Origin of the sequence: Streptosporangium amethystogenes, from assembly GCF_000721075.1 — a bacterium.
In the GTDB taxonomy this organism is placed as follows: Bacteria; Actinomycetota; Actinomycetes; order Streptosporangiales; family Streptosporangiaceae; genus Streptosporangium; species Streptosporangium amethystogenes.
In genome coordinates this window covers 225646-456331 of record NZ_JOEQ01000004.1, presented here as the reverse complement: position 1 = coordinate 456331, position 230686 = coordinate 225646, and the positions used below count along the sequence as shown (strand labels likewise).

The 230686-nt window shown below is 70.3% G+C and carries 195 protein-coding genes, 2 tRNA genes and 1 pseudogene (2 of these 198 running past the window's edge); 106 read left to right on the top strand and 92 right to left on the bottom strand.

Annotated features, from left to right (window positions below):
* Positions 1–1882, top strand: partial view of a hypothetical protein gene (locus IG98_RS0106835; protein WP_051751698.1) — the 3' portion only. The gene continues 2 nt to the left of window position 1, outside the view; the window shows 1882 of its 1884 coding nt (coding positions 3–1884); the start codon is cut by the window's left edge — 1 of its three bases falls inside, at position 1; its stop codon occupies positions 1880–1882.
* On the opposite strand, the gene IG98_RS0106830 is transcribed toward IG98_RS0106835, so the two are convergent.
* Entirely contained in the window at positions 1879–3054 is a 1176-nt protein-coding gene (locus IG98_RS0106830) for an acyltransferase family protein (protein WP_051751697.1), read from the bottom strand. The genes IG98_RS0106835 and IG98_RS0106830 overlap by 4 nt on opposite strands.
* Before the next feature lie 202 nt (positions 3055–3256).
* Here IG98_RS0106830 and pgfA point away from each other — a divergent pair, with 202 nt between their 5' ends.
* From pgfA to IG98_RS0106805, 5 genes are all read left to right on the top strand, one after another.
* A complete protein-coding gene (pgfA, locus tag IG98_RS0106825) occupies positions 3257–4174 on the top strand; it encodes a cell envelope lipid trafficking protein PgfA (protein ID WP_030907123.1) in 918 nt (305 codons plus the stop codon).
* Between the two features lie 52 nt (positions 4175–4226).
* Positions 4227–5201: a decaprenyl-phosphate phosphoribosyltransferase gene (locus tag IG98_RS0106820; protein ID WP_245651418.1), complete on the top strand. Its 975-nt coding sequence runs from the start codon at positions 4227–4229 to the stop codon at positions 5199–5201.
* Between the two features lie 49 nt (positions 5202–5250).
* Positions 5251–6576, top strand: coding sequence for a decaprenylphosphoryl-beta-D-ribose oxidase (gene dprE1 / locus IG98_RS0106815; protein WP_030907117.1), 1326 nt, complete (start codon positions 5251–5253; stop codon positions 6574–6576).
* A 61-nt stretch (positions 6577–6637) separates the two neighbouring features.
* Entirely contained in the window at positions 6638–7384 is a 747-nt protein-coding gene (dprE2, locus tag IG98_RS0106810; protein ID WP_030907115.1) for a decaprenylphospho-beta-D-erythro-pentofuranosid-2-ulose 2-reductase, read from the top strand.
* 114 nt (positions 7385–7498) lie between these two features.
* Positions 7499–8611, top strand: coding sequence for an NAD(P)H-dependent flavin oxidoreductase (locus IG98_RS0106805; protein WP_030907113.1), 1113 nt, complete (start codon positions 7499–7501; stop codon positions 8609–8611).
* A gap of 96 nt (positions 8612–8707) precedes the next feature.
* Here IG98_RS0106805 and IG98_RS0106800 read toward each other — a convergent pair whose 3' ends face one another.
* Positions 8708–9880, bottom strand: coding sequence for a sensor histidine kinase (locus tag IG98_RS0106800; protein ID WP_245651417.1), 1173 nt, complete (start codon positions 9878–9880; stop codon positions 8708–8710).
* Positions 9877–10521 (bottom strand): response regulator transcription factor, encoded by a 645-nt coding sequence (locus IG98_RS0106795; protein WP_030907106.1) that lies wholly within the window; start codon positions 10519–10521, stop codon positions 9877–9879. Before IG98_RS0106795 ends, IG98_RS0106800 begins: the two co-directional genes overlap by 4 nt.
* Before the next feature lie 104 nt (positions 10522–10625).
* Between IG98_RS0106795 and IG98_RS0106790 the strand changes: the two genes are divergently transcribed.
* The 4 genes from IG98_RS0106790 to IG98_RS0106775 are packed head-to-tail and all read left to right on the top strand — an operon-like array spanning position 10626 to position 14074.
* Positions 10626–11135: a hypothetical protein gene (locus IG98_RS0106790; RefSeq protein WP_157594182.1), complete on the top strand. Its 510-nt coding sequence runs from the start codon at positions 10626–10628 to the stop codon at positions 11133–11135.
* Positions 11132–12178: a peptidoglycan-binding protein gene (locus IG98_RS0106785; protein WP_030907100.1), complete on the top strand. Its 1047-nt coding sequence runs from the start codon at positions 11132–11134 to the stop codon at positions 12176–12178. Before IG98_RS0106790 ends, IG98_RS0106785 begins: the two co-directional genes overlap by 4 nt.
* On the top strand, positions 12175–12834 hold the full coding sequence (locus tag IG98_RS0106780; RefSeq protein WP_030907097.1) for an ABC transporter ATP-binding protein: 660 nt from the start codon (positions 12175–12177) through the stop codon (positions 12832–12834). The genes IG98_RS0106785 and IG98_RS0106780 overlap by 4 nt, the downstream gene beginning before the upstream one ends.
* Positions 12835–12892: 58 nt before the next feature.
* Positions 12893–14074, top strand: a complete 1182-nt coding sequence (locus IG98_RS0106775; protein WP_030907094.1) for an ABC transporter permease — start codon at positions 12893–12895, stop codon at positions 14072–14074.
* Positions 14075–14080: 6 nt separating this feature from the next.
* Here the strand turns inward: IG98_RS0106775 and IG98_RS0106770 are convergent, their stop codons facing one another.
* The 4 genes from IG98_RS0106770 to IG98_RS0106755 form a co-directional block, all read right to left on the bottom strand.
* Positions 14081–15208 carry a PP2C family protein-serine/threonine phosphatase gene (locus tag IG98_RS0106770; protein ID WP_030907091.1) on the bottom strand — a complete coding sequence of 376 codons (1128 nt, stop codon included), beginning with the start codon at positions 15206–15208 and terminating at the stop codon, positions 14081–14083.
* A gap of 647 nt (positions 15209–15855) precedes the next feature.
* Entirely contained in the window at positions 15856–16242 is a 387-nt protein-coding gene (locus IG98_RS0106765) for a VOC family protein (protein WP_030907088.1), read from the bottom strand.
* Between the two features lie 107 nt (positions 16243–16349).
* Complete coding sequence (locus tag IG98_RS0106760) at positions 16350–17552, bottom strand: cysteine desulfurase-like protein (protein ID WP_030907085.1); 1203 nt, start codon at positions 17550–17552, stop codon at positions 16350–16352.
* Between the two features lie 221 nt (positions 17553–17773).
* Positions 17774–18742: an ornithine cyclodeaminase family protein gene (locus IG98_RS0106755; protein WP_245651416.1), complete on the bottom strand. Its 969-nt coding sequence runs from the start codon at positions 18740–18742 to the stop codon at positions 17774–17776.
* A 387-nt stretch (positions 18743–19129) separates the two neighbouring features.
* Between IG98_RS0106755 and IG98_RS0106750 the strand changes: the two genes are divergently transcribed.
* From IG98_RS0106750 to IG98_RS0106735, 4 genes are all read left to right on the top strand, one after another.
* Entirely contained in the window at positions 19130–19864 is a 735-nt protein-coding gene (locus IG98_RS0106750) for a dienelactone hydrolase family protein (protein WP_030907079.1), read from the top strand.
* Between the two features lie 281 nt (positions 19865–20145).
* A complete protein-coding gene (locus IG98_RS0106745; protein ID WP_030907076.1) occupies positions 20146–20787 on the top strand; it encodes an MFS transporter in 642 nt (213 codons plus the stop codon).
* Entirely contained in the window at positions 20784–21572 is a 789-nt protein-coding gene (locus IG98_RS0106740) for a thioesterase family protein (RefSeq protein ID WP_211263888.1), read from the top strand. Before IG98_RS0106745 ends, IG98_RS0106740 begins: the two co-directional genes overlap by 4 nt.
* Before the next feature lie 48 nt (positions 21573–21620).
* Positions 21621–22094, top strand: coding sequence for a winged helix-turn-helix transcriptional regulator (locus tag IG98_RS0106735; RefSeq protein ID WP_030907070.1), 474 nt, complete (start codon positions 21621–21623; stop codon positions 22092–22094).
* Positions 22095–22197: 103 nt separating this feature from the next.
* Here IG98_RS0106735 and IG98_RS0106730 read toward each other — a convergent pair whose 3' ends face one another.
* Positions 22198–23013: a crotonase/enoyl-CoA hydratase family protein gene (locus IG98_RS0106730; RefSeq protein ID WP_030907067.1), complete on the bottom strand. Its 816-nt coding sequence runs from the start codon at positions 23011–23013 to the stop codon at positions 22198–22200.
* A gap of 318 nt (positions 23014–23331) precedes the next feature.
* Here IG98_RS0106730 and IG98_RS0106725 point away from each other — a divergent pair, with 318 nt between their 5' ends.
* From IG98_RS0106725 to IG98_RS0106700, 6 genes are read left to right on the top strand one after another with little or no spacing between them, the layout of a single operon-like run.
* Entirely contained in the window at positions 23332–24882 is a 1551-nt protein-coding gene (locus IG98_RS0106725) for an acyl-CoA synthetase (protein WP_030907064.1), read from the top strand.
* Complete coding sequence (locus IG98_RS0106720) at positions 24872–25777, top strand: Zn-ribbon domain-containing OB-fold protein (protein ID WP_051751696.1); 906 nt, start codon at positions 24872–24874, stop codon at positions 25775–25777. Before IG98_RS0106725 ends, IG98_RS0106720 begins: the two co-directional genes overlap by 11 nt.
* Positions 25778–26797 (top strand): thiolase domain-containing protein, encoded by a 1020-nt coding sequence (locus IG98_RS0106715; protein WP_030907057.1) that lies wholly within the window; start codon positions 25778–25780, stop codon positions 26795–26797.
* 2 nt (positions 26798–26799) lie between these two features.
* Positions 26800–27951: a thiolase domain-containing protein gene (locus IG98_RS0106710; protein WP_030907054.1), complete on the top strand. Its 1152-nt coding sequence runs from the start codon at positions 26800–26802 to the stop codon at positions 27949–27951.
* A gap of 19 nt (positions 27952–27970) precedes the next feature.
* Entirely contained in the window at positions 27971–29557 is a 1587-nt protein-coding gene (locus IG98_RS0106705) for an acyl-CoA synthetase (RefSeq protein ID WP_030907051.1), read from the top strand.
* A gap of 60 nt (positions 29558–29617) precedes the next feature.
* Complete coding sequence (locus tag IG98_RS0106700) at positions 29618–30352, top strand: hypothetical protein (RefSeq protein ID WP_030907048.1); 735 nt, start codon at positions 29618–29620, stop codon at positions 30350–30352.
* A gap of 132 nt (positions 30353–30484) precedes the next feature.
* Here the strand turns inward: IG98_RS0106700 and IG98_RS0106695 are convergent, their stop codons facing one another.
* Positions 30485–31003, bottom strand: a complete 519-nt coding sequence (locus IG98_RS0106695) for an SDR family NAD(P)-dependent oxidoreductase (RefSeq protein ID WP_030907045.1) — start codon at positions 31001–31003, stop codon at positions 30485–30487.
* Positions 31004–31271: 268 nt separating this feature from the next.
* Between IG98_RS0106695 and IG98_RS0106690 the strand changes: the two genes are divergently transcribed.
* Positions 31272–32738, top strand: a complete 1467-nt coding sequence (locus tag IG98_RS0106690) for an aldehyde dehydrogenase (NADP(+)) (RefSeq protein ID WP_030907042.1) — start codon at positions 31272–31274, stop codon at positions 32736–32738.
* Between the two features lie 75 nt (positions 32739–32813).
* On the opposite strand, the gene IG98_RS0106685 is transcribed toward IG98_RS0106690, so the two are convergent.
* The 3 genes from IG98_RS0106685 to IG98_RS54580 all read right to left on the bottom strand — a co-directional run bounded on the left by IG98_RS0106685 (position 32814) and on the right by IG98_RS54580 (position 37628).
* Positions 32814–34103 carry a pectate lyase family protein gene (locus IG98_RS0106685; RefSeq protein WP_030907039.1) on the bottom strand — a complete coding sequence of 430 codons (1290 nt, stop codon included), beginning with the start codon at positions 34101–34103 and terminating at the stop codon, positions 32814–32816.
* A 122-nt stretch (positions 34104–34225) separates the two neighbouring features.
* Complete coding sequence (locus IG98_RS0106680) at positions 34226–35542, bottom strand: ABC transporter substrate-binding protein (RefSeq protein ID WP_030907036.1); 1317 nt, start codon at positions 35540–35542, stop codon at positions 34226–34228.
* Between the two features lie 127 nt (positions 35543–35669).
* Positions 35670–37628: a DUF6807 family protein gene (locus tag IG98_RS54580; RefSeq protein WP_051751775.1), complete on the bottom strand. Its 1959-nt coding sequence runs from the start codon at positions 37626–37628 to the stop codon at positions 35670–35672.
* 119 nt (positions 37629–37747) lie between these two features.
* On the opposite strand from IG98_RS54580, the gene IG98_RS0106670 reads away from it, so the two are divergent.
* Positions 37748–38962, top strand: a complete 1215-nt coding sequence (locus IG98_RS0106670) for an RNA-guided endonuclease InsQ/TnpB family protein (protein ID WP_030907031.1) — start codon at positions 37748–37750, stop codon at positions 38960–38962.
* Here the strand turns inward: IG98_RS0106670 and IG98_RS0106665 are convergent.
* The 5 genes from IG98_RS0106665 to IG98_RS0106645 are packed head-to-tail and all read right to left on the bottom strand — an operon-like array spanning position 38954 to position 43671.
* Positions 38954–40066, bottom strand: coding sequence for a mandelate racemase/muconate lactonizing enzyme family protein (locus IG98_RS0106665; RefSeq protein WP_030907028.1), 1113 nt, complete (start codon positions 40064–40066; stop codon positions 38954–38956). The two genes, IG98_RS0106670 and IG98_RS0106665, sit on opposite strands and share 9 nt — an antisense overlap.
* A gap of 7 nt (positions 40067–40073) precedes the next feature.
* Positions 40074–40946, bottom strand: a complete 873-nt coding sequence (locus tag IG98_RS0106660) for a 5-dehydro-4-deoxyglucarate dehydratase (protein ID WP_030907025.1) — start codon at positions 40944–40946, stop codon at positions 40074–40076.
* Positions 40946–41830, bottom strand: coding sequence for an NAD-dependent epimerase/dehydratase family protein (locus IG98_RS0106655; protein WP_030907022.1), 885 nt, complete (start codon positions 41828–41830; stop codon positions 40946–40948). The genes IG98_RS0106660 and IG98_RS0106655 overlap by 1 nt, the downstream gene beginning before the upstream one ends.
* A 48-nt stretch (positions 41831–41878) precedes the next feature.
* Complete coding sequence (locus tag IG98_RS0106650; RefSeq protein ID WP_030907019.1) at positions 41879–42760, bottom strand: carbohydrate ABC transporter permease; 882 nt, start codon at positions 42758–42760, stop codon at positions 41879–41881.
* A complete protein-coding gene (locus tag IG98_RS0106645; protein ID WP_030907017.1) occupies positions 42757–43671 on the bottom strand; it encodes a carbohydrate ABC transporter permease in 915 nt (304 codons plus the stop codon). Before IG98_RS0106645 ends, IG98_RS0106650 begins: the two co-directional genes overlap by 4 nt.
* Positions 43672–43928: 257 nt before the next feature.
* Between IG98_RS0106645 and IG98_RS0106640 the strand changes: the two genes are divergently transcribed.
* Together IG98_RS0106640 and IG98_RS0106635 are read left to right on the top strand one after the other, a co-directional pair.
* Entirely contained in the window at positions 43929–44912 is a 984-nt protein-coding gene (locus tag IG98_RS0106640; protein ID WP_037969467.1) for a LacI family DNA-binding transcriptional regulator, read from the top strand.
* Between the two features lie 30 nt (positions 44913–44942).
* Positions 44943–45896 (top strand): aldose epimerase family protein, encoded by a 954-nt coding sequence (locus IG98_RS0106635; RefSeq protein ID WP_030907013.1) that lies wholly within the window; start codon positions 44943–44945, stop codon positions 45894–45896.
* A 32-nt stretch (positions 45897–45928) separates the two neighbouring features.
* Here the strand turns inward: IG98_RS0106635 and IG98_RS0106630 are convergent, their stop codons facing one another.
* Entirely contained in the window at positions 45929–46573 is a 645-nt protein-coding gene (locus tag IG98_RS0106630; RefSeq protein WP_030907011.1) for a LysE family translocator, read from the bottom strand.
* Positions 46574–46665: 92 nt separating this feature from the next.
* Complete coding sequence (locus IG98_RS0106625) at positions 46666–47541, bottom strand: LysR family transcriptional regulator (protein ID WP_030907009.1); 876 nt, start codon at positions 47539–47541, stop codon at positions 46666–46668.
* Positions 47542–47616: 75 nt separating this feature from the next.
* Here IG98_RS0106625 and IG98_RS0106620 point away from each other — a divergent pair, with 75 nt between their 5' ends.
* Positions 47617–48141 carry a cysteine dioxygenase family protein gene (locus IG98_RS0106620; protein ID WP_030907007.1) on the top strand — a complete coding sequence of 175 codons (525 nt, stop codon included), beginning with the start codon at positions 47617–47619 and terminating at the stop codon, positions 48139–48141.
* 158 nt (positions 48142–48299) lie between these two features.
* Here the strand turns inward: IG98_RS0106620 and IG98_RS0106615 are convergent, their stop codons facing one another.
* From IG98_RS0106615 to IG98_RS0106580, 8 genes are all read right to left on the bottom strand, one after another.
* The gene (locus tag IG98_RS0106615; protein ID WP_030907005.1) at positions 48300–49046 is read right to left on the bottom strand and encodes a PspA/IM30 family protein; all 747 of its coding nucleotides are present in this window, start codon (positions 49044–49046) and stop codon (positions 48300–48302) included.
* A 10-nt stretch (positions 49047–49056) separates the two neighbouring features.
* Entirely contained in the window at positions 49057–49788 is a 732-nt protein-coding gene (locus IG98_RS0106610; RefSeq protein ID WP_030907002.1) for a hypothetical protein, read from the bottom strand.
* A complete protein-coding gene (locus IG98_RS0106605; protein WP_030906999.1) occupies positions 49788–51599 on the bottom strand; it encodes a substrate-binding and VWA domain-containing protein in 1812 nt (603 codons plus the stop codon). The genes IG98_RS0106610 and IG98_RS0106605 overlap by 1 nt, the downstream gene beginning before the upstream one ends.
* 119 nt (positions 51600–51718) lie before the next feature.
* On the bottom strand, positions 51719–53512 hold the full coding sequence (locus IG98_RS0106600; protein WP_030906996.1) for a substrate-binding and VWA domain-containing protein: 1794 nt from the start codon (positions 53510–53512) through the stop codon (positions 51719–51721).
* Between the two features lie 64 nt (positions 53513–53576).
* Complete coding sequence (locus IG98_RS0106595; RefSeq protein ID WP_030906994.1) at positions 53577–54206, bottom strand: TetR/AcrR family transcriptional regulator; 630 nt, start codon at positions 54204–54206, stop codon at positions 53577–53579.
* A 13-nt stretch (positions 54207–54219) separates the two neighbouring features.
* Positions 54220–56496 carry a YhgE/Pip domain-containing protein gene (locus IG98_RS0106590; protein WP_030906991.1) on the bottom strand — a complete coding sequence of 759 codons (2277 nt, stop codon included), beginning with the start codon at positions 56494–56496 and terminating at the stop codon, positions 54220–54222.
* Positions 56493–57242: an ATP-binding cassette domain-containing protein gene (locus tag IG98_RS0106585; RefSeq protein ID WP_051751694.1), complete on the bottom strand. Its 750-nt coding sequence runs from the start codon at positions 57240–57242 to the stop codon at positions 56493–56495. The genes IG98_RS0106590 and IG98_RS0106585 overlap by 4 nt, the downstream gene beginning before the upstream one ends.
* Positions 57243–57365: 123 nt before the next feature.
* Complete coding sequence (locus IG98_RS0106580) at positions 57366–58712, bottom strand: M20/M25/M40 family metallo-hydrolase (protein ID WP_030906985.1); 1347 nt, start codon at positions 58710–58712, stop codon at positions 57366–57368.
* Between the two features lie 293 nt (positions 58713–59005).
* Between IG98_RS0106580 and IG98_RS0106575 the strand changes: the two genes are divergently transcribed.
* Positions 59006–60400, top strand: coding sequence for an aspartate aminotransferase family protein (locus IG98_RS0106575; protein WP_030906982.1), 1395 nt, complete (start codon positions 59006–59008; stop codon positions 60398–60400).
* A gap of 60 nt (positions 60401–60460) precedes the next feature.
* Positions 60461–61576: an alanine dehydrogenase gene (gene ald, locus IG98_RS0106570; RefSeq protein WP_030906979.1), complete on the top strand. Its 1116-nt coding sequence runs from the start codon at positions 60461–60463 to the stop codon at positions 61574–61576.
* Positions 61577–61645: 69 nt separating this feature from the next.
* Here the strand turns inward: ald and IG98_RS0106565 are convergent, their stop codons facing one another.
* From IG98_RS0106565 to IG98_RS0106545, 5 genes are all read right to left on the bottom strand, one after another.
* Complete coding sequence (locus IG98_RS0106565; protein WP_030906976.1) at positions 61646–63058, bottom strand: tetratricopeptide repeat protein; 1413 nt, start codon at positions 63056–63058, stop codon at positions 61646–61648.
* A gap of 99 nt (positions 63059–63157) precedes the next feature.
* Entirely contained in the window at positions 63158–64297 is a 1140-nt protein-coding gene (locus IG98_RS52355; RefSeq protein ID WP_281178447.1) for a sulfite exporter TauE/SafE family protein, read from the bottom strand.
* Between the two features lie 210 nt (positions 64298–64507).
* The gene (locus IG98_RS46620; RefSeq protein WP_084195195.1) at positions 64508–65137 is read right to left on the bottom strand and encodes a Uma2 family endonuclease; all 630 of its coding nucleotides are present in this window, start codon (positions 65135–65137) and stop codon (positions 64508–64510) included.
* Between the two features lie 91 nt (positions 65138–65228).
* A complete protein-coding gene (locus IG98_RS0106550) occupies positions 65229–65876 on the bottom strand; it encodes a response regulator transcription factor (protein WP_030906968.1) in 648 nt (215 codons plus the stop codon).
* On the bottom strand, positions 65873–67000 hold the full coding sequence (locus IG98_RS0106545) for a sensor histidine kinase (RefSeq protein WP_030906965.1): 1128 nt from the start codon (positions 66998–67000) through the stop codon (positions 65873–65875). Before IG98_RS0106545 ends, IG98_RS0106550 begins: the two co-directional genes overlap by 4 nt.
* Positions 67001–67131: 131 nt before the next feature.
* Between IG98_RS0106545 and IG98_RS0106540 the strand changes: the two genes are divergently transcribed.
* Positions 67132–68958 carry a gamma-glutamyltransferase family protein gene (locus IG98_RS0106540; protein WP_030906963.1) on the top strand — a complete coding sequence of 609 codons (1827 nt, stop codon included), beginning with the start codon at positions 67132–67134 and terminating at the stop codon, positions 68956–68958.
* A gap of 157 nt (positions 68959–69115) precedes the next feature.
* Here IG98_RS0106540 and IG98_RS53150 read toward each other — a convergent pair whose 3' ends face one another.
* From IG98_RS53150 to IG98_RS51815, 4 genes and pseudogenes are all read right to left on the bottom strand, one after another.
* Positions 69116–69607 (bottom strand): NAD(P)/FAD-dependent oxidoreductase, encoded by a 492-nt coding sequence (locus tag IG98_RS53150; RefSeq protein WP_245651439.1) that lies wholly within the window; start codon positions 69605–69607, stop codon positions 69116–69118.
* 94 nt (positions 69608–69701) lie between these two features.
* Positions 69702–70088: pseudogene (locus IG98_RS53145) on the bottom strand (flavin-containing monooxygenase); the annotation flags it as partial.
* Between the two features lie 424 nt (positions 70089–70512).
* On the bottom strand, positions 70513–71565 hold the full coding sequence (locus IG98_RS0106530) for a flavin-containing monooxygenase (RefSeq protein ID WP_030906961.1): 1053 nt from the start codon (positions 71563–71565) through the stop codon (positions 70513–70515).
* A gap of 256 nt (positions 71566–71821) precedes the next feature.
* A complete protein-coding gene (locus IG98_RS51815) occupies positions 71822–71998 on the bottom strand; it encodes a hypothetical protein (protein WP_169750083.1) in 177 nt (58 codons plus the stop codon).
* A 132-nt stretch (positions 71999–72130) separates the two neighbouring features.
* Here IG98_RS51815 and IG98_RS0106520 point away from each other — a divergent pair, with 132 nt between their 5' ends.
* On the top strand, positions 72131–72925 hold the full coding sequence (locus IG98_RS0106520; RefSeq protein ID WP_030906959.1) for an SURF1 family protein: 795 nt from the start codon (positions 72131–72133) through the stop codon (positions 72923–72925).
* Positions 72926–72954: 29 nt separating this feature from the next.
* A complete protein-coding gene (locus IG98_RS0106515) occupies positions 72955–73266 on the top strand; it encodes a DUF3817 domain-containing protein (protein ID WP_030906957.1) in 312 nt (103 codons plus the stop codon).
* A gap of 89 nt (positions 73267–73355) precedes the next feature.
* On the opposite strand, the gene IG98_RS0106510 is transcribed toward IG98_RS0106515, so the two are convergent.
* The gene (locus tag IG98_RS0106510; RefSeq protein ID WP_030906954.1) at positions 73356–73547 is read right to left on the bottom strand and encodes a hypothetical protein; all 192 of its coding nucleotides are present in this window, start codon (positions 73545–73547) and stop codon (positions 73356–73358) included.
* Between the two features lie 279 nt (positions 73548–73826).
* On the opposite strand from IG98_RS0106510, the gene IG98_RS0106505 reads away from it, so the two are divergent.
* A complete protein-coding gene (locus tag IG98_RS0106505) occupies positions 73827–74747 on the top strand; it encodes a winged helix-turn-helix transcriptional regulator (protein WP_051751688.1) in 921 nt (306 codons plus the stop codon).
* 15 nt (positions 74748–74762) lie between these two features.
* Here the strand turns inward: IG98_RS0106505 and IG98_RS46615 are convergent, their stop codons facing one another.
* The 5 genes from IG98_RS46615 to IG98_RS0106480 form a co-directional block, all read right to left on the bottom strand.
* Positions 74763–76130, bottom strand: coding sequence for a protein kinase family protein (locus tag IG98_RS46615; protein ID WP_051751687.1), 1368 nt, complete (start codon positions 76128–76130; stop codon positions 74763–74765).
* 27 nt (positions 76131–76157) lie between these two features.
* Complete coding sequence (locus tag IG98_RS0106495; protein ID WP_051751685.1) at positions 76158–77711, bottom strand: serine/threonine-protein kinase; 1554 nt, start codon at positions 77709–77711, stop codon at positions 76158–76160.
* Positions 77704–79386 (bottom strand): serine/threonine-protein kinase, encoded by a 1683-nt coding sequence (locus IG98_RS50155; protein WP_030906944.1) that lies wholly within the window; start codon positions 79384–79386, stop codon positions 77704–77706. Before IG98_RS50155 ends, IG98_RS0106495 begins: the two co-directional genes overlap by 8 nt.
* A 95-nt stretch (positions 79387–79481) precedes the next feature.
* Positions 79482–81155 carry a serine/threonine-protein kinase gene (locus IG98_RS0106485; RefSeq protein ID WP_169750082.1) on the bottom strand — a complete coding sequence of 558 codons (1674 nt, stop codon included), beginning with the start codon at positions 81153–81155 and terminating at the stop codon, positions 79482–79484.
* Positions 81156–81366: 211 nt separating this feature from the next.
* The gene (locus IG98_RS0106480) at positions 81367–82215 is read right to left on the bottom strand and encodes an arylamine N-acetyltransferase family protein (protein ID WP_030906935.1); all 849 of its coding nucleotides are present in this window, start codon (positions 82213–82215) and stop codon (positions 81367–81369) included.
* Positions 82216–82515: 300 nt separating this feature from the next.
* On the opposite strand from IG98_RS0106480, the gene IG98_RS0106475 reads away from it, so the two are divergent.
* From IG98_RS0106475 to IG98_RS0106465, 3 genes are all read left to right on the top strand, one after another.
* A complete protein-coding gene (locus tag IG98_RS0106475; RefSeq protein ID WP_030906930.1) occupies positions 82516–83457 on the top strand; it encodes a GNAT family N-acetyltransferase in 942 nt (313 codons plus the stop codon).
* Between the two features lie 254 nt (positions 83458–83711).
* On the top strand, positions 83712–84401 hold the full coding sequence (locus tag IG98_RS0106470) for a response regulator transcription factor (RefSeq protein ID WP_030906926.1): 690 nt from the start codon (positions 83712–83714) through the stop codon (positions 84399–84401).
* 284 nt (positions 84402–84685) lie between these two features.
* Positions 84686–88138 carry a DUF4153 domain-containing protein gene (locus IG98_RS0106465; RefSeq protein ID WP_245651415.1) on the top strand — a complete coding sequence of 1151 codons (3453 nt, stop codon included), beginning with the start codon at positions 84686–84688 and terminating at the stop codon, positions 88136–88138.
* A gap of 187 nt (positions 88139–88325) precedes the next feature.
* On the opposite strand, the gene IG98_RS0106460 is transcribed toward IG98_RS0106465, so the two are convergent.
* Together IG98_RS0106460 and IG98_RS0106455 are read right to left on the bottom strand one after the other, a co-directional pair.
* The gene (locus tag IG98_RS0106460; protein WP_030906920.1) at positions 88326–89489 is read right to left on the bottom strand and encodes an epoxide hydrolase family protein; all 1164 of its coding nucleotides are present in this window, start codon (positions 89487–89489) and stop codon (positions 88326–88328) included.
* A complete protein-coding gene (locus IG98_RS0106455) occupies positions 89486–89917 on the bottom strand; it encodes a hypothetical protein (RefSeq protein WP_030906917.1) in 432 nt (143 codons plus the stop codon). Before IG98_RS0106455 ends, IG98_RS0106460 begins: the two co-directional genes overlap by 4 nt.
* A 383-nt stretch (positions 89918–90300) precedes the next feature.
* On the opposite strand from IG98_RS0106455, the gene IG98_RS0106450 reads away from it, so the two are divergent.
* From IG98_RS0106450 to IG98_RS44560, 3 genes are all read left to right on the top strand, one after another.
* The gene (locus tag IG98_RS0106450; RefSeq protein ID WP_211263887.1) at positions 90301–91527 is read left to right on the top strand and encodes an MFS transporter; all 1227 of its coding nucleotides are present in this window, start codon (positions 90301–90303) and stop codon (positions 91525–91527) included.
* Positions 91517–91630: a MerR family DNA-binding transcriptional regulator gene (locus IG98_RS48390; RefSeq protein ID WP_084195160.1), complete on the top strand. Its 114-nt coding sequence runs from the start codon at positions 91517–91519 to the stop codon at positions 91628–91630. Before IG98_RS0106450 ends, IG98_RS48390 begins: the two co-directional genes overlap by 11 nt.
* Positions 91631–91702: 72 nt before the next feature.
* Positions 91703–92269, top strand: coding sequence for a hypothetical protein (locus IG98_RS44560; RefSeq protein ID WP_051751680.1), 567 nt, complete (start codon positions 91703–91705; stop codon positions 92267–92269).
* Between the two features lie 462 nt (positions 92270–92731).
* Here the strand turns inward: IG98_RS44560 and IG98_RS0106435 are convergent, their stop codons facing one another.
* The 5 genes from IG98_RS0106435 to IG98_RS0106415 form a co-directional block, all read right to left on the bottom strand.
* Positions 92732–92938 carry a hypothetical protein gene (locus tag IG98_RS0106435; RefSeq protein WP_030906909.1) on the bottom strand — a complete coding sequence of 69 codons (207 nt, stop codon included), beginning with the start codon at positions 92936–92938 and terminating at the stop codon, positions 92732–92734.
* A 307-nt stretch (positions 92939–93245) separates the two neighbouring features.
* Positions 93246–93566 carry a hypothetical protein gene (locus IG98_RS0106430; protein WP_030906906.1) on the bottom strand — a complete coding sequence of 107 codons (321 nt, stop codon included), beginning with the start codon at positions 93564–93566 and terminating at the stop codon, positions 93246–93248.
* The gene (locus tag IG98_RS0106425; RefSeq protein WP_030906903.1) at positions 93563–93787 is read right to left on the bottom strand and encodes a hypothetical protein; all 225 of its coding nucleotides are present in this window, start codon (positions 93785–93787) and stop codon (positions 93563–93565) included. Before IG98_RS0106425 ends, IG98_RS0106430 begins: the two co-directional genes overlap by 4 nt.
* A gap of 289 nt (positions 93788–94076) precedes the next feature.
* A complete protein-coding gene (locus IG98_RS0106420) occupies positions 94077–95297 on the bottom strand; it encodes a helix-turn-helix domain-containing protein (protein WP_030906901.1) in 1221 nt (406 codons plus the stop codon).
* Positions 95298–95496: 199 nt separating this feature from the next.
* On the bottom strand, positions 95497–96378 hold the full coding sequence (locus IG98_RS0106415; RefSeq protein ID WP_084195158.1) for an ArsR/SmtB family transcription factor: 882 nt from the start codon (positions 96376–96378) through the stop codon (positions 95497–95499).
* Positions 96379–96526: 148 nt separating this feature from the next.
* Here IG98_RS0106415 and IG98_RS0106410 point away from each other — a divergent pair, with 148 nt between their 5' ends.
* The 6 genes from IG98_RS0106410 to IG98_RS0106380 all read left to right on the top strand — a co-directional run bounded on the left by IG98_RS0106410 (position 96527) and on the right by IG98_RS0106380 (position 101738).
* On the top strand, positions 96527–97750 hold the full coding sequence (locus IG98_RS0106410; RefSeq protein ID WP_030906895.1) for an MFS transporter: 1224 nt from the start codon (positions 96527–96529) through the stop codon (positions 97748–97750).
* Between the two features lie 472 nt (positions 97751–98222).
* Positions 98223–98642 (top strand): alpha/beta hydrolase family protein, encoded by a 420-nt coding sequence (locus tag IG98_RS53140; protein WP_245651414.1) that lies wholly within the window; start codon positions 98223–98225, stop codon positions 98640–98642.
* A gap of 109 nt (positions 98643–98751) precedes the next feature.
* Positions 98752–99339, top strand: a complete 588-nt coding sequence (locus IG98_RS0106400; protein ID WP_157594181.1) for a hypothetical protein — start codon at positions 98752–98754, stop codon at positions 99337–99339.
* Between the two features lie 400 nt (positions 99340–99739).
* Positions 99740–100264 (top strand): hypothetical protein, encoded by a 525-nt coding sequence (locus tag IG98_RS0106390; RefSeq protein WP_030906888.1) that lies wholly within the window; start codon positions 99740–99742, stop codon positions 100262–100264.
* Positions 100265–100417: 153 nt separating this feature from the next.
* Entirely contained in the window at positions 100418–101164 is a 747-nt protein-coding gene (locus IG98_RS0106385; RefSeq protein WP_157594180.1) for a hypothetical protein, read from the top strand.
* Positions 101165–101405: 241 nt separating this feature from the next.
* Complete coding sequence (locus IG98_RS0106380; protein WP_030906882.1) at positions 101406–101738, top strand: helix-turn-helix domain-containing protein; 333 nt, start codon at positions 101406–101408, stop codon at positions 101736–101738.
* Between the two features lie 66 nt (positions 101739–101804).
* On the opposite strand, the gene IG98_RS0106375 is transcribed toward IG98_RS0106380, so the two are convergent.
* Positions 101805–103499 carry a glycosyl hydrolase family 8 gene (locus IG98_RS0106375; protein WP_030906879.1) on the bottom strand — a complete coding sequence of 565 codons (1695 nt, stop codon included), beginning with the start codon at positions 103497–103499 and terminating at the stop codon, positions 101805–101807.
* Positions 103500–103693: 194 nt separating this feature from the next.
* Between IG98_RS0106375 and IG98_RS0106370 the strand changes: the two genes are divergently transcribed.
* From IG98_RS0106370 to IG98_RS0106355, 4 genes are all read left to right on the top strand, one after another.
* Positions 103694–105217 carry an N-acyl-D-amino-acid deacylase family protein gene (locus IG98_RS0106370; RefSeq protein WP_030906876.1) on the top strand — a complete coding sequence of 508 codons (1524 nt, stop codon included), beginning with the start codon at positions 103694–103696 and terminating at the stop codon, positions 105215–105217.
* Positions 105218–105428: 211 nt separating this feature from the next.
* Entirely contained in the window at positions 105429–106538 is a 1110-nt protein-coding gene (locus IG98_RS0106365) for an alanine racemase (protein WP_030906873.1), read from the top strand.
* A 31-nt stretch (positions 106539–106569) separates the two neighbouring features.
* Positions 106570–106956 carry a Rid family detoxifying hydrolase gene (locus IG98_RS0106360; RefSeq protein ID WP_030906870.1) on the top strand — a complete coding sequence of 129 codons (387 nt, stop codon included), beginning with the start codon at positions 106570–106572 and terminating at the stop codon, positions 106954–106956.
* A 31-nt stretch (positions 106957–106987) separates the two neighbouring features.
* Positions 106988–108199: a hypothetical protein gene (locus IG98_RS0106355; protein WP_030906867.1), complete on the top strand. Its 1212-nt coding sequence runs from the start codon at positions 106988–106990 to the stop codon at positions 108197–108199.
* A 136-nt stretch (positions 108200–108335) separates the two neighbouring features.
* Here the strand turns inward: IG98_RS0106355 and IG98_RS0106350 are convergent, their stop codons facing one another.
* Positions 108336–108956 (bottom strand): LysE family translocator, encoded by a 621-nt coding sequence (locus tag IG98_RS0106350; RefSeq protein ID WP_030906864.1) that lies wholly within the window; start codon positions 108954–108956, stop codon positions 108336–108338.
* Between the two features lie 280 nt (positions 108957–109236).
* On the opposite strand from IG98_RS0106350, the gene IG98_RS54205 reads away from it, so the two are divergent.
* Positions 109237–111996, top strand: coding sequence for a helix-turn-helix transcriptional regulator (locus IG98_RS54205; protein WP_030906861.1), 2760 nt, complete (start codon positions 109237–109239; stop codon positions 111994–111996).
* A 275-nt stretch (positions 111997–112271) separates the two neighbouring features.
* Here IG98_RS54205 and IG98_RS0106340 read toward each other — a convergent pair whose 3' ends face one another.
* On the bottom strand, positions 112272–112661 hold the full coding sequence (locus tag IG98_RS0106340) for a response regulator transcription factor (protein WP_245651413.1): 390 nt from the start codon (positions 112659–112661) through the stop codon (positions 112272–112274).
* A 171-nt stretch (positions 112662–112832) separates the two neighbouring features.
* Between IG98_RS0106340 and IG98_RS46610 the strand changes: the two genes are divergently transcribed.
* A complete protein-coding gene (locus IG98_RS46610) occupies positions 112833–113993 on the top strand; it encodes a C40 family peptidase (protein ID WP_051751676.1) in 1161 nt (386 codons plus the stop codon).
* Positions 113994–114084: 91 nt separating this feature from the next.
* Positions 114085–114156, top strand: a tRNA-Arg gene (locus IG98_RS0106330).
* A gap of 314 nt (positions 114157–114470) precedes the next feature.
* Here the strand turns inward: IG98_RS0106330 and selD are convergent.
* On the bottom strand, positions 114471–115460 hold the full coding sequence (selD, locus tag IG98_RS0106325) for a selenide, water dikinase SelD (RefSeq protein ID WP_030906851.1): 990 nt from the start codon (positions 115458–115460) through the stop codon (positions 114471–114473).
* A 20-nt stretch (positions 115461–115480) separates the two neighbouring features.
* Here selD and selA point away from each other — a divergent pair, with 20 nt between their 5' ends.
* The 8 genes from selA to IG98_RS0106280 all read left to right on the top strand — a co-directional run bounded on the left by selA (position 115481) and on the right by IG98_RS0106280 (position 121356).
* On the top strand, positions 115481–116782 hold the full coding sequence (selA, locus tag IG98_RS0106320; protein ID WP_030906848.1) for an L-seryl-tRNA(Sec) selenium transferase: 1302 nt from the start codon (positions 115481–115483) through the stop codon (positions 116780–116782).
* 10 nt (positions 116783–116792) lie between these two features.
* Positions 116793–116888 (top strand) — tRNA-Sec (locus IG98_RS0106315).
* A gap of 18 nt (positions 116889–116906) precedes the next feature.
* Positions 116907–117320 (top strand): rhodanese-like domain-containing protein, encoded by a 414-nt coding sequence (locus IG98_RS0106310; protein WP_051751674.1) that lies wholly within the window; start codon positions 116907–116909, stop codon positions 117318–117320.
* The gene (locus IG98_RS0106305) at positions 117311–119044 is read left to right on the top strand and encodes a selenocysteine-specific translation elongation factor (protein WP_030906842.1); all 1734 of its coding nucleotides are present in this window, start codon (positions 117311–117313) and stop codon (positions 119042–119044) included. The genes IG98_RS0106310 and IG98_RS0106305 overlap by 10 nt, the downstream gene beginning before the upstream one ends.
* Positions 119045–119145: 101 nt before the next feature.
* Positions 119146–119706 (top strand): MauE/DoxX family redox-associated membrane protein, encoded by a 561-nt coding sequence (locus IG98_RS46605; protein ID WP_030906839.1) that lies wholly within the window; start codon positions 119146–119148, stop codon positions 119704–119706.
* Complete coding sequence (locus tag IG98_RS0106295) at positions 119703–120257, top strand: hypothetical protein (protein WP_051751672.1); 555 nt, start codon at positions 119703–119705, stop codon at positions 120255–120257. The genes IG98_RS46605 and IG98_RS0106295 overlap by 4 nt, the downstream gene beginning before the upstream one ends.
* Before the next feature lie 49 nt (positions 120258–120306).
* Complete coding sequence (locus IG98_RS0106290) at positions 120307–120645, top strand: hypothetical protein (protein ID WP_157594178.1); 339 nt, start codon at positions 120307–120309, stop codon at positions 120643–120645.
* 162 nt (positions 120646–120807) lie between these two features.
* Complete coding sequence (locus IG98_RS0106280) at positions 120808–121356, top strand: hypothetical protein (protein WP_030906830.1); 549 nt, start codon at positions 120808–120810, stop codon at positions 121354–121356.
* 36 nt (positions 121357–121392) lie between these two features.
* On the opposite strand, the gene IG98_RS0106275 is transcribed toward IG98_RS0106280, so the two are convergent.
* Positions 121393–121974 carry a hypothetical protein gene (locus IG98_RS0106275; protein ID WP_030906828.1) on the bottom strand — a complete coding sequence of 194 codons (582 nt, stop codon included), beginning with the start codon at positions 121972–121974 and terminating at the stop codon, positions 121393–121395.
* A gap of 122 nt (positions 121975–122096) precedes the next feature.
* On the opposite strand from IG98_RS0106275, the gene IG98_RS54200 reads away from it, so the two are divergent.
* Entirely contained in the window at positions 122097–122231 is a 135-nt protein-coding gene (locus IG98_RS54200; RefSeq protein WP_281178440.1) for a hypothetical protein, read from the top strand.
* A 6-nt stretch (positions 122232–122237) separates the two neighbouring features.
* A complete protein-coding gene (locus IG98_RS0106265) occupies positions 122238–122456 on the top strand; it encodes a hypothetical protein (protein WP_030906825.1) in 219 nt (72 codons plus the stop codon).
* 39 nt (positions 122457–122495) lie between these two features.
* Here the strand turns inward: IG98_RS0106265 and IG98_RS0106260 are convergent, their stop codons facing one another.
* Positions 122496–124262, bottom strand: a complete 1767-nt coding sequence (locus IG98_RS0106260; RefSeq protein WP_030906822.1) for a PD-(D/E)XK nuclease family protein — start codon at positions 124260–124262, stop codon at positions 122496–122498.
* A 462-nt stretch (positions 124263–124724) separates the two neighbouring features.
* On the opposite strand from IG98_RS0106260, the gene IG98_RS0106255 reads away from it, so the two are divergent.
* From IG98_RS0106255 to IG98_RS0106245, 3 genes are read left to right on the top strand one after another with little or no spacing between them, the layout of a single operon-like run.
* Entirely contained in the window at positions 124725–125597 is an 873-nt protein-coding gene (locus tag IG98_RS0106255) for a polyphosphate polymerase domain-containing protein (RefSeq protein WP_037969460.1), read from the top strand.
* Positions 125598–125613: 16 nt separating this feature from the next.
* A complete protein-coding gene (locus tag IG98_RS0106250) occupies positions 125614–126291 on the top strand; it encodes a DUF4956 domain-containing protein (protein WP_030906817.1) in 678 nt (225 codons plus the stop codon).
* 6 nt (positions 126292–126297) lie between these two features.
* Positions 126298–128097 carry a CotH kinase family protein gene (locus tag IG98_RS0106245; RefSeq protein ID WP_030906815.1) on the top strand — a complete coding sequence of 600 codons (1800 nt, stop codon included), beginning with the start codon at positions 126298–126300 and terminating at the stop codon, positions 128095–128097.
* 47 nt (positions 128098–128144) lie between these two features.
* On the opposite strand, the gene IG98_RS0106240 is transcribed toward IG98_RS0106245, so the two are convergent.
* The 3 genes from IG98_RS0106240 to IG98_RS0106230 all read right to left on the bottom strand — a co-directional run bounded on the left by IG98_RS0106240 (position 128145) and on the right by IG98_RS0106230 (position 131847).
* A complete protein-coding gene (locus tag IG98_RS0106240; protein WP_037969458.1) occupies positions 128145–129293 on the bottom strand; it encodes an NAD(P)/FAD-dependent oxidoreductase in 1149 nt (382 codons plus the stop codon).
* A 173-nt stretch (positions 129294–129466) separates the two neighbouring features.
* Complete coding sequence (locus IG98_RS0106235) at positions 129467–130432, bottom strand: TIGR03557 family F420-dependent LLM class oxidoreductase (RefSeq protein ID WP_030906809.1); 966 nt, start codon at positions 130430–130432, stop codon at positions 129467–129469.
* 77 nt (positions 130433–130509) lie between these two features.
* Positions 130510–131847, bottom strand: a complete 1338-nt coding sequence (locus IG98_RS0106230; RefSeq protein WP_030906806.1) for an NAD(P)/FAD-dependent oxidoreductase — start codon at positions 131845–131847, stop codon at positions 130510–130512.
* Positions 131848–132122: 275 nt separating this feature from the next.
* Between IG98_RS0106230 and ctaD the strand changes: the two genes are divergently transcribed.
* Positions 132123–133823, top strand: coding sequence for an aa3-type cytochrome oxidase subunit I (ctaD, locus tag IG98_RS0106220; RefSeq protein WP_157594177.1), 1701 nt, complete (start codon positions 132123–132125; stop codon positions 133821–133823).
* Between the two features lie 7 nt (positions 133824–133830).
* On the opposite strand, the gene IG98_RS0106215 is transcribed toward ctaD, so the two are convergent.
* Complete coding sequence (locus tag IG98_RS0106215) at positions 133831–134646, bottom strand: MBL fold metallo-hydrolase (RefSeq protein WP_037969456.1); 816 nt, start codon at positions 134644–134646, stop codon at positions 133831–133833.
* Positions 134647–134693: 47 nt separating this feature from the next.
* Positions 134694–136010, bottom strand: a complete 1317-nt coding sequence (locus tag IG98_RS0106210) for a carotenoid oxygenase family protein (protein ID WP_030906796.1) — start codon at positions 136008–136010, stop codon at positions 134694–134696.
* A gap of 86 nt (positions 136011–136096) precedes the next feature.
* Between IG98_RS0106210 and IG98_RS0106205 the strand changes: the two genes are divergently transcribed.
* A complete protein-coding gene (locus IG98_RS0106205) occupies positions 136097–136690 on the top strand; it encodes a PadR family transcriptional regulator (protein WP_030906793.1) in 594 nt (197 codons plus the stop codon).
* A gap of 49 nt (positions 136691–136739) precedes the next feature.
* Here IG98_RS0106205 and IG98_RS0106200 read toward each other — a convergent pair whose 3' ends face one another.
* Both IG98_RS0106200 and IG98_RS0106195 read right to left on the bottom strand, forming a co-directional pair.
* Positions 136740–137633 carry a serine/threonine-protein kinase gene (locus IG98_RS0106200; protein ID WP_030906791.1) on the bottom strand — a complete coding sequence of 298 codons (894 nt, stop codon included), beginning with the start codon at positions 137631–137633 and terminating at the stop codon, positions 136740–136742.
* Positions 137634–137658: 25 nt separating this feature from the next.
* Positions 137659–139602 carry an N-6 DNA methylase gene (locus tag IG98_RS0106195; RefSeq protein ID WP_030906787.1) on the bottom strand — a complete coding sequence of 648 codons (1944 nt, stop codon included), beginning with the start codon at positions 139600–139602 and terminating at the stop codon, positions 137659–137661.
* 84 nt (positions 139603–139686) lie between these two features.
* On the opposite strand from IG98_RS0106195, the gene IG98_RS0106190 reads away from it, so the two are divergent.
* Positions 139687–140490, top strand: a complete 804-nt coding sequence (locus IG98_RS0106190; protein WP_030906785.1) for a PP2C family protein-serine/threonine phosphatase — start codon at positions 139687–139689, stop codon at positions 140488–140490.
* Between the two features lie 73 nt (positions 140491–140563).
* On the opposite strand, the gene IG98_RS0106185 is transcribed toward IG98_RS0106190, so the two are convergent.
* Positions 140564–141394, bottom strand: coding sequence for a phosphoribosylaminoimidazolesuccinocarboxamide synthase (locus tag IG98_RS0106185; RefSeq protein ID WP_030906782.1), 831 nt, complete (start codon positions 141392–141394; stop codon positions 140564–140566).
* A 205-nt stretch (positions 141395–141599) separates the two neighbouring features.
* On the opposite strand from IG98_RS0106185, the gene IG98_RS0106180 reads away from it, so the two are divergent.
* A complete protein-coding gene (locus IG98_RS0106180) occupies positions 141600–142115 on the top strand; it encodes an ArsR/SmtB family transcription factor (protein WP_030906779.1) in 516 nt (171 codons plus the stop codon).
* A gap of 195 nt (positions 142116–142310) precedes the next feature.
* On the opposite strand, the gene IG98_RS0106175 is transcribed toward IG98_RS0106180, so the two are convergent.
* Together IG98_RS0106175 and IG98_RS54575 are read right to left on the bottom strand one after the other, a co-directional pair.
* Positions 142311–142676, bottom strand: coding sequence for a YybH family protein (locus IG98_RS0106175; RefSeq protein ID WP_030906775.1), 366 nt, complete (start codon positions 142674–142676; stop codon positions 142311–142313).
* A 126-nt stretch (positions 142677–142802) separates the two neighbouring features.
* A complete protein-coding gene (locus IG98_RS54575; RefSeq protein WP_030906772.1) occupies positions 142803–144497 on the bottom strand; it encodes a methyltransferase domain-containing protein in 1695 nt (564 codons plus the stop codon).
* A 128-nt stretch (positions 144498–144625) separates the two neighbouring features.
* On the opposite strand from IG98_RS54575, the gene IG98_RS0106165 reads away from it, so the two are divergent.
* Positions 144626–145240, top strand: a complete 615-nt coding sequence (locus IG98_RS0106165) for a helix-turn-helix domain-containing protein (protein ID WP_030906769.1) — start codon at positions 144626–144628, stop codon at positions 145238–145240.
* 36 nt (positions 145241–145276) lie between these two features.
* Here the strand turns inward: IG98_RS0106165 and IG98_RS0106160 are convergent, their stop codons facing one another.
* The 6 genes from IG98_RS0106160 to IG98_RS0106130 form a co-directional block, all read right to left on the bottom strand.
* Positions 145277–145657, bottom strand: a complete 381-nt coding sequence (locus IG98_RS0106160) for a DUF488 domain-containing protein (protein ID WP_030906766.1) — start codon at positions 145655–145657, stop codon at positions 145277–145279.
* 54 nt (positions 145658–145711) lie between these two features.
* Positions 145712–145846 (bottom strand): hypothetical protein, encoded by a 135-nt coding sequence (locus IG98_RS54195; RefSeq protein ID WP_281178439.1) that lies wholly within the window; start codon positions 145844–145846, stop codon positions 145712–145714.
* Positions 145847–145893: 47 nt separating this feature from the next.
* A complete protein-coding gene (locus tag IG98_RS0106150; RefSeq protein WP_030906764.1) occupies positions 145894–150966 on the bottom strand; it encodes a DNA repair ATPase in 5073 nt (1690 codons plus the stop codon).
* Positions 150963–153071: a flotillin family protein gene (locus IG98_RS0106145; protein ID WP_030906761.1), complete on the bottom strand. Its 2109-nt coding sequence runs from the start codon at positions 153069–153071 to the stop codon at positions 150963–150965. Before IG98_RS0106145 ends, IG98_RS0106150 begins: the two co-directional genes overlap by 4 nt.
* Before the next feature lie 13 nt (positions 153072–153084).
* A complete protein-coding gene (locus IG98_RS0106140; protein WP_030906759.1) occupies positions 153085–153687 on the bottom strand; it encodes an OB-fold-containig protein in 603 nt (200 codons plus the stop codon).
* Positions 153688–154248: 561 nt separating this feature from the next.
* Complete coding sequence (locus tag IG98_RS0106130; RefSeq protein WP_030906757.1) at positions 154249–155010, bottom strand: PP2C family protein-serine/threonine phosphatase; 762 nt, start codon at positions 155008–155010, stop codon at positions 154249–154251.
* A 251-nt stretch (positions 155011–155261) separates the two neighbouring features.
* Here IG98_RS0106130 and IG98_RS0106125 point away from each other — a divergent pair, with 251 nt between their 5' ends.
* The 3 genes from IG98_RS0106125 to IG98_RS0106115 all read left to right on the top strand — a co-directional run bounded on the left by IG98_RS0106125 (position 155262) and on the right by IG98_RS0106115 (position 158863).
* A complete protein-coding gene (locus IG98_RS0106125; RefSeq protein WP_030906754.1) occupies positions 155262–156845 on the top strand; it encodes a peptide chain release factor 3 in 1584 nt (527 codons plus the stop codon).
* Positions 156846–156919: 74 nt separating this feature from the next.
* Positions 156920–157900: a Gfo/Idh/MocA family protein gene (locus IG98_RS0106120; RefSeq protein WP_245651412.1), complete on the top strand. Its 981-nt coding sequence runs from the start codon at positions 156920–156922 to the stop codon at positions 157898–157900.
* A 234-nt stretch (positions 157901–158134) separates the two neighbouring features.
* Complete coding sequence (locus IG98_RS0106115) at positions 158135–158863, top strand: sulfite exporter TauE/SafE family protein (RefSeq protein WP_030906748.1); 729 nt, start codon at positions 158135–158137, stop codon at positions 158861–158863.
* A 115-nt stretch (positions 158864–158978) separates the two neighbouring features.
* Here the strand turns inward: IG98_RS0106115 and IG98_RS0106110 are convergent, their stop codons facing one another.
* A complete protein-coding gene (locus tag IG98_RS0106110; protein ID WP_037969454.1) occupies positions 158979–159782 on the bottom strand; it encodes an SDR family NAD(P)-dependent oxidoreductase in 804 nt (267 codons plus the stop codon).
* Between the two features lie 55 nt (positions 159783–159837).
* On the opposite strand from IG98_RS0106110, the gene IG98_RS0106105 reads away from it, so the two are divergent.
* Positions 159838–160437 carry a TetR/AcrR family transcriptional regulator gene (locus tag IG98_RS0106105; protein WP_030906741.1) on the top strand — a complete coding sequence of 200 codons (600 nt, stop codon included), beginning with the start codon at positions 159838–159840 and terminating at the stop codon, positions 160435–160437.
* Between the two features lie 613 nt (positions 160438–161050).
* Here IG98_RS0106105 and IG98_RS0106100 read toward each other — a convergent pair.
* Entirely contained in the window at positions 161051–161710 is a 660-nt protein-coding gene (locus IG98_RS0106100) for a hypothetical protein (RefSeq protein WP_030906738.1), read from the bottom strand.
* A gap of 69 nt (positions 161711–161779) precedes the next feature.
* Positions 161780–162208, bottom strand: a complete 429-nt coding sequence (gene mscL, locus IG98_RS0106095; RefSeq protein WP_030906736.1) for a large conductance mechanosensitive channel protein MscL — start codon at positions 162206–162208, stop codon at positions 161780–161782.
* A gap of 228 nt (positions 162209–162436) precedes the next feature.
* Between mscL and IG98_RS0106090 the strand changes: the two genes are divergently transcribed.
* The 4 genes from IG98_RS0106090 to treZ all read left to right on the top strand — a co-directional run bounded on the left by IG98_RS0106090 (position 162437) and on the right by treZ (position 172203).
* A complete protein-coding gene (locus IG98_RS0106090) occupies positions 162437–165760 on the top strand; it encodes an ATP-binding protein (protein WP_084195155.1) in 3324 nt (1107 codons plus the stop codon).
* Between the two features lie 140 nt (positions 165761–165900).
* Positions 165901–168006: a glycogen debranching protein GlgX gene (gene glgX, locus IG98_RS0106085; RefSeq protein ID WP_030906732.1), complete on the top strand. Its 2106-nt coding sequence runs from the start codon at positions 165901–165903 to the stop codon at positions 168004–168006.
* Positions 167999–170473 carry a malto-oligosyltrehalose synthase gene (treY, locus tag IG98_RS0106080; RefSeq protein WP_245651411.1) on the top strand — a complete coding sequence of 825 codons (2475 nt, stop codon included), beginning with the start codon at positions 167999–168001 and terminating at the stop codon, positions 170471–170473. Before glgX ends, treY begins: the two co-directional genes overlap by 8 nt.
* A gap of 2 nt (positions 170474–170475) precedes the next feature.
* Complete coding sequence (treZ, locus tag IG98_RS0106075) at positions 170476–172203, top strand: malto-oligosyltrehalose trehalohydrolase (protein ID WP_157594176.1); 1728 nt, start codon at positions 170476–170478, stop codon at positions 172201–172203.
* A gap of 20 nt (positions 172204–172223) precedes the next feature.
* On the opposite strand, the gene IG98_RS0106070 is transcribed toward treZ, so the two are convergent.
* The 3 genes from IG98_RS0106070 to IG98_RS0106060 form a co-directional block, all read right to left on the bottom strand.
* On the bottom strand, positions 172224–172724 hold the full coding sequence (locus IG98_RS0106070) for a YbgA family protein (RefSeq protein ID WP_051751667.1): 501 nt from the start codon (positions 172722–172724) through the stop codon (positions 172224–172226).
* Positions 172721–173245 carry an RNA polymerase sigma factor gene (locus IG98_RS0106065; protein ID WP_030906724.1) on the bottom strand — a complete coding sequence of 175 codons (525 nt, stop codon included), beginning with the start codon at positions 173243–173245 and terminating at the stop codon, positions 172721–172723. Before IG98_RS0106065 ends, IG98_RS0106070 begins: the two co-directional genes overlap by 4 nt.
* 112 nt (positions 173246–173357) lie before the next feature.
* A complete protein-coding gene (locus IG98_RS0106060; protein WP_245651410.1) occupies positions 173358–174269 on the bottom strand; it encodes a MerR family transcriptional regulator in 912 nt (303 codons plus the stop codon).
* A gap of 152 nt (positions 174270–174421) precedes the next feature.
* Between IG98_RS0106060 and IG98_RS0106055 the strand changes: the two genes are divergently transcribed.
* Complete coding sequence (locus IG98_RS0106055) at positions 174422–175711, top strand: cryptochrome/photolyase family protein (RefSeq protein WP_030906720.1); 1290 nt, start codon at positions 174422–174424, stop codon at positions 175709–175711.
* Here the strand turns inward: IG98_RS0106055 and IG98_RS0106050 are convergent.
* The 6 genes from IG98_RS0106050 to IG98_RS0106025 form a co-directional block, all read right to left on the bottom strand.
* Entirely contained in the window at positions 175681–176103 is a 423-nt protein-coding gene (locus tag IG98_RS0106050; RefSeq protein WP_245651409.1) for a hypothetical protein, read from the bottom strand. The two genes, IG98_RS0106055 and IG98_RS0106050, sit on opposite strands and share 31 nt — an antisense overlap.
* A 91-nt stretch (positions 176104–176194) precedes the next feature.
* Positions 176195–176872 carry a uracil-DNA glycosylase gene (locus tag IG98_RS0106045; RefSeq protein ID WP_030906716.1) on the bottom strand — a complete coding sequence of 226 codons (678 nt, stop codon included), beginning with the start codon at positions 176870–176872 and terminating at the stop codon, positions 176195–176197.
* 82 nt (positions 176873–176954) lie between these two features.
* Positions 176955–177833: a carbohydrate ABC transporter permease gene (locus IG98_RS0106040; protein ID WP_030906714.1), complete on the bottom strand. Its 879-nt coding sequence runs from the start codon at positions 177831–177833 to the stop codon at positions 176955–176957.
* Positions 177830–179305 carry an ABC transporter permease gene (locus IG98_RS0106035; protein ID WP_030906711.1) on the bottom strand — a complete coding sequence of 492 codons (1476 nt, stop codon included), beginning with the start codon at positions 179303–179305 and terminating at the stop codon, positions 177830–177832. The genes IG98_RS0106040 and IG98_RS0106035 overlap by 4 nt, the downstream gene beginning before the upstream one ends.
* Positions 179306–179317: 12 nt before the next feature.
* On the bottom strand, positions 179318–180631 hold the full coding sequence (locus IG98_RS0106030) for an ABC transporter substrate-binding protein (RefSeq protein WP_030906709.1): 1314 nt from the start codon (positions 180629–180631) through the stop codon (positions 179318–179320).
* A 106-nt stretch (positions 180632–180737) separates the two neighbouring features.
* Positions 180738–181994 carry an ABC transporter substrate-binding protein gene (locus IG98_RS0106025; RefSeq protein ID WP_030906707.1) on the bottom strand — a complete coding sequence of 419 codons (1257 nt, stop codon included), beginning with the start codon at positions 181992–181994 and terminating at the stop codon, positions 180738–180740.
* 140 nt (positions 181995–182134) lie between these two features.
* Here IG98_RS0106025 and IG98_RS0106020 point away from each other — a divergent pair, with 140 nt between their 5' ends.
* From IG98_RS0106020 to IG98_RS0106010, 3 genes are all read left to right on the top strand, one after another.
* The gene (locus IG98_RS0106020) at positions 182135–182632 is read left to right on the top strand and encodes a PadR family transcriptional regulator (RefSeq protein ID WP_245651433.1); all 498 of its coding nucleotides are present in this window, start codon (positions 182135–182137) and stop codon (positions 182630–182632) included.
* Complete coding sequence (locus IG98_RS0106015) at positions 182629–183372, top strand: ABC transporter ATP-binding protein (protein ID WP_051751665.1); 744 nt, start codon at positions 182629–182631, stop codon at positions 183370–183372. Before IG98_RS0106020 ends, IG98_RS0106015 begins: the two co-directional genes overlap by 4 nt.
* A 95-nt stretch (positions 183373–183467) precedes the next feature.
* Positions 183468–185747 (top strand): ABC transporter permease, encoded by a 2280-nt coding sequence (locus tag IG98_RS0106010; RefSeq protein WP_030906701.1) that lies wholly within the window; start codon positions 183468–183470, stop codon positions 185745–185747.
* A 44-nt stretch (positions 185748–185791) separates the two neighbouring features.
* On the opposite strand, the gene treS is transcribed toward IG98_RS0106010, so the two are convergent.
* Both treS and IG98_RS0106000 read right to left on the bottom strand, forming a co-directional pair.
* Positions 185792–187489, bottom strand: coding sequence for a maltose alpha-D-glucosyltransferase (gene treS, locus IG98_RS0106005; RefSeq protein WP_030906699.1), 1698 nt, complete (start codon positions 187487–187489; stop codon positions 185792–185794).
* A gap of 476 nt (positions 187490–187965) precedes the next feature.
* Positions 187966–189636 (bottom strand): asparagine synthetase B family protein, encoded by a 1671-nt coding sequence (locus IG98_RS0106000; protein ID WP_030906697.1) that lies wholly within the window; start codon positions 189634–189636, stop codon positions 187966–187968.
* A gap of 71 nt (positions 189637–189707) precedes the next feature.
* On the opposite strand from IG98_RS0106000, the gene IG98_RS0105995 reads away from it, so the two are divergent.
* From IG98_RS0105995 to IG98_RS0105955, 8 genes are all read left to right on the top strand, one after another.
* Positions 189708–191615, top strand: coding sequence for a glycosyltransferase (locus tag IG98_RS0105995; RefSeq protein WP_030906693.1), 1908 nt, complete (start codon positions 189708–189710; stop codon positions 191613–191615).
* A 30-nt stretch (positions 191616–191645) separates the two neighbouring features.
* Complete coding sequence (locus IG98_RS0105990; RefSeq protein ID WP_030906688.1) at positions 191646–192302, top strand: DALR anticodon-binding domain-containing protein; 657 nt, start codon at positions 191646–191648, stop codon at positions 192300–192302.
* 43 nt (positions 192303–192345) lie between these two features.
* On the top strand, positions 192346–193158 hold the full coding sequence (locus tag IG98_RS0105985) for a neutral zinc metallopeptidase (protein ID WP_030906686.1): 813 nt from the start codon (positions 192346–192348) through the stop codon (positions 193156–193158).
* Positions 193159–193298: 140 nt separating this feature from the next.
* Entirely contained in the window at positions 193299–194681 is a 1383-nt protein-coding gene (gene lysA, locus IG98_RS0105980) for a diaminopimelate decarboxylase (RefSeq protein WP_030906684.1), read from the top strand.
* 61 nt (positions 194682–194742) lie between these two features.
* Positions 194743–196035, top strand: a complete 1293-nt coding sequence (locus tag IG98_RS0105975) for a homoserine dehydrogenase (protein WP_030906682.1) — start codon at positions 194743–194745, stop codon at positions 196033–196035.
* Positions 196036–196092: 57 nt separating this feature from the next.
* Positions 196093–196242, top strand: a complete 150-nt coding sequence (locus tag IG98_RS51810; protein WP_169750079.1) for a hypothetical protein — start codon at positions 196093–196095, stop codon at positions 196240–196242.
* Positions 196243–196864: 622 nt separating this feature from the next.
* On the top strand, positions 196865–198313 hold the full coding sequence (locus IG98_RS46600; protein WP_051751663.1) for a class I SAM-dependent methyltransferase: 1449 nt from the start codon (positions 196865–196867) through the stop codon (positions 198311–198313).
* A 279-nt stretch (positions 198314–198592) separates the two neighbouring features.
* A complete protein-coding gene (locus tag IG98_RS0105955; protein WP_051751660.1) occupies positions 198593–199399 on the top strand; it encodes a polysaccharide deacetylase family protein in 807 nt (268 codons plus the stop codon).
* A gap of 60 nt (positions 199400–199459) precedes the next feature.
* On the opposite strand, the gene IG98_RS44540 is transcribed toward IG98_RS0105955, so the two are convergent.
* Genes IG98_RS44540 through IG98_RS0105935 form a run of 4 tightly spaced genes read right to left on the bottom strand, consistent with a single transcriptional unit; the run spans position 199460 to position 205312 of the window.
* Positions 199460–201250: a glycosyltransferase family 2 protein gene (locus IG98_RS44540; RefSeq protein WP_051751657.1), complete on the bottom strand. Its 1791-nt coding sequence runs from the start codon at positions 201248–201250 to the stop codon at positions 199460–199462.
* Entirely contained in the window at positions 201247–203169 is a 1923-nt protein-coding gene (locus IG98_RS0105945; RefSeq protein WP_051751655.1) for a glycosyltransferase, read from the bottom strand. The genes IG98_RS44540 and IG98_RS0105945 overlap by 4 nt, the downstream gene beginning before the upstream one ends.
* Positions 203169–204842 (bottom strand): glycosyltransferase, encoded by a 1674-nt coding sequence (locus IG98_RS0105940; RefSeq protein WP_051751653.1) that lies wholly within the window; start codon positions 204840–204842, stop codon positions 203169–203171. The genes IG98_RS0105945 and IG98_RS0105940 overlap by 1 nt, the downstream gene beginning before the upstream one ends.
* A complete protein-coding gene (locus tag IG98_RS0105935; RefSeq protein ID WP_030906667.1) occupies positions 204839–205312 on the bottom strand; it encodes a hypothetical protein in 474 nt (157 codons plus the stop codon). Before IG98_RS0105935 ends, IG98_RS0105940 begins: the two co-directional genes overlap by 4 nt.
* Positions 205313–205525: 213 nt before the next feature.
* Between IG98_RS0105935 and IG98_RS0105930 the strand changes: the two genes are divergently transcribed.
* Both IG98_RS0105930 and IG98_RS0105925 read left to right on the top strand, forming a co-directional pair.
* Positions 205526–206662, top strand: a complete 1137-nt coding sequence (locus IG98_RS0105930; protein WP_030906664.1) for a glycosyltransferase family 2 protein — start codon at positions 205526–205528, stop codon at positions 206660–206662.
* Positions 206659–208326, top strand: a complete 1668-nt coding sequence (locus tag IG98_RS0105925) for a glycosyltransferase family 2 protein (protein WP_030906660.1) — start codon at positions 206659–206661, stop codon at positions 208324–208326. Before IG98_RS0105930 ends, IG98_RS0105925 begins: the two co-directional genes overlap by 4 nt.
* Positions 208327–208376: 50 nt before the next feature.
* Here the strand turns inward: IG98_RS0105925 and IG98_RS0105920 are convergent, their stop codons facing one another.
* Positions 208377–209174, bottom strand: a complete 798-nt coding sequence (locus IG98_RS0105920) for an SAM-dependent methyltransferase (protein WP_030906656.1) — start codon at positions 209172–209174, stop codon at positions 208377–208379.
* Positions 209175–209268: 94 nt separating this feature from the next.
* On the opposite strand from IG98_RS0105920, the gene IG98_RS0105915 reads away from it, so the two are divergent.
* Positions 209269–210594 (top strand): MFS transporter, encoded by a 1326-nt coding sequence (locus IG98_RS0105915; RefSeq protein ID WP_051751650.1) that lies wholly within the window; start codon positions 209269–209271, stop codon positions 210592–210594.
* Positions 210595–210656: 62 nt separating this feature from the next.
* Here the strand turns inward: IG98_RS0105915 and IG98_RS0105910 are convergent, their stop codons facing one another.
* Positions 210657–212213 (bottom strand): glycosyltransferase family 2 protein, encoded by a 1557-nt coding sequence (locus IG98_RS0105910; protein ID WP_030906650.1) that lies wholly within the window; start codon positions 212211–212213, stop codon positions 210657–210659.
* 236 nt (positions 212214–212449) lie between these two features.
* On the opposite strand from IG98_RS0105910, the gene thrC reads away from it, so the two are divergent.
* From thrC to IG98_RS0105845, 12 genes are all read left to right on the top strand, one after another.
* Entirely contained in the window at positions 212450–213508 is a 1059-nt protein-coding gene (gene thrC / locus IG98_RS0105905; protein ID WP_030906646.1) for a threonine synthase, read from the top strand.
* Between the two features lie 280 nt (positions 213509–213788).
* The gene (gene thrB, locus IG98_RS0105900) at positions 213789–214766 is read left to right on the top strand and encodes a homoserine kinase (protein ID WP_030906643.1); all 978 of its coding nucleotides are present in this window, start codon (positions 213789–213791) and stop codon (positions 214764–214766) included.
* Between the two features lie 466 nt (positions 214767–215232).
* A complete protein-coding gene (gene rho / locus IG98_RS0105895; RefSeq protein WP_030906641.1) occupies positions 215233–217341 on the top strand; it encodes a transcription termination factor Rho in 2109 nt (702 codons plus the stop codon).
* 130 nt (positions 217342–217471) lie between these two features.
* Positions 217472–218791, top strand: a complete 1320-nt coding sequence (locus IG98_RS0105890) for a sensor histidine kinase (protein WP_030906638.1) — start codon at positions 217472–217474, stop codon at positions 218789–218791.
* 11 nt (positions 218792–218802) lie between these two features.
* Positions 218803–219447, top strand: coding sequence for a response regulator transcription factor (locus IG98_RS0105885; RefSeq protein WP_030906635.1), 645 nt, complete (start codon positions 218803–218805; stop codon positions 219445–219447).
* Positions 219448–219642: 195 nt separating this feature from the next.
* A complete protein-coding gene (gene rpmE, locus IG98_RS0105880; protein ID WP_030906633.1) occupies positions 219643–219861 on the top strand; it encodes a 50S ribosomal protein L31 in 219 nt (72 codons plus the stop codon).
* A gap of 110 nt (positions 219862–219971) precedes the next feature.
* The gene (prfA, locus tag IG98_RS0105875; protein ID WP_030906630.1) at positions 219972–221024 is read left to right on the top strand and encodes a peptide chain release factor 1; all 1053 of its coding nucleotides are present in this window, start codon (positions 219972–219974) and stop codon (positions 221022–221024) included.
* 9 nt (positions 221025–221033) lie between these two features.
* Positions 221034–221888: a peptide chain release factor N(5)-glutamine methyltransferase gene (prmC, locus tag IG98_RS0105870; RefSeq protein WP_030906627.1), complete on the top strand. Its 855-nt coding sequence runs from the start codon at positions 221034–221036 to the stop codon at positions 221886–221888.
* A gap of 98 nt (positions 221889–221986) precedes the next feature.
* Positions 221987–222670 (top strand): L-threonylcarbamoyladenylate synthase, encoded by a 684-nt coding sequence (locus IG98_RS0105860; RefSeq protein ID WP_030906624.1) that lies wholly within the window; start codon positions 221987–221989, stop codon positions 222668–222670.
* Positions 222667–223887: a carboxylate--amine ligase gene (locus IG98_RS0105855; RefSeq protein ID WP_030906621.1), complete on the top strand. Its 1221-nt coding sequence runs from the start codon at positions 222667–222669 to the stop codon at positions 223885–223887. Before IG98_RS0105860 ends, IG98_RS0105855 begins: the two co-directional genes overlap by 4 nt.
* Positions 223888–223996: 109 nt before the next feature.
* The gene (locus IG98_RS0105850; protein WP_051751648.1) at positions 223997–225415 is read left to right on the top strand and encodes a hypothetical protein; all 1419 of its coding nucleotides are present in this window, start codon (positions 223997–223999) and stop codon (positions 225413–225415) included.
* A 112-nt stretch (positions 225416–225527) separates the two neighbouring features.
* Entirely contained in the window at positions 225528–226973 is a 1446-nt protein-coding gene (locus tag IG98_RS0105845; RefSeq protein WP_084195153.1) for a sugar transferase, read from the top strand.
* 13 nt (positions 226974–226986) lie between these two features.
* Here IG98_RS0105845 and IG98_RS0105840 read toward each other — a convergent pair whose 3' ends face one another.
* Positions 226987–227997, bottom strand: a complete 1011-nt coding sequence (locus IG98_RS0105840) for an LCP family protein (protein WP_051751644.1) — start codon at positions 227995–227997, stop codon at positions 226987–226989.
* 72 nt (positions 227998–228069) lie between these two features.
* On the opposite strand from IG98_RS0105840, the gene IG98_RS44535 reads away from it, so the two are divergent.
* The 3 genes in view from IG98_RS44535 to IG98_RS0105825 are tightly spaced (at most 8 nt apart) and all read left to right on the top strand, a layout consistent with a single transcriptional unit that may run on beyond the window.
* A complete protein-coding gene (locus tag IG98_RS44535; protein ID WP_169750078.1) occupies positions 228070–229215 on the top strand; it encodes a glycosyltransferase family 4 protein in 1146 nt (381 codons plus the stop codon).
* A gap of 8 nt (positions 229216–229223) precedes the next feature.
* Positions 229224–230273: a glycosyltransferase family 4 protein gene (locus tag IG98_RS44530; RefSeq protein WP_051751640.1), complete on the top strand. Its 1050-nt coding sequence runs from the start codon at positions 229224–229226 to the stop codon at positions 230271–230273.
* Positions 230270–230686, top strand: the start of a protein-coding gene (locus IG98_RS0105825; protein WP_030906602.1) for an O-antigen polymerase. 870 nt of this gene lie beyond the right edge of the window; only the first 417 of its 1287 coding nucleotides appear in the window; the start codon lies at positions 230270–230272; the stop codon falls past the right edge of the window. The genes IG98_RS44530 and IG98_RS0105825 overlap by 4 nt, the downstream gene beginning before the upstream one ends.

The following is a 230686-nucleotide window of genomic DNA, read 5'->3' as shown; positions in this document are numbered from 1 at the left end:
GGAGGCCACGGAGACAGAACGGCAGGAGCGGCCGGAGCCACCGGCGCTGCGGATCGTGCTGCCCGGCTGGCTGGCGGACCTCCGCAGTCCGGTGCTGCTCGGCGCCGCCCTGCTCATCGTGGTGTCGCTGGTGCTGCGGCTGCTGATCCTGCGCGACTCCTACTTCGTCGAGGACGACCTGCTCTTCGTCGGCGACGCCTATCGGAGCGACCTCACCCTCGACTTCGTGACCCGGGTGCACAAGGGCCACTTCATGCCCGGCGCCCTCGCGCTGACCTGGGTGCTCTCGCGCGTCGCGCCCTACGACTGGCTGCTGGTGGCCGGTGTCACGTTCGTCGCGCAGGCGCTGCTCAGCGTGCTGGCGCTCCGGCTGCTGCGGATGCTGTTCGGCACCCGGCCGGCGATCCTGCCGCTGCTGGCCCTGTTCCTGTTCTCCCCGCTGACGATTCCGGCGTTCGGCTGGTGGGCGGCCGCCATCAACGCGGTGCCGCTCCAGCTCGCCCTGGTACTCGCGCTGACCGCCCAGGTCCGCTTCGCCCGCGGCGAGGGCGGCCGGTACGGCCGGCACGCGCTGGCGTGGTGCGTGGTCGGCATGGCCTTCAGCACCAAGGGGGTCTTCGTCACCTTCCTGCTCTTCGCCCTGACCACCGCCTTCCTGGGGGAGCGGGAGAAGGGCTGGATCACCTCGGCACTCGGCGAGGTACGGCGGCACTGGCGGCTCTGGTCGGCGCACCTGATGGCGCTCGCCGCCTATACGATCCTCTACCTGGCCAGGAGGGGCACCGCGCCAGGAGAGGGCGCGGCGATGCCCGATCCCGACGTGACCACCGAGCTGCTCTCGCTCCTGCTGGGCCGGACGTTTCCCAGCGGGGCGATCGGTGGCCCGATCGACTGGTCGCCGACCGCGGTCGGCGGTCTGGCCGAGCCCTCCGACGCCCTCGTCCTCGGCTCCTGGGTGATCCTGGCGGTCCTGCTGGTGGTCACCCTCCTTTACCGGCGCCGCGCACTGCGGGCCTGGATCATCCTGGCCGGCTACCTGCTGCTCGCCGACGCCGTCCCCACGGTGATCGCCCGGGGCAGCTACACGTCACTGGTGGGCCTGGAGACCCGTTACGTCGCTGACGCCACCGTGATCCTCGCGATCTGTCTGGGGCTCGCCCTGCTGCCGGTCGAGGGGGAGAGCGGTGCCTACCGGCGCGCGCTGCCCGCACCGTCCTCACTCTCCCTGGTCGCGGGACTGACCTCGGGCGCCTACCTCATTCTGTCGATGATCTCGATCGGGGCCTACCGGGACACCCTCACCGGTGACCGGGTCCGGGCCTACCTGGAAACGGCCAGGGAACAGCTCGCCGCGGCGCCGGAGAACGTGGTGATCTATCCGACCCCGCTCCCCGACGACATCGTGCTGCCGGTGAACGGTGAACGGCGGCTCAGCAGCCACCTGCTCGCTCCGCTGGCCCGCCCGGCCATACGGGTCCGGATGACGCATCCGGAACCGTCCGAGGACGCACGGGTCTTCAACAAGGACGGCAAGCTGGTGCCGATGAGCGTCTTCGGCTTCTTCGCCGCCCGGGGCGAGGGCGAGCGGTGCATACCGACCCTGGACGGCACCGCGTTCTTCCCCGACGCGATCTCCTTCGGGGGAAAGGCCACCGCGGGCGCACTGGCCTACATCTCCGACCGGCCGGTCTCGGTGACCGTGGAGGTCGGTGAGGAACGGATCGTGCTCAGCCTGAAGGAGACCTCGGGTGGGCTCGTCCACTTCCCGGTGACCGGGGTGAGCAAGGGCATGAACATCGTGATGAACGACCCGACGGCCCCACTCTGCATGACCGGCGTCGCCCTCGGTGCCCCGGTTCCCCAGGGCGAGCAGCCCTCCTAGCCTTGGGGTGATCCCTCGGCCGGTCCGGGGCGGAGGGGCGGGCGCACGAGGCGGTTGAGGCGCTGGGCGGGCTGTTCCACGAACCGGTGGGTCAGGGTGGCCATCGCGAGCGTCATGACGGTGACGGCCACCAGGTTGCCCAGGAAGTTGCCGGAGAACTGCTGCTGCTCGGTGAAGCCGTACCAGAGGTAGATGGCCACGAACTGCCAGAGGAAGACGCCGTAGGAGATGCGGCCGAGGAAGCCCATCAACGGGTTGGCGAGCAGCACCTTCACCGGTGAGTCGCCCGGCGGTGGCAGCGTGGCCGGGACGAGCAGGCACAGGGCCACGATCGCGTAGAGGGTCAGCTCGAACAGGCCCGACCAGACGCCGTCGATGCCGAGGAAGCGGGTTCCGGTCACGGGGGAGGCGGCGACGGCGTACGCCAGGGCGGCGACCAGCCACCACGAGCCGGGGGAGGCCCACACCGCCCGTTCGAAACGCCGGGCGGGGGAGTCGGCGTCCGGGGTGGCGCGTATCCAGGCCAGCACCACGGCCAGCGCCATTCCCACGGCGAAGAAGATCATCGACCGGGGTGGCCAGCTGTTCAGGAAGGGGCGGTACTCCGGGTAGTAGGTCAGCAGCGTCCAGGCGAAGGAGAGCGCGATCAGCGCGCCCAGGCCCACCAGCAGCCGCTGGGCCCGCCGGTGTACGTCCGCCCCGCCGCGCCGGGCGAAGGCGGCCAGGCCCATGGCGAGCAGGGGGAGCAGGACGTAGAAGGCCACCTCGACCGAGAGACTCCACATCTGGGCCAGGCCCTTGGGCCCCAGGCCGAACCACCAGGTCTCGGTGACGTAGTTCTGGCCGAGGGTCAGCAGCGTCAGCCAGCTCCAGGCGTCGGAGGTGTGGTCGCGTGACCAGAGGAACATGGCCACCATGACCACCAGCCAGTAGGCGGGCAGGATGCGCACCGCCCGCTTCCACAGGTAGGTACGGGTGTGGACGGCGGGGGCCCGGCACAGCAGCGCGGCCGCGTAGGGGCGGTAGAGCAGCAGCCCGGAGAGGGCGAAGAAGATCGGCACCGCCACGTCGCCGCGGGAGAGCAGCGCGCCGGTGAAGCCTTCGCGGAGCGCGACGCCGGACTCGCTCGCGACGTGGAAGACGAGCACCGCGAGCGAGGCGACGGCACGCACGCCGTCCAGAGTGTCCAGATGACCGACTATTTTGGATGGAGCCTGCGGAGAGAGCCGTTCCGATCTAGAACTTGTTTCGGTCACTTTTCCGCATCCCCCGGTGACGTCGATCACTCCCTGCACCTAACATACTGGTCAGTAGCCTTGTCAATCCACATATTTCCCCCCAAACCCCCCATGCTGTAATCCCCCAGGAGGGTAGATGCGTCGGGTCGTCGGAGTAATCCTGTTAGCCGTCGGGGCGTTCCTCATTGTGCTCGCGCCGCTGGTGCGTTTCCAGATCGGCGGCAGCCTGATCGCGGCCCCGGCCGCCCAATACGGGATCAGTAAGCTGGAGGCCACCGGGGCGCAGTACTTCAGCGCCAAGGACCTCAAGGTGATGACCGGTGACCTCGCCATCACCGTCACCACCCGTGGGGATGTGTCCCAGTCCCAGGGCGACCGGGTCGTCTGGGACGAGTTCACCGCGGTCAACGACGCGACGAACGGTAACCCGGGTATCTCGCTCGGCGAGCGGCGCAGTGCTTTCAACAAGTACACCGGCGAGGGCATCAACTGCTGCGCGGTGAACATCGACAAGAAGCCCAGCAAGCTTGAAGGCCAGATCTACAAGTTCCCCTTCGACGTCGAGAAGAAGACCTACAAGGTCTTCAACTCCACCGCGGGCATGGCCTTCGACGCCACGTTCGTCGGCGAGGAGGACGTCAACGGCCTGCCGGCGTACAAGTTCGAGCAGGTGGCCCCGGAGACGAAGACCGAGACCCGCACCGTCCCCGCCTCGATCATGGGCGTGACGGACGTGACCGGCGACGTCCAGGTGGACCGGTTCTACGAGGGCAAGAACACCTACTGGATCGAGCCGGTGACCGGCTCACCGGTCAAGCAGGAGCAGCAGCGCAACGACGTGCTGAGGACCCAGGACGGCGCCCACAGCATCATCGCGTTCGCGGCGACGGCCAAGATGACCCCGCAGACCGTCGACGAGCTGGTGCGCAACGCCACCGAGGGCAAGAGCCAGATCACCCTGCTCAAGGTGACGATCCCGGTGATCCTGCTGCTGCTGGGCCTCGCCCTGCTGGTCACCGGATTCCTCCTGGTCCGCAGGACCGGCCGGGGCTGACGATCGGAATGCGGTGAGCTCCGGCGACCGGATCCTGGCGAGCCAGGATCCGGTGAACGAGAAAGCGATGGCCGCGTGGCCGTCGGCGAATCCGCCGGCGGCCACTTTGGCCGCGCCGGAGTCCACCTCCCCCGGCGCGCCGGAGCACGCCCTCCCGGGCAACCGGCGCCTCTCGCCCGTCGCCCTCATCCGGGCCTGCCGCCCGCGCCAGTGGCTGAAGAACGCCCTGGTGTTCGCGGCCCCGGCGGCGGCCGGCGTACTGGGGACCTTCCAGGGCCTGCTCGGCGCGCTGATCGCCTTCGTGGCGTTCTGCCTGGCCGCCGGCGGCACCTACCTGCTCAACGACGCCGCCGACGTCGAGGCCGACCGCCGCCACCCGCGCAAGCGCCACCGCCCCATCGCGGCGGGTCTGGTCTCGGTACGGCTCGCCTGGATCGCCGGAGCCCTGCTCGTCCTGCTCGCCCCGGTGTTCGCCGCGCTGTCGGGTGACTGGCGGCTGCCGGCCGTGGTCGTCGGATACCTGGCGCTGACCTTCGCCTACACCTACTGGCTCAAGCACGAGGTGGTGGTGGACCTGGTCGCGGTCGCGGGCTGCCACGTGATCCGCGCCTTCGCCGGGGCGGTCGCCGTGGACGTGCCGGTGACGAGCTGGTTCCTTGTGGTGATCTCGCTCGGCTCGCTCCAGCTCGTGGCGGGCAAGCGGGAGGCCGAGCTGCGTGCCGCCGGCGGCGGCAACTCAACCCGCGCCATTCTGGCCGCCTACACTCCCGGCTACCTGTCCGGCGTCCGGATGATGTCGTCAGGTGCCATGATCGTCACCTACTGCCTGTGGGCGCTCAACGACCATCCCGGCCCGTTCTACGGGATCAGCATCGTGCCCTTCCTGCTCATCGTGCTGCGGCACAATCTGCTGGTGGACCGGGGTGTGGGGGAGGAGCCCGAGGAACTCGCCCTGCGCGACCGGCCCACCCAGGTGTTCGTCGCGCTCCTGCTCGTCTCGCTCGCCTTCGGGATCTACCTGCCTTGACCTCCTCCCCGGGGCCGAAGCCCGAGTTCTCCACGCTCAAGGAGGTTCGATGACCTTCCTGACCGGCTGGGGTCGTACCGCGCCGACCCCCGCGCGTCTGGCCAGGCCCCGCTCCGCCGAGGAGGTCGCCGAGCTGGTACGGCGGGCACCGGGCCGGGGCGTCGCGGTCCGGGGACTCGGCCGTTCCTACGGCGACGCCGCGCAGAACTCCGGCGGCCTGGTCCTCGACTGCACCGCGCTGACCTCGTGGTCCCTGGACGAGACGACCGGCCTGGTCACCGCCGCCGGCGGGCTGAGCCTGCACGATCTGATGGGTGCCCTGGTGCCCCTGGGCTGGTTCGTCCCGGTCACCCCGGGCACCAGGTACGTGACGGTCGGCGGGGCCGTGGCGGCCGACGTGCACGGCAAGAACCACCACGCCGACTCCTCCTTCGGCGCCCACCTGCGCTCCCTCACCCTCGTCACGGCCGACGGCGTCGGCCGTACGCTGACCCCGGGCGACGAGTTGTTCTGGGCCACGGTCGGTGGGATGGGGCTCACCGGTGTGATCACCGAGGCGGTGTTCCAGTGCCTGCCGATCGAGACCTCCCGGGTACGGGTGGACGTGACGCGCACCCGGGACCTGGACCACACGCTGGAGACGATGGAGGCCACCGATCACCGTTACCGCTACACGGTCGCCTGGATCGACCTGCTCGCCACGGGCGCCCGGATGGGTCGCAGCGTGCTCACCAGGGGAGAGCACGCGACCCGCGACGAGCTGCCACGCGGCGCCGACCCACTGGCGTTCGCTCCCGGTTCCCTGCTGAAGGCCCCCGCCTGGGCGCCGAACGGGCTGCTCAACCAGGTGACCGTGCGGGCCTTCAACGAGGCCTGGTACCGGAGGTCGCGCCCCGGCACCGGTCTCATCCAGAAACTCGCGCCGTTCTTCCACCCGCTGGACTCGGTGGACGGCTGGAACCGGGTCTACGGCTCGCACGGCTTCGTCCAGTACCAGTTCCTGGTGCCGTTCGGCGAGGAGGCGACGCTGCGGCGGATCGTCTCCCGTCTCTCGGCTCTCGGGGTGGTCTCCTTTCTCACGGTGCTCAAGCGGTTCGGTCCCGGCACGCCGGGGATGCTGTCGTTCCCGGCCCCCGGCTGGACGCTCGCCCTGGACATCCCCGCCGGCCGGCGAGGGCTGGCCGGGCTGCTGCGCGAGTTCGACGGCTGGGTGGCCGGCGCGGGCGGGCGGATCTACCTGGCCAAGGACTCGCGGATGTCGGCCGAGACGATGGCCGCGATGTATCCCCGGCTGGCGGAGTGGCGTAAGGTCCGCGACGAGGTGGATCCGGCCGGGGTGTTCCGCTCGGACCTGGCCAGGAGACTCTCCCTTTGAGCCGGTTTCGCGTCTGGGCGGGCACGTTCCGGTTCCGGGACGCCGATGAGGAGGACTGCCGATGAAGAACGCTCTGGGCGCGGTGGACACCGTGCTGCTGCTGGGCGGGCGCAGCGAGATCGGGCTGGCGATCGTCGAGCGGCTGGTCCGCGACGGTGCCCGCCGGGTCGTGCTCGCCGCCCGTGACGCCACAGCCGGGCCGCCCCCGGTGATCGGGGCCGCCGAGGTGCACCTGCTGGACTTCGACGCCTCCCGGCCCGAGACGCACGGCGAGGTGATCGAGGCCGCCGCGAAGCTGGTCGGTGACCTGGACGTGGTCATCCCCGCCTTCGGTGTGCTGGGCAGCCAGCGGACCTACGACGCCGATCCGGTGGCCGCCGCCGAGGCGGTCGCGGTCAACTACGGCGGGCACGTCTCCGCCGGGCTCTTCGCCGCGCGGCGGCTGCGCGAGCAGGGCCACGGCACGCTGGTGGTGCTCTCCTCGGTGGCCGGGGTGCGGGTGCGCCGGGCCAACTTCGTGTACGGCTCGGCCAAGGCGGGCCTGGACGGGTTCGCGCAGGGGCTGGGTGACGCCCTGCACGGGTCGGGTGCCCGGGTGATGGTGGTCCGGCCTGGTTTCGTGATCGGCAGGATGACCGAGGGGATGTCTCCCGCGCCGATGTCGTCCACTCCGGGCCAGGTCGCCGACGCGGTGATCGTCGGATTGCGCGTCGACGCCGAGGTCGTCTGGGTTCCCGGCAGGCTGCGGGTGTTCTTCGCGGTGATGCGCATGCTGCCGCGCGCGGTCTGGCGCCGAATGCCTCGGTGAAACAGGTTCTTGTTGTAGTTTTCCAACAATGTTTTAGTTTCCCGATAATACCGACGAAATATTCTAGACTAGAACACGTTGCAGTTTGCTGGGGGCGAGTCGTACCGTGGGCGCATGCGGACACGTGTCACAGACATGCTCGGGATCGAACTTCCGATATTCGCTTTCAGCCACTGCCGGGACGTCGTCGTCGAGGTCAGTCGCGCCGGCGGGATGGGCGTGCTCGGCGCGCTCTACTTCACCCCGGAAGAGCTCGAAATGGAGCTCAAGTGGATCGACGACCACGTCGACGGCAAGCCGTACGGCGTCGACGTGGTCATGCCCGCCTCCTACGCGGGAGCCGACCTGGGCGTCGACTCGCCCGAGGATCTGCTGGGACGGCTCCAGGGGATGATCCCCGAGGGGCACCGCGCGTTCGTCGACAACCTGCTGACCTCGCACGGCGTCGGCCCGCTGTCCGGAGAGGAGGCCGGCCGGGCCCTGCTCGGCTGGACCGACGCCACCGCCAGGCCGCAGGTCGAGGTGGCGCTGCGGCACCCGATCGCGCTGCTGGCCAACGCCCTCGGCCCGCCGCCCGCCGACGTGGTCGAGCTGGCGCACGCCAAGGGCGTGAAGGTGGCGGCGCTGGCGTCCACCCCCAGGCACGCGGTCAAGCAGGTCGAGGTCGGCGTGGACATCGTCGTCGCGCAGGGCACCGAGGCGGGCGGGCACACCGGGGAGATCTCCACGATGGTGCTCATCCCGCAGGTGGTGGACGCGGTGGACGTGCCGGTACTGGCCGCGGGAGGCATCGGCAACGGCCGCCAGATGGCGGCGGGCATGGCGCTCGGAGCCGAGGGGGTGTGGACTGGTTCCATCTGGCTCGCCGTCGAGGAGGCCGACACCCCCGCGATGGCCAAGCAGCGCATCCTGGAGGCCACCTCACGCGACACCGTGCGCTCCCGCTCGTGGACGGGCAAGCCCGCCCGGCTGCTCAGGAACGAGTGGACCGACGCCTGGGAGGCGCCCGACTCGCCCGGTACCCTGCCGATGCCGCTGCAGTTCATGCTGATCTCCGACGCGCTCCGCCGCATCGCCCGATCCGACGCCGCCGAGCTGGCCACCTTCCCGGCGGGTCAGATCATCGGGACCATGAACCAGGTACGGTCGACCAAGGACGTGGTGTTCGGGCTGGTGGAGGAGTACATCGAGGCCACCGAACGGCTGGGTCGGCTGACCGGGGAGTAGTCCTCGGGATGGAGCCGGTCGGGGGTGCGCTGCCCCTGCGAAAGGAACGCGGGGGCACCCCCGCCGCGGAGGCCGGGGCTTTTGCGGCATTCGCTGTCAGCCGGCTCGGGCGGGGATCCGGGTGCCGCCGGAATCGGTTACCGGGCTCGCGGGAGCGGGCAGCGCGACCGCGACGCGCAGGCCGCCCTCGGGGCGTGAGGTGGCGGTGACCGTGCCGCCGTGCGCGTCCACGATGGCGCGGACTATCGACAGCCCGAGCCCCGCGCCGCGCGCCGAGCGGACGCGGTCGCCCTGCAGTCGCCTGAAGGGCTCGAAGAGATCCTCCACCTCGTACGGCGGGACCGGCTGCCCGGTGTTCTCCACCACCAGGCCGCCCCGGTCGCAGGAGATCCAGACCTGCCCGTCCCGCACGTTGTACTTGATCGCGTTCTCCACCAGATTGCAGACGGCGCGCTCAAGGAGGAGCGGATCGCCGTCGACGGTCACCGGGCTCAGGTCCCGGTGGATGGTGACGGGCCGGTTGCGGGGCACCGGGTCGAGCTGGTCGAGGGCGGCGCGTACCACCTGGTCGAGTTCGAGGGGCCTGCGCGAGGTGAGTTCCTGCTCGGACTGGGCCAGCAGGAGCAGTCCTTCGATCAGCCGCTCGTGGCGGGCATTGGTACCGAGCAGCGCGCGGGCCAGCGCCTTGAGGTCCGGCGACGCCTCGGGCTCCTCCAGCGAGACCTCCAGGACCGTGCGGTTGATCGCCAGCGGGGTGCGCAGCTCGTGCGAGGCGTTGGCGATGAACCGGCGCTGGGCCTCGAACACCCGGTGCAGCCGGTCGAGCATCGCGTCGAAGGTGTCGGCCAGCCGTTTGATCTCGTCCCGGGGCCGTCCGCGCAGCGCGATCCGCTCGTGCAGGTTGCCCTCGGAGAGCCGCTGCGCGGTCTCGGTGACCCGGTCGAGAGGACGGAGCGCGCGGTCGGCGATCAGGTAGCCGACCACTGTCGCGGCGACCCCGACGAGGACCATGATCAGGAGCGAGGAGCGCAGCATCTCGTCGAGGACGCTGGTCGCCCGCTGCCCCACGTCCCGTATCAGCACCCCCCCGATGGGCTTCTCGGAGGGCAGATCTGCTCCCGCCTCACTTATCTTCGAGTAGGCCACGGTGAACTGCTGGTCCAGCGCCTTGGCGGTCAGCAGGTAGGTGAACCAGACCAGGGTCGACCCGGCCACGAAGAACAGCACGCCGTACAGCAGGGTGAGCCGCATGCGCAGGCCGAGTCTCACAGCCGGTACCCCTTCCCCGGCACGTTGTGCAGCACCGGGGGAGCGCCGAGCTTCTTGCGCAACGAGGTGATCGCGACGCGCAACACGCCGGTGCCGCCCTCGGCGTACTCGTCCCAGACCCTTCTGCGGAGCTCGGTGGAGGTGACCAGGTCACCGTCGGCGGCCAGCAGCTCCCGCAGCAGGTCGAACTCCTTGCGGTTCAGTCCGATCGGCCGTCCGTCCCTGGTGACCGCACGGCGGGCGGGGTCGAGCCTGATCCCGGCCCGCTCCAGGACCGGCGGGGCGACACGGAGGGAGCGGCGGGCCAGCGTCCTGATCCTGGCGACCAACTCGGTGAACGCGAACGGCTTGACCAGGTAGTCGTCCGCGCCCAGGGTCAGCCCGTCGACCCTGTCGTGGACCTGTCCCGCCGCGGTCAGCATGATGACGCGGCTCCGGTGCCTGAGCTCGTCGCACACGTCGTCGCCGTGCACCTCGGGCAGGTCACGGTCCAGGACGACGACGTCGTAGTCGACGTACCCGGCCCGCTCCAGCGCCTCCCGGCCGTCGTAGACCACGTCCACGGCCATCGCGTGCAGCCGCAGGCCCCGCGCGACGGCGTCGGCCAGCTGCTCTTCGTCCTCCACGATCAGCACTCGCATGATGACGAGAGTGACGCACCGGGTGTTAGACCCGGGTAAGCGCTTATCCGGGTCTAACACCGTCTCCGTTGAAGTTGGCCCTCAACCGACCAAGGGAGATCGCAGTGAAAGCTCGACTGGTGCTGCTCGCCGTACCGCTGCTGCTGGCGGGGTGCGGTGCGGTTCCGACCACTTCGGGTGTCGCCGGTGGGGGAGACGGCGCCGCTTCCGCTTCCGCTTCCGCTTCGGCCCCGGCGGATCAGGGGCAGGCGCAGCTGAGGTTCGCCCAGTGCATGCGCGAGAACGGCGTCGAGATGGCCGACCCCGACGGCAGCGGGAAGATCCGCATCCAGGCCCAGAAGGGGGAGGAGGCCAAGATGGAGAAGGCGATGAAGGAGTGCCAGCACTTCATGGAGGACGTGGTCGGTGGCAAGGACGCGGCAGCCGACCCGAAGCGGCGCGACGAGATGGTCAGGTACGTGCAGTGCATGCGCGAGCAGGGCATCGAGATGGAGGATCCGGACCCCAACGGCAAGCTCAGGCTCAAGCTGCCCGACGGCGGCGAGCAGAAGTTGAAGGCGGCCGAGGCGGCCTGCAAGGAGTTCCAGCCCGCCATGCAGGGGGACGGGCAGTGAGAAAGGGAGCCCTCCTGTCAGGAGCAGCTCTGCTGGCCGTCGTGACCGCGGGGGCGGCGATGGCCGTACTGGCCGACGGCGGCACCGAAGCGGCCGCGCCCGCCACGGAGCGGGTCGCCGCCACAGCGGTGATCACCAGGCAGGACCTGCTGGACACCAAGACCGTGACCGGCGCGCTCACCTACTCGGGCCGGCGCGATCTCACCACCGGCGCGGCCGGAACGGTGACATGGGTGCCGGAGGACGGGGCTGTGGTGCGGCGGGGCCGCCCCCTGCTCAAGGTCGATCGCCGGCCGGTCACCCTGATGTACGGCAGGCTGCCCCTCTACCGGCCGCTGAGCCGGGGCGTCTCCGACGGACCCGACGTCGAGCAGCTCGAACGCAACCTCAGGGCGCTGGGCTACGGCGAGGACCTCACCGTGGACGAGCACTTCGACTACGCCACCCACCTCGCGGTGCGAAAGTGGCAGGACAATCGGGGACTGACCGAGACCGGCCGGGTGGACGACACCCAGGTGGTGTTCCTGCCTTCGGCGGTCAAGGTGATCGACGTGAAAGTTGTGGTCGGTGGCAGGACCGCGCCCGGGCGGCAGGTCCTCGCCGTCAGCGACCTGAACCGGCTGGTCCGGCTCGACCTCGACGCGGGTGACCAGACGCTCGCCGAGAAGGGGGCGAAGGTCACCGTGGAATTGCCCGACGGCGCGAAGGCGGCGGGGAGGATCACCGGCGTGGGCACGGTGGCCAAGCAGGCGGCGGAGAGGACGTACATCGAAGTCGAGATCACGCTCGCCAAGGACCCGAAGACCAGGCTGGACCAGGCTCCCGTCGAGGTGGAGCTGGTGAGCGAACGGCGTGAGAACGTGCTCGCCGTACCGGTGGAGGCGTTGCTCGCGCTGCGCGAGGGCGGGTTCGGCGTCGAGGTCGTCGAGGGTTCCGGCACCCGGCTGGCGCCGGTGAAGGTCGGGGCGTTCGGCAGCGGCATGGTCGAGATCACCGGGGACGGGCTCGGAGAGGGCATGAAGGTCGGGGTGCCGGAGGGATGAGCATCATCGAGCTACGCGGGGTGACCAAGAGCTACAACGGTCATGTCCAGGCGCTGCGCGGGGTGGACCTGCTGGTCGAGGAGGGCGAGCTGCTGGCCATCGTCGGCCCGTCGGGCTCGGGCAAGTCCACCATGCTCCACATGATCGGGACCCTGGACCGGCCCACCTCGGGGACCGTCCGGATCGCGGGCCACGACGTCGCCACCCTGTCGGACCGCGAGCTGTCGGCGCTGCGCGCCCGCCACCTCGGGTTCGTCTTCCAGCAGTTCCACCTGGCGCCGGGGGTGAGTGCCCTGGACAACGTGGCCGACGGACTGCTCTACACCGGGACGCCGCTGCGGGCCAGACGCTCCCGGGCCGCGGCGGCCCTGGAGCGGGTCGGCCTCGGGCACCGGCTCGACCACCGGCCCCACCAGCTCTCCGGCGGTGAGCAGCAGCGGGTGGCCGTGGCCAGGGCCGTCGTCGGCGATCCGCCGCTGCTGCTGGCCGACGAGCCGACAGGAAACCTCGACTCCGCCTCGGGCGCCGAGGTGCTCAAGATCCTGCGCGAGCTCCACGAGGGCGGGACCACGATCGCGATCATCACGCACGACAACGAGATCGCCGACCGGTGCCCCCGGCAGGTACGGGTCCGGGACGGGGAGGTGCTGACGTGAAGCCCATCAGGTTCGGTCTCCCCGATGTGCCGGGGGTTTGTGACGGGGAGGAACTGACGTGAGGCCTGCCAGGCTCAGCCTCCCCGACGTGCTGCGGGTCGGCGCGGCGGGGCTCCGTACCCGGCCGACCAGGGTGGTCCTGTCCGCGCTCGGCATCGCCATCGGTATCGCCACCATGATCGCGGTGATCGGGATCTCCTCCTCCTCCCGGGAGGAGTTGCTGCGTCAGCTCGATCGGCTGGGTACCAACCTGCTGACCGCGGCGCCGGGCCAGACGATCTTCGGGGAGGACGCCAAGCTGCCGAGGGAGTCGGTCGCGATGGTCAAGCGCATCGGCCCGGTGAGCACCGCCTCGGCCACCGGACTCGTCAGGACGTCGGTGCGAAGGACCGGCTACATTCCCGAAGCGGTCACCGGGGGCATCGCGATACAGGCCGCCACCGTCGAACTGCTCCGTACGCTGGAGGGCACCGTCCAGCGCGGCACCTGGCTGAACGCCGCCACCGAACGGCAACCGGTGGTCGTCCTGGGTTCCAAATCCGCCGAGCGACTGGGCATCACCAGGACCGGGGTGCGGGTGTGGATGGGCAACCGGTGGTTCACGGTCATCGGCATCCTGGAACCGATGCCGCTCGCGCCCGAGATCGAACGGTCGGCGCTCATCGGGTTCCCCGCCGCGGTGAAGCTGCTGGACTTCGACGGGCATCCCACCACGATCTACGAGCGGTCCGCCGAGGAGGCGGTGACGGACGTACGCTCCGTGCTGCCTCGGACGGTGAACCCGGAGAACCCGGGGGAGGTGAACGTCAGCAGGCCCTCCGACGCGCTGGCCGCCAGGGCCGCCGCGGCCGGGGCCTTCACCAACTTGCTGCTCGGTCTCGGCGCGGTCGCCCTGCTGGTGGGCGGGGTCGGCGTGGCGAACACCATGGTGATCTCGGTGCTGGAACGCCGGAAGGAGATCGGCCTGCGCCGCTCCCTGGGCGCCACCCGTGGCCAGGTCCGCGTTCAGTTCCTGGTGGAGTCCCTGCTGCTGTCCGTTCTGGGCGGCGTCGTCGGGGCCGCCCTGGGCACCCTGGCCACCGTCGGCTATGCCCTGTCCCGTGACTGGCCTCCGCTCGTGCCCCCGTGGGCGATCGGCGGCGCGGTCGGCGCCACCCTGGTCATCGGCACCCTCGCCGGCATCTACCCGGCCATGCGCGCGGCCCGCCTGTCCCCGACGGTCGCTCTGTCCACGACCTGAAGGCGGTCAGTGGGGGACAGGGGAGTTCCGGCGGATGGCCAGTACGGCGATGTCGTCGCGGAGGTTGCCCAGGGTGTGCCGAAGCAGTTCGGTGCGCAGGGTTCTGATCACCTGGTCCGGGGAGGCGTCATGCCAGTGGGCCAGGCGCTCCTCCAGGGGGTAGAAGACGCCGGACGGGTCACGGGCCTCGGTGACTCCGTCCGTGCAGAGCAGCAGGGTCGCACCGGGCGGGAAGTCGAACCATTCGACGGCACGTGGTTCCGAGGTGAGGGAGCCCAGCCCCAGGGGGACGCCAGGATCGCGGAAGAGAACCGGGCCGGTCCGCTCGCCGTACAGGATGTACAGCGGAACATGGCCGCAGTTGACGGCCTGGGCCTTGTACCCGCTGTCGACGTTCAGCACGAGGGCGGTGACGAAGCGTTCGGGTTCGCCGGTCTGCTTCGCGAAGGTGTTGTGTCGCAGCACGGCGTGCTCCAGGGCGTCCACCACCGCGGGGAGAGCCGGCTCCCGGAAGGCGGCCTCCCGGAAGGCACCCAGCACCGCGAAGGTGGTGCCGATGGCGGGCAGACCCTTGCCCTGGACGTCGGCGATGAGCACCCGGCTGCCGTACGGCGAGGCCACGACCTCGTAGACGTCGCCCCCGACCATGCTGTCCTCCTCCGCGGGCTCGTACAGCCCGTCGACCAGGAGCTGGTCGGTGAGCAACGGTAGTGGGCGCAGGATCTGCCGTTGCAGGGCGGCCGACGCCGAGCGCAGCCGGGCGATCTCCTCGTTCTTGCGGATCCGCCACCGGCATCCCGTGACGCTCAACCCGCCGAGCACGATGGAGAAGACGATCATTGACACGTTGGCGGCCGTCTGCAACGGGTGGTAGAGCACCGAGCCGGTAACGATGAGGACGACCCATCCGGCGGTGAGGAAGGTCTGCCGCACCGTCCCCACCCCGGCGACGAAGGCGGGCAGGATGATGAGGAAGGGGACCAGCCGGCTCTCTCTGTCGCTCAGGTAGCCGGACACCACGAGAAGTACGGTGAGGCCGAGGAGCCAGCCCAGCAGAACGGTGGATCTGAGCGCGGAGGAGGTGGTCTCGCTCCGTTTCCCGCCGTTCTCCGGCGGGCCGTCAGAAATACGCACCGTTGCCCCTGCTCTCCGCTGTCGAGGGTCCGCGTGCCCGGTCTCGGTGGAACGGCACGCGCCATCTCGTGGTGCGCGGGGGGCGGCGTTCCGCTTTTCTCGCATCGTAGAACGGACTCCGGTGACTCTCGCGTCCACGTGCGCCGATCGGCGCGGCTCCGCTCTGATTCGAGGGATCTGGTCGATCCCTCGGTGTCACCCGCGTTCAGTTTGCCGCGCCCCGCGCCCCGCGCCCCGGGCGCGGGGGGGCGATGAGTCGGCCGGTCGGGGGTGCGCGCTCCGGTGGGTGGGTGTTCCGGGCGGCCGTCTCAGTTGCTGTCGGGTGGTTCAGGCCTTCGGCCTGCTCGGGCGCGGTGGTTGGGGGGTTTTATACGCCGCCTGGAACACCCACCCACCTCCGCGCCATTCGGCCTCGCCGTACGGGAGCGGACCGTAGTCGCTCTCTTTCGGACCGCCCGGTGTTCTCCGTACGGCTGAAGCGATCCGTACGAGATCGCTCGGCGCGAATCGCCGTAGCTGAAGCGTCGCTTTCGAAAGGAGCGCAGGGCGCAGGAACGGGTGAGCTCCGAGGCGCCCGCAGGGCCGAAGTACGGTTTCGCGGTGGGAGATCGGTCTCTGCTCGTTCGCAACAGGGCCTGTGCCCCGTGTCATCCGCCGCTGCCGTAGGGGCGGGTGATGATCTCCAGGTTGTGCCGGTTCGGGTCCTCGAAGTAGAGGCCGCGGCCGCCGTCGTGGTGGTTGATCTGCCCGGCCTGCCGGTGGAAGGGGTCGGCATAGTAGGTGATGCCGGCCTGCTGGATCCGTCCGAAGATGGCGTCGAACTCCTGCTCGGAGACCAGGAAGGCGTAGTGCTGGGTGGTGATCTGTTCCTCGTGGCTGTCGGCGAAGTCCAGGGTGACGCCGTTGCCGGTCGCCACGGGGATGAAGGGCCCGTAGGGGGCCCCGACCTCAAGCCCCAGGACGGCGGCCAGGAACTCGGCGGACGCATGCTTGTCACGGGCCGCCACGATGGTGTGGTTCAACTCAACTGACATGCTGAAATCCTTCCCCGAAACACCCGGGGCGATCGGCCTCCGAGGCCGTTGCCCGATAAATGGTGCGCGAAGAGCCTCGCTCATGGCTCGTCCATCCAGGTAGGGGTTTACCCGGCCAGCTCGTGGATGCCCTTCAGCAGGCGGTCCACATCGGACTCGTTGGTGTACGGCGCGATTCCGGCGCGGATGGCGCCGACCTCGCCGAGGCCCAGGTGGCGGGAGCACTCCAGCGCGTAGAAGTGGCCGGCGGGCGCGTTGACGCCGCGTTCTGCCAGGGACAGGTAGGTGTCGGCGGGCCTGAGGCGGTCGATGGAGAAGAGTGTCGTGGGGGTCCGCCTGCGCGAGGCCGCGCCGTACGAGGTCACCCCGCCGATCTCGGCCAGACCCGTGTCGAGCCGCCCGAGCATGGTCTCCTCGTGCCGCTCCAGCGCGGCCATCGAGGCGGTCAGGCGTTCGCGCCGGGTGCCCGCACCCGGTACGAGGCCGGCGAGGAAGTCGACCGCCGCCGTCGTACCGGCGAGCAGCTCGTAGGGGAGGGTGCCCAGCTCGAAGCGTTCCGGCACCGCGTCGCTGGAGGGGAGCAGCTTGTCCGGGCGGAGGGTCTCCAGCAGCGCGGGGGCGGCGGCGAGCACACCCAGGTGCGGGCCGAGGAACTTGTACGGCGAGCAGGCGTAGAAGTCGGCGCCGAGCCCTTGGAGGTCGACCGGGCTGTGCGGCGTCAGGTGCACGCCGTCGACGTAGAGCAGCGCTCCGGCCGCATGCACCCGTTCGGCGATCGCCGGAATGTCCGGCCGGCTGCCCAGCAGGTTCGACGCGGCGGTGACGGCCACCAGCCGGGTGCGCTCGGTGAGCAGGTCCGCGATCGCGGTGACGTCCAGCTCACCGCGCTCCGGATCGAAGTCGGCCCAGCGGACGGTGACCCCGTGTGCCTCGGCGGTCTGCGTCCAGGGCCGGATGTTCGCGTCGTGGTCCAGCCTGGTGACCACCACCTCGTCACCGGGTCGCCACCCCTTGGCGAGCGTGCGGGCCATGTCGTAGGTGAGCTGCGTCATGCTCCGGCCGAACACGATGCCGGTCGGTGTGCCGCCGAGCAGGTCGGCCATCGCCTGGCGTGCCTCGGCCACGATGCGGTCGGCCCGGCGCTCGGCGGCGGTTCCGGCACCGCGGTTGGCGACGGCGGCCCGCAGGACGCCGGCCACGGCGTCCGCCACCTGCTCGGGAACCTGCGAGCCTCCCGGCCCGTCGAAGTGCGCCGCACCCTCGTCGAGGGCGGGGAAGCACGCCCGTACGGCTGCCACGTCGTATGTCATGAGACCTCCCGGATCGCTGTCGACCCGACCGCGGCCGATCCGCTCGCGAACGGCTTGGCCGAAGCCTATCCAGCCGGGTCCCGGAGAAATACACGCGGGAACCTTCGTCCAGCGGGGAATCCATCCGCCGGAGCTGATCGGCCGGGGGCGGGGACGGAGCCGCGCGATAGAGAGTCGCCTGTTCGGGTACTCCGCGCCGTCGCCGACGTCACCGGCGATGATCAGCCGGGGACGCCGCCGCGAAAGGCCGCGGCGGCGATCGCGAGGTCGGCCCAGGCCTCACCGACGCTCTTGAACAGCCGGGGTGCCAGCGGGTCGGCGACGAGCCGCCCCGTCACCAGTTCCACCAGGGTTCCGTCGATCGCGTCGCGCTCGGGGACGCCGTCGGCGATCGCGAGCAGGATGTCGCCCGCCTCGGCCATCGCGGACGTCATCGACTCCACCACGACCGTCGCGGTCGCGACCAGCCGCGTATCCACCTCACGCGCGTCGGGACGGTGGGAGCCGACGGCCACGACGGTGGCGTCGGCGGCGAGCGACGCGGAGTCGAACAGCGGGGTGCGCGCTGTCGTGCAGCACGCGACGATGTCCGCGCGCCGCAGGTCGTCGGAGGTCCCCACCTCGGCGGGTACGTTCTCGGCACGCAGCCGCCGGACCAGCTCGGCAACGCCGCCGGCGGTTCGGCCGAGGACCCTGACCTCGCGGATCGGCCGAACCGCCGAGATGGAGTGGACGTGGCCGTACGCCTGCCGGCCGCTGCCCACGACCACGAGTCGCTCGGCCTTGGGAACGGCCAGGTGATCGACCGCCAGCGCCGACATGGCCGCGGTGCGGATCTGCGTCAGGACGACGCCGTCGAGGAGTCCGACCGGCGTCAGTGTCGCGGAGTCGAACAGGACGTACAGGCCCTGGATGCGCGGGACGTCACGCCCGGACCTGCCGTCGTTCACCGAGACCAGCTTCACGCCGGCGAAATCGCCCGCCTCCGCGGGCATCAGCAGGATCTCCCCGGCGCGCGTCGCGAAGGAGGTCCGCAACGCGTCGTTCCCGATCCCCTGCGACTCCCTGGCGAGAACGGCCCGCCTCAGCACCTCCACGGCCGCCGGCCACGACAGGAGCATGCCCAGCTGTCCACCGGTCAGGAACGGCAGGTTCTCCGAGTTGTTCGCCATGTCGATCCGTTCTCTCATACCGGGAGTCAGCGCACACCGTCTCGCCGGAGCCGCCGCAGTGTTGTCTGGCCCTGTTGGCGACCGTACAGCCGAAAAATCGGTACTCCTGTCAGGCCGGCGCGTCGACCGGGTTCAGGATCCGAGGCGTTGGCCGAGATCATTCTCGCGAATCGCACTGTGGGACCGGGGGGCGGCCGTCGGCTTTGTCCGGCGAGGCTAGGCTATGCGGCTATGACTACCGGGACGGCATCGCGCCACACACGGATGGGTGACCCGGTGCTCTTCTGAGCGCCGTGCGGGCCGGTGTGGGCCCGCTGTTCGATCGAGAATCTTGCGCTGCCGCGCGGGCTCCCCCTCCGTCGTGTTGATCACAGGCTCTACCCATCAACCACGACAGGAGAAGTCATGCCCACCAGGACTCTGCAGATTCCCACCACGGGCGGCCAGGCCGACGCTTTCGCCGCCTTCCCTGACCACGGCGAGCGGCACCCAGGGGTGCTGATGTACGCGGACGGCTTCGATATCCGGCCCGTGCTGCAGGAGATGGCCCGCGAACTGGCCGGGCACGGGTACTACGTGCTCGTCCCCAACATCTTCTACCGGCACGGCCCGGCACCGGTGATCGAACTTCCCGAGCACATCGGAGAAGAGGTCCGGCCCGCGATCTTCGCCCAGCTGATGCCCTTGATCGAGGCGCACACCACCGAACGTGTCCTGAGCGACGCCGACGCCTACCTCAGGTTCCTCACCACCCAGCCCGAGGTCAGCGCCGGACCGGTCGCGGTGACCGGCTACTGCATAGGCGGCCTCCTGGCGATGCGCACCGCCGCGGCCCACCCCGGCCAGGTGGCCGCCGTCGCCGGATTCCACGGCCCCGTGGGCGCCGACGGGCCCGACAGCCTCTCCAAGCTCACCGCCCAGGTCCACTTCGGTCACGCCGAAACCGACATCACGCCCGAGGCCCTCAGCGAGCTCAACCAGGCCCTGGACGCCGCAGGTGTCGACTACACCTCCGAGATCTACCCCGGCACCGTCCACGGCTTCACCATGTCCGACACCGACGCCTTCAACCCCTCCGCACTACAGCGCCACTGGGACCGCCTGCTCTCCCTCCTCGACCGCACCCTGGCCAACAGCTAACGCTCCGGCCCTACATGACTCCGGGGTCCTGGCCCGCACGCCGGCCGGAGATAGGAGTCCGGGGCCGACCACCGCTGATTACCTGCCATGGGGTCTCACTCAGCGGCAGCGTTGGACGTGGCGGTGTCGGGCACCGGGTTCGAGGTTGCGGATCATGCGTGACGAAGGTGCGGCCGAGACGGGCGGCCTCTGCCCGTGAGTAGAGGATTGTTTTTTCAAACTGACTGCTGTTACGGTTCTCGCGTTGGGTTAGTTGGAAACTCCAACCCTCTTGGAGAGTCGTGATCTCACCGGATACCCGGACCGTCGTACCCCCTGGTATCTCCGCCCGGCCCCGGCTCGGTGTGGTCTTCGCCGTCGTCGCGGCAGGGGTGGCGATGTCCAACCTGGACGTCTTCATCGTCAACGTCGCGCTGCCCCGGATCGGCGAGCACTTCGCTGACGCCTCGCTGTCGTCGCTGTCATGGGTTCTCAACGCCTACGCGGTGGTCTTTGCCGCACTGCTCGTGCCCGCGGGGAACCTCGCGGACCGTACCGGGCCCAGGCGCGCCTACCTCGTCGGTGGTATCGGCTGGTGGGCCTGGCGGTTGACGCCGGATGCCGGATACGCCCAGGGGATGCTGCCGGGCATGCTGCTCACCGGCGTCGGGGTCGGCCTGACCCTGCCCACGCTGATCGGCGCCGCCGTCACCGCGCTCCCGCCGCGGAGCTTCTCGACAGGTTCCGGAGTGGTGACCATGGCGCGGCAGATCGGCACGGTGCTCGGTGTCGCGATGCTGGTCGCCGCACTGGGAGTGCCCCGTGGCACGGCGGAGGCGCTCGACGCGTTCGACGCCGGCTGGTACCTCACACTGCTGGCCACGGCGGCGGCCGCCGTCGCCTGCCTGTGTGTACGTCGTCGCTCGGGAGGGGAGAACTCGTGACCGCGGAAGTCGGTGCCCTGCTCAGGAAACCGGTGGACGACCTCGTCGATCCGGGAAAGCGGCTGTGGGGTTTCGGCGGGGTGCACGGTGGCCTGACGCTCGCGCTGCTGACGGCGGCGATGGGGGAACAGGTGCCGGGCGCGCTGCTGCAGAGTAGTACGGCGCGCTACCACCGCCCCCTCTACCGGGAGTTCCGCGTCGAGGTCTCGCCGGTGCGTTCCGGCCGTACGCTCTCCTCGCTCGCGGGCCGGGCGACGACGGAGCAGGGTGTCCATGTCGACGCCTCGGCGACGTTCGGGTCTCCCGGTCGCGCCTCCTGGCCGGTCGTCTCGCCGGTCGCGCCGGTGGCGCCGCGACCGGAGGACTGCGAGGTCTTCACGATCCCACCCGAGTTCGTGGCCATCTCCACGGCCATGGAGATCCGCGCGGTGGGGCCGAACCGTCCGTATTCGGGCGGGGCCGAGGCCGAGCTGACCGCCTGGATCCGCCTGGTGGAGGACTCCGAGCCGCCGGACGCGCATCGCCTGATCCTGCTGATGGACGGGCTGGCGCCGTCCTACTCCGCGGTCCTGCCGGAGATGCTGCCCATTCCCACCGTCGAGTTCACCGTACGGCCGGGTGCCGGGCTCGCGCGGGCGGAGTCACCGTGGGTGCTCCTGCGCGCCCGTACGCATCAGGCGGGTGCCGACGGCTGGCTCGACGAGCGGATCGACGCCTGGGGTTCCGGCGGGGATCATCTTGGTTCCGCCCGGCAGCTCCGCCTGGTGACGGATCGAAGGCGCTGAGCCATGGGCCGGCCGGGTTCGGTGAGAACGGCGACTAAACTGCATGGCATGCCAAAGGAGGCTCAGCCGCGCGAGTGCTCCATCGCCGACACCCTGGACCTGGTCGGCGAGCGGTGGAGCCTGCTGGTGATCCGCGAGCTCAGCCACGGCGTGCGGCGGTTCGACGGCATCGTGCTCAACACCGGCGCTTCCCGCGACATCCTCACCGCCCGGCTGCGCAAGCTGGAGGCGGCCGGGATCATCCGGCGGGAGCGCTACAGCGACCACCCCGTACGCTTCGAGTACCACCTCACGCCCGCGGGCGTCGAACTGTGCGACGTCCTGATCACGCTCATGAGGTGGGGCGACCGCCACCTGCATCCCGACGACCCCCCGGTCCGCTGGCAGCACTCCTGCGGTGAGGTCCTCGACGCGATGGTCATCTGCCGCCACTGCGGCGGCGAGGCTCGCGTCGGTGCTCACTCACCCACCGGCCGCGGGGTGAAAGCCGGAAACACCCCGCATATGGAAACCGCCGAGTAGCCGCTGTTTCCACTGTGCGGTGAGCCGCCCGCCTTCTGTATGGGGTGCTGCCGGCGCCGCGGCGATCTTGTTGTCCAGGCGGGCTGTGAGCGCCGCGGGTGGTTCATCTTCCCCGGTAGGCGGCTGGGCGCTTCTCGCGGAAGGCGCGGGAGCCCTCCTTGGCGTCCTCGGAGCCGATGACCGGCCAGCCGATGCCGTCGGAGACCTTGAGCGCCTCGGCCTCGGGCATGCCCAGGGTCTCGCGGTAGGTGCGCAGGATGGCCTGGACGGCGAGCGGGCCGCACTCGGCGACCTGGGCGGCGATCTCCAGCGCGACGGTCAGCGCCTGCCCGTCGGGGACGACCCGGTTGACCAGGCCCATGCTCAGCGCCTCCTGCGCGGTGACGGCCCGGCCGGTCAGCAGGATGTCCATGGCGAAGGCGTACGGGATCTGGCGCGGCAGCCGGATCGCCGAGCCGCCCATCGGGAACAGCGCGCGGCGGGCCTCGAAGAGGCCGAGGGTGGCGGACTCGGCGATCACCCGCAGGTCGGTGCCGACCAGCAACTCGGTGCCGCCGGCCACGGCGTACCCCTCGACCGCGCAGACGATCGGTTTGGTCGGCAGCGCGTCCGAGTCGCGGAGCAGGCCCTTCCAGTGGAAGTCGGGGATGGCCGCGGCCCGCTCCCTGACCCGGGGGTCCTGCGAGGGAGTGCCCATGGCCTTGAGGTCGGCGCCCGCGCAGAACGTCCCGTCCGCACCGGTCAGCACGGCGACGCGGACCTCGGGCTCGTCGGAGACGTACGCCCAGGCGTCGGCCAGGCCGACCAGCATGTCCGTCGAGAGCGCGTTCTTCGCCTCGGGCCGGTCCAGGGTGACGACGACGACATGACCGTCGCGCTCGATCCGGCAGTGCGGCGTGCTGATCGGCAGAAGTTCCACGGGAAGACCTCCGTTACTTTACCAAGCGCTTGGTAGGCAATCCTAGATCCGTTGCGGTCCGCACCGCCAGGCCGCCCGGCGGAGAGAAGTCTTCCCCGGACGTCTTCCGGGGGCCGGGCCGTCGTGAAATGGTCAAGGTCCATCCGGGAGTCAAGGTGCGTATCAAGCGCTTGCTAGGTGTGCCTCCTGGGGTTAGTCTGCCCATGCGTACAAGAACAGATTCCTGTTCTATTTACCCCTTTCCGCCAGGGCTTGTCGCTATAAAGAGAACGTGATTCACTCCGGCGAGCCGGGGCCTTTCGACAGAGAGGATTTCCGATGGGTACGCTCGGTTTCTGGAGACTGGCGCAGGCGGACCCCGAGTGGGTGGCCGCCGTTGACCCCGACGGCACGGAACATCGCGCCGGTGACCTCCTCGCCCGTGCCAACCGCCTCGTCCACGGGCTGAGAGAGCTCGGGCTGAAGACCGGCGACGGCATCTGCGGGCTCGTGCCCAACGGCTCCGACGGGCTGGTCCTCTACCTGGCCGCCCTGCAGGCCGGTTGGTACTACACCCCGATCAACTGGCACCTCACCGGTCCCGAGATCGGCTACATCGTCGCGGACAGCGAGGCGCGGGCCTTCTTCATCGATGAGCGCCATGCCGCCGAGGGACTGCGCGGGGTGACCTTCTCGGGCATCGCCGGGGACCGTGTCTTCGCGTTCGGCCAGGTGGACGGGGTACGGCCCGCCTCGGAGCTGACGGACGGGCAACCGGACACCGCGCCCGCCGACCGTACGGCGGGTGCCACCATGCACTACACCTCCGGCACCACGGGCAAGCCCAAGGGCGTGCGCCGCCCGCTCAACGGCATGGACCCCGACGACGCCGCCGAGCTGATGACCTTCCTGCTCGCCCTGTTCGGCATCACGCCGGGCAAGGAGAACGTCCACCTGGTCACCTCACCGAACTACCACACGGCCGTCACCCAGTTCGGCGGGACGGCCCTGCAGATGGGGCACACGCTCGTCTACATGGACAGGTGGGATGCCGAGCAGACGCTCCGGCTCTGCGAAAGGTACCGCGTCACCAACTCGCACATGGTCCCCACCCACTTCAAGCGGCTGCTCGCGCTCCCCGACGAGGTGAAGTCACGGTACGACCTCTCCTCCCTCAAATGGATGATCCACGCGGCGGCCCCCTGCCCGGTCCCGGTCAAGTGGGCCATGTTCGAGTGGTGGGGCGACTGCATCTACGAGTACTACGCGGCGACCGAGGGCGGCGGCACCATCGCCACCCCGGAGGGCTGGAAGAAGTACCCCGGCACCGTCGGCACCGCCTGGCCGATCAGCGAGCTGCTCATCGTGGACGAGGACATGGAGCCCGTCCCGACCGGGACCCCCGGCACCATCTACATGAAGATGATGGGCGTCAGGTTCGAGTACAAGGGCGACCAGGAGAAGACCGAGGCCAACCGCCTCCGCGACCACTTCACCGTCGGCGACATCGGCTACCTGAACGAGGAGGGCTTCCTCTTCCTCTGCGACCGCAAGGCCGACATGATCATCTCCGGCGGGGCCAACATCTACCCGGCCGAGATCGAGAACGAGCTGATGGTCCACCCCAAGGTCGGCGACGTGGCCGTGTTCGGCATCCCCGACGAGGAGTGGGGCGAGCAGATCAAGGCGGTGGTCGAGCCGGCCCCGGGAGTGGCGCCCTCGCCCGAGCTGGCCGCCGAGCTCATCGAGTCGCTGAGTGGCCGCCTGGCGAAGATGAAGTGGCCCAGGTCCATCGACTTCATCGGCGAAATGCCCCGCGAACCCAACGGCAAGCTCCTCAAACGCAAGCTACGTGACCCGTACTGGGAGGGACACGAACGTGCCATCTAGCGATCCAACGACCCTGCGCGCCCGGCACGCGCTGGAGTTCCCCGGCGGATACACGCGGACGACGGGACCGGTGATCGGACGCTTTCTCACCGAGTTGCGGGACGGACGCGTCGTCGGGGTCCGTACGGCGGCCGGGCGGACCCTGGTGCCGCCGCTGGAGTACGACCCCGACACCGGCGACGCCGTCACCGAGGAGTTCGTCGAGGTCGGGCCGGCCGGGACCGTCGAGAGCTGGGCGTGGGTGAACACCCCGAGGAAGGGCCATCCGCTGGACCGGCCGTTCGCCTGGGCACTGATCCGGCTGGACGGAGCCGACACCGCGCTGGTGCACGCGGTGGACGCGGGAGACGTCAAGGCCATGCGCCCCGGGCTGCGGGTACGCCCCCGCTGGCGGGCCGAGCGCACCGGGCACATCACCGACATCGAGAGCTTCGTTCCCGAGGTCACCAGGATCGTCTCCGAGGTCCGCGTCGAGTACTCGCTCCGGCCTGGCCTGGCGCTGACCCGGTTCCTGCAGGGCGTCGCCGAGGGCGTCTTCATCGGCTGCCGGTGCGGTGGCTGCCACAAGGTCTACGTGCCCTACCGGCTGTCCTGCCCCGAGTGCGGGGTCTCGATCACCGAGGAGGTGGCCGTCCCCGACACCGGTACGGTCACCACCTTCGCCATCAACAACCTGCCCGACCCGCGCGCCCCCGAGGTGCCGTTCGTCTCGGCCTACATCCAGCTCGACGGCACCGACATCCCGATGATCGCCCTGGTCGGCGGGATCGCGGCCCACGAGGTGCGCCAGGGCATGCGGGTGCGGGCCGTGTGGGTGCCCGAGGAGGAGCGGACGATGTCCATGTCGAACATCAAGTGGTTCGCGCCCACCGGCGAGCCGGACGTGGAGCTGTAGATGCGTGAGATAGCGGTCGTCGCGTTCGCGCAGACCCGGCACAGCGCCGTCGACGAGGGGCAGAGCGAGTCCGAGCTCATCCTGCCCCCACTGGACGAGGTCAGAGCCGCCACCGGGCTGCGGACGTTCGGCTTCACCTGCTCGGGGTCGTGCGACTACCTGGCGGGCGCCCCGTTCTCCTTCGTCTCCGCGCTCGACGCGCTCGGTGCCTGGCCGCCGATCTCGGAGAGCCACGTCGAGATGGACGCGGCCTGGGCGCTGTACGAGGCCTGGGTCAGGCTGCAGCACGGCGACGTCGACTCGGCCCTGGTCTACGGCTTCGGCAAGTCCTCCCAGGGGGACCTGCGGGAGATCATGACGCTCCAGCTGGACCCGTACTACCTGGCCCCCCTCGGCCTGGACCAGGTCTCCTTCGCCGCGCTCCAGGCCTCGGCCACCGGGGCGGAGCGGGCCGAACTGGACGAGATCGTGCGGCGCAGCCGCGCCGACGGGAGAGCCAACCCCTACGCCCTCGACCTGCCGGAACCGGCGGGGGAGGGGGCCGAGGTCGAGCCGCTGCGGCCGTACGACATCGCCCCGATCACCGACGGCGCCGCCGCGGTGGTGCTGGCGGCGGGGGACCTGGCCAGGGAGCTGTGCGAGCGCCCCGCGTGGATCACCGGGATCGCGCACCGGATAGAGCCCCACTACCTGGGCATGCGGGATCTCGCCCGGTCGGCCTCCACCGCGGACGCCGCACGAGCGGCGGGGGTCGGCAAGGGGGACGTCGAGGTGGCCGAGCTGCACGCCCAGTTCAGCCACGAGGAGATCATTCTGCGCCGGGCGCTGGAGCTTCCCGAGGGCACCCGGGTCAACCCGAGCGGCGGTCCCCTGGCGGCCAACCCGGTCATGGCCACCGGCCTCATCAGGATCGGCGAGGCGGCCCGGCACATCCTGGACGGCACCGCGAGCCGCACCCTCGGACACGCCACCAGCGGCCCCTGCCTCCAGCACAACCTCGTCACCGTGATGGAGGCCTGAGAATGAGTAACCCCTGCGCGGTCATCGGCGTCGGTCAGACCCGTTACACGACCAAGCGGCGCGACGTCTCCATCGCCGGCCTGGTCCGCGAGGCGGCCCTGCGCGCCCTCCAGGACGCGGGCCTGACCTGGCAGGACATCGACGCGGTGGTCATCGGCAAGGCGCCGGACCTGTTCGAGGGCGTGATGATGCCCGAGGCGTACCTGGCCGACGCGCTGGGCGCCGCGGGCAAGCCGATGATGCGGGTCCACACCGCGGGCTCGGTCGGCGGCTCCACCGCGCTCGTCGGCGCCTCGCTGATCCAGGGCGGCGTGCACGACCGGGTGCTGGTGGTGGCCTTCGAGAAGCAGTCGGAGTCCAACGCGACCTGGGCACTCTCCACCCACCAACCGTTCAGCGCCTCGCTGGTCGTCGGCGCGGGCGGCTACTTCGCCCCGCACATCCGCGAGTACATCCGCCGCTCCGGCGCCCCCGAGCACATCGGCCACCTGGTGGCCGTCAAGGACCGGCAGAACGCCCTGAAGAACCCGTACGCCCATCTGAGGATCCCCGGGATCAACCTGAAGATGGTCGAGTCGACCCCGATGCTCTGGGAGCCGATCCGCTATCTGGACACCTGCCCGTCCTCCGACGGTGCCTGCGCGATGGTGCTGTCCTCCGCGGGCAAGCTCACCGACAGCACACCGGCCTGGGTCCTCGGCACCGCGATGCGCTCCGAGCCGATCTTCCGCGCGGGCCGCGACACGGTGAACCCGCAGGGGGGCAAGGACTGCGCGGCGGACGTCTACCGGCAGGCCGGCATCACCGACCCGCGCAGGGAGATCGACGTGGCGGAGGTGTACGTGCCCTTCTCCTGGTACGAGCCGATGTGGCTGGAGAACCTCGGCTTCGCCACCGAGGGGGAGGGCTGGAAGCTCACCGAGTCCGGGGCGACCGCGCTGGACGGCGACATCCCGTGGAACGCCTCGGGGGGCGTGCTGTCGAGCAACCCGATCGGCGCCTCCGGGCTGATCCGGTTCGCCGAGGCGGCGCTCCAGGTCAGGGGGATGGCGGGGGAGCACCAGGTGGACGGCGCCAGGCGGGCCCTCGGGCACGCGTACGGGGGAGGCGCCCAGTTCTTCGCGATGTGGATGGTCGGCAGCGACAGACCCTGATCCCCCTCAGGAGGGGCCCATGGAGTTCAACCACGCAGATCTGTTCGAGGGGATCGTGGACGCGGTTGGGGACCGCACCGCCGCCATCTGCGGCGATGATCGCAGGACCTACGCGGAACTGGACGCGGAGGCCGACCGGCTCGCGCACTACCTGCTCGACCGGGGCGTCTCGGCCGGTCAGCACGTGGGCATCCACCTCTACAACGGCATCGAGTACCTGGTGGGGATGCTGGCCGCGCTCAAGATCCGGGCCGTGCCGATCAACGTGAACTACCGCTACGTCGAGGCCGAGCTGCTCTACCTCTACCAGGACTCCGACATCGTGGCGCTGCTGTTCGACGTGGAGTTCGACAGCCGGGTGGCGGCCACCGCCCCACAGGTCCCGAGGCTCCGGCACCTGATCGCGGTGGGCGGGCCGTCCGAGGTCGAGACTGCGGTGCCGTACCGGGAGGCGCTGGCGGCAGGGTCACCGGAGCGGGGGTTTCCCGCGCGGTCCGGCGACGACGTCTACATCATCTACACCGGTGGCACGACCGGCATGCCCAAGGGCGTGATGTGGCGGGTCGAGGACCTGTTCTTCGCCTTCGGCGGCGGCAATCCGGGTGGGGAGCCGCGGGCCACGCCGGAGGAGGTGATCGAGGCGGCTGTGGCCTCCGGGCCCGTCACCATGCTGGCGGCGGCCCCGCTGATGCACGGCGCGGCCCAGATGGCCACCTTCATCACCTGGTGGATGGGCGGAACCATGGTCTACGTCCGCAAGTTCGACGCGGCCGAGGTGCTGCGCGCGATCGAGCGGGAGAAGGTCCTGACGATCAACATCACCGGCGACGCGATGGCCCGTCCGCTGATCGACGAGCTCGCGGGCGGCGGCTACGACCTGTCGTCGCTGTTCGTGCTCAGCTCCACCGGCGCCATCCTGACCGGCTCCCTCCGCGACCGCCTGGCGGAGCTGCTGCCGGGCAGGATGATCCTGGACAACTTCGGGTCCAGCGAGTCCGGATACACCGCCTCGGCGATCCCCGGCTCCTCGCCCGAGTCGGGCCAGCGCTTCCAGGCCAACGTCGCGGTCAACCTGGCCGTGCTCAACGAGCGGCTGGAGCCGGTCAAGCCCGGCGGGGGTGAGCTTGGCATGGTCGCCCGGAGCGGCCGGATCGCCTACGGCTACTACAAGGACGAGGACAAGACCGCCAAGACCTTCGTGACCGACTCGGCCGGCGTGCGATGGCTGCTCACCGGCGACATGGGGCAGGTCGAGGAGGACGGCACCATCGCGATCTTCGGCCGCGGCTCGGTCTGCATCAACACCGGCGGTGAGAAGGTGTTCCCCGAAGAGGTCGAGGCGGTGCTCAAGGGGCATCCGTCGGTCGTCGACGCGGTCGTCACCGGCATCCCCGACGACCGCTGGGGCAGCCGGGTCGCCGCGGTGGTCGAACTCCGTCCCGGTACGCCACCCTCGGTGGAGGACCTCGACGCGCACTGCCGGGCGAAGCTGTCCGGTTACAAGGTTCCCCGGACCTTCGCCTTCGTCGACGAGATGGTCCGCTCCCCGGCGGGCAAGGCCGACTACCGCTGGGCCAGGGAAACCGCCCAGGCCGCCCGGCCCTGACCCGCCTCCTGTGCGGGAAGGGCGGGTGAACCACATCGGTTCCCGGTCCGTCACAGTGGTGTGATCCGTTCTCTGCTGGCCGCCGTGCTCCTGCTGACCGGCTGTTCCACGACCACCGAAACCACCGCGACCACCGAAACCAGCGCGACCGTCGCGCGGACCGGAGCTCAGACCGACGACGTCGTGATCCGGTTCCTCAGGTGCGGCCCGATGACCTGCGTCGGTGGCGACAGCCTGAGCGTCACCGGTGACGGGCGGGCCGTCTCGCTGCGGGACGGGGAACTGGTCGCCGTCCCGCTCTCCGCGACCGAGCTGGGCGACCTGCGGGCCGGGCTCGTCGCGGCCATGGCGGGCCGGGAGGGCACCCTCGACCGTAGCGGGGGAGCCACCGACCAGCCCTTCACCGTCATCACCGTGACCGGCCAGGACGGGAAGGTCCACAAGAACCGGCTGGAGGGGGCACCGCTGGTGGAGGACGAGCGGATCGTCGCCGCCGGTGAGCGGCTCACGGCGCTGACCGGCCGGATCCGGGCCACCGGCATGCCGGACCGTACCGCGCCGATCACCGTGACGCTGTACGAGGGCCGTGGTGTCCGGCCTATCCGGCAGGCGAGCTGGCCCGAGGGCATCCTCGCGCCGGTGCTGGACCCGGCCTCCGGGAACCCCTCCTCCCAGACGTACCGAGGGGAAGAGGCGAAGGCGCTGCGGACCGCCCTGGGCACGGCCGAGGAGAACGTGGCGGTGCTGGTCGGGGGCCGGACGCTGATCGCCAGCTGGGAGGCGGTGCTTCCCTAGGGCGTGGTCGGGATTCAGCTCATGAGGTTGTGGATTCTCCTGCGCGGTGCCGTCCGGCCCCGGTAGGGCACAGGGTATGGCGCGTGGGACCTCACCGATGATGAGTGGACCTTGGTGAGCCCATCTGATGTATCACTTCGCCTGGGCGAGCCATACCGCGTCGGGGCCGGCCGGGAATCGCAGCCGGCCGGTCGTGTCGTGCACGGCTCGCCACACCGTCTCGGCGACGTCGCTCTCTTTGGTGAACAGGTCCTGGCCCGTGAAGTCGTCCATGGCCTTCTTCACCCATGGTGCGTAGGGCGCCGGGACCGACTCCTCCGGCGACCCACCGTTCGTCGCCATGACGCCGAACGTGTTGGTCTCGAAAACTTCCCGCACTCGGGCCATGGGGGTGCCCTCGAACACGCTGATCGATGGGACGCCCGTGTTGTTGACCAGGACATCGACGGGCCCCACCGCGTCGAACGTGCCGGTGATGCTCTCGGGCCTGGTCACGTCGAGCTCGACGATGCGGAGCCGGTCCGACTCAGGCAGGACGCCCGTACGCGGCGTCCGCATCGTGGCGATGACGTTCCACCCCTGCGAGTGGAAGTAGAGGACGGTCTCCCGCCCGTATCCGGAGGAGGTACCAGTGATCAGAACTGTCTTCATGCTGCGCCCCTTGCGATGTGGCGGGATCCGCGGATGAGCAGGCATTTTCCTGCTCAGCTGCTCGGCCGACGGCAGGGGCTCCTGAGCGGTGCCCTGCGAAGTAGGCTCCGGCACCGGTTCCGGGGGAATGCCGAACACGCCCGGCCCGTCCCCACCCGACCAAGCCCTACCGGTGCCGGGCCGTGGGTGGCCGCTGTTGCGGAAAGCGCTTACCGTAAGAGGGTGGTCCAGCGAGCCACGACAGGCTCCACTGAGGAAAGGCTCCGTGTTGATCCACTCAATTGATCCCAGGACCGGCGAGTCCGCCGGGGACCCCTACCCGCCGATCTCGGACGGCGAGGTGGACGCGGTCGTCGGAGCCGCCTGCGCGGCGGGGCCCGCCTGGCGTTCCGCCGACCGGGCGCCGGTGCTGGAGGCGGTCGCGGCGGCGCTGGAGGGAGGCGTCGAGGAGCTCTGGCGGGCCGCCGACGCCGAGACCGCGCTCGGGGAGACCCGGCTCCGCGGTGAGGTGGGGCGGGCCGCGAGCCAGTTCCGGCTCTTCGCCCAGGTACTGCGGGACGGCGGGCACGTGGAGGCGGTGATCGACCACGCGACGGCCCAGCCGCCGACCCCCGACCTGCGGCGGATGAACCACCCGCTGCCCGGCGTGGCCGGTGTCTTCGCGGCGAGCAACTTCCCGTTCGCCTTCTCGGTCGCCGGCGGTGACACCGCCTCGGCGCTGGCCGCCGGATGCCCGGTGGTGGTCAAGGCGCACGACGGGCACCCGCGCACCTCGGAGCTGTCGCAGAAGATCATCCAGAGCGCGCTGCCAGAGCCGGCACTCCTGGGCCTGGTCCGCGGGCTCGACGCGGGAAAGCGGCTGGCCACACACCCTTCCGTGCTGGCCGTGGGGTTCACCGGTTCCATTCCCGGGGGCAAGGCCGTCCAGGCTCTCATCGCCGAGCGTCCGGACCCCATCCCGTTCTACGGCGAGCTGGGCAGCGTCAACCCCGTCGTCGTGCTGCCCTCGGCGGACCGCGAAGGGCTCGCCCAGGGGTTCGCCGCCTCGCTGACCCTCGGCACCGGCCAGTTCTGCACCAATCCCGGGCTGGTCTTCGTCCCCGACGACGCCGAGCTGCTGACCTCCATCGCCGAGGCGGTCTCCGCGACCGCGGGCGGGCCGATGCTCACCGAGCGGATCCGGGGCGGCTTCCTGCACGGGCTGGCCAGGCTCGGCAAGCTCACCACCCTGGCCGAGGGGCAGCCGGGCGAGGGGGCCTTCGCGGTGGCGCCGCAGGTGTTCGTCACCGACCTGGTGTCGTTCGCCGACGCCCTGCCCGACATCGCCGAGGAGTGCTTCGGCCCGGCCTCCGTCGTCGTGGTCTACCACGACGCGGCGGAGCTGCCCGCCGTACTGGAGAGGCTGGACGGCTCGCTGACCGCCACGATCCACGCCACCGACCCCGGCGAGGCGCGCGATAGCGCCGAGGTGCTGCTCAGGAAGGCGGGCCGGCTGATCTGGAACGGCTGGCCGACCGGGGTCGCGGTCCGCTGGGCCATGCACCACGGCGGCCCCTGGCCCGCGAGCACGGCCGCCGCGCACACCTCGGTCGGCGCCGCCGCGATCCGCAGGTGGCTGGTCCCCACCGCCTACCAGGACTGGCCGGCCGAACTCCTCCCGGCCGAGCTGCGCGACGACAACCCCCTCGGCATCCCCCGCAGGGTCGACGGGATCCTCGTCGAAGGGCGCGCCTGACGCACCGGCGGACCCGGGCGGCTCGTGACTCATGAGCCGCCCGGGTCCGCCATGGTCGGTGGGTCCGTGCGGACCCTAGCCGATCTTGCCCGAGCCCGCGTGCCGGGAGACGGACTCGCGTACCGCCGGGGCCGGTTCGATCGCGGTGTGCAGGGTGGGGGTCCAGCCCGCGTCCGTGCCGAGGTCGGGGTCGTGGGCGGCGTTGTAGGCGGCGACGAGGTCGAGGGGGGTGACGGGCCCGCCGACGCGGAGCACGTTCCCCCTGGCGGTGAGGGACGTGCCGCCCCAGTTGTAGAGGAGGTTCGCCGGAGCCACGGCCCGGCTCAGCCGGAAGAAGTTGTTCTCAGCGAAGATCTGCGACTGCACGCCCACTCCGAGGGCGTACACGAAGGTCGAGGCGTCCGGGATCTCGTAGTAGTTGTTGTAGACGTGCACCTGGCCGAAGCGCACGCGGGGCAGCCGCTGGAGCGTGTTGTCGAAGTGGTTGTGGTGGACGGTGACCTTCAGCTTGCCCGTGTCGGTCGCCGGGTTGTTGGTCGAGCCGATCAGCATCGTCTTGTCATGGTCGGCGAACCGGTTCCACGAGGCCGTCACGTGGTTGGAACCGTTGGTGATGTCGAGCTGCCCGTCGTGAACCTGGTAGGGCCTGCCGAAGTACAGCGGCTGGTTCGAGTCGGGGTTGTCGCCGTCGGTGAAGGTGTTGTGGTCCACCCACACGTGCGTCGAGCCGGTCACCGAGATGTTGTCGTAGAGGGAGTTCCAGTTGCCCTCGTCGCCGTCGGTCGGGTCCCACTGCGGGAAGCAGTCGGCGGTGTCCTCGAAGTCGACGTTGCGGACGATGACGTTGTCCGCCTTGTCGATGTGCAGGTTGACGCCCCGGATGCGCGCGTCCTTGCCGAGGCCGACGATCGTGGTGTCGGAACCGACCTTGAGCTTGATGTTGGCGGTCTGCCTGGCGGCCGAGGCGGCCCGCGCGTCCTCCAGCGGGCCCGAGGGCTCGGTGTCCCTGCCCCACACCGCGGGGTCGTACGCGGCCAGGTAGGCCTCCAGCGTGTAGCCGCCGGTCGCGTAGTCCGCGCAGGTCCTGTCGGTGTCGATGGTGCCCTTCACATAAATGATCTTTGGTGCGGGGGCGGCGAGCGCGGCGGCCAGCTGGGCCCGGGTGGACACGGTGTACGTGTTCGACGCCGGCGCGGCGGCGCCGCCGGTGGTGCCGGTGCCCTCGGCGGCCCAGCCGTCGTTGGCGGGCAGGGTCTGGCGGCCCAGGTCCGCCTTCCGCCCGGCGGGCGAGGCGGTGGCTGATGCGGCCGGGGCGGACAGGACCGCCAGGGAGAGCAGGGCGGTGAGCGCGACGGCTCGTTTCATGATGATTCCTCCACAGGTCAGGTGGGAGGGGAGGCTCCGTGAGAACCCCGAGAGCCTTCCGGAATGGCGAAGGCGGGCGCGCCCAGGTCAGGGATGGGAGCGCCCGCCCCCGATGGTCAGGCTCAGCCGCCGTTACGCTGCTTGTACGACGCCTGGGCCTCCGTCAGCTTGGCCGCGAACGCGTCCAGGAAGTCCTTGGGGGACAGGGCGCCCTGCAGGACCTTCTGGAACTCCGGCTCCATGTCGGTCTTGGTGATCGCGTTGAACTCCGGCAGGTGGTAGGGCATCTGCACGATCTTCGTCGCCGGGTCGTTGAGCACCTTGACCGCCGCGGCGATGTGCTGCAGCCCCGCGATCCACGGCTCGTCGTTGACGTCGGTGTTGGCCGGGAGCACGCCGGTCTGCTCCGACCAGTAGCTGTTCATCTCCTTGGAGGCGGCGAACTCCGCGAACCTGTACGCGGCGTCCTTCTTCTCGCCGGAGGCGAACACGCCGATGCCCGCGACCGGGTTGGACAGGATCGCCTGGACGCCGCCGTTGGACGTGGGAACGGGCATGGCCGCCACGTTGCCCGCGCCGATCGTCTTGACGTGGTCCTGGTACGACCCCAGGTTGTGCTGCATGATCGCGATGTTGCCGCCGTCGAACTGGGCGACCATCTTCGTGTAGTCGTTGCTGATGTCGGCCTCGGGGGTGACCTTCTTGTACAGCCCGGCCAGCTTCGTGAGGGCCGTCACGTTCCTCGGGTCGTTGACCGTGGACTTCCCCGAGGCGTCGAAGATCTCGGTGATGCCGGACTGGCCGTACACCACCTCCAGCATCTGCGCGATCGAGCCCGCCCCGCCGCGGATGGTGAAGCCGTAGCGGTTCTTGGCGGCGTCGGTCAGCTTCTCGGTGGCGGTGAAGAAGTCGTTCCAGGTCGTGGGCGTCTTGAGGCCGGCCTCCTTGAACCAGTCGGTTCGATACCAGAAAACACCCATATTTGTGGACATCGGAACCAGGTAGGTCTTGCCGTCGGGCACGGTGCCCTTGACCGTGCTCACCACCTGCTCGTTCAGCTTGCCGTTCAGCGCGCCACCGGAGATCCGGGCGTCCACCGGCTCCAGCGCCTTCTGCGCCACCAGGCTCGACAGCATCGCGGTGGAGACACCGCCCACGTCGGGCAGGCCGCCTCCGGCGATCGCGGTGTCGTACTTCTGCTGCGTCTGGGCGATCGGGATGCCGACGTACTTCACCTCGATGGACGGGTTCGCCTTCTGGAACTCGGCGATGATGTGCTGCCACACCGGGGTGCGCGCCGGGCCGCCGTTGTCGTCCCAGAAGGTGATCGTGGTCTTCCCGCCGGAGGACTCCGGCTCCTCCGCGCCGCACGCGGCAAGCCCGGTGCCGAGCGTCAAGGCCGTGGCCAGGATCGCCAGGCGCTTTGAGCGTGAAGTCATTGCTCTCTACCTCTCTGTGTCGTGTCCCCCGACATTGCTTGACCGTATGGGTGCCGAACTCCGCCCGAGGCGCTCTGCCGTCCCGGGTCGGTCACATCGCGTGAGATGCCGCATCGCCCCTGGTTCGTCACCAGGCGACCTCCGCGGCGAGCGCCGCCGCGTCGCCGGGGCCCAGCCGCCCGTCCGCGACGACGGTGACGACCCTTCGCCTCAGGGTGTCCTCGATGAGCAGCGGCGTGTCCCAGGCGAGGGCGGGCCCGGCGCCCGGGTACTCCACGACCCGGACGAACCAGGGATCGTCCTGCTGGACGAAGACCAGGGTCCAGTCCGCCGAGGCCATGGCCAGCCACGGGGCCGTCGACCCGTGCACCGCGTCCTCGCCCTCGGCGTCCGCGGTGAAGACCCGGCGGCCGGCGGCAGTCCCCGGCGCCCGCCAGAAGAAACCGCCGTACCCGGCACCCACCCGGCCCTTGGTGGCCGAACTCCGAACGGGCAGCGGCTCGCCGGTGAGGTTCGTCAGCGCGAACGACATGTCGAGCGCCCAGCAACCGTCCAGCTCCACCACCCGCACGCTCCGCGCCTCACGGGCCGTCTCGACGCCGTCGGGCCCCTCCCAGGCCAGCGACTCCCCGAACCCGGTGGAGTCGCGCCAGGAGAATCCGAGATGCCGCTGCGTGCCGTGGTCGCCGAGCCAGGTGGGACCGGCGTCGCGGACGTAGGTGCGCCCGCCCCAGAAGTTGCCTCCGCCCAGGTCGGAGATCGCGATGCTCACTCCCAGGTGGTGCACGTGGTCTTCCGGCGCGACCTCGGTCACGGTGGTACCGCCGAGGGTGTGCACCGGGTGCAGGTACGGCCGGGGCGACGACGTCGGCGGCAGCTCCGGCGCCACGACGTACTCGGCGACCTGTCGTCCGTGCGCCACGAGCACCGGCCGGAGAGCGCCGCCGGGGGCCGGTCGCCGCGTTCCGCCGGTCTGCCTGTCGCCCGCGCCCGCGACGCCCCGGGAGCGCCCGCTCCAGGGCACCCGCAGTTCCGAGTAGAGCGCCAGCCGCTCCGCGCTCGACGCCGTCACCTCGGCGATCCTGGGCAGCACCCGGCGCTCCGCGCCGACCTCCTGGAACACGTCCGGTATGGCGGTGGGCTCGGGCGCCAGCCGGACCGCCTCCAGGACGCGCATGAAACCCCGGGTCCGCTCCAGCGGTACCAGCGGCTCCGCGCCGTCGCGGAGGTGCGCGACGAGGTTCTCCAGCAGGTCGGTCCTCGGGTGCACGGCCGAGGTCCCGTCGAACTCGACCCGGTCCTCGGTGTAGGTCAGCCTGATCCGTCCCTCCTCGCCGTGCACGATCAGGTACGGCTCGTGCCGCCGATCCGCGCAGAGCGAGACCGCGACGGTCACCACGGTCCCGTCGTCCATCCGCATCCGCACGGACGAGGTGTCGTCCGCCTCGATCGCGTTGGCCCGGTAGAGCTCGACCTCGACGTCCTCCACCTCTGCCCCGGAGATGGCCAGCGCGGTCGCGGTCGCGTGCGCGAGCGGGTTGGTGAGGGCGCCGTCCACCACGGGCACGCCGTCGACCTCGCGCCTGCCGGCCCACGGCACCCGGCTGTAGTAGGTGTAGGGGCGCTCCCACGCGCCGGCGGCACCGATCCCGACGACCCGGCCGATCGCTCCCTCGGCGACCATCCGCCGGATCGCGGGGATCGCCTCCGAGCCCAGGCTCTGGAACCCCACCTGACAGGCGAGCCCGGTCTCGGCGACCACCGCGACGATCCGCTCGTAGCCGGCGTAGGTCGCGGCGGGCGGCTTCTCCAGCAGCACGTGCGAGCCGGCGCGCAGTGCCCGCTCCGCCAGCTCCGCGTGGGTGTGGATGGGCGTGCACAGGATCGTCACCTCGGCGGAGGCGCGCCCGATCAGCCCGGCCAGGTCGCCGGAGAACTCCACCCCGGCGGGCAGGCCGTCGACCGGTCGCACGTCGCACACCCCGACCAGCTCGACCAGCCCGGCCTCGGCCAGCCGCCGTACGTTCGACAGGTGCCACCAGCCGTGCCCGTGCGCCCCGGCCAGCACCACGCGAACCGGTTCCATCAGGTCACCGGGTCGCATGCAGTGTGGATGCCCTGTCCTTCAGGGCGGGGAGGAAACGCGGAACGGCCTGGCATGGGGGTCCCCAAGTTTTGTCGGTGGGTTTCGGTAGGTTGATCGGCATGTCCCGCTACCGGCTTCAGCCTTCGCTTGCCCAAGAGCAGGCGTTGGCCGAGCACTGCGGGCACGCCCGGTTTGTGTGGAACCTCGCGGTTGAGCAGCACGCCCACTGGAAGCCAGGCCGCAAGTCCGCGCCGGGATTCGCCGAGCAGTGCCGGCAGCTCACCGAGCAGTGCCGGCAGCTCACCGAGGCCCGCGCCGAGTTCGAGTGGTTTCGCGGCGGGTCGATCATCGTTCAGCAGCAAGCCCTCAAGGACTTCCACCAGGCGATGGCGAACTTCTTCGGTAAGACGCACCGCCGTCCGACGTGGCGTAAACGCGGGCAGGGTGAGGGCTTCCGGATCGTCGCGGTCAAGCCCGGTGACGTGCGCCGGGTGTCGTGCAACGTCAGTGAGGTCAAGATCCCCAAGGTGGGGTGGGTGCGGTTCCGCTGGTCGCGCCCCGTCCCCGAAGGCGTGAAGTCGTACCGCGTCACCCGTGACCGCGCCGGACGTTGGCATGTGGCGTTCGCGGCGATTCCCGAACAGGTCCCCGCACCGGGTACGGGTGAGGTCGTCGGGGTGGACCGGGGCGTCGCCGTGTCGGCCGCCCTGTCCACGGGCGAACTGCTGAACGCGCCCACCCTGCGGGAGACGGAGCGGAAGCGGCTGCTGAGGTTGCAGCGCAAACTCGCCCGCGCTAAGCGGGGGTCGAACCGGCGGAGCAAGGTTAAGGCCGCGATCGCGAAGCTGAAGGCGCGCGAGACGGACCGCCGCAAGGACTGGGTCGAGAAGACCTCGACTGATCTCGCGCGGCGTTTCGACGTCATCGCGGTCGAAGACCTGAAGATCAGCAGCATGACCCGGTCGGCGCGCGGGACCATCGAAGCACCCGGGAAGAAGGTCCGCCAAAAAGCTGGGCTCAACCGGGGCATCCTCGCCGCAGGGTGGGGTCAGCTCGTGACCCGACTGGAGCACAAAGCTCCAGGCCGCGTCCAGAAGATCAACCCGCGTTACACGTCGCAGACCTGCAACGCCTGCAAGCACATCGCCAGGGAGAGCCGCGAGAGCCAAGCTCTCTTCCTGTGCGTCGCCTGCGGGCATCAGGCGCATGCCGACGTCAACGCGGCCAAGAACATACGCGACACGGCGGCAGGGCATGCCGTCGCTGCACGGGGAGGCCAGCCGATGGGCGGGCCTGCGAACCGTGAACCTCAACCTGTCCTCCTCTCAGCGTAGAGACGGGTTGGAATCCCCCGCCTTCAGGCGGGGGAGGATGTCAATCCATCGCAGTCCAAGGCCCCGGTGGTCTCCGGCGCGCAACTCGCCCTGCTCCACCGAGACCGGGTAGGGCTCTTCGATCAGGCCGAGCGCCGCGAAGGAGGCGTCCTCGACCTCCTCGGTCATGCACGGCAGCGGCAGGGCCAGGGCGAGCTGCCCGGAGATCTCCGGCAGCAGGTGCGGGTGGACGGGCACCCCGAACGTCCTGGCCAGCTCGGCGATCCGCAGCAGCGGGGTGATCCCGCCGACCCGCACCACGTTCGGCTGCAGGATGTCGCAGGCCCCGGCCAGCAGCAGGTCCCGGAAGTCGTAGACGGAGTAGGCGCTCTCTCCCACGGCGATCGGGACCTCGACGCAGGAGCGGAGCCGGGCCTGCCCGGTCACGTCGTCGGCGGGCAGCGGCTCCTCCACCCAGTGCAGTCCGTACTCCGCCAGGGCGGCGATCGCCCGCCGGGCCCGCGGCAGGTCCCAGCGCTGGTTGGCGTCCACCATGAGCAGCGTGTCCGGCCCGATCACCTCGCGGACCGCGGCGACCCGCGCCACGTCCTCGGCCAGCGAGTCGCGGCCCACCTTGACCTTGACCGCCGGGTGGCCCGCGGCCCGCCACCGCCCGGCCTGCGCGACGAGCTCCTCCATCGAGTAGTGCAGGTTCACGCCGCTGCCGTACACCGGCACGCTGTCCCGGCGCCGCCCGAGCGTGTCGACCAGCCCCGCCTCGCCGCAGCGCAGGTCCCACAGCGCCAGGTCGACCCCGGCCATCGCGATCGTGGTGAGCCCGCCGCCGCCCGCCTCGCGCAGGTGCCGCCAGAGCCGGTCCCAGACGACCTCCGGGTGCGGCTCCAGGCCGACGACGGCCTCGCCGATCTCACCGTCCAGCAGGGCCCGTATCGCTCGGGCCCCGATCTGCGGGGTCCAGGAGAACCCGGTCCCGCTCCGTCCGTCGGCCAGCGTCAGCCGTACCACGACCACGTGGTTGGCCGTCACGTCGGCGCCCCACGGTCGCGGCAGCGCCACGGTCCGCAGTGTCGTCTCCAAGGAGGTGATCACCGGCCGCGCGGTCATCGGCCGCTCACCGCCCGATCAGGGCCAGGCCGGACTTGATCAGTCCGGCGAGCTCCGCCACGTGTTCGGCGGAGGGGTCGACCAGCGGCGGCCGTACCCCGCCGACGTCCAGGCCGCGATGCCGCACCCCGGCCTTGACCAGCGAGACCGCGTAGCCGGGAACCCGGTCGCGGAGCCGGACCAGGGGGGCGTAGAACTCCCTGATCAGCCGCTCGTCGCCGCCCAGGTAGGCGGTGGCGATCTCGGGGGCGAAGCAGAAGACCGCGCTGGAGTACAGCTCCACCCCGATGCCGCGGTAGGCCGGCATGGTCAGCTCGGCCGTCGGCAGGCCGTTGAAGAACAGGAAGTCGGGCCGCTCCTCCCGCACCGCCAGCACCGTCCGCTGCATGCGGTCGATGTCGCCGACGCCGTCCTTGATCCCGATCACCCCGGGGATCCGGGACAGCTCGACCGCCTGCTCGGGGGCCAGTACCACCGAGCCGCGCTGGTAGACGATCGTGGGCAGCACCCCGGCGACCGCCGAGACGTACGCCGAGTAGCCCTCGCGCGTACCGTTCACCAGGTAGGGCGGCATGAGCAGCAGCCCGTCGGCGCCCGCGTCCCTGGCCGCCCCGGCCTGGGCGAGCGCGGTGCCGATCGGCCCTCCCGCTCCCGCCAGCACCGGCACCCGGCCGTTCACGGTCTCGGTCGCGATCCGCACCGTCTCGGCGTGCTCCGCCTCCGACAGCGCGGAGAACTCGCCGGTTCCGCAGGCCACGAAGACCCCGCCGGGACCGTGCTCCAGCCCGCGCCGCACATGCTCGGCCAGTACGTCACCGGCCACCGAGCCGTCGGCGCGGAACGGGGTGACGGGAAAGAACAGCACTCCGCTGAGGTTCATCACAGGCTTCCAATCTCGGTACGCCAGCTCCGCTTCGCCTGCCAGCCGAGCAGTCGCCCGGCCTTGGCCGAGGAGAAGGCAGGCGTCGAGCCGGTCAGTTTCTCCGTGAGTCCCGCGGTCGCGGGGTTGACGCGGGGGAGGAGTTCGGCCAGCGGCTCGCGGGCCAGCGCGTCGGCCGCGCCCGCGAAGAACACCTCGCCGCTCGGCAGTCCGGGCAGCTTGTCCAGCAGGGTCAGCACCATGTCGGAGGCGTCACGGGCGTCGATGTAGTTGAACAGCGACGTTCCCGCGACCTCCGGCCGGTCCAGCCGTTCGGCGATCGTGTGCCCCGACTGGGTGGGCGCGCCCGCCCACTCCTCCGGGGCGACGACGAAGCAGGGCCGCACGGCCGCGAACCTCGTCTTCGAACTGCGCGCGAACGTGGCCATCACCTGCTCGGCGACCAGCTTGGACAGGCTGTAGGCGTTCCACGGCGCGAGGGGATGGTCCTCGTCGAGCGGCAGGTAGGAGGGGGTCCAGCCCTCCGTGCCGTACCCGATGACCGTGGGGCTGCTGGCGACCACGACCCGTTCGACCCCGAGCCCGGTGGCCGCCTCGCAGACGTTGAAGGCCAGCTGGGTGTTGACCCGGTAGGTGAAGGCGTCCGTCCTGCTGAACGGGGTGGCGATCGCGGCCAGGTGCACCACGGCGTCCGGCCGGAACCTGGCCATCACCTCGAAGGACTCACCCAGGTCCGTCAGGTCGGCGGGGAGCACCGCGGCGGCCGCCGAGGGGGTGCCCGGCGCGGTGTCCACGCCGATCACCTCGTGCCCGGCGTCGGCCAGCGCGGTGACCACGCTCCGGCCCAGCCGCCCGGCGCTCCCGGTGACGAGAGTTCGTGTCATTGGTCGCTCACCGTTCCTTAGTCGACAGGGGATTCGCCGCCAGGGGACTCATCCCTTCACCGCCCCGGCGGACATGCCCTGTACCAGGTAGCGCTGAATCACCGCGAAGACCAGCACCACCGGTACGGCGGCGACGACGCCGCCCGCGGCCAGGGCGCCGAAGTCCACGCTGAACTCGCCCAGGGTGTACGCGAGGCCGACGGGCACCGTGAACTTCTCCTGCTCGCTGACGAACATCAGCGCGAACAGGAAGTTGTTCCAGCTGTGGATGAAGGCGAACGAGCCGACCGCGACCAGGGCGGGGCGCAGCAGCGGCAACACCACGGCGAAGAAGCCGCGCAGCCGGCCGCAGCCGTCCACCCAGGCGGCCTGCTCCAGCTCCACCGGGACGTTCCTGATGAAGCCGCTGATCAGGATGAGGGAGAGCGGCAGCTGGAAGACCGTCTCGGCGATCACCAGGCTCCACAGCGAGTTGACCAGGCCGAGGACGCGGAAGATCTCGAAGAGCGGGATCAGCATCATCGCGCCGGGGATGAACTGGGTGCAGAGCATCCCGACCATGAACAGCTTCCGGCCGCGGAACTCGTACCTGGCCAGGGCGTAGCCGCCGGCCAGCGCGACCACGGTCGTCATGACCAGGGAGGCGACGCCCACCATCAGGCTGTTCTTGAAGAAGACCGCGAAGCTCAGGTCGTTCCAGACCGTCGCGAAGTTGTCGAACGTGATCGGCCAGGGCAGCAGCGAGGCCGATCCCCTGGGCCGGAACGCGAAGACCAGCATCCAGTAGAAGGGGACCAGCGTGAACAGCAGGTAGAGCCCGAGGGGGACCCAGATCTCCCACCGGCCGACCTTCCCCTTCTCCTTGCGGCCGGTACGCGGCGCGAGTGCGGACGGGGCCAGGTGCGGCCGTTCGGCCGTCTGGAGTGTCATGACTTCGCTCCGAACCTGCTCAGCCGCAGGTAGGCGATCGAGAAGAAGGTCAGGATCAGGAAGGCGGCGGTGGTCAGCGCCGAGCCGTACCCGAAGTCGTGGGACTGTACGGCCTTGGCGGCCACGTACAGCGGCAGGGTGGTGGTCGCGTGCGCCGGGCCGCCGCCGGTCAGCGTGTAGAGCAGGTCGACGTTGTTGAACTCCCACACGCAGCGCAGCAGCGTGGACAGGATGATCGCGTCCTTGAGGTGCGGCAGCGTGATGTGGACGAACCGCCGTACCCGCGAGGCGCCGTCCACCGAGGCCGCCTCGTAGAGCTCTTTGGAGATGCTCTGCAGGTCGGCCAGGAGCAGGATCGCGAAGAACGGCACCCCGCGCCAGAGCTCGGCGAGCACGGCCGCCCAGAAGACGGTGTCCGGGCCTGCCAGCGGTGCGGCGCCGTACTGCATGAGGCCGAGGTCGGCGAGGTAGCGGGAGACACCGGTCGTCGGGTTGTAGAGCAGGATCCAGATGCCGGTGGTCAGCACCCCGGAGACCGCCCACGGGGAGAACACGGTCGCCCGCGCCAGACCGCGGCCGACGAAGGTCTCGTTCACGATCAGCGCCAGGACCAGCCCGAACACCAGTTGCAGGAACACCTCGACGCCGACCCACTTGAGGCTGAAGCCGAGGCTCTGCCAGAACAGCGGGTCCTCGAACAGCAGCCTGCGGAAGTTGTCGAGGCCGGCGAAGCCGTTGTCCCAGGGCTTGGTGACGTTGTAGGTCTGCAGGCTGTAGTAGATGACGCTGGCCATCGGGTAGACGAGGAAGCCGAGCATCGCGATCACCGCGGGGGCGATCAGCAGGTAGGGGGTCCTGGCCGCGCGGCCCAGGCGGCGGCGTATCCGGGGATTCGCCGTGGTGATTGCCATCGCCGGCAACTCCTTCCGAGTCGGCGTCAGGGGCTGCAACCGGTTGCATGAAACATGGCGGACATGTCCTGGCAACGTCAAGGGCCCAATTTTGTAAACCACCGCTTATCTGCAGATTTTTCGGTTATTTGCAACTTTCATGGCCCTGCGCCCCTGCTGCGGAGGTCGGCCTCGGTCCGGTTCCGGCGTTGACAGTTACACAACCGCTTGCACTAATGTGCTCAGGGGCCGGTGAAGGGCCATGACGGAGGAGCACGGTGGCAGCGACGATCAGAGATGTGGCACGGGCGTCGGGAGTGCACGTCTCGACGGTGTCCCGCACCTTCTCGGCGCCGCACCTGGTGAACGCCGAGACCCGCAACCGCGTGCTCGCGGTCGCCGAGGACCTCGGCTACCGGCCCAACCGTGCCGCGCGGGCACTCACCACCGGCAGGACCCACAACATCGGCCTCATCGTCGCGGATATCTCCAACCCGTTCTTCCCGCCGCTGATCAAGGCCGCCCAGGCGCAGGCCAGAGCCCGTGACTACCACGTGTTCGTGGCCGACACCGATGAGGATCCGCAGGTCGAGGAGGAGCTGATCCAGACCCTCGCCAAGCAGGTGGACGGGGTGCTGCTCTGCAGTCCGCGGCTCTCCAACCGGGTCATAGAGCGTCTCCACGCCGAGGTGCCGTTCGTGGTGGTCAACCGGAGGGTGAAGGGCATGCCGACGATACTGATGGACGTGGGCCAGGGCGCCCGCCTCGCCATCGAGCACCTGACCGGGCTCGGCCATCACAGGATCGCCCTGCTGTCCGGGCCGAGCGGCTCGTGGACCAGCGGCGAGATGCGTGCTGCGGCGGCCGAGATGGACGGCGTCGAGCTGGTGATCCTCGGCCCGAACGCGCCCACCGAGCGGGGCGGCCTCGCCGTCGCCGAGGAGGTGATCGCCTCCGGCGTGACCGGCGTGCTCGCCTACAACGACCTGGTGGCCATCGGGCTCATCGAAGGGCTGTACGAACGGGGCGTGCGCGTCCCCGACGACATCAGCGTGGTCGGTGTCGACGACATAGTGGCCGGGCGGCTGAACCGGCCCAAGCTGACCAGCGTGGCCATGCCCACGGCCGCCGCCGGGCGGATGGCGGTGGACCTGCTGCTGCAGTCCTTCGACGAGGGCGCCACCCCCACCCTGGCCACTCTCGACACCCACCTGGTCGTCCGCGAATCCACCGACCGTGCCGCGCTTTTCCCCCGGGGCTGAGGCCCCGAATCGCCACGCTGGAGGTTTTTGATGAATTTCGGAATCACCCCGACGGGGGAGCATGTCGAGCGGCACGTGCTGTCGAACGGGCCGATGCGCGCCTCGATCCTCAGCTACGGGGCGATCCTGCAGTCGCTGGAGGTCCACGGCGTCGACGTGGTCCTCGGCTACGCCGGCCTCGACGACTACCTGACGCGCAGCCGCTACTTCGGCGCGGTGGTCGGCCGGTACGGAAACCGCATCGCGAACGGGCGTTTCACCCTCGACGGCCGTGACCACGAACTGCCGGTCAACAACGACCCCAACAGCCTGCACGGCGGCCCCGGAGGCTTCTCCGACCGGGTGTGGCGGGTGAGCGAGGTCTCCACCTCGGCCATCACGCTGGAATATGTCAGCCTCGACGGCGAGGAGGGCTATCCGGGCATGCTGACCGCCTCGCTCACCTACACGCTGACCGAGGACGCGCTAAGGCTGGACTACCGCGCGTTCACCGACGCGCCGACGGTGCTGAACCTGACCAACCACTCCTACTTCAACCTCGCCGGAGGCGGCGACATCCTCGGGCACGTGATCCGGATCGACGCCGACCGCTATCTCCCCGTCGACGCCACCAAGATCCCGACCGGTGAGCTGGCCCCGGTGGCGGGCACCCCGTTCGACTTCACGACCCCGCGGGAGATCGGCGAGCGGATCGACGATCCGCTGCTGGGGGGCGGCTACGACCACTGCTACGTGCTGCGCGGCGGCATCGAGGTCGGCGAACCGGTCAGCGGGCGCGTCATGGAGGTCTCCACCACCGAGCCCGGCGTGCAGTTCTACTCCGGCAACATGCTGGACGGCATCGCCACCGCGTACGGCAGGTACGCCGGCCTCTGCCTGGAGACCCAGCACTTCCCCGACTCGCCCAACCAGGACCACTTCCCCTCCACGGTCCTGCGCCCCGGCGAGGAGTTCACCTCCACCACGACCTACCGCTTCCGCTGAGTCTCCCGCGTCCTGGAGGGCGGGACGAGGGCTCAGGCCTTCGCGGCGGCGCTCTCGCCGGTGAACGCGGCCACCGCGCCCAGGCCGAGGTAGACCAGGCCACTGGTGACGTCGAGGCGGCGGCGGGCGCGGGCCGAGCGGCGCAGCCGACCGGCCATGGCCGAGGAGAGCAGGGCGTAGACACCGTCACTGGCCATGCCGAGGGCGGTCCAGATCAGGCCGAGGAGCACGATCTGCGGGGCGATCGGGCCGGCGGCCGGATCGGTGAAGTGGGGGAGGAAGGCGAGGAAGAAGATCGCGGTCTTCGGGTTGAGCACGTTGACCACGAAGCCCTCCCAGAAGATCCGGCTCCTTGTCGCGACCGGCGGCGCGGCCACCCCGTCCGGGTCGGGGCGGGTCATCAGCTTGCGGACGCCCAACCAGACCAGGTAGGCCGCGCCCAGATATTTGACCACCGCGAACGCGGTCGCCGAGGCGGCCAGCAGGGCGCTGATGCCCAGGGCGGCGGCGGCCACATGGACCAGGGAACCGAGATGGATTCCCAGCACCGACACCAGACCGGCGCTCCGGCCCTGGGCGACGCTGCGGGTCACGATATAGAGCACCGCGGGCCCCGGCACGAGCAGCAGGGCGAGGGTCGCCGCGACAAAGAGGGCAATCATCGTCAGATCTGGCATGCCTGGATCCTAGGTTCGCGCGATGCACGGTAGCCAACGGGTTTTCGCCGGGTGCCGATGCCACGGAACCGGGCCCCGCCAGGTCGATGTCCCTACGGGCGGGTCACCGAGGTCAGGGTGGCGAGCAGGGCGGCGGTGGCCGGGGGGTCGGGGGGCTCGCCGTAGGTGGCGGCGTAGACGCGGCGGGTCGAGCCGGGCAGTTCGATCACGGTGACCTCCGGGTTCCGGTGGGCCCGCAGGGCGAGGCTCGGCAGGGCGGTCACCCCGATCCCCGCGGCGACCAGGGCCTGGACCGCGACGGCGTCGTCGGTGGTGAAGGCGATCTCCGGCTCGAAGCCCGCCCTGGCGCACAGTTCCAGCAGGTGGCTGCGGCATCGGTCGCAGCCGCCGATCCACCGGGAGTCACGGTGCGAGGCCAGATCGCCACCGCCGTCACTCTGGCCGGAGGTGACCAGGTAGCTGGTGTCGTCCAGCAGGTGCAGCAGGCGGATCCCGTCATCCTCGGGGTCGGTGCCGTCGAAGCGGAAGATGACCGCCACGTCCACGTAGCCCGCCCGGAGCATGCGCAGCGCGTCAGGAGGCTCGGTCTCGGTCAGCCGCAACTCCAGGCCGGGGTGCTCGGCGGCGAGGGCGGCGGCGGCCTGCGGCACGAACGTGCCCAGGGCGGAGGGGAAGGCGGCCAGTCTGACCCGTCCGGCGCGCAGGCCCACGTGCGCCGACAACTCGGCGGAGGCGGAGTCGAGGCGACCGATGATCTCGGTGGCCCGCTCGGCCAGCAGCCGGCCCGCCTCGGTCAGCCGGATGCCCCGGCCGACCCGCTGGATCAGCTTGGCCCCGGTCTCGGCTTCGAGCTTCGCGAGGTGGTGGCTGACCGAGGGCTGGGAGTAGTGCAGTTCCCTGGCCGCCGCGGTCACCGAGCCGTGCCGGGCCACCGCGGCGAGCACACGAAGCCGCACGATATCAAGCATGTATCAACTTTATCGATGAATGAACGGGAAAATGGGCATTAGACGTTATGTATCCCCTCGGCGCATCCTGGGGTCATGAAGACGTTGACGCGCACCCGTCCGGGCCTGGCCGAGATCGTCGAGGGGGTCAGGGCACTCGTCGATCCGTCCGCCGACCCCCGGGCGACCGCCTTCGCGGTGGCCGACCTGCTGCGTGAACGGCTGCCGTCCGCCGAGATCCTCACCGAGGAGGAGCGCCTCGGCGACCCCGACGGCTACGTCGGCCACACCCTCCACGCCGAGGAGGGCTTCTCGGTCGTGGCCGTGGTCTGGCGGCCCGGTCAGCGGACCGCGATCCACGACCACATCGCCTGGTGCGTGTTCGGCGTGCTGTGCGGTGTCGAGTACGAGACCCTCTACCGCGACCACGGCGACCACCTGACCGAGATCGGCAGGACCGCCAACCAGACCGGAGAGGTCAGCGGCTTCGCCCCGCCCGGCGACATCCATCGCGTCCACAACACGGGGGACGAGACCGCCATCTCGCTGCACATCTACGGGGCCGACCTCAGCGCCGCCCCCACCAGCGTGCGGCGCGTCTACGACCTGCCCGTCCGCTGAACCACGCCTGGAGCGGACCCCCTCGCCCCGGTCGTACGTCCGTCGAGAGGGCGTGTCCGTGACCCACCCCGCCCCGCCGAGCACGCCCCTTCGAAGGGCGTGCCGGTGGCGCGGGGAACCCGGTCCGTTGCGGGCCGAGCGGAGGTCGATGTCACGCACTACTTCCCGATCTCGGGCTTCCTGTCGGTGTTCAGGCTCTCCCTGATGGCCTCCAGACGGGCCGCGCCCTCGACGTCGATGGCGGCGCGCTCGACCTCGATCATGCGGGCCTCGACGGAGCCCGAGGTCAGCTCGGCCTCGCCGAGTGCGCGGGCGTAGCGCTTCTCGATCTTGTCGCGGACCTGGTCCAGGGTGGGCGTCTCACCGGCGGGGGTGAGCCCGGACAGATCGCCCATGGCCTTGTTGAGCTCCTCCTGGACCTTGGCCTGGTCGAGCTGGGAGAGCAGCCGCATCCGCTCGGCGATCTTCTTCTGCAGGGCCATCGCGTTGTTCTCGACCGCGGCGCGCGCCTGGGCGGAGAACTGCTTGGCCCGCTCGTACGTCAGCTGCGACTCCTGCTGCGCGGCCTCGGCCGCCACCAGGCGGGAGGCGAAGGCGCGGGCCGAGTCCTCGTACGACAGGGCCTTGCGCTCGTCGCCCGCGGACCGCGCCTGTTCGGCCAGCAGGAGGGCCTGTCGGGCGTTGGCCTGGAGCTTCCCGGTCTCCTCCATCGAGCGGGTGAGCTTCATCTCCATCTCGCGCTCGTTGCCGATGACCGAGGCGGCCTGCTGGCTCAGCCGCTGGTGCTGCTCCTTGGCCTCCGCGATGGCCTGCTCGATCTGGACACGGGGGTCGGACAGCTCGTCCAGCCGTCCGGAGAGGGCGAAGACCAGGTAACGCCAGGCCCTACGGATGACCTTGAACATGGGGGGCTCCTTATCGATCCAGCGCGTCGCGCGTGATCTGCTCGGTTTCGTGGAGGCCCTGGCGGACTCCTTCGAGGGCGTCGGCGAGTTCGTCCAGTACCCGGGTCGGCTCCAGCCGGCCGTTCGCCGACACCGCCGACAGCTCCACCACGCGGGCGAGGAGCTCCTCGATGCTGATGGCGCTCGACTCCATCCGGGCGAGCACCTGCTCGCGGGCCGAGGTGAGCCGGTCGACCACGGCCCGCTGGGAGGCCAGCGAGGCGAGGGCGCGGTCGAGGTCCGCCACCAGGTCCTTCCTGGCCTCCGCGCGGGCTCGGGTCAGCCGGGCCTGCTCGTGGCCGAGCTTGCCGAGGTCGAACCTGGCCAGCGCGGTGCCGGTGAGCGAGGCCTGCTCGGCCAGCCGCTCCAGGGTGGCCGTCGAGTCGTCCACCTGGGGGCGCATCAGCGCGATCCGCTCGGCCAGCGGGCCCTGCCCCATCGAGGCGCTCAGCTCGGCGAAGCCGTAGGCGGCGGATCCCGCCCGTCTCAGCCAGTACTCCTCCTGGCTTCCGGGGGCGACGGCGGGCCGGTCGCGGCTCCCGCGCTCCGGTAACGCCGAGATCCCGGCCTTGGCCAGCCAGACGACGACGCCGACGAATCCGGCGGCGACCGGGTGCACGCTGACGGCCCACGCGGCGCCGCCGGCGGTCGCGGCCAGCAGCAGGCCCCAGGGGTCCTTGAGTTCGTCGACGAAGCGTGCCATCAGAAGTTGGATACCACTGCGGTGAACACCTGGTCGATACTTCCAGGTTTGCGAGAGTCATACGCGGCGGCGTTGGTCGCCTCGGAGATCCTGCGCAGCACGTCGAGGTCGGCGTCCTGGCCGTAGGCGATGGTGAACATCCGCACCGTCTCCTGGCCGGGTTCGGTACGCAGTTCAGGCAGCAGGTTCTCCAGGGAGAGGCTGTCGGGGTCCTCGTTCTTGCCGTCGGTCAGGAAGACCACCGCGTTGATCGCGTCGCCGTTCCGCAGCTTCCGTACCTGCTCGTGAGCGGCGCGGGCGGTGTCGTACAGGCCGGTGCCGCCGTCGGGGGTCAGGCCGTCGAGCCTGGCGCGCAGCTTCTTGCGCTGGGCGTCGTCGACGGCGGAGAGCGAGGCCAGTTCCAGGTGGTCCTTGTGGCCGTCACGCTTGGTGGAGAACATCCACAACCCGACCTTGTCGTGCGAGGCGAACTGGGGCAGCGCGTTGATCGCGGCCTGCTTGGCCAGGTCGAGCTTGCTCTTGCCGGTGCCGGTCACGGTGGCGCCCATCGAGCCGGAGACGTCGATGACCATGAGGACGTTCGCCGGCTTGCGCAGGTCGGCCCAGCTGGTGAGCACCTTGTCGAGCACGTTCGGCGCGGGCGGGCTGAGGGTCGTCTTCGGTTCGGCGGGCAGCAGCCCGTTCGCCTGGGTGATCAGCTTGCCCGCCTTGCCGTCGTGGGAGCGGAAGGCGAACTCGGCGAACCGTGCCTGCTGCTCGGGAGCCTGCAGGTGCGCCAGGAAGTCGGCCGCCACCGCCCGCTTGGCGTCGTCGACCCACGAGGCGGTCAGCACCGCGTACGGGTTGTCGGAGTAGAGCGTGCCCTCCTTGGGATAGATCGCCACCAGCGGCACCTTGGGCTTGGCGTGCTTGCCCAGCGTCGCGGGGTCGCCGGTCGGATTGCCCTGGTTGTAGTCCCAGACCGACTTCTCCTCCACCGCCACCGCGGAGATGTAGCTCAGGCCCGCGCCCGCGTCGTCGGCCCGCTGGAGGTTGGACAGGAACGTCAGCGTCGTGTCGCCGTAGTGCACGATCGAACGCTCCACGTCCCGGACGAAGTCCCTGGTCCTGGCGTCGGCCACGTTCTTCTCCGACAGGTCGCCGGACAGGCCGGTCGCCGCGAAGTAGGCGCCGACCGTGGCGTTCAGGCCGCTGGTGGAGAAGTTGGGGTTGGTCTTGCCCAGCTTGAACCGGCCCCACTCGGGGTGACCGTACTTCGCCCACGACCCGGCCGACACGGCGAGCAGGTCCGACCAGCCGAGCTTCTTGTCCGGCCAGCCCAGCGCCTGGGCCATCGGCATGGGCATCGCCACGACCAGGGGCGTCTTGGCGATCGACGGGTTCTCGGCGGCGACCAGGGAGCCGGCGTCCTTTCCCGCGACGCGCTGCTGGAGCAGGGTGACCCAGCCACTGCTGGCGGGTGACCACACGTCGGGGCGGGGGCCGTCCTGCCGCTCGTCCCAGCCCCTGGCCAGGGCCTGCAGCGCGCCGCCGCTCGCCTTGGTCTCGATGACGACGTCGGCGCAGCGTCCTTCCACGGTCCTGCCGCTGTAACCGGAAGCGATCTTCCTGAGCAGTTCGGCCTTCTCCGACGAGGCGGCGACGGTCAGGGTGACGCCGTCGTCGCACGCCTTGGGCTGCTCGCCGGCCTCCGACGCGGGTTCGTTCGCGCCGACGAAGATCCGCAGGGCGACGATCAGAGCTCCGGCGAGAATGATCGCGACGATGAACGGGGCGAAGTTCCGACGCCGTCGCTGCGGCTGCTGGTACAACCCTGCCTCCTGGGGGATGTCTGTACTTATCCGACGAATGAACCGCCTTCGGAGTTCGCCAAGGTCAAAAGTCTTCGTCCTCCACGCTCAGCGGTCTTCGGGGCCGGAGGTCCTCGCGGTCAGAAGTTGGAGATCACGCTGGTGAAGACCTGGTCGATGGTGTCCGCGCGGGACGAGTCGTAGGCGGCCCCGTCGGTGGCCTCGGCGATCTGCTTGAGCACCGCCTGGTCCGCGCCCTCGCCGTACCCGATGGTGAACAGCCGCACCTCCGGGTTGAGCCTGCCGAGCAGGTTGTCCAGATCACTGCCGCCGTTCTTCTCGTTCTTGCCGTCGGTGAGGAAGACCACCGCGTTGATCGCCCCCTCGTCCTTGGCGCCGCGCATCCGTTCGACGGCCGCCAGCGTGGTGTCGTACAGTCCGGTTCCGCCCCCGGCGGTCAGCCCGTTCAACTGGTCGCGGAGAGCGCCACCGATCCTTGACACCCTGTCGATCGGGACCAGTTCCAGATAGTCCTTCTCGCCGTCCTGCGCGGTGGAGAAGGCCCACAGGCCGACCTTGTCATCCCCCCGGAACTGGGGCAGCGCGTTGACCGCCGCCTTCTTGGCCAGTTCCAGGCGGGTCTCGCCGGTGCCGGACGCCTCCTCCTCCATCGAGCCGGACTTGTCCACCACGATCAGCACGTTGGCCCGCTTGCGCAGCTCCGACCAGCTCCGCAGCACCTTGTCCAGGACGACCGGGGTGGGGGGACTCAGTGTGGTGATCTTGGCATCGGGGATGACGCCGTTCTGCTCGGTGGCCTGCGGGCCGGGCTTTCCCTCGAAGGAGCGGTAGCCGTACGCCTGGAATTTCGCCTGAACCCCGGGGCTGTGCAGGTAGCTCAAAAAGTCGTCGGCGACCGCCTTCTTGGCCGCGTCCATCCAGGTCAGCGGCACGTAGGGGTGGTCGGAGTAGAGCGTGCCCTCCTTGGGATTGACCGCTACCAGCGGGGTGCGCGGCGGGGCGTGCCGTCCCAGGGTGGCCGGATTGCCCGAGGGGTTACCCCGGTTGTAGTCGGTGACCGAGTTCTCCTCGACGGTGATCGCGGAGATGTAGGCCATCGACTCGCCCCGGTCGTCCGCGCGCAGCAGGTTGCCCAGGAACGTCATGGAGATGTCGCCGTAGTGCACGATCGACTGCTCCACCCCCTGGACGAAGCGCCGGGTCCTCGGGGTGGCCACGTCACGGGCCGTCAGGTCCGAGGTGGTGCCGGTGGCGGCGAAGTAGGCGCCGATGGTGGCGTTCAGGCCGCTGGTGGAGAAGTTGGGGTTGGTCTTGCCCAGCTTGAACCGGCCCCACTCGGGGTGGCCGTACTTCGCCCATCCCTGCGGGGCGGACGCCAGCTCGGCCAGCTCCGACCAGCCGATCGCCTTGCCGGGCCAGCCCAGCGCCTGGGCCATCGGCTTGGGCATCGCGAAGACCAGGGGCGCGGTGACGATCGGGCTCGGTTTTCCGTCGGCGACCGGTACGGTGCCGTCGGTGTTGGAGGCCTGCTGGCGCAGCAGCGTCACCCAGGCCGACGCGGCGGGGGACCAGACGTCCGGCCGCCTGCCGTCGGTCTTCTCGTCCCACCCCTTGCCCAGCGCCCGCATCGCGGTGCCGGAGTTGGCCTCGTCGATGACCACGTCGGCGCAGCGCCCGGCCACGCTACGGCCGTTGTAGTCCTTCGCGACCTCGCGCAGGATCCAGATCTTGTCCTGCGAGGACGCCACCCTGATCTGCGTCGACTCGCCGGAACAGGCACTGGGCCCGTTCGGCTCGTTCCCCGGGCCACCGCTGAAGTACCAGCGCAGCCCGGCGATCAGAGCGATGGCGAGCACCACGGCGAGCAGGTACGGCAGGACACGCCGACGGGGCCTTGCGGGGGAGTAGACCACGAGATGATCGTACGACCAATGGCGATTTTTCGTCGGGCGGTAGCGCTCCCGGAAAGGCGGGGATTCAGCCGGACAGCCGGCCGTGCAGGAGGTCGACGAGGGTGGCGTGGACCTGCTCGACGGGCCGGTCCGGATGCAGCGCCCGGCGCTCGATCGAGACGGTCAGCACCATGCCGAACACGGCGGTCGCCGCGGTGTCCACGTCCAGGTCCTCGCGGAGCACCCCCTCGCTCACCGCCCGGCGCAGCACGTCCAGATAGACGCCCAGCACCCGCTCGCGCAGCGCCGCCACCGCCTCCTGCCAGGCGGTACGCCAGATCTCGGCGAGCAGCACCCGGGCGAACGCGCCGTACTCCTCCAGGAACCGCAGTTGCGCCATGACCACCGCGTCCAGCGCCTCCAGTGGGGGCCGGGCCACTTCGGCGGCTCCGGCCAGCGCGTCCGCCAGCTGCTGGATCCCGTGTTCGAGCAACGCGCCGAAGAGCGCCTCCTTGCTGCCGAAGTTGTAGAAGACGGTGCCCTTGGCCACCCCGGCGCGTTCGGCGATCGCGTCGACCGTGGCCGCGGTGTACCCCTGCTCGGCGATCACCTCCACCGCGGCGGCGAAGACCTTGAGCCGTGTCTCGGCCCGTCGCCCGTCTCCCTCGCGCGCACTCGCGCCTCTCGCCGCCGACCGGCTCCGCTGCTCCGTCACGGGACAACCGTAGTCACAGCGCGAGCTCCGGGTGGAGGCGGCGTATCGACCAGGTGCGGCCCCGGTGCGCCGCGTGCACGCTCAGTGCCAGGCCCAGCACGGTGAACGCGGTCAGCACGCCGCAGCCCTGCCAGACCACGGTGAGGTCGCCGCCGCTGATCAGTCGCCGCAGCGCGCTGACCACCCAGCTCATCGGGAGCCACGGAGAGATCGTCTGGAAGAAGCCGGGCGAGGTCTCGATCGGGTAGGTTCCCGCGGCCGAGGTGAGCTGCAACATCAGCAGCGCCAGCACCGCGATCCGTCCGGGCGTGCCCAGCAGGGCGTTGACCGCCTGCACGATCGCGGTGAACGCCGCCACGGTGAGCAGCAGGAATCCCGCGACCCCCGCCCAGTGCGCGGCCTCCATGCCGAGCCCGAACCTGATCACCGCCAGCAGTACGCCCACCTGCGCCGAACCCAGGACCAGCGCCGGCACCCATCCGGCCGTCGCGATCCGCCAGGCGGGGGCCGTGCCGGCGAGCAGACGCGGGTTGAGCGGGCGCAGCACCATGTAGGTCACCATCGCGCCGACCCAGAGCGCGAGCGGGACGAAGAACGGCGCGAATCCGGTGCCGTAGTCGGGCACCTCGTTGACCACCTGGCTGGCCAGCCTGACCGGATCGCTCATCATGTCACCGCGGCCGGCTCGCTCGTCCGTGCCGTAGTCGGGGATCTGCTCGGCGCCTTCCCCGAGTTTCTCGCTCAGCCGCCCCGACCCGTCGGCGAGTTCGCCGATACCGGCGGTCAGCTCTCCGGCACCGTCGCGCAGGCGGCCGATCCCGGTGTCCACCCGGGCCGCGCCGTCGCTCAGCTTGACGATCCCGCCGCCGAGCTCGGACAGCCCGCTGCCGAGGCGGGTGGCGCCGTCGCCGAGCTGCGAGATCCCAGAAGTGATCTTCTTGTTGGCCGCCGACGCCCGACCGAGGCCCGCGCTCACCTTCGCCGAGCCCTCGGCAAGCCTGCCGAGCCCCTCGTCCAGCTGGTTGATCTTGTCTCTGGCCTGGTCGAGCCGTTGCCCGGCGGCCGGTGCGACCTCCGCCGTGCGGCTCGCGATCTCCGAGATCCTCCGGGCGTCCCGCCGTAGCCCGGCCACCGCGTCGCCACCGCCGCCGGGGCTCCGCAGTGCGGCGGCCACCTCCTCGGTGGACTGGGTGAGCCGGTCGGCGATCGCGCGAAGCCGAGGGTCGGCGTCCGCGCCGCTCCCCAACGCCTCCCGCAGCTCCCGCGCCTGCCGCAGGGCCCGGTCGGCGCCCTGCGCGGCCCCGCCGGACGGTGCCTCGGCGCCCTCGGCGACCCGGTCGGCCCCCCGCTCGACGGCCTGGGCCAGCTCCCGCAGCCGCGCGCCGTTCTCCTCAAGCACCGGGACGACCTCGTCGGCCACCTTGTTGAGCCTCGGCACCTGGGCGTGGATCTGCTGATAGGCCTGTGCGTTGCCCTTCGCGATCTGCTTGGCGCCGCCGGTGAGTTCGCTCAGTCCCCGGCCCAGCTCGCGCGAGCCGTTCTCGGCCTCGCCCAGGCCACCGGCCAGCCGGTCCGCCCCCGCCGCCAGCCTGCCCGCGGCGGTGTCGGCTCCGCTCAGGCCCGCGGCGAGCTGACGAGTGCCGTCTCTGGTCTGGCCGAGGCCGGTGCGCAGCGCGGACGCGCCCTCGCGCGCCTTCGCCGTGCCGTCATGGAGCTCGTCCGCGCCGTCCGCCGCCTTCCTGGTGGCGTCGTGCAACTCGCCGAAGGAGACGAAGACGTTGTCCCAGTAGTCCTTCAGCGCCGTACCGGCCGCCGCCGACCTGACCTCGGTGAATACCGCGTCGGAGATGGTCTTCATGATGTAGCTGCGGCCGGTGTCCACCCGCACGCCCAGCTCGGCGGGCACCGGGGTGCCCTCTCCGGAGGGCGAGGCGAGGCGGGCGCTGAAGTCGGCCGGGATGGTGAGGGACAGGTAGAAGCTGCCGTCGTTCACACCGTCGGCCGCCGCGCGCGCGTCGACGGTGCGCCAGCCGAGGATCCTTCGCTCCCGCAGCTCCGCCGCCAGCTCCCGGCCTGCGTCGACGGTCCTGCCGTCGACGGTCGCGGGCCGGTCCTCCACGACCAGCGCCACCGGGATGTTCCCGAGGTTGCTCTGCGGATCCCAGAAGGACCACAGGTACAGCCCGGCGTAGAGCAACGGCAGCACCACCACCGCGGCCAGCGCCGCCCGGGTCAGCCGCGATCGGGTGAACCGCCGCAGCTCCAACCGTCCCGCCCGCAACGATCTCATCGCTCCTCTTCCCCGTCCTTCGGGTCCCCGCCGGACACGGTCGGCGGCTCGTCCTTGCGATCCTTCGTGACCTGCGGGTCTCCGCCGGGCCCGGACCGCGCGTCGGCGACGGCCGTCACGTCGGGGCAGGGCAGGCGCACCACCAGGGGCAGGTCGCTCTCGGTGCACGAGGCGACGACGGTCAGACCCCGCTCGGCGAGGTCGCGCAGGGTGGCCCAGAGTTCCTCGCGCCGATCGACGGCGAGGCCGGTGTCGACGTCGTCGAGGACCAGCAGCCCGGGTCTGTCGAGCAGCGCGAGCGCGATCCCGAGCCGGACCCGCCGCTCCCGGCCCAGGTCGCGGACGAGGGTCCGGTCGAGCGGATCCGGCTCCAGCCCGGCCAGGGCCAGCGCGTCGGCGGCCCACTCCCGCCGGCCGCGGCCCCGTGGGAGGCGGGGCCCCCGCTCACGCACGTGCTCGCGAACGGACAGCGCTCCGTCCAGGTCGTTCACCCCGTCGAACAGGCCGAGTGCGGCGATCCTTCGGATCGCCCTCGGGGTGGTGTACCGGCCCACGGCGAGCGTCCCCGAGCCGGGCCTCATCCGGCCCGCGAGGCTGAGCAGCAGGCTCGTCCGCCCGCTGCCGGCCTGCCCGGCGACGGCGGTGAGACTGCCGGGCCCGGCCTCGATGCCGACGTCGCGATAGACCCATCCGCGCTCGCCCCGCAGCGAGAGCCCCGCCGTGCGCACCCCGACACCGTCGAACACCGTTCCGCCGTTCTTTAAACTGACTGGTCAGTGCAAAAACTATCACGCGAAACGCCGCCGCCCACCGATGGGGAGGAACCCCGGCACGAACCCGTGGGTCTCGTGCCGGGGTTCCTCGGGCGATCAGGCCGTCGCGGAGCCGTACTCCTGGAGGAAGAGCGCCTCGGCGGTGGCGGTGCGGCGGAGTTCCTCGATGTTCACCCGCTCGTTGGGGGCGTGGATCGCCGCGTCGTCGTCCTCGGCGCCGAAGAGCAGGATCGCGGCGGCGGGGAACTGCCTGGCGAAGGTGGAGACGAGCGGGATCGAGCCACCGGCGCCGACGTCGCGCGGCGGGCGGCCGAAGGCACGCTCCATGGCCCGGTTCAACGCGGAGCGGGCCGCGCCACCGGTGTCGGCGAGGTAGCCAGAGCCCATGGTGTAGTCGCCGACGTCCACCTGGACGCCCCAGGGCGCGACCTGCCGCAGGAAGTCGACGACCGCCCCGATCGTCGTCTTCGGGTCGCCGGCCGGGGGTACCCGTACGGTCACCCGGGCCCTGGCGACGGCCTGGACCGCGTTGACGGCGCCGGAGACCGGCGGCACGTCCAGGCCGGTGACCGTGATCGCGTACGAGGCCCACAGGCGGTCGGCCAGCGAGCCCGAGCCGATGGTGGAGACGCCGTCGAGCACGCCCGCGGTGGACCGGAAGTCCTCCTCCGACGGGCCAGAGCCGAGGAAACTGCCGCGCGGCAGACCGGGGACGCGGATGTCGCCGTGGTCGTCGTGCAGGGCGGCGAGCATCCGGATCAGCGCCGCGAGGGCATCCGGGGCGGCACCGCCGAACGAGCCGCTGTGCAGCGACTCTTTGAGGGTGCGCACCTCGATGGTGAAGGCGCCCATGCCGCGCAGCGAGGTCGTCACCGACGGATCGCCCACCCGGGGGTTGCCGGTGTCGGCGACCACGATCGCGTCGGCGCGGAACAGTTCGGGGTTGCGCTCGACGAAGGACTCCAGGCGCTCGCCGGCGTACTCCTCCTGGCCCTCGACGATGACCTTGACGCCGACCGGGAAGCGGCCCTGGAAGGTGCGGAGCGCCGCTACATGGGAGATGACGCCGGACTTGTCATCGGCCGCGCCACGACCGTGGATCGCGCCGTCGACCTCCGTCGGCTCGAAGGGCGGGGTGCGCCAGAGCGCGAGGTCACCCGTGGGCTGCACGTCGTAGTGCGCGTACAACAGGACGGTCGGCGCGCCGGGCGGGGCGGGGGCCTCGGCGTAGACGGCGGGGAAGCTCCCTTCGACGGGGATCTGCTGGACCCGGGGCAGGCCGGTGCTTCGCAGCAGTTCCTCGGTCAGTGCGGCGGCCGCGTGCACAGGCTCCTCCGGGTGGCCGGGGAAGGCCACGGAGGGGATGGCGACGAGCCTCTTGAGGTCCGCGATCGCCTGGGGCAGGCCGGCGGTGACGGCGTTCTCGATCTCGTCAGGAGTCACGACTTTCCCTCGCATCTGAATATCTGGTCCGCCCTATTGGATCACAGCCGCCGACGCGGAGGCGCTCGCACATGGCGTCGGCGCGCCAGAGTTCCGCCAAGTGGAACAGGGGGTTGGGTAAGATTCCGGACGCCGGTGTCGGTCACCGTCGCCAGATGACGGATTTCGTCGTTGTTGCATATATGTTTTGCGGATTTCGATGCTCTAAACACTTCAATACCACGTTTTCACTTGGCAAGAGTGGTTCTGGCAGGCAGACTGTTGAGAGCTCAGCCAAGCGAGGGAAGATCGTGATGAAGCACCCTGAAAACACCGACGTGACCTCACTCATGAAGGCCGCGCAGGACAACCTGTGGATGCACTTCACCCGGCACAGCTCGTACGAGGGCGCCGAGGTGCCGATGATCGTGAGGGGTGAGGGCTCCTACATCTACGACGTGCACGGCAAGCGCTACCTCGACGGCCTCGCCGGGCTCTTCGTGGTCCAGGCGGGACACGGCCGCAGCGAGCTGGCCGAGGCCGCCGCCAAGCAGGCCCAGGAGCTGGCGTTCTTCCCGCTCTGGTCGTACGCGCACCCCAAGGCGGTCGAGCTGGCCCAGCGCCTCGCCGCCGAGACCCCCGGCGACCTCAACCGGGTCTTCTTCACCACCGGCGGCGGCGAGGCCGTCGAGAGCGCGTGGAAGCTCGCCAAGCAGTACTTCAAGCTGACCGGCAAGCCGCTCAAGCACAAGGTCATCAGCCGCCAGATCGCCTACCATGGCACCCCGCAGGGCGCCCTGTCGATCACCGGCATCCCCGCCTTCAAGCAGATGTTCGAGCCGCTTGTCCCCGGCTCGGTCCGGGTGCCCAACACCAACCACTACCGCGCCGACGAGATCACCGGCGTGCCCGGCATGACACCGGAGCAGTACGGCTACTGGGCCGCCGAGCGCGTCGCCCGCGCCATCGAGATGGAGGGCCCCGACACCGTGGCCGCCGTCTTCGTCGAGCCGGTGCAGAACGCCGGCGGCTGCTTCCCGCCGCCGCCCGGATACTTCCAGCGCCTCCGGGAGATCTGCGACGAGTACGACGTCCTGCTCGTCTCGGACGAGGTCATCTGTGCCTTCGGCCGCCTCGGCACCATGTTCGGCGGGCAGAAGTTCGACTACGTCCCCGACATCATCACCTGTGCCAAGGGCATGACCAGCGGCTACTCGCCGATCGGCGCCATGATCGCCTCCGATCGCCTCTTCGAGCCGTTCAAGAACGGCACCGAGATGTTCGCCCACGGCTACACCTTCGGCGGCCACCCGGTCTCCTCGGCCGTCGCGCTGGCCAACCTCGACCTGTTCGAGCGGGAGGACCTGCTCGGCCACGTCACCCGCAACGAGCCGGTCTTCCGCTCCACCCTGGAGGGTCTCCGCGACCTGCCGATCGTCGGCGACGTGCGCGGCTCCGGCTACTTCTGGGGCGTCGAGCTCGTCAAGGACAAGGCCACCAAGGAGACCTTCAACACCGAGGAGTCGGAACGTCTCATCAGGGGCTTCCTCTCCGGTGCCCTGTACGAGGCGGGCCTTTACTGCCGCGCCGACGACCGGGGCGACCCGGTCATCCAGCTCGCCCCACCGCTCATCTGCGGACCCAAGGAGTTCGACGAGATCGAGTCCATCCTGCGCTCGGTGCTGCAGGAGGCGTGGAGCCGGCTCTGAGCGCGCGCGGCTCGCCGAGGTTCACTGTGACATCCCGTCGAAACCCCGAAAGGAACTCCCATGAGGATCGGCGTACCTGCCGAGGTCAAGAACCACGAGTACCGTGTCGCCGCGACCCCGGCAGGTGTGTACGAGCTTGTCCGGCACGGCCACGACGTCTACGTCCAGCGCGGCGCGGGCGTCGGCTCGCACCTCGGTGACGAGGAGTACGTCTCCGCCGGGGCCAAGATCCTTGATTCCGCCGACGAGGTGTGGGGTCAGGCGGAGATGATCCTCAAGGTGAAGGAGCCCATCGCGGAGGAGTACCACCGCATGCGCCCCGGCCAGGTGCTCTTCACCTACCTGCACCTCGCGGCCGGTCGCGAGTGCACCGAGGCCCTGCTGGAGCGGCAGGTCACCGCCATCGCGTACGAGACGGTCCAGGTCGGCAACACCCTGCCGCTGCTCGCCCCGATGTCCGAGGTCGCGGGCCGCCTGGCCCCGCAGGTCGGCGCCTACAACCTGATGCGGTTCAACGGCGGGCGCGGCGTGCTGCCCGGAGGCGTGCCGGGCGTGGCCCCCGCCAAGGTCGTCGTCATCGGGGCCGGCGTGGCCGGGCTCAACGCCGCGCAGATCGCGGTCGGCATGGGCGCGGACGTCACGGTCCTCGACCTCAACATCGACCGCCTGCGCTTCGTCGACGCCATCTACCAGGGCCGTCTCAAGACCCTCGTCTCGACCTCGTACGCGATCGAGAAGGAGGTCCTGGCGGCCGACCTGGTCATCGGGGCCGTGCTGATCCCCGGTGCCAAGGCCCCGACCCTCGTCTCCAACGAGCTGGTCTCCTCCATGAGGCCGGGCTCCGTGCTCGTCGACATCGCCATCGACCAGGGCGGCTGCTTCGAGGACTCCCGGCCGACCACGCACGCCGAGCCGACCTACCGGGTCCACGACTCGGTCTTCTACTGCGTGGCCAACATGCCGGGCTCGGTCGCCAACACCTCCACCTACGCGCTGACCAACGCCACGTTGCCCTACGCGGTCAAGCTGGCCGGCCTCGGCTGGAGGGACGCGCTCAGGCAGGACGCCCCCCTCGCGCTGGGCCTCAACACTCACGCGGGGCGGCTCACCAACGAGCAGGTCGCCATCGCCCTCGACCTGCCCCACGTGCCGGTCTCCGAGGTCATCGCCGCCTGAGCCGGGTGCCGCACGGCCCGCGTCCCACCCGGTGGGGCGCGGGCCGTGTCGTATCGGTCTCCGCATCGGTCACGGGGACCAGCCGGAGCGCAGGGCACGGGCGGTGACCAGGGCCTGCTCGACCTCCGCCGGGGCCGGCCACGCTGCTCCGCCGGGGCGGAGCAGCGTGGCCCGGATGGACGCCAGGTGCTCGATCGCGTCCGGTGGCAGCCCGCTCCGTTCGGTCAGCCAGGCCGTGACGTCCGTGTGGTCGCGCAGTGGCCGGGTGACGAGATCCCAGGTGCCGAGGAGCTCGGTCAGGTCGCCGACCCTCAGTGGGGTGCCGCCCCGCCGGGCCACGGCGGCCGCGGCCAGCTCGGCACGGGCGACGAGCTCGGGTTCGGTGCTCCGATCCCAGAGCGGGGACGGCGGATCGGCGAGCCACCGCTCCGCCTCGCGGGAGAAACCCGCGGCCGACAGCAGCGCGGCCAGTTCGACGGCGGCCCTGTGGTGCCCGGCCTGTGCCGCCTGACGGAACCAGTGCTGCCCGCCTCGCAGGTCGCTGTGCTCGGCGATGAGCAGCAGACCGAAATTGAAAGCGGCCTCCGGATCGCCACCCGCCGCGGCCCGGCTGAACCAGTGGCTGGCCCCTCGCGCGTCGCTCATCTCCACGCACACGAACCCCGCGGTCCGCTGGTCGTCGATCCTGCCGGTGCAGGCGGCCCGCTCGAACCAGGCGCGAGCGGTGCGCAGGTCGCCGAGGGAGAGCGCGATCCCGCCGAGCTGGGACGCGGCTCCGGGGTGCTCGTTCCTGGCGGCCAGCCGGTAGAACGCCTCCGCCCCCTCCGGATCGCGGTTGGCCTGCAGGAAAAGGCCGAGGTGGTAGGCCGCGTCGGCGTGACCGCCCCGGGCGGCCAGCTCCCACCAGCGCAGCGTCTCGTCGTCCTCGCCGGCGGCGTAGCCGAGGAACCCCAGGTCGTGGGCCGAGGCCAGATCGCCGTCCAGTGCGGCACTGCGGTGCCACTCCCCGGCGGCCTTCGTCTCGCCGGCGTCTTCGCAGAGCAGCGCGAGCCTCCTGGCAGCGGCGCGGGAGCCCGCCCTGGCCGCCGTCTCGTACCACCGCCGGGCGGCCGGGACGTCGCCGTGCTGGTCGAGCAGGAGCGCCGCCAGGTTCACCGCGGCCTCGACGTCGCCGGCGACGGCCGCCAGCTCGTACCACCTCGCGGCCTCCCCGGGGGTGCCGTGTTTCTCGTGCCAGACGCCCAGGTTGTAGGCGCTGTCGAGGTTGCCCGCGGCCGCCGCGCGCTCCCACCAGTGCCGCGCCGCCGAGCGGTCACCCCGCTGCGCGAAGTGGCGGCCGAGCAGATGAGCGGCCTGCACGTCACCGCCGTGCGCGGAGAGCAGCAGCTCCGTCTCGCCGTCCGTGTCGTTCTCGTGCTCAGTGCTCCGGGGGGTGGGTATCAGCCCCGCGCTCGCCTCCGGGTCGTCAGGCCACCACCCCATGTCCCCTCCTTGCCGACGGCACGCAGCCGACAGATCACAGGGTCCCATGTAACCAGTCGATCGCGGAGGGTAATCACGGAGTTCCGTCTCGCGTCCGGCTCAGACGAAGTTCACGAACCCCGGATACATTCCCATCGAGCAGCTGTAACGCAGGGAACCCGCGTCCCGCGCGCCGAGCCGCACGGTGGCGGGGAGCGCCACGTCGCGGCCGGCGATGGTGAGGGTCCGGGGACAGCCGGGGTCGCCTTCGAGGTGGAAGACGAGTTCGGTGGGCACTCCCGCGCGAGCGGTCACCACGCCGGGACGGTAGCCGCCGCGGGTGGCCCAGATCTCGATCCGCTGCACGCCGCCACGCGTGGCCGCTCCCGCCGGATCGGCCGCCGTTCGCCCCCTCCGGCCGCCTGCCGTCGCCGGGTCGTCCGTCGCCGGTGCGGGGTGGCCCGCCGCCAGTGCCGGGCCGCCGGATCCGGGCAGCCAGCCTCCCAGGCGCAGCCCCGAGGAGACGGTCCACAGGCCAGCCGCCAGCGCGACGACCCCCGCCAGCGCCGCCAGCCTGGTGGTGGCGGCCCGCCGCAGGAGGAGTCCGAGCAGCGCGAACGCCGGTGCCGTCCCGGCCACGAACCCCGCCATCACCGCGGCCCCGCCCAGTGCCGATCCGCTGGAGACCGCCACCATCTCGACGCTGAGCGTCACCCCGCACGGCAGCAGGACCGTCGCCGCGCCCAGCGCCACCGCCCGGGGCGTGGGAGCGGTGAGCCGGGAGACGGCGCCGCGCTGGGAGACAGTGTCGTGCCGGAGGGTGGTGCCGTGCCGGGAGGCGTTGTCGCGCGGGGAGAAGGCGCCGCGTCGGGAGGCGCGCCCGTCCGTGGTCTCGCCGGGTCCGTGCTCACCGTTCGGTTCGCCGCTTTCCTGATCCTGTCCGCACTCGTGCCCCCGCGGTTCGGGCTCGCGGCCGAACGCGCGGAGCCCGAAGATCATGACCGCGATCCCGGCCACGACGAGCAGCGCGGCCCTGATCTGAGGTCCCAGCTGTACGGCGGATCCCACCAGCCCGAGCAGGACACCGGCCGCCAGGTGGGAGCCGGAGCGTCCGAGGAGGAAGAGCGCGACGGCCGCCGGGTTCGACAGCCCCGGGGCGGGGGCGCCGTGCCCGCCTGAGCAGGCCGATCGGCCACCCGAGGAGAGTCCGGTGAGCAGGCCACCCTGCACGGCCGCGCACGAGGTGGTGCCCGCCACCAGTCCCGCGGCGAGCCCTCCGGCGAACAGCGTGGCCGCCCCCGCGCTCAGCGGACATCTCCGGTGCCACTCCAGATCCCCACGGAGCCAACCTAATCCCGCCGGAGGTCAACCGACAGTGACATTTCCTTACCCAGCGCTCATGCCGCCCTTACCGGACGTCCCGGTTCCTGCCACCGGGGACGCGACCCCCGGGTCGTTCCCTGCCGTCCGTCACGTTGTGCCCTGGGGGGTCGCGAAGATCGACGTGTCGAGGGTGAAGTCGACCGGTTCCGGGATGTGCAGGTGCGAGCCCATCTCGACCCGGGTGGAGGTCCGGTACGCCCCCTCCTTGGGGTCGCTGAGGACCGTCACGGTGGCGGGGGCGGCCACGGGGTCGATGAGGAGCATCACCGGGACGCCGCCGGAGGCGTAGATGTCGGGCTTGCGGTCGCGGTCGTCGGTGACGCTTCCCGGCGACACGATCTCGGCCACCATGAGCAGGCCGGAGGAGAGCAGCTCGCGGGTGCCCCAGCGCGGGCAGTCGACCCGGGCCAGCACGAAATCGGGAACAACTGGGTCATAGGACCCGTCGATGCAGACCGCGACGTTGCTCGTGTACGCCTCCAGATCGCCATCCGTGATCAGTGGGTGGAGTCGTAGGGAAAGGAGCATCGCAGCTCGGGCGTATTCGGGGGTCCCCAGTGGGCTCACCACCAACCTCCCGTCGATCACCTCGGCCCGTAACCCCGGAAGGGAGGGAAGCGCGTCGAAGAGCTCGCGCGGTGTGTGCGGCAGGCGTCGGGGCGCGGTCTCGGGTGAGGGACACAGATCCGCGTGGCGCCGTCGTAGTCCTGTTTCCATGCCCATATGCCCCTCCGTGCTGTTGTGGACACGCTGAGTTTTCCAGGGTGAGGGGGGTGAAGCGTGGAATTCCAGTGAGAAAGCGTGAGGGTCAGACCCAGCCGGGGCGGACAAGGCCGGATTCGTAGGCGATGACGACGAGCTGGGCGCGGTCGCGGGCGTGGAGTTTCATCATGGTCCGGCTGACGTGGGTCTTGGCGGTGGCCGGGCTCATGAAGAGCTTGCCGGCGATCTCGTCGTTGGTCATCCCGGTGCCGACCAGGGCGAGGACCTCGCGCTCGCGGTCGGTGAGCAGGTCGAGGTCGCGACTGCGGTGCGGCTCCTTGGCGCGGCTGGCGTACTCGGCGATCAGGCGGCGGGTCACGCCGGGGGAGAGCAACGCGTCGCCTCCGGCCACCACCCGGACGGCCTGGATGAGCTCGGCCGGTTCGGTGTCCTTGACCAGGAAGCCGCTGGCGCCGTTGCGGAGGGCCTCGAAGACGTACTCGTCGAGCTCGAAGGTGGTCAAGATGATGATCTTCGGCCCGGGAGGCATCTTCCTGGTGGCGGTCAGCCCGTCCATGCCGGGCATGCGGATGTCCATCAGGACCACGTCCGGCTGGTGCTCGGCGGCCAGCCGCAGGGCCTGGGACCCGTCGCCGGCCTCGGCCACCACGGTCATCCCCGGTTGCGCGTCCAGCAGGGCCCGGAACCCCGCCCTGACGAGGGCCTGGTCATCGGCGAGGACAATCTTGATCATTCGGACTCCTCCGGGATCGGCAGCCGGGCCTCGACGCGGAAGCCCCTTCCATGGTGTGCGGCGGTCAGCGTTCCCCCGAGGGCCGAGGCCCGTTCCCGCATGCCGGGGACGCCGTTGCCGCTGCCGAGGCTCTCTCCGGGGGCGTTGCCGCCCGAGTCGGTGACCCGAAGGGTCAGCGTGCGGGGGCCGTAGTCGAGGGCGACCGTGACCGAGGCGCCCGGGGCATGCCTGGTGACGTTGGTCAGGGCCTCCTGGACGATGCGGTAACCGGCCCGGTCGACCCCGGGAGGCAGCGGCCTGACCTCGCCGGTGACGTTCTTGACGACCCGCAGCCCGCTGCGTTCGATGAGTTCGTCGAGCCGGTCCAGGCCGGCGGTCGGGGAGCGGGGCGCACCGTCGCGGAGCACGTTGAGCACCGAGCGCATCTCGGTCAGCACGTCCTTGGACGCCTGTTTGATCGTGGTGAGCGCGGTCTTCGCCTGCTCGGGGTGGTCCTCGATGAGGTGCAGCGCGGTGGAGGCCTGGACGTGGATGAGGGAGATGTTGTGCGCGAGTACGTCGTGCAACTCCTGCGCCATGGTCAGCCGCTCCTCGCTGGCCTGCCGCCGCACCTCCTCCCGCTCCACCCGCTTGTGCTCGGCCTGCCGCTCGTTCCTGGCCCGGGAGAACTCCGCCACCACCAGCACCAGGCCCATCAGCGCGGCCATCGCGAGGTTGTGGAACCAGCCGGGAGAGCGGGCGGGGGCGAACCAGGACAGGTAGACCGCGAAGAACACGTAGGCCAGGCCCCACAGCGGCCATGCCACCCGCCGGTGGCCGCCGACCACGGCGGTGTGGAACGCGATGATCGGGCTGAGGAAGACCGGGCCGTAGGCGTGGCCCAGGCCGACGAAGAGCAGGGTCGCGCCCACCGAGACGATCACGCTGATCGCCGGGTGGCGATGCCGGACGGTCAGCGCCAGCGGTCCGGCCAGCAGCAGCGCGTAGCCCAGCGGACCGAGCGGGACGCGGAGCATGCCGGTGTCGTGGATCTGCCACCACTGCACGGTGTGGGTGCCCACGACCTGGAGGGCCCCCACGAACAGCGGGAGGAGGAGGTCGATCCAGCGGGGTTTGGCACGCACGCTCAGCACTTTACGTGCGCTTTCGCAGCGTTTGCGTCCCTTCAGTGATGTATGTGGCACTACACCCTTCGGGGGAGGGAAGGGGCTGACAAGGGTCACCGGCTGAGTCAAGCTGTCTGCGGGAGGTCTTCATGATCAGTCGTCGCATCACCCCCCTGGCGGGGATCCTGGTGGGAAGTTCCTTACTGCTTGTCCAGCCCGCGCTGGCGTCTCCGCCCGCGCTGTCCCCATCCGCGCTGTCCCCATCCGCGCTGTCCCCATCCGCGCTGTCCCCGTCCGCGGTGTCTCCACCGGTGTCGCAGGCGGAGAAGAAACCCGTCGCGGAGGGGTCCGGTGGCGCGGTCTCGACCGTCGACCTCGACGCCAGCAAGGCCGCGCTGGGCGTGTTGCGCGAGGGCGGCAACGCCATGGACGCCGCGGTCGCCGCGGCCGCCACCCTGGGCGTGACCGAGCCCTACTCGGCGGGACTGGCCGGCGGAGGGTTCATCGTCTACTACGACGCGCGCCGCAAGAAGATCCACACCATCGACGGCCGGGAGGCCGCGCCGAAGGCGATGGGCCCTGCCTCCCTGGAGGGCATCCCGTTCGACGACGCGGTGACCAGCGGGCTTTCGGCGGGGGTGCCCGGCAGCGTGGCCCAGTGGGAGCTGGCGCTGCGCAGGTTCGGCACGCTCTCGCTGCGCCAGGCGCTGAGACCCGCGATCGACGTCGCCACCAGGGGATTCAAGGTCGACCAGACCTTCTACGACCAGACCGCGGCCAACGCCGCCCGCTTCAAGGACTTCACCTCCACGGCCAAGCTCTACCTGCCGGGCGGTGCCCCGCCGCCGGTCGGCTCCACCTTCCGCAACCCCGAACTGGCCGACACCTACCGCAGGCTCGGCAGGCTGGGCGGGGAGTGGCTGTACGGCGGTGCCCTCGGCGCCGAGGTCGTGGCCACGGTCAAGAAGCCGCCGGTCACCCCCGGAGCCACCCGTAACGTGCGGCCGGGGCTGATGGAGCTGTCCGACCTGAAGGCGTACCGGGCGCTCGAACGGCCGCCCACCAAGATGACCTACAAGGGCATGGACGTTTACGGCATGGCGCCGCCGTCCTCGGGAGGCTCGACGGTCGGCGAGGCGCTCAACATCCTTGAGGTCCTGCCCGAGGTCGGCGAGCACGAGTACCTGGAGGCGTCCAGGCTCGCCTTCGCCGACCGGGGCAAGTACGTCGGGGACATCCCCGGCGTCCCGCTGAAGGAACTACTCTCCGACGGGTTCGCCAAGGAGCGCGCCTGCCTGATCGGCGAGCGGGCGATGCCACACCCGGCCGCGCCCGGCGACCCCGACGGGATGTACGGGCCGTGCCAGGCGGCGCCGTCCGCGGAGGCCACCGAGACGGCCGCGGAGGGGCCGGAGACCACGCACCTGGTGGTCGCGGACCGGTGGGGCAACGTGGTCGCCTACAACATCACCATCGAGTCGACCGGCGGCAACGGCATCGTCGTCCCCGGCAGGGGCTTCCTGCTCAACAACGAGCTGACCGACTTCACCTTCGGCCCCGCCCCCGGCGACCCGAACCTGCCCGCGCCGGGCAAGCGCCCCCGCTCCTCGATGGCACCGACGATCGTCCTGAACGATGACCGGCCGCTGCTCGCGCTGGGGTCCCCCGGCGGCTCGACGATCATCACCACGGTGCTGCAGATCCTCCTCAACCGTTGGGACTTCGGCATGTCGCTGCCCGAGGCGCTCGCCGCCCCCCGGGCCACGCAGCGCAACACCGCCCAGACTCAGGCCGAGCAGGCGTTCATCGATCGCTACGGTGCCGAGCTCACGCGCCAGGGGCACAGCCTCGTGCTGAACCCCGAGATCGGCGCGGCCACGGCCGTCGAGTTCCTGCGGAACGGGAGGCTCCAGGCGGTGGCGGAACCGACCCGGCGCGGCGGTGGCAGCGCGCTGGTGGTGAGCGAGCGAAGGTAGCCTCTCGCGGCGGTACGCACGGACGTCCGGCGGCGCGGTCTCGGCCGCGCCGCCGGTTTCGGTGACCGGGCCGGTTGAGCGACCGGGTGGCCGATCCGCCGCCGGTCGGGAACGGGTCGCCGGACCCCTCAGCGGATCAGTTCGTAGGCCTCTGGCTTCAGCCTCCGGGTGCGTGCCCAGTACTCGAAGCTGAAGCCGGGCCAGATGGTCCTGTTGACGCCGTGCTCGTCAGGTTCGGGAACCCGGCGGTGGTGATGCCGTAGTAGGCCTCCACGCCGTCCTGCCAGGCCTCCTGGATCTTCCTGCCGTTCCTGCCGATGATCCGCTGGTCCTTCAGGGTCTCGGTGACCTTGAAGCCGGTGCCGTAGACGATCACGTCGACCTCGATCTCCCTGCCGGTGGAGTCGACGATCGAGTTCTCTCTGATCTCGCGCACCCCGTCGGTGATCACCTCGACGTTGTCCCTGACCATCGCCGGGTAGTAGTCGTTGGACAGCAGCATGCGCTTGCAGCCGATCGTGTAGTCCGGGGTCAGCTTGGCACGCAGCACGGGGTCGGAGACCTTGCTGGTCAGGTGGTACAGGGCCGCCCGCTGGTGGGTCCTCATCAGGCGCGGGTCGACGGCGAAGCCCATGGCGAGACTCTCCATCGCCCAGTAGATCGAGGTGCGCAGCGTCCGTGAGGTCCACCGAGTGGTCCCACTCCGCCGAGTGGAAGGAGCTGCCCGCGAAGCTCTCGCGGCCGGGGATCGCGGGGAAGGACGGCACGTGCAGCGCGCCGCCGCCTGAGACCACCGCGTTGGTGGTGATGGCCTCCCCGTCTTCGACGCTCACCCGCCAGTGACGGGCCGTGTCGTCGTACTCCAGTTCGCTGACCTTCGTACCGAACCGCAGATGCGGGGCCAGGTCGTACTTGGCGACGCAGGCTCGCAGGTAGTCCCGGATCTCGGCCTGGCCGGAGAACATCCGAGACCAGTTCGGGTTGAGCTCGTAGGAGAAGGAGTAGAGGTGTGAGGGGACGTCGCAGGCGCAGCCCGGGTAGGTGTTGTCCCTCCATGTGCCGCCGACCTCGTGGTCCTTCTCCAGGATCACGAAGTCGTGGTATCCGGCTTCCTTGAGCTTGATCGCCATGCCGAGTCCGGCGAAGCCGGAGCCAATGATCGTGATACCGGGGCGCGTGCTCATGCGTCTCCTTGCCAGGTTCCCGGCAGCGCCGGTCCCTCCGCGGTGCCGGGTTCTCCGGCGGCGCGGTTCGCGAAGTTTGGACAGGAAGGGTGAGGCGCGGACGCGTGCGGCGCGACCGAGAGGGAGCATCCAACTGCGGTTCGCGCTATTGGAGGCCTTGCTTATGATGAATGGCAGATCTTGTTCGGTCCATACCGGTTGAATATGACGCACCTCACACCGATGTGATCGGCATGTCCCCTGCTCCAGGAACGTCGAAGGGCAGTGCCGTCGGCGTTGTCGAATCGGGCTGTCCGAGCAGGCGTTCCTCGATCGCTACGGTGCCGAGCTCACGCGCCAGGGGCACAGTCTCAACGGGTCGCCGGACCCCTCAGCGGATCAGTTCGTAGGCCTCCGGCTTCAGCCTCCGGGTGCGTGCCCAGTACTCGAAGGTGAAGCCCGGCCAGACCGTTCTGTTGACGCCGTGCTCGTCGAGGTACCAGCTTCTGCAACCGCCCTCGTTCAGGTTCGGGAACCCGGCGGTGGTGATGCCGTAGTAGGCCTCCACGCCGTCCTGCCAGGCCTCCTGGATCTTCCTGCCGTTCCTGCCGATGATCCGCTGCTCGTCCAGCGCCTCGATGACCTTGAAGCCGGTGCCGTAGACGATCACGTCGACCTCGATCTCCCTGCCGGTGGAGTCGACGATCGAGTTCTCCCTGATCTCGCGCACCCCGTCGGTGATCACCTCGACGTTCTCCCTGCCCAGTGCCGGGTAGTAGTCGTTGGAGATCAGGATGCGCTTGCAGCCGATCGTGTAGTCGGGGGTGAGCCTGGCACGCAGCGCCGGGTCGGGGACCTGCTTGGCGAGGTGGCTCAGGGCCATCTTCTCGTGGATCTTCATCAGGCGCGGGTCGACGGTGAAGCCCAGCGCGCGGGTCTCCAGGTCCACCGAGTGGTCCCACTCCGCCGAGTGGAAGGAGCTGCCCGCGAAGCTCTCGCGGCCGGGGATCGCGGGGAAGGACGGCACGTGCAGCGCGCCGATGCCCGAGACCACGGCGTTGGTGGTGAACGTCTCCTCTCCGGCGACGCTCACCCGCCAGTCGCGGGTCGCGTCGTCGTACTCCAGCCCGACGACCTTCTTGCCGAACCGCAGGTGCTTCGCCAGGTCGTACTTGTCGACGCAGGCCCGCAGGTAGTCCCAGATCTCGGCCTGGGGGGCGAACATCCGCGACCAGCCGGAATTGAGCTCGTACGAGAAGGAGTACATGTGCGAGGGGACGTCGCAGGCGCAGCCGGGGTAGGTGTTGTCCCGCCAGGTCCCGCCCAGGTCGTCGGCCTTCTCCAGGATGACGAAGTCGTGGTATCCGGCTTCCTTGAGCTTGATCGCCATGCCCAGTCCGGCGAAACCGGTGCCGATGATCGTGATCCCGGGATGCGTGCTCATGCGATCTCCTTGCTGACCTCTGTCGTCGGTGACCTCTCGGATGGCACGGGTTCTCCGCCGGTTCCGGCTACGGCGATGAGAGCGTTCCGCGCTCGCTGCTATTGGATTCTTTGTCTAATTTAATGAGCGCTGGTCGCGTCGTCCATATGCGTGGCACGGTGACCCTCCTCACACCGACCGGTCGGCACGTTCCTGTCGCCGGGGAACGCGAAAAGCGCCGAGGGCGGTGCCGTCGGCGCTTCGGACTGTCCGGTGGTTAGAGCAGCAGGTATGCGGCCACAACGACGATGACCAGCACCGCGACCACCACGGCCGCCGTGATCGGCAGGGCGAGCGACCGCTTCTCAGGGGCGGCCTCCGGGTCCTTGCGCTGGGCGAACGCGCGGAACGCCTGGGTGTTGCCCGCGGGGTCAATCTGCTGAGGATCAGACATGAGGATGACTTTAGCGATATCGGATGCCTCCCCAACAGTGATTTGTCCACTTTCCCGGGAAGCTCGTTCTCGCACCGGACCGAGGCGGGTGCTGAGGACCGGACCGACCACCGGGGCGGATAGCGTGGTGTCATGCTCCGCATCCTGTTCTCCGCACGCGTGGTGGTGCTCCACCTGCTCGCGATCGGAGCCCTCATCGTGTGCGGGCTGCTGGGCAGGTGGCAGCTCGGCGTTTTCGAGGAGTCCGGCGGGCCCCGGGCACTGGTCGACCCCGCCCCCGTGGCGGTCGCCACCCTCACCGCGCCCGGAGAGCACATAACGGCCGACGCGGTCAGCCGCAGGGTGATCGCGGAGGGCGCCTTCGACGCCTCGAAGCAGCTACTGGTGGCCGAGCGCGACGGGGGCCTGTGGCTGCTCACGGCGCTCGATCTCGGCGACGGAACCTACGTTCCCGTGGTGCGCGGCTGGGTGGCCACGGCGCAGGATCCCGCCGTGGCGGCCGTGCCCGAGGGCAGGGTGACCGTCAGCGGGCGGCTGCAGCCCTCGGAGGCCACCGACAGCGTCCAGCGCCGGACCCGGCAGCTGCCGCAGGGGCAGGTGCTGACCGTGTCGTCGGCCGAACTGATCAATCTCTGGCGGGACACGAAGCTGCGTAACGGGTTCGTGGTGGCCGCTGAGCAGTCACCGGCCCCCGCGGTCGCGGCCAAGCCGGTGAACGCCCCCCCGCCGACCGAGTCCGGGGTGCTCACCTGGCGCAACCTCGCCTATGCCGCCCAGTGGTGGATCTTCGGGCTGTTCGCGGTCTTCATGTGGTGGCACTTCGTACGCGACGCGCTGCGCGGCCGCGCGCGGGAGGACGGCCCCGACCCCGACGCTGAGCCCGCCGCTCCGGAAACCCCCGCTCTGCCAGCTCGCACCGTCCTGTGAACCGAACCCCAAGACCGAGGTAACCGACCGTGGAATCCGCTCTCAAGCCCTTTCGCATCCTGGCGTACGTCGTCGGCGTGATGCTGCTCGTCCTGGTCACCTGCATCGTGCTCAGGTACGGCTTCGGCATCGAGGAGCCCTCGAAGATCGTCTCCCCGATCCACGGCTTCCTCTACATGCTCTATCTCGTGGCCGCGATGAACCTGGGCATGAAGGCGCGCTGGACGTGGCCGTTCATTCTCGGGGTGATGCTCGCCGGCACCGTGCCGCTGCTCTCGTTCGTGTTCGAGCGCAAGGTCACCCGCCGGGTGGAATCGGAGCTGGTGACCGCCCCCGCCTGACCGGCCGGGGCCCTCGCGGACCCGGCGGTCGCGGCCCTCGGGACGTGGGCTCGCGAGGCCGGGCCTCGATGGGCGGGATGGTCTTCAGGTCAGCGGCCGAGACCGCGGCGTCGGGCGCGCTTGAGCCGCTCGCGCTGGGACGGGTCGAGCATCAGGTAGCCGACGACCGGGGCGACGACGACGCCCAGGAGGATCAGCAGCGTCAGGAAACCCGGCAGGAACAGCCACGACAGGAACACCACTGCTCCGGCGCCGATCGCGTACTTCTGGATTGGCGACATCCTCAACATCCTCCGAACGCGGGGCGGATGCCCCGTCTCTTTTCATTGTGCGTCGCCAGTCCAACGGTTGGACCCGCCGCGCGGTTCCAACCGAGATATATCGTGATTCTCGCTGCTCCGCCAGTGCCCTGAGCACCCCGGCGCGTTCCGTGATCGCGATCCTGCCGGGGATCGCGACGGCCTGTCCAGATAGTGGTGGATTGGCGGTTTCGCCGGAGGTCGAAACGATCATGTTTACCGGGAACGACCATGACCACGCGACCACCTGGAGGACACGTTGTGGACGGCGCTGAGCGGGAGCCGGTGCGAGCCGAACTCGGTGCGATCGGGCAGGCGCTGGCGATCCTGGGAGACCGGTGGGTGCTGCTGATCCTGCAGCGGGCGTTCCTGCTGCGGATTCGGACCTTCGCGGGCTGGCGCGACGCGCTGGGCATCTCCGAGTCGGTCCTCGCGGCCAGGCTCAGGGAGCTGGTCGACCACGGCATCTTCGAGCTGTCGGCGTACCGCAACGGCCGCACCCGCTACGAGTACCGGCTGACGGAGCGGGGGCTCCGGCTGTGGGCACTGCTGGTGGCGATCCATGCGTGGGAGCGCGACTGGGTCTCCCAGGGACACTTCCCCCCGCTGCTGCACGAGCTGTGTGGTCAGGACGCCGAGCCCCGCCTCGGGTGCGGGGTCTGCCTGGAGCCGATGAGCGCCCGCGACACCAGGACCGAGCCGGGGCCGCAGGTCGCCTTCTCCCGGATCGGCCCGCCTCGGCGGCACCGCCGTACGGTCCGCTCCGGAACCCCGGCCGACCTGATCGGTTACTGCCCGGCGTCGATGGAGATCCTCGGTGACCGGTGGAGCACCAGCGTGCTGGCCGGGGCGTTCCTCGGCACCTGCCGCTTCGTCGACTTCCAGTCCGGCCTCGGCATCGCGCCCTCGGTGCTCACCGACCGGCTGCGCCGCTTCGTCGAGCTGGGCGTCTTCGACCCCCGGCCCGACGGCTCCTACCGTCTCACCGATCGGGGGCTGGCCTTCTTCGAGGTCTTCGCCCTCCTGGTCGACTGGGCCCAGCGCGAGCTCCCCGCCTCCGAGGGTTCGGCCCTGTCCATCACCCACCTGCGCTGCGGCGCGGCCTTCCGGCCGGTACTGCTGTGCAGAGCCTGCGGCCGGCCGCTCGAACGCCGCGAGGTCCGCTTCCTGCTACCCGGCTGAGGCCCGGACCGGGGCTCAGCTCTCGCGGCTGAGCCTTTCGAGGATCCACCGGGTGGTCCTGAGCGCTCCTTCGCCGGTGGTGCCGTTGGCGTCTTCGGGGACGCCGCGCTGGTACTGGACGATGATCACGAGGTTGGCCGCGCGGAAGCCCACGGAGCTGTTGTAGGTCAGCCCGTTGGTGACCTCGTTGCGGTATGCCTCGGAACCGATCCCGGCCAGTGCCTCCACCGGTTTGACGTGGGTGAGGGCGGCTCCCACATCCGTTCTGGTCCGTTCCCGGGCCTCCTTGAGGAACCTCGCGTAGTTACGCCGGGCAGCCTCGTCGGAGGTGAAGCCGAAGGCGGAGATCCACAGGGTGTACCGCAGGTTCGGAGGCTGATCGGGGTCATTGGTCGCCCATTTGCACTCTTTGTTCTCCTCCGTGGGGGTGGTGTCCAGTGCCAGGTCGTCCGCCTGCTGGGCGGAGATGAGCGTGCAGGGGTCGGGTGTGTGTGCGAAGGCGGTGGGCAGCGCGACCGGTGCGGACCCCGTCGTGGACCCTGTCGTGGACTCGGTGGGGCGGGGCCAGAACCAGTAGGCGGTGCCCAGGAGGAGTACGGCGAGGGCGGCGGCGGCGACGGCGAGGAGAGGCGTCCTGCGAGGGCCGCCGCCGGCTCCGGGCTCCCGGTGTCCGCCGCGGGCGGGCCGGGGGACGAGCCGCTCCAGGGTCAGTCGTACCGAGGTGGCGTCGGGCCGGTGGCCGGGTCCGGCGGCGAGCAGTTCCTCGACCAGCGGGGCCAGCGGGCCGGAAGCCGTCGAGTCGCCGCCGGGCTCGGCCAGTGGTGTACCGCCCGCCGTCAGTGGAGCCGGGCGGGGACCGGTGTGCGGAGCCCGGCCCTCGACGGCGGTGAACAGGGTGCTGCCCAGATCGCGCAGTTCGTCGGTGGACCCGAGGGCGGCGACGCCGGTCAGCACCACCCGCCCGTCGGGGGTGAGCAGCACGCTGTCGGGAGCGGCGGCCAGGTGGACGCCCAGCTCGCGGGCGGCGGCCAGCGCGTCCAGCACGCGGAGCCCGATCTCGGCCGCCCGCTCGGCGGGGAGCGGGCCGTCGGCCCGGACGTACTGGAGCAGTGAGCGCCCCTCGACCGACTCCATGATCAGCCACAACCGGTCGGAACCCGAGATCACGTCGTGCAGGGCGGTGACGCCGGGATGCCGCAGGCCCGCGGCCGCACGGATCTGGTGGAGGAGGCGATCGCGGGACGGCCCGGGCGGCGGCAGCGGCACCTCGGAGATCGTGACGTCGCGGCGGAGCAGTTCGTCGCGCGAGCGCCAGCTCGTCCCCGCGCGGTCGCGGCGCTCCAGCATGCGGTAGCGCCCGGCCAGGAGGCTGGGATCGGTCACGCGAACCCTCCCGTCGCGGCGCGTTTCTCAGTCACGGCTGTTCAGCTCCTCGGAGACCTGGCGTGCGATCTTCAGGGTGTCCCGCCGCAGCGCGGTTCCGGCGCGCTTTCCCACCTCCGACAGGTTGACCTCGACCAGCAGGTTGCTCACCCGGAACCGGATCACGGAGTGGATCCGGTCCAGGGCGACCACGTCGTAGGAGAACGCCTCCGCCCCGACCCGGCCGATGTTCCTGAGCGGGCCGGTGGACCCCAGGAGGCCGTTGCCCTGGTCGGCGACGACCGAGGTGCGTTCGGAGACGAAGAACGCGTGAGCGGTGTCGGGGCCGCTCTTGCCGGGGGTGGGGGCCCTGTGACCGACCGCGATTCGCAACCTGCGGTCGGTACGGCTGTCACCCAGGAGGTCGTCCCAGCTGCAGGAAGGCTCACTGTTCTGGGTGGCCTCCATGAACAGCGGCGACGCGCTCGGCACCGCGACCTTGGCCTGGGGCCCGGTCAGCAGCGTGCACGGGTCGGGGGCGGTGGCGAACCGCCCGGCGTTCGCCGCCCGCGACGGTGTCTCGGGGGTCTTTGGCCCGCCCATGGTCAGCAGCACCGTACCGGCCACCGCCGCCGCGACCACGGCCAGCGAGGCTCCGACGATCAGGCCGGTACGACGCGGTCTGATCGGTGCCGGAGCCGTGGTCTGGGGTGCCGCGGCCTGGGGCGGCGGAACCTGCGGTCCGGTCGCCGGGGAGAGCGGTCCCGCCGGCAGTCCCTGGGCGACCTGCCGCAGCGCGGCGCGCAGCCCCGACTCTCCCGGGCGCTGCCGGGGATCCTTGGCCAGCATGGCCAGCAGTACGGGCGCCAGCTCCCTGGCCCGGGAGGGGAAGGGGGTCTCCTGGGTGAGTACCGCGCCGATGGTGGCGACCGGCGTGTCGCGCCGGAAGGGGCCCTGGCCTTCGACCGCCGCGTACAGGGTCGCGCCCAGGGACCACAGGTCGGCGGACGGACCGTCGCCGGTGCCGCGCAACCGCTCGGGGGCGATGTAGCCGGGGGAACCGACCAGCGCGTCCGGTGAGGTGAGCTGGGCGTCGCCCTCCACCGTGGCGATGCCGAAGTCGGTCAGCAGCACCCCACCGTCCTGGGCGAGCATGATGTTGGCCGGTTTGACGTCGCGGTGCATGATGCCCCGGCTGTGCGCGAGGGTCAGCGCGTCCAGCACAGCCAGGCCGATCACGGCCACCCGGTGCGGTGGCAACGGCCCGTCGGCGCGGATCGCGTCGTCCAGCGAACGGCCCCTGACCAGGTCCATCACGATCCACGGGCGGCCGTCCTGGGCGATGACGTCGTGGACCGCCACGATGGACGGGTGCCCGAGCCTGGCGGCGGCGCGGGCCTCGCGCATGGTGCGCTCCCGCATCTCGTCGCGGTGCTCCTGGGGCAGGTGCGGGGCGAGCGTGACCTCCTTGATCGCCACCTCGCGGTGCAGGAGCTCGTCACGAGCCCGCCACACCACGCCCATCCCGCCCGCGCCGAGCCGTGCGAGCGCCCGGTAGCGGCCCGCCAGTACGGGCAGCGGGCCGGCCGCCGGATCAGCCATCGGTCTTCAGGGACTCGGCGAGCCAGCGCGCCGCCTGCAACGCGCCTTCGGTGATCTTGCCGTCCGGGTCCTCCTGGACGCCGCCCCGCTCGTAGTCGACCTCGGCGATCAGATTGCTGATCCGGAAGACCACGGTCGTCTTGTAGGACCCGCCGTACAGGTTGATGGAGTTGTGCCCGCCGGAGGTGAACGCCTCCTCGCCGATCCCTCGCAGGTCCTTGGGCGGGAGCGGCTTGGGGGTGGCGAACTGGCCCTTGTCGAGGATGTCCTTCTTCTTGCCGGCCAGGTACTCCTTCGCTCTGGCGACCTCCGACCCGTTCTGCTTCTGGGCGATCAGCCGGACCCGCAGGTCGTACTTCTCCACGTTGGGCTTTCGCCAGTCGTACCGGTTGAGCCAGTCGCACGCCGAGTGTTCGACCTCCGAGCTGTTGAATCCCGGCACCAGCTGGTTCACCTGCTTGTCGTCGAGCAGGCCGCAGGCCCGAGGCGCCGTGGCGAAGCGCCCCTTGGCCCCGGAGGGTTCGGCGGAGATGTCGTCGTCCGCGTTGGCGAGCACCGAGGTGAGCAGGATGCCGATGCTGACCGCCATGCCGAAGAGCAGCACCCCGGTCAGCGCCACGACCGGCCGGGGCACGAGTATCCCCGTCGCCCGGGTGGAACGCTCGGTGGGCTCGTCCGCCGTCCCTCTCGTCGCCTCGGGGACGGGGACCGGCTCAACCGAGGTGGGCTCGTCCGGAGGGTTCGGATGAGGTGGCGGGAAACCGTGCTGGAAGGGCACGCCAGGGTGGGGCGGACCCTGGGGCGGGCCCGGGAGTGGGCCCGGGAGGGGGCTCTGCCAGGCGGCCGGTGTGTCCAGCGGAGGGATCGGGCCCTGCCAGGCGGTCGGCGCGTTCGAAGGAGGGGGCGCGGCCTGCTGGGGGGCAGGGACGTCCTGGAGGGTGAGTCCGGCGGTGACGGCGGATATCTGCTCGGTCAGGTTCTTCCTCAAGGGCGCGGTCACCTCCGCCTCGGTGACCGGAACGGTCCCGCCCTCCTGCCCGGCGCCGGGTGCTCCGAGACCACCCGGCGGTTGGGGGGCCGGTGCCCCGGCGGCCGGAAGGGTCGCCTGCCCGAAGGCCGCGGGGGCCGCGGGGGTGAAGGGAACGGGGGCCGCGGGGGTGAAGGGAACGGAGGCCGCGGGACCCGCGGGGCCGGAGGCCTGGGAGGGCGCACCCACGGGGAGTGGTGCGGGGGGAGGTTCCGGACGGTACTGCGAGATATCGAGCAGGATCTTGCGCAGGGTGTCGGGGTCGGGCCGCTGGGAGGGGTCGCCCGCGAGTAGCCGGAACAGCACGGGCGCGATCGGGCCCGCGTTGTCCAGGGAGCCGCCTGGCGACGGCGGGCGGCCTTCGACGGCGGTGTAGAGGGTCGCGCCGAGCGACCACAGGTCGGCGGCGGGGCTGGTAACGCCCTCGGGAGAGGTGAAGAGCGTTGACGGCAGGGAAGGCGCGGCGAGGGTGATCTGCTCGTACGGGCCGAGCAGCACCGAACTCGGTCGCACATCCCCGTGCAGCATGCCCTGCCTGTGCATCGCCACGAGCTGGTCCAGCACGGCCAAGCCGACCACCGCGGCCCGTTGCGGGGGCATCGGCCCGAACCGGGTGATCACCTGCTCCAGCGAGCTCTGTTCAGGCATGGGCGGGACCCCGGCTCCGGCGATCCCCGGCCCTGGCACGGGAGCGGTGTGCCCGCCCGCGTGCCTGCCCTGCGATAGGGGGACGTCTGGATGGTTCATTCGTCAGCTTTCTGGTTGTTCAACGCGTTCGCGACCCATGTCGCAGCTGTGTGGGCGCCCGCCTGGATCGCCGGACCGTCCTTGCTGCCGTCCACCACGGTGTAACCGACCTGCAGCACGAGGCTGTCCACGCGGACGATCACGTAGCTCTGCTCCAGCCTGCCTGTCATGCGGTTCTCGTAGACGTCGTAGCCGAACGACTCCTCCCCGACGGGGGCCACGGTCGTCGGCGCCGTGGACCGGGCGGAGCGGACACCGGCCTGGATCTCCGGCCAGCTCCAGGCGCTCTCCCCGCTCGGTATGGTGCTCTGGCGCTGGTTCACGAACAGCTCGTGGGCCTGCCTGGGGCTCTTGCCCCACTGCTTGTTGCCGGGGAGACGCACCTCCAGTCCCATGCCCTTGGCCGGCCACTGGCAGCCCCCGTCGTTGGTGGGCTTGCCCTCGCCCGCCAGCGCGGGCAGCAGTTGCCTGGCCATGGTGCCGGGAATGAGCGTGCACACGTCCACCGGGGTGCCGAAGGCGCCGGGACTCTCACTGAGCCTGACCGTTTGCTCGGCCTCCGTCGGGTCCGAGGTCAGCAGGAACGTCACCCCGAAGGTGGCCCCGATGACCACCGCGATCCCGGCCATCTCGGCGGCGGCCCATCGCATCGCACGTCCCCGGCCCGTCGCGGGCGGCCCTACCGGGGCGGGAACGGGGTCGGCGACGGCGGGGGTGGTGGGGGTGGCGGGCGGCGGAGAGGGGTGCGACGCGGTGGCTGGAGTCCCGGCGACCTCGCCGACCTCGCCGACCTCGCCGACCCCGCCGACCCCGGCGGCTCCGGTGACTCCGGCGGCTCCGGTGGTCGGCTGGCCGGTGGCCAGCTCCGCCAGGGAGCGGGCGACGGCGTCGAACGACGGCCGGGCCTCGGGAGCCGGGTCGAGCATGTGCATCAGCAGCGGGCCCAGCCCGCCCGCGCGCTCCGGCGGCCTGGGCGGCTCGGTGAGCACCCGGCCGATCGCCGCGATGGGGGTCTCCGCCGGGTGCGGCGGCATCCCCTCGACGGCGAAGTAGAGCGTGGCGCCGAGGGACCACAGGTCGGAGACGGGGCCGCCGCGCTCGCCGCGCAGCTGTTCCGGCGCGATGTAGTTGGGCGAGCCGATCAGGTGGCCGGTCCGGCCCGAGGTGACCTCGCCGTCGACGACCGCGATGCCGAAGTCGGTGAGGACAGCCTTGCCGGTCCTGGTGAGGAAGACATTGCCCGGTTTCACGTCACGGTGGACCACCCCGGCGGCGTGGGCGGCGCCGAGCGCGCTGAGGATGCCCACGCCGATCCTGGCCACCTGGTGCACCGGCAGCGGGCTCCGGTCGCGGACCGTCTGCTCCAGGGACGCGCCCGACAGCAGCTCCATGACGAGCCAGGGCCGTTCCTGGTCGATGATCACGTCGTGGACGGTCACGATCGAGGGATGCCTGAGCCGGGCTGCGAGATTGGCCTCGCGAAGCGCCGCGGCGAGGACCTCCTGCCGCCTGGCGGGATCGAGGTCGGGTGGGAGCCGCACCTCCTTCACCGCCACGTCACGGCCAAGCATCTCGTCGGCGGCGAGCCAGACCGTGCCCGCCCCACCCTCGGAGAGAGGGTTGAGCAGCCGATAGCGGTCCGCCAGCACTTGAGTGTCGATCCTGCTCACCCCGTTCGCTATCCCATCGCGGACAGCAACATAGTCACTTAGTGGCACATGAACCAATGAAAAGGGATTCCATATGCCGCATTGAGCCCTGCCTTCCGCTTAGGCGGTGTCACGGGCATCCGCACAACGCGATGGAGCCGGGACCGGGCGCCCGCACATTTCAAGCCGCCGACGGCCTGGAGTCGAGGTCAGGCGCTCGTATGGTCTCGAATCATTGGAAATCTGACCATCTCTCATGAGCGGTCCACAGGCGCTGCCAGAGTTTGGCACGTTCGGCTGAGGTGACGTCGGACAGATGGAGGGCGAAGACGTCGGCCAGCATCTCGAAGTAGTCACGTTCGGTCTGCGCGACCAGGGTGTGCTCACGGTCGCCGACCCGGGTGAGGACCAGGCCCCGCATCGCGTCGACACCGCTCGCGTCGCGCCGCTGGACCGTGGCCACCCGGACGAAGCCCGACTCGGGGGAGGTGGACAGGAACTCGTGCATCGCGGCGAACTCCGACATCTCGGCGGGTCCGATACGGAAGTCCATGCCGAGGAAGCCGCCGCGCGGATCGTGGTCGAACCGCCATCCGCCGGGCTCCACCTCGGAGGGGCGCAGGCCGTAGGTGAAGGGGCCCTGCCGGTAGGTGCCCTCGACGAGCGGGAGCGGGTCGTGGATCGCGTCGCCGAGGCCCTGGTCGACCAGCCACTCACCGCCGGGGTTGTCCGGGCAGGGCAGGCCGGAGACGGTGAGCACGAGATGGCCGCCGTCTATGTTCGGGGGCCCCTCGGCCTTGCCCTGCACGCCGCCCACATGCCTCCTCACCCGGTAGCCGAGCGTCTCCAGCAGCAGGGAGAACGCCCCGTTGAGGTGGTAGCAGTAGCCGCCCCGGCCCCCGATGATCCGCGCGGCCGACTCGGCGGGGTCGACGGTCGTCGGCCGGCCCAGCCAGATCTCCAGGCATTCGTACGGCACCCGCTGCACGTGCGCCCGGTGCAGCAGGTGCAGCGACTCCACGCTCGGGGGCCCCTCGACCCTGACTCCGATCCTGCGGAGGTACGCGGTGACATCGATCACTCCGTCACGGTAACCCCGGGACGGCCGCGGACCTAGCGACGCGGCTCGTGGCGCGCCCGGTGGGGGCGGACCCGGTTGCGGCCTCCGCTTGGGAGGCGACCTCCGCGCCCGGTGTTTCCGCGAGCATGGTGGAAACGCCGTTTATCCGGTTGAGGACGCGACGGGCACGCCGGTAGTCTGACCGTCCCCACGAGTACGAGGAGGTGAGGAGTACATGTTCGCCACCCTGGTCACGCGCTCCCGCCTCGGGCGACAGGCCGCCTGAGATCCGGGAAGCGCATCTGTTTTCTGGAGCCTCCCTTGTTCGATCTGCTTTTCCGTCCGCTCGACGCGGACGAGTTCGACCTGTTCCACCGTTACGGCGCGCTGCCCGCCTCCGGCGTGGGCGCCCGCAACCTGCCCTTCGACAAGCTCGACTACCGGTCCGGATGGGTCTGGGTCGCGCTGCGTGGCGACGAGGTCGTCGCCAGGGCGGGGTTCTGGGGCCCGCCGGGTTCCGAGCATCCCTACAGCCTCGACTGGTTCGACCCCGGGTTCGGGCCCGACCGGGTCGAGGTGGGCGCCGCCCTGCTGCGGGCCGCGTACGCGGCGCTGGTCACGCCCGGGTACGCCACACCGTTCGGTACCCGGCCCGACTACCACCTGTTCCTGCCCGGCGACTGGCGGGAGCGTCCCGACGCGTTCGCCGACGCCTCCGACCGGATCGCCGCCGCGGAGAAGGCGGGGTTGCGGCAGTCCGTCGAGCGGCTCAACCTGCGCTGGTGTCCCGAGTACGGTCTGCCACCCAGGCCCGCCCGGCTCACCTTCGCCCCGGTGGACGACGACGAGGTGATGCTGGACCTGCTGGCGCGCGTCACCGAGGGCAGCCTCGACGACTGGGACCAGCGCCACCTCGCGGAGCAGGGCGCGCGGGCGACGGCCGAGCAGACCGTGGCCGGCGTCGCGGACCTGCCGGGCGGACGCGGCCGGTGGCGGCTCGCCCGCGACGCGTCGGGTGAACTCGTCGGCGTCGTGATGCCCACCCGCAACTCCAGGAGCGCCACGATCGGCTATCTCGGGGTGGACCCGGCCCACCGCGGTCACGGCTACGCCGACGACCTGGCCATCGAGGCGCTGCACATCTTCAGCGCCGAGGGTGAGCCCGAGGTGAACGACAACACCGATGTGGGCAACGCGCCCATGGCCGCCTCGTTCGCCCGGATCGGCTACCGGATCACCGGCCGCCGCCTGATCCTCGCCTGACCACCGGCCCGGGCGGGACCTTCGCTCTCGCGGAGGTCCCGCCCACTGCCTCCCGGCCGGAGTGAGACGGGGCCCTGCGGTTTTCCGTTGCGGCCGCCGGCGGAATGACCTCCCAGCTGCGCGGGCCAGGTGGGACGAGGTCGAGGTCACCTCGACCCGTCGCCGGGAGCCGGGGACGGCGTTCCTGGTGAGTGCGCAGAACCTTCACAATTCACCACAGGCCTTCTGCACGGCTCCGGTCTACGCTGCCGGGCATGGCAACCCCTCAGCAACGACGTGTCCTCGTGGTCGAGGACGACGAGACGATCGCGCGGGCCGTACGTCACAGGCTGGCCGCCGAGGGCTTCGACGTGCGGGTCGTCGGGGACGGGGAGGCGGCGCTGGCCGCCTACGCGAAGACGGCGCCCGACGTGGTGGTGCTCGACCGGCTGCTGCCCGGCCTCGACGGCCTTGAGGTGTGCCGGCGGATGCAGGCGGCCAGGCCGGTCCCGGTGCTCATGCTCACCGCGCTGGGTGAGGAGACCGACCTGCTGGTGGGGCTCGGGGTCGGGGCCGACGACTACATGGCCAAGCCGTTCAGCATGCGCGAGCTGGTCGCCCGGGTGCACGCCCTGCTCCGCCGGGTCGAGCGGGCCTCCCAGCTGGCCGTGGCCGACACGGTCATCCGCGTCGCCGACGTCGAGATAGACACCGCCGAGCGACGGGTCTACGTGCGGGGCGACGAGGCCCAGCTGACCAGGACCGAGTTCGACCTGCTCTGCCGCCTCGCCGAGCGTCCGGGCCAGGTCTTCGAGCGGGAGCGGCTGCTGGCGGACATCTGGGGCTTCTCCGAGGCCGCGGCGACCCGTACCGTCGACAGCCACGTCCGTGCGCTGCGCCGCAAGCTCGGCCCCGGCGTCGTCCGTACCGTCCACGGCGTCGGTTACGCCCTCGTCCGGCAGTGAACGCACGCGCGGGTGCGCCCCTCGCCGGCTCAGAGCGCCCCGGCGGCCTCAGGTTCGCGACCTCCGCTGAGGAACGGAGCACAGACAGGTGGTGAACACGTATCACGCCGTCAGCGTGGGTTCCGATACGGCTCTGAAACGCGCTCGCGTCCGGCGGGGATTCCATCCGCGTCGGGCGGGGAGCACACCCGCGCCCGCCGGGAGCCTCCGGTCCGAACCGATCGCCCTCCCCGGCACTCAACCCCTGTATGCCCCTTCCCTCCGACACCGGGATGCGCCGACCCGTGAGACCTCTCGACTTCCTAGGCCGGATCAAGGCGAAGCTCGGCATGGTGATCCTGCTGGCCGTGGTGACGGCGTTCGTCGTCAACGAGGTCGGCCTCAACATCGGCTACTCGCGCAACGTACGCGTCGCGGTGGCCGTGGTGTTCGCGCTGATCATGGTGCAACTGCTCGCGCGGGGGATGACCAAGCCACTCCGCGAGATGGCCGCCGCCGCGCAGACCATCGCCAAGGGCCGGTACGGCCTGCGGGTCACCGCGAGCTCCCGTGACGAGGTCGGCGAGCTCGCCCGAGCCTTCAACGCGATGGCCGCCGACCTGGGCGAGGTGGACCGGCAGCGGCGGGATCTGGTGGCCAATGTCAGCCACGAGCTCCGCACCCCGATCACCGCGCTCCGGGCGGTACTGGAGAACGTGGTCGACGGGGTCTCGGAGCCCGACCCCGTCACCCTCGGCACCGCGCTCGCCCAGACCGAGCGGCTGGGCCGGCTGGTCGCGCAGCTGCTCGATCTGTCCCGGCTGGAGTCAGGTGCCCGGCTGATCGAGCGTGAGGACGTCGAGCTGCGCCCGCTCTGCGAGCAGGCCCTTCGGGAGGCCGTACTGGCCAGGGAGGGCGTGACGGCCCGCTGCGAGGTTCCGGAAGGACTGAGCGTGCGCGCCGACCCCGACCTGCTCGCGCAGGTCCTCGCCAACCTGCTGGACAACGCGGTGCGGCACAGTCCCGACGGCGGGACCGTGCTGCTGGCGGCGACGACCGGGGGAGAGGGCGTCCGGCTCCGGGTGAGCGACCAGGGACCGGGGATCGCGGCCGAGGACCGGGCGCGGGCGTTCGAGCGCTTCTCCCGCCTGGACGCCGGACGGGCCGCCGACGACGGCGGCGCCGGGCTGGGCCTGGCCATCACCAAGGAGATCGTCGAACTCCACGGCGGCTCCATCCACGTCGAAGACGGTCCCGGCTGCCACATCGTGACCGACCTCCCGGAAAGGATTGAGATGACCCCCCCGTCTTCGTCTTCCAACGACCCTTCGCCCTCCGGGGCGAGTTCCTCCGAGGCGAACTCCGCGGCGGTGCACGACGGCGCCCCGGACAAGGTCCGTGCGAGATCGGACGAGACTCCCGCGCGCGAGGTCGCGGATCCCGTCGTCTCGACGCCTTCCGCCTCTGGAAAGGCCCACGAGGACCTCGCCGCCTCCACGCCTTCCGCCCCGCACGCGAGCGGTACGCCAACGGGGATCGGCGAGCGTCACGAGGTCACCGGGAGCGCTCAGGAACAGGAACCTCATGAGATCTCAGGGGGTGCTCAGCAGCCGGATCCTCGCGGGACCGCCGGGATCGACTCCGGTTCCGCTGAACCGGCCGGGGCCTCCGGGCCGACCGTGACCGGTGCTCCTCGACGGGAGGTCGCCGCCGGGAAGCCTGGGCACCAGGTGCTGTCCGTCCCCATGTCCGCCCCCACGGACCCCGAAGCCTCCACTCCCGTGCCCACCGTGCCCGCCGTGCCGCCTCCCCCGTCCTCTCCGCCCGCGCAGCCGTTTCCCCCCCGGCCGGTCCTCGTCCGGGACCTGCGCCGGGAGCAGGTCGTGGTGCGGAACTGGCCCGGGGCGTTCCTCGGCCTCTTCCTCGGGGGTGTCGCCGGGCTGGTCTGCGCGGTGATCGTGGGCATCGGCCTCGCGGGCTTCGACGTCCTGCTGGCCGCTTTCGTCGGTGCCGTCCTCTTCATGGTCGGTGTGTTCGTCGGCACGGTCATCGGCGCCACCACACCCACCAACGAGATCTGGTCCGCCGGCGAACCACTCCCGGACCGGCCTCCCGCGCGGGGACCCGTCGCGCAGCGCGTCACCGTACCGGAGGTCCGGGAGAAGGAGAGAGCGGCGCAGTCGATGGGAGCCCCGGGGGGTTTCGCGCCGGTCCGGGAGGAATACCGGCCGGCTGTTCAGCCACAGGGAAGAGCCGGAAGCCCCGGCGGGTACGAGGCGCCGCCCCTCTTCCCCCGGCCCGATCTGCCGGACACCCCTCGGTGGGTGCTGCCGGTCTCGGTCGCCGTCGGACTGCTCGCCGCGGTCGCGGTGCCGTACAGCAGGGCAGGGCTCGGGCTCATGCTGGTCTCCGCGGCCATGGGGGCGGCGGCGATTCCGGCGGTGCGCAGCAGGATCACCCCGTGGTCGGCCGGAATGGGGGCGATCGCCTACGGGCTGGTCGCGACGGTGATGTTCAGGGACGCCGACTGGCTGGTCGGGGTGGTCCTGCTGGCCGGGTTCCTGCTGGCCGCGCTCGCTCTGTCGGGGGCCGGGCGCGGCTGGCTCGGGGTCCTGCGGGGAGGCGCGTCGGTGGTTCTCGGCCTGCTGCCGGTGCCGTGGTTCCTCGGCGCGAGGCTGAAGGGTCTCGCGGACCGCAGGAGGGTGGTCCCGCTGCTGCTGGGGGGCGGGCTGACCGTCGTACTGCTGGCGGTGTTCGGGGCGCTGTTCGCCTCGGCGGACGCGGTCTTCGCCGAGGCCGTCGAGCAGGTGCTCAGCGCGCAGGACTGGGCCGAGTCGCTGCCGCTGCGGATCCTGCTCTTCGTGGTCTTCGCGGTCGTGGTGGCCTCCGCGGTGCTGGTCGGCCTGCGGCCGGTGGCCGAGCCGAAGGCCCCCGACCTGAAGGTCACGGTCGGCCGCGGTCTCTGGGTGACCCCGCTGACGGCGCTCAACCTGCTGTTCGCCACGTTCGTGGGGATGCAGCTCACCGTGCTGTTCGGCACCACCCGGTGGGTGGTCTCCGCCACCGGGCTGACCTACGCCGAGTACGCGCGTTCGGGGTTCTTCCAGCTCGTCGTCGTCAGCGTGTTCGTGCTGGCGATCGTCGCGGTCGCCTCGGGGACGCTGGATCTCAAGGGGTTCGACCGGTGGCTGATGGCCGGGCTGCTCGGCCTGCTCTGCGTGCTGACCCTGGTGATCCTCTTCTCCGCGCTGCACCGCCTGGACCTGTACGCCGAGGCCTACGGGCTCTCCCGGCTGCGGGCCTCGGTGGCGGCGACGGTCTGGTGGCTGGGCGGGGTCTTCGCACTGGTCCTCGCGGCGGGCGCGGCCCGGCTCACCAGGCGCGGGCACGCGCGCTGGCTGCCCAGGACCCTGGTGCTGATGACGAGCGCCTCGCTGCTGGCGTTCGCGGTGTGGAACCCCGACCTGCGGGTCGCCGAGACCCAGATCGCGGTACGGGGCGTGGACCGGATCGACCTCGAATACCTGGGCGACCTCGGCGCCGAGGCCGTCCCCGCACTGGACCGGCTGCCGGAACCCTCCCGCAGCTGTGTCCTGCTGGATGTGATCGCGGCCAACGACCTCGCCGGTCCCGACCCCTGGAACGGCTGGAACCTGGCCCGGCGCGAGGCGAGGGAGCTCCTGGCCCGGCGACCGGCGATCAGGAACGCCTCGTGCTCGCAGACGCTCTCCCGCCTGGAGATCCCCGACCAGGACTGAGCGACGTCGAGGGCCGCCGGGCCGGACGACTCGTCCGCCGGCGGCCCGCACCGGTGCTCAACCGGACTGATGTCGGGTTACCGGGCAGCCTCCCCGGGGCCGCGTGCTCACGGAATGTGAGGGGAAAATCTTGAGTCGCCGTGATTCCGAGCGTGCCGCGCCGGTATCGGGTTCGCTCCAGAGCCCGTCAGCGGAACCGGCGGAAGAACGCGCGGACGTCGTCGGTGAACAGGTCGGGTTCCTCCATCGCGGCGAAGTGGCCGCCTCGGTCGAACTCCGACCAGTGGACGATGTTGTTGTCGCGTTCGGCGAGCCGCCGGACAGGGCGGGCCACGTCGGCGGCGAAGACCGCCACCGCGGTGGGCGTCGCCGACGGCCCGGTACGCGGCGGCCGGGAGGGATGGAAGGCCTCCCAGTAGTGGCGGGCCGACGACCCGGCGGTCGCGGTGAGCCAGTAGAGCATCACGTTGGTCAGGAGCCGGTCGCGGGGGACCGCGTCCTCGGGCACGTCCGCGCAGTCCGTCCACTCCTTGAACTTCTCGACGATCCAGGCGAGCTGCCCGACGGGGGAGTCGGTGAGCGCGTAGGCCAGTGTCTGCGGCCGGGTGCCTTGGATCTTCGCGTAGCCCGACATCTCCGGCTCCGCGCTGACCAGCCGGTCGAGCCGTGCCCTGTCGTCATCGGTAAGCTCGGCGGCCTCGGCGGGGTCACTGGGAGGCGGCGTCAGCAGGGTGTTGAGGTGGATTCCGACGACACGGCCGGTGTCGACGGCGGCCAGCTCCAGGGTGATCGCGTGGCCCCAGTCGCCGCCCTGCGCGCCGTAGCGGTGGTAGTCCAGGCGCCGCATCAGCTCGGCCCAGGCCTTCGCGACCCGGTGCACATCCCAGCCGCCCTCGCGAGTCGGTCCGGACAGTCCGTATCCCGGGATGGAGGGGATCACCAGGTGGAAGGCGTCGGCCGGGTCGCCACCATGAGCCCGGGGGTCGCTCAGGGGCCCGATGACGTCGAGGAACTCCACGATGGATCCGGGCCAGCCGTGAGTGATCAGCAGCGGCAGCGCATCGGCCTGGGGGGAACGGACGTGCAGGAAGTGGATGTCGGCGTTGTCGATCCTGGTGGTGAACTGGGGGAACCGGTTGAGATGTGCCTCGTGTTCCCGCCAGTCGTAGCCGGTGCGCCAGTATGCGGTCAGTTCCTTGAGGTAGGCCATCGACACGCCCTGGGACCAGCCCGCACCGGCCTGCTCATCCGGCCATCTGGTCGCGGCCAGGCGGTCGGTCAGGTCGTCCAGGTCGGCCTGCGCGATGTCGAGGACGAAGGGGTGGACGGCGGTCCCGGCGTGCTCGCTCATTTCGTGTCCTCGCCTTCGGGGGTGCCGGCGAGCACGCGCGCGGCCGCCAGGTCGTTCTCGTCCCAGCCCCAGTGACCGTCGCGTTCCCCGGCCTGTTCGTCGATCCATCGGTTGTGGGCCTCCCACGCCGCCTGCTTGCTGGTTCCCAGGGCGGCACCGATCTGCGACCACGAGGCGCCGGCCCGGCGGGCGGAGCGCACGGAGAGCTGACGTCCGTAGCCCGCCTTCCGCGCGATCACCTCGCCCAGCGCGAGAAGCTCCAGCGCCTCGCCCCGGGTCAGGGGCTCCGCGCCGGGGTCGGGCGGTGTGAGCGCGGGGTCGTCCTCATCGGCCGGTGCGGCCAGGACGTCACGGGTGCGTAGCGCGTCGTAGCGCGCGGCCGCGGTCAGGAGTGTGAACTGACGTTCAAGTTCGTCGGGAGTGGACATGGTTCGAGTATTTCGTCAGGCTACCTTGACGTCAAGGTAGCCTGACGTCGATTCGCGGCTCTCCCGGAGTCAGCCGGTTGAGCCGCGCCGACCGGCGCCGGCGCGGAAGTCGGGCATGCCGGGGTGGACGGTGGTGCGCCGGATGGTTCCGCCCACTCGTGTCACGCGCCGTACGGGTGCCTTTCTCCGTGCCCGCGCCGGACGACAGGCACAACTCGCCGCGTCGAACCACGACCCGCAACAGCGACACGGTCCACAGCACGAGCACGGCATCGGGATGTAGGCCCCCGCCCTGCGTTCTGCGGTGAGTTTGACTCCGCCCCTACGTCATAGTTTGTGCTTGAGACATGAAGCTCGTTCCTGTCGCATATCTCGCCTCGTACGTGTTGTCCCTGCTCGGGAACTCGATCGCGGGGATCGCGTTGCCGTTGATCGTGTTACAGACCACGGGGAGTGCGCTTGGTGCAGGAGCGGTCGCCGCAGCGACCGCCGTCCCGGCCGTTCTCGCGGGGTTGCTGATGGGGGTGGTCATCGACCGCATCAACCGGCGCACATCCTCGGTGATCACCGATCTCGTCTCTGCCGCGTCGATCGCCGCGTTGCCGCTGGTCGATCTGGTGTCGGGGCTCAACCTGGGGTGGTTCATTCTGTTCGGCATCATCGGCTCGCTCGGCGACGTGCCCGGTGCGACGGCACGGGAGGCGCTGCTTCCCGCGGTCGTTCGCCACGGGGGCGTCAGTGCCGAACGACTGATGGGGGTGCGAGAGACTCTGGGTGCGGTGACGATCTTGCTGGGGCCGGCGGCGGCAGGGACTCTCATGATCCTCTTCGACGGCTCAACGGTGTTGTGGATCACCGCCGCTACGTCGCTGGTGGCCGCGCTGATCACGCTCCTGATTCCGCGGCACGTCGGCACGATCGTGTCGGAGGACGGTATCGCGGCGGCTCCGACCGGTACCGGGTGGTCACAGTTGCGTGACGGCTGGCGGGCCCTGTTCCGCAGTCGCTTCCTACTCGCGGTCACCATGATCGGCTTGGCATCGGTGTTGGTCCTCGGGGCGCTGCAAGGGCTCGTGCTGCCGGTGTTCTTCACCCAGGAGAATCGGTCCGGCCTCCTCGGTTTCGTGCTGAGCGCCCTCGCCCTCGGGATGCTCCTCGGCGGCGCGAGCTACGCCGCAGCCGGCACGCGCGGTGCCCGCCGAGCCTGGTTCGTCACCGGTCTCGCCGGAACAACAGCCGGGATCGCCCTCATCGCCGCGCTACCGTCCGTATGGGTGGTGTTCGCTGGGGCGTTCGTCGTCGGATTCTCCAGCGGACTGTTCGGCAGCCTGATCGGCGTGCTCATGATCGAGCGGATACCCGAGACGATGCTAGGACGGATCATGGGCACCCAGAACGCCATGATGACCGCCGCCCCACCGGCCGGCATCGTGCTGGCGGCCATGCTCACCGAGTACATCAGCGTCAATGTCGCAGCTCTCGCACTCGCAGCCGTATGGACCGCCGCCTTCGTCCTCGCACTGACCGCACGGTCGCTTCGTAGACTGGAACCAGAGAACCCAGGGCGAATGATGACGAACGAGGCGCGGGTGGCCAGCGGTGAACAGTAGCGAACTCGGCTCGCTCGCCGGAGTCACCGTCCGAGCACTCCGCCATTACCATCAGGTCGGCGTCCTCGACGAGCCGCCCCGCGGACCCAACGGCTACCGGTAGTACGACGTGCACGATCTGATCCGAGTCCTACGTATCAAACGTCTCGCCGCCCTCGGAATACCACTGGAGCAGATGCCCGCCCTTCTCGATGAGACCGGCGATCAGGCCATAGGGCTTCTTGATCGGCTCGATCAAGAACTCGCCGCCCAGATCGACCGGCTCACCACGCAGCGCGATCTCATCGCCCGGCTCCGGGAACAGAAAGCAGCGCCGGACATCCCGCCCGAGCTCGCGCGGTTTCTCACCACCTTTGCGGCCGGCGGGCTCTCCCCGGCGATGGCACGAATCGACCGGGATCAAACCGTTCTCCTCGCCCACCTGGTCGGCGCCGACGGCATGCCTTACCTCGTCGGGTATTACGAACGGATCAGCGACCCCGGTCTCCTGCCCGCCATCACAACCGTGATCGCACAGTTCGAAAGCCTGGGACCCCACACCGGCGACGATGAACTTGACCGGTTCGTTGACAAGTTCGTCGCAACCTTCGCGCCGATCGTGCGAGAACTCAACGAAACAGAGTCGGACATAGACCTCACCGGAGTTGCTGGACTCTTCACCGAACACACAACAGATGTTCTCAACAGCACGCAGCAACACGCACTCGATCTCATCGGCGCACGACTCAACGACATCAACTGACTGCCCGCGCCACCGTCACCCTGGAGGCACCCGTCCAGCAGTGGCGTCAAACACGACATGTGGTGTTGCCGACGACCCGGAAAGCGGTGGCGAGCTCGACGTCGGACGCGTTACTGAGTAAGGCCCAGGCTCGGATGTCCATGTCCGCGAACATGGGGATGTTACTGGGGCCTCCCATCGCCGGTGTCCTCATGGACGTCGCCGACGTGCGGGTCGCCTTGCTCATCGATGCGGCCACCTACCTCTCTTGACTTTCTTCTTTCGCGTGCGGCGTAGCGACTTCAGAACCAGCGATCGATCGCGTTCGTCTGCTGCCGTGTCAAGCCTGATGCCACTGCGCTCCAGCAGTTCCACGATGTTCAGGACCGAATCCTGGAGTTGCCGAGTCTCCTCCCCTGACAGCACTGCCGCAGGCGGGGCAGCAGATGCCATCGCCGCGGCCTCCAGTCCGACCTTGTGCAATCACGCGCTCGGTTTCATGCCCACCGCTGTCGCGGCCTCGGTCAGCAAGCCGAGGTCATCGGGGCTGACCCGCACTGATACGGCACGATCAAGGACGGCAGGGGTGGACTCCTCGGCGACCTGCTCGCGGTTGTCGTAGAACCACTGGGCGCGCTCCGCCTCGTCCATCGCGGCGATGTCCCGCGCGTTCGGTTCGTTCTCAGTCACGATCCTCCTTTTTGCTCCGTTGTTGTCGTACGAACCGGCCTCGGAGGCGGAGCATCAGACCGGTCCATCGCGGGTCAACGTTGCGCGCTGTGGACATGCCTCGTCACCCAGATCACAGAAATCACCCCTCTCGCGGTGCCGAGGCCGTCTTCCGAGACGTCGTTTTCGGATATTTGGGGGCTTCTGCGTGGGCGACGCGGGCAGGCCGGGTGAGCGTGCCCACCCGCGTCGCGCACCGCATGGGCGTCTCTTCACACCCGTGCGGTACGGCGGCCCAGGCCGGGGAAGGTGCGGCCGCCGTGCCCGTTCAGAAGTGGCCGATGCTGGCCGAGGTGGAGGTGAGCGCCCAACGCTGCAGGAGTGAGGTCATCTCGGCCTCGCGCATCTGCGCTTTCAGCCCGTCGATGGTCCGGTCGCATAGGAGCAGTGGTTCGGGGGTGGGCCAGGTGGCGATGGCATGGAAGAGTCGGCTGCCCGTTCCGTACAACACGGCCCATCCTGGCCAGGTGATCTGCAGCATCGCGGCTTCGGCGTGGGCCTGGTGGTCCCAGGTGTAGTGCGGGACCGGGGCGGCGGTCTGGCCGTCGCGGTGGCGTCCGCGGGCGGTGGGCGGGCGGCGGCGGATCATGAGATCACCTGCCCGGCGGCCCGCTGCCGCGCCTGTCGCGCGATGGTCTCCTGCCGCTCGGTCTCGGCCCGCAGGGCCTCCAGGCTGTCGGCATCGACCGTCCGCTCGGCCCCGGCGTGGAACCCGAGAGCGCAGAAGGGTTCCTCGCGGCTGGCCCACAACCGCCCGGCATCACTGAGAATCAACCGCCAGCCGGGAATGGTGGATTTGGCATCGTTCACTGATCGGACCTCCATTTGATCGCGGGCCCGGTCGTTCGCAGTGGAGGACGGGCCCGCTTCATGGGGCAGGGAAGGACGTGGAGGGGTACGCCGTACGGGCCGGACGGGCCGGTACGAATACGGGGTGTGTGCGGCGCGGTGCAGGACACAGGAGGCCGTTCGCTCGGTGCGGAGGGCGAGGTTTGCCCAGCATCCGACGTGTGCGGTGGTCCCGTGTCTCGATGCATGCAGACAGCGTGGCCGTCACGGGAGATGGTGAAGTATCACGAGTTCGTGAAACTTGGATCCGCTACGGCAGGCCGAGCCAGGTCGCGAAGCCGCTGAGGCTTCGGGGGCGTCGCCGTTCGAGGTTGACGAGCATCCGGACGGTTTCGCGGACCATCGGATGGTTGCGGGTCTGTTGAGGGGCGATCCGGCGGGCGGCGAGCAGTGTCTCCAGGGCCTTCTGGCGGTCGCCGTGGTAGAGCCAGCCGCGCGCCAGGTCGATGTAGTGGTGGCCGAGCCGGACCGGTGCGACCGCCGGAGGGAGCACGGCATGCCGAGCGCGGCGGACCGCTTCGCCGCCGTCGTACATCTCCACCGCGGCTGCGACCTCGTACATGATCACGTTGGAGGGGCCGAATTCCAGGCCGTAGTGGTTCGCGTCCTGGCCCAGTACGCGGGCGGCCTCGCGGGCGTGTTCGATGTGCTCGAATGCCCTCTGCCGGTCAGTGGCACGGGCAGCGAAGATCGCGGATCGGAGATGAGCCGCGCCGTACACGCTCAGTTCGGCGGCGGTCAGCCGGCCGAGATCCTCGCCGACGTCTCGCCGCACCCGATCCAGGAGAATCAGGCCCTTGTCGTAGGTGGCCGTGGCCAGGAACAGCGTCGAACGCTGCCACTGCGTGCGGGCGACCCGCAGCGGGTCCTGTGACGCCTGGGCAGCCCATGCCACGCGATCCATGGCGAGGCCGCGCAGGTCGAAGTAGCCCAGAGTGTAGGCGATCGCCGTCACCCCTGTGTACGCCTCGGAGAGCAGCCCGAAGAGTTCGTCGCGGCGTGTTCCCTCGCTGACGTGGACGGCGCGGGTCAACTCCTCCAGCAGGCCCGGAAGCATCTCCCCGAGTTGGACGTACCGGGCCTGTCTGCCCAGTGCGGACGCGCGCCGCACGTCCATGCGGAGCTGCTCCATCGGTGGCGGCGGGATGTCCTCGTCGGGCAGATCCCACGACAGGAGCGCCCGCCGGATCTGCGGGACGCACTCGTGAATCCGATCCTCTCGCGCGCCGGGATCCCGGTACGGCTGACCGGTCAGCTCGCCGAGCTCGATCCGCAGGGTTCGTGCCACGGCGGTGATGAGGGCCTGCGTGGCCGGCTTGTGTCCCTGTTCGACCTGCGCGATCAGGCTCTTGGAACAGGGCACCCGGTCGGCGAGCTGCTGCTGTGTCAGGCCGCGCAGCTTGCGAGCCTGAGCGATCCGCCGCCCGATGCCTTCTTCGGCGGCTGGGCCATTTGTACTGCCGTCGCGCATGAGCAGGCCCCGCCCGTATCCGCAATGGTCCCGACAACCTCAGGCTACGTGCGGTGCTTTTGCCGTGTCAGGGGAACGCTCCGCCGACCGGATCCCGGCCGCGTTCCATGGCGGCGGGTGGAGCAGATGGCAGAGGGTGAAGAGCATGCTCAAAGTGGTCAAAGAACACGCCGCTGGCGGCATTCCGCGCCGTCTCGGGTCAAGGATTGAGCTCGATGAGCTGGTCGCCGGCCGGCGAGCGCCGGTACAGCACCGACCGTCCGGTGCGTGCTCGGCTGACGAGCCCGGCGGAGCGCAGCACGGCGAGATGATCTCCGACACCTCCAAGGCTCATTTCAAGCCGGGCGACGAGCTGCGTGGGGGTCGAGGGCACGCCGAGGGCGCGCAGCAGCGCCGCCCGCGAGGTGCCGATCAGTTTTTCAAGCCCTCCGATGGCTCCGGAGGTCTCTCCCAAGGTGGCGACACCTCTCGCGGGATAGACCACGGAGCGGGGCCAGGGCCGTTCGAGTTGCAGGGCCACCGGCGCGAAGATGCTTGGCACGAAGAGCAGGCCGTCTCCGTCGAGGCTGTACCGCCCCTCTCCGTGGCCTCGGATCTCCAGATGTTCCCCCTCGGGTGAGGTGCACCACCGGAATCCCGAATTGATGTCCTCGACCGCGGCCGACCAGCCGATCGTCGCCAGCCGGTTCGCGCGCTGCGCGATGTCCTGTTCCAGGACCGCCCTGAAGCGGGGCCAGTCATCCTTGATCAGGAGTTCCCAGACGGTTTCCAGAGCCTCCGCGATCCGATCCACCAGGTCTTCGGACCGAAGGATTTCGGGCGTTGGCCGCCCTTTCAGGTTGCGCGCCAACTCGGCGCGCGCCCTCGCGAGTGGTGTTGCCCGAACCATGTCGAGTTCCGTTGCGATGGAGATCCCGGCACGCGGCGGTGGTGGAACGATGAAGTCGGCATTGTAGGAATTGAATTTGAGTAGTCCCGCGAGCATCGCGATCACCGGGTCGTCTTTCAGACGCCGAACGTACACCGTCGAATTACGTTCCTTCCAGCGACGATGAAGACCCTCCGGATACCGTCCGGACATAACCCAAAGGCCATGAACCGTCTCCAGAATTGGTGAGGTCGCGAATCTGACCCTTGCCAGGTCTCGCGTTTCTATATCCACTCGTATGACGTTTCGTCCCACGACGAAACAATAGCGGGTAAACGGGCACACGCATAATGATTGCCATATGAATCATCGTGTCCTCATACTCTCTCTTGCCACTGGCATATCGGTCATGGGTGACGGCCTCGCCATTACGGCCATGATGCTGGACTTCCATGACCGGGGCACCGGAGGCGCCACCATCGCCGCGCTCTTTCTGGCGCTGGCGGTGCCGAGCGTGGCCGTAGCAGGGCTGGCAGGCAGAATCGCCGACCGGGTGCCCCTGCAGAAGGTGCTCTACGGCGCGGGAACAGCACTGGTGCTGGTCTGCGTGACCATGGCGTACGCCCGTAGCGTGGTGATCACCGTTCTGCTCACCGCTGTCCTGGCCGGCCTCATGGCAGTGGTGATGCCGGCGACCCAGAAAGCGGTGGCGAGCTCGACGTCGGACGCGCTACTGAGCAAGGCCCAGGCTCGGATGTCCATGTCCGCGAACATGGGGATGTTGCTGGGGCCGCCCATCGCCGGTGTCCTCATGGACGTCGCCGACGTGCGGGTCGCTCTGCTCATCGATGCGGTCACCTACCTCGCGCTGCCCGTGAGCGCCTGGCTCCTGCCTCCCGCCGCCCCCGCACGCTCCGTCCGTGGCAGATCAGGTCTGGTCCCCGGCCTGCGGGCCATCTCGGCCCAGCCGACGTTGATCCGCGTGATCGGCCTCGGACTAGTGATCATCTTTGCCATGCAGGTGACCAACGTGGCCGAAGTCTTCCTGGTCAAGGACGAGCTTCATGCGAGTTCGACGGCCTTCGGATTGATCACCATGGTCCTCGCGGGCGGGCAACTGGCAGGCGCCTGGTCGGCGGGGGTCGTCCTGACCAGATCCGGGACGCCGCTGAGCCCCTCCGCGGTGGCTCTCATCGCGGTCGCGGCGACGGGCGTGGCGGTTTTCCTGGTATCCGTGAGCACTCGAATGGACCTTGTCTTCGTCCTCACCGCCCTCAACGGACTGGCCCTGGGCGGCTTCGCGGTGGCCCGGCAGACCATACTCGTCCGCCTGACCGACAGCGACCTTCACGGCAGTGTTTTCGCCGCCCACGGCGCTCTGCTCAACACCACCGTCAGCGCCGGGCTCCTGATGGCAGGCGTCATGACCGCCCTGATCGGCCCCAGAATGGTGTACGCGGTCACTGGACTGCTGCTCCTGGCTTCACTGACAATGACCCTGCTACCGGGGAAACTGCCTCGGAGATCACGCGAAGGGTCCTCGCCGAAGGCAGACCGGGCGGCCACCCGCGCAGAGCATTCCTGATGTCATACACCGGGAATCCGCCATGTGAATTTCGATTTCACATATTGCATCCTGGTCGTCTGCGGTGGAGGACCACCCGAGCGTGCTCGGCTGGTCGGTATGCCGGCGGAGCCGCCGAGGTTGGCGATCCGAGCGAATCACGGCGCTATGCGGTCACCTGGCTCGATGGTCGACAGACCCTTGCACGGCAGGCTCGACGTCCTTTCGGATTTATGAGAGATGCTGGGGCGATGTTCGAGGACTTCGAAACTGATCTGATTCACGTCGGAGAAGCATCCATTTTCGTCCGCTACGGCGGGTAGGGCCCGCCGGTGCTGTTGCTGCACGGCCATCCTCGGACTTCCGCGACCTGGCATCGCGTCGCGCCCCGGCTCGTCGAGCGCGGCTTCACGGTCGTTCGCGTGGTCCGGCACCCACTGCCGACCACGCCGGGTACTCCAAGCGCGCCGTCGCGAACGACGCGGTGGCGGTGATGAGTTCTTTGGGGCACGACCGTGGGGGCGCGGTCGCGTTGCGCCTCGCTCTCGATCACCCCGAGGCGGTGTCCCAGGTGGTGTTCATGGACTGCCTGCCGATCAGCGATCACCTGTCCCGCATCACCGAGAGGTTCGCGACCCAGTGGTGGCACTGGTTCTTCTTCGCCCAGCCGGACATACCCGAGCGCGTCATCAACGCCGACCCGGACGGCTGGTATCGCGGTGACCCGCGGAGCATGGGCCAGGCGAACCACGACGAGTGGCGCGAGGCCATGAGGAACCCTGAGGTGGTGCGGGCCATGCTGGAGGACTACCGAGCCGGTCTCACGATCGACAGACGTCACGAAGAAGCCGACCGGGCCGCCGGTGTGCGGTTGCCGTCCCGGTGCGCTCAGCTGCTCACGTTCATCAGGTGAACTTTTCGTCCGGATCGCCGGCGGAAGCCTGTGTGGAGATTGTGCAGCTTCGGTAGAGACATCGAGCAAGGCATGGCGAGTGACGCGGGGATGCCGCGACACTTTTCCGATGCCCATTCCTCCTGCTATGCGGAAATCATGGCTGCTCTCCTTGCTGGCGGCGGTCGGCTGGATTCTTCTGGCGCTCGTTTCCTACCTTCGGATATCGCTGTTTCTGGAAAACTCGCTGCTTTACAAGCTGCTGCTCGTATGGAGCTGGCTGTGGTCGCTGCTGTGGTCTTTGTCCGGTGTGTTGTCCTACCTGGCTGTCAAAGCGTACGGACGCTCGATGGCGGTGTTGACGGCCACCTCGATCCTGGGGCTGCTGATCTGGACGGCAGACTGGAAAGTGGTCTATCTGCAGAGCCAGATCCGGCTGCACCATGAGACATTCGCCGACCTTGCCTCCTCCTACGAGAGCGGCCGGCCGCTTGAGGTTCCTTCGTGGATGAAGTACCTGTCAATAGAGGGAGACGTGCAAGCCCAAGAGCACGGTCTCTATTTTCCGGTTTTCGTTGACAAGTGGCGTGCCGAATCCGGTGAGGGGTTCGCCTACATACCGGGCAAGGCCGATCCTCAGACGATCATTCAAACCGCGGAGGGCGACATAGGAGGCCCAACACATGATCTCGGTGAGGGCTGGTGGTGGGTCGAGTAAGGCGGTTTCCGGAATGTCCGAACCCATTTTCGTCACCGCCGTTCCTGCGCCGCCTGGGTCGGCCATACCGGATCCATGACAGCGGGCAGGGCAGAGTGATCGGGGAAGCCATCGGCGCGCTCAGTGAAGAGCACAGGGGTGACCTTGTTGGCCACCATCCAGGTGGAGGGCTTCGCGCCCGTGGTTCATGCCGTCACGACCGCAGGTGACCGACGGTGATCCGCCCGGGGGCGTGAGCTTGATGTCGGATCCCCACCAGCAGGCTCCAAGCCATCGACAAGACACCCCCGACAGGCTCTATGGCGAACGTCATCACCACTCACAGGGGCGACGTGAACGGCTACCACCACAGGCTCAATTTCCGCCTGGAGCCCGCCTGTCAACGGAAAACGAGGAGCGCATGAACAACGTCCTGTCGAGGGTGGGCACTCTGGCCGCCGGGCTGGCACTCGCCGCGGCCCTCGTGTCCCCGGCCCAGGCCGCCGAGCCCCCTGCTCTCGGCGTCGATACGGCCGCCGCCGGACCCCTGCTCAAGATTGTGTTCGGCTCGCTTCAGGCCTTCGATCTGGAGGAGAGCGGCGAGGACGAGATCCGTGTGCGGATCATAGGTCAGAACGGCGCCGAGTACCTCGGCTGGCCCACCAACGGTGACGAGGCCGACACCAAGGCCGGAACCTGCTGGGTATGGGAGTATTCGATGTGCACCCCCGGCTCCACAGAGCGCGCCGCCGGATCGTACAAGAGCCAGACCACCGTCGCCGGAGGCTCGTTCACCATTGAGGTGTGGGAGGACGACATCGTCGGCGACGACCTGCTGCTGCGCATCCCGGTGACCGCCACGGGCGGCTATCAGGACATCGAGGCTTCCTCCCCCGCAGGCAAGGGATTCTCCTACCGGTTCGTGGGAAACCTGGAGCCCGCGTAACAGGAACCGCATTTCCAGAGCCTCTGTTTCAACGCTTCGGCCAGCTTGATCGGAACTTTGTGTTCGTCTTGTCCGTCATTTCGGTCAAGCAGGGAAACGGGCGGCGCTGATTGCTTATGCGTTGGCCTCGTACCAGCCGAAGGGTGACGCACCTTGACCAACTTAACCTCGCGCGTCCGCGCGCTTACCGGACGAGCCAAGACGCTTGTCTCCTACGGTTACCCCGAAGAGAACAGAACGATGTACGGCGTGGCGGTCCTGGACGGTGATGGGCTGATCCTGTTCTGCTCACCGGGAGCCAGGCCCCGGCACGAGTTGGAGGGATTCGCCGCCGACCATGGGCTGACCTTCGATTTCCGGCGGTACGGCACCGCTGCTGAGGCGAGGGTCGTGCTGGCCCGTCGCGCCTCGGGCTGGCATGGACTTTCACCCACCGGCCCTCCGGCTCGCCATGAGGGCACACGCATGCATTTGCTCGATGGCGTGAACGATCTCCGCTACCTCAGAATGATCACCAACATGTGGCGCGACATGCGGGCCGGCCGCGCCCATGCCCGGCTGAATCAATCTCGGACGTCAGGTGCCCGAGAGCTCTCGCGTCTGGACGGCCGGGCCTGTCGCCTCCGCTCTAAGCACGGTCAGTTGGAGCTGGAGTCAGAGGATGGCCTACGCCTGGTCCCCCAGGCCGATCTACTGCTCCGCTACACGGCCGAGCCGGACCTCCGCGGCCTCATCGTGTTCGGCGAGCCCGGTCGGCCACTGATGCACCTGCCCGGACGGTGGGATCCAGAGGAAACGCGGCGCTTCGCCGAGCAGAACATCCTGGGGTTCGAAACGCGCAACCTTTCACACGAGGAGTACCTGGCCTTGACAGGGAGGGTCCAGGACGCGGTTCCCTGAGTGATCCGACTACAGACTTGATCCACGCCGGGAAAATCTCGCGCGAGCACGTGGAGCCAAGCAGAGGAAGTCGGACGCGGGAGCCTCGATCACGGGCATCGAAGTATCGAAGGATCCGGGCGCACCGTCATCATGTTCCCTGTGATCATCGCGTCGGCCCATGCCTCACCTCGGCTCTCGTGGGCCGAGCCCTGTGGGAGCGTTACGCGGCATACCGCGCTGAGAAGGAGGCGGAAGGGCGATGAGTGAGTTCGTGAAGTGGTCCGACACCAAGGCCAAGATCCGTGAGATCGATCCCGATCGGGACTCCCCCGAGCGAGTCGCCGCCCGGGAGAGCAGCCGCGAGCAGTTGCGGGCAGAGCTTCGCGGTGTCCAACTCGCCGAGATGCGCAAGCGTCTGGGCATCTCCCAGAAGCTCCTCGCCGAACGGATGAGCATCACTCAGGCGCGCGTGTCCCAGATCGAGCACGGCCAGATCGGTGGTCTGGACACCTTGCGCTCCTATGTCGTCGCCCTGGGGGGAACACTGGACATAGTGGCCGATTTTGGGGACTACTCCGTGAAAGTCGCCTGAGTACGGTCACGGGCACGAAAGTGCGGCCCCGACCGAAGGTGGGAGCCGCACTGGTACGCGTGAGGGTCAGGGCACCCAGTGGTTGCCGGTTACGGTGATCATGACTTGGAGCTGGACGCTGGTCGAGTAGTAGTCGGTGGCGGTGAACGGGGTGTTGAGCATCTTGGTCCACAGGGCGTCCAGCCAGGCCTGGCTGCCGGAGTCGGTCATCGCCGCCACCGCGAACGGGGCGAAGTAGGCCGGCTCGCTGCCGCTGGAGATCTGGGTGCCGTTGAGCGAGTAGCCGACCGCGATGTTGTTCGGGTTGCCGCCGGTCTTGCTCTTGATCCAGGTGTTGAGCTTGCGCGCGGCGGCGAGGGACTTGGCGTCACCGCTGGTCACCGCGTCGTTGCCGATCCGCCACGGATCACGGCAGGCGTTCCACCAGAACTTGCCGTCGTTGGGATCCTCCAGGACCTGGCCGGGGGCCGGCTTCGGGGTGGTGTTGGTGTTGACCACGAAGTCGGCCAGCAGGCCGGTGCTCGCCGCGTAGGTCGACTGCTGGGACGCGATCAGGTTCTGGTGGTTGGTGCGGACGGTGTCCCAGGTCGTGTCACCGGTGGCCTTGCGGAACGCCCTGAAGTGGTCGATCATCCAGTCCGAGGAGCGGCTGATCCAGTAGTACTGGTCGCCCGAGCTGCTCCAGTCGCCGAGCTTCATCAGCTTGGTGGTCGGGTTGACCTCACCGGCCTTGATCGCGTTGATGTGGTTGATCGCGAGCTGCTTGTAGTTGTAGGTGCCCGTGCTGCCCCACTGCCGGTCGGCCAGGAGCAGGCCGTAGGCCACGTCCAGGTCGCCGTCGGTGGCCGAGTCGCCGCCGTTGACGCTCTGGCAGGCGGTGTCCTGTTCGGCGGCGAGCAGGCCGGGGGTGATCGACGACGGGTGGGCCAGCACGTACTTCACCAGGCCGTCGAAGATCTTCTTCGCGTCCGGGTCGGCCCCGGCCATCGTGGCGGCGATGACCATGCCGTAGCCCTGCGCCTCGGCCACGTACGGGTGGTCGGCGTCGGGGGAGATGATCTGGTACCAGCCGTTGCCGCAGTTCTGCTTGACGAAGGCGGCCTTCCAGCGCTGGTAGTAGTCGATCACCTTCTGGTCGAGCGTGGCCTGGGTGCCGCCGGGGCGCAGCGTCCCGGCCGTGTAGGGGATCGTGTGCGAGCCGAACGGCACGCCGGGGCCGCCGGGAGTGATCGTCGGGGTGGGACTCGGGGTGCTGCCGCCGGTGCTGCCGTAGACCTCCATCTCGTACAGCGAGTAGCCGTAGGCGGTGCCGCGCGCGGTGCCGTACATCCGCACGTAGCGGCCGGTGCCGGACAGGGCCAGGTCGTCGACGCCGCCGTCACCGGAGGTGGTGGAGTAGGCGGAGGTCCAGGCGTTGCCGTCGGGAGAGGTCTCGATCCGGTACGACTTGCCGTACGCGGCCTCCCAGGTCAGCTTGACCCGGGAGATCGTGGCGGAACCACCGAGGTCGACGCGGAGCCACTCGGGGTCGTGGCCCTCGGCGGAGGCCCAGCGGGTGCCGGTGTTGCCGTCGAAGGCGGCCGAGGGGAGGAACGTGGCGTCCTCGTTGGAGGACGAGGTGGCCGGACGGCCCTGGGACAGCAGGGAGTCGGCGGCGAGGCCGGGCGGGGCCGCCAGCACGAACACCGATGCGATCAGTGCCGACGCCAGTGCCAGGACGAGGACGGTCGAGGGGCGTTGGAGACGCGGTCTCGCATGCACAGGGGGTGCCCTCTCTGCGATCATCTAGTTAGGAAAGATTCCTAACTAGTAAAAGATGCCACCATCCATGACGCGTTATGGTCAAGAGGGAAGGGGGCCCAAATTCCCGGTTGGGTGCGATGCGGGGGAAATCCAGGGAGAACGTAGACAGGTGCCGGGTGCCTCGAACACCTTCCCGGTGATTGAATCCGGGCATGTCGTTTGATGTGTTGATCAGGGATGGCTGGGTGCTCGACGGCACCGGTGCCCCGGCCTGCCGGGCCGACGTCGGCGTCACCGGTGACCGGATCGCAGCGGTGGGCCGCCTGGACGCGGCGGCGGCCACCACGGTGGTCGAGGCCGCCGGGTGCCATGTCATGCCCGGCCTCGTGGACTGCCACGCGCACGGCGACGCCCTCGTCCTTGACAAGGAGGTGCAGTTCGCCGCGCTCCGGCAGGGGGTGACCACCTTCGTCCTCGGCCAGGACGGGCTCTCCTTCGCACCCTCCACCACCCCGGAGACCTTCGCCTACGCCACCCGCTACTTCGCGGCGGTCAACGGCGTCCACCCCTCGGCGGACGGGCCGATCGGCGTCGGGGAACTGCTCGACGGCTACGACCGGGCGACCGCGCTGAACACCGCCTACCTGCTGCCGCACGGCACGATCCGGTACGACGTGATGGGCGCCGCCGAACGGGCCGCCTCCGCCGACGAGCTGGCCGCGATGCTGGCCCGCGTCGAGCGCGGCCTGGCCGAGGGGGCGGCCGGCCTCTCCACCGGGCTGGAGTACGCCCCCGGCCGCTACGCCGACGCCGCCGAGCTCGCCACGCTCTGCGCGCCGCTCGGCCGCCTGCCGTACGTGACGCACATGCGCGGGTACGGGGCGGCGGCCCCGGAGGGGATGGCCGAGGTGACCGACATCGCCCGGCGCTCGGGTGTCGCGGTGCACGTCTCGCACTACCACGGCCCGGCCGCGACCCTCCTGCCTCTGATCGACGAGGCCCGGCTCCGGGGGCTGGACGTCACCTTCGACACCTACCCCTACCTGCGGGGCAGCACCATCCTGGCGATGGTCGCGCTGCCTCGGTGGGTCCCGGCCGCCGACATCGACCGGGCGCTGGAGACACTGGAGTCAGAACGGATCGAGTGGGACGAGAGACTCTGGCCGAGGGTCACCCTCTCCCACGTGCCAGGTGCCGAGTGGGCCGAGGGACTGACGCTGCCCGAGGCCGCCGCCGAGGCGGGGCTGGAGCCGGGAGAGTTCTGCCGCCGGATCCTGATCGACACCCGGCTGGAGGCCGGATGCGTGGCGGCCCGCCCCGACGAGGGCCCCGAGGGGGAGGCGTCGGTCCGCGCGATCCTGCGCCACCCGGCGCACACCGGCGGCTCCGACGGCATCTACGTGGGCGGCCACCCCCACCCCCGGGGCTACGGGGCGTTCGCCAGGATGCTCGGCCACCACGTCCGCCAGACCGGGGACTGGACCCTGGAGCAGGCGGCGGTCCACCTCGCCTCGCACCCGGCACGCCGCTTCGGCCTCGACGGGCGCGGTCTCGTCCGCCCCGGACAGGTCGCCGACCTGGTCGTCCTCGACGCGGGAGCGGTCGCCGACCTGGCCACCTACGCCGCCCCACGCACCCCGGCCACCGGGATCGGCGACGTCCTCGTCTCCGGGGTCCCGGTCCTCGCCGGAGGCCGGCTCACCGGCGCCACCCCCGGCAGGGCGCTGCGTCCCTGAAAACCGCGTCCCTGAAAACCGCGTCCCTGAAAACCGCGCCCCGGAAGAGCCGTAGTCCTGACGAGCTGCGGCTCTGACAACACGGCACCGGAGAGGGCGCCAGGAGGATAGGGTCCTCAGGGCGACCAACGGGGATGTGATCTCCCACGCCCGGATTCAACGGCCGATGGCCCGCTAAATCCGTACAGGTGACCACAGGAAGGGCCGGGACGTGAAGGGGATCGTGGATCCCGAGGGGGCGCTGGGGGCCTCGCTGTTCGGCGGGGCGTTCACCTTCCCGGTGATGGTGGCCCACAGAAGCGCGCTGGAACACAACATCGCGACGCTCGCGGCCTTCACCGGGGCGTACGGGCTGGTCTTCGCCCCGCATGCCAAGACCACCATGTCGCCGGAGCTCATCAGGGCGCAGCTGGAGGCGGGCGCGTGGGGGATGACCGTCGCCACCCCCAGCCAGGCGCTCACCCTGCGCGAGTTCGGAGTCGCCAGGATCGTCCTCGCCAACCAGGTCTTCGACCCCGCGGGGCTGGACGCACTCGCCGCGCAGCTGGCGGAGGACCCCGCGTTCGAGTTCCTCTGCTTCGTCGACTCGGTGGCCGGGGTCGAGACGCTCTCCCGGCACGCCGGGGCCAGACCGTTCCGGGTACTGGCGGAGCTGGGCCATGAGGGCGGCCGGGGCGGCAGCCGTACCCTCGCCGAGCTACTGGAGGTCGCCTCGGCGGCGCAGACGGCCGAGGGCGTGCAACTGGCCGGCGTCGCCGGGTACGAGGGTTCGCTGGGCTCCACCGGCGAGGTGCGGGCCTACCTGTACCGGCTGCTGGAGGCGCTGGAGCACTTGCGGGTGCGCGACCCGATCCTGTCCGTGGGCGGCAGCCAGTGGTTCGACGTGATCGGCCGCGAGCTCGCCACCTGCCGGGCCAGGGTCATGCTGCGCAGCGGCGCCTATGTCTCCCACGACGACGGCTACTACCGCGAGCGCACCCCGTACACCCGGATGGACGGGGAGTTGCGCGCCGCGCTGGAGATATGGGCACACGTGCTGAGCGTTCCCGAGCCCGGCCTGGCCGTGGTCGGGTTCGGCAAGCGCGACGCCCCCTTCGACGAAGGGCTGCCGATCCCGCGCGGAGCCGTCGCGGACGCGACGGTGCTCAAGGTCTCAGACCAGCACACGATCCTGAGACTGGCGCCGGGATCACCGGTGAAGCCGGGGGATCTGGTGTCGTTCGGCATCTCCCACCCGTGCACCGCCTTCGACAAGTGGCGGGTCATGCCGGTGGTCGACGAGGAGTACGTCGTCGTCGATCTGATAAACACCTTCTTCTGATCACCTTTTTCCCCTTTTGAGGAGTGACGAGATGAGCGGCAAGCAGGAGCTGCGTACCGACGAGGGCGCGGCGCCCGTGGGGGCGTACTCGCAGGGCCTCGTGGTCGGCGATTTCGTCTACACCTCGGGCATGGGGCCGCTGAGCCCCGAGACCGGCGAGGTCGTCGGGACCGAGGTGGCCGAGCAGACGCATCAGGTGATGCGCAACCTCGGCGCCATCCTCGCGGCGCATGGCCTCGGCTTCGACGACGTGGTGAAGTCGACGGTGCACCTGCAGCACCTCAAGCGTGACTTCGCCGCCTACAACGAGGCGTACAAGTCCTATTTCACCCGCCCCTATCCGGTCCGCACGACCGTCGGCTCCGACCTGATGGACATCCTTGTCGAGATCGACTTCGTGGCCTACAAGCCGCGTTAGAGTCTGACCGACTTCATGGGAGGGCGGCGGCTTGGACAGCTCGCTATACGTCTACGTCGAGGACGTACGCGGGGAGGGCATGGAGGCGGTCCTTGACCGGATCACCGGATACGGCCTGACGGGGATGACCGTGGCCGCGGCATACCGCCGCGCCCGCGACGTCACCCCGCACGGCCGCTCCCGGGTGACGCTCCGCAGCGACGGCGCGCACTTCACGCCGCCCGCCGACCTGTTCGGCGAGCTGCGGCTGGTCCCGCCGGTCCAGGAAGGCGCGGAGGAGGAGCCGCTGGCCGCGCTCCGCCTGGCCACCGCCGAGCGGGGACTCGCGCTGCACGGCTGGACCGTCTTCCTGCAGAACACCACGCTCGGCCTGGCCAACCCGGACGTGACGGTACGCAACTGCTTCGGCGACCGGGGCTCGCCCGCGGACCTGTGCCCCTCCCACCCCGACGTCCGGCTGTACGCGGTCGCGCTGGGCAGGGCGGTGGCCAGGCAGGGCGTCGACAGCGTGGTGGCCGAGGCGTTGCACTTCTCGACGTTCGATCACGGCTACCACCATGAGCGCAGCTTCGTCCCGCTCGGGCCGATGGACACGTTCCTGCTCGGCCTCTGCTTCTGCGACTTCTGCATGCGCGGGGCGGCCGGTCTGGGGGTCAACGCCGAGGTGGCCCGCGAGGAGTGCACCAGGATCGTGGGCGCCGTCCTCGACGGCGACCCGCCCGCCCAGGGCGAGGTGACCCGCGCGGCACTGACCGCGTACGCGGGTCCCGAGGTGGTCGCCTACGCGCGGGCCCGCTCCGAGGTGGTGACCTCACTGGTCTCCGACGTCTCCGCCGCCGTCACCGCTGAGGGCTCACGACTGGTCTTCCTGGACGCCACCGGCTCCGTCAAGGGCTACCGCGACGGTCTGCCCTCGCCGGGGCTCGCCGCGCACGACTCCTGGCAGCTCGGCGTCGACCTGGTCGCCCTCGGCGACCTGGTGCCCTCGCTCGGCGTGCTCGCCTACGCCCGCGACGCGGGCAGGGTGGCGGACGACGTGGTGGCCTACCGCCGTTCGACGGGCAAGGACAGGGAACTGCGGGTCGTCCTCCGGCCCGGCCTCCCCGACACCGACTCGGCCGAGCGCCTCGCGGCCAAGGTCCGCGCCGTGCGGGCCTCGGGGGCGGACGCGGTCGACTTCTACGCGTACGGGCTCATGCCCTACCCGATCCTGGACCGCATCCCGGGCGCGCTCTCGGCCTGACCCTCGGCTGACCTCACCGGGCGAACGGGCGCGACTTTCTCCGGGCCTGCCGGAACGGGCGCCTGATCCTGATCCTCCGTCGGGGGCACCTGGCCCGCCTGGCGGGGGACCTGTGCGACCGGCTGGGTTCGTACGTTCAGACGGAGCGGCCGGAGAGCGCGGTCGCGACGCCGAGGACGAGGTAGACGACCCCGCTGAAGTGGCCGAGCAGGGTCGGCCTGACCCGCAGCCGGCTGCCGAGGGCGCCCGCGGTCATGGCGTAGATCAGGTCGGAGAGCAGGCCCAGGAGCAGCAGGGTCGTGCCCAGGATGGCGATCTGCAGCGGCACCGCACCCGCCTGCGGTTCCACGAACTGTGGCAGGAACGCCAGGAAGAAGAGGATGACCTTGGGATTGAGCAGGTTGACGACCATGCCCTCAAGGAAGATCGCCCGCAGCGGCTGCGGGGCCGTCTCCCGGGCTGTGAGCTCCTGCCTGCTCGTCAGCGCCCGGACCCCCAGGTAGACCAGGTAGGCCACACCGGCCCATTTGACCACGTTGAACAGGGTCGCGGACTGCGCGATCACATACGAGAGGCCGGCCGCCGCCGCGGCGATGTGCACCAGCGTGCCGACCTCCACACCGAACGCGCTCGCGACACCGGCGGCGCGGCCCTGCGAGACGGCGCGGGTGATGATGTAGATGTGGTTCGGGCCCGGCACCAGGACCAGTGCCAGTGACGCGACCGAGAAGATCAGCAATGTGGACGGGGAGATCATGCTCCGACCTTAGGGTCGCCCACCTCTCCGTCGTCAGGGCCAATACGCGGACCTCGCGGGGTACCAATCGGGTCTGCGGGGCAGCCGGAACCGGTCCCGCCGATGCCTTGTGAGGCGTTCCGGCCGGGGGATCGATCCCGTCGCCGACGCGACGGCGATCGCGGTGCGGAGCCGGCCGGAATCGGCTCCGCGGTGCGATCGGTTCCCGAGCCGGTACGACGTCGGCCACCCGTTCCCGTCGGTGCCACGTGCGATACTCGCCGACGGGGGGTAACAAAGCGTGCAAAATGTTCTTATTGGGCGGGCGGCGGAACTCAATCGGCTGACCGTCGTGCTCGACACCGCCGCGGCGGGGCAGGCCGGAGTCGCCCTGCTGGGAGGTGACGCGGGCATCGGCAAGACCCGGATGGTCACCGAGCTGGCCGAGCGGGCCGAGGCCGCCGGATTCGCCGTGCTCGTCGGGCAGTGCGCCGAACTCGGCGACGCCCTTCCTTACCTCCCGCTCGCCGACGCCCTGCGCTCCGTGCGCGGGGAACTACGCGCGGAGCTCGACGCGCGGCCGGTTCTCGGCAGACTGCTGCCCGGCGGCACCGACCCGGGCGGGGAGAGCACCTCGGGCCTGACCCAGCAGCAGCTCTTCGGCTCGATGCTCGGTTTCCTGGCCGCGCGGCCGGTGCTGCTGGTGCTCGAAGACCTGCACTGGGCCGACCGGTCCACCCGCGACCTGCTGGTCTTCCTCAGCCGGATGCTGCAGACCGAGCCCGTCTGCCTCGTCGGCACCTACCGCACCGACGACCTGCACCGCCGCCATCCGCTGCGCCGGGTCCTCGCCGAGCTCAAGCGGCTCCCCTCGGTGACGTCCGTGGAGCTGGAACCCCTCGACCCGCACGAGATGACCGACTATCTGACCACACTCGGCGGCACCGACGCCCGCGTGATGCGGGAGGTCGTCGACCGGGCCGAGGGCAACCCCTTCTACGCCGAGGAACTGCTGGAGGCCGCTGCCGACGGCTCCTCAATGCCCGACGGGCTGGCCGCCCTGCTGCTCTCCCGGGCGGAGCTGCTCTCCGACCCCGCGCAGGGGGTGCTCCGCAGCGCGGCCGTCGCGGGCCGCCGGGCCGACCACGACCTGCTCCAGCAGGCCTCGGGCCTCGACGACCTGGCCTTCGACGAGGCCATGCGGGAGATCGTCTCGCGTGGCCTGCTCCGCCTCGACGGGGAGTACGGCTACGCCTTCCGGCACGCGCTCCTGCAGGAGGTCGTCTACACTGACCTGCTGCCCGGCGAGCGGATCAGGACGCACGCCGAGTTCGCCCGCCTGCTGACCGCCCGAGGCGGTTCCGCGGCCGAACTCGCCCACCACTACCTGGCGGGACACGACCTGCCGGGGGCGCTGGTGGCGTCGGTGGAGGCCGGGCGGAGGGCCGAGCGGCTGGGCGCCCCGGCCGAGGCGCACCGCCACTTCGACCGGGCGATCGGACTCTGGGACCGGGTCCCCGACGCCGAGCGCCTGGCCGGGATCGACCATGTCAGCCTCGCCAGGCGCAGCGCCGACGCGGCGGCCGACAGCGGCGACAACCATCGGGCGATCTCCCAGCTCCGGCGCCTGCCGCCCTCCGCCGAGGTCAACGAGCGTCTGGCGTACGTCCTCATCGACGCGGAGGACCTGGAGGGCGCGATCGTCCCCGCGCGCGCGGCGGTCGAGGCGGCACCGGAGGGACCGGTGCTCGCCCGCGCGCTCGCGACCTACGCCCGCTCGCTCTACTGGACCGAGCGGCACGACGAGGTCGAGGCGCTGGCGGGCCGGGCCCTGGAGACGGCCCGCGCGAGCGGCGCCGCCGACGCGGAGACCAGTGCGCTGATCACCCTCGCGGCTCTCGCGGCCCTCGCCGGCGACATCCCCCGAGCCAAGGAGCTGCTCGCCTGCGCCACCGCGGAGAGCTCGGGAAACCTCGCCGTCGATCTGCGGGCCATCTTCACCCATGCCCGGGTCCAGTACGAGAACGGCGACCTGGCCGAGGCGGCGGTCACCACCGACCGGGGGCTGAGGCTGGCGCGGGAGACCGGGCTCAACTGGAGCACCTACGGCACCGACCTGCGCTTCCTGCGGCTTCTGATCCACTACGTCGTAGGGGAGTGGGACCAGGCGGAGAAGGTCGCCGCCGGGTTCGGCGTCCGCGTCGGCACCTCGGCCGAGGCGCTGCTGTCGTCCTTCGCGCTCTTCGTCGAGGTGGCCAGGGGCCTGCCCGTCGTCGAGGAGCGCCTGTCCTGGCTGGCGCCCTTCTGGCCCAACGATGTCACCATCATCTCCATGGGCCGTGGTCTGGCCGCCGAGCACGCGCTGTGGCGCGGCGACCCGGAGAGCGCGCTCGAACACGCCCTGGTGGGGCTCGACGCCCATATTTCCAACGATCCGGCCGTGATCCGGCTCAGCAGCACCGCCCTGTGGGCGCTGGCCGACCTGGGGCGAGCCGACGGGGCCGACGCCCTGCTGGAACGGGCCAGGGTGCCCGCCGCCGTCGGCCCCGGTTCCGTCCGCCGTGGCCCGCTGGGCCCCGAAGGGCTGGCCTGGCTGGCCCGGGCCGAGGCCGAGTGGCACCGCGCGCACGGCCGCCTCGACGTCGCGGCGTGGCGCGCGGTGGTCGAGGCGTTCGACTTCGGATTCGTCTACGAGGTCGCGCGCTCGCGGTGGCGGCTGGCCGAGGCGCTGCTCGTCGCGGGCGAGCGCGCCGAGGCGCTGCAGGAGTGGGAACTCGCCGTCGAGGCCGCCGAGTCACTGCGCGCCAGGCCGCTCGCCACGGCCCTGGCCGAGCTGGGCCGCAGGGCGCGCTTCGTCTCCGTGTCGCCGACCCTGCTCACGGCTCGTGAGCAGGAGGTGCTCGCCCTGGTGGCCGAGGGGCTGCCCAACCGCGAGATCGGTGAGCGGCTGTTCATCGCGCAGAAGACGGTGAGCGTGCACGTCTCCAACATTCTCGCCAAGCTGGGCGTCTCCTCCCGCACCCAGGCCGCCGCGGTGGCCCGCAGGGACGGCCTGCTCTGACTCCCCGCCAGCGTGATCGCGGTCTGTCCTGGCCTGACCGGTGTGGCCGGGCTCGTTCTGATCGGCCGCGCGATCACGACCTGTTCCGCCCCGCCTGGCGGGCAGGGCTCACTCCGACCGCTGTGGCCGGGCTCGCCCCGCATTCCGCACACGACCCCGATCGGCCTGGGGTGATCACCCGTTGCGCTGGATCAGGTATAGCTGCTGACCTGCAATGACGTGGCACGTGCGGAAAACGGGGCTCGCCTTGGTCGGCCGCCGGGTCGGGACCTGCGCTAACCGCTGCGCGCGGTCAGGGCCAGATCGCGGACGACCTGGATCAGCTCGGCGGGATCGAAGGGTTTCGTCAGGTAGGCGTCGACTCCGATCCCGAGGCCCCGCCGCTTGTCGTCCTCCTGCGCCCGCGCGGTGATCAGGACCACCTTGATGTGTCTGGTCCCCTTGTCGCCCCGCAACCGGGTGGCGGTCATCCAGCCGTCCAGTCTGGGCATCATGACGTCCAGCGTGATGACGTCGGGCATCACGTCCAGCACCCGGTCCAGGCAGTCCTGCCCGTCGGAGGCCGTGTCGACCTGGAACCCCTCCAGGGTCAGGTTGACCGCGATGAGCTGCCGGATGACGTCGTCGTCATCCACTACCAACACCCTGCCGAGATCCTCTCCCACGGCGTGAGGCTAACTCCTCTTCCCCGCCGCTGTGCGGGTTTCCGTGGATGTGTACGCACAGCTGTCCACAGGTGACAGGTTTTCCACAGAACCAGGTTCGGCTTCTTGGCGATCACCTCCGCCCGCTCATTCTGGGGTCTCGATCCTTCATCGAGCCCAGGGAGGGCGTGCGTGATCACCGCACTCGTCACCGTCTCCATCCTCTCGGCGACCCTCGCGGGGAGCCTCCAGTTCCCCGCGCCCCGCCTCTCCCCGGAAGCCTGCGACATCTGGGCCGGCCTGCTCTCCACGGCCGCCCCGCACTGGCTGCCGGAGGAGATCCGCACCGTCCTCACCTCCGCCTGCGAGGTCCGGCGCCCGGTTCCGCCGGACACGGGAACCTTGGGAGACCGCTCCGTGTCGGCACTGTCCGGCGCCCTCCTTCCGAGCACAGACGGCGACCGGCCGACGACCTTCTCGGATCCGGACGACAACCGGCCGGTGGATCCCTCGGACGAGGACGGTGAGTGGGCAGGCGCCCCTCACAGTCCTGATAACGGACCGATGGCCCATTCCCAGGGCTCCCAGGGCTCCCAAGGTGAGCATGACGAACGGCCGGGAAGCGACAGCTCTCAGGGAGGTGACCGCTCCCGCCGTGTCCGACGGCTCGTCACCCCTCCGGGTTCCTCCGCCAGGGCCGCCGTAGGCCCTCTCGCCGGGGCTTCGGTGGATCCTCTTGTCGGTTCGAGTTCCGCTTCCGTTCCTTCAGCGAAGCGGAGGGCTCCTCGGGCCTCCTCCCGGCCGGAGTCCTCGCGAGCGCTCACCGAGCGGTCACAGCGCTCCCCACGCGGGCGGAAAACGTCATCCGGTGGACGGGCGGCGTCCTCACCCGGGCGGAAAGCCCCATCCAGGGGGCGGGCGGCGGTCTCGCGTGGGCGCGGCGCGCCCTCGCGGGGACAGATCGCAGCGGTCGCGGCGCTCCGCCAGGTCGGCAGGCCGTACGTCTGGGGCGGCGGTTCGAAGGCCGGCCCGACCGGCGGGGGCTTCGACTGCTCAGGGCTCGCCCTGCACGCCTGGTCCAGGGCCGGGACCCGGCTCGCCCACTACACCGGAACCCAGTTCAGGCAGGGCCGCCGGGTGCCGTTCTCCCAGCTCCGGCCGGGAGACCTGATCTTCTTCGGCGGAGGCGTCAAGGACCCCACCCACGTGGGGGTCTACGTGGGGGACGGCGTCATGGTCCACGCCCCGGGGGCCGGTGACGTGGTCAGGACGACCGACTTCGCCGCCTCGGCCTACTACCTCTCCCGCTACCGGGGCGCCGTCCGCCCCTCCGCGAGCCGGGCCGCCGGATGATCCTCCGTCCCCGAGTCCTCCTCGAAGATCGCTCGCTCTCCGAAGTGAGTGTCGGTCAACCCCAGGATGCTGGTAATGTAATCACACGTTGGCCCCCTTAGCTCAGGGGATAGAGCACCGGCCTCCGGAGCCGGGAGCGCAAGTTCGAATCTTGCAGGGGGCACACCAGCCAGGCCAGCCCGAACATGGGCCTGACCTGGGGCTAGAACGCCGAAACGGGCGGGACTCCAGTCTCACGGAGTCCCGCCCGTTCTCATTGGCGCTCGCGGGTTGTGGGCCATGCCGCGAGCTTCCGACCAAGCCTCGAACCACGAGGATGCCCCTGCGCTGTCCCAATCGCGATCGAGATCGACATGGGTCGGCGGATGACGCGGATCACGCGGGCTGTCTCCGTCTCTGTCTCCGTCGGTCGCACAAGCCCACGGAACGGCCCCGCGGCCTCCTTCGCGTTGAATTCCGCATGTGCGGAAAACGGGGCTAGCGGACGATGACGGCGTGGTCGGTGGGCGGCCGTAGCTCGCCGATCACCGTCGCGCCCGGGATCTCGCCGGCGATCAGCAGCCCGCCCGAGGTCTGGGCGTCGGCGAGCAGGATGAGCAGTTCCTCCGCGACCCCCGTGGCGGCGAGGTGCGGCGCGACCCAGTCGAGGTTGCGCCGCGAACCCCCCGGCACGTAGCCCTGGCGCACCGACTCCATGGCGCGGTCGATGAGCGGCACGGCCGCCGCGTCCAGCACCGCCGTCACCCCTGAGGCACGCGCCAGCTTGTAGAGGTGGCCGAGCAACCCGAACCCGGTCACGTCGGTGGCGCACCGCACTCCGGCGGCGAGCGCCGCCGCCGACGCCTCGGCGTTGAGCGCCGTCATCACCTCGACCGCCTGCGGGAACGGTTCCCCCGTCGCCTTGTGCCTGTTGTTCAGCACACCGGAGCCGATCGGCTTGGTCAGCGAGAGGGGCAGCCCTGCCTGACCGGCGTCGTTGCGCATCAGCCTGCCGGGGTCGGCGAGGCCCGTCACGGCCGCGCCGTACATGGGCTCCGGGCCGTTGACGCTGTGCCCGCCCGCGAGGTGGCATCCCGCCTGCGCCGCGACGTCCGCCCCACCGCGCAGGACCTCGGCCGCGATGTCGTATGGCAGGTCCTCCCTCGGCCACACCAGCAGGTTGAGCCCGACAAGCGGCCGCCCGCCCATCGCGTAGACATCCGACAGCGCGTTGGCGACCGCGATCCGCCCCCAGTCGTAGGGGGCGTCGACCACGGGTGTGAAGAAGTCCGCCGTGCTGACGATCGCGGTGTCGCCCTGGATCCTGACGACGGCCGCGTCGTCACCGCTCTCCGTGCCGACGATGAGCTCGCCGAGCGGGTCCTTCGGAAGGGTCTGGCCGAACCGGGCGAGCATGGCCTCGAGGTCTGCTGCGGGGATCTTGCAGGCGCAGCCACCGCCCTGGGCATAGTGCGTCAGTCGCATCATGATCGTAATGTAAGTCCATCATGACTGATTTTCGACGGTTCGTTCCGCGGACCGACACCGTTCTGGCCGACCCCCTCCTTGCCGGTGCGGTGCGACGGCTGGGCCGCGAGCGGGTGAAGGTGGCCGTTCATGAGGCACAGCAGGCCGCCAGGGCGGGCGCGATCGCGCCTGAGGATGTCGCGCGCACCGCGGCGGCCGTCCTGAGCCGTCAGGGCACCCGGCGGGTGATCAACGCCACCGGCGTGCTCCTGCACACCAATCTGGGCAGGGCCAGGCTGTCGGCCGCGGCACTCGCCGCGATCGAGGTGGCGGCCGGAGTGACCGACGTCGAGCTCGATCTGGCGAGCGGGCGGCGAGGCCGGCGAGGCAGAGGGGCGCTGGCCGCACTGGCCGCCGCCGTCCCCGCCGCCGAGGCGGTGCACGTGGTGAACAACAACGCCGCCGCGCTCGTGCTGGCGGCGACCGCGCTGGCCCAGGGCCGCGAGATCGTCGTCAGCAGAGGCGAGCTGGTGGAGATCGGTGACGGGTTCCGGCTGCCGGAACTGCTGGCCTCGACCGGTGCCCGGCTGCGGGAGGTCGGCACCACCAACCGCACCAGCGTGGCCGACTTCGAGACGGTGCTCGGCCCGGAGACCGGCTTCGTGCTCAGGGTGCACCCGTCGAACTACCGCATCGAGGGCTTCACCAGCACGCCGGACATCGCCGAGCTGGCCGGGGTGTGCCGGGCGGCGGGAGTGCCGCTGGTGGCGGACGCGGGTTCGGGACTCCTGCGCGGGGAGCCGCTGCTGCCGGAGGAGCCGGACGCCATGACCTGGCTCGCGCAGGGCGCCGACCTGGTGACGGCCAGCGGCGACAAGCTTCTCGGCGGACCACAGTGCGGGCTGCTCCTGGGCCGGGCCGAGCTGGTCGAGCGGTTGCGCGGGCACGCGCTGTCCAGGGCATTGCGAGTGGACAAGCTCACGCTCGCCGCGCTTGAGGCCACGCTGACCGCCCTGGAGGAGACGCCGACGTGGACCGCGCTGCACACCGACCGGACCATACTGTGGCAGCGGGCCAAAGCGCTGGTGGTAGGCCTGGAGGGGGCGGGGATCGACGCCGAGGCGGTGGCCACCACGGGCACGGTCGGGGGCGGCGGAGCACCGGGGGTCGGGTTGCCGAGCGTGGCGATCGCGGTGCCTGAGCGGCTGGCGCGGCCGCTGCGGCTGGGCGAGCCGGCGGTGCTCGGCCGGGTCGAGGACGGCCGCTGCCTCCTCGACCTGCTGGCTGTGTCGCCGGAGGAGGACGACGATCTCCTTCTTCTCTTGAACGATCTTCGCGGCTAGGATCGCGCCCGGAGGCGTCCAGGAGCCTGGTGGCCCTCCCGGTCTTCAAAACCGGTGGCGCCGAGCATCTCGGCGCGGCGGGTTCGATTCCCGTCCGTCTCCGCCAACCTCCCTTTGGAGTGTGATGAGCGTCGACGACCTGCTGGTTCAGGCTCGAAAGGTCATGCGTCGGCTCGATCCGGCAGAGGCGGAGGCGGCCGCCCGTGCTCCCGACACCTTCATCGTCGACACCCGTCCGGAGTTCCAGCGCCGCCGCGACGGGGAGGTGCCCGGCGCCATCGTCATCGAGCGCAACCACCTGGAGTGGCGGCTCGACCCGCACTCTCCCGCACGCATCCCCGAGGCGTCGGAGGGCATCCGATGGATCGTGCTGTGCGACGAGGGATACTCCTCCAGCCTGGTCGCCTGGTCGCTGCACCAGCTCGGCCTGGGACGCGCCACCGACGTGGTCGGCGGCTTCCAGTCCTGGCTCGCGGCCGGCCTGCCGGTCGTCAGGCCGGAGCATCCCACGAACCCTCGCCTGGCGCCATGCTGGTGATCGCCACCGCGGGCCACGTCGACCACGGCAAGTCGACGCTGGTCCGGGCGTTGACCGGGATGGAGCCCGACCGCTGGGCCGAGGAGCGCCGCAGGGGCATGACCATCGACCTCGGCTTCGCCTGGACGGCGCTGCCGTCCGGGGGGACGGTGGCGTTCGTCGACGTGCCCGGTCATGAGCGGTTCGTCACCACCATGCTGGCCGGGGCGGGGGCGTGCCCGGCCGCCATGATCGTGGTCGCCGCCGACGAGGGCTGGCATGTTCAGTCGGGCGAGCACCTGGCCGCCCTTGACCTGCTCGGTGTACGCCACGGCCTGCTCGTGATCACCCGAGCCGATCTGGCCGATCCGGCTCCCGCGCTCGCCGAGGCCCGTTCCCGGCTGCGCGGAACGGGCCTGGCGGCGATACCGGCGCTGGCCGTCAGCGGGGTCACCGGGCAGGGCCTGCCCGAGCTGGTCGCCGCGCTCGGCCGGCTCGCGGCCGAGTTGCCGCCGCCCGCCGCCGACGGCCCTGTGCGGCTGTGGGCCGACCGGGTGTTCACCATCACGGGGGCGGGGGTCGTCGTCACCGGCACCCTGACGGCGGGAACCCTGCGTACGGGCGACACACTGCACCTCAACGGCGAGCCGGTGCGGGTGCGTGGTCTGCAGACGCTCAACACCCGCGCCGACCTGGTCACCGCCACCGCCCGGGTGGCGGTCAACCTGCGCGGGCCCGTCTCCCTGTCGCGGGGGGCCGCACTGCTGACCCCTGGCGCGTGGCACCTCACGACCTCGGCCGATGTCCGGCTGTCACCGGGTGAGCAGCCGAAGGGCGATCTGCTCCTGCACATCGGTTCTGCCGCCGTGCCCACCAGGATCAGGCCGCTCGGCGCGGACACCGCGAGGTTGTCGTTCGCCAGGGCGTTGCCGCTGCGGGTGGGCGATCGGGCGCTGCTGCGTGATCCCAGCCGCTCGGACGTACACGCCGGGGTGGTCGTGCTGGACGTGCGGCCTCCGGCACTGACCCGAAGAGGTGCGGCGGCGGCTCGCGGAGCGGCACTCACCGCGGCCGGAGCCGCGCCAGGAGCGGCTGATCTGCTGCGCTGGCACGGGCTGCTCAGCGGCGCCGACCTCACCGCGATGGGCGTCACCGCGCCACTCTCTCCGCTACCGGGCGGCTGGCACACCGACCCGGAGCACTGGGCGGGGCTGAGAAAGGCGCTCGGCGAGGCCGTGGCCGTGGCCACGGACAGGCGGCTGACCGTCGAGGCGGCGACGCACCTCCTCGGCCTGCCCGACCGACGGCTGACCAGGGCACTGATCGCGCCGCCACTCACGGTGGAGGCGGGAGTCATCGGCAGGCGGGACCTGGCCCCTTCGCCGTTGCCGCCGCAGCTGCGGCGCGCGATCGACCGGTTCCGTGCCGAACTCGCCGGCCTGCCGTTCCAGGCGCCGAGCGCGCGGCGGCTGGCCGAGCTCGGACTGACCGGCAGAGCGCTGGCCGAGGCCGAGCGCGCCGGTGCCGTGCTGGTCGTCACCGACGGTGTGGTGTTGCTGCCCAACGCCCCAGAGCAGGCGGCGAAGCGGCTGCGCGAGCTGTCCGGCCCGTTCACCGTGAGCCAGGCGCGGGTCGCGCTGCAGACCACGCGGCGGGTGGCGGTGCCGCTGTTGGAAATGCTTGACAGGCTGGGTCATACCAGGCGGCATGATAACGAATCACGAACCTGTACCCCTGTCAACTGACGAATTAAAACTATCCTCTGACAATAAAAAAATCAGAGATCCAATAAGAAAGATCAACGGTACCCATTGCCGAGTTGGGGGCATTTACGTATTTTTCGGTCATGACGAGTAGTGCCGCAGGAGTCGTCGGACAGGGCGCGCTCATCGCCATCTTTCTGGTCGCGGCCCTGTCGAAGATTCTCACCAACCGTGACCTCACTCAGATCATCTCCAAGCTCGGCCTGAGCGCCGTCGCCAGACCGGCGACCCTGCTCGTGATCGGTGCGGAACTCCTGGCCGTCACCGCGCTGACGATCATGCCGTCGGCGGCTTGGCCGAGGGCGCTCGTCGTGCTCCTGGCCCTGTCGTTCGCCGGGGCGGGAATCCGCGCGCTGGGGGTCAAGGAGAAGATCAAGTGCGGTTGCTTCGGCGGCGGCAAAGCCGTACTGGGCTGGCGGCAGGTGTTGTACCTGCCGCTCTGGCTGGGCCTGGCGGTCGTGGCCGAATACGCGCCGCCGTCGTGGAGCGCCGACGAGGGACTGGCCGGACTGGCCGCCTTCCTGCTGGTGCTCGTCGCATGGAAACTCCTGGCCGAGGTCAGGCTCTGGCGAGTGCTGCGGGGCGACCGCATGGTCATCCCGGAACCGAGACAACATGAGGACGCGGAGGTGTCCGCCGCATGACGACGGTGCTGCTTGTGCTGGTCTGCCTGCTGGCCGTGGTGCTCTTCATCCAGATCGGCGCCCAGGTCGAGCTTTTTGAGCAGGTCAGACAGATCCGTGGCTATCTCGATATGGAGGACAAGCCCACCCCGGTGGAACTGGGCACGCTGGAAGGGGCCAGTCCCAGCCGGTTCGGCCTGCCCGCCGTCCTCGATCACGCTGAACAGGCCGTGGTGCTGTTCGTCTCCAACAAGTGTGAGACCTGCCGCAACCTGGCCTCGGCGCTGCGCGGTGGCGCGGTGCCCCCTTCGATGTGGGTCGTGGTCGTCCCGGTGACCGGGGACGGCAACGAGTTCATCGACGAGTTCGAACTGCGTGGCGAGCGCGTCCTCCTCGACGAGGGGGAGCTCATCGTCAACAGCATCGGGCTCGATCTGACGCCCGTCGCCCTCCACATCGCCGAGGGAAAGCTGACGCGGGCCCACACGGTGCCGACGGTCAGGCAGATGTACGCGGCCACTCCCATCACCTACAGGTACAACCTGGCCCGCAAGCCGTCCGTCCAGCACTGATCCCCCTCCTCACCGTACCGAAAGGCACCACATGGAGAAGATCTCCGGCTTGCCGGGATCCAATCGCCGGGGTTTCCTCGGCTGGATGGGCAAGATCGGCGTCACAGCCGTCGGCGCCGTCGCCGGCGTGGCCACGATGTCCAAGCCCGCCGCGGCGGGCAACTGGAACTGCTGCAACCTCGCCCTGCCGAACAAGTTCTGCGGGACGAACAGCTCCGGGCAGTACGTGTGCCCGTCCGGCTACAGCATGAAGGTCTGGACCTGCTGTAGCGGCACGGCTCCCTTCCAGCGCAGGCACGCCTGCGGAGAGTGCACGAAAGGCGCGAACTGCGGTACCGGTCCATTCATCTGCTCGGCCGGTTGGGTCGTCAGCCCCAACAGCTGCTAATCCCTTTCAGGAGATACCTTGCCCCTTGACACGTGGGTGACAATCGCGTTGCTCCTGCTCATTATGAGCGCGGGCTTCGCGCAGCTTTTCAGTTTTTGAGGCCTGTCCTTCGTCGGATATCTCCGCCCCCTGGTTCAGGGGAGAGCAACTGGGGAGAAGGCCATGTACCGGCCTATCCTCAACCTGGCGATCGGCTTCGTGATCTCCGCCGTCTCCACGTACGGGCTGGTTCATCTCATTGGCAGCGGACTACGCGGAACAGGCCCCAAGATCGCCGCCTGTGTCGTGCTATTCGTCTGCATGGCCATCGATTCCGGTAAGTTCGGCCTCCGTACGCCCATGTTGCGGCGGCAGACCCCTCGGGAACACTTCGCTCGCTTCGGCCCTGTCAGAGGCGCGCTTCTGTGGGGGCTCGACACCGGGCTTGTCGTGACCACCTTCCGCGTCACGTCGCTGACGTGGGCGGCGCTCGGCGTAACGCTCTTCGGACTGGTGCCCTGGTGGGCCGGCCTGTGTTACGCGCTTGGCTTCGTACTTCCGTCGATGGCGATGGTGGCCGTCGTGCCGCCGTCGAAGGACCCGGACACCAAGGCCGAGCCGATCTGGCTGATGTACTGGCTCATGGACAGGGAGAAGGCGGTCCGGATCTACGCGTTCTCCTTGCTGTCTCTCACATTCGTCGGCGTGTTGGCGACGGTGTTCCTCGGTTGAGTGCGGTGGGCGGGCCCTGCGCCCGCCCACCGCGTCTCAGCACTTCCCGTGGAAGAAGGAGATCTCCTTGCGGACCGTCGGCTTGCCGGGGACCGCGATGTCGAACGGCACGCATCTGGGCGCCAACACGTAGAATCCGCCTACGAACACCGTGTCGTGATCGTCGCAGGCCACGAACGTCACCGAATGGTCGGCGTCCGCCGGGTTCGCGGCCCTCCTGGCCACCTCGGCGTAGAGCATGCCGGCGCTCTTGTGGAACTCCGTGGGGATCGACAGGGTGACCTTGCCGCCCTTGCGCACCACCGCGCCGACCTTGAAGTGGTTGCCGCTGCCGTACTCCTCCGGCTTGGCCGTACCCCAGGCGAGCAGGCCGGGGATGACCAGCGGTCCCGCGACGAGGTCGGCAGGCCCTATCGAGGCGAGCAGGTTGCTCTCGTCGCCGACGTCGCCGTTGCGGTTGGAGCAGGTGAGCACCCGCGGCGTTTCCAGAGTGCCTTCGCCGCCCTGAGTACGCATTCCCGCACCGTCTCCCGTCTGCGCCGAGGAGGCCCCGCACGCGGCCAGCGGAAGCGCCGCCATGATCGTGAACAGGGCACGAGCCGCTCCCTTGAGGATCATGGTTCAGTTGTACACCGGCGATCAGGCTCCGCCTAGCCTCGATCCAATGGGAGTCGGCGAGTCACCGTTGGGCGGACTCGGGACCGGTAGCCGCGGCCCAGGGCGCCGAACTGGCCAAGCAGATGCCTGGCATCGAACAGCGCGTCTTCGGCGCCCTGGAGGAGTACCTCGACGAGCTCGACCGCGTCGCCTCGGACCTGCACTCCTCCGCCCGCGACTATGAGTGGGCGGAGCAGCCTCCCGTTGACCCCGGCTGATCCTCCATGAGCTTCGACGGGTTCCTCGTGCCCGACTTCGCCAAGCCGTACATCGGCTGGGTGGTCGGCATGGACTGGCCGGAACTCGAACTGGACATCTCCGTCGTGTTCTACGGGGCGGGCAAGCCTCTGGTGATGGACGTCGACAAGGGCCTGTACCTGAGGCTCACCCCCGAAGGGCTGGCCGGGTTCAACGCCGCGCATCCTGGGGTTATCACGCGTTGAACGTCTGAGACGCGATGTTCCCGCGGTCCAGGTGAGTGCTCAGAACGGAGGCTCGTCGTCGGGTTCGGGGTCGGCGAGAGTGGCCGCGATCGCCTCGACGCGACCGTTCAACCGGTCGGGGCTCGCCAGGATCTCCCCGGTGAGGGGGTCGACGGCGAGACCGTCCGCGAGGTGCGCGGTGGCGTCGGAGGCGCTCGGGCACCAGCGGGACACCGGGCAGAACCGGCACCAGGCTCCCGGGGTGGCACGGAAGGCGACGTCGCGGTGCCAGGACCGGACCCGGTCAAGGACGACCGCCTGGGCGGTCGAGACGGTCACCGGGTCGGTCGCGTCGAAGGTGAGCACCTCGGCGGAGTCCGGGGTGAGCTGCTCCAGCTCGACCAGCCCGCCGGTGTCCCCGAAGACGCCGGCGGCGATCAGCCGGACCGCCAGGGCGAGCTGGGGGACCATCTCCAGCGCGTTCTCCTCGGTGATCCCGCGCGGTACGGCCGACGTCTTCTGCTCGCGGTAGACGAGGCGTCCGTCCACCCGGCACAGGAGATCCGGGTGGGCGAGCACCATCACATCGGCCCGCGCGTCGTAGGCGGCGATCTTCGGCTCGGGCCTGACCTCGGTGACCTCGCCCGGGCCGCGCAGCGGGCATACCGCCAGATGCCGGAGCAGGTACGGCCGGGACCGGTGGTACTCCTCCCGCTCCATCAACTCGTCGGCGATGCCGCAGTCATCGGCGTCCACCTCCGGCAGGTCCGCGGGACGGCAGGCTCTTCCCCGGCCGTGTGCGGCCTCAAGCCACGCGTGTACGTGCTGGCCGCGCTCGGCGGCCGGGCTCGTCTCCCAGTCGCCGGGCAGCCGGAGCTCTCGCAGGTGAGCCTGTGCCGGGCATACCTGGTAATAGCGGGATGTCGTGATCGACCAGGTCCGCCGGTGCGTGCCCCGGTCGTCGAGGCCGAGCAGGCCGGGGGCGTGCGCGAGGTCCCCGCAGGAGGCCCGTGCCTTGCACTCGGCGCAGTCCCGCCCCGGGGCCCGGCCGCCACCGGCCAGCAGCCGGGCCGTCGCGGGTCTGACGTTCGAGGTGTAGGCGCCGCGGATCTCCTCCAGATCCGTCGTGTCGACAAGGACCCGGTCCGTGCCGGTGGTCAACCCGACCTCGACCACCCGTACTCGCCGGGGGACGGGAACGGGCCGCACCGGGACGGGGATGGCGCGATGCAGCTCCGACGGGTCCGTTACCTGCTTGCCGACCGCCGCCACGTACGCCATCGCCTGGGTGGACGGAACATCCGTGCCGCCCAGGGGGCGGCGCAGGCGCATCCGCCGGAACTCCACGGTCGTACCGTCCGGTGAGCCGTACCACCGGCCCCACACGGTGAGGGATCGCATCTCCGCGGGGGACCGGCCGCCCTGGACGATCCGCGGCCGGCGCTCGGGCCGGAGCTCCACCCCCTCGGAGGCGAGCGTGGCGGCCAGGCTCTCGGAGACCTCCAGGTAGGTGTGGCAGGCGTGCTCGATCCAGTTGGCGACCCCCGGATGCACGGTGTCGCGGGCGTTTCCGAGGGTTCTCGGCAGCGCCTCGTCGATCGGGGCGGCCTCGAACTCGACGGCGTTGAGCACGTCCATCACCAGGCCGAGCGGAAAGGTCTCCCAGGGCGCGTACCTGCGCCTCTCGGAGACCCGCGGCCACAGCTTCGGGCGGGCCTTGACCGCCGCGAAGTCTCCGCAGTCGCCGTCCCGGCGGTCGAGCAGGCTCGCCGACAGCCTGACGACATCGGGATTTCCGGTGAACTCGGTACTGGGGGGCTGACTCAACGCACTCTCCTCGGTATAGGGGAAGTAGCGAGATGCTACTGCGCTGCAACACAGTGAAACATATTGTGAACTAGAGTCACAAGTTTTTAGGATGATGGGCGGAAATTTACCGATGAAACGCGACGATCGGGCATCCGTCATGGGAGAGGCCCGGTCCCGTTCGCGGTCCGTGCTTAACAGGGGGTTGCCGCCGTTCGTCCGCCGGATGAACGGAAGTTGACACGCTTCTCAGAAGACTTTCATCGAGGGCACGTAGAACGACGTCATGAACAGGTTCGGCCGCCGCGAAGGTTCTGACATCCATGGGCCGCCGTCCCGGGTGCCCCGACCGGGCGGTTTCGCCGTGCGGACCGCCGCTCACGGGCCGTGCGCCTCCGGGGCGTCCCACGCCGGGGGCCCGGACACGCCACTTTCGGGTTCGCACCATGACATGTCCGCCGACGCTCTCTCGAATGGAGCAACATGCTGCGCAGACTTCGCAGGTCGTCCGCGATCGCAGACAGCCCCGCGGATCCCGGGGACGGTGGCGGGGACGGGCGGGTGTCCGATGCCGGGCGCGCGCTGCGTGCGCCGAGCAGGCTGCACGCGTTCAACCGCTACGAGATCAAGTATCTGGTCGACACCGGTCTGGTGGACGAGCTCCGGGACGAGATGGAGCGGCGACTCGACCGCGACGCTCACAGCGGGGACGAGGGGTATGGCATCTGGAGCGTCTACTACGACACCCGGGGGCTGCGCTTCTACTGGGAGAAGATCGAGGGCCTGAAGTTCCGGCGCAAGCTGCGGATCAGGCACTACGGCGACCGTTTCAAGGTCACCGCGGACACCCCGGTGTTCGTCGAGATCAAGCAGCGGGTCAACCGCGTCACCCAGAAGCGCCGGGTCTGCCTGCCGTACGCCGACGCGCTGCGGTTGTGCGACGGGCGTGAGCCGGTCGAGCACACCGAGGCGGAGCGGCCCTTCGTCGAGGAGGTCCTGGACCTGGCCTGCCGGCTCGATCTGCGGGCCACCGCGATGACCGGCTACCAGCGGCACGCCTATGTGGGCCGGGACGCCGACGTCGGCCTCCGGGTCACCTTCGACCAGCGCGTACGGGGCCGTGACCGGGACTTCCACATCGGCGCCGACGCCCAGAACCGGTTCATCGTCCCGCCCACCAAAACGATCATCGAGGTCAAGGCGAACGAGCGGGTGCCCTACTGGCTCACCGATCTGACCGCCAAACGGAACCTGCAGGTGGTGCGGGTCTCCAAGTACTGCCAGAGCGTGGAGGCCTTCGGCCGGGCCCCTCGGTCGATCTTCCATATCCCCGACCATGACCCTCACTCCGCCTGATGGAGGCGTAACCCCCATGAACTTTGATTTCCAGGACCTGTCCGGCACCTTCAGCGTGATGGACATCGCCATCGCGATGTCGCTGTCGTTCGCGCTCAGCGTGATGATCGGCTGGGTGTACCGGGCGACGCACCGCAACGTCTCCTACAGCCAGTCCTACGTCCAGACGCTGGTCATCCTCGGCATGATCATCTCGCTGATCATGCTGGTCGTCGGTTCCAACATCGCGCGCGCGTTCGCGCTGGTCGGCGCGCTCTCCGTGGTCCGGTTCCGTAACGCGATCAAGGAGACCCGGGATGTCGGCTTCATCTTCCTGGTGATGGCCGTCGGCATGGCCGTGGGCACCCGCTTCTACGTCCTGGCCGCCGTCGCCGCCGTGGCGATCTCGCTGGTCACCATGATCATGAGTCGTTTCAACTGGTTCCACCTGAACGTCCAGCGCCAGGTGGTCAAGGTCCAGGTGCCCTCGGACGAGGACTACACCCACACGATCCAGGACGTGCTGATCCAGCACACCGACGAGTTCGAACTGGTGAGCATGGAGTCGATCCGCGGCGGCGCGCTGACCGAGCTGATGTACACGGTCAAGATCAAGAAGGGCGGCGAGCCCGCGAGCCTGATCTCGGCCCTGCGGGAGCGCAACAGCGGCCAGCCGGTCACGGTCCTGACCGGGTACGACCAGGCCGATCTGTAGGCCGCCGTGACGATCCCGACGAACCGGCCGCGGCTGCGGCACCGGATTCCGGTCAGGCTCCGGCACCACTGGAGGGTGGTCGCCGTCTTCGCCGTGTTCCTGCTGGTGGTGGGGGCGGGCTTCGGCACCGGAACGATCCGGCCCTACATCACCACCGGGCAGGTCGCCGAAGCCAGGACGGTCATCCAGGACATCGCCGGCACCAAGGACGCCTTCGACACCGCGAGCTCGCACAACGTCCAGCTCACCTTCAAGGACGGCGCCTACCAGGACATGCTGGAGGAGTACTTCAAGGACGGGGAGAAGAAGTACGTCGAGGCCGACCTGGTCATCGACGGGACCACCATCCCGAGCGTGGGCATCCGGCTGAAGGGCAACTCCACGCTGAGTGGGCTGACCTGGAACGGTAAGGCCCGTACCACAGGCCGGGGAGGTCCCGGCGGTGGCGGCGGACGCCCGGGGAACTTCCAGCCTCCCGAGGGTTTCCAAGTCCCCGAGGGTTTCCAGCCACCCGAGGGTTTCCAAGTCCCCGAGGGTTTCCAGCCTCCCGGCGGGGAGCAGCGGGAAGGTCTCGGGGGAGACGGGGCCGGCCGGGGGCCGGGCGGTGCGATGACCGCGCTCAAGGCGGAGGAACCCGAGAACCTGCCCTGGCTGATCAGCTTTGACGAGTTCGTGGAGGGGCGCCGTTACCAGGGGCACTCGCAGATGGCCGTCCGTCCCGCGACCGGGCAGTCCTCGACCCTGCTGAACGAGACCCTGGCGATCTCGCTGGTCGGCGCGGCCGGCGAGCCGACCCAGCGGTACGCCTACAGCTCGTTCACGGTCAACGGCCGCTCCTCCTCTCCCCGTCTACTGGTGGAGTATCTCGACGAGGGGTACGCGGAGCGGCTCGGTGACGGCGTGCTGTACAAGTCGCTCGCCTCAAGTGGCTTCAGCTACAAGGGGGAGGACCAGACCGCCTACGGCACCGACTTCAAGCAGGTCAACAAGGTGGGAGGCAAGGACCTGCAGCCGATCATCGACCTGGTCAAGTGGGTGGAGCAGGCCTCCGACGAGGAGTTCGCCGCCGGGCTGGCCGACCGGGTGGACGTGGAGTCCTTCGCCCGCTATCTCGTCCTGCAGAACCTGATGGTCAACTTCGACGACATGAGCGGTCCCGGGCGTAACTACTACCTGTGGTACGACCTGGACACCAAGAAGTTCACCGTCATCGCCTGGGACCTCAACTTCGCCTTCAGCGGCAACGCCAAGGCGGGGCCGAACGACACGATCGGTATGGGGGGCGGCAGGGGCGGCCCGACGCGGGAGGCGGGGCCCCAGGCTCAGCCGGCCCAGGGCTCGCTGTCCCAGTCCCAGCCCCGGCCGACCGGGAGCGGGCAGCCGCAGGTTCAGCCGACCCAGGGGGCGGCGGCCCAGGTTCAGCCGACCCAGGGGCCGCAGCCGCAGGTCCAGCCGACGCGGAGCGGGCAGCCGCAGGACGGTGCCGGTCAGGGAGGTGCCGGTCGGGAGGGCGGTGCCCGTCAGAACAGTCCGATGGGCGGGCCGCGGATGGGCCACGCGCTGAAGGACAGGTTCCTGAAGACGCCCGCCTTCAAGAAGGTCTACGAGGAGCAGTACCGGAACCTGTACCAGAAGCTCCTGGGAGGCGGGGTCGCCACCGCGCTGCTCGACGACATCGTGAAGTCCTACCGGCTGAACGAGGGCGCCGACACCGCCAAGGTCGAGGCCGACGCCACGTCGCTCCGTACCACCCTCAAGACCCGCGCCGAGGCGCTGGGCTCGGACAAGGTGATCGCCGGCGGATGATCCCGCGAGGAACGGCGTGATCCGGTCCCGCCGTTCCTCCGCGTCGTTCAGCGCCGCCGGAGACCGTTTAGGAGCCAGCGGCGGACCACGGCCAGTGCCAGCGGGAGCGGTACGGTGCCCGCGCCGAGGCCCACGTCGACCAGCAGGTCGAACACCTCCTTGCGGCGGGCGGCCGTGTCGATCGCCGCGTCGATGAAGCCGGGTGACTGGGCGGCGAGGGCGAGCACGTCCGTGGTGCGCAGGTGCCGCCCTAGTGCCTTCTTCAGCTCGCGCCGGTAGGCGGGCAGCGGGTCGGCGGCGGCCCGCACGGCCGCCTCGCCGGCCAGGCGGCCGGAGACCAGGGCGTAGTAGATGCCCTCGCCGGTGAGCGGGTTGATGAGACCGGCGGCGTCACCGGCGAGCATCACCCGCCCGGAGCCCGGCTTCGGCCGTCCCGGGGACAGGGGCAGATGGTGGGCGCGCAGGTCGTGGGCGCTCAGCCGGGGCAGCAGTTCGGCGAGCCGGCCGTGCAGCACCTCGCGGCCCGGCAGGCCGGTGGCGCGCAGCCTGGGCAGGAGCATCCCGAAGCCGACGTTGGCGGTGCCGTCGCCGATGGGGAACGACCACGCGTACGCGGGCCATCCGTCCTGCTGCATGAAGATGGACTGCACGTCGTCGTCGGCGGGCACGTCGGCGTAACCGCGTACGGCGATCGCGGTGTGCCTGTCGGGGGCGGGGGGGACGCCGACGAGGCGTCGCATCGTCGAGTTGGCCCCGTCGGCGGCGACGACGGCGCGGGCGGTGACGGTGCCGTCGAGGACGATGTGGCCGTCGAGGACGGCGAGCGAGCGGACCTGGTGGCGGCGGACCTCGACACCGCGGGCACGGGCGGCCTCGACGAGGCGGGCGTCGAAGACCCGGCGGGGGACGACGTGGTTGGGCCGGGCGGAGGTGGCCGAGACACGCGCGCCGCCGGGGGAGACCACCGCCAGGCGCCGCGTCGGCCGGTAGTCGGCGATGAGGTCGGGGATGTCCAGCAGGGCGAGTTCGTCACGGCAGTGGGCGGCGATGCCGTCGCCGCAGGCCTTGTCGCGGGGGAAGTCGGCCCGATCGAGCAGGAGCACCCGCGCGTCAGGCCGGAGCTGCCTCGCGCGCAGCGCGGCCGCCGCTCCCGCGGGCCCGCCGCCGACGACCGCCAGATCCCACACGTCATTCACCTGGGTGAACCTTTCCTGTGCGCTGCTGCAAAACCGCCTGGTCGTCGCTCCCTCCGAAGGGGGGATCGGGCCGGCGCGGCCCCGGGCACCGGTCTCGCCGCCGGGTGCGCCGGAGATCCGGTGTGGCCCCTGGACCGCCCGCTCCCCGCCGGGAATCACCCGGCCGGGAGCCGCTAGAGGCGGCTCAGGGCGGGAAGCAGTTCCTTCTCGGACCAGTCGAAGAACATGCCCTGGTGCTCGTGGCCGATCTGGACCAGGGCGATGTGCGTGAAACCCGCGTCGGTGTAGGCGCGCACCGCCTCCACCACGGCGTTCACGTCGGGACCGCACGGCACCCTCGCCGCGATGTCCTCCGGCCGCACGGTCTGGGCACTGGCGGCGAAGTTGACGGGCCCGGGAAGCTCGGCCATGACCTTCCAGCCGGCCGTCGACCAGCGCCACAGCCGGTGCGCCCGCTCCGTGGCGGCCGCCACGTCGGGGTCGTAGCAGATCGCGAGCTGACCGTAGACGGGCTTGCCCGCGCCACCCGCGTCGGCGAACGCGCGCACCAGGTCCGCGTCGGGGTCGATCGCGACCAGCGCGTCCCCGTGTTCGGCGGCGATGTTCCCCGAACGGCCACCGGAGGCGGCGATCGCCAGCGGGACGGGCTGATCGGGCAGATCGAACAGCCTGGCCGAGTCGACGTCGAAGAACTCGCCACGGTAGTTGACGTACTCGCCCTCGAACAGCTCCCTGATGATCTGTATGGCCTCCCTGAACATCAGGTGCCGGGTGTCGGCGGACGGCCAGCCCTCCCCGATGACGTGCTCGTTGAGGTTCTCCCCCGCGCCCAGTCCCAGCATGAAGCGGCCCTCGCTCAGCACCCCCATGGTCGCCGCCTTCTGCGCCACCACCGCCGGGTGGTAGCGCATGATCGGGCAGGTCACGTACGTCATCAGGGGCAGTCGCGCGGTGGCCTGCGCGGCCGCACCGAGCACCGACCAGGCGTACGGGGAGTGCCCCAGCTCCTCCAGCCACGGGAAGTAGTGGTCGGAGATGACCGCGTAGTCGAAGCCGACCCGCTCGGCTGTGACGACGTCCTCGACCAGCTGTCTGGCGGGTGTCTGCTCGCACATCATCGTGTAACCGATTTCTGCCATACCTGGCCCCTTACCCCGAGCCGGTAAGGCGTCGCCGACCGGGCCGAAGATCTCGTCGTCCTTTACGTTTCTCCCGCTCAGGCCCGCTGCGCCGGCTCAGGCTGCGGGGCGCTCACGCCGTGTGGGCGTTCGGGGGCGGCGGAGGTGAGCGGGACCTCCGCGCCGCTGACCATGCCCAGCTGGACGGTCTGGCGAGGCAGCACGAGGTCCAGCAGCCAGCTCCCGGCGATGCGCGCCCGGCCGCGCGGGACGGCCAGCAGGTGGTAACCCCGGGTCACCGCCTTGGCGATCATGCCCGACAGCGGCATGCCCAGCGGGTCCGCGGCGGCGGCGGCCCCGCCCAGGTCGACGACGAACCCCAGGTCGCTGTGCCGGTACGGCCGGAGCCGTCCGTGACCGTACGAGGCGGCGATGTTGCGGGCGGCACGTCTGCCCTGGCGGCCGGCGTGCTGGGCGGTCATCGCGGTGTACTCGCCCGGGCGGGTGAGGTCCGGCACCGCGGCCGCATCGCCGCAGGCGTAGATATCCGGATGTCCGGGCACCCGCAGGTACTCGTCGACGATCAGCCGCCCCTTCTCGGTCGGCAGCCCCAGTGCCTCCACCATCGGGTCGGGGCGCACGCCGACGCACCAGATCAGCGACCGGGTCGCCACGAACTCCCCGTCGGAGAGTTCGACGCCGTCCGCCGTCGCCTCGGCCACGCTCGTACCGGTGCGGATCTCCACGCCCCGCTTCGACAGCGTCCGGTGCGCGATCCGCGACAGGCGTTCGTCGAGCTCGGGGAGGATGCGCGGCGCGACGTCGGCGAGGATCCAGCGGACCGGCTGGTCACGCAGCTCCGGCAGCCTCCTGAGGGTGTCGAGGGTGAGCAACTGGCCCTGGGCCGCCACCTCGGTACCGGTGTATCCGGCGCCCACGACGACGAAGGTGCACCGGGCCCCGCGCTCCTCGGGGGACTCGGAGGTGGCGGCCAGCTCGATCTGGCGGATCAGGTGGTCGCGCAGGTAGAGGGCCTCGGCGATGCTGCGGAAACCGTGGGCGTGCTCGGCGACGCCGGGTATGGGAAGCAGCTTGTTGACGCTGCCGACCGCGATCACCAGGCGGTCGTAGCCCAGCTCGCGGGGGTTGCCCTCGGCGTCCGTGCACTTCAGGCGGCGCGCCTCGATGTCGACGGTGTCCGCGGTGGCGAGCAGATGCCGCACTCCGGGGTGGTTTCCGGCCAGCGGGATCGCCACCTTGCGCGGGTCGAGGATCCCCGCCGCGACCTCGGGCAGCAACGGCAGGTAGAGGAAGTAGTCGGTCGGGTTGATCAGGACGATCTCGATCGCGCCCTTCGCCATCCTGGAAAGGGTGCGAACCGCGGTGAAGCCCGCGAACCCTCCTCCGATCACGACGACTCGCTGTCGCTGGTCCATGAGCTGTTCCTTTCGACGCTCCGTATTCCAGCGGAGTGCCCTTTTCGCTCCCGGGTCAAGCACGGCGGGTGGTCCGATGTTGCCCACACGGGGGGGATGAGGTCCGGATGAGGGCGATTAATCGCCAGGTCAGCGCGCGGGCAAGATGGCGGAAGGGGGCGAGTGGGAGCGGCTTTTCCTGGGGATGGCGGGATGGAAGGCGGCGGGGATCGGATGCCGCGCCGGTTCGAGGATGGGCCGGTTCGTGGACGAGCCGGCTCCCGAGGGGATGGGCTGTGACGACCTCCGAGCAGTCACATGAGGAGCCGCTGACCTCACCACTGGCGCCGCGCAACCGAGCGCCGGGCTCACTGGTCGTAAACTGGCTGACCAGCACCGACCACAAGGTGATCGGTTACCTTTACATGATCACCTCGTTCGTCTTCTTCATGTTCGCCGGGCTCATGGCCATGATCATCCGGGCGGAGCTCATCCAGCCGGGTATGCAGGTGGTGAGCCTGGAGCGGTACAACCAGATGTTCACCATGCACGGCGGGGCCATGCTGCTGCTGTTCGCGACCCCGCTGTTCGCCGGGTTCGCCAACGTGGTCATGCCGCTGCAGATCGGAGCGCCCGACGTGGCGTTCCCCCGGCTCAACATGCTGAGCTACTGGCTGTTCCTCTTCGGCGGCGTCATCGTCCTGTTCGGCTTTTTCACCACCGGCGGTGCCGCCGACTTCGGCTGGACGTCGTACACGCCGCTCTCCACGGCGTCTCACTCCCCGCAGGTCGGCGGTGACCTGTGGATCGTGGGCCTGGTGATGGCCGGTCTCGGCACGATCCTCGGCTCGGTCAACTTCATCACCACGATCATCTGTATGCGGGCTCCCGGGATGACGATGTTCCGCATGCCGATCTTCACCTGGAACGTGCTGCTGACCGGCCTGCTGGTGCTGATGGCCTTCCCGATACTGTCCGCCGCGCTGCTCGCCCTGGAGGCCAGCCGCAGGCACGGCGCCCACGTCTATGACTCGCAGACCGGGGGAGCACTGCTCTGGCAGCACCTGTTCTGGTTCTTCGGCCATCCGGAGGTCTACATCATCGCGCTGCCGTTCTTCGGCATCATCAGCGAGGTGATCCCCGTCTTCAGCCGCAAGCCGATCTTCGGCTACATCGGCCTGGTCGGCGCGACCATCGCGATCGCGGGGCTGTCGATGACGGTGTGGGCGCACCACATGTTCACCACCGGCCATGTGTTACTGCCGTTCTTCTCCTTCATGTCGTTCCTGATCGCCATCCCGACGGGGGTGAAGTTCTTCAACTGGGCCGGCACCATGTGGCGCGGGCATATATCGATGGAATCGCCGATGATGTTCGCGGTCGGATTTTTGGTCACCTTCCTGCTCGGCGGGCTGACCGGGGTCATCCTGGCCTCCCCACCGCTGGACTTCCACGTGCACGACTCGTACTTCGTGGTCGCGCACTTCCACTACGTGGTCTTCGGCACCGTGGTGTTCGCGATGTTCGCCGGCTTCTACTTCTGGTGGCCGAAGATGACCGGCAAGATGTTGCACGAGGGGCTGGGCAAGCTGCACTTCTGGATGCTGTTCATCGGCTTCCAGGCCACCTTCCTGGTCCAGCACTGGCTGGGCGCGCAGGGCATGCCGCGCCGCTACGGCGACTACAGCCCGATCGACGGGTTCACCACGCTCAACCTGGTCTCCTCGCTCGGTGCGTTCCTGCTCGGCGCCTCCACGCTGCCGTTCCTCTACAACCTCTGGTACACCGCGCGCCATGCCCGGAGGGTGACCGTGGACGACCCGTGGGGGTTCGGCAACTCGCTGGAGTGGGCCACCTCCTGCCCGCCGCCCCGGCACAACTTCACCTCGATTCCGACCATCCGCTCGGAGCGGCCGGCCTTCGACCTGCATCACCCGAGGATCGGGAGCCAGCCGCGCCAGCTCGACCCGACAGCCGGGCTCCAGGAGGAGATCTGAGCCGCGCTCAACAGGGGCGGCCGAGGGCGGTCCTGGTGGTCTCCTCCGGGTACGGTGACAGGCGCACGGCGTCGGCGGGGGAGAGCAGACCCGCCGCCACCCGCTCGCACAGGCGGCCGAGCGCGCTGATCTCCGCGTGCTGGGCCGCGGCGAACGCGCGGCCGACCGGGTCGCCGTGGCCGGGGACGACGACGCCGCCACTGCCGGCGCTGTCGCCGAGGAGGTCGAGCAGCCCGGCGAGGGTGGCCGGCCATTCGACGGGATAGGCGTCCTCGTAGGCGGGCGGGGCGCCGTTCTCCACCAGGTCCCCGGCGAAGACCACGCGGGCGTCCGGCACGTGGACGACCAGGTCGTTGCCGGAGTGGCCGCGGCCGAGGTGGGCCAGGACGACCGGGCGACCGCCGACGACCAGCTCCGCCCGGCCGGTCACCAGGTGGTCCGGCAGTGTGATCTCGGTGCTCGCGATGTCGTCGGCGACGTCCGCACGGCCCAGATCCCGGTAGTGGTGTGCCCACTCGTCCCTGGCCCGGCGGCCGTTGTCGGCCAGGTCGGTCCGGCAGCCCTCGTGCGCCCAGACGGGGCAGTCGAGGAACGGCCTGGTGCCGAAGCTGTGGTCGAAGTGCGAGTGGGTGATCGCCACCGCCCACGGGGCGGATGTCACCCGCCTGACCTCCGAGACCAGCTCGGCCCCCTGTCGCTCGTCTCCCCGGGTGTCGACCACCAGGCAGCCACCGTCGCCCACGACCAGCCCCACCGACAGGTCCAGCTCGGCGTACCGCCGCACCAGCACCCGGTCCGCCACCTCGACCCATCGCCCTTCCACGGGACGTATTCTCCCCGATCGCCGGCCATGGGGCACCGTGGAGGCGCTCAGACGTCGGCGAACCAGGAGCCGTGGAAGCCGGTGGGCACCCGGCGTGGCAGCCGCACCGTCGCCACGGACTCCAGCGTGCCGGCGTCCAGCACCCACAGCGCCGAGTCGTCTCCCGCGGTGACGACCGACATCAGCCAGCCGTCGTCCTCGGCGCGCTCGCCCTCGGCCGGGACGAACACCGCCTCACCCGTCGCGCCGCCGGTCTCCCTGACGTCGTTCGCGCCGGTCTGCGTGTCGTACTTGACGATCGCGTGCTCGGTCACGGTGTACAGGTAGCGGCTGGAGAGCCCGGTGCGCGCTCCGCTGACCGTGGGGAACTCGACGGCGCGGTCGTCGAGCCGCTCCTCTGTGGAGAGACCGCTTCCGGCGTCGAGCGTCCATCGGTGCAGGGTCGCCCCCTGCTCCGGGTTCCCCCCGGCGCCGGGGCCGGGGACCTGGTCCACGCCGCCGCTGACCCTCTCCCACACGCTCTGGAAGCTGCCGGGGGTGTAGCGGATCGCGTCGAGGACGATCCGGCCCAGCGCGTCCTCGTGGGCGTTGCCGACGTGGAAGACGTAGCAGGGATCGACGTCGAACCAGCGCACCTTCCCGTCGGCGCGTCCCATCACGCCGAGCCGGGCGCCGTAGGAGTCGTCCCACCGGTAGGGGATGCCGCGGTTCCTCATCTCCAGGTCGAAGACCACCGGCAGGTCCAGCCAGACCACGTGGTTCTCGGTGATCGCGAAGTCGTGCATCATGGTCGGCCCCGGGACCTCGATCTCCCGGCTCTCGACCAGCTCGCCGCCGGCGGACAGGCGATGGTAGGTGAGGTACGGCGGGAAGAAGCCGTAGCCGAAGAAGAGCAGCTCGCCGGTGCGCGGGTCCTCCTTGGGGTGGGCGGTCATGGCCGTGGTCAGCCTGCCACCGAAGTCGCAGGCACCGACGGTGTCCAGCCCGGGGGTGATCTCGTACGGCAGGCCGTTCTCGACCAGGGCGAGGAGCCGATCGGAGTGCCGGATCACGCTGGTGTTGGCGCTGACGGCGGCCAGATCGATGCCGGAGGGGCCCAGGAACTCGGCGTCGTCGGTGAACGCGGTGGTCCGCGTCCACCGGTTGCGGTACCACTCGGCGCGGCCGTCGCGCAGGCGGACACCGTGGATCATGCCGGGCCCGGCGAACCAGTGGCCGGGGTCCTGCCCCGGCAGCGGGTTGGGGCCGTTGCGGAAGTAGCGTCCGCTCAGCTCGGCGGGGAGGAGCCCCTCGACGGTCAGATCGTGGACGTCGATCTCATCGGGAACCGGGGCGAGGTCGCCCTGCAGATAGGACGGGGTCATGATCCCTCCTAGATATTCCACTAGTGACATGTCGAAGGTAAAACTTCTATGAATGACATGTCAATAGAGGAATGTAAGATGCCGTCATGAGCCTTCGACACGCGCTGCTCGGCCTGCTCTCCGAGGGTCCGGCGAGCGGATACGACCTGATGAAAGTCTTCGGTGTCTCGCTTGCCAACGTCTGGCCCGCCACCCAGAGCCAGCTCTACGGCGAGCTCGGCCGCCTCGCCGACGCAGGGTTGATCGAGGTCGTCGCCGAGGGGCCACGAGGTCGCAAGGAGTACGCGCTGACCGAGCCCGGCCTGGTCGAGCTGCGCCACTGGCTGACCGAGGTCGAGCCCGACCAGGTCCGCCGTAGCGAGATGCTGCTCCGGGTCTTCTTCCTCGGTGTGGTCGAGCCCGCCCAGGCGCGCGCCTACCTTGCCCGGCAGGGTGCCGTGGCGGCCGAGGAGCACGAGAGACTCAACCTGGCCCGCCCGATCGCCGACGGCCACGATCAGTTCTCCGTCTACGGGCGGCTCGCCCTGGAGTGGGGCCTGCGGGTCACCGCCATGCGGCGCGACTGGGCCGAGTGGGCCGCCCACGAGATCGAGGCCGCCGCCCTCGCCCAGGACGTCCCGGACGGGCAGGTCTCCGGCTGCCGGACACCGGAGGCCGGCCGGGAGACCGCCGACCGCTAGGACGCGCCCCCGCCGGGACGGTCGCGCGGTGACCGCCGGGCAGGGGCCGTCAGGCCAGGACCCGGCCGACCATTCGCGCGTACATCCGGCCCGGGCTCGGCACCGACGACGGGTGCAGGAAGCCCGGGAGCATCGGCAGGTCCACCGCGAAGGGCTGCAGCCGCTCGTAGAGGACGTCGGCGCCCGCGGGACGGTTGTCGGGATCCTTCTCCAACAGGTCGGCGACGAGGCGGTTCAGCTCGGCGGGGACCCCCGGAACCTCGGGCGGCCGCTCCTTCACCTGGCGCTCGAACACGGCGTACTCGGTGGGGCCGGTGAACAGCTGGCGGCCCGTCAGCATCTCGTGGATCACGCACCCGAGGGCGTAGAGGTCGCTGCGGGGACCGGACAGGCCGCGCTGGATCTGCTCGGGTGCCATGTACGACGGGGTGCCGAGAATCTGGCCGACCCGGGTGAACTGCGTCGAGTCGGCCTCGCGGAGCACGGCCAGACCGAAGTCGAGGACCTTGACGCTCCCATCGGGGCAGAGCATCAGGTTGGTCGGCTTCAGGTCGCGATGGCAGACGGACAGCGCGTGGGCCGCGGTCAGCACCGCGCAGGCCTGGGCGGCGATCGCCGCGGCCCAGGGCACCGGGAGCGGGCCGTGCTCGCTGACCAGGTCGGCCACGGTGACGCCCTCGATGAACTGCATCACCTGGAACAGCCGCTGGTCGAAGGTGCCGAAGTCGTACAGGACCGGTGCGCCGGGGTGCTCCAGCCTGGCCAGGATGCGGGCCTCGCGCAGGAAACGCCGCTTCAGCTCCTCGTCGGGGCCGGTGAGGAACCTCAGGAACTTGACGGCCACCCTGCGGTCGAGATGCCTGTCGTGGCCGCCGTAGACAGCCCCCATGCCCCCCTGGCCCAAAGGGAGGTCGTCGAGCACGTATCGGTCGCCGATGACCATCGACCCTCCCCTGGACGTGCGGGCATCACGCCCCTTGGTCGCATGGCCGGAGATGGCCGTCGACCAGTCCGTCAAAGCCTAGCCGGATCAGCGTTTCCCCCAGCGCCCTCGTCTCGCGCAGTCTGTCCTCCAGTTCGAACAGCTCGCGGAAGGCCGTTCCGTACATCCGCTGGTCGGACAGGGGCAGCATGGGAACCCTCGCCCGCCGCACGTCGAGGCGGCTGGAACTGGGATGGACCCTGGCCGCGTCGGCCGAGCGCAGGAAACCGGCCAGGAACCCGGAGTCGAGCCGCTGCGGGTCGACCCGGTACAGCGTGAGCTGCGGGCCGAGTGCCGCGCCGCTCTGGGTGATCACCCTGACCGCGCCGAGCACCGTGGTCACCACGTCGCCGGGCCTGATCATGATCAGTGTCGGGTCGAGGGTGGTACGGCCGGAGGGCGAGGCGCCCGCCGCGGTGTCGTCGGCGGTCAGCACCGGGAGGGGCCCCTCGTCCGCCGACATCCTCGGCGGCGCCTGCAGGATCGTGATCAGCCCCGCCTTGGCCAGCTCGCCGACCGTGGTGGTCGGCAGGTCCTGCCGCTCGGCGAGCAGCTCCAGGGCGGGAGTGGCCTCCGACAGCGTGGCCGAGACCGCCATGAAGCCGGCCAAGGCCTCGGTGAAGTCTCGCGGGAAGTCGAGGCCGCTGTGCTGCGGGCGGTGCCTGGCCGGGGCGAGGTCGACCTCGTCGTCGAGCAGGTCGATGATGCGCACCGTGCGGCTCTCGCCGGACAACTCGGCCTCGGGGTTCTCCAGGTACGCGCGCCAGACGGGCTCCACGACCGACAGGTCCTCGCCGGCGTCCACCATCAGCAGCTGGGACGGCGGGCGCCCGCCGTCGGGCCTGCGGAGTATCCACAGGTCGGGGCCGCCGGGCGCCAGCGTCACCACCGCCCGCAGCGCTCCCGCCCGGAGCAGGTTGCCGCGGATCCGTTTGCCCGGGCGCCGGCTGGCGGCGGCGGTGGGCATCAGGATCGCCACCAGACCGCCCGGCCGCACGCGGGCGAGGCAGTGCTGCACCCAGGCGAGCTCGGACTCACCGCGCGGCGGCAGGCCGTACTCCCAGCGTGGGTCGCCGGCGAGTTCCTCGTGACCCCAGACCCGTTCGTTGAACGGCGGGTCGCAGACCACGGCGTCGGCCACGTCGCCGGCCAGGCCGTCCTCGCGGAGCGAATCACCGGCGACGATCCGCGCCTCGGTCCCGCGCAGCAGCACCCGAACCGCGCTGAGCAGCGCGTTCGTCTCGTTGATCTCCTGCCCCATCAGGATGGTCTTCCCGCCGTCCGAAGCGCCTCCCCGCCGGGGCGTCACGGTGTCCGCGCCCAGCAGCAGCGTTCCGACACCGCATGCCGGGTCCAGGACGACGTCCCCCTCCCGCACCACCAGCCGGACCATGAGCTCGGCCACATCGTCCCTGGTGACCGAGAGCTGGCGGGAGTGCGCCTCGACGTAGCGCTCACACAGGAACTCGAAGACCTCCAGCGGGTCACGTTCGGCGGCCAGTTCGGCGACCAGCCGGACGAGGGCCAGATCGTCCAGGCGAAGATCGGCGGAGCCGGGGAGATCGGTCGTCACCTCGGCCATGCGGGTGAGAGACTTCGTACCATGATCACGCCAGGCGGTGGGCTCGCGGCGCAGGAACAGCAGGAACGCGCCGACCTTGGCCACCAGTTCGCCCAGTCTGAGGTCGTCGACCGAGGTGCGCATCCGCTGCCAGACCAGGTCGCCGAGCGAGACCTCGAAGGATTTGCCGTTCGCGCGCAGCCACACGGCGATCTCCGGCAGCGAGAACAGCGGGCTGGAGGTGGTACCGCCCACCGGCTGGGGAAAGTCCTCGTGGCGGCGGCGCCAGTTGCTCACCGCTGCCCTGCCGACCCCGGCAAGCCGGGCGATGTCGCCCGCGTTCACGGTGATCTCCTGGGACTCCTCCATGTTGGGCCACAGTAGTTGACTGTGCCGCAACGGTCTACAACGTCTTTGCTTGTGAAGTGCTTCAACCAATGATTTACTGCCTTCATGGCACTGAACCAACCACTGGCACTGCGCTACGCGGCCCGCTCCGATGTGGGGGTCCGCCGTGAGGCGAACGAGGATTCGGGCTACGCGAGCGCGCGCCTGCTCGCCATAGCGGACGGCATGGGTGGTCATGCGGGTGGAGAGGTCGCCAGCTCACTTGCCGTCACCGCCATGGCGGCACTGGACGACACCCTTCCCACCGGCGGTGTCGACCTGCTCGCCGCGCTCAAGGGCGCCGCCAGGGATGTCAACCACACACTGCGCGACATGAGCGAGCAGGATCCCACGCTCCGCGGCATGGGCACCACCCTGACCGCCATGCTCTGGGACGGCGCCACCTTCGCCCTGGCCCACGTCGGAGACTCCCGGGCCTACATGCTGCGCGACGGCGCCCTTTACCAGATAACCCATGACCACACCCTGGTCCAGTCGCTGGTGGACGAGGGGCGGATCACCCCTGAGCAGGCCGCGGAGCACCCGCGCCGGTCAATGGTGCTGCGGGTCCTTGAGGGCACCGGTGACGGTGAGCTGGACCTGTCGCTGCGCGAGGCCTACCCGGAGGACCGCTACCTGCTCTGCTCCGACGGCCTGACCGCCGTGGTCGGTCCCGAGACCCTGTTCAACACGCTGACCGAGATCTCCGACCCCGACGAGGCGGCTCGCTGGCTCATCGACCTCGCCAACCGGGGCGGCGGCCCCGACAACATCACCTGCATCGTGGCCGACTTCGGGGCGCCCACCGGTTCCACCCCGGTGGAACCGGCCATCGTGGGCGCCGCGGTCGAGAGGAAACTCTCCCTGTAGGGAATCCGGTGCCCGGGGAAGCCGGCGTTCGTACGCTTCGATGTGGCGTGCCCGTTCAGGGCGTCGGGCTCCCCTACCAGGTTCTGCCGGTGATGCGTTCGTACGCCTCGATGTAGCGCGCCCGGGTGACCTCCACGACCTCGGCGGGGACCTCAGGAGCGGGTTCCTTCTTGTCCCAGCCCGTGCCGGTCGCCCAGTCACGCACGTACTGCTTGTCGAAGGAGAACTGCGCGTGGCCGGGCTCCCACCGGTCGGCGGGCCAGAAGCGGGAGGAGTCGGAGGTCAGCACCTCGTCGCCGAGCACGAGCACGCCCTCGGAGTCCCAGCCCAGCTCGATCTTGGTGTCGGCGATGATGACGCCCCGCTCCGCGGCGAGTTCGGAGCCCCGCCGGTAGATCTCCAGCGTGATCCGCCGGAACTCCTCGGCGACCTCGGCGCCCTCCAGGGCGACCACCTCGTCGAAGGAGATGGGCTCGTCGTGCTGCCCGAGGGGTGCCTTGGTGGACGGGGTGAAGATCGGCTCGGGGAGCTTGGACCCGTCCAGCAGGCCGGGCGGCAGCGGCACACCGGAGACCGACCCGTGCGCTCGGTACTCCTCCAGCCCGCCGCCGGTCAGGTAGCCGCGCGCGACGCACTCGACCTTCGCCATCTTCAGCTTCCTGCACCGCACCGCACGGCCCGCGAACTCGGCGGGTACGTCGGTCGCCGAGATCACGTGGTTGGGCACGATGTCGGCGAGTTGCTCGAACCACCAGAGCGAGAGCCGCGTGAGGATCTTCCCCTTGTCGGGGATGGGCGTGGGCAGGATCACGTCGTACACCGACACCCGGTCGGACGCCACGAGGATGATGTCCCCGCGGTCCTCGTAGACGTCGCGGACCTTCCCTGAATGAAGAAGCTTCACTGCTTTCCTTGCTCTCGCTCGACCCGGTCGCTGACCGACACCTGCTCACCGTATTCGACATCCGGCGACGGGCCGCGCCCGCCCTGCCGGATGACCGGCCCGGCGTTCGACGCATCGTGGGTTCGTGGGCGGAGAAGGCGAACGACCGGTCTCGCTCTCGCGTTCGGTGCTTTCCCAAGACATGTTGGAGATGTAGCATCCCAACATGCCCTGGGAAAGCGACGACCTGGTGCCGCTGCGGGCGCTGGCGAATCCGCTGCGGATCCGGATCGTATCGCTGCTCACCGGCGCGTCCATGTCGGCCACCGAGGTCGCCAGGGAGCTGGACATCGCCCACGCCTCGGCCAGCTACCACCTGCGCCAGCTCGCCGAGGCGGGGTTCCTGGAGCAGGTGGACGAGCAGCCGGCACGGGGCGGCCGGGGTCGCCCCCGGCGGTGCTACCGCTATGACCACTCAAGCAGGATGCGGCTGGACCGGTCGGGCAGCCGGCCGCTGTACGAGGCGATGTTCGTCGACCTCGCGCGGCGGCTGGAGCGGGCCCACGGCCGGCGCACGTCCATGGACGCGGAGGTCTGGCTGGACGGCCCCGTGTGGGAGGAGGTCGTCGGGCTGATCGACCAGGCGGTCGCCATGGTCCACGACAAGGCGCGGCCACCGCGCTCGGATGGCAGCGTCAAGGTCAGCATGACCGCCCTGCTCCTGGAAATGGGCGACACGTGACGCCCCGGTCTCCGCTGCCGAGCCCGTTGGCGGTGCTCATCGCTCCGGCTTCGGAAAGGCTCCGGTCGAGGTCACCACGCATTGCCGGGACGAGTGGCCCGTAGACGACCGAGTCCAAGCGTTGAGGCGGTACCGAGGGCCGGTCGCGCCGCCTGCCACTCCGGTGGCCTCACCCGATTCGCGGTGGTGGGTGGTTCAGTGGGCGGGAGAGACGAACTCGGGCTGGTCGAGCAGGCGTAGCCAGCTTCCGTCGGGCTGGCGCCGGACGACCTGCGCGCGGGCGCCGCTCCCGTCCTTCGGCGGGGTCGAGGTGAGGGCGATGTCGCCGCTGATCAGTGTCGGCAGGGGCTGCTCCGGCTCGAAGCGGGGACGGCCGGCCAGCACCTTCTCCCACAGCGCGCGGATCGCCTCCCGGCCCACCGTCCGGCCGCCGGGAGGGTAGGCCATCACCGCGTCCTCCTCGTAGAGTGCGGCGACTCCGGCCGCGTCACCGGCGTTGGACCGTTCGACGAACAGGCGGGTGATGTCCTCGGGCCGCATGGCCTTCTCGTACTCCGGCATGGATTCCTCCTGGTATCGGGTTTCGGCACCTCCCAGCCTGGCCGCCCGATGGCCAGAAGTCCAACAGATGGATCTACTGGTAACTAGAATCCACAGCGATGGGGTTGGGACGGCTGGAATACTCCGTCACGGGCGCCTGCGGGCTCGCAGGATGGCGTCGTGGATGGTGACCTGGCGGCCTTCGGGGTCGTCGGCGAGGCGCGGCCTGGTGTCGGTGACGAGGATGTCCCACAGGTCGGGGTCGAGGGAGTGCGCGACCTCCTCGGCGGTGAAGAACATGCCGGGCACATTGGGCCGGGGCATCGTGGTCTCCAGGTCCGAGAAGTGGTGGCCGACGATGAGCAGGGTCCCGCCGGGGGCCACCGCGGCGGCCAGCCGGGTGTACAGCGCCTCGCGCTGTTCCCCCGGCAGGTGCATGAAATGGGCGGTGACCAGGTCGAAGTGGCCCTCATCGGGTGCCCAGCTCGTCAGGTCGGTGTGCACCCAGTCGATCCGCCCGGCCACCTCCGCGCCGAGGGCGTCGGCGCGTTCGGCGCCGCGCCGCAGGGCGACGGTGGAGAAGTCCGCCGCCGTGACCCGCCAGCCGCGCGCGGCCAGCCAGAGGGCGTCGGCCCCCTCGCCGCAACCGACGTCGAGCGCCGTGCCGGGGGGCAGATCGGTGGTCTCGGTCACGAGCTGGGGGTTGGGTCGGCCACTCCAGACCGCGGCACGGGAACGGTAGCGCTCCTCCCACGCCTGCTCGCTGAACATGCCCTCGGCTGAGGCGTCGTGGTCGGCGTGCCGGTGAGCATCCGGTGATGCCGCGGTGGCGGGACCGTGGTGGTCGCCGGGCACCCGTTCGGCGTGGCCGGAAAGGGACTCGGGCCGCCGGCGGTGAGCGGCGACGGCGTGGCGGGTGTCCTCGGCGATGAGGTTGGCGTTGATGGCCGCGGCGGTGTTCAGTGCCGAGGCGGCGGAGACGATCACCTGCGCGCGCGGGTCCGCGACGTTGCCGGCCACCCACACCCCGGGCACCGAGGTGGCCCCGGCGGGATCGGCGGGTACGTGGCTGCCGATGAGGTGGCCGCCGGCCAGTTGCGGGACCGGCTCCAGCCCGAGGGAGGCGAGCACGTCGGCCCGGGCGGTGAAGCGCGGCGCGACCACCACGGCCTGGCAGGGGACGAGTTCTCCCGAGCGCATCCGGACGCCGTCGAGCCGGTCGCCGGTCGCCTCCAGGGCGGCGACCTCGCCCTCCACGAGGGTGACCCCCCGGGCGGCCAGCTGCTCGTACTCCTCATCGGTGGGCTTGGGGGCGGTGTGCAGGAACAGGGTCACCCGCTCACTCCACTGCCGGAACAGCAGGGCCTGGTGCGCGGCCATCGGGCTGTCGGCCAGGACGCCGATCGCCTGGTCGCGGACCTCCCAGCCGTGACAGTACGGGCAGTGCAGGACGTCGCGTCCCCATCGCCCGGCCAGCCCCGGAACGTCGGGCAGCTCGTCCACCAGGCCGGTGGCCACCAGCAGCCGCCGAGCCCGCACCTGCCGGCCGTCGGCGAGCAGTACGCGAAAGCCGTCGTCGCCCTCCAGTCGATGGGCCGAGGTGACGGTGCCGGTCACGATCTCACCGCCGTAGCCGGTCACCTCGGCGCGGCCGACGGCCAGCAGCTCGCCGGGGGGCGTGCCCTCGCGGCCCAGGTAGTTGTGCACATGCCCGGCCGGGGCGTTGCGCGGGGCACCGGCGTCGACCACCAGCACCGAGCGGCGCGCCCGGCTCAGGGTCAGGGCCCCGCTGAGCCCGGCCGCGCCACCACCGACGACCACCACGTCGTACTTCTCCCGCATCGTGTGCTCTCCTCTACTCGTCGTACGGCCATAGCCTCACGGCGGCCGTCTCGTTGCTGGACTATCCGCCCACGGCGACAGATTTGACAAATGCCTTTGCCGAGATGGCAAATAAGTAGGTGAGCCAAATGAGTAGCGTCAACAACGACACCCCCGCCCTGGACGGAGCCCTCGACACGGTCATCGACGCCGTGGGCCCGCGCCTGCGGGCCCTGCGCCGGCAGCGCGGTGCGACCCTGGCGCAGCTCTCCGAGTCCACCGGGATCTCGGTCAGTACCCTGTCCCGCCTGGAGGCCGGCCAGCGCCGTCCCACCCTGGAGCTCCTGCTCCTGCTGGCCCGAGCCCACCAGCTCCCCCTGGACGAGCTCGTCGGCGCACCGGAGACCGGTGACCCCCGCGTCCACCAGCGCCCGACCACCCGCAACGGCGTCACGTTCATCCCGCTGACCCGCCGCCCCGGCGGCCTCCGGGCGTACAAGATGATCATCCCGGCGGGCCGGCCCGGCTGCGGCCTGGAACCGCGGACCCACGAGGGGTACGCGTGGATGTACGTCCTGTCCGGGCGGTTGTCCCTGAGGCTCGGTGAGAAGGAGATCGTCCTGACCTCCGGAGAGGTGGCGGAGTTCGACGCACACCTTCCGCACGCGCTCAGTAATCTCGGGCCGGAACCCGTCGAGATCCTCAGCCTCTTCGGCCCCCAGGGCGAACGCCCGCACGTCCGCGCCCGCCCCTCCAACAGGTGAGTCGCCGGGTGCCGTACGGGTGCGCGACTTCTGTGATCACATGGGGCGCGGCCCTCGGCTCCGTAGCAGGTCGGCGAGGATCACGGCCTCGCTGATGTCGGCCTGCCTGCTCGCGGTCAGGAGCGTCAACGGTCGCTTCTTCGCCAGCTCGCGCAGGTGCTCCAGCGCGGTGGCCCGCTCAGGGTCCTCCAGCTCGGCCCGGTAGCGGCGGCCGAACTCCTCAAACCGGGCCGGATCGTGGCCGTACCACGTACGAAGCTCGGTCGAGGGCGCCACGGCCTTGCACCACTCGTCCAGATGCGCCTTCTCCTTGGACAGTCCGCGCGGCCAGATCCGGTCGACCAGCACCCGGGCGCCGTCGGAGGCCTCCGGCTCCTCGTAGACCCGGCGCACCCGTACTTTTGGTTCGGTAGTCATGCCGTGGTCATTCCCAGACGAGGGTAACGGCAGCCACCGGGGGGAGTCGGGTCATCAACTGGGCGACAGCGTGACGTCGACCTCGTAGTCGGGGACGTCGCTGCCAAAGACCTGCCGCAGGTGGTGGCGGATGTCGGTGGTCAGCGGGGCGCACTCGGCCGGGTGCCGGTCACGGGGCCGGGCGGGCAAGGGCCACCGGAGCGTTCCTTGCCTGCCTTGGCCGCCGTGACCGGGCTTCACGGTTCGGCGGAGATCCGGTCGGCGGCGTGTTCGATGGCGGTGCTCACCCGGTCGGCCAGCAGGCCGACCGCGCCGACCGCGCGGGTCATCGGGTCGTCCTCGGCGCCGCCGAGGGCCTGGGAGCGCAGGTAGGCGGTCTTCACCTCGGCCCATCGGGCGGCCTGCTCGGCGGTCAGGGTGCCGCGTAGCTCGGCGAGTTTGAGCAGGTTGGCCTCCGCCCCCGAGGTGAGGGTCTGGGCCTCGCCGAGGTAGTGATCGTCGATCACCGCCTCCAGTTCGGCGTCGTTCATCACCGGGACGACCCGGGCCGCGAGCTTGTTCATGTTCCGGTACGAGCCCTGGAGCTGGTAGGGGGGCTCGGTCCGCGAGGCGTCCGACTGGGCGGCCGAGGCGATGTACGCCTGGTTGTTGGCCAGCACCACCTTCTGGATCCGGAGCAGCTTGCGGAGCACCGCGAGGACCTGTTCCAGCTCCACCGAGGAGTACGGGTGGGAGAGCTGGTCGGCCCGGACCCCCGAGTCGCCCCGCGCCAGCCGTACCAGCAGGCGGATGTCGTCGCGGTCGCGGGTGGAGAGCGGGGACAGCACCGGGTTGGAGGTCAGCGCGTTGTCGATGTAGCTCAGCGCGAACAGCTCGTCCCGGCCGGACAGCACGTCACCGAGGTTCCACACGTCGGCGCGGTTGGCGAGCATGTCGGGGATGCGGAAGCGCTTGCCCGACTCGGTGTACGGGTTGCCCGCCATGCAGACCGCGAAGCGCTTGCCGCGCAGGTCGTAGGTGCGGGTCCGGCCCTCCCAGACGCCCTCCATCCGGCGCTGGCCGTCGCAGAGCGAGATGAACTTCTGCAGCAGCTCCGGGGAGGTGTGCTGGATGTCGTCCAGGTAGAGCAGCACGTTGTTGCCCATCTCCAGCGCGAAGGAGATCTTCTCGATCTCCTGCCGTGCCGTCGCGTCGGGCGCCTGCGCCGGGTCCACCGAGGTCACCAGGTGGCCCAGGGCAGGGCCGTTGACCTTGACGAAGATCATCCCCAGCCGGTTGGCCACATACTCCATCAGGGTGGTCTTGCCGTAGCCGGGCGGGGAGATGAGCAGCAGCATGCCCATCTGGTCGGTCCGCTTGGCGTCCCCGGCCGCGCCGAGCTGTTTGGCCAGGTTGTCGCCGATCAGCGGCAGGTAGACCTCGTCGAGCAGCTGGTTGCGGACGAAGGCGGTCATCACCTTCGGCTGGAACTCCTCAAGACGCAGCCGCGCCCGCTCGGCCGCGACCAGCTCGTTGCGCCGCTTCTGGTAGGCGCGGTACGCGGGGACGCGGTGGTCGCGGAAGTGCCGGGTCCTGGCCAGGAACTCGTCCAGCCGCAGCCGGATCGCGCGCCCGGAGATCCGGGGGTGCGCGCCGAGCAGCCCCTCGACCGTGGCGGTCAGCGCCGCGGCCGAGTCGTGTCGCGCCACCTCGCAGAGCAGTACGGCGACCGCCTCCACCAGTTCGGCCGATCCGGGGGCCGATGCCGAGCCCGGCCCAGAGTCCGGCCCAAAGTCCGGCCCCGAGTCCGGCGTCGAGAGGTCGAAGGCGGACAGCCACGCCTCGGCCAGGCGGTGACGCCCGGAGAGGTCGTCGCCGAACGCTCGCAGGTCGTCCTCGAACTCCTGGCGCGCGGGGCCGATCGCCCGGTCGAACCGGTCGAGCAGCGCCCGTGCCCCCGCGCTCGTCACGAACCCGAACGGCTTGCCGACCAGCTCCTCGAAGAGATACTCCCCGGCCAGTTCGAAGACGCCCTCGTCTCCCCGCGCGCGGGTCCCGGCCGGCCGGGGCGCCCCGGACGTGCTCGCGGCGGCTACGGCGAGCGCGCCCGCCGGACCCTCCGGCCGGTCGTGGAGACCCCGGCTGAAGGACGCGATCGCGGAGCCGAGGGCGGCACGAGTCTCCTGTACCGCTTCCACCTGGCCGAACAGGGTCCGGGCCCGGGCCAGCGAGGTGGCCCGGACGGTCCAGGTCGCGCGGGTGGCCTCGTCGGTGCCGTAGGTCCAGAAGAGCTGGGCGGCGGCCCGCGCCGCCGGCGGGTAGCGGAGCAGGCCCGCGCCCGCGTGCAGGCGGAGCGCCGCCCGCAGGATCGCGGTGGCGTCGTGGTCGTGGACACCCCGCTCGTAGCCCTCGTCGTAGCGGGTCTCCGCCACCCGGCGGACGATCTCCAGCAGTTCCCCGTCGGCCACCGCCGCCTCGTGCAGCGCGTCCAGGGAGACCTGTCGCTCGCCCAGCGTCAGGGTGCCGGACTCGGCGGCGGCCAGGATGGCGGCGGCCAGGTGCTCGCCCCGGTAGACCTCCGGCGACTCCGAGACCGTCAGCTGGTTCCAGAACGGCCGGGTCTCCTCGAAGGCCGCGTCAAGCACCGGGGAGCGGTAGTCGGTCCCGGTGACGGCGAACGCCATCCGGCCTTCGTGCGGGACCAGGGTCAGGTCGGCCGGCTGGGTGTTGACCGCGAACAGGTGGCGGCCGAGCCGGATGGTCTCGCCACCGTCGGTGTAGAGGTCGAGCCGGTCGCGCAGGGCGCGGCCCGCCTCCTGGCGGGCGGACTTGACCCGGCCTTCGAGCTCCTCGGCACGGACCTGGTCACCCAGCGCGCGCAGTTCCCCGGCCACGCCCTTGAGCTTGAGCACCATCGGGTCGGACCCGAAGTAGGTGTTGACCTCGTCCAGCGACTTCAGAGCGGCCAGGCGGCGTCGTACGCTCGACAGGATCCGGGTGGCGGAGTCGGCCAGCCGGTCGGCACGGCGGGCCCGTTCGTCGAGCAGCGCCTGGCGGCGCGAGGAGAACGCCTCATAGACGTCCTCCCGCTTCGAGGACAGCTGCCCCAGGAAGTCGTCGAACTCGGCGAAGCGCGACTCCAGGTTCTCCAGCTGGAGCATCAGCCGGCCCAGCTGCTCGTCGCAGCGTTCGGGGGTGTCGGACATCGCCAGCGCCCCGGTGATCGCCTGCCCCAGCAGGGCGTACTCGGCGGCGAAGGCGGCCCTGCCCTCACCGGCCAGCAGCTCACCGCGCCGGGCGTCCAGCGTGGCGCGGGCGCGGTTGACGCCGCCGAGCACCTCGCCGACCCGTTCCAGGATGGCGGTCCGCACGGTGGCGTCGGCGATGTCGAGCGTGCCGACCACCTCGACCACGATCTCCAGGCCCCGCGCCTGCCGCTCCAGCCGCTCGCCGATCGGCCCGGCCTCGGCCACGGTCGCGATGGCGCCCGCCTCGGAGACCAGCGACTCGACCTCCGCGTGGTAGCCGGCGAAGGCGTCGTCGCCGCGCAGGAAGCCCGCCGCGCGCTGCGCGGTGCTGTCCAGCTCGGCCGTCAGCTCCGCGTCGAGCGCGTCGATTCTGGCGACGTCGACGTGGCGTAGTTCGCGCAGGGTCACCAGGTGACCCTGCGACTGGCGCAGCTGCGAGAGCCGGTCCACCCAACCCTGGGCGGACCTGGGCGCCTCGCTCCGCGCGTGTCGTATCAGTGCGGTGATGTCGGTGGCGGCGGCCTCCAGCGCCTCGGCGGCCTGCCGGGTGAGCGACTGGACGTTCTCGAACTCGTCCAGCACCTGCTCGGCGGTGGCCCGCACGTCGGCGAGCGGACCGCGCAACCCGTGCTCGCCCAGCCAGTGGTAATGGTCGAAGACCCGGACGCAGGAGGCGATCAGCGCCTCGAAGACCGGTATCGACGGCGCCATCTCGTCGACCATCCTGGCCACCGAGAGGCAGTCGGAGATGCCCCGGACCAGCTCCGCGTTGCCGATCCGCTCCAGCGGGCCGGTGCCGACCGGACGGCCGGCGGCGTAGAGGTCCGACTGGTACGCCGTCTGCCAGACCTGCATCGGGTGGACGCGGGTGGGCTCGTCGGAGGTGGCCCTGAAGACGACCAGCGTGCCGTCGTCGAACAGCGAGTAGCCGTGGCAGGAGAGCGGATTCGCCACCTGCTTGCGGATCACGTTGTACGGCAGCAGCAGCGAGCGCCCCTCTGCGCGGGCGTGGAAGACGTACAGCACGTCCTCGCCGTTGGGGGAGCGGATGACCCGCTCGAACTCCAGCTCGGACACGTCGGTGTCGAAGGTCTTGCTGACCCCGGTGGACAGGTAGTAGCCGCCGGGGAAGATGATCCCCTGGTCCTCGGGCAGGCGCTGGCAGGCCTGCCCGATGCCGTCGAGGCGGACCACGCCCTTGGTCCGGGTGTTGAAGACCAGGTGCCGCCACTCGGGCTCCTTGTACGGCCGGATCCGGAGCAGGATCAGCGGGCCGATCCTGGCGTGCTGGACCTCCGCGTCGGCGAGGCTCTGCAGCGGCTCGGTGACGGGCTCGCGGTAGATGCCCTCACCGGACTCGGTATTGTTCTCGATCTTGATGGTGAGGTCGCCGCCGACGGTCTCGACGAACACCTCGCCCTGGATCGAGATGTGCGGATGGCGGCCGAGCACGTGGTCGTCACGGGTGGCGGGGGTCCACTCGAAGTCGTGCGAGGGCGGGAACGTGTGGTCGCGCTCCCCCCGGTCGTCGATGTAGGTGAGCGTGCCGTCCGCCCCGACCTGCCAGCGCAGCACCCGGGTGTCCTGCGGGCCGGTCTGGAAGACGGCCAGCAGCTTGCCCTCGACCCGGCGGAGCTGGAGCAGCCGGGTCTCCCGGTAGTACCGGTAGAGCTCGGCGAAGTCCCGCTCGAAGCGCGGGTCACGGAACATCGGCGCCGGGTCGAACCGGAACGCGTCCGCCGTGTCCCGTACGAACGTGTGCATGGAGAAGACGTCCGAGACGGACGTCTCCGGCTTCAGCCCGATGAACACGTTGTAGCCGAAGAGCATGAGCCCGCCGACCGAGACGATGTCGCGCGGCACGCAGTTGTTCTCGGTGCGTATCCGCTCGGTGCCGATCAGGCGCAGCTCGGCTCCGCCGAACACCGCCAGGCGTTCGGCGTTGAGCGCGTCGGACCGCCCGGCCAGCTCGGCGGCCTGTTCGGCCAGCCGGGCGCGGAGCACCTCGTAGGTGCCCGCGTCCAGCCCGGCCCCCTCCGCGCCGGGGGCGTCGGTGACGGCCTCCGCCGTGGAGGACGTCACTTGCCGGCGGAGTTGAGCGCGGCGACCGGGACCTCGGTGGTGGCCGCGGCCTGGGCCTCGCTCAGCAGGCCGCGGAGCCGGTCGGCGTCGGGGCCGCCGTCTTTGATCAGTTTCACCAGCAGCGCGGACAGTGAGAGGTTCCGCACGTCGGCGGTGTCGATCGAGCCGAGGACCCTGCCCAGGTCGGCGGGGATGCTCGACGAGCCGTTCAGGTAGGGCTCGGCCAGCGTACGGGCGACGTCGGAGTGGGCCACGAAGCCGTCCACCGCCTTGCCCATGCTGATCGAGCTCATCAGCCTGTCGAAGAACACGCTGTCGCCGCCGACGATGTCGATGTTGGCCTTGGACAGGCCGGCGGAGACCACGGAGGCCTGCGCCTCGGCGATCTTGAGCTGCACGTTCACCCCGGCGAGGCGGATCTCCTTCTCGGCCTCCAGGCGCAGGCGGTACTCCTCGTGGGCGCGGGTCGCGTCGGTGAGCGCGGCCATCGCCGCGGCCTTCTCGGTGAGACCCTCGGCCTCGGCCTTGAGCTTCTCGCCGACCATCGCGGCGGCGGCCATCGCCATGGCCTGCTCGCCCTCGGCCTCCGCCTTCAGCTTCTCGCGTACCGCGGTGGCCACGGCGTGCGCCTTGGCCTGCTCGCCCTCGGCGACCGCCAGCGCCTTCTCCCGCTCGACGGCGGCCTCGGCGCGGCCGATCTTCTCGATCGCCGCGGCGTCCCGCTCGCGCACCTGCACCTCGGCCAGGCCGAAAGCGGCGGTCTCGGCCTGGACGCCCTCGGCCAGACGGATCTTGGCGCGGGCGTCGAGCTCGGCGGCCTGCTGCCGGGACTCGGCCAGCACCAGCGCCTCGCGGGCCCGGTGCTTGGACGCCGCCTCCGAGGCCTCGGCCGCCTTGATGTCCTTGACCAGGCTCTCCTGCGCCTCGGCCTCGGCCTGGATGATCACGGCCTGGCGGGTCCGCTCGGCCTCCTCGACCACACGCAGGCGCTTGATGCTCTCCTCCTGCTCGGCGACGGTCTTCTCCACCACGATCCGCTCGCGGATCACCTCGGCGATGGAGCGCTTCTCGCCCTCCAGCTCCTTGTCCTTGGAGATGCGCGACAGCTCGGTCTCGCGCTCGCGGGCGATGACCTCCAGCAGGCGGTCCTTCTCGATCCGCTCGGTCTCGATGGCGAGGACCCGCTCGCGGTTCTTCGCCGCCACCGCGATCTCGCGAGCCTGGTTCTCCTGCTGGATGCCGAGCTGCTCGTCGGTACGGAGATTCGCGGCGTGCGCCTTGAGCCGCTCCTCGGCCTGGACCTTGGCGGTCTCCGCCTCCTCGCGGGCACGCATGGTCTCGACCTCGCGCTTCTGCTTGGTCTCCGCGTCGGCCTGGCGGCGCTCAAGCTCCAGGATGGCCTCCCGCGCGTCCACGTTCTGGCGGGTGATCTCCTTCTCCTCGCGACGCTGGAACTCGTTGGTTCGTACGTGCTCGATGGCGGTCAGCTCGGTGATCTTCCTGATGCCCTGCGCGTCGAGGATGTTGTTGCGGTCGAGGGACATCAGCGAGGTCTGCTCGAGGTAGTCGATGGCTGCGTCCTCAAGGCTGTAGCCGTTGAGGTCGGTGCCGATGACCTGGATGATCTGGTCGCGGAACCGGTCACGCTGGGTGTAGAGGTCCACGAAGTCGAGCTGCTTGCCGACCGTCTTGAGCGCCTCGGAGAACTTGGCGTTGAACAGCTCCTGCAGCGTTTCTTGGTCGCTCGCGCGGGCGGTGCCGATGGCCTGGGCGACCTTCACCACATCCTCGACGGTCTTGTTGACCCGGACGAAGAAGGTGATGCGGATGTCGGCCCGGATGTTGTCGCGGCAGATCAGGCCCTCACGGCCGGTCCGGGCGATCTCGATGGTCTTCACCGAGATGTCCATCAGCTCCGACTTGTGGAAGATGGGCAGCACGATGGCCCCGGTGAAGGTGACGTCCACCTTGTTGATCTTCGAGATGATCAGGGCCTTACCCTGTTCGACCTTGTTGAACAGGCGGCTGATCATGACGAGCAGGCCGACGACGACGAGGAGGACGACGGCGAGGAAGATGCCGAGTCCGGTGGAGATGACGTCCAAAATGGTCCCTCGGTTAAATAGGACGATCAGGGTCGAGTTCCGCGGCGTACGGCATCACCCAGAAGAACTCGCCGGGGGAGTCATAGGCGAATATCAGGGCGGTGCTTCCGGCGGCGAAGACGTCGTCGCCGGTCTGACGCACTTGAACGAGAGCGGAGGAGCCGTCCGCGGCGGTGACCTCGGCCTGGCCGAAGTCACCGCCGACCCGGCTTGTACGGATAACGCACGCACGGCCCACGAAGTCGGCGCGGGAGGGAACGCGCTCCTTCGGGATGAGGCGTCGCAGCGGCAGCACGATGAGGCGCGTGCACGCCCAGGCGCAGACCAGTGCCGCGACCAGTACCGCGATCAGGGCGGGGGTGCCGGTGAACAGTGTGCCGCCCACCAGGCTCGCGAACCAGGCGACGACGACCAGCAGCGAGATGACCAGTGCGGCCGGGACTCCGCCGAGTCCCAGACCGCTCAGGAAGCCGGTGGCCCCTGAGGCTTCGGAGCCGTCGCCGTCGAACCCGAACACGCCGAACACGACGAGCACCCAGTACGCGATGATCACCAGGAGCAGGAACGTGAACAGGACGGTCGGAAAGGACAGCGTGGCATCGACGAACTGGCCCATTGGCGTGTGAGGTCCCCCTGCTGGCGTACCGGATCGCGCTCCCCCGAGCGCACGTAAGCGACTATATACAGGTAAAGATTGGTTAAAGAGAATAGTTCCCAAATTGGAAAAATATCCGTATTAACCGCTCCACCTGCGGGTTCCGGGGCCTGCGCGCGGGTGGTGGCGCGGGGGCGTCAGAGGGCGTGTGGAAACCGAGGAGCGCGGGCGTGGCCTCTCGTCCTCGGCGGGATCCCGAGAGATCAGGCGGGTCGGGTGATCATGTAGGCGAGACCGACGAGAATCACCACGGGGATGAGCCACACGATGGCCTCGATGGCGAATTCCTTGTACATGGGGGACATCCCTCCGAAGGGGGGCGGTGAGGAACGTGGATTTCCGACGATAACCGCTGTCCTGCGCCTGTGACCAGGGCTCACCGGGCAGCGGGAAGCCACCGGGGCATCCCGGGGACACTCGCCGGCGCACGCGTCGTACCTCCGTGCCGTGACCTGTCCGCACGAGCGGTGGCCGGCCGCGGGCGGGCGGCTTCCACGAGCCGCTGTAAGCCGCTGTGCGCGCTTATGAGGGGACGGCCGAGCCGACCACCACGGGATTGTCGGTGATCTCCCCCTCGACCACGTCGGCGACCACGCAGGTGATGTTGTCGGGTCCCCCCGCCTCGCAGGCGAGCGCGATCAGCTGCCGGGTGACCTCCTGCAGGTCGTCGACCTCGGCGAGCACCTGGCGGAGCCGTTCGGCCTCGACCACCCCCGACAGCCCGTCGGAACAGAGCAGGTAGCGGTCACCGACCTCGGCGTCCCGCAGGGAGAGGTCGAGTTCGAGGTTCTCGCTGCCGTCGAGGACCTGCAGCAGGATCGACCGGTGCGGGTGGCGGGCGGCCTCCTCGGCGGTGATCCGGCCGTCGTCCATCAGCGTCTGGACCAGGGTGTGGTCGTAGGTGATCTGATAGAGATCGCCGTTGCGGAGCAGGTAGGCGCGGGAGTCGCCGATGTGGGCGAGGGCGACGCGCGAGCCGTTCCAGAGCATCAGGGTCAGAGTGGTCCCCATGCCGGTGAGTGACGGGTCCTCGGCGACCAGCTCGCGCAGGCGCTGGTTGGCCTTGCGGACCCCGGCCTCGGCGGCGGCGGCGAGGTCGCCCGGGCACTCCTGGTCCAGGGACGCCACGGTGGCGATGGCCGCCGAGCTGGCGACCTCACCACCCACGTGACCGCCCATTCCGTCGGCGACGGCCAGAAGCCGCGCGCCCGCGTAGGCGGCGTCCTCGTTGCCTTGCCGGATCCGGCCGACGTCGGACCCTGCCGTATAGCGCAGCGTGATCATCTGCACATCACTAGATCGTCGAGTTGCACGAGCTGAGCCGCTTTCGGACAGTTGGGATGGGCCTATGGCGAACCGAGATGTTCCACGATCCACTTAACACCATGGTGGCGCAAGCGGCCTGGGGAAGTGTTGCCACATCTGTTGACACCGGTAGTGGCGCGTAAGCTGTTTCAGTGGCCGTCCAGTGCCTCCTCAGTGCCCCCGCACTGTGCCCGGAGTTCCCCACTTTACGCACCGCTAGGAGATCAGGAATGACCGCGATCATGCAGGAGGCGGCACGTCGCCGCACGTTCGCGGTGATCAGCCACCCCGACGCGGGCAAGTCGACCATGACCGAGGCGCTGGCGCTGCACGCCTCCGCGATCAGCCAGGCGGGCGCGGTGCACGGCAAGTCCGGGCGCCGAGGGGTGACCTCCGACTGGATGGAGATGGAGAAGGCCCGAGGCATCTCCATCACCTCCGCCGCGCTCAGGTTCGAATACCGCGGCCACATGTTCAATCTGGTCGACACTCCCGGCCACGCGGACTTCTCCGAGGACACCTACCGGGTGCTGGCCGCCGTCGACTGCGCGGTCATGTTGCTCGACGCGGCCAAGGGCATGGAGCCGCAGACGCTGAAGCTGTTCGAGGTGTGCCGGCACCGCCGCATCCCCGTCATCACGTTCGTCAACAAGTGGGACCGGCCGGGCCGCGAGGCCCTGGAGCTGCTGGACGAGATCGAGGAGAAGACCGGTCTGCGGCCCACGCCGATCACCTGGCCGATCGGCACCGGCGGCTTCTTCCACGGGGTGGCCGACCGCGCCGCCGACCGGATCGTCCGCTACACCCGCACCCCCGGCGGTGCCACCAAGGCCATCGAGACCGACCTGAGCGCCGAGCAGGCCCTGGTCGAGCTGGGCGGTGACTGGGAACGGGCCAAGGACGAGATCGACCTGCTCTCCGCGATCGGCGCCGACCACGACCAGAAGTCCTTCGAGGCGCACGAGTCCACCCCGGTGCTGTTCGGGGCCGCGCTGTCCAACTTCGGCGTCGGCCGCCTGCTGGACGCCATGGTCGACATCGCCCCCGCTCCCGCACCCCGGCCGGACGTCGACGACGACCCGCGCCCGCTGGAGGAGCCGTTCTCCGGCCTGGTCTTCAAGGTGCAGGCCAACATGGACCCCTCGCACCGCGACCGGATCGCCTTCGTCCGGGTCTGCTCGGGCAGGTTCGAGCGCGGCATGGTGCTCGTCCACGCGGCCACCGCCCGCCCGTTCGCCACCAAGTACGCCCAGTCGGTCTTCGGCCAGGAACGCGCCACGATCGACGAGGCGTACCCCGGTGACGTGGTCGGACTGGTGAACGCCAGCGCGCTGCGTCCCGGCGACACGCTGTACGACGGCTCGCCCGTCGAGTTCCCTCGAATTCCGAGTTTCGCCCCCGAGCACTTCTCCACGGCCAGGGTCCGTGACTCCAGCCGGTCCAAGCAGTTCCGCAAGGGCATCGAGCAGCTCGACGCCGAGGGCGTGGTCCAGGTGCTCCGCTCCGACGTCAGAGGCGACCAGTCGCCGGTGCTCGCCGCGGTGGGCCCGATGCAGTTCGACGTGGTCAAGCACCGGATGGACGCCGAGTTCAACACCGAGATCCTGATGGACCGGCTGGACTTCGGCATCGCCAGGCTCACCGACGCCGAGTCGGCGCCGATCCTGGCCCGCCAGCGCGGGGTGGAGGTCTTCACCCGCTCGCTGGACGGGGCCCTGCTGGCGCTGTTCACCGACGAGTGGCGGATGCGCGGCGTCATGCGCGACCACCCTGACCTGGTGCTGAACGCCCTGCTCGCCGACACTCGCGGCTGACCGGCTCGGGTACGACCTTTCCTGAAAGCCGTACCCGGCCCGTCTGCCTGCCGTGCATGGTGAGATATGTCGTCATGAGTGCGATTAAGTGGGGAATCCTGGCGACCGGTGGCATCGCCACCACCTTCACCGAAGACCTGAAGCTCCTGCCGGACGCCGAGGTGGTCGCGGTCGGATCGAGGTCGCAGGAGTCCGCGCGGGCCTTCGCCGACCGGCACGGCATTCCCCGGGCGCACGGCAGCTGGGCAGAGCTTGCTGCCGATCCGGACGTGGACATCATCTACGTGGCCAACACCCAGAACGCCCACTACGCCGCGGTACGGACCTGTCTGGAGGCGGGCAAGGCCGTACTGTGCGAGAAGGCGTTCACCCTGAACCGGGCCGAGGCCGCCAAGCTGGTCGACCTCGCGCGGGAGCGGGGGCTGTTTTTGATGGAGGCCATGTGGATGCGCTGCGTCCCGGGCATCCGCAAGCTCATGGAGCTGGTCGAGGGCGGGGCCGTCGGTCCGGTCGACTCCGTGCACGCCGACTTCTCGATCTCCGTCTCCGTCGAGCCCGACCACCGGCTCCGCGACCCGAAGCTGGGCGGCGGCGCCCTGCTCGACCTGGGCGTCTACCCGATCTCCTTCGCCCACCTCGTGCTCGGTGCCCCCGCCGGGGTGCGGTCCTGGGCGCGGCTGACCCCCGAGGGCGTGGACGAGAACACCGGCGTACTGCTCGGCTACGACAGCGGAGCCGTCGCCCTGCTCTCCTGCGGTATCACCGCGGGCAGCCCGGTCACCGCGTCGATCTCCGGGCCGCTCGGCCGGATCGAGCTGCCGAACCCGTTCTTCCGTCCCGACACGTTCGTCCTGCACCGCATGGGCGGTGAGCCGGAGACCTTCCACGTCCCCTTCGAGGGGACCGGCATGCTGCACGAGGCGGCCGAGGCCATGCGCTGCCTGCGCGAGGGGCTGCTGGAGAGTCCGCTGGTGCCGTGGCAGGCGACGTTGGACGTGATGGGCATCTTGGACGAGGTCCGCGCGCAGGTGGGTGTCCGATTTCCCGGTGAATGACTGATCGGGAGCTTTCCGCTGTACGCCTGGGGTGTTTGACGCGATGGGGCTCCGGGGCGTGTGCGGGGTTTCGGGGTTTTCGCCGTGCCCGCTACGGTGGGCGGGCGTTCGTGTTCTGGTTTTTCCGTTCGCCCGATCTGCTGTCTGCTCTCTCGATGGCCTGCATGATGGTGCTTTCCGCGTGGGCGAGAGGGCCGGATCGCTCATGAGGAGAAGTCACGGGGAGCGTCTGTGGTGGATGACTGGAGCGCCGGTCTCCTGCTTGGGGGCATCGTCTTAGTGGGCGCGTCCGTGCAGCGGATGGCGGGGATCGGGTTCGCGCTTGTGGCGGTGCCCGCTCTGGTGCTGCTTCTCGGCCCGGCCGAGGGGGTGGTGCTGGCGAACTGCGCGGCCGGTGCCATCAGCGCGATCGGGCTGGCCGGCACCTGGCGGGAGGTCCGCCTGACCGCGATGGTTCCGTTGGTCGCCGCGGCCGCCTGTACCGTGCCGGCCGGGGCCTGGGTGGCCGCCCGGTTGCCCGAACCGATGCTGCTGGTCGGCATGGGGACGCTGGTGAGCGTGGCCGTACTGCTCGTGATGCGGGGCAGCCGGGTGCCCGCCCTGCGCGGCGCCGGGGGTGCGGTGGCGGCCGGTGCGGCGAGCGGGTTCATGAACTCCTCCGCGGGGGTGGGCGGTCCGGCGGTCTCCCTGTACGCGGTGAACGCGGGCTGGACGGTGCGGGAGTTCGTGCCGAACGCGCAGTTCTACGGGGTGGTGGTGAACGTGCTCTCCGTTACGGCCAAGGGCGTGCCGAAGCTCACGATGCCGCTCTGGCTGCTGGTCGCGGCCGGGATAGCGGCAGGCGCCGTGCTGGGGAAGGCACTCGCGGAACGAGTGCCGGAACGGCGGGCCCGGGTGCTGGTGCTGCTGCTCGCGCTGGTGGGCGGGTTCACCACGATAGGTAAGGGGCTGTGGAGCCTGTGACCCCTGCCCGGCACAGGGCGGCATACGGGGGCAGCTGATCGGCGGCGGGCACCGGCCGTCGCCGAACGGCTACCGGTAGCCGGTTGTGGGAGGTCGGGAGCCCGGAATGTTGGGATCATTCGGGGAGTGACGATGCCATCGTGTGGACGGTCTTCTCGAATCTCAGGGCCAGGTCGCGGTCCACGGTGAGCTCGACGGGCCTGCCCTTCCGGTAGGCGGTGAGCGGGCCGACCGGCGGATGGTCGATGAGGGCGGCGATCGGGGGTACGGCCCTGGCCGCCGGCTGGGCGAACACCGCCGACAGCACCCGGACAAGGCCGCGTACCGGTTGCCGGAAGGGCTTGAACATCCCCGTCGCCACGAACAGCGGGTTGTAGAGCACATAGCTCGTCCGCTCGCCGGCGTAGGCCATGCCCAGCAACTCGACGGCCCTGGCACCCTGCATGGTCGCCCTGAAAGGCCGATACCCCTCGGTCAGTTGCGGGTCGTCCCAGCGGATCTCTCCCGCGCGGATGCCCCCGACCCCGCACAGATTGACGATCACGGGCGTTCGCGCCTCCTCCAGTGATTCGCGCAGGCCCTCGGCCATGAGCCAGCGGTTGATCACATACAGGGCGAAGGTGTGCTCGAAGCCCTCCTCGGTCTCGATCCTCGTCAGGTTGTACCTGAAGGCCCCGAGCACCAGCGCGTCGATCACCGGATGCTCGTCACGGAGTTTCCGGATCAGATCGTGTGTCTGCCGGATGGAACTGAGATCCGCCTGGATGAAGCGGGCCGCGGGCACCTCCTCGCGCAAACGCCGCCCGCCTGCCTCGCCGCTGCCCACGGCGATGACCAGATCGCCCCGCTCGGCGTGGTGCCGGGCGAGCGCCTTGCCGATGCCGCTCGTGCCGCCGGTGATCACGATGGTCCGTCGCATAAGTTGAGGCCCTCCTCAAGTTGAGATTGACCTCAACTTAGCTAGGCTTCCGGACATGCGCAAGGACGCCCTGCACAACCGCGAGCTCCTCCTGCGGGCGGCCAGGAGCCTCTTCGCCGACCGGGGACTCGACGTGCCGCTCGAAGAGATCGCGCGTACGGCGGGGGTGAGCATCGGGACGCTGTACAACCGCTTCCCCACCCGGGCCGAACTGGTGGAGGCGGTGTTCGAGGACCGGGTGGCGACCGTCGCCGAACTGGCCGAGCGGTCACTCGCGATGGACGACGCCTGGAAGGGGCTCGTCGCGTTCATCACCGGCGTGTGCGAGCTACAGGCGGCCGACCTCGGCTACAACGACCTCGCCGTACGCGGCGCCGCGGCCGACACGGCCGCGGGCTACGCGTTGATGCGCCGGATCATCGAGCGCGCCCAGGAGTCAGGCGCCCTGCGGGACGACGTCACGCTTGAGGACATGGCATTCGTGATCTGGGGGGTCGCGGCGACCGTACGCGCGACGTTCCGCGTCGCTCCCGGAGTCTGGCGGCGGCATCTCGCCCTGACCCTCGACGGCCTACGCGCCACCGCCGCCCACCCCCTCCCCACCCCGCCCATGACCCCTTCCCAGGCCCGCGCCGCGATGAACGACTGCCCCTGAAAGCCCCCACCCCCAAACAGGCAGCCCCCACCCCCAAACAGGCAGGGCCCACCCCTGGACTGTTTGTGCAGCCCAGCCCTGGAATGGTTACGGCGCCCGGCCCTGGACTGGGTCATGCGGGGGCGCTTCAGCTACGGCGATCAGCCCCGAACGGCCCCCAAGAATCGCTTCAGCGACGGTGCCTACCCGGGCGGCCGGAAAGCAAGCGGCTACGGCATGCCCGCCGTACGGCCAGAGCGCGTGCAGCGGAGGTGGGCGGGTGTTCCGGCCGGCGTAAAAAGAGCCCGCAACCACCGCGCCCGGGCAGGCCGGAGGCCGGAATCACCAGACGGCGACTGAGACGGCCGGCCGGAACACCCGCCCACCGCAGCGAGCACGGCGAGCAAGCCGCGCAGCGAGCACGGCGAGCAAGCCGCGCAGCGAGCACGGCGAGCAAGCCGCGCAGCGAGCACGGCGAACAAGCCGCGCAGCGAGCACGGCGAACAAGCCGCGCAGCGAGCACGGCGAGCAAGCCGCGCAGCGAGCAAGCCGCGTACCCGAATCAGCCAGACGAGATACCGGCCCAGGAACACCCGCTCACCGCAGCGCACAGCGAAAACCACGCCCGGAAAAGTCAGACAAGCCGCCAGTCGTGCCGTTCCAGGAAAGCGCGTTCTCCCATGGCGTACTCGATGAAAGCGGTCTGAACCGCTTCCAGGTCGGGAACATGGGTGCGGAACATTCGGTTCCGGACGCTGTCCTTGTACTCCAGCTCGTACCCCGAGACCTCCGGGGAGGTCTGGACGAAGTGCTCGCCGAAGACGACCAGCGCCGTGAACGGGTTCTGCGGTGACATGGTGGCGAGCGCGTCGGAGATGAGCTGAAGGTCGGGGCCGACCACGATCATCCCGTCGCCGGTACGCATCTCCATGGTGGGATGGACGCCACGCGGAGACAGGTTGTGCACCAGGCCGCGCTGCGGGTCGTAGCAGACCAGCCCGCACTCGGCGGCCAGGGCGAAGACCTCGGCCGCCACCTCGTCGGCCCGTTCCAGGTCCACGGTCACCAGGGCGAAGGCCGCGGAGAGCGGCTCGGCCTCGGGAACCCGCTCGACGAACGCCGCCACCCCCGGGTGGGTCTCCGCGGGCTCCTGCTCTCCGGAGCGGGGAGCCCCCGGTTCGGGGCGAGGGCTCGCGCCATGCGGCTTTCCGTGACGGAACGTCTGGAAGACGTTCTCAGCGTGTTCCCTGGTGATCGGCTTGGGCTCGTGCCAGACGGCCAGTTCGAAGCTCACGCTCACATTGTCCTCCGCGGGATTCTCCCGGCCGACCGGAAGGTCGTACCGCCCAGGAGGAGAGGGTTCCTACGCCGGGGGCCTGTCGGCGATGGGGACCTGCGACAGCACCGCGGTGCAGAACGCGCAGCGCCTGGCGGCGATCGGGATATCGCTGAGGCACTCCGGGCATTCCTTCTCGGTGGCCTCCTTGTTCCGGTCGAAGTAGCCGATCAGCCGGGTCATCGGCATCACGACGAGCCAGTAGATGACCGCGGCGATGATCAGGAAGCTCAGCAGGTGGTTGATGAAGTCGCCGTACATGAACTTGGCGCCGTTGACCGTGAACACGTAATCCGAGAAGTCCGGCTCCCGGCCGCCGGTGACCGCCCCGATCAGCGGCGTGATGAGGTCCTTGACCAGAGCCTGCACCAGCCCGCTGAAGGTCGCCCCGACCACGACCGCCACGGCCAGCTCGACGAGGTTCCCTCTCAGCAGGAACTTCTTGAATCCACCCATTCCTCATGTCCTCCACTCGTAAAGAAGGGCCGCTGCCCGGGAGGGCGGCGACCAGAGCTCCGCTGTTTTCCGGCAGTCCACCGGAACCCCCTGATGGGTGGTCTGGACGGAGGTTAACGCGTCCGACTGAGAATATGTGGAGCTGGAAGTCCCGAGATCGTTACAGGCTGGACTGGACAGTTAGTGCGAAAGGTTAATATCGGCGCAGTTCGCGAGCGAGGTGGCCAGATGGAATTTCGTGTGCTTGGCCCGGTCGAGGTGATCGCCGACAGCGGGGCGGTACTGGACATCGGCCCCTACCAGCAGCGGTTGGTGCTGGCGATATGCGTTCTCGCGGCCCCGCGACCGGTCGGGCCGAACCGGATGATCGACGCCCTCTGGGAGGATGCCCCCCCTCCGGGGGCGCTCAACACCGTGCAGGCATACGTCTCCAAACTCCGCCGCGTCTTCGAGCCGGGCAGGCCGAGGGGGGTGCCTCCGAAGGTCCTGGCCAGCAGGCCGGGAGGCTATGTCCTGGACGTCCCCGCCACCGCGATCGACCTGGGCAGGGTGCGGGGGCAGGTGGCCGAAGGCAGGAGTCTGGGCGCGGCGGGAGATCACGAGGGGGTGGTGCGGGAGCTGCGGCTGGCCCTGGGGGAGTGGAGCGGAGAACCGCTTGACGGTCTCGCGGAGTCCTCCTGGGTGGCGGAGGAGCGCGCGCATCTGATCGAGCTGCGGTTGACGATCGAGGAGGACCTGGCCGAGGCGGAGCTCGCGCTCGGCCGGGGAACGGCGGTGACGAGCAGGCTGGCCAAGCTGGTCGCCGCCCATCCGTTCAGGGAACGGCTGCGGACGCTCGCCGCCCACGCGCTCTACCAGGCGGGACGGCAGGCGGACGGGCTCGGCCTGCTCGCCGAGGGACGCCGGTTGCTGATGGAGGACCTGGGCCTGGACCCCGACCCCCGGTCGCGGGAGATGGAGCGGCGCATCCTCGGCCAGGATCCCGCGCTGAGGCCCAGGCACACGGCTGACGCGGGAAAGGCAGCCGTCGTGGCGGAGGCGACCGGTGCCGCGAGGCCGTCAGGGGCGGCGGAGCCGGTCGGGCTGGAGAACGGCACCGGGCTGGTGGGCCGGCAGGCGGAGGCCGGTGTGTTGGAGCGGGCGGTCGCCGGAGACGGGCACCGGGTGGTGCTGCTCGCCGGGGAGCCGGGTATCGGGAAGACCAGCCTCGCCGAGTACGCGGCCGACGTCGCGCGGGCACGGGGCCGGCGGGTGGTGTGGGGCCGTTGCTGGGACGGCGCCGGCGCGCCCCCCTTCTGGCCCTGGACGCAGGCGGTGCAGGACCTGGTCGGCAGGGTCGGCGAACTGGTGCAACTCGCCGGAGCCGGAGCCGGGACCGGAGCCGGGACCGGCCATACCGGACAAGAGGGGCAGGCGGGGCAGTTCGAGTTGTACGAGGCGTTCGCCCGGCTGCTGAACGAGCACGGCCGGGTGCTGGTGGTCCTCGACGACCTCCAATGGGCGGACACCTCCTCGCTGCGGCTGCTGGAGTTCCTGGCCTCCACCCGGCTCTGCCCGGAGCTGACGGTCGTGGCCACGTACCGCGACACCGACGTGCGCCCCGGCGAGTCGCTGGAGCGCACCCTCGGCGTGCTGCTCAGGCTGCCGCACGTACGGCGGCTCCTGCTGCGCGGCCTGGCCGAGGAGGAGATCCGCGAGTATCTGGGGCGGGCGGGCGCCGACCCGGGACGGGCCGGGGAGATGGGCAGGCTGACCGCGGGCAACCCGTTCTTTCTGGGCGAGGTGCTACAGCTGGGAGAGACCCCCGAGGCGCTCTCGGACGTGGTGCGCGGCAGGATGGCCCACCTGCCGCCCGACACCGAGGAGGTGCTGACCGTCGCGGCGCTGCTGGGCAGGGAGGCGGCGACAGACATCCTGACGCGCGTGGCGGAGTTGCCCGAGGGGCGGGTTCTCGACATCGTCGACGCCGCGGTGGGGGCCCGGCTGCTGGTCGAGGGAGAGGGGCCGAGCTGCCGGTTCGTCCACGACATCGTCCGCGACGTGCTGCGCGAGGCGCTGCCGCCGCTACGCCGCAGGAGGTTGCACGCGCGGATCGCGGAGGTGCTGGAGGAGCGGAGCGGGACGCGGCTGACCGAGATCGCCCACCACTACCGTGAGGGCCTGCTGTCTCCCGCGATGGCGGGCAGGGCCATCGGCTACACCCGGCGCGCGGCGGCCCAGGCGACCGCGCAGTTCGCCCACGAGGACGCGGTGGAGGGCCTGGAACGGGCGATCGCGATGATCGACCGGCTGCCGGGGGCCGACAACGGGCTCCGCTGTGACCTCCTGCTGGACCTGGCGGAGGCGCAGGCGGTCTCGGGGATGAGCGGCGCGGCCCACGCCTCGCTGGAGGCCGCCGCGCAGGCCGCCGAAGGGCTCGGCGACGACAACCGGCTGGCCAGAGCGGTGCTGGGATTCTCCAACCCGATCTATCTGGCCATGTACGAGGAGATGACCGGGATCGACAGGCTGGCCGAGCGCATCGACCGGGTGCTCGCCTCCGACCTCGTGGAGGACTCGCCGTGGCGGGCCCAGTTGCTCGCCGCCGCCGCGCTGACCGGCTCCACCGGCCGGCCCGTCGAGCAGAGCGTGGCGATGGCGGAGGAGGCGGTGCGGCTGGCTCGCCGCACCGGGGAGGACCGGACCCTGTCCAGGACGCTGATCGCCCTGGAGATCCTGCTGCGGTCCGGCCACGATCACGACCACCGGCGGGCGGTCATCGCCGAGATCGTGGACATCGGCCGCCGCACCGGCGACCTGGCCACCGAGTGGATCGGCAGGGAGAACGAATACGTCGAGCTGAACGCCCAGGGCGCCGCGGGCCCTGCCACGGAGCTGCTGGCCTGGCTGCGAGAGAGCGCGGAGAGGCTCCGGCTCCCCTCGATGGTCAGCCTGGCCGCCTGGCAGAGCGCGGTCCACGCCTACCTGGCCGGGCGGTTCACCGACGCGCTCGCCGCGGCCGACGCGTCCGGCGCGGCCCACCCGGAGGGCGCGCTGGGCCGGGGCGACGCGCTGCTGCGGCGGGAGACGTTCCGCTTCCTGGAGCTGCGGGCCGAAGGGGCGGCGGGCGAGGCGCTCGCGCTCTCCGATGAGATACTCGCCCACCGTCCGGGGCAGATCCCCTGGCGGATCCTGCGCTGCCTGGCCCTGATCGACCTGGGCAGGACGGACGCGGCACGGGAGGTCTTCGCCGAACTCGCCCGCGACGGCTTCGCGGCACTCGGCCCCGAGCTGGCCTACCGGTTCGTACCGGATGCCGTCAGCGAGATCTGCGCGGCGCTCGGCGACGGGGTCGCGGGGAAGATCCTGTACCGCAGGCTCGTCCCGCACGCGGGCCGGTTGCTCGGCTGGTCGCTGACCGACCTGTGCCTGGCCAGACTGGCCCTGCTCGACGGTGACGAGGAGCGGGCCGAGGTTCACCTGCGAGCGGCGGCGGCGTTCGCCGCCGGGGCGGGGCCGCGCGTGTACGAGCCCGCGATCCGCGCGCTGGCCCATGGGTTTCGCCCGGCCTGACCCCGGCCTGACCCCGGTCTGGCCCCGGCCCGTCCACGGATGTCGCCGGGTGACTCCGAGATCACTGTCGCGGGAATGGAGATGTGCGCATGGCCGGGCTGAGACGGGGCATATCTGTTCACCGCTGAAGGGGCGGTGCAATGATCGAGATATGGCCGGGTGATCCCTATCCTCTTGGGGCCACCTACGACGGCGCGGGGACCAACTTCGCGCTTTTCACCGAGGCCGCCGAACGCGTCGAGCTGTGCCTGTTCGACGAGGAGAACCAGGAGACACGAGTCACCTTCACCGAGTGCGAGGGCTTCGTCTGGCACGGCTACCTGCCCGGTGTCGGCCCCGGGCAGCGGTACGGCTACCGGGTGCACGGACCGTACGATCCGCGGAGGGGACAGCGGTGCAATCCGGCCAAGCTCCTGCTCGATCCGTACGCCAAGGCGGTCGAGGGGGATGTGAACTGGGACGAGGCGGTGTACGACTACCGCTTCGGCGATCCGGAGACCCGTAACGACGCGGACTCGGCCGCGTTCGTGCCGCGCTCCATCGTGATCAACCCGTTCTTCGGCTGGGGGCACGACCGGCCGCCGAGCACCCCGTACCACAACACGGTGATCTACGAGGCGCACGTCAAGGGGCTGACGATCAACCACCCGAAGATCCCCGAGCGGATCCGGGGCAGCTACGCGGCGATCGGGCATCCGGAGATCATCGATCACCTGACCGCCCTCGGGGTGACGGCGATCGAGCTCATGCCGGTGCACCAGTTCGTCACCGACCACGTCCTCGTCGAGCGGGGGCTGACGAACTACTGGGGCTACAACAGCATCGGGTTCTTCGCCCCGCACAACGCCTACTCCAGCACCGGGCAGCGCGGCGGGCAGGTGCTGGAGTTCAAGGCCATGGTCAAGGCCCTGCACGAGGCGAACATCGAGGTCATCCTCGACGTGGTCTACAACCACACGGCCGAGGGCAACCACCTGGGCCCGACACTGAGCATGCGGGGCATCGACAACACCGACTACTACCGCCTGGTCGACGACGACAGGCGGTACTACCTGGACACCACGGGCACCGGCAACAGCCTGTTCATGCGCTCCCCGCACGTGCTGCAAATGATCATGGACTCGCTCCGCTACTGGGTCATCGAGATGCACGTGGACGGTTTCAGGTTCGACCTTGCCGCGACACTGGCGCGGGAGCTGCACGAGGTCGACCGGCTGAGCGCCTTCTTCGACCTGGTCCAGCAGGATCCGGTGCTGTCACAGGTCAAGCTGATCGCCGAGCCGTGGGACGTCGGCCCCGGCGGCTACCAGGTGGGCAACTTCCCCGCCAGGTGGACCGAGTGGAACGGCATGTACCGCGACACGATCCGCGACCTGTGGCGGGGTGAGCCCGCCTCGCTGCCCGAGTTCGCCTCCAGGCTGACCGGCTCCAGCGACCTCTACCAGGACGACAGCCGCCGTCCCGCCGCCTCCATCAACTTCGTCACCTGCCACGACGGGTTCACCCTGCAGGATCTCGTCTCCTACAACGGCAAGCACAACGAGGCCAACGGCGAGGACAACCGGGACGGCACCGACGACAACCGCTCCTGGAACTGCGGTGAGGAGGGGCCCGCCTCGCTGGCCATCGAGTCCCTGCGCGAGCAGCAGAAGCGCAACTTCCTGACCACTCTTTTCCTGTCCCAGGGCGTTCCGATGATTTCCCACGGCGACGAGTTGGGCCGCACCCAGCGGGGCAACAACAACGTGTACTGCCAGGACAACGAACTGAGCTGGGTCGACTGGTCCGACGTCAGGGAGAACTGGCTGCTGCTCGAGTTCACCCGGCGGCTGGCCAAGCTCCGTGCCGACCACCCGGTCTTCCGGCGGCGCAGGTTCTTCTACGGGCGGCCCGTACGAGGCTCCGAGGAGAACCTCAGCGACATCGCCTGGCTCACTCCGAGAGGGGAGAAGATGACCGACGCCGACTGGAACGTTGGTTACGCCAGGTCGCTGGCCGTCTTCCTGAACGGTGAGGCCATCACCGAGCCCGACCGCAGGGGGCGGCAGATCGTCGACGACTCGTTCCTGCTGCTGTTCAACGCCCACCACGACGTCATCAAGTTCACCCTTCCGAAGGACTACGGTGAGATGTGGCTGACAGAGATCGACACGGCGATGCCGATCACGGTTGACACCCGGGTCTGCCGGGCCGGAGAGAGTGCGCCGGTGGTCGGCCGCTCGGTGAGGGTGTTGCGCCGTGTCTGAGCCCATCACGCAACCCACCCCCGAGCCCGCTCCCCTGGAGCCCGCGCCCACCGTGGTCCCGCCCGAGCCCGTGCCCACCGTGGTGCCGCGAGAGCCGGTGCCCGGTGTGGTCCCGCCGCAGGTCGCCCATGGCGAGGTCCTGCCGGAACCCGGGGCGGCACCGTTCGGCGAGAACGTGCCAGAGCCGGTGGAGCTCCCCGAGGAGGTTCCCGAGCCCCCGCCCTCGCCCGGCTCCTACGAGGTGCCGGTCTCGACCTACCGGCTCCAGCTGACCCCCGACTTCGGGTTCGACAAGGTGGCCGAGCTGGCCCCGTACCTGCGGGACCTGGGGGTGAGCCATGTCTACCTGTCGCCGATCCTGCAGGCCGTGCCGGAGTCGAGGCACGGCTACGACGTGACCGACCACTCGCGCGTCCGCGAGGAGTTCGGCGGGGTCGAGGGACTGCGGGCGATGTCGGCGACGCTCGCCCAGCACGGGATCGGCATCGTCGTCGACATCGTGCCCAACCACATGACGGTCCCGGTGCCGGAGTCGGGCAACGCGCAACTGTGGTCGGTGCTCGCCGAGGGGCAGAAGTCGCGGTACGCGTCCTGGTTCGACATCGACTGGGCCGGCGGCGACGGCAAGGTGAACCTGCCGGTGCTCGGCGACTCGGGGGAGGCGGTGGTCGACGGTGACGTGCTGCGCTACCACGACCACGTCTTCCCGCTGCCGGACACCAACTACCGGCTGGTCGACTGGCGGCGCGGGCCGGGCTACCGCCGGTTCTTCGACGTGTCCTCGCTGATCGGGCTGCGGGTGGAGGACCCGGAGGTGTTCGACGCCACGCACGCCGTCATCCTCTCGCTGGTCCGGGAGGGGATCATTCAGGGGCTGCGGGTGGATCACCCCGACGGGCTCGCCGAGCCGCGCGGCTACCTGTCGCGGCTGCGCGCCGCCTCGGGCGTGTGGACCGTGGCGGAGAAGATCCTGATCGGCTCCGAGCGGCTGCCCGCGGACTGGGAGTGCGACGGGACCACCGGCTACGAGGTGCTCAACCGGATCACCGGGCTGTTCGTCGACCCGGCGGGGAAAGAGCCGCTGGTGGAGCTGTTCACCCTGCAGACCGGCATGCCCGCCGGCTACGCCGCGGTGGTCCGCGAGTCCAAGGCGGAGGTGCTGAACCTGTTCTTCGATTCGGAGATCGACAGGTTGCACGCCGCCGTCGGCTCCGACCGCCGGACGCTGGTGGAGCTGCTCGCCGCGATGCCGGTCTACCGGGCCTACGCGGTGCCGGGCGAGCCGGTGCCCGAGATCTCGGCCCAGATCGTCGAGGAGGCCGGACAGGTCGCCGCGGGACGGCTGCCCGAGGGCGCCCCGGTGGCGGAGGTCGTCCAGCGGGTGCTGGCCGGGCCCGCCGAGGCGGTCGTCCGCTTCCAGCAGACCTGCGGCCCGGTGATGGCCAAGGGGGTGGAGGACACCGCCCTCTACCGCTGGTACCCGCTGTCCTGCCTGAACGAGGTGGGCGGTGAGCCCGACAGGTTCGGCGAGCCGATCGAGGAGTTCCACGCGTTCTGCCGGCGGATGTCGCCGGGCACGATGACGACGCTGTCCACCCACGACACCAAGCGCTCGGAGGACGTGCGGGCCCGGCTGGCCGTGCTGTCCGAGCTTCCGGAGGAGTGGGCGGCGGCGGTCGGCGAGTGGTCCTCGAAGGTCTCCTTCGACCCGGCCCTGGACTACCTGGCCTGGCAGAACCTGATGGCCTCCTGGCCGATCGGCCCCGACAGGTTCTTCGACTACCTGTTCAAGGCGGCCCGCGAGGCCAAGACCTCTATCTCCTGGGCCGCCCCCGACCCGGCCTACGAGCGTGGCATCCGCGACTTCGTCACCCGGGCCGTCGAGGAGTGCGGCGCCTCGATCAAGGAGTTCGCCACGCGGATCGAGCCGTACGCCAGGTCCAACTCGCTGGGCCAGAAGCTCGTCCAGCTCATGCTGCCCGGCGTGCCCGATCTCTACTGGGGCAACGAGATCACCGACTTCTCCCTGGTGGACCCGGACAACCGCCGCCCGGTCGACTTCCCGCTGCGCCGCAGGATGCTCTCGGCGGCCCAGGCTCACGCGAGCCAGGCCCACCCGGAGCAGGCACACCCGAGTCCCGCCACCGAGGGCCTGTCCTGGGACGAGGCCAAGCTGGCGATCACCAGCCGGGCGCTGGACCTGCGGCGGAGGCTGGACCCCGCGGCACCGTACGTCCCGATCGAGGCCGGGGAGCACGCGATCGCCTTCGCCAGGGGGGAACGGGCGGTGGCGGTGGCCACCCGGCTGCCGGTCGGCCTGGAGCGGCGCGGCGGCTGGGGAGGCAGCACGCTCACCCTGCCGCACGGTACCTGGCGGGACCTGCTCTCCGGTGTTGAGTACACCGGCAGGATCCCGCTCGCCCACCTGCTCTCGGTCCACCCCGTCGCACTCCTGGAAAGGGACTGAGCATGTTCGAGGTCTGGGCGCCGCGGGCGACGGCGGTGGATGTGGAGATCGGCGAGGTGCGCTACCCGATGTCGTCCGCGGGCGGCGGCTGGTGGTTCGCGGAGGTGCCCGGTGCCGGGCACGGCACCGACTACCGGTTCCGGCTGGACGGGGGCGAGGCGCTGCCTGATCCCCGTACCCGCTGGCAGCCGGAGGGGATCTTCGGCCCGAGCCGGGTCTACGACCATGACCGCTTCGAGTGGGGGGACGCCCTGTGGCGGGGGCGTGACCTGCCGGGCTCGGTCATCTACGAGCTGCACATCGGCACCTTCACCCCCGAGGGCACCTTCGACGCGGCGATCGGCAGGCTGGAACACCTGGCGGAACTCGGCGTCGACTTCGTGGAGATCATGCCGGTGCCGCCGGTGCCCGGCGGGCGCAACTGGGGCTACGACGGCGTGGACCTGTGGGCCGTCACCGACAACTACGGCGGCCCTGACGGGCTCAAGCGCCTCGTGGACGCCTGTCACCGGCGCGGGCTCGGTGTGATCCTCGACGTCGTCTACAACCACCTCGGGCCCTCGGGCAACTTCCTCGCCCCCTTCGGCCCCTACTTCCACTCCAGTGCCTCCTCCTTCTGGGGGCAGGCGGTCAACCTGGACGGCCCCGGCTCCGACGAGGTGCGCGCCTACCTCGTCGGCAACGCGATGCAGTGGCTGCGCGACTACCACATCGACGGCCTGCGGCTGGACGCCGTGCACGCCCTGCGCGACGACCGGGCCGTCCACCTGCTGGAGGAGATCGCCGCCGAGACGGAGGCGCTGTCGGCGGCCGTGGGCAGGCCGCTGACGCTCATCGCCGAGTCCGACCTCAACGACCCCCGGCTGATGACCCCCCGCGAGGCCGGGGGATACGGCCTGGCGGCCGCCTGGAACGACGACGTCCACCACGCCCTGCACGTGGCGGTGAGCGGGGAGCGGCACGGCTACTACGACGACTTCTACGGGGCACTGCCCAAGGTGCTGACCCGCGCCTACTACCACGACGGGACCTACTCGTCCTTCCGGGGGCGGTCCCACGGCCGACCGGCGGCCCACCTGCCCGGCTACCGCTTCGTCTGCTGCGCGCAGAACCACGACCAGATCGGCAACCGCGCGGAGGGCGACCGGCTGGCGCCCGAGGCGCTCCGGCTGGCCGCCGGGCTCCTGCTGACCTCGCCGTTCACCCCCATGCTGTTCATGGGGGAGGAGTGGGGCGCGCGCACGCCGTTCCTGTTCTTCACAGATCACGTCGAGCCGCAGCTGCGCGAGGGCGAGGCCGACCGGCGGCGGCGGGAGTTCGTCGGCTTCGGCTACGACGACTGGGCGGAGAAGGCCCCCGACCCCGGCGAGGAGCTGACCTTCCTGCGGTCCAAGCTCGACTGGAGCGAGCTGGACGACGACGCCCACCGGGCCCACCTGGACTGGTACCGGGCCCTGATCGCGCTGCGCCGGGCACACCCCGAGCTGACGGACCCGAGACTGGACCGGGTCCGGGTCGACCACGGTGAGTCCTGGCTGGTCGTCCACCGGGGAGGACTCAGGGTGGCGGCCAACCTCGGTCCGGTCCCGCTCACCGTCAGGCTCGGGCCAGGACGGTCCGCGCCCGGCCACATCCTGCTCGCCTCGGAGGCGTCGGCGACGGTGCGGGGAGAGGAACTGTCCCTGCCCGCCCACTCCCTCGCGGTGGTGAGACTGAATCCGCCCGTCTGACCGCCGCGGTGGCCGCAGGCTCAGTCGGTCACCTGGTCGCGGAGATCCTCCGAGTACGGGGAGAAGAACGTCTGGTCCCGTACGTACCGCGCGGCCTCGCCCCGGGCGTAGTCGCGCAGCAGGGCCGCGGGGACGCTCAGTGCCACCTGTCCGGCCTGGTAGGAGGCGATGGCCTCGACCAGCTCGGACCGGTGCGCCGGGTCGAGCGAGTCGCCCACCATGCCCATGCAGTGCTGCAGGACGTTGACGTTGCGGCCGATGCCGGCCCCGACGGCGAACGCCGCGCGGAAGAGGCTCGCGTAGTCGGCGGCCAGCTCCTCGCGGGGCCGCACGCCCGCCTGAGCCACCACCCGCCCCGCCTGCCGGTAGGCCACGGGGTGGTGGGCCAGCAGCTGCATCTTGTGCCGGGCGTGGAAGGACACCAGGTCCCGGGGGCGCCAGTCGCTCTCCAGCAGCGCGCGGAGCCGGAGGTGAGCGAAGATCCGCTCCATGACGGCCGTGCCGTCCGTCCAGCCGTTCACGCCGCGACCGGGGTGAGGATGTCGGACAGGCGGCGCAGACCGCGGGCGGTACGGGCCTTGACCGTGCCGAGCGGGACCCGCAGCCTCTCGGCGATCTCCCGCTGGGTCAGGTCGCCGTAGTAGGCCAGTTCGATCGCCTGGCGCTGCGGCGCGGGCAGTTTGGCCAGCGCCCAGCGCACCTGGTCGCGCTCGGCCAGGCCGTCGCCGTCGATCCTGCCGTCGTCGCCGGCCGGATCCGCCACCACGTCCAGCGGCACCGTACGCAGGGTGCGCATCCGAAGCTGGTCGACCGCGCGCTTGTGCGCGATGCCGAGCATCCAGGCGGGGAGGCTGCGGGCCGGGTCGAAGCGGTGCCGTGACCGCCAGACCTCGGCGAACACGACCTGCTGAAGGTCCTCGACCTCCTGCTGCGATACGAATCGCCGCAGGTAGGAGCGGATGAGGGAGCCGTGGGCGGTAAAGCACTCGGCCAGGGCCGCATCGTCGCCCTCGGCGAACCGGATGTTCAGGTTATCCGTCATGACGCCTCCGCCCATCGAGAAAACTTATTCAAAACCTATTCATACCTGGCCGGTCGGCGTGATCGCAAGCAGGGCACGGCGGCACGCCGGTCAACGGGAGGGAGAAAGGCGGTCAGGCCAGAGCGGAGAGGACGCGGGTGAGCGCGTCCTGGAACGACGTGACGTGGGGGACCGACGCCGGCAGCCCCTCCCACCAGCCCGTACCGCCCGCGACGACCAGGCTCGGCGGGCGGAGCGCGGGCAGCGACGCGAGCGGGGCGGGGTCGCCGGTCGCGGGCAGCTGGGACCAGACGAAGACCACCGCGGGGCCCAGCCGGCGCATCGCGTCCGCCAGCGCCGGGTACGGGGTCCTGGCGCCCAGCACCCGGGTCTCCACCCGGTGGTCGGCGGTCAGCGTGGCGGCCAGAGCGTAGATCGGCAGGCTGTGCTGCTCGTCCTCGGCGCAGGCGAGCAGCACCGGGCGGGTGTTGACCGGCTGAGCGGGACGTGTGGTGAGCCGGATCAGCGCCGCCAGCAGCCGGTCGGAGAACAGGTGCTCGATCTCGACGCTCGCGCCGCTCTCGGCCTGGCGCTCGCAGATCGTCTCGAAGACCGGCACCACCAGCCGCTCCCAGGTCCACGGCACGCCGTGCCTGACCAGCGACTCCTCTATCCAGTCGTAGACGGTTCGGCTGTCCAGCATCATCGCCGCCCGCGCCAGCATCGCCGCCGTGGGGATGCCGGGCCGCTCCGTCGCGGGGGAGGAGATCTCCTCGGTGCCCGCCTCCGGAGCCGCCGGTGGGACGGTCTCGATCCTCAGGACCTCCCGTGCCGCGTCGGAGGGGGAAACCCCGCTTCTGATGAGCCGGTTCATCTCCTCCAGGCGCCACAGGTCGCGGGTGTCGTAGCGCCGATGCCCCCCGGGGCTCCGGCGGCTCGGGCCCACGCCGTAGCGTAGGTTCCAGGTCCGCAGCGTGGGGGCGGGTACGCCGAGGCGGCGTGAGACGGCGCCGATGCCGTATCCCGGCTCCTCATCAGCGGTCACCTGTCGCTGCTTTTCCATCTCATCCCATTTCAAGCCCGCTACTGCCGTACCAGCGTGACAGGCGACACGAGCGGTCGCTCCCCGGACATTCTTTCGAATTCCGAGCCTCCGGCGGATGCAACCGGCGGAGCGTGACCCGGCGAAGGGAAAACGTGACCGATACTGTGATCGTTTTGTTCAGCCGCGATCTCCGGGTGCACGACCACCCGGCGCTCGCCGCCGCGTGCGAGCGCGCACGTCATGTCATACCACTCTTCGTCATCGACCCCGACATACCCGCGGGCAACCGCCTGGGATTTCTCGCCGAATGCCTCGCCGACCTGCGCGGATCGCTCCGTGAACGGGGCGGTGAGCTGATCGTGCGCAGGGGTGATCCGGTCGCGGAGACGATGCGCCTGGCGGGGGAGTCGGGGGCCGGGGCGGTCCACACCGGCACGGACGTCAGCGCCCTCGCGCGCCGCAGGCAGCGGCGCCTGGCGGCGGAGTGCGAGCGTGCGGGGATGGCGTTCCGCGCCTTCCCCGGCCTGACGGTCGTGCCGCCGGACGCGCTCAGGCCGTCGGGCGGCGGTGACCACTACCGGGTCTTCACCCCCTACTGGCGGGCCTGGAGCCGGCAACCACGCAGGGATGTGCTCAAGGCCCCCGGCGTGGTCCGTGTCCCCGGGGCCCTGGGCCCCGGCAGGCTGCCCGAGCCCGGTCCCGAGACCTACGAGCTGTTCAGGGGCGGTGAGACGGCCGGGCGCCGGAGGATGGAGCAGTGGTTGAGACACTGCGTGGACGACTACGCCGACGGCCACGACGACATGGCGGGCAACCGCACCTCCAGGCTCAGCCCCTATCTCCGTTTCGGCTGCGTCTCGCCGCTGGAGCTGGAGTCGCTGGCCAGGGAGGCCGGGGACCCCGGCGAGTTCGTCAGGCAGCTGTGCTGGCGGGACTTCTTCTACCAGGTGACACGGGCCTTCCCGCGGATCAACCGGGACGACTACCGCCCGCGCGGGCACGAGTGGCGTGACGACGAGCACGCGGCGCAGGCGTGGCGGGAGGGCATGACCGGAATCCCCATCGTGGACGCCGGGATCCGGCAGATGCTCGCCGAGGGCTGGATGCACAACCGGGCCCGTCTGATCGTGGGCTCGTTCCTGGTCAGGCGGCTGCGTGTCGACTGGCGTGTCGGGGCCGACCACTTCTTCGAACGGCTGCTCGACGGCGACGTGGCCAACAACTACGGCAACTGGCAGTGGGTCGCGGGGACCGGCAACGACACCCGGCCCAACCGGCCCGTCAACCACATCCGGCAGGCCAAGAGGTACGACCCGGAGGGCGAGTACGTCCGCCGCTACGTCCCCGAGCTCGCCACCCTGCCGAAGCGGGTGATCCACGAGCCGTGGAAGCTCCCCGCTGGCGTCCCCGGCTACCCCGCGCCGCTCGTCCCCATGGAGTGAATACCCGTCGGATGCTCCGGGTGCCGAAAACCCCGCCGGTGGTTGTGACCGGCGTGGTCGTGGCCCGCGTGGTCGTCCTCGTCCTCGTCCTCGTCCGAGGGGCCCTCGGAGGGCTCGACGCCCAGCACGGCCTCGCGGGGCTCGATCTGCTCGACGTGCTCGATCAAACCCAGGACGTGGTCCGGCTCGATCAGCCACTGCAGCGCCGTGGCGCCGGTCTCGTCGGCCGAGACCAATTCGGCCTGCTCCTTGCGCTCGTCGTCGTCCAGGTCGGCGTCAGGGTGGTTGATCTCCTTCAGCGCGGCGGCCTGCAGGGAGGCGATGTCCTGCACCTCCACGGTCAGCTCAACAGTCAGACGCAAATAGCGTTCAGTGCCCGATTCATCACTCATGGTGGAAATCCTAGTGCCTGGTTAGGGGCGGACAGGGCAGGGGACCTGTCCGCTGGATCTTTTGCCCGCCGCGAGATCCGCGGAACGGAGCCTAGGGGAGCTTCCACTCCACGGGGGTCGCGCCCTGCTGCTGGAGAAGCTCGTTCGTCTTGCTGAACGGGCGGGAGCCGAAGAAGCCGCTGCGGGCCGACAGGGGGCTGGGGTGGGCCGACTCGATGGCCGGGATCTTGCCGAGCATCGGGCGCAGGTTGCGGGCGTCGCGTCCCCACAGGATCGCCACCATCGGCTGCTCGCGCGCGACGAGGGCCTTGATGGCCTGCTCGGTGACCTCCTCCCAGCCCTTGCCCCGGTGCGAGGCGGGCTTGCCCGGCATGACGGTGAGCACCCGGTTGAGCAGGAGCACGCCCTGATCGGCCCAGGGGGTCAGGTCGCCGTTGCTCGGCATCGGCAGCCCGAGATCCTCGGTGAGCTCCTTGTAGATGTTGCGCAGGCTGGCCGGGATCGGGCGTACGTCCGCGGCGACGGAGAAGCTCAGACCGATGGGATGACCCGGCGTGGGGTACGGATCCTGCCCCACGATCAGCACCTTGACCTGGTCAAAGGGCTGTTGGAAGGCGCGGAGCACGTTGGCCCCGGACGGAAGGTACTGCCTGCCCTCCGCCACTTCCCTCCGGAGGAACTCGCCCATCTCGGCGATCTTCTCTGCGACGGGTTCCAGGGCCTCGGCCCACCCGGCTTCCACGACTTCGTTCAAGGGACGTGCGGCCATGTGCAGGACCCTATCGATGTTTTAGGCCCGGTACGGCGCGTGCCGGAAATCAGCACGCGCCGTACCGGGCCTGCCCCTGTCCTTACTTCACCGAACCGGCCATCATCCCTTGCACGAAATACCTCTGGAAGGCGAAAAAGAGGATCAATGGGATGATCAGCGACAGGAAAGCACCTGGCGCAAGAATGTCCACGTTGGTCCCGAATTGCCGCATCTGGGATTGCAGGGCCTTGGTCATCGGCTGGTTTTCGGTGTTGGCGAAGACCAGGGCGACGAGCAGGTCGTTCCAGACCCAGAGGAACTGGAAGATGCCGAGCGAGGCGACCGCGGGCTTGGCCAGCGGGAACACCACGGTCGAGAAGATCTTCCACTCCCCGGCGCCGTCCATCCGCGCCGCTTCGAGCAGCGAGCTGGGGATGCCCGCGAAGAAGTTGCGGAGCAGGAAGATGGCGAACGGAAGCCCGAAGGCGACATGGAAGAGGACGACGCCCGCGATGGAGCCGAAGATGCCGACCGTGCCGTAGAGCTTCGCGACCGGGATCAGCGCGATCTGGATCGGCACCACCAGCAGGCCGACCACCACCAGGAAGAGCGCGTCCCTGCCGGGGAACTCCATCCAGGCGAACGCGTACGCCGCCATGGCCGCGATGCCGATCACCAGGAGCGTCGTGGGCACCGTGATGAACACGGTGTTCCAGAACGACGCGGTGAACCCGCTCGCCAGCAGATCGGAGTAGCTCTTGAGGGTGAACTCGGCGGGCTTGGTCAGGGCGGTCCACCAGCCGGTGGAGTTGTTGGCCGTCTCCTCGCGGAGTGAGACCACGAACAGCCCGAGGGTCGGGACCAGCCAGAAGACGCCGATCAGCACCAGCACCGCCTGGACCAGGCCGCCGCCGATCCGATCGACGACACGGCCCGCCACGCTGCGCGGTGGAGCGCCGAGGGTGGTGGAGGTGGTCACTGGTTGTCCCTCCTGAACCGGCGGATGTTGAGAACCATGAAGGGCAGCACGAGGACCAGCAGGAAGATGGAGAGCGCGCTGCCCAGCCCCTGGTTGCCTCCGCCGCCGAAGGAGACGCGCCACATCTCCAGCGCGATCACATTGGCCTGCGGCTGCACCGATCCCGGCGCGATGACGAAGACCAGGTCGAAGACCTTCAACGTGTTGATGATCATCGTGACGAACACGACGAGCAGCACCGGGGCGAGCAGCGGGACGGTGATCTTCCGGAACACCTGCCACTCGGTGGCGCCGTCGATACGGGCCGCCTCAAGCGCGTCACGCGGGATGGCGGCCAGGCCCGCCGCGATCAGCACCATGGCGAATCCGGCCCACACCCAGATGAACGCTCCGATGATCGCCGGGGTGATCAGCGTCGGTCCCAGCCAGGAGATCCCGTTGAAGGGCGCCTGGAAGTTCGACGACGGCAGCCGCACCTGGTAATCGCCGGGGGCGAGGCCGGTGAAGCGGAAGGTGCCGTCGGCCTCGGTGCGGGCGGTGGCCTGGACGGCACCGTTCCGTACCGCCTCCACGGTCACTCCGACCAGACCTTTCTCCGTCGGATCCACCTGGTTGACCGCTCCGCCGCCGCCCTGGGTGAAGTCCACCCAGACCGTTCCGGCCAGCTCGCCGGGACCCGGCTGGGCCGCCTTCGCCGGCGCGGCCGAGGCGATGGAGCCCGGTTTCACGCCGACCAGCGGGACGAGCACCGCCCGTCCGGGGGCGGCGGGCTGCTTGCTCACCACCGCGCCCTGCGAGGCGGCGACCGGTGCCTGGTCGTTCTCCCTGGGACGGGCGTCCGGGTAGCCCTGGTCGGAATCGAAGAGGCCGCTCACCGAGGTGATCACGGCGTTGGCCACGCCCCGGTCGGGGGCCTGCTCGTACACCAGACGGAAGATGACGCCGGAGGCCATCAGGGAGACGGCCATCGGCATGAACACGATCAACTTGAAGGCCGTCGCCCAGCGAATCCGCTCGGTGAGCACCGCGAAGATCAGGCCCATCGCGGTGACCAGGAGGGGGGCCACCACCACCCAGATCAGGTTGTTCCTGATCGTGATCAGGGTGGCGGAGTCACTGAAGATGGTGGCGTAGTTTCCCGCGCCGACGAAACCGTCACCGTTGGCGTCGTAGAGGCTACGGAAGATCGAGTAGATGATCGGGTAGATCACCATCACGCCGAGCAGGAGCGCCCCCGGCAGCAGGAACCAGATCGCCATGCTCGGCGGCGGTCCCAGCCGGGTGGCCTTCTTCGCCGGCTTCACCGGCGCGGCGTCCTCGGCGGAGGTGTCCCCGGTGGGGGCGCCGGGTGGGGGGGTGCGGACCTCGGGGCCGGCGTCGGGTGCCGGCCGCAGGGTGTCGTTCGGTCCGGGGGAGGACCCGCCGGCGGTGTCGCCGGGCGGGTCCTGCGGGCCGTCCAACCGGTTGGTCACGGCCTTTCTCCCTTACTTCCAGGCCTTCTTGGCCTCGGCCTCAAGCTTGGTCTGGATGCCCTTGATGTCCGAGGGGTCGCGCACGAAGTCCTGCAGGAGCTTCCACTGACCCTTGCCGTCCGTGCCGCCGAAGGCGCTCGGCGCCAGGTCGGACATGTCGTAGCGGACCGCGTCACCGGCGGAAATGATCGTCTGGGCGAGCTGCTTGGTCAGCTCGGCGGGGTAGTTGTCGGGCGAGACGTTGCGGTTGGGGGAGAGGTAGCCGGGAAGCTTCGCCCAGATCTCGCCGCCCTCGGAGGAGGCGAGGAACTCCAGCAGGGCCATCGCGCCCTTGGAGTCCTTCAGCGCCACCGCGATGTCGCCGCCCAGCACGACCGGCTCGGTGTCACCGGCCTTCGGGAACGGGAAGTACTTGGCCTCCTCGCCCAGCTTGGCGCCCGACTCCTCGGCGGTGGTGCCCACGAAGTCGGCCTCGATGACCATGGCGGACTTGTCCTGGCCGTAGACCTGGGTCACGCAGGTCGGGAAGTCGGTCTGCAGGGCGCCGGAGGAGCCGCCGAGCAGGAACTCCTTCTTGCCGACGAGCTGCCCGATCTTCTCCAGCGCGGTGGTCACGCTGGGGTCGGTCCACGGGATCTCGTGCTTGGAGAGCTTGGTGTAGTTCTCCGGACCCGCGCTGGACAGGTAGACGTTCTCGAACAGGTCGGTCAGCGTCCAGCCGGAGGCGCCGCAGAGGGAGAACGGCGGGGTGCCGGAGTCGGCGATCGCCTGGGCGGCCTTGACCAGGTCGTCCCAGGTGGCCGGAGGCTGCACCCCGGCGTCCTGGAACGCCTGGTCGCGGTACCAGATGAGCGACTTGTGGGCCGCCTTCACCAGTACGCCGTAGGCCTGGCCGTCCGCCGAGCCGAGTTCCTTCCAGTACGGGGTGTAGTTGTCGTCGATCTGCTTCTGGACCTCGGCGGTGAGCGGCTTGAGCGCCTTCTGGTCCGCGTACTGCTGGACCAGGCCCGGCTGGGGCAGGATCGCGATGTCCGGCGGGTTGCCGCCCTCGATGCGGGGCCCGAGGTAGGCGCCGGTGTCCTCACCGGTGGAGGCGTAGGTGACCTTGGCACCGGTCTTCGCCTCGAACGCCTTGAGCACTTCCTGGAAGTTGGTCTGCTCGGCGCCGGTCCACTTGGCGGCGACCTCGATGGTCACCCCTTCGAGGGTCTTGGCGGCAGCGGGCGCGGACGCGCTTCCGGCCGGGGTGGTGGGGGTCGACTCGCCGCACGCGGCGAGTGCCAGGGCGAGTCCTGCCGTGGTCACCGCTGCAATGGTTTTACGCATGCTGGGCAGACCTCCTGAGATATTGAGGTTTTGGAATGGGGGATATATGTGGACTTGCCAGCACTTGAGATGGGGATGACGGCTCGTTCCGAGGGGTGGCCCCAGGTCAACGAACCCGAATGATCTCGTTGAGCTGACCTTTCATGGAGGCGACAACGTCGTCGCCGGCCTCCTCGAAAGGGGGGGTGAGCGCGTTGGAGACCGCACTGGCGATCACCAGGCTCACCTGGTTGTAGTTGGCGCTCGCCGGTCTGGGGCGGGCGGAGAGGATGCTCTGCTTCAGGACCGGCAGGTAGGGGAAACGCTTGATCAGATCGGGGTCGTCGTACAGTTCGGCCCACACGGGCGGGAACGAACCGTCGGCGAGCACCCGCCGCTGGTTCTCCAGACTGGTGAAGTAGCGGATGAACTCGGTGGCCGACTTCTGCCGCTTGGAGAAGGCGCTCACCGCGAGGTTGTAGCCACCGAGTGAGCCGGCTCCCGGGCCGTTCAGTCCGGGAAGCCTGGTGACCCCGAACTTGTCCGCGACAGACGAGAGGGTGGCCGGTCCGTACGCGTGCGGCCAGTTGCGGGCGAAGGCCAGCCGGCCCTCCTGGAAGGCCAGTCGCGACTCCTCCTCCTTGAAGGAGAGCGATTCGGGCGGGATCCAACCCTCTCTGAACCCGTTCACCAGGAAGTCCAGGCCGGCCTTCGCACTGGCCACGTCCATGGTCACCGAGGTGCCGTCCGGGCTGAGGATCTGCCCGCCCGCCGACTGCACGGCCTCGGTGAAGTTGACGGTCAGGCCCTCGTAGGCCAGGAACTGGCCCGCGTAGCCGCCGATGTCGTACTTGGTGCGCAGGGTCCGCGCCTGCTTGCGCAGTTCGGCCCAGGTCTTCGGTGCTTCGAACCCCTCTTTGGCCAGCAGGTCCTTGCGGTAGTAGAGCAGTCCGGCGTTGCTGGTGTACGGCACCGCCCAGAGCTTGCCCCGGTAGAGTGCCGTGTCGACGACCGGTGGCAGGAACCGGTCGAGCGGGAACATCGCGCGGTCCAGCGGCAGGATCCAGCCCGCCTCGGCGAACTCCGCGGTCCAGACCACGTCCAGCCCGAGCACGTCGTAGCGGTCGCTCCCCGCCTGCAGGTTGGCGACCATCTGAGCGCGCTGCTCGTCGGCCGCCTCGGGCAGTTCGAGCAGGCTCACCCGCTCCTCGGGGTGCGTCTGGTTCCACCGATCCAGCAGCGGTTGCAGGTACGCCGTCGTGTCGCGGCCGATGACGAGGGTGAACGGGCCGGTTCCGCCGAACCGTTCGGTCTGCTGCGAGCCGGCCGCCGAGCACCCCGCGACAAGAAGCACGGTGAGCACGACGGGGATGAGTCGGCGCACCGTGACCTCCAGGTTTCCCGTTGATTACATACGTGTTAGGTAGATGCATGCATGTTATGCATAGCGATAACATCGTCGTCAACGGATAAACCCGTAACGCTCACGTAACGAGCTCTCCGAGGAGGTGGGGCGTGCGGCCGATGCTGCTGGCGCTCCTCGCGAAGGAACCTGCCCACGGGTACGAGCTCAAACAGGCTCTTGAACAGATCTTCGGTAGCGCCTATCCTTCCCCGAACATCGGGCAGATCTACGTCACGCTAGGCCGTCTGGAGAAGGACGGCCTCGTGCGTGTCGTGGACGTCGAGCAGTCCAACCGGCCGAACAAGAAGGTCTACTACCTGACGGCCGCGGGCCGCGAGGCCCTCGAAGGGTGGGTGGACGAGCCCACCGAGGGGCCCAGGGTCAGAGACGAGTTCTTCATGAAACTCGTGCTGGCCCCGATGACCGGCATCGCCGACAGGATGGCGATGATCAACCGCCAGCGCCGTCACTACCTCGGACTCATGCGTGACCTCAACGAACTCGCCGGGCAGACCGACCGCGACAATCGCGCCGCGCTCCTGCTGGTCGAGGGGGCCATGCTCCACCTCCAGGCTGATCTCGACTGGCTCGAACGTTGTCAGGAGGAGCTGAGTTGACGTCCCCCGTGGTCGACACCGTCAATCTTGTCAAGATCTACCAGGACGGTGAGGTGCCGGTACCCGCCGTACGAGGGGTCGACCTGCGGGTGGAGGCGGGGGAGTTCGTGGCGGTCATGGGACCCTCGGGCTCCGGCAAGTCCACCCTGATCCACATGATCGGCGGCCTTGAGGCCAGGACCAGCGGCGAGATCTGGCTCGACGGACAACGGGCCGACATGCTGAAGGAGAGCGCCTGGGCGCTGCTCCGCCGCAGGAAGATCGGTTTCGTCTTCCAGTTCTTCAACCTGGTCGCCAACATGACCGTGGCCGACAACGTCGAGCTGCCCGCGCTGCTGGCCGGGGTCTCCGCGAAGGAGGCCCGCAGACGCCGCGAACACCTCCTCGGTGAGCTCGGCCTGACCGCCCGCGCCGACGCCGCGCCCGCCCAGCTCGCCGGTGGCGAGCAGCAGCGGGTCGCGCTGGCCCGCGCGCTGGCCAACAAACCGAGCCTGCTGCTCGCGGACGAGCCCACCGGCAACCTCGACAGCCGCAACACCCGCGACGTGCTGCGCCTGCTCGGCGAGGTCCACCGCGAGGGCCAGGCCATCGTCCTGGTCACCCACGACGCCCGGGTGGCGAGCCTGGCCGACCGGGTGGTCTCCCTGCTGGACGGTCAGATCGTCGACGACGGCGGCGCCGGCCTGGCTCGCCGCCGTCCCCGGGGCGGCGCGGGTGACGTCATCGAACTGAGAGGGTGACCGGTGCGAATCCCCCCTCCCCAGCCGACATCGCCGGGGATCGCCCGAACCATGCCTTCGCGGACCGTACGGGCCTCGTTGCCGGGAGCGTCGCGGTGAGCACGATCCGCGCCTCCGTCAGGTGGATCCGGGCCGACCTCAAAGCGCGCAGGGTGCAGGCACTGCTGACGGTGCTGGCCGTGGCCGGGATCGTCACGGCGCTGATCACCTCCGCGACCCTGCTGGAAGACGGCACCAACCCGTGGCGCGGCCTGTTCGCCGAGTCCAGGGGCGCGCACGTGTGGATACACACCAGGGACGCCCCCGAGGTGGCCGCGCTGTCGAGGCTTCCCGGCGTGGTCCAGGTGGCCGGTCCCTACCGGTCGGCCCCGGTCACGCTCACCCTGGACGGGAAGAAGTCGCCGGTGGCGCTGCGCGAGATGTCCGCGACGCCGCCGAAGGTCGCCGTCCCGCTGATCCGCGAGGGGCGCCCGCTTCGTCCCGGCGACACCGACGGCGTGGTCGTCGAGCGCTCCTTCGCCAGGGCGCTCGACCTGAGGGTGGGCGGACCCTTCCCGGTGACCGGGCTCAACGGCGCCACCCATCCGCTCATCGTGGTCGGCCTGGCGGACAGTACCGACCAGGGCTTCTACCCCGAGTGGACGCCCGGCCTGGCCTGGACGCTCGCGCCGGTCCTGGCCAGGGTCGAGCCCGCGCTGGGCCGCAGCGAGTCGGTCACCGGACTGCGCCTGGCCGACGGCGAGGCCACGTTGCCCGCCGTGCACGGTGCCGTCACCCTCCTGGAGGGGCAGATCCAGCGGATGTCCACCTGGCGCGAGGTCCGCGCCTCGATGGAGTTGGACAACCGGCTGCTCGGCCTGCTGCTCGCGCTGTTCGGCATCGCCGGGCTGGTCGCCGCCGCGCTCGCCATCGCCAACGCGGTGGGCGGCCGGGTGCTGACCCAGACCCGTGACATCGCCACCCTCAAGTCCCTTGGCTACACCCGGGGCCAGGTCTTCGGCGTGCTCATGGCCGAGCACGGCGCGCTCGGGTTGCTCGGCATCGTCATCGGGCTCCTCTGCGGTCAGGTCGCCGCCTCGTTCGTGCTGGACGGGACGCCGATCCTGCCGCTCTCGTCGGGCCCGCTGCTCGCCATCGCCGGCGGCACCGCCGCGGTGGTCTGCGTGGCGGTGGCCCTGCCGGCCTGGCGCGGCGGGCGCACCCCGCCCATCCCCGCGGCCCCCGCGGCCCCGCTCCGGGGGCACCTGTCGCACCTGGCGCGGCTGGCGCTGCTGCTGCGGCTGCCGCCCGCCCTGGTCCTGGGCACCCGCGACGCCTTCACCAGGCGGGTCCCGGCCTTCCTGAGCATCTTCGGCGTCGCGATCCCGATGATGATGATCACCATCGGGCTCGGTTGCTGGGCCACCCTGGACGACTTCCTGCGCCACCCCGAACAGGTGGGCCAGGCGGCGGCGCTCACGGTGCGCCCGGACAAGCTTCCCGCGGACGAGGCTCTCAGGATCGCCAGGGCCGACCCCGGGGTGCTGGCCGCCTATCCCGGCGCCGAGGTGCTCGCCCTGGAGCCCGAGCAGACCAGGAGCGTGCTGACCCGCGCCGCGGGTACCTCGGCCGAGCCGTACCCGTTCTCGGTGGTCGAGGGCCGGATGTACGCCGCCAGGGGAGAGGCGGTCGCCGGGCAGGGGCTGCTCGACCTGCTGGGGGTGAGGATCGGCGACCGGGTCCGGCTGACCGTGGGCGGCACCCCGCTGATCGTGCACCTGGTGGGCCGGGTGGTGGAACCGGACCAGGACGGGGAGGTGCTCTCCTTCGGCATCGACACCCTCGCGGCCAAGGACGCGGTACCGCCGCAGTTCTACAGTCTGGTGCTCAGGCCGGGCGCGGACCCGTCCGAGGTGCGGGCGCGGCTGCTGACCGCCTCGGGAGAGGCCCTTGAGGTGCACCGGGTGGTCAACCCGGCGGAGCGGCTCGCGATCATCCGGGTGGTGATCGTGGCGCTGATCGGTGTGCTCGCCCTGCTGGGCCTGGCCAATCTCCTCACGGCCGCCGCCCTGGGCCTGCGCGACCACGCCTTCGACCTCGCGGTGCTCAAGGCCATGGGCCTCACCCCCAGGCAGGTGGCCGCCACCCTGGTCACCGGGACCGGCCTGCTGATCGTGCTGGGCGTGCTCGCGGGCACCGCGGCCGGGGCCTCGCTGGTGGGCGGGCTGATCGACCTGCAGGGCCACAGCAGCGGCGTCGGCGCCGGCATCGGCCGTACGCCCTCGGCCCTGACGCTCGCCGTCGCGATGCTCGTCGCGGTCGGCTCCGCCCTGCTGGTGACGCTGATCCCGGCGGGCCGCGCGGCCCGTGCCCAGGTCCCGGTAACGGCCAGATAGGCCCCGGGACACGCGTCCCGGGGCCTATCTCTCGAAAGCCGTCCTCAGGGCCTGAGCGAGAACCAGTAGAAGCCGTGACCCGGCAGGGTCAGCAGGTACGGCAGGGTGCCCACCGGAGGGAAGTGCACCCCGCCCCTGGCCTCGACCGGGGTCATCCCCGCGAAGCGGCGCAGGTCGAGCTCGACCGGCTGGGGATACTTCGACAGGTTGTTGACGCAGAGCATCAGGTCGTCTCCGTCCTCACGGACGAAGCTGAGCACCGCCGGGTTGCTGGACCACAGCTCGTTGTAGACGCCGGTGCCGAAGACCGGGTGTTCACGGCGGATCGCCAGCATGTTCCTGGTGAAGTGGAGCAGCGACGCGGGGTTCCGCTGCTGAGCCTCCACGTTGACCGCCTGGTAGCCGTAGATCGGGTCCATCACGGCGGGCAGGTAGAGGCGTCCGGGGTCGGCCGTGGAGAAGCCCGCGTTGCGGTCCGGGCTCCACTGCATCGGGGTGCGGACCGCGTCACGGTCCTCCAGCCAGATGTTGTCACCCATGCCGATCTCGTCGCCGTAGTACATGACCGGGGAGCCGGGCAGCGAGAGCAGCAGCGCGGTGAACAGCTCGATCTGGTCGCGGTCGTTCTCCAGCAGCGGGGCGAGGCGGCGCCGGATGCCGAGGTAGGCCCGCATGCGCGGGTCCTTGGCGTACTCGGAGTGCATGTAGTCGCGCTCCTCCTCGGTGACCGTCTCAAGCGTCAGCTCGTCGTGGTTACGGAGGAAGATGCCCCACTGGCCGCTGTCGGGGAGCTTCGGAGTCCGCGACATGATCTCGGAGATCGGCTCGCGGCTGCCCCGCCGCACGCCCATGAAGATGCGCGGCATGAGCGGGAAGTGGAAGGCCATGTGGCACTCGTCGCCGCCGACCGCGGGGTCGCCGAAGTACTCGACCACGTCCTCAGGCCAGCCGTTGGCCTCGGCCAGCAGCACCCGGTCGGGATAGAGGCGGTCGACCTCGGCGCGGACCTTCTTCAGGTAGGCGTGGGTCTCCGGCAGGCCGGAGCAGTCGGTGCCCTCGCGTTCGAAGAGGTAGGGCACCGCGTCGAGGCGGAAGCCGTCGATGCCCAGGTCCAGCCAGAAGCGCAGGACCTCCAGCATGGCCTCCTGGACCGCCGGGTTCTCGTAGTTCAGGTCCGGCTGGTGGTGGAAGAAGCGGTGCCAGTAGTACTGCTTGCGGATCGGGTCGTAGGTCCAGTTGGACTCCTCGGCGCCGATGAAGATGATCGGCGCGTCGGGGTAGCCGGTCGGGCTGTCCGACCAGACGTAGAAGTCGCCGTACGGGCCCTCGGGGTCGTGCCGGGACGCCTGGAACCAGGGGTGCTTGTCGCTGGTGTGGTTCATCACCAGGTCGGTGATGATGCGCAGGCCCCGCTGGTGCGCCGACTCGATCAGGTCCACGAAGTCTCCGAGATCGCCGAAGTCCGGGAGGATCTTCATGTAGTCGGAGATGTCGTAACCGCCGTCACGCAGGGGGGACTCGTAGAGCGGGAGCAGCCACAGGCAGTCGACACCGAGCCACTGGACGTAGTCCAGCTTCTCGATGAGGCCGCGCAGATCGCCCGTACCGTCGCCGTTGGAGTCCTTGAACCCGCGGACCAGCACTTCGTAGAAGACGGCGCGCTTGTACCACTGGGGGTCGGCCGAGACGAAGTCCTCGGCGACGGACTCATGGGCAGGGGAGGGGAAGGGGGATGAGGTCATCGTGTTCTCGCTCACGGTGATGAAGGGCAGGACGAAGTCACCGGATGCTCCGGCTGATGATGTGTGGTGACCGCGCCGGCCGGAGTCGTCATCCCCATGAGCTCCATGCCCTAGGACAGACCGAATTTGTGATTCGGGACCATCCGTTGTGGCGCTTTCTGGGCCGAACACTACCAGCCGAGTGAACCCGTCGAAGCCCTCTTGGCAGGGGAGGTCGCCCCTGTCACACGGAATCGCGGCGCGCATCGCGCCAAGCCCGCGTAATCGCCGCGTCGCTTACTGTTTTCCTGACTGAAACACGACACGCCCCAACGAGGTGACCTCGGCTTATGTCCGCGGCCCCGGCCGGGGCGCGCGCGGTGTGGTGGGAACGCGCTCCGGCGTTCTCGAAGGGATGGCCGAGCCTGATTCCAGGGGCGCCCGAAAACTCCGCGGGGCCGTGTGGTACGGCCCGGCGGGTGGAGGGCGTCAGGAGGTCAGGTCCAGGGCGGGGTGAGGTCGGGCAGACGGTCCTCGTAGTCGCCGAGCCAGGCGCCGAACAGCACCAGGCCGCGTACCCAGAAACGGTCGTTCCAGCCGTTGAACCGCGTCAGGCCGTCGGGGCCCTCGGCGATCACGGTGTGCAACTGCTCGGAGAGCAGCGAGGGCACGGCGTCGGCGACGAGGGTGAGCATCCGGTGGCCGTACTCCCTGGCGGGTGCGGCGGCCGAGCGGAGCGGAACCCGCGCCAGTGGCTGCTTGACCACGTTGGTGGAGGGCAGCGCGGCCACCCGCGGGTTGGCCGCGTACAGCAGTTCGCGGTAGAAGCGCCCCTGGTCCTTGCGGTTCACCCCGACGGAGAGCGCCGCGTCGAAGAAGTCGGGGTGTATGAACGGCGCCGTGAACGAGACCTCGGGGCCGACCAGGTTGACCGGGGAACGGGCGATGCCCCGCGCCGTCCTGGTGTGCAGGACCGACAGCGGCAGTTCCGCCCGGTGGCCGTTGAGCATGGAGGTCGACTGAGTGAAGGCGTGCCCGACGCTGTCGGTGATCCACTCTTCTGCCCGCTCCGACAGGAAGGGCGTGGAGGGGGAGCCAAGCGCCAGCGAGCCGAGCAACGCGGCCTTGCGCTCGGCCTGGTTGGAGGCTTCCAGCGCGGCCCCGCTGACCATGAAGTTCTTCAGCAGCGGCCCCCCGGCCAGCCCGTCGACCAGGGTCCGCCCGGCCCGGTGCACCTCGCGGGCGAAAGGGGTGTACCAGGCGTGGTGCGGGGTGAGGAACTCCAGCCGTCGCGCCGCGGCCAGCGCGTCGTCGGGATAGGCGGCGGCGTCCTGGGGGATCACCCGGTGGCGCACGCCCAGCTCGCGGGTTATCGCCTTGGCGAAGACGATGTCGGTGTCGGTGCCGTCGTCGGGACTGGTCGTCCACGACTCCACGTCGGCACCGCGGGCCACCGCCACCGAGCAGAGCAGCCGCGAGTCGTAGCCACCGCTGACCGGTACGAGCAGCGGGCGCCCGTCGAGTTCCTTGTAGACCTCGTGCAGGATCTCCAGGATCTCCCCGGCGGTCCTTCCCGCCTCGTACGGCTCCTCGCGCAGCCACCGGGGCAGCATCCGCTCGACGGAGATCCGGCCCGACGCCCGGTCGAAGACCAGCGCGCTCGCCCCTGCCAGCCGCTTCACCTGCGTGTACGGGGTGTCGTCGCGCAGCGGGAAGGTGAGCTGGATGATCGAGGCCCAGGCGTCCCAGTTGATCTCGTACGGGGTGCGCGCCAGGGAGAGCAGTGGTTCGAGCAGCGAGGAGAAGTAGAGCGCCCCGCCGCGGAACAGGTAGTAGACGTCCACCAGGCCGAGGCCGCCGGCGTGCAGGGTGATCCGCTCGCCGTCGTCGATCAGGCCGGGCGTCTCGTAGGTCTCGGCCACGGTGATCCACTGTGCGTTCCACGGCGCCGCCCCGCCGGGCTTGCGCTCCCCCCAGGCGAAGGCCCAGCCGCGCTCGTCCCGCCGGTAGGGCGGCAGCGGGGAGGAGCTGAACAGGGCCGCGTGCCCGCTCTGGACGGCGGGTCTGACCCGTGGCCCCGCCCCGCGCAGCGTCTCCAGGACCGCCTCGTCGAGGTGCCCGATGCCGCCGCAGACGTACGGCCTCACATTGAACGTCGGCCACTGCACCGTGCTGACTCCTCTGTGTCGCGATTGAGCAAAGGGTATCCTTTCGCCCGGCTGAGGAAACGGAGGACGGCGTGGCGGGCGACCAACTCGAAAGCACACGACAGGCGTTACGGGAGGCGGTGGCCCACGCGGAAAGGGCCTCCGAACTGGCCCGTCTGCTTGACGCGGCACAGGCCAAGATCGCTGACGCGGAGCGGGTGACCGAAGAACTACGTGGGGTGCGAGAACTTCTCAGCGAGACCGAGGAGCGGCTGGAGGCGGCGAACGCGGCCGAGGAGAAGCTCCGCAAGGACCTGGCGGAGCAGCGTTACCAGGCCGAGGTGGCCAGGTGGAAGCTCTCCTCGGTGCAGGTGGCCCGCTGGTCCCGGCTCGGCGACGCGATCAAGACGGGCAAGAGCAACCCGGTGCGGCTGGCACGTGGCCTGCGCGGGGCGGCCAAGCCCGCCAAACGCCCGACCGCCCCCAAGCGCCAGCCGGTGCCGCGCAAGAGCGGCGACAAGGCGGTGGTGCCCGGTGCGTCCTTCCAGGCCACCAGCTCCGTCAGAACCGTCGGCGGCAGGTCGGTCAAGCTCAAGCCGTTTCGCGTCCCGACCGGGCCGAACACCCGCCCGCACCTGACCGCCGCTGTGATCGCCTCACCGCACGGCGAGGCACTGCTGCGCTACGAGTGGCGCCAGAGCACCGGCTTCACGCCCAAGGACTTCGCCCGGGTGCTGGCGGCGGAGGTCCCGCACCTGCTGCTGGTCGAGTCGGTGACCGAGGGGCCGTGGGCACCGGAGCTGCGCGAGCCGGGCCAGGGGCTGCGCGCCCTGCTGTCCTGGTGCGCGGAGCGGGGCATCCGCACGGTCTTCTGGCACACCGGGGGCGAGGCCGCCGGATTCGTCGCCGCGGCCAGGCTGTTCGAGCACGTGGTGACCGCGCTGCCCAAGTCGGTGGGGGCCTGGGGCGCCGCGCTGGCGGCCCAGGAGCCCGAGCCGGGCCGCCGGGCGCCCTCGCTGGGAATCCTGCCCTTCGCCATCCAGCCGCGCGTGCACAACCCGCTGCCGCTGGCCGGAGACCGGTTCGAGCGGGTGCTCTCGCTGGAGGAGCTGCTCCCCGGGCACCTGTCGTATCCGGACGTGCTCACCTCCTACCGCTGGCCCGTCACGGTCGACTGCCCGCCGGGCACCGAGCCCTGGCGGATGGCCGAGCTGGCCGCCTGCGGAACCTCCATCGGCACCGAGCCCGACCCGCGCCGGGCCCACCTGGCGCTCCGCCAGGCGTACGCCTCGGGCACGATGACCAACAAGGTCGACGACCTGCTGGACGCGATCGGCCTGCCCAGCGGCCGGGCCACCCTGAACATCTCGGTGATCATGATCGACCGGGGCGATCTGGACCACACGCTGGCCCAGGTCGCGCCGCAGAAGGGCGTCGTCCAGCTGGTACTGCTCTCGGACGTCCCGGACGCCGCCGCGCGGGCCCGCGCCGCGCTGCCCGACCGGGTGCACGTCACGGTACGTCGCCCCGACCCCGGTCTCACCACGGGCGGCATGCTCAACCGCGCCCTCGACCTGTGCCAGGGAGACCTGGTGGCGGTCATGGACGCCCGTGACCGGTACGGGGAGCACTACCTGACCGATCTCAGCCGGGCGTTCCTGTTCGCGAGCGCCGACATCGTCGGCAAGGCGGCCTACTACGCCCACCTGCGCGACGTCGCGGCGACGGTGCTGCGCCAGCCCTCGGCGGAGTACTCCTACCTTCCCGACGTCGCGGGGGCCACCCTGCTGGCCCGCCGTACGGTGCTGCGCGACATCGGCTTCGCCGACGTCTCGGAGAACTGGGCCGACGTGCTGATGCGTCAGTGCCGCGCGGACGGGATCAAGGTCTTCTCCGCGGACCGCTTCGGCTACGTCTGCCTCCGTGACCGCGACCGCTGGCTGCTCGGCTCGGCCCAGCTCGTCGACTACGGCCCGGCCGAACCGCACGCGCTGATCTGAGCGCGTACGTCCGGACCCTAGGCTGATCCGATGAGGCCAGGCGCGCTCGGTGAGGTCCTCGGCCTGCCGCCGATCCCCAAGGGGACGTGGGCCGAGGAGGCGATCTACCTCTCCCCGGCCGCGCTGCGCCGGGGAGAGGACCCGGAGAGGATGGCCGACCGGCTCCGCGCGCTGCCGGGCGTCGCGGCCGTCCGGGTGCTGGCCGGCGGTTTCCTGGAGATCGCGGTGTCCGTGCCCGGCGAGCTCGTCACGGAGATCGGCGGGCCCGTGCCGCCCGTCACGGGCACATCCCCGTGGGACGACCTCCCCAGGACGTGGGCCAACCCCGGTTTCGTCGTCAGGTACGCGCACGCACGGGCGGTCGCCGTGCAGCGCTGGGCGGTGGAACTGGGCGTCGGCGGGGCCTTCAGGCCCGAACTGCTCGACGACCGCAGGGATCGGGCGGTGCTCAGGTCGCTGGCCGAGGTGCACGGCAGGCGGGTGAGCCGGGATCCCGGATGGGCCGCCTACGCCGAACATCTGGCCCTGGCCTACCACGACGCCTTCGAGGGGGCCGCCGCGCTCCCCGCCGGCGACGAGGAGCCGTCACAGCTGCACACCGCCCGCGTACGCCTGGCGCGGGCGGTACGGGACGTGCTGGCCGAGGCGCTGGCGGCGCTTGGCGAGACGGCCCCCGACAGGTTGTGATAGACCCCCTCAAAGAAGATCAAAAGGATCAGGAGAGCGGCGAATGGGCGGTCCTCGCGACTGGGAGGCGTACGAGCCGCGCCGCCCCGGGATGATCCGTAGGGTGCTGCCCATGCTCCTCGCCGTCGCGGTGATCCTCGGCGGGCTCGCCTATCTGGGGGACGACCTGCGCGAACTTCTCGGAACCGCGCCGGGCTCGCCCCACTCGGCCGCGGCGACGCACCGCCTGTACGAGGAGGCGGGGCCGATCGACGCCCGCTGCGGTACGCTCCCGCGAAACCTCGACGCCGACGCCCACGCGTCGCTGAAGGCCCTCGCCGGGTGCCTGGACCGGATGTGGGCGGACACCCTGGCGAAGGCGGGCATCGACTACGCGCCGCCGGAGGAGGTGCGGCTGATCGCCGCCCCCGAAACGGCCGCGTGCGGGATCGACGACTACGACTGGGCCGGGATCTACTGTCCCGACTCCCGCGTCGTCAACGTGCTGGTCGAGGACGAACGGGCCTTCCCGATGATGTTCACGCTCGCCCACGAGTACGCCCACCACGTTCAGGAGGTCAGCGGGATCGCCGACCAGAGGGGTTCCGAGGCCTTCGACGAGGCCTGGTCGCGGCGGCTCGAACTCCAGGCGGACTGCCTGGCGGCGGCGACGCTGCGCATCGCCGCGCCGCGCCGGCTGGCGAGCCTGCGTGGCTTCGCCAGGCAGGATTCCGGCGCCGAGGACGGCACGGAGGCGGGCTACCGGCAGTCGCACGGCTCGGGCGCCAGCAGCGCCGAGTGGATGCGGCGCGGCCAGGAGGGGGGCACGGTGGCGTCCTGTAACACCTGGGGCGCTCCCGCCGAGCGGGTCTCCTGAGGATCCTGTCGTGACGCGACCTTAAAATATGTCGCCAAAGTGGTCAATAACGTAAAAAGTTCGCGTGTTCGAGGGCGATCGCGTCTCGATAGGTGGGCAATCGTCTCAGGGGGATCACCGGGTCCGATAGCCTCGATCGGGTGAGTCGATTCGCCCATCCCGCCGGTGACCGGCATGCCGAAGTGCTGCCCGAGGAGCGCCCTCCGCACGCACCCGCCGACCTGAACACGCTCGACCCGACCATCTGGCCGCGAACGTCGGGCCGAGCCGAAGGCTCGATCACGATCGGCGGCATGGACGTCAGGGACCTGGTCGCCGAGCACGGCACCCCGCTCTACGTGGTGGACGAGGAGGATTTCCGCTCCCGCTGCCGCGACTACGCCGACGCGTTCTCCGGGGGCGAGGTCCACTACGCGGGCAAGGCGTTCCTGTGCCGCGAGGTCGCCCGCTGGATCATGCAGGAGGGCCTCGGCCTCGACGTGTGCAGCGCCGGCGAGCTCGTCGTCGCGCTCAGCGTCGGCTTCCCGCCCGAGCGGATCACCATGCACGGCAACAACAAGTCGTTCGCCGAGCTGGAGAGGGCCGTCGAGGCCGGTGTCGGGCACATCGTGGCCGACTCCTTCGAGGAGATCGCCCGCCTGGGCTTCCTCGCCGACAAGTACGGCAGGCGCCCCCGGGTGATGATCCGGGTCACCGTGGGCGTCGAGGCACACACCCACGAGTTCATCGCGACCGCCCACGACGACCAGAAGTTCGGCTTCTCGCTGAGCTCCGGCGCGGCGGCGGAGGCGGCCAGGCGGATCCTCGCCCTGCCCCAGCTGGAACTCGTCGGCCTGCACTCCCACATCGGTTCCCAGATCACCGACACCGCGGGGTTCGAGGTGGCCGCGGGCCGCCTGGCCAAGCTCCTGGTGCAGATCAAGGACGAGCACGACGTCGTGCTGCCCGAGCTCGACCTCGGCGGCGGCTACGGCATCCCCTACGTCGACGGTGACACGGCGCTCGACGTCAAGGAGATCGCCGACAGCCTGCGGGAGATCGTCAGCAAGGTGGCCGGGAACGCCGGCCTGCCGGTGCCCAAGCTCACCGTCGAACCCGGCAGGGGCATCGCCGGGCTCGCCGGGGTGACGCTCTACGAGGTCGGCACGATCAAGGACGTCGAGGGGCTGCGCACCTACGTCAGCGTCGACGGCGGTATGAGCGACAACCTCCGCACCGCCCTCTACGGGGCCGAGTACACCGCGCGCCTGGCCTCCCGGGAGAGCGCCGCGGAGCCGATGCTCTCCCGGATGGTCGGCAAGCACTGCGAGAGCGGCGACATCGTCGTGCGCGACCTGTGGCTCCCCGGCGACCTGGCCACCGGCGACCTGATCGCCGTCGCGGGCACCGGCGCCTACTGCCGCTCGCTCGCCAACAACTACAACTACCTCCCCAAGCCCGCCGTGGTCGCGGTCAAGGACGGGGTGTCCCGCGTGATCGTCCGCAGGGAGACCGAGGACGACCTGCTGAGAGGACAGCTGTGAAACGACCAGGAGCGGACGAGAAACCCGTGCGTGGCGTGGGCGAGAGGGGAGGCGTGATCGTATGGCGCTGAAAGTCGCACTTCTGGGGTGCGGAGTCGTCGGCTCCCAGGTGGTCAGGCTCCTGCACGAGCAGGCCGACGACCTCGCCGCACGCATCGGGGCACCGCTGGAGCTCGCCGGGGTCGCCGTGCGGCGCCTGGGCCGCAGGCGGGACGCCGAGGTGGACCCCGCCCTGCTCACCACCGACGCCGAGGCCCTGGTCGCCCGGGACGACATCGACATCGTCATCGAGGTGATCGGCGGAATCGAGCCGGCCAGGACACTCATCCTGGCCGCGCTGAACGGCGGCAAGTCCGTCGTCACGGCCAACAAGGCGCTGCTCGCCGAGTACGGCGCGACGGTCCACGCCGCGGCCAGGGCCGGTAACGCCGACCTCTACTTCGAGGCCGCCGTCGCGGGCGCGATCCCGCTGGTCCGCCCGTTGCGCGAGTCGCTCGCCGGGGACCACGTCCACCGCGTGCTCGGCATCGTCAACGGCACCACCAACTACATCCTCGACAAGATGGACTCCAGCGGGGCCTCGTTCTCCGACGCACTGGGGGAGGCCCAGGCCCTGGGCTACGCCGAGGCGGATCCCACCGCCGACGTGGAGGGCTTCGACGCCGCGGCCAAGGCCGCGATCCTCGCCGGGATCGCCTTCCACAGCCGGGTGACGGCCGCCGACGTGCACCGCGAGGGCATCACCGAGATCACCGCGGCGGACGTGGCCAGCGCCAAGGCCATGGGCTACGTCATCAAGCTGCTGGCGATCTGTGCCCGCTCGGAGGACGGCGGGTCGTTCGGCGTACGGGTGCACCCGGCGATGATCCCCAGGACACATCCGCTGGCGGGGGTCCGAGAGGCGTACAACGCGGTGTTCGTCGAGGCGCAGTCCGCCGGCCAGCTCATGTTCTACGGCGCGGGCGCCGGCGGTGCGCCGACCGCGAGCGCGGTGCTGGGCGACATCGTGGCCGTGGCCCGCAATGTGTTGGCGGGCACCCGGGGTCCGGAGGAGTCCACCTACGCGGACCTGACCGTGCACCCGATGGGCGAGACCGTCACGCGCTACCACGTATCGCTGGACGTCGCCGACAAACCCGGCGTGCTCGCCAGGGTCGCCGACATGTTCGCCAAGCAGGACGTCTCCATCCAGACCGTCCGCCAGGAGGGCCACGGCGCGGACGCCCAGCTCGTGCTGGTCACCCACCGGGCCAGCGACGCCGCGCTCTCGGCCACCATCGAGGCCCTGCGCGAGCTGGACATCGTCCGCGACGTGGTGAGCGTCATGCGGGTGGAGGGCGAGGACGCTTCTTAGTGCTCCGTTCCTTTTCGAGCAATCAGATGAGACGTACCGTCAAGGCCCGGTGGGGCAGTGCCGCGGCCTCCGTTCGGGCGGACGCCGCACGAGACGATTGAGGAACGCGAGATCCGCAAACCGGCCGGCGCACGACATGCTCCGGCCGGCTGGATCCGCAGGGCCCAGATCATCGCGCTGAGCTGGAAGCGGTTGCGGATGCCGTAGGAAACGGCTCCCGGCCCGGCGGTTCGACAAAGACGTGCCCGGTCGTGAACACGGCGTACCCGACGGGGAAGAGGCCGCCGAAGCCGGTCACCGTCTCCGCCTCGCCCGCGATCCGCGCCGTCTCGAAGTTCGTCGGCGGGTAGCGTGCGTCCAGCGCCGACGGGACGCCTCGCGCCCTCCGACATGTGCCGAGTGGGTCTCGGCCCTTTCTCCGGCCAAGATCGTGAACCCCGGCGCGACATGGTTCCGCATATGCCCCCTGGCTCTTCACCGTGTCCAGGGAGATCGGGACGATCGGCAGGGCGTTGAGTGCCAGATCATTGAATTACAAGTCAGCCGCAAGTAGCTGTTCGTAATGTCATGATCATTACTGGTTATCGTGATCACAGCGGGCTGATCGTGGACCGAGAGGTCAAGTACCTACTGGAGACACAGCGGGTCATGGCGGCCCGGACAGGCCACGCCCACCCGAAGTTCGGGGCGAGGTGGTTTGAGCGGGTGCTCGCCGAGGCCGGACGTCCGGCCTCGCTCAAAGGGACGAACGCGCCGGTCGGTCCCCGATCGGATTTAAAACGCCGTGGAATTTCTGTGAATCAGCTATGAATTCATTGGGAGGTGTTCGGTGACCGGAAACAGCGGTGAGATCCAAGCGCGCTGGCTGAATTGGAATGACTGCAACGAGATGATTCTCGGGCTCCGGCGGCATGTGTTCGCGACTGAACAGGGCTGGGGAGAGGAGATGGTGAACCACGAGAAGGACCCGGAGGGCCTTCACCTGGGCGCCATGCTCAACGGGGAGATCATCGCCGTGATATCGGCTTATCTTTACGAGCCGGGGGCACCCGAGCTGTCCGCCCTGGAACTGCAGAAAGTGGACGGGCTGACGGTTCAGATCGGCAAGCGAGTGGAACTCGCCGAGCATCGGGGGCGTCATGTCAGTGAACGCATAGGTACCTCGATGCTGCGCCAGATCTGCGAGTCGCTGCGGCCGGACCGCTTTTTCCTCCTCGTCAGGGGGCAGCACCGTAACCTTATCGACCGGTACACCAGGCGGAATTTCGTCAGGCACGCCGACATCGGTTCCGCCGACGATGTGCGCACGGTGATGACAGTGGAAGGAGGAGAGGCCGTAGAGGATTTCTATTTCAAGAACCGGGCCCTGGACAAGAAACCGGCGCCCAGCGGCAGTCGGATCTCCGTCCCCTCGCTCGTCCGGTTTCTGGTGGAGGGCGGACGCGGCGACGTGCTGGCGGCCGAACGCCTCGGGGCCGAGAACCACTACCTGGAGCCGCTGTCCGTTGAGGCCGAGATGCCGCGCCTGGCCGCGCAGGGCCGGCTGATGGCCACCGAGCAGCGGTCGCGTCTGGCGTCGACGCCGTTCCCGTCCGCGCCCGCCTCGTTGCTCGACATCGGCACCGGGCCCGGGGAGTACCTGGCGGCGGTTGCGCAGGAGGAGCCACTCGCCGGGTATCGCGTGCGGGGGGTGGAGCCCTCACCTCAGCTGCTCGCCAGGGCCCGGTCGAGCTTTCCGGAAATCACGTTCCGCGAGGGCACCGCTTACGCCACGGGTGAAGCCGATTCGTCACACGACGTGATAACGGCGAACTTCGTGTTCGTTCACCTGCGCAGTCCGGATCTGGCCCTGCTTGAGATGCGGCGGGTGCTGCGGCCCGGCGGACTCCTGTACGTGGTCGATGTCAACGACGACAGCTTCCGTGGTCCCGATGTGATCCGTCGGTTGATCGAGACGCACAACCGCAACTACGCCGGCGACCGCACGTTCCTGACCGACCTGCCGGGGCGTGCCGAGCAGTTCGGCTTCGAACCTGTCCGCCGTTTCTCGACGACGTTGCGCAACACGGGAGGCTCGCAACCGGCCTTCGGCCCGGATGAGATCCGTATCGGGCGGGCGGACGCCTGGGGACTCCTGTCCTTCGTGCGTGCGCAGAGAGGTGTCGAGCAGGTCTTCAAGGAGGCGCAGGACTTCTACTTCGGCACGGAATGCGAGATGAGTTTGAACATCGAGACCCAGGTCTATCGCAGCCGTCCTTCCCGGGAGAACGGGCGCTGACCCCGACGGCCCCCGGCAGGGCCCAACCGGCTGTCCGATCCCGAACCAATGATGTTGCCGGTGGCGAGAACGCCGGGGGTGTGGATGGCAGGTGTGGGCGGGGGCGGGTTCCTGGGGGTTTGCTGGTAGATCATTTAGTTGGCCCGGTGGGCTTATATAGTGATTTCCTGTGTACCTCGTTCGCTGAACGACTTCGCCGTCCTCCTCACGGTGATCGTCCGCGCCCGTACGACTCCCAGCCTCCTGGGGCGCCCACGCCTCCCGGAAGGAGAGTTCACCGTGAAGATCGTTCGCCGAGTGGTGGCGCCGGTGGTGGCGCTGGCCATCGCGATGGCGCTGGGACCGGTGGCTCACGCGAAGACCGCCAAACCCTCGAAGAAGGTGGAGACCGTCGTCGCGCTCACCTTCGACGACGGTGACTCCTCCCACCTGGCCGTGGCCCGCATGCTGGAGAAACGCGGTATGCGTGGAACGTTCTACGTCAACACCGACACCATCGGCGGCGAGCTCAAACTGACCCGTCGCAACCTCGCCGCGATAGCCGGGAAGGGCCACGAGATCGGCGGTCACACGCTGACCCACGTCCGCCTCACCGAGCTGACCCAGAGCGAGCAGGAGGGGCAGATCTGCGACGACCGCAGGAGGCTGGTGGCGTGGGGGTACCGGCCGGCCACCCTCGCCTACCCGTTCGGTGCGGTCGACTCCGACGCCAAGGCGGTGGCGAGGCGGTGCGGCTACGACGCGGCCCGTTCGGTCGGCGGGCTCAGGGAGTGGAAGTGCCCCGGCTGCCCGGCGAGCGAGACCACCCGCCCGAAAGACCGCTACGAGATCCGCACACCAGGCTCCGTCCGCGAGGGCACCCTGCTGCGACACATGAAACAGCAGGTGCTCAACGCGGAGAAGAGTGGTGGCGGCCTGGTCCCGCTGGTGTTCCACCGGGTCTGCGACCGCTGCGGACTCTACTCGGTGACTCCCGAGCGGCTGAACCCCTTCCTCGACTGGCTGGCGGCGCGCAAGTCCCGCGGCACCGTGGTGAAGACGCTGCAGAGTGCCGTCGGCGCCCGCTACCGCCCTGTGCCCGGCTGAGGAACGGCCCCGTCAGGCCCTTTCCGCGATACGGGGGCGGGAAGGTGTGGGGGAAGGCCCTCAGGAGCTCTCGGTGAGCCTGCGGAGGCCGCGGGCGGCACGGCCGAGCAGGGAGCGTTGCCGGGCCTGGCGCAGGGCGACGGCCTCCAGGCGGCGCTGTTCGGCCTTCTCCTTCCACCTGACGATGTCGCGGCGGCCCTTGGCGGCCACCGCGCGCAACTCCTTGAGCTCGGCCTTGAGCGCGGCGATCTGCTGCTGGGCCCGTTCGGCCTCCCGCGCCCGCGACTCGGCCGCCGCGCGCCAGCGCACGGCCTCCCGGTTACGGTTCGTGGCCCAGTAGGGGTAGGCGCGCGCCGCCGGCCGCAGCCGCCAGGACTCCGCGTCCAGCCAGGTCGCGCCGTGCAGTTCGGCGATCACGTCGTCGAGCGACTCGCCCGCGCGGGCCACCCGCCTCGCCCTCGCCACGGCGGAGGTCCGCTCCAGGCGGGCGGCCAGCACACCTGACTCGTCCTCGTCCAGTGCCACCAGCAGCAGGCCCTCGTCGTCCTGCTCCGCCCGCTCGACCAGCATGGCCAGCGACTCCGCCCCGGGCACCCACCCGGCGGGGCAGACGAGCCGGAACGGTGCGGGGGCCGAGGTCGGCGGGACCCGCTCGACGAAGGAGACGCGGCCGTCGTGGGCGTACTGGCCGCGCAGCAGCCGCAGGTCGAGCAGCGGGTCGTCCAGCGGCCCGCCCACCGCCTCATGGCGCTCGCCCGCGGGCGACGCCCACGGCCCGGCCAGGGTGACGCGCACGTCGGGCAGGCTGCTGGCCAGTGCCCCGTCGACGCTCGCTCTGACGTCCTCGAAGGAGGCGCCTCGGGCGTCCACCACGACGTCGACGTAGGGGACCAGCCACTGCCGGCCCGCGTCGGTGCGCAGGTGGCGCCGGTAGGGGACCCGGTCGGCGATGAACGGGTCGTTGTGCCGCCTGACGTCCGCGGGCCTGCGCATGGCGGTCGTCGTGCCCAGGTGCCAGCTCAGCGCCTCGGCGTCGGGGACGAACACCGCGCCCGTCTGGGTGAGCCGGTAGCCCAGCTCGGTGTCCTCGCCGAGCCGCAGGGAGGTGTCCAGCCCTCCCGCCTCCTTCAGCAGGGCGGCCGGCAGCGAGACCGTCGCGCCCACGTGGACGCGGTGCAGCAGCGAGTTGGGCGCGTCGCGAAAGCCGCGGTGCGCGGCGACGAGGTCGGCGATCCAGTCGTGCCCGTGCTCGGGATCCTCGGTGAAGAGGGAGTCCGCCCTGTCCTTGGCGACGGCGATCTGGACCTCGGCGGGGGCGGGCGAGGTGCCCGTCATGGCGGTGAAGCGCAGCGTCCCCAGCACCACCAGGTAGCCGGCCAGGTGGTGCCAGCGCATGTGCGCCTCGACGTGCTCCCGGTAGGAGACGATGTCGGCGTCCATCCGGTGGATCACCTCGCCGTCCGCGACGGCGGTGCCGGTCTCCAGGGCCCAGGCGATGCCCCGGCGGCCGGGGGCGCCGGGAATGATCCGGGTGTGTTCGGGGGCGATCTCGGGGAGCCGGAGCGGGGGCGCGCTGCCGTCGTCCACGACGATCACCTCAAGGAGGTGCGCGGGATAGGTCTGCGCGGCGAGCGCGGCCAGGGTGAGGTCGAGTCTGTCCTGCCCTCCCCTGGCGGGGATCACCACGCTCACCGGCAGGCGCGGCTCCCACGCGCCGAGGGCGGGCGCCGGCAGCACCCCGTAGTCGTTGCCGGGAATCCGCGGCGCGGCGGCCTGGACCGGAATCGGCGGTGCGTACGGCGCGTCCATGGGCTCCTCGGCCGGGACCCGCGGCGTGCGCGGTGCGTTCACGGTGCCTCCTGGGGGAGCTCCATGAGCGCGCTGGGCCGGAAGCCGCGCCACTGGCGCTTGTTCCGTCGCAGGAACGTGCCGATCGGCTCGCGCCAGGTGTGGTTGGCGACGTTGCCACGCCGCAGGATGTAGCCCAGGCCCTGGGTGCGGTAGATCTGCCCGCCCGCGGCCTGTACGGCGTGCTGGAACTGGGCGTCGATCGTGCCGGGCAGGGGACGGAAGCCGCCCACGGCCTCGAAGGCGGAGCGTTCGGCGAAGATGGTCCCTCCGGCGATGAAGTTGGTGATCTGCTCGGTGACCTGCTCGCGGTGGACGGTCACCCCGATCGAGGCGAGGTAGACGAACTCCGGGACCATGCCCACCACCTGGGCTCCCGAGTAGGAGTGGGCCAGCAGCAGGTCGGAGACGAAGTCGGGCCCGTACCAGTCGTCGTCGTCCATCTTCAGCAGGAACGATCCCGACGCCCTGGCCGCGGCCTCGTTCAGCACGGCCCCGAACACGCTCTCCTCGTTCGCCTCGAACACGGTGACCGGCCGCTCGAAGGAGGCCAGCGCCCCGGCCACGCCAGGATGCGTCGCCGGGATGCCGTGCAGGGCGAGGATCACCTCGAACTCGGCGCCGCGCTGCCTGGCCAGCTGCTCCAACGCGAAGCCCACCATCTCCGGGCGGCGGGTGGCGAGCAGCACCGAGACCGGCGGCGAGGGCCTCGCGGGGGCGCCGAGCTGTTCCCAGCGGGCGCGGACGCCGTGGCCGCGCAGCGCCTCGCGGCGCAGCCGGATGCTGTGCTCCTCGCGCTCCAGGTCGTCCTTGAGCGCGGGCTCGTCGACCGAGGTGATCAGTCTGGCCAGCTCCGGGCCGAGGGCGCCCGCCCAGCGCGGCACGGCCTCGGAGACCAGCGGCACCCCGGCCGCCGCCAGCCCGGTGACGACGCGGAGCGCGGCCACCGGGCCGCTGTGGCCGCGCCGCCAGTCCACCCGTACCCCTCTGACCTGCCTGATCCGATTGACGTCCACGTCCGTGACGGCGCCGGAGGCCGCGAAGGCGGTGAGGGTCCGGCCACCGCAGGTGATCGCCCAGCGGCCGGATTCCACGGACAGCTCGGCGATGCCGAGGGACGGTACGGTGACGAAGCCCATGGGGTTGACCGAGCGGTCGTCGATCGGTGGGACGGTCCGGGGTTCTGACAGGTCGCCGAGACCGGTTTGGAGGATCCTGCCGCCGCCGGGGCGGCCGAGCCGCTCCCAGCTCATCAGCTCGGCGACCGGGCGGTCCGCCGGGTTCTCGTCGCCGGACCAGGGCGGCGGCTCCTCGTCGACCGCGCGCACGACCAGGTCGGCGCCGCGGGCGCCGAACCTGTCGGGGACCGGCCCTTCCGGCGAGGACGGGGCCGCGTTCGGGTCACCGGGACGCCAGTGGGCCGCCCCGGGGCCGGCCAGACCGGCGACGGGCGCGGCGACGGCGTCCATCCGGTGTCCCGCGAACGCCCTGGCGGTCGCGGCGAGCGTCCGCCCGGCGGGGGCCGGTTTGGAGAACCGCGCCTCGATCACCCAGGCGGGCGCCGCCGGCTGGTGGACCCGGAGCTCGACGAGCGACCGCCAGCGGTGGGCGGGAGTGGGCGAGGGCACCGGCGCGGTGTACCAGTGCGGCGTCTCCTCCACGGCGACGACCACCCGGGGGGCCATGGCCAGCAGTGACTGCAGGCTCGCGGCCCTGCGGAGGTCCGTCGGGGTGCGGGCGAGCACCAGGATCTCTGCGGCGCCCTCCTCCGCGCGCGGGATGCCGTCGAGGTCGCCGTCGAGGTCCATCGCCCCATACGACTCCAGCTCGCCGAGTGTCTCGAAGCCCGCGCAGTAGACGAGGACGCGCCGCTTGCCGTTCCGTTCCCCGGCGGTGCGGACGAGATCGATCAGCAGTGACATCAGCCGCTCTTCCCCCGGCGCGGAGCGGTCTGCCGCCTGGTCGTCGGGATGATCCTCCCCAGGGGGCCGCGCCGCCGCTCGTCCCGCTGGTGCCCGGCCTCCGTCCGCAGGCGCTCGGTCTCGGCGCGCAGGCTCTCCACCTCGCCCCGCAGCCGTTCCGCCTCGCGCTTCCACCGGGTGCTCTCGGCCCGCCACTTCGCGGGGTCCCCGGCGACGGGCTCCGCCTCCCCGGCGGTCGTCACGCCGAACTCGGCGGCACTCACCCACAGGGAACCGAAAAGCTCGTGGACGGCGCCGTCGATGTCACCGTCTGGAGTGTCTCCGGCCACCAGCGCCGCCCTGGCGAAGGCGGCGGTGCGCTCCAACCTGGCCGCTCTGACCCCAGTGGCCCCCTCGTCGAGGACCGCGCTCAGCAGCCCGTACCCCTCGCTCTCGGCGAGTTTCACCAGCTCGGCCAGGCTGTCGGCGCCGAGTGCCCACCCGGCGGGGAAGGTGAGGCGAAACGGCGTGGGTGCCGAGCCGGCGGGCGCCTCCTCGGCGAAGGAGACCCGTGGCTCATGGGCGTACAGGTTGTGCACCAGACGCAGATCGAGCAGCGGCTCGTCGAGGGAGGGGCGGCGTCCGGCGGGGAGCCGGGCCCAGGGCCCGACCACGGTGACGGCGACGTCGACGAGGGTGCCCGCGAGCGCGCTGTCCACGCTCGCCCGCACGTCCTCGTAGCGGGCGCCGCCGACGTCGACGACGACGTGCACGTACGGCACCAGCCAGGTCCTGCGCGGGTGGGTGCGCAGCCAGCGCAGATCGGGGATGAGGTCGGGCAGCACCGACCAGTTGTGCCGGTGCACCTCCTTCTCCCTGAGCATGACCGTGGACGGGCCGAGGTGCCAGCCGCGGGCCTGCGGATCGGGGATGAAGACCGCGCCCGCCTGTGCGAGGCGGAAGCCGAGATCGGTGTCCTCACCCATGTTCAACGCGGTGTTCACGCCGCCGGCCGAGCGGAGCAGTGCCACCGGGACCGATGTGCTGGCCCCCGAGTGGAGCCGGTGGGCCCCGGTGCCCGCGTCCCGCAGCCACCGGGTCTCCTTGAGCACGCCCGCCCGCCACTCGTGTGGCGCGGACCCGTCGAACAGTCTCTCCGCGTCCCCGGCCTCCACGGCGGAGAGGACCTCCCCGGCACGGGGCCAGGTCCCGTCGGAGGTGAAGCGGACGTCGCCCATCACGACGGCGTAGGGGAGGAGGTGGTGCCAGCGCATGTGCGCCTCGACGTGCTCCCGGTCGAGGATCATGTCGGAGTCGACCCAGTGCAGGATGTCGCCGACCGCCGCCTCGGCGCCGGTCTGGCGGGCCCAGCCCCGTCCCCAGTGGCCTTCCGGTACCCGGACAAGGCGGGTGCCCGCCGGAGTGATCTCGGGGACGCGCAGCGGCGGCTCGCTGCCGTCGTCGACCACGACCACCCCCATCAGATGCGCGGGGTAGGTCTGCGCGGCGAGGGAGGCGAGCGTGCGGTCCAGGGCGTCCTGGCAGTCGTGCGCCGGGATCACCACGCTCACCCTGAGCCGGGGCTCCCACCGGCCCAGGTCGGGTGGGAGCAGCGGCCCGTAGTCGTTCTGCCTGACCCCGGCGCGCGGGACGCCGCTCCGGCCGGCCAGGTCGCCGTGCCCGGCCCCGCTCACGCCTCTCCCTCCGAGGCGGCCTGTTCGGTCCGCGCCTCCACGGCGGCCAGTCGCGGCAGCAGGTTGTTGACCACCTCCGCCATCTCCTGGCGCTGCGGTATGGAGACCAGCCGATCCTCGCCCAGCGAGACCAGGATCGTCTGCAGGTCCTCGTCCCGCTTCCGTTCGTGCTCCCTGAGCAGTTCGACGATCTCGTCCAGCCGCCGGTCCAGCCGCTCGGTGGCGGCCTTGACCGTGGTCAGCTCCGCTTCGTAGCGCTTGATGCGGGTGTCGATCCGCAGGGCCTTGCCGTCGACCCTGCGCACTGTCGCGATCGCCAGCATCTGGACGGCGAACACCGTCGCGATCGCACCGAGCACGACGGCCGCCGTGACCGAGATGACATCGGTACCCGCGAGCAGTGCCAGCGCGATCAGTACCACCGGACCGATGGTCGCCGCCAGAAGCGTCAGTTTTCGGGGCGTGGGCATCCGCGCTTACCTTCCATGCCGCTCTGTCATTACCTGTGCATTGACGGGGAGATAAATGAGGCTATCCGCTCTTCATGTGCAAATATGGCTGGAAATGGGAAATTCCAAGGTTCCTGTGACCTGTGTGACAGCTGTGAGTGATTGAGGGTGATTGCACGGGTCAAGTGTGAGGTGTGGTGAGAAGGGATCTCCCTACCTCGCTATCCTTCGGTCGTGCCCGCGCAGTCGATCTCCTTGCCCCCGTCCCTTCTCGCCACACCGGCGGGCTTCCTGCGGCCGGCGGACGGGGAGACGGCCGAGCTGTCCTGGACCGGCGAGGGCTGGCTGGCGGCCGGTTCACCGCTCGGCGACCGGCCGGACGCCGAGGAGGTGGCCCGCCTGCGCCCGCTGCGGGGACTGGTCGTCCGCTGGCCCGCCTCCGAGGTTCCGGTCGGCGCGGTCACCGGCCTGGCCGCGGCCGGGGTGCCGCTGCACGCCGCCGTCTCGCCTGACTGGGTGGATCCCGAGTTGGCCCGCCTGCTCGCGGCCTGGGCGCCCGAGGAGGACGACGGCTCAGGTCTCCGGTCGGTGACCGCTCTGCGCAGGGAGGAGCACAGTGTGCGACTACGCCGCCACGGGCTCCGCGACCGGATGGGGACAGATCACGCGAAGACGCCGCCCACGGTCAGCGTCGTGATGTCCAGCATGCGGCCGCACCTGCTGGGCGCCGCGCTCGGCCAGATCGCCGGGCAGCGCCGGGTACGGGTCGAGGTCCTGCTCGGCCTGCACGGCGTGCCCGCCGCGCACGAGGAGGTCAGGCGGGCACTGCGCGGGTGCGCCCTGCCCGTCACGGTGTTCGAGGCCGCAGGGGAGACCCCCTTCGGGGAGGTGCTCAACCTGGCCGCCTCCAGGGCGGAGGGCGACTATCTGGCCAAGTGGGACGACGATGACTGGTACGGCCCCGAGCATCTGGCCGATCTGCTGCTCGCCCGCGCCTACTCCGGGGCGGACATCGTCGGCACCGCGGCCGAGTTCTTCCACCTGGAGCCGCTGAACGCCACGGTCCGCCGTACCGACTACGCCAGCGAGGTCTGGTCCGAGCACGTCGCCGGGGGCACGATCCTGCTCCCCGCCGACGCCTTCAGGGACGCGGGCGGCTTCCCTCCGCTGCCCCGGGGCGTCGACGCCGGGCTGCTGAAGGCCGCGCGCGCCGCGGGGGCGCGCATCTACCGCACCCACGGCCTGGGCTATGTGCTGCGGCGTTCGGTCGGTGCCGAGCACACCTGGCGGCTCTCCCTGGCTCACTTCCTGCGCGTCGCGTCGAACCAGTGGCGCGGTTTCCGCCCGAGTCTGATCCTGGAAGCGCGATGACAGCACGGATAGCCGGTAACGACTACCGGAGCCTCACGCCGCCCCCCCTGGGGGCCTGGACACCCTCGCTCCGGGTAAGCGTCGTCATTCCCGCCTACGGTGATCAGGAGAAACTCGACCTGGCACTCGCCGGGCTGGCCGTGCAGACCTACCCGGCCGCGCTGACCGAGGTCATCGTGGTCGACAACGGCAGCAGCCCGCCGCTACGCCTGCCCGAACTCCGCCCGGAGGGCACCGGCCTGATCGTCTGCCCGACCCCCGGCCGGGCCCACGCCCGCAACGCCGGTCTGTCGGCCGCCACCGGTGACGTGATCCACTGGCTCGACTCCGACGTGGTTCTCGACCGCAGGTCGGTCGAGGCGCACATGCGCTGGCACCATGCCGCCCCGTACCTGGCGGTCACCGGTTACCTGCGCTTCACTCCGGCCAGGCTGCCCGCTCCCGAGGCGGTGGCCGCCGCCGACGACCTGGCCGAGCTCTTCGAGCCCGCCGAGCCGCATGCCTGGCTGGTCGACCTCGTCGAGCGCACCGACGGTCTCACCGCCAACCCGCACCGCGCGTTCAGCCTGCACGTCGGCGGCGCGACCTCGGTCAACGCCGCGTTGCTCGCCGCCGCCGGGCCGATGGACACCGACCTGATCCTCGGCCAGGACACCGAGATGGGCTACCGGCTCGCCCAGGCTGGTGCCGTCTTCGTCCCCGAGCCACTGTCGCGCGCCTTCCACCTGGGCCCGACCATGCGGATGCGCGACAAGGCGCCGATCGACCGGATCAGCCACGCCTTCGTGGCCGACCGGATCCCCTCCTACCGCTGGCTCCGCTCCCATCCGGGCAGGCAGTGGAAGGTGCCGTACCTGGAGGTGGTCGTCGAGCCCGGGGAGGGGACGGGATACTCCTACGACGAGGTCCGCGCCACGGTCGACGCCGTCCTCGCGGGTACCCTGCCCGACGTCGCGGTCACCCTCGCCGGTCCGTGGGATGGCATCGGCACGGAGGGGCGCGCCCCCCTGAAGGATCCGGACCTGGACCTGGTGCTGATCCGCGGTCACTACGCCCACGAGCCCAGGGTCCGCTTCGTCGAGGAGGCCCCCGTCACCTCCGCCCCCTACCGGCTCAGGTTGCCCGCCGGGTGGGTGCCCGGTGACGACACCCTGGCCCGCCTGCTCGACCTGGCCGGGGACGACGGCTACGGCCTGGTCGCGGTGCTGCTGGCCGAGGGGGGACAGGACGGCGAGGGCGGAGCGGGCGCGGAGCGGATGATCGTCGCGGCGCGGCTGGAGCGCGCCGCCGCGTTCGCGCGCGCCGTGATCGTGCTGGAGGAGGGAGAGGACCTCGACGACGCCGTGGCGGACACCTTCGGCGTGGTCTGGGTGGACGGCGAGACCTACGGGTTCGCGTCCGAGGCCCGCCCCATCGTCGGCCGCCGGGGTGCCCACCGGGCCAGGATCGAGGCGGAGGCCCAGGTGGCCCGTCTCACCAGGGAGAACGAGCGGCTCCGCGGTCAGGTGACCAAATGGCGTGACGAGGCGGGCCGCTGGCGAAAGAGCGCGGTCGAGCTGCGGCGCGAGGTCGGCACCCTGCGCAAGGAACTGGCCGCCGCCAGGAAGATCGTCCAGTACGGGCTGCTCTCCTCGGTCAAACGGGCCATCACCCGCCGCCGCTGACCTTCCCGCGCCGGTCCCTCTCGCGCGGACGCCTGTCCGCGCGGCACCGGTCAGCGTTCGTTCCCGACGGCGCCGACGCCGCCCAGGAAGTAGGAGCCGATGTCCCGGTACGGCACGGCGGTGCCGGGGTCCGGGCGCCACTCGGGCAGGTTGACGATGCCGGGCTCGACCATGTCGAAACCCTCGAACAGGCGGATGATCTCTTGGCCGGTACGGGCGACGAAGGGTGAGGAGGCCCCGTCGTAGACCTGGGTGACCCCCTCCACCGCCTCCGGGCGGGCGTCGATCGCGACGTGGGACAGGACGAGGTGGCTACCGGGGGCCATGGCTCGGCGCAGGGTGGCGACGATGCCGAGGGGATCCTCCCGGTCGGGAACGAAATGCATGATCGCCAGCAGGAGTATTCCCACCGGCTGGTCGAAGTCGATGGCCGCGCGCACGCCCGGATGTTCCAGAATCTCCTCCGGCCGGCGTACGTCGCCCTCGACTATGGTCACATTCTCGTTCTTGCCGAGGATCGCCCGGCCGTGAACCAGGACCGTCGGATCGTTGTCGACATAGACGACCCGTGCGCCGGGCGCGACCTGGTGCACATTGTTCTGGGTGGGCAGGCCGGCACCGATGTCGAGAAACTGGCGGATGCCCGCTTCGGCGAGGAAGCCGACGGTCCTGCCGAGAAACGCGCGGTTGGAGCGGGCGCTGTGCCGGATCTCGGGGATGACCTCCAGAACCTTCTCCGCGGCCTCCCTGTCTGCGGGGAAGTGGTCTTTACCTCCTAAATAGTAATCGTACATACGTGCGACATTAGGAATATGGGTTTGAACACCCTTGGGTATCTGGTCGGTCACACGCCGCTCCCTTGTAGGAATATTTCTTGAATTGTGTTGATCATAGTTATTTAGGCCATTGGAGAAGCTTTACCGGAAATGACAGGATCGCGCCATGGCCGTCACCCCCCCGCGTCACGTTCTCGGTCTCCAGCTCGCCGACGGCATCGGCCGCGGCAACATGTGGGCCTGCCTGTCCATGGCGTTCGCCTCGACCATGATCATCTCTTTCCTGCCCGCCGCACAGCCCTACATCCTGGGCGCCGTCATCGGAGTGGGCAAGGCGGACCAGGGCAAGGTCGTCGGTCTCCTGGGCGTGGCCGCCGAGATCGCGATGATCGCCAGCCTGGTCTGGTACGGAGCGCTGGCCGACCGGCACGGTCGCCGGCCCATCGTGGTGGCCGGGTTCGCGCTGTGTGCGCTGGGCACCGCGCTTTTCCCCTTCGCCGCGAACGTGACGGTCCTGGTGGTGCTGCGGGTGATCTTCGCCCTCGGCGTGGCCGCCCTCAACGCGATGCTGTCCACGGTGGCGATCGACTACGTCCGCAACGGCTCCAGAGGCAAGTCGTACGGCCTGATCGGCCTGTTCAGCGGGCTGGGCGCGATGCTCGCGGTGCTCGGCCTGATCCGTCTGCCCGAGATCCTGGAGAACGGGGGGATGGCCCCGGTCGGAGCCGCCCGAGTCTCCTTTCTGATCATCGCCGCGGCTGTTCTCGCGGTCGCCGCGCTGATGTGGTTCACCCTGTCAAAGGAGGGGATCCCCGGTGGCCCCGGGCGCCTCCCGCTGCCCCGTCTGGTCAGGGAAGGCGTCACGCTCGCCCGCGACCCCGGCGTGGCGCTGTCGTACGCGGCGGCGTTCGTCGCCCGCGCCGACCTCGCGGTGGTCGCCGGCTTCCTGTCCCTATGGGTCGTCGACCACGCCACGAGCGAGCGCGGCATGTCCGGGGCGGAGGCCCTAGCCAGGGCCGGAGCCGTGGTCGGCGTCGCACAGACCGTGGCCGTGCTCGCCGCCCCGCTGTTCGGCTGGCTGGGCGACCGCATGCGGCGCCAGGACGTGGTCATCCTGGCCCAGGCCGTCGCGGCGCTGTCCTACCTGTCGACATTGCTGATCAGCGACCCGCTCGGCTCCGGGATGATGCTGGTGGCCGTGCTCATCGGGCTGGGGGAGATCGCCGGGATAACCACCGCGGGACCGCTCCTGGCCCAGCAGGCACCCGCCGGGGTGCGCGGCTCCGCCTACGGGGTGCAGACCCTCTGCGGCGCCCTGGGCATCCTCACCGTCTCCGCCCTGGGCGGCCTCCTCTACGACGCCTGGCGCCCGGCCGCGCCGTTCGTGGTGTCGGGCACGCTCGGCCTGCTCGTCGTCGCCTTCGGGCTGGTCGTACGGCGCCGGGTCACGCCCCTGCCGGAAAGCCGCCAGAGCGTGGGCGCCCCTGCCTGACCCGCCCGGACCGGCTCCTGGCCGGCTCCTGGCCGGTCGTTGACCGGCGGCGACGGTACGGCTCAGTTCCTGAGGGAGGTGCGGAGCCTGCCGAGGAGCGTGGTCCACCCGTCCCGGGCCTGGTGCCGCCGGACCTGGCCGGCGCCCTGTCTCACCGCCTGCGGCGCGCTCTTCCGCTCGGGGGCCGGAGCCTGGGGCCGGGGCGAGGCCGGAGCGGGGGGCGCCGTCTCTGCGGGCCAGAACTCCGGCCGCGCCCCTCGCCGCACACCGTGAGTGGCCCCGACCGAGGCGGCGACGGCGGCGACGTCGTCCGCGCCGAGCAGTCTCGCCCGGCCCAGCGCCTCGGTCCGCTCCAGCGTCGCCTCGCCGTCAGCGCCGAGATCGACGACGAGCATGCCGGAACGATCGTCCTGCATCGCGGCGATCATCCGCTCCAGCGAGTCGCGCCCCAGCGGGACCGAGGCCGGACCGGTGTAGCGGAACGGGATCGGGGCGGGGGTTCCGGAGACCTCGTCGGCGAACCGCACCCGCTCGTCGTGGGCGAAGTGCTCACACAGCAGCCGCAGGTCGAACAGGGGATCGTCCAGCATCGGCCGGCGCTCCGCGGACAGCTTCGACCAGGGGGCGACCAGGGTGACGACCACGTCGCCGAGCGACCCGTCGAGCGCCGCGCCCACCGCCTCGCGCACCTGTTCCTCCGGCCCTTCGGCACCGAGCACCACCTCCACGTACGGGACCAGCCAGTGGCGGCCGCGGTCCTTGCGCAGGTCGCGGCGGAGCGGCACCCGGTGGGCCAGGTAGGGGGCGACGACCTGTACCGCCCGCTGCCGGTTGCGGCGCTGGGCGGGGAGTCCCAGGTGCACGGCCTGGGCCTTCATGTCGGGGATGAAGACCACGCCGTGCGCGGCCAGCCGGTAGGCGAACTCGGTGTCCTCGCCCCGCAACACCTCCGCGTCCACCCCGCCCACGGCACGGAAGATCTCGCGCCGCATGGACACCGTCGGCCCCGTGCACACGTGGTAGGGGTTGCGGCTGGCCCGCAGGCCGTTGGTCCGGGAGATCGTCTGCTCGGTGGAACTGGGCAGGGCGTCCGACAGGTCGAAGACGGACTCCAGCCGGCCCGCACGCACACCGTCGTGCACCTGGGCCGCCGTCAGCGACGGCTCCTCGACGAACTTCTTCGCGCCGATCGTGACCAGATAACCGGCCAGATGGTGCCATCGGGCCAGCGCCTCGATGTGCTCGCGGCAGACGACCATGTCGGCGTCGAGGCGCTGGATGATCCGCCCGTCGGCGAGGGCGGCGCCGGTGTTCACCGCGTGGGCGATGCCCCAGCCCGAGGGGTCGGTGGGCACGAGCCTGGTGCCCGGCGGGACGATCTCCGGCAGACGCAGCGGAGGTTCGCTGCCGTCGTCGACCACGATCACCTCCATGAGGTGATCCGGGTAGGTCTGCGCCGCCAGGGAGGCGAGGGTCAGATCGAGCCTGTGCTGTCCGCCACGAGCCGGGATGATCACACTGACCGAGAGTTCCGGATCCCACGCGCCGAGCGCGGGCGGGTCTAGAGGGGAGTAGTCGTTGTGCCGGATCGGTGGCAGGTCCGCCGCGCCGCCCGTCATGATGTGGCACCCCTTGTCTGGTTCGTAGCCCGTCAAGTGTTCGACCCGTCATTTGTCAAGGCCTGTCAAGCTCCGCAGACCCTACCGGCCCATTCTTAGGGTTTCCTGTAGGCAGGACGCCCCAGGTGTCCATTCGGTGGACAGCGCATCCCAAGGCTGAACAGGTTGCCCGTAGACTCTTTTCCAACACCGCAGGTAGCACGCGCACGGATTGGCCGCGCGCGGGAGGAGCAATCATGACCAGGGCGTGGCGTGGCCTCATCGAGGAGTACCGTGACCGACTTCCGGTGACCACGGCGACGCCCGTCGTCACGCTCCTGGAGGGCGGCACCCCGCTCGTCCCGGCGAACCGGGTGTCGGCGCTGACCGGCTGCGAGGTCTACCTGAAGGTCGAGGGCCTCAACCCGACGGGAAGTTTCAAGGACCGTGGCATGACCATGGCCATCAGCAAGGCCGTCGAGGACGGGGCGAAGGCGGTCATCTGCGCCTCCACCGGCAACACCAGCGCCTCCGCCGCCGCCTACGCGGTCCGCGCGGGCCTGACCTGCGCCGTGCTGGTGCCCCGGGGCAAGATCGCGATGGGCAAGCTGGCCCAGGCGCTGGTCCACGGGGCCCGGCTGCTCCAGGTCGAGGGCTCCTTCGACGACTGCCTGGAGATGACCAGGAAGCTCTCCGAGAGCTACCCGATCGCGCTGGTCAACTCGGTGAACCCGTTCCGGCTCCAGGGCCAGAAGACCGCCGCCTTCGAGATCGTCGACACACTCGGGGACGCTCCCGACATCCACTGCATCCCGGTCGGCAACGCGGGTAACATCTCGGCGTACTGGATGGGGTACACCGAGTACGCGGGTGACGGCATCGCGACGAGGACGCCCCGCATGTTCGGCTTCCAGGCCAGCGGCTCCGCGCCGATCGTCAACGGTGCGCCGGTGACCCACCCGCACACGATCGCCACCGCGATCCGGATCGGCAACCCCGCCTCGTGGGGGCTCGCCGAGGCGGCCCGTGACGAGTCCGGCGGCGTCATCCAGGCCGTCACCGACCGCCAGATCGCCGCCGCCTACAAGCTGCTCGCCCAGGAGGAGGGCGTCTTCGTCGAGCTCGCCTCTGCCGCCAGCGTGGCGGGCCTCCTCCAGGCCCACAGCCAGGGCCTGGTCGAGCCGGGGCAGCGCGTCGTGTGCACGGTGACCGGAAACGGCCTCAAGGACCCCGACTGGGCCATCTCGGGCGCTCCCACCCCGGTGACGATCCCGATCGACGCGCACGCCGCGGCCGTCGCCCTCGAACTCGCCTAGACCCGGTGCCGCGGAGCCTGCCGTGACGAGGGCCGGTCAGCTGGTCAGGCGGTGCCCCGCGGGACGGTGGAGGGAGCCGTGGCGTTCCGCGGCGACCGGCGACAACGCGGCGAGGCGCCGCCCGGCCACGACGGGCGGAAGATCCGAGGGGCGGGGCCCAGTGAACCCGGCACGCCGTGACCGCCCCGGCATCACATTTGGAAATCCCGCAGAACCGGGCAGATAGGAGAAGCCACTTGTCCGCCATGGCCATGCCATCGAGCCGTGCCCCGGGAGATCTATGATCAGCGGCAAGGTGACCGTCCAGGTCCCCGCGACCTCGGCGAATCTCGGCCCGGGGTTCGACACGCTGGGTCTGGCACTCGACCTCCACGACGAGGTCGAGGTCGAGCTGTTCGAGCCCCCGGAGGGCTCCGGCTCCCGGAGCGTGGTCATCGAGGTCGAGGGAGAGGGCGCCGGTGAGCTTGACGGGGGCGAGGGGCACCTCGTCGTCACCACGATGCGCGCGACCTTCGATCGGATGGGGCTCGGGCAGCCACCTGGGATCCGGTTGCGCTGCCTCAATCGCATCCCGCACGCCCGAGGTCTCGGATCGTCCTCCGCCGCGATCTGCGCCGGGATCATCGCCGCCCGCGCGCTGGCCGGCCCCCCGTACCAGGACGGCTCCGCCCTCGCTCACCAGCCGAGGGCGCGGCCCGAACTCACCGACGACGAGGTCTTCGCGCTGGCCACCGAGATCGAGGGCCATCCCGACAACGTGGCGCCGTGCCTGGCGGGCGGGCTCACCGTCGCGTGGACGGATGGAACGGGGGCGCCGCACCTGGTCCGGCTGCTCCCGCACTCCGAGGTCAGGCCCGTGGTCCTCATCCCCGGGTACCGGCTGTCCACCGAGGTCGCCCGCGGGCTGCTGCCCAAGGAGGTCCCGCACGCCGACGCCGCCGCGAACGCGGGGCGGGCCGCGCTGCTGGTCGCGGCGTTGACGGCCAGGCCGGAACCGGAACTTCTGCTGGCCGCCACCGAGGACCGCCTCCATCAGGACTACCGTGCGCCCGCGATGCCGCTCACCGCCGATCTGGTGCGGCGGCTGCGCGGGGCGGGCGTCGCCGCGGTCGTTTCGGGAGCGGGGCCCACGGTTCTTGCGTTTTCGACCGTGAATACGCAGGATTTGATCGCAGCGGAAGTGGGTAATGACTGGCACATCCGGCCACTGGATGTCGAAACCCGGGGTGCCCGTGTTGTTTCTCTTGAGACACGCTGACATCTCTCGACCTTCAGGGAATAGCTGTGTGCGCTGGTGATGTTAGGCTGATAGCCGCACCAGGTGCCCCGCGTTGGGTGCGTGCTTGTCAGCCACACATCGCTGCATCATGTCTCACTCCGTGAGGCGTGATCGCCGCAGTGGCCTCCCCGAATCCGTCGCCTCCGAATGCTCCACATTCGGCTGGGGCAACGAAGAGGCGGCGTTTTAGGGGACATGCGCGTTCGATCTACCTCGACATCTGGTTGCCGGTAGCAATCCGGGGGGGTGTCCTCCAAGTCCCACCGTCGGCGATTCTCGATGGTGACGGCCTGGATCAGCCCTTCTCCGACAGTGGCGGCGGCTCTCCATGGGCCGTCGAGGATCGCAACGTGCAACCCGACCCGGTCTGTCCCACCGGGTCGATCGCACCACCGGGACGATTGGCTGATCATGGCCACGCCCGACCCCTGGGAAGGACCCATTAGTGAGCGACACCACCGAACTCCTCTCCGACGTCACCGGCACGGCGCCGACGTCCGGCGACACCCCCACCCGCCCCGCGGCCAAGCCGCGCCGTCGCTCCGGCACCGGCCTGTCCGCCATGGTGCTGCCCGAACTGCAGGCCATGGCCTCCGGTCTCGGCATCAGCGGGACAGGGCGGATGCGCAAGAGCCAGCTCATCGCGGCCATCCAGGAGAAGCAGGGCGTCTCCGCCGAGAGTGCCCAGGCTCCCGTTACCGCCAAGGAGACTCCGGCCGTAGCCGTCCCTGCAGCCGCGGCCGAGCCGGTCGTCGAGCGCCCGGCGCGCGCCCGCAGGGAACGTTCCCGGCCCGTCGTGGCCGCCGAGCCCGTCGTGGAGCAGGCACCGCCCGCTCCCGAGCCCGTGGCCGCCGTCGTCGCTCCCGAGCCTGTCGTGGAGCAGCAGACCATCGACGCCGTCCCGGCCGAGGGCCGCGGCGAGCGTGGCGAGAGCCGCCGTGAGCGCGGTGAGCGTCGCGGCCGTGGCGAGCGCGGTGACCGCGGCGAGCGCGGCGACCGTGGCGATCGTGGCGAGCGCGGTGACCGTGGCGAGCGCGGCGATCGTGGCGAGCGCGGTGAGCGCATCAACGACCGCCGTGAGCGTGGCGACAACCGTGGCGAACAGCGCGGAGAGCAGCGCGGAGACCAGCGCACCGACTCCCGCGCCGCCGACGCCGGCCAGAACCGTGGCGAGCGGGTCAGCGACCGTGGCGAGCGGGTCAGCGACCGCGGTGAGCGGGTCAGCGACCGCGGTGAGCGCGGCGATCGCGGCGACCGTGGCGACCGTGGCCCGCAGAACCGGGGGCCGCAGGACCGCAGCGACCAGCACGGCGTGGGCGACGACGACGACCGTCGCGGCCGTCGCGGCCGGTTCCGCGAGCGCAACCGCCGTGGCCGCGACCGCTTCGACAGCAACGAGCCCGTGGTGGGCGACGACGACGTGCTGATTCCGATCGCCGGAATCCTCGACATCCTCGACAACTACGCGTTCGTCAGGACCAGCGGTTACCTGCCGGGTTCCAACGACGTCTACGTCTCGCTGGCCCAGATCCGCCGCAACGGCCTGCGCAAGGGCGACGTCGTCACCGGCGCCGTCCGCCAGCCCCGCGACGGCGAGCGCCGCGAGAAGTTCAACGCGCTCGTCCGCCTGGACACGGTCAACGGCATGGACCCGGAGCAGGCGCGGCAGCGCCCCGATTTCAATAAGCTCGTCCCGCTCTACCCGCAGGAGCGCCTGCGCCTGGAGACCGAGCCGAACATCCTGACCACCCGGATCATCGACATGGTGGCGCCGATCGGCAAGGGCCAGCGCGGTCTCATCGTCTCCCCGCCCAAGGCGGGCAAGACGATGGTGCTTCAGGCGATCGCCAACGCGATCACCCACAACAACCCCGAGTGCCACCTGATGGTCGTCCTGGTGGACGAGCGTCCGGAAGAGGTCACCGACATGCAGCGGTCGGTGAAGGGCGAGGTCATCCACTCGACCTTCGACCGCCCGGCCGAGGACCACACCACGGTCGCGGAGCTGGCCATCGAGCGCGCCAAGCGCCTGGTGGAGCTGGGCCACGACGTGGTCGTGCTGCTCGACTCGATCACCCGTCTGGGCCGCGCCTACAACCTGGCGGCCCCGGCCTCCGGCCGCATCCTGTCCGGTGGTGTCGACTCCACCGCGCTCTACCCGCCGAAGCGTTTCTTCGGTGCCGCCCGCAACATCGAGAACGGCGGCTCGCTGACGATCCTCGCCACCGCGCTGGTCGAGACCGGCTCCAAGATGGACGAGGTCATCTTCGAGGAGTTCAAGGGCACGGGCAACCTGGAGCTCAAGCTCAACCGGCAGCTCGCCGACAAGCGGATCTTCCCCGCGGTGGACGTCGACGCGTCCGGTACCCGCAAGGAGGAGATCCTCATGGGCAAGGACGAGCTCCAGATCATCTGGAAGCTCCGCCGCGTGCTGCACGCCCTTGACATGCAGCAGGCTCTTGAGCTTCTCCTGGAGAAGATGAGGGAGACCAAGTCCAACGCGGAGTTCCTGCTCCAGGTGCAGAAGACGACCGTCAGCTCCGAGCGCGACTGACCGCTCACCGCACGTTGAACGCCTCGGCCCCTCGGGCCGGGGCGTTCGGCGTTTCCAAAGCGCTTGTCTGACCCAGGTCTTCGGGATATCCCTACTTCAGGACGCATTTTCGCGGATGACAGGGGGGCGCGTGACTACCGAGACAGTGGTGAGCACGCCCGCGGTCAGGACGCCGCTCCGGCGTCGCGTGCCCTTCGGGCCGAACGGCCCCCTCGGCATGTTCGTCGACCCGATGACCTGGCGGGCCGTTCCCTACCTGCTGGTGAGCCTGTTCCACGGCCTCGCCTGGTTCGCGTTCCTCGCCTCGGTGATCCCGCTCTCCCTGGCGCTGGTGATCGTGTGGATCGGGCTGCCGCTCCTCGCCCTGACCATGCTGGCCTGGCGGGGGGTGGCGATGCTGGAGCGCCGGTTCCTCCGGCTGGCCTTCGGCGTCGACATTCCCACCCCCTACCGGCCATCGGAGGGCGACAACCTGTTCCTGCGCTGGAAGGACATGTTCGTCGACCCCGCCACCTGGAAGGACCTGCTCTACCTGCTGTTGCTGCTGCCGATCGGGATCGCGGAGTTCACGGTCTCGGCGGTCCTGTGGACGCTCGGGCTCGGCCTGACCGTGGCGCCACTGCCCCTGCTGCTGGTGGGGGAGCCGATGACGCCCATCGGCGAGCTGCCGATCGACAGCGGGCCGAAGGCGCTGCTGTGCACGCTGATCGGGATGGGGTTCCTGCTCGCGGCCCTGTACGCGACCCGGGGGATGGCCTGGCTGCACGGCCTGCTCGGCACCGCCCTGCTGGGCGCGGGGGAGAAGAGACTGCTGGCGGCCCGGGCCGCGCACCTGCGGGCCAGCCGGGCCCGCGGGGTGGACGCGGCCGAGGCCGAGCGGCGCCGGATCGAGCGCGACCTGCACGACGGCGCACAGCAGCGGCTGCTGTCGGTGGCCATGGACCTGGGCCGGGCGCAGGCCAAGCTGGACTCCGATCCCGAGGCGGCCCGGGAGCTCCTCGACCAGGCGCATCGGGGCACCAAGGCCGCCATCGCCGAGCTGCGTGACCTCGCCAGGGGCATCCATCCGGCGATCCTCACCGACAGGGGGCTGAACGCCGCCCTGTCGTCGCTCGCCGCGCGCGCGCCCGTGCGGGTGGACCTGGCGGTGGAGGTCTCGCACCGGCCCCCGCCGGCGGTGGAGAGCATCGCGTACTTCGTCGTGGCCGAGTGCCTGACCAACCTGGCCAAGCACTCCGAGGCCACCGAGGCGTCCATCCGGGTCAGTCGGCGGGAGCAGCGGGTGATCGTCGAGGTCTACGACAACGGGGTCGGCGCCGCGGTGCCGCGGCCCGGAGGCGGTCTCGCCGGGCTGGCCGACCGGGCGGCGACCATCGACGGCACCCTGAGCGTCGACAGCCCGCTCGGCGGCCCCACGATGATCAGAGCCGAACTGCCCTGCGAATGGTGAGGCCTGAACGCATGCGGGTGGTGATCGCCGAAGACTCGGTGCTGTTGCGCGAGGGGCTGGCCAGGCTGCTGGCCGACGGGGGCATCGAGACCGTCGGGGTCGTGGGCGACGGCCCGGGGCTGGTGGCCGCGGTGGTCGAGCACGATCCGGACCTGGCGATCGTCGACGTCAGGATGCCGCCGACGCACACCGACGAGGGACTGCGCGCGGCCCTGGAGGCCAGGAGCCGGCGGCCGAGGCTGCCGATCCTCGTGCTGTCGCAGTACGTCGAGGAGCAGTACGCCACGGAGCTGATCGGCGGTGGCGCCGCGGCGGTCGGCTACCTGCTCAAGGAGCGGATAGCGGACGTGGCCGAGTTCCTCGACGCGGTGCGCCGGGTGGCCGGCGGGGGAACGGTCATCGATCCGGAGGTGATCGGGCAGCTGCTGGGCCGCCAGCGCAGGGGAGATCCCCTGGAGTCGCTGACCGCGAGGGAACGCGAGGTTCTGGCCCTGATGGCGGAGGGCCGTTCCAACGCCGCGGTCGCCGGGCGCATGCTCGTCACCGAGGGCGCCGTGGAGAAACACATCTCCGGTATCTTCGGCAAGCTCGGCCTGGAGCCCGCCACCGACGACCACCGCCGGGTTCTCGCCGTGCTCGCGTATCTGGGCAGGTGAACGCCTGCGGCCCCGGTCTGTCCAGGGCGGGGAATGTCTTGTGGCCTGGGATGGTTGCAGGATCTGGCACACTGGTAGCCGAACCGCAGCGGTTCCGGTTCCCGCCCGCGCGCACCTCGGTGTGCCAGCGCGCAAGCCTCATCGGCGAGAGACAGTGGCGACCCGGCGACCGCGTTTTGGAGAGGAAAAGACGACATGAAGCCCGACATCCACCCGGAGTACATCGCCACTCAGGTGACGTGCACCTGTGGTAACTCCTTCACCACCCGCAGCACCGCCAAGAACGGCGTGATCCACGCCGACGTGTGCTCCGCCTGCCACCCCTTCTACACGGGCAAGCAGAAGATCCTGGACACCGGCGGCCGGGTGGCGCGCTTCGAGAAGCGCTTCGGCAAGAAGTCCACGGGCCAGTAGCCCCCATCCCGACGCCGGCTCGGAACAACCCTCCCGCGACGGGGGGGTGCCCGGGTCGGCGTTCGTGGTGATGAGGCAGGCTTAGAAGGGCTTTCAAGGAAGGACGCACGGTGAACCTCGACGAGCTGCTCAGTGAGTACGCCGAGCTGGAACTCAAGCTCGCCGACCCCTCCGTGCACGCCGACCAGAAGCAGGCGCGCACCTTCGGCAGGCGCTACGCCGAGCTGACCCCGATCATCAACACCTACCGTGAGCTCCAGGGCGTCCAGGCGGACCTCGGGACGGCGAGGGAGCTGGCGTCGGAGGACGAGGCGTTCGCGGAGGAGGCCAAGGAGCTCGAAGCGCGGGTTCCCGAGCTGGAGGACAAGCTCAGGCACCTGCTGGTCCCGCGTGATCCCAACGATGACAAGGACATCATCATGGAGATCAAGGCGGGCGAGGGCGGCGAGGAGTCCGCGCTGTTCGCCGGGGACCTCCTGCGGATGTATCTGCGGTACGCCGAGCGGATCGGCTGGAAGACCGAACTCATCGACGCCACCCACTCCGACCTCGGCGGTTACAAGGACGTCACGATCGCCCTGAAGGCCAGGGGCGACGAGGGCGTCTGGTCGAGGCTCAAGTTCGAGGGCGGTGTGCACCGCGTCCAGCGGGTGCCGGTCACCGAGTCCCAGGGACGCATCCACACCAGCGCCGCCGGGGTGCTCGTCTACCCGGAGGCCGAGGACGTCGACGTCCAGATCGACCCGAACGACCTCCGCATCGACGTCTACCGCTCCAGCGGTCCCGGTGGCCAGAGTGTCAACACCACCGACTCGGCCGTGCGGATCACGCATCTCCCGACCGGGGTGGTCGCCTCCTGCCAGAACGAGAAGAGCCAGCTCCAGAACAAGGAGTCGGCCATGCGCATTCTGCGGGCCCGCCTGCAGGCGATCGCCGAGGAGGAGGCCAACGCCGCCGCCATGGCCGAGCGCAAGTCCCAGATCCGCACCGTCGACCGCTCCGAGCGCATCCGCACCTACAACTTTCCCGAGAACCGCATCTCCGATCACCGCGTCGGTTTCAAGGCGTACAACCTCGACCAGGTGCTCGACGGGGATCTCACGGCCGTCATCCAGTCCCTGCTCAACGCTGAGATGGCGGAGAAGCTCGCCAACCATTCATAGAACGCGCCCATGACCTTTCTGCTGGACGAGATCGCCCTCGCCACCGCCCGGCTCGCCGAGGCAGGTGTGCCGTCGCCGCGCACCGACGCCGAGGAGATCGCCGCATGTGTGCACGGCGTACGGCGCAGTGAGCTGCACACCGTGAAGGACTCCGACTTCGACGCCCTGTTCTGGGAGGGCGTCGCCCGCAGGGAGTCCCGCGAGCCGCTTCAGCACATCACCGGGCGGGCCTACTTCCGCTACCTGTCCCTGGAGGTCGGGCCAGGGGTGTTCGTGCCGCGCCCGGAGACCGAGATCGTGGTGGGCTGGGCGATCGACAGGCTGCGGGAGATGGACGTCGCCTCGCCCGTGGTCGTGGATCTCGGCACCGGGTCCGGTGCCATCGCGCTGTCCATCGCCCAGGAGGTCGCACTGGCCACCGTGCACGCGGTCGAGGTCGATCCGGACGCCTACGGCTGGGCCAAGCGCAACATCATCGAGCACGGTCAGGGCCGCGTCCACCTGCACCCGGAGGATCTGGCCGACGCCCTCTCCGAACTGGACGGCCAGGTCGACCTGGTGGTCTCCAACCCGCCCTACATCCCGCCCGGCGCGATCCCCCGTGACCCCGAGGTCCGCGACTACGACCCGCACCGCGCGCTGTACGGGTCGGGCAGCGACGGCCTCGACGAGGTCAGGGCCGTCGAAAGGACCGCCAGGCGCCTGCTGCGCCCCGGTGGTTTCGTCGCCGTGGAACACGCCGACCAGCAGGGCACCCCGGTCTATCTGATCTTCTCTGAGGAGAACGGCTGGCGCGATGTCCGCAGCCGCCAGGACCTGACGCGCAGGGACCGCTTCGTCACCGCCCGCTTCGGCCAGGAATAGGATGCACGCCGTGAGCGAGGGGATCCTGGCCGTCGGTGACGCGCCGGTGGGTGAGAAGGGACGCGAATGCACGTGGCAAGCGATCCTGAGGAGGCACAGTGAGCCGACGTTTTGACTGCATCGATGCCGAGCAGCGCGCCACGGGCCTGATAGAGGCCGCGTCCGCCCTGCGGCAGGGGGAACTCGTGGTGCTGCCGACCGACACCGTCTACGGTATCGGCGCCGACGCCTTCACACCCGCCGCGGTCACCGCGCTGCTGGACGCCAAGGGCCGCGGCCGTGACATGCCGGTGCCCGTACTGGTCGGGACCGTCCGGGCGGCCAACGCCCTGGTGGAGAACCTTGGTCCGTACGGCCAGGATCTCGTCGACGCCTTCTGGCCGGGGCCGCTCACGCTGATCTGCCGCGCGAACCGGTCGCTCTCGTGGGACCTGGGGGACGCCAAGGGCACCGTCGCCATCCGGATGCCGCTGCACGCGGTCGCCCTCGACCTGCTCAAGGAGACCGGTCCGCTGGCCGTCTCCAGCGCCAACCGCTCCGGCGCCCCGGCCGCGACCAGCGCCGCCGACGCGGAGAAGCAGCTCGGCGACTCGGTGTCGGTCTATCTCGACGCGGGGCCGTGTGAGAGCGACATCCCTTCGACGATCCTGGACCTGACCACAGCGGTGCCCAGGTTGCTGCGGCGCGGGGCGATCACGGTGGAGAAACTGCGCGGTGTGATCGGCTACGTCGCCACCGACGCCGGTCCCGAGCCTGACGGTGGCACAGAGTCCGGTGGGTGAACGTGGACCCGAGTGTTCCCGTCCTGCTCGTCAAGATCGGGCACTATCCGCTTCACCACGGTGCGGTCGGTGTCGTGCGGACGCTGGGACGGCTCGGGGTCGCTGTTCACGTCATCGCCGAGGGGCGCCTGACCGCGGCGGCGCTCTCCCGCTACCGAGCCGGCCAGATCGTCTGGCCGACCACCGGGGCCGAACCCGCCGAGCACCTTGTGCGGGGGCTGCGGGAGATCGCCGCGTCGCTGCCGGGCAGGGCGGTGGCCGTGGCGACGGACGACGAGGCGGCGATCCTGCTCGCCGAGCACGCTGAGGTCCTGTCCGAGCACCTTCTGCTACCGCCGGTCCCGCCTGACCTGCCGCGCCTGCTGGCCAGCAAGCACGACATGTTCCGGCTGTGCCGGCGCCACGGCATACCGGTTCCGGAGTCACGGCTGATCACCTCGCTCGACCAGATCGACGAGATCGCCGGGGAGCTCACCTTTCCCGTCGTGCTCAAGAACTCCGAACCGTGGCTCCGGCTGGCCGCGCCGGCGGTCAGCCGTTCCACGGTGGTGGAGACGCCGGGGGAGCTGCGCGAGCTGGCCGCGACGTGGCCGGCCGCGCCGTACACGCTCGTCCAGGAGTACCTGCCGCGCTCGGAGTCGACGGACTGGATCGCCCACGTCTGCTGTGACGCGCAGGGGAACGCGGTGGTCACCTTCACCGGGGTGAAGGTACGGTCGTGGCCGCCGCACGTGGGGGTGACGACGTACGCCTACTCGGTGGCGAACCCGGAGCTGGTGAGCCTGACCACCAGGCTCTGCAAGGAGACCGGCTACGCGGGCGTCGCCGATCTCGACTGGCGGCTCGACCACCGTGACGGAAAGTACAAGCTTCTTGATTTCAACCCTCGGGTGGGAGCGCAGTTCCGGCTTTTCGAAACCGACGCGGGGATCGACGTGATCCGGGCCCATTACCTGACGCTGACCGGCCAGGCGGTCCCGCCGGGAGTACAGGTGGAAGGGCGCAGGATCATCGTCGAGAACCTGGACGTTCCTGCCCGGGTCGCCTATCGACACGCTGTACGCGCCTACCAGATCCCCGAGGGGGGCGGTAGGGAGTTCGCCTGGCTCGCCGCCGACGATCCCCTCCCCGGGCTGGCCACGGCCGTCCGCAGCGCCCGTCCGATCGCGCGGCGGGTGATCGCGCGGCTCTCCGGCCGGAAACCGTCATCCATGTGAAGAAAATAATCACCTGTTCCTGATGGGAATTCTGGTCCGTATGTGACCCTGACGGCCCTGTCATCCGTCATCTACCGGGTGTTCGGCGCGGTGAGAGGACGACAGCGGAATGGTTACCCGACCGAGTGGTCAGCCGGGGGCGGCCGTCGTCCGCCTGATCAGGCGAAACGCGTTCTTCGCCGGTGCCCTGGTGGCCGGGACGGCGGTCCGCGCGGGCATCACGGTGACCCAGCTTCCCGTACTGGCCAAGAACGATAGTTACGCCTATATCGCGCTGGCTCTGCGGCCCCAGCCGCACGTGGTGCGGCCAAGCGGCTACCCGCTGTTCCTCTGGCTGCTCAAGCCGTTTCACAGCTTCACACTGGTGGTCACGGTCCAGCACCTGCTGGCCCTCGTCTCGGTCACCGGTGTCTACGCGCTACTGCGGCGGCGCACCTCGCTCCCCGGCTGGGGGGCGACGCTCGTCGTCCTTCCCGTGATGTTCGGCGCGTGGCAGCTCAAGATGGAGAGCGCCATCATGAGCGAGGCGCTTTTCGTGCCGCTGACCATCGGGGCCGTGGTGGTGGTGCTCTGGTGGCGCTCGCCCCCCGCCTGGGCCGTCGCGATCTCGGGGGTGCTCCTCGCCCTCGCCACGCTGGCCCGCGCGGCCGGGTTGCCGCTGATCCTGCTGCTGGTGGGATACCTGGTCGTCCGGCGCGTCGGCCCGCGCCCGGTCGTCGCCTTCACGGTCGCGGCCGTCCTGCCGCTGGCCGGCTACGGGCTGTGGTTTTGGGCGTGGCACGGCAGCGTCGCGTTCACCCGGAGCAATGGGATCTTCCTCTACGGGAGGGTCATGGACTTCGCGGACTGCGAGAGGATGGCCCCGCCGATTCCGGAGCGGGGGCTCTGCACGCAGGCACCGCCGGGAACCCGCCCGAAGTCGGACACCTACATCTGGTATCCGGGCACCCCCCTGCAGAGCATGGGCGTCGACGTCTTCAGCGAGGACGTCAACAACCTGGCGTCGAGTTTCTCCTGGCGGGCGATCCGTGAGCAGCCACTGGACTTCGCCGCGACGGTCGCCAGGGACACCGGCGCCTTCTTCGCCGAACCCTGGATACCGATGCCGCCGACGGCCGAGGAACTGGGGTACGACTCCGGGGTCAACGCGACCTACGTGCCGGGAGCCGATCCGACGCGGGACGTTCGCGCCTACGAGGGAGGGGATCTACTGGTCGCCACGGCCCTGGGCCACGACGCGGTGGAGCCGCCCGCGCCCAGGGCGGCGGGTCTTTTGAAAGTGGAGGGATACGCGACGGGCCTGCTCCTCGGCGTGCTGCTGGTGGCGGGCGCGGCCGGAGCGGTCAGGTGGAGGCGGCCCGAGATCGCCCTCCCCTGGGCCTTCGCGATGGCGCTGCTGCTGATACCCGCGGCGACCTCGGTGTTCGATCGACGCTACGCCCTCCCGGCCATCCCGCAGGCGCTGCTGGCCGTGGCCCTCCTCTGGAGGCCGGAGGGGGATGCGAAGCGTTCGTTTCTTCCCAGGTGACGGGCCAGAAAACCAAGCTTGATGTGATTTTTGTTATTTTTGATGGACAGGTAAACGCATGATGCGGATCGCACGTCCTTCTTGTGCTTGTCCAGCAAGAAGGTGAGAGCGTATGAGTGCGACGTCGACCGAGCGCAGAGCGGAGCGCCCCCCGGCTGCTCCGTTCGTTCCGGGGAACGGGCGGAAGCGGTCGATCACACGCGTGCTCGTCGCGGGTGACCTCTGCTGTGCCCTGGCGGCCTATGCCGTGGTGCTGGGAGCCAGATGGTGGTGGGGCGGCTACGTCCCCTGGTTCGAGATGGTGTTCTCGGCGGGGCTGGTGATCGCCTGGCCGGTGGCGATGTCGTTCGTGGGAGCGTACCGAGGGCGGGTTCAGGCGGGCGGCCTGGAGGAGGTCCGCCTGGTGTTCAACGGTGGACTGGGGCTGGCCGCGGTCGTCGCGATCGGTGCCTACGTCACCAAGCTCATGATCGCCAGGAGCATCGTCATCGCCATGCTGCCCCTGGCGATCCTGCTCACCCTGGCTTTCCGCCGCGCCCTGCGCCGGTACCTGCACAGGATGAACCCCCACGAGGCGGTCGCGCGGGTTGTCGCGGTCGGGCACCGGGTGGCGGTGATGGACCTGGTGATGCAGTTGCGCCACCAGGCCGGGTACGGCATGAGCGTGGTCGCCGCCTGCCTGCCCGAGGGGGCGGAGCCCGAACGCCTCCCCGACGTCGACGGGGTTCCGATCCTCGGCGACTTCACCAACGTGGCCGAGGTGGTGGCCAGGACGTCGGCGGACGCGGTGGCGGTCCTGGCCTGTCCTGAGCTGGACGGCGTGGCTCTGCGCAGGCTGGCCTGGAGCCTGGAGGTCACCGACACCGACCTGTTCGTCGCCCCGTCGCTGATGGACGTCGCCGGGCCGCGGGTCAGCGTCCGCCCGGTCGCCGGTATGACACTGCTCCACGTGGACCACCCCTCCTTCGGAGGGATCAACCAGATCGTGAAGAACGTGTTCGACAGGGTGGTGGCCACCGGGGTGCTGGCCGTTCTCGCGATCCCGATGTTGGCGATCTTCATCGCGGTCCGGGCCACGAGCGACGGGCCGGCGCTGTTCAGGCAGACCCGGGTGGGGAAGGGCGGGCGCGAGTTCCAGATCCTCAAGTTCCGGACGATGGTGAACGGCGCCGACCGGCTGGGTGACCTCGACATCGAGGCGGCGCTGCTCAAGATGCGGGACGACCCGCGCGTCACCCGGGTGGGAACGTTCCTGCGCCGGTACTCCCTCGACGAGCTCCCGCAGCTCGTCAACGTGGTCCGCGGGGAGATGTCGCTGGTCGGGCCGCGCCCGCTGGTGCCCGCGGAGTTCGCCCTGTACGGCGCGGACATCCACCGCAGGCTGGTGGTCCGGCCGGGGATGACCGGCCTGTGGCAGGTCAGCGGACGTTCGGACCTCTCCTGGGAGGAGCGGATGCGGATGGATCTCCGCTACGTCGAGAACTGGTCACTGATCCTGGACCTGCAGCTGCTCTGGAAGACCTGGGGGGCCGTCGCGCGTGCCCAGGGAGCCTACTGACACCGACGGGCACTCAACGGATCTCGTCGACGGCGTTGGCACTGTCGCTTTCCCGGATGTAGTCGTCGACGCGGTCGTCCTGGATCGCCTGGCTGAGGGCCCGCACCTTCCGTGTGTCCAGGTACACGACGCTCTGCGAGCCCTCCATGCCGCTGCCGCGCACCGGCATGGTGGTGTACTGGAACCCGTCGGCGTCGGCCAGGTCGAACAGCCGCGACCTGATGATCCCCGGAGTGACCCCGGAGTCGACGCTGATCGCCTTGGTCAGGGCACGCAGCAGGTTGTTGACCTTCACCGGGTTGGCGAGGGTCTCGGCGCTGAGCACCTTGCCGGCGATGGAGTGCAGCAGCGCCTGCTGACGCTTGATCCGATCGAGGTCCCCGCCGGGAAGGTTGACGCGCTGGCGGACGAACTGCAGGGCCTTCTCGCCGTCGAGGTGCTGGCGGCCGGCCTTCCAGGTGACGCCGCTGAGCGGGTCCCGGACGGTCTCCGTCACCTCGACGTCGACCCCGCCGATCGCGTCGGTGGCCGCGGAGAACCCCTGGAAGTCGATCGCGGCGTAGTGGTCGACGCGGACACCGGTGAGCTTCTCGACCGTCTTGATCAGCAAGGCGGGGCCGCCCCAGGAGAAGGCGGCGTTGATCTTGGCTCTGCCCTTTCCGGGAATGGAGACCCACGAGTCCCGCGGGATCGAGATCACGCTGATCCGGTTCCCGGCGTCGGCGAGGTGGATCAGCATGATCGTGTCGGTGCGCTGCTCGCCGGGGCGCCACAGACGGGTCCTCGCGTCCTTGCCGGTGGTCGTCCTCTCCGAGCGCGTGTCGGTCCCGACGAGCAGCCAGTTCTCACCCACCCCGAGTTCGGCGGGGGGCCGCTCGGCCTCAGCGGTGGGGATGGCGTCGGGAATGCGCACGATGTCGCTGTCGAGGCTGCTCTGGAAGGCGTAGAGCGTTCCAGCGGTACAGGCACCCATCAGGATTCCGGCAGTTCCGGTGATCAGCAGGAGGCGGAGGGCGCGATGCATCGGGGGTGCCCCTATCGAGTCAGACATACCAAAAAAAGTGCCATGCAACCTGCGATACCTTATGTCGCGCTGGTGGCAGTTAGCACGGCCAACTCGTTCATCACTCGCGGCACGGAGGTCTTGGTGGGGCTTGACGCCGTGAAGCGGTCCGCGCCCGGCGGCGCCCGCCCCGGGCAGGCGGTGCGGGTGCTCCATGTGACCGAGTGCTGGGGCAGCGGGGTGGCCAGCGCCGTCCACGCCTATGTCGAGGCCACACCGGACCATGAGCACTGGCTGCTGATGGCGCACGACGCGGCCGATCCCCTGCTGGGCGAGGATCGCCTGCTCAAGGGGGTCAGGGTCTTCTCCGACGGGCACCTGGCGAGGATCCGCGACGTGGCCGCCGCCTACCGGGAGATCCGTCCCGACATCGTGCACGCCCACTCCTCCTACGCGGGCTTCTACGTCCGGTCCTGCCCACAGGTGCCCACGGGGCGGGTCGTCTACAGCCCGCACTGCTACGCCTTCGAGCGGACCGACGTCGCGCTTCCCGTCCGGTACGGCTTCCGCCTGGCCGAGACGCTGCTCGCCTCGCGTACCGGTGTGGTGGCGGCGGTGAGCCCGAGGGAGGCCGAGCTCGCGACCCGGCTCCGCGGCGGCCAGCGGGTGGTCTACGTCCCCAACGTCGTTCCCGAGGCCCCCGCGGCGGTTGAACCGCGGGAGCAGGGGGACCGGCCGGGCCTTGTCGCGGTCTCGGTCGGCCGCGTCTGCGCGCAGAAGGACCCGGCCTTCCTCGCCGCCGCCGCCCGCGCGAGCGACGAGTCCGTCAGGTGGGTCTGGATCGGCGACGGAGACCCCGCCCTGCGCCGTGTCCTTCAGGACGCCGGGGTCGTCGTGACGGGCTGGCTCGCTCGCGAGGAGGCGCTGGCCCTGCTCGGCACCGCGGACGTCTACGTCCACACGGCGAGCTGGGAGGGCGCCCCGATCTCCGTGCTGGAGGCGGTCGGCGCCGGCCTGCCCGTGGTGGCGAGGGACATCCCGGCGCTGCGCAGCCTGGGCGTACCGGACCTGGTGACGACACCGGCCGGGTGCGCGCGGGCGGTGGCCGGCCTCGTGGACCGCCCGCGGCGCGAGGAGGCGGTGCGGAGGCTCGCCGGCGCGCTGGCGGGGCAGCACACCTCCAGACTCCAGGCGGACCGGCTCGCCCACGCCTACACGCTCGTCACGGGGGCGGCGTGAGGGTCGGAGTGAGCGGTAAGGTGCTACGCCGGAACGTGGGAGGAAACACCTCCTACACGCGGACCCTCTACACCGCGCTGGCACCGTTCGGGATCGAGTGCGAGGCCCTCGTCCCGCCGGGCGACGGGCTCGGCGGGGCGGTCAGGCAGCTCGCCTACGCCGCCGCCGACGGCCTGCTGTGGCCGGTCCGCCCGAAAGGGACCGACCTGCTGCACTTCCCGGCCGACACCGGGGCGCTGATCGGCTCCCGGGTCCCGATCGCGGCCACGGTGCACGGTGTCGAGGACGCTCCCGTCCCCGGGCTGGCCCGCGCGCTCTGGAAGCGCACCTGGATGGCCAGGGTCGGCAGGCTCACCGAGGTCGCCGGCGCGGTCATCACCGTCTCGCGCCATTCGGCCGGCGAGATCGGCAGGGTCTTCCGCGTCCCCGCGGCCCGCGTCCACGTGATCCCGCACGGGCTGGACGCCGGTCGGTTCCACCCCCGGGAGGCCGGTGACGACGCGCTCCTCGAACCCCTGCGGCTGCCCGGCCGGTTCGTGCTCTACCTGGGGAACCTGGACCCCCGCAAGAACGTCACGGCCCTGGTCGAGGCGACCGCGCGCCTGGGGGTCCCCCTCGTGGTCGCCGGAGGCGGGTTCCTCGGGTCGGGGCAGGTCGAGCGGGCACTGGCCGGGGCGCCGCACGCCCGCTACCTCGGCCAGGTGGCGCACGAACTGGTGGCACCCCTGATGAGGGCGGCCACGGTGTTCGCCTTCCCCTCAGGTCACGAGGGCTTCGGGATGCCGGTGCTGGAGGCCATGGCCTGCGGCACCCCGGTGGTGACCTCCGACCGGGCGGCGCTGCCCGAGGTCGCGGGTGACGCCGCCGTACTCGTATCCGATCTTGACGCGCGCGGCATCGCGGCGGGTCTGGAGACCGTCCTGTCCGACGGCCGCGCCGCGGTGGATCTGCGGGCCCGGGGGATCGCCCGGGCCGCTCTGTTCTCCTGGGAGGAGTCCGCGCGGCGCCACGCCGAGGTGTTCACGGCCCTGGTCGAGAGCGGAGGTACCCGGGCGTGAGCACCTCGCGGTTGCCGCTGCGCGAGGGCGCCTGGTGGCTCCACCCGGCCTGGACGGCGATGCTCGCCACCATCCCCGGGCTGCTGGCCGTCTGGCTGATCGGGGACGACAGCTTCCGGGAGTGGTGGCGGACGCCGAAGATCTTCGACGACGGCAAGGTGCTCACCGTCGTGGTGTTCATCGGCGTCTTCGTCGTGGGCTGCATGCTGCCGTCGCTGTCCAGGCCGGTTCGGGCCACCGACGTACCGGTCAACGCGCGCCAGCGCCGGGTCCTGCTCCTGGCCGGCCGGGTGGCCGCCACGCTCACCGTGGTGGGATACGTGGCCTGGCTGGCGTCGGCGGTCTCGAGCGGGCTCAGCCTCGCCGACCTCGTGAAGGTCTTCTCGCTGAGCCCGGGTTCGGCGGACGCGGTC

Bases quoted from the DNA above. Each gene is read 5' to 3' on its own strand.
- pgfA (WP_030907123.1), top strand. From the start codon at position 3,257: ATGCGTCGGGTCGTCGGAGTAATCCTGTTAGCCGTCGGGGCGTTCCTC.
- dprE1 (WP_030907117.1), top strand. From the start codon at position 5,251: ATGACCTTCCTGACCGGCTGGGGTCGTACCGCGCCGACCCCCGCGCGT.
- dprE2 (WP_030907115.1), top strand. From the start codon at position 6,638: ATGAAGAACGCTCTGGGCGCGGTGGACACCGTGCTGCTGCTGGGCGGG.
- IG98_RS0106805 (WP_030907113.1), top strand. From the start codon at position 7,499: ATGCGGACACGTGTCACAGACATGCTCGGGATCGAACTTCCGATATTC.
- IG98_RS0106795 (WP_030907106.1), bottom strand. From the start codon at position 10,521: ATGCGAGTGCTGATCGTGGAGGACGAAGAGCAGCTGGCCGACGCCGTC.
- IG98_RS0106780 (WP_030907097.1), top strand. From the start codon at position 12,175: ATGAGCATCATCGAGCTACGCGGGGTGACCAAGAGCTACAACGGTCAT.
- IG98_RS0106765 (WP_030907088.1), bottom strand. From the start codon at position 16,242: ATGTCAGTTGAGTTGAACCACACCATCGTGGCGGCCCGTGACAAGCAT.
- IG98_RS0106760 (WP_030907085.1), bottom strand. From the start codon at position 17,552: ATGACATACGACGTGGCAGCCGTACGGGCGTGCTTCCCCGCCCTCGAC.
- IG98_RS0106755 (WP_245651416.1), bottom strand. From the start codon at position 18,742: ATGAGAGAACGGATCGACATGGCGAACAACTCGGAGAACCTGCCGTTC.
- IG98_RS0106750 (WP_030907079.1), top strand. From the start codon at position 19,130: ATGCCCACCAGGACTCTGCAGATTCCCACCACGGGCGGCCAGGCCGAC.
- IG98_RS0106735 (WP_030907070.1), top strand. From the start codon at position 21,621: ATGCCAAAGGAGGCTCAGCCGCGCGAGTGCTCCATCGCCGACACCCTG.
- IG98_RS0106725 (WP_030907064.1), top strand. From the start codon at position 23,332: ATGGGTACGCTCGGTTTCTGGAGACTGGCGCAGGCGGACCCCGAGTGG.
- IG98_RS0106715 (WP_030907057.1), top strand. From the start codon at position 25,778: ATGCGTGAGATAGCGGTCGTCGCGTTCGCGCAGACCCGGCACAGCGCC.
- IG98_RS0106710 (WP_030907054.1), top strand. From the start codon at position 26,800: ATGAGTAACCCCTGCGCGGTCATCGGCGTCGGTCAGACCCGTTACACG.
- IG98_RS0106705 (WP_030907051.1), top strand. From the start codon at position 27,971: ATGGAGTTCAACCACGCAGATCTGTTCGAGGGGATCGTGGACGCGGTT.
- IG98_RS0106695 (WP_030907045.1), bottom strand. From the start codon at position 31,003: ATGAAGACAGTTCTGATCACTGGTACCTCCTCCGGATACGGGCGGGAG.
- IG98_RS0106685 (WP_030907039.1), bottom strand. From the start codon at position 34,103: ATGAAACGAGCCGTCGCGCTCACCGCCCTGCTCTCCCTGGCGGTCCTG.
- IG98_RS0106680 (WP_030907036.1), bottom strand. From the start codon at position 35,542: ATGACTTCACGCTCAAAGCGCCTGGCGATCCTGGCCACGGCCTTGACG.
- IG98_RS54580 (WP_051751775.1), bottom strand. From the start codon at position 37,628: ATGGAACCGGTTCGCGTGGTGCTGGCCGGGGCGCACGGGCACGGCTGG.
- IG98_RS0106670 (WP_030907031.1), top strand. From the start codon at position 37,748: ATGTCCCGCTACCGGCTTCAGCCTTCGCTTGCCCAAGAGCAGGCGTTG.
- IG98_RS0106665 (WP_030907028.1), bottom strand. From the start codon at position 40,066: ATGACCGCGCGGCCGGTGATCACCTCCTTGGAGACGACACTGCGGACC.
- IG98_RS0106660 (WP_030907025.1), bottom strand. From the start codon at position 40,946: ATGAACCTCAGCGGAGTGCTGTTCTTTCCCGTCACCCCGTTCCGCGCC.
- IG98_RS0106655 (WP_030907022.1), bottom strand. From the start codon at position 41,830: ATGACACGAACTCTCGTCACCGGGAGCGCCGGGCGGCTGGGCCGGAGC.
- IG98_RS0106650 (WP_030907019.1), bottom strand. From the start codon at position 42,760: ATGACACTCCAGACGGCCGAACGGCCGCACCTGGCCCCGTCCGCACTC.
- IG98_RS0106645 (WP_030907017.1), bottom strand. From the start codon at position 43,671: ATGGCAATCACCACGGCGAATCCCCGGATACGCCGCCGCCTGGGCCGC.
- IG98_RS0106635 (WP_030907013.1), top strand. From the start codon at position 44,943: ATGAATTTCGGAATCACCCCGACGGGGGAGCATGTCGAGCGGCACGTG.
- IG98_RS0106630 (WP_030907011.1), bottom strand. From the start codon at position 46,573: ATGCCAGATCTGACGATGATTGCCCTCTTTGTCGCGGCGACCCTCGCC.
- IG98_RS0106625 (WP_030907009.1), bottom strand. From the start codon at position 47,541: ATGCTTGATATCGTGCGGCTTCGTGTGCTCGCCGCGGTGGCCCGGCAC.
- IG98_RS0106620 (WP_030907007.1), top strand. From the start codon at position 47,617: ATGAAGACGTTGACGCGCACCCGTCCGGGCCTGGCCGAGATCGTCGAG.
- IG98_RS0106615 (WP_030907005.1), bottom strand. From the start codon at position 49,046: ATGTTCAAGGTCATCCGTAGGGCCTGGCGTTACCTGGTCTTCGCCCTC.
- IG98_RS0106610 (WP_030907002.1), bottom strand. From the start codon at position 49,788: ATGGCACGCTTCGTCGACGAACTCAAGGACCCCTGGGGCCTGCTGCTG.
- IG98_RS0106590 (WP_030906991.1), bottom strand. From the start codon at position 56,496: ATGAGATCGTTGCGGGCGGGACGGTTGGAGCTGCGGCGGTTCACCCGA.
- IG98_RS0106575 (WP_030906982.1), top strand. From the start codon at position 59,006: ATGAAGCACCCTGAAAACACCGACGTGACCTCACTCATGAAGGCCGCG.
- ald (WP_030906979.1), top strand. From the start codon at position 60,461: ATGAGGATCGGCGTACCTGCCGAGGTCAAGAACCACGAGTACCGTGTC.
- IG98_RS0106565 (WP_030906976.1), bottom strand. From the start codon at position 63,058: ATGGGGTGGTGGCCTGACGACCCGGAGGCGAGCGCGGGGCTGATACCC.
- IG98_RS46620 (WP_084195195.1), bottom strand. From the start codon at position 65,137: ATGGAAACAGGACTACGACGGCGCCACGCGGATCTGTGTCCCTCACCC.
- IG98_RS0106550 (WP_030906968.1), bottom strand. From the start codon at position 65,876: ATGATCAAGATTGTCCTCGCCGATGACCAGGCCCTCGTCAGGGCGGGG.
- IG98_RS0106540 (WP_030906963.1), top strand. From the start codon at position 67,132: ATGATCAGTCGTCGCATCACCCCCCTGGCGGGGATCCTGGTGGGAAGT.
- IG98_RS53150 (WP_245651439.1), bottom strand. From the start codon at position 69,607: ATGGAGAGTCTCGCCATGGGCTTCGCCGTCGACCCGCGCCTGATGAGG.
- IG98_RS0106530 (WP_030906961.1), bottom strand. From the start codon at position 71,565: ATGAGCACGCATCCCGGGATCACGATCATCGGCACCGGTTTCGCCGGA.
- IG98_RS51815 (WP_169750083.1), bottom strand. From the start codon at position 71,998: ATGTCTGATCCTCAGCAGATTGACCCCGCGGGCAACACCCAGGCGTTC.
- IG98_RS0106520 (WP_030906959.1), top strand. From the start codon at position 72,131: ATGCTCCGCATCCTGTTCTCCGCACGCGTGGTGGTGCTCCACCTGCTC.
- IG98_RS0106510 (WP_030906954.1), bottom strand. From the start codon at position 73,547: ATGTCGCCAATCCAGAAGTACGCGATCGGCGCCGGAGCAGTGGTGTTC.
- IG98_RS0106495 (WP_051751685.1), bottom strand. From the start codon at position 77,711: ATGGCTGATCCGGCGGCCGGCCCGCTGCCCGTACTGGCGGGCCGCTAC.
- IG98_RS50155 (WP_030906944.1), bottom strand. From the start codon at position 79,386: ATGCCTGAACAGAGCTCGCTGGAGCAGGTGATCACCCGGTTCGGGCCG.
- IG98_RS0106470 (WP_030906926.1), top strand. From the start codon at position 83,712: ATGGCAACCCCTCAGCAACGACGTGTCCTCGTGGTCGAGGACGACGAG.
- IG98_RS0106460 (WP_030906920.1), bottom strand. From the start codon at position 89,489: ATGAGCGAGCACGCCGGGACCGCCGTCCACCCCTTCGTCCTCGACATC.
- IG98_RS0106455 (WP_030906917.1), bottom strand. From the start codon at position 89,917: ATGTCCACTCCCGACGAACTTGAACGTCAGTTCACACTCCTGACCGCG.
- IG98_RS44560 (WP_051751680.1), top strand. From the start codon at position 91,703: ATGCCCGCCCTTCTCGATGAGACCGGCGATCAGGCCATAGGGCTTCTT.
- IG98_RS0106430 (WP_030906906.1), bottom strand. From the start codon at position 93,566: ATGATCCGCCGCCGCCCGCCCACCGCCCGCGGACGCCACCGCGACGGC.
- IG98_RS0106420 (WP_030906901.1), bottom strand. From the start codon at position 95,297: ATGCGCGACGGCAGTACAAATGGCCCAGCCGCCGAAGAAGGCATCGGG.
- IG98_RS0106415 (WP_084195158.1), bottom strand. From the start codon at position 96,378: ATGTCCGGACGGTATCCGGAGGGTCTTCATCGTCGCTGGAAGGAACGT.
- IG98_RS0106410 (WP_030906895.1), top strand. From the start codon at position 96,527: ATGAATCATCGTGTCCTCATACTCTCTCTTGCCACTGGCATATCGGTC.
- IG98_RS53140 (WP_245651414.1), top strand. From the start codon at position 98,223: ATGAGTTCTTTGGGGCACGACCGTGGGGGCGCGGTCGCGTTGCGCCTC.
- IG98_RS0106400 (WP_157594181.1), top strand. From the start codon at position 98,752: ATGCCCATTCCTCCTGCTATGCGGAAATCATGGCTGCTCTCCTTGCTG.
- IG98_RS0106390 (WP_030906888.1), top strand. From the start codon at position 99,740: ATGAACAACGTCCTGTCGAGGGTGGGCACTCTGGCCGCCGGGCTGGCA.
- IG98_RS0106380 (WP_030906882.1), top strand. From the start codon at position 101,406: ATGAGTGAGTTCGTGAAGTGGTCCGACACCAAGGCCAAGATCCGTGAG.
- IG98_RS0106370 (WP_030906876.1), top strand. From the start codon at position 103,694: ATGTCGTTTGATGTGTTGATCAGGGATGGCTGGGTGCTCGACGGCACC.
- IG98_RS0106360 (WP_030906870.1), top strand. From the start codon at position 106,570: ATGAGCGGCAAGCAGGAGCTGCGTACCGACGAGGGCGCGGCGCCCGTG.
- IG98_RS0106350 (WP_030906864.1), bottom strand. From the start codon at position 108,956: ATGATCTCCCCGTCCACATTGCTGATCTTCTCGGTCGCGTCACTGGCA.
- selD (WP_030906851.1), bottom strand. From the start codon at position 115,460: ATGATGCGACTGACGCACTATGCCCAGGGCGGTGGCTGCGCCTGCAAG.
- selA (WP_030906848.1), top strand. From the start codon at position 115,481: ATGACTGATTTTCGACGGTTCGTTCCGCGGACCGACACCGTTCTGGCC.
- IG98_RS0106310 (WP_051751674.1), top strand. From the start codon at position 116,907: ATGAGCGTCGACGACCTGCTGGTTCAGGCTCGAAAGGTCATGCGTCGG.
- IG98_RS0106305 (WP_030906842.1), top strand. From the start codon at position 117,311: ATGCTGGTGATCGCCACCGCGGGCCACGTCGACCACGGCAAGTCGACG.
- IG98_RS46605 (WP_030906839.1), top strand. From the start codon at position 119,146: ATGACGAGTAGTGCCGCAGGAGTCGTCGGACAGGGCGCGCTCATCGCC.
- IG98_RS0106295 (WP_051751672.1), top strand. From the start codon at position 119,703: ATGACGACGGTGCTGCTTGTGCTGGTCTGCCTGCTGGCCGTGGTGCTC.
- IG98_RS0106280 (WP_030906830.1), top strand. From the start codon at position 120,808: ATGTACCGGCCTATCCTCAACCTGGCGATCGGCTTCGTGATCTCCGCC.
- IG98_RS0106275 (WP_030906828.1), bottom strand. From the start codon at position 121,974: ATGATCCTCAAGGGAGCGGCTCGTGCCCTGTTCACGATCATGGCGGCG.
- IG98_RS54200 (WP_281178440.1), top strand. From the start codon at position 122,097: ATGCCTGGCATCGAACAGCGCGTCTTCGGCGCCCTGGAGGAGTACCTC.
- IG98_RS0106265 (WP_030906825.1), top strand. From the start codon at position 122,238: ATGAGCTTCGACGGGTTCCTCGTGCCCGACTTCGCCAAGCCGTACATC.
- IG98_RS0106255 (WP_037969460.1), top strand. From the start codon at position 124,725: ATGCTGCGCAGACTTCGCAGGTCGTCCGCGATCGCAGACAGCCCCGCG.
- IG98_RS0106250 (WP_030906817.1), top strand. From the start codon at position 125,614: ATGAACTTTGATTTCCAGGACCTGTCCGGCACCTTCAGCGTGATGGAC.
- IG98_RS0106235 (WP_030906809.1), bottom strand. From the start codon at position 130,432: ATGGCAGAAATCGGTTACACGATGATGTGCGAGCAGACACCCGCCAGA.
- IG98_RS0106230 (WP_030906806.1), bottom strand. From the start codon at position 131,847: ATGGACCAGCGACAGCGAGTCGTCGTGATCGGAGGAGGGTTCGCGGGC.
- IG98_RS0106210 (WP_030906796.1), bottom strand. From the start codon at position 136,010: ATGACCCCGTCCTATCTGCAGGGCGACCTCGCCCCGGTTCCCGATGAG.
- IG98_RS0106205 (WP_030906793.1), top strand. From the start codon at position 136,097: ATGAGCCTTCGACACGCGCTGCTCGGCCTGCTCTCCGAGGGTCCGGCG.
- IG98_RS0106200 (WP_030906791.1), bottom strand. From the start codon at position 137,633: ATGGTCATCGGCGACCGATACGTGCTCGACGACCTCCCTTTGGGCCAG.
- IG98_RS0106195 (WP_030906787.1), bottom strand. From the start codon at position 139,602: ATGGAGGAGTCCCAGGAGATCACCGTGAACGCGGGCGACATCGCCCGG.
- IG98_RS0106190 (WP_030906785.1), top strand. From the start codon at position 139,687: ATGGCACTGAACCAACCACTGGCACTGCGCTACGCGGCCCGCTCCGAT.
- IG98_RS0106180 (WP_030906779.1), top strand. From the start codon at position 141,600: ATGCCCTGGGAAAGCGACGACCTGGTGCCGCTGCGGGCGCTGGCGAAT.
- IG98_RS0106175 (WP_030906775.1), bottom strand. From the start codon at position 142,676: ATGCCGGAGTACGAGAAGGCCATGCGGCCCGAGGACATCACCCGCCTG.
- IG98_RS54575 (WP_030906772.1), bottom strand. From the start codon at position 144,497: ATGCGGGAGAAGTACGACGTGGTGGTCGTCGGTGGTGGCGCGGCCGGG.
- IG98_RS0106165 (WP_030906769.1), top strand. From the start codon at position 144,626: ATGAGTAGCGTCAACAACGACACCCCCGCCCTGGACGGAGCCCTCGAC.
- IG98_RS0106160 (WP_030906766.1), bottom strand. From the start codon at position 145,657: ATGACTACCGAACCAAAAGTACGGGTGCGCCGGGTCTACGAGGAGCCG.
- IG98_RS0106140 (WP_030906759.1), bottom strand. From the start codon at position 153,687: ATGGGCCAGTTCGTCGATGCCACGCTGTCCTTTCCGACCGTCCTGTTC.
- IG98_RS0106130 (WP_030906757.1), bottom strand. From the start codon at position 155,010: ATGATCACGCTGCGCTATACGGCAGGGTCCGACGTCGGCCGGATCCGG.
- IG98_RS0106125 (WP_030906754.1), top strand. From the start codon at position 155,262: ATGACCGCGATCATGCAGGAGGCGGCACGTCGCCGCACGTTCGCGGTG.
- IG98_RS0106120 (WP_245651412.1), top strand. From the start codon at position 156,920: ATGAGTGCGATTAAGTGGGGAATCCTGGCGACCGGTGGCATCGCCACC.
- IG98_RS0106110 (WP_037969454.1), bottom strand. From the start codon at position 159,782: ATGCGACGGACCATCGTGATCACCGGCGGCACGAGCGGCATCGGCAAG.
- IG98_RS0106105 (WP_030906741.1), top strand. From the start codon at position 159,838: ATGCGCAAGGACGCCCTGCACAACCGCGAGCTCCTCCTGCGGGCGGCC.
- mscL (WP_030906736.1), bottom strand. From the start codon at position 162,208: ATGGGTGGATTCAAGAAGTTCCTGCTGAGAGGGAACCTCGTCGAGCTG.
- IG98_RS0106090 (WP_084195155.1), top strand. From the start codon at position 162,437: ATGGAATTTCGTGTGCTTGGCCCGGTCGAGGTGATCGCCGACAGCGGG.
- glgX (WP_030906732.1), top strand. From the start codon at position 165,901: ATGATCGAGATATGGCCGGGTGATCCCTATCCTCTTGGGGCCACCTAC.
- treZ (WP_157594176.1), top strand. From the start codon at position 170,476: ATGTTCGAGGTCTGGGCGCCGCGGGCGACGGCGGTGGATGTGGAGATC.
- IG98_RS0106065 (WP_030906724.1), bottom strand. From the start codon at position 173,245: ATGACGGATAACCTGAACATCCGGTTCGCCGAGGGCGACGATGCGGCC.
- IG98_RS0106050 (WP_245651409.1), bottom strand. From the start codon at position 176,103: ATGAGTGATGAATCGGGCACTGAACGCTATTTGCGTCTGACTGTTGAG.
- IG98_RS0106045 (WP_030906716.1), bottom strand. From the start codon at position 176,872: ATGGCCGCACGTCCCTTGAACGAAGTCGTGGAAGCCGGGTGGGCCGAG.
- IG98_RS0106030 (WP_030906709.1), bottom strand. From the start codon at position 180,631: ATGCGTAAAACCATTGCAGCGGTGACCACGGCAGGACTCGCCCTGGCA.
- IG98_RS0106020 (WP_245651433.1), top strand. From the start codon at position 182,135: ATGCTGCTGGCGCTCCTCGCGAAGGAACCTGCCCACGGGTACGAGCTC.
- treS (WP_030906699.1), bottom strand. From the start codon at position 187,489: ATGACCTCATCCCCCTTCCCCTCCCCTGCCCATGAGTCCGTCGCCGAG.
- IG98_RS0105990 (WP_030906688.1), top strand. From the start codon at position 191,646: ATGAGGCCAGGCGCGCTCGGTGAGGTCCTCGGCCTGCCGCCGATCCCC.
- IG98_RS0105985 (WP_030906686.1), top strand. From the start codon at position 192,346: ATGGGCGGTCCTCGCGACTGGGAGGCGTACGAGCCGCGCCGCCCCGGG.
- IG98_RS0105975 (WP_030906682.1), top strand. From the start codon at position 194,743: ATGGCGCTGAAAGTCGCACTTCTGGGGTGCGGAGTCGTCGGCTCCCAG.
- IG98_RS0105945 (WP_051751655.1), bottom strand. From the start codon at position 203,169: ATGTCACTGCTGATCGATCTCGTCCGCACCGCCGGGGAACGGAACGGC.
- IG98_RS0105935 (WP_030906667.1), bottom strand. From the start codon at position 205,312: ATGCCCACGCCCCGAAAACTGACGCTTCTGGCGGCGACCATCGGTCCG.
- IG98_RS0105925 (WP_030906660.1), top strand. From the start codon at position 206,659: ATGACAGCACGGATAGCCGGTAACGACTACCGGAGCCTCACGCCGCCC.
- IG98_RS0105915 (WP_051751650.1), top strand. From the start codon at position 209,269: ATGGCCGTCACCCCCCCGCGTCACGTTCTCGGTCTCCAGCTCGCCGAC.
- IG98_RS0105910 (WP_030906650.1), bottom strand. From the start codon at position 212,213: ATGACGGGCGGCGCGGCGGACCTGCCACCGATCCGGCACAACGACTAC.
- thrC (WP_030906646.1), top strand. From the start codon at position 212,450: ATGACCAGGGCGTGGCGTGGCCTCATCGAGGAGTACCGTGACCGACTT.
- thrB (WP_030906643.1), top strand. From the start codon at position 213,789: ATGATCAGCGGCAAGGTGACCGTCCAGGTCCCCGCGACCTCGGCGAAT.
- IG98_RS0105885 (WP_030906635.1), top strand. From the start codon at position 218,803: ATGCGGGTGGTGATCGCCGAAGACTCGGTGCTGTTGCGCGAGGGGCTG.
- rpmE (WP_030906633.1), top strand. From the start codon at position 219,643: ATGAAGCCCGACATCCACCCGGAGTACATCGCCACTCAGGTGACGTGC.
- prmC (WP_030906627.1), top strand. From the start codon at position 221,034: ATGACCTTTCTGCTGGACGAGATCGCCCTCGCCACCGCCCGGCTCGCC.
- IG98_RS0105850 (WP_051751648.1), top strand. From the start codon at position 223,997: ATGGTTACCCGACCGAGTGGTCAGCCGGGGGCGGCCGTCGTCCGCCTG.
- IG98_RS0105845 (WP_084195153.1), top strand. From the start codon at position 225,528: ATGAGTGCGACGTCGACCGAGCGCAGAGCGGAGCGCCCCCCGGCTGCT.
- IG98_RS0105840 (WP_051751644.1), bottom strand. From the start codon at position 227,997: ATGCATCGCGCCCTCCGCCTCCTGCTGATCACCGGAACTGCCGGAATC.